This window comes from Escherichia sp. TW09308, assembly GCF_000208565.1.
In the GTDB taxonomy this organism is placed as follows: domain Bacteria; phylum Pseudomonadota; class Gammaproteobacteria; order Enterobacterales; family Enterobacteriaceae; genus Escherichia; species Escherichia marmotae.
Map to the genome: position 1 here is coordinate 1,320,144 of NZ_AEME01000001.1, position 230,686 is coordinate 1,550,829.

222 protein-coding genes, 9 tRNA genes and 8 pseudogenes (2 of these 239 only partly in view) are annotated in these 230,686 nt (G+C 49.3%); 140 read left to right on the forward strand and 99 right to left on the reverse strand.

Annotation, left to right across the window (positions count from 1 at the left end; genetic code table 11):
- On the reverse strand, nt 1-780 hold the 5' portion of the coding sequence (gene rbn / locus ESM_RS0106385; protein ID WP_000420121.1) for a ribonuclease BN. It extends 138 nt beyond the left edge of the window; 780 of the gene's 918 nt are visible here — the first part of the coding sequence; it begins with the start codon at nt 778-780; the stop codon falls past the left edge of the window.
- A 64-nt stretch (nt 781-844) separates the two neighbouring features.
- Here rbn and ESM_RS0106390 point away from each other — a divergent pair, with 64 nt between their 5' ends.
- The 8 genes and pseudogenes from ESM_RS0106390 to menE all read left to right on the forward strand — a co-directional run.
- Nucleotides 845-1,306: a GNAT family N-acetyltransferase gene (locus ESM_RS0106390; RefSeq protein ID WP_000568147.1), complete on the forward strand. Its 462-nt coding sequence runs from the start codon at nt 845-847 to the stop codon at nt 1,304-1,306.
- A gap of 54 nt (nt 1,307-1,360) precedes the next feature.
- Nucleotides 1,361-1,666 (forward strand): stress response protein ElaB, encoded by a 306-nt coding sequence (gene elaB / locus ESM_RS0106395; protein WP_000070671.1) that lies wholly within the window; start codon nt 1,361-1,363, stop codon nt 1,664-1,666.
- Between the two features lie 78 nt (nt 1,667-1,744).
- Nucleotides 1,745-3,040 carry an isochorismate synthase MenF gene (menF, locus tag ESM_RS0106400; RefSeq protein WP_001191451.1) on the forward strand — a complete coding sequence of 432 codons (1,296 nt, stop codon included), beginning with the start codon at nt 1,745-1,747 and terminating at the stop codon, nt 3,038-3,040.
- 88 nt (nt 3,041-3,128) lie between these two features.
- A complete protein-coding gene (gene menD, locus ESM_RS0106405) occupies nt 3,129-4,799 on the forward strand; it encodes a 2-succinyl-5-enolpyruvyl-6-hydroxy-3-cyclohexene-1-carboxylic-acid synthase (protein WP_000116403.1) in 1,671 nt (556 codons plus the stop codon).
- Entirely contained in the window at nt 4,796-5,554 is a 759-nt protein-coding gene (menH, locus tag ESM_RS0106410; RefSeq protein ID WP_000600548.1) for a 2-succinyl-6-hydroxy-2,4-cyclohexadiene-1-carboxylate synthase, read from the forward strand. The genes menD and menH overlap by 4 nt, the downstream gene beginning before the upstream one ends.
- Before the next feature lie 14 nt (nt 5,555-5,568).
- Nucleotides 5,569-6,426, forward strand: a complete 858-nt coding sequence (gene menB / locus ESM_RS0106415; RefSeq protein WP_000640000.1) for a 1,4-dihydroxy-2-naphthoyl-CoA synthase — start codon at nt 5,569-5,571, stop codon at nt 6,424-6,426.
- Nucleotides 6,426-7,388, forward strand: coding sequence for an o-succinylbenzoate synthase (gene menC, locus ESM_RS0106420; RefSeq protein ID WP_001255642.1), 963 nt, complete (start codon nt 6,426-6,428; stop codon nt 7,386-7,388). The genes menB and menC overlap by 1 nt, the downstream gene beginning before the upstream one ends.
- Nucleotides 7,385-8,350, forward strand: a pseudogene (menE, locus tag ESM_RS01000000124210) (o-succinylbenzoate--CoA ligase); the annotation flags it as partial. The gene menC and the pseudogene menE, both read left to right, overlap by 4 nt.
- Before the next feature lie 179 nt (nt 8,351-8,529).
- Here menE and faeF read toward each other — a convergent pair.
- Genes faeF through ESM_RS0106445 form a run of 4 tightly spaced genes read right to left on the reverse strand, consistent with a single transcriptional unit; the run spans nt 8,530 to nt 12,817 of the window.
- Complete coding sequence (gene faeF / locus ESM_RS0106430) at nt 8,530-9,021, reverse strand: F4 (K88) fimbria minor subunit FaeF (protein ID WP_000753464.1); 492 nt, start codon at nt 9,019-9,021, stop codon at nt 8,530-8,532.
- A gap of 34 nt (nt 9,022-9,055) precedes the next feature.
- A complete protein-coding gene (faeE, locus tag ESM_RS0106435) occupies nt 9,056-9,832 on the reverse strand; it encodes a F4 (K88) fimbrial chaperone FaeE (RefSeq protein WP_000044492.1) in 777 nt (258 codons plus the stop codon).
- Nucleotides 9,825-12,269: a F4 (K88) fimbrial usher FaeD gene (gene faeD, locus ESM_RS0106440; protein WP_010377017.1), complete on the reverse strand. Its 2,445-nt coding sequence runs from the start codon at nt 12,267-12,269 to the stop codon at nt 9,825-9,827. The genes faeE and faeD overlap by 8 nt, the downstream gene beginning before the upstream one ends.
- Nucleotides 12,270-12,283: 14 nt before the next feature.
- Nucleotides 12,284-12,817 (reverse strand): fimbrial protein, encoded by a 534-nt coding sequence (locus ESM_RS0106445; RefSeq protein WP_000059484.1) that lies wholly within the window; start codon nt 12,815-12,817, stop codon nt 12,284-12,286.
- Nucleotides 12,818-12,896: 79 nt separating this feature from the next.
- Between ESM_RS0106445 and sucC the strand changes: the two genes are divergently transcribed.
- The 9 genes from sucC (at nt 12,897) to ESM_RS0106490 (ending at nt 24,629) form a co-directional block, all read left to right on the forward strand.
- Nucleotides 12,897-14,063: an ADP-forming succinate--CoA ligase subunit beta gene (gene sucC / locus ESM_RS0106450; RefSeq protein ID WP_001048605.1), complete on the forward strand. Its 1,167-nt coding sequence runs from the start codon at nt 12,897-12,899 to the stop codon at nt 14,061-14,063.
- Nucleotides 14,063-14,932, forward strand: a complete 870-nt coding sequence (gene sucD / locus ESM_RS0106455; protein ID WP_000025465.1) for a succinate--CoA ligase subunit alpha — start codon at nt 14,063-14,065, stop codon at nt 14,930-14,932. Before sucC ends, sucD begins: the two co-directional genes overlap by 1 nt.
- A gap of 783 nt (nt 14,933-15,715) precedes the next feature.
- Complete coding sequence (gene hutU, locus ESM_RS0106460) at nt 15,716-17,413, forward strand: urocanate hydratase (RefSeq protein ID WP_000042923.1); 1,698 nt, start codon at nt 15,716-15,718, stop codon at nt 17,411-17,413.
- A 164-nt stretch (nt 17,414-17,577) separates the two neighbouring features.
- Nucleotides 17,578-18,987, forward strand: coding sequence for a purine-cytosine permease family protein (locus ESM_RS0106465; RefSeq protein WP_000446074.1), 1,410 nt, complete (start codon nt 17,578-17,580; stop codon nt 18,985-18,987).
- A 25-nt stretch (nt 18,988-19,012) separates the two neighbouring features.
- Nucleotides 19,013-19,579 carry a HutD/Ves family protein gene (locus ESM_RS0106470; protein WP_237708210.1) on the forward strand — a complete coding sequence of 189 codons (567 nt, stop codon included), beginning with the start codon at nt 19,013-19,015 and terminating at the stop codon, nt 19,577-19,579.
- Nucleotides 19,576-20,787 (forward strand): imidazolonepropionase, encoded by a 1,212-nt coding sequence (gene hutI / locus ESM_RS0106475; RefSeq protein WP_001275368.1) that lies wholly within the window; start codon nt 19,576-19,578, stop codon nt 20,785-20,787. The genes ESM_RS0106470 and hutI overlap by 4 nt, the downstream gene beginning before the upstream one ends.
- A complete protein-coding gene (gene hutG / locus ESM_RS0106480) occupies nt 20,787-21,752 on the forward strand; it encodes a formimidoylglutamase (protein WP_000814581.1) in 966 nt (321 codons plus the stop codon). Before hutI ends, hutG begins: the two co-directional genes overlap by 1 nt.
- 34 nt (nt 21,753-21,786) lie before the next feature.
- Nucleotides 21,787-23,457, forward strand: a complete 1,671-nt coding sequence (locus ESM_RS0106485) for an HAL/PAL/TAL family ammonia-lyase (protein ID WP_016261820.1) — start codon at nt 21,787-21,789, stop codon at nt 23,455-23,457.
- Between the two features lie 266 nt (nt 23,458-23,723).
- Nucleotides 23,724-24,629, forward strand: coding sequence for a LysR family transcriptional regulator (locus tag ESM_RS0106490; RefSeq protein WP_001214252.1), 906 nt, complete (start codon nt 23,724-23,726; stop codon nt 24,627-24,629).
- A gap of 167 nt (nt 24,630-24,796) precedes the next feature.
- Here the strand turns inward: ESM_RS0106490 and ESM_RS0106495 are convergent, their stop codons facing one another.
- The 7 genes from ESM_RS0106495 to glmS all read right to left on the reverse strand — a co-directional run bounded on the left by ESM_RS0106495 (nt 24,797) and on the right by glmS (nt 32,964).
- A complete protein-coding gene (locus ESM_RS0106495) occupies nt 24,797-26,449 on the reverse strand; it encodes a class I fumarate hydratase (protein WP_000042551.1) in 1,653 nt (550 codons plus the stop codon).
- 284 nt (nt 26,450-26,733) lie between these two features.
- Nucleotides 26,734-27,051, reverse strand: a complete 318-nt coding sequence (locus ESM_RS0106500) for a DUF4387 domain-containing protein (RefSeq protein ID WP_000813902.1) — start codon at nt 27,049-27,051, stop codon at nt 26,734-26,736.
- On the reverse strand, nt 27,048-28,418 hold the full coding sequence (locus tag ESM_RS0106505; protein ID WP_000101359.1) for an acyclic terpene utilization AtuA family protein: 1,371 nt from the start codon (nt 28,416-28,418) through the stop codon (nt 27,048-27,050). Before ESM_RS0106505 ends, ESM_RS0106500 begins: the two co-directional genes overlap by 4 nt.
- 3 nt (nt 28,419-28,421) lie before the next feature.
- Nucleotides 28,422-29,663, reverse strand: coding sequence for a methylaspartate ammonia-lyase (locus ESM_RS0106510; RefSeq protein WP_000695017.1), 1,242 nt, complete (start codon nt 29,661-29,663; stop codon nt 28,422-28,424).
- Nucleotides 29,663-31,108 carry a methylaspartate mutase subunit E gene (locus tag ESM_RS0106515; protein WP_000423332.1) on the reverse strand — a complete coding sequence of 482 codons (1,446 nt, stop codon included), beginning with the start codon at nt 31,106-31,108 and terminating at the stop codon, nt 29,663-29,665. The genes ESM_RS0106510 and ESM_RS0106515 overlap by 1 nt, the downstream gene beginning before the upstream one ends.
- A gap of 18 nt (nt 31,109-31,126) precedes the next feature.
- Nucleotides 31,127-32,515: a methylaspartate mutase accessory protein GlmL gene (gene glmL, locus ESM_RS0106520; RefSeq protein WP_001167704.1), complete on the reverse strand. Its 1,389-nt coding sequence runs from the start codon at nt 32,513-32,515 to the stop codon at nt 31,127-31,129.
- Nucleotides 32,515-32,964 carry a methylaspartate mutase subunit S gene (gene glmS, locus ESM_RS0106525; RefSeq protein WP_000710399.1) on the reverse strand — a complete coding sequence of 150 codons (450 nt, stop codon included), beginning with the start codon at nt 32,962-32,964 and terminating at the stop codon, nt 32,515-32,517. The genes glmL and glmS overlap by 1 nt, the downstream gene beginning before the upstream one ends.
- Nucleotides 32,965-34,351: 1,387 nt before the next feature.
- Here glmS and cydA point away from each other — a divergent pair.
- The 23 genes and pseudogenes from cydA (at nt 34,352) to phrB (ending at nt 48,649) form a co-directional block, all read left to right on the forward strand.
- Entirely contained in the window at nt 34,352-35,920 is a 1,569-nt protein-coding gene (gene cydA / locus ESM_RS0106530) for a cytochrome ubiquinol oxidase subunit I (RefSeq protein WP_001516006.1), read from the forward strand.
- A 15-nt stretch (nt 35,921-35,935) separates the two neighbouring features.
- Nucleotides 35,936-37,075, forward strand: coding sequence for a cytochrome d ubiquinol oxidase subunit II (gene cydB / locus ESM_RS0106535; RefSeq protein ID WP_000568263.1), 1,140 nt, complete (start codon nt 35,936-35,938; stop codon nt 37,073-37,075).
- A 14-nt stretch (nt 37,076-37,089) separates the two neighbouring features.
- The gene (gene cydX, locus ESM_RS01000000124215) at nt 37,090-37,203 is read left to right on the forward strand and encodes a cytochrome bd-I oxidase subunit CydX (protein WP_000270283.1); all 114 of its coding nucleotides are present in this window, start codon (nt 37,090-37,092) and stop codon (nt 37,201-37,203) included.
- Nucleotides 37,203-37,496, forward strand: coding sequence for a cyd operon protein YbgE (gene ybgE, locus ESM_RS0106545; protein ID WP_000034596.1), 294 nt, complete (start codon nt 37,203-37,205; stop codon nt 37,494-37,496). Before cydX ends, ybgE begins: the two co-directional genes overlap by 1 nt.
- Nucleotides 37,497-37,646: 150 nt before the next feature.
- Entirely contained in the window at nt 37,647-38,051 is a 405-nt protein-coding gene (gene ybgC, locus ESM_RS0106550) for a tol-pal system-associated acyl-CoA thioesterase (protein ID WP_001098372.1), read from the forward strand.
- Nucleotides 38,048-38,740, forward strand: coding sequence for a Tol-Pal system protein TolQ (gene tolQ / locus ESM_RS0106555; protein WP_000131311.1), 693 nt, complete (start codon nt 38,048-38,050; stop codon nt 38,738-38,740). The genes ybgC and tolQ overlap by 4 nt, the downstream gene beginning before the upstream one ends.
- 3 nt (nt 38,741-38,743) lie before the next feature.
- A complete protein-coding gene (gene tolR / locus ESM_RS0106560) occupies nt 38,744-39,172 on the forward strand; it encodes a colicin uptake protein TolR (RefSeq protein ID WP_000090096.1) in 429 nt (142 codons plus the stop codon).
- A gap of 64 nt (nt 39,173-39,236) precedes the next feature.
- Nucleotides 39,237-40,502, forward strand: a complete 1,266-nt coding sequence (tolA, locus tag ESM_RS0106565; protein ID WP_000030703.1) for a cell envelope integrity protein TolA — start codon at nt 39,237-39,239, stop codon at nt 40,500-40,502.
- Nucleotides 40,503-40,634: 132 nt separating this feature from the next.
- A complete protein-coding gene (tolB, locus tag ESM_RS0106570; RefSeq protein WP_010352214.1) occupies nt 40,635-41,927 on the forward strand; it encodes a Tol-Pal system beta propeller repeat protein TolB in 1,293 nt (430 codons plus the stop codon).
- Nucleotides 41,928-41,961: 34 nt separating this feature from the next.
- Nucleotides 41,962-42,483: a peptidoglycan-associated lipoprotein Pal gene (gene pal / locus ESM_RS0106575; RefSeq protein ID WP_001295306.1), complete on the forward strand. Its 522-nt coding sequence runs from the start codon at nt 41,962-41,964 to the stop codon at nt 42,481-42,483.
- Between the two features lie 9 nt (nt 42,484-42,492).
- A complete protein-coding gene (cpoB, locus tag ESM_RS0106580; protein WP_000097584.1) occupies nt 42,493-43,281 on the forward strand; it encodes a cell division protein CpoB in 789 nt (262 codons plus the stop codon).
- A 164-nt stretch (nt 43,282-43,445) separates the two neighbouring features.
- Nucleotides 43,446-43,521 (forward strand) — tRNA-Lys (locus ESM_RS0106585).
- A gap of 35 nt (nt 43,522-43,556) precedes the next feature.
- A tRNA-Val gene (locus ESM_RS0106590) sits at nt 43,557-43,632 on the forward strand.
- Nucleotides 43,633-43,634: 2 nt separating this feature from the next.
- A tRNA-Lys gene (locus ESM_RS0106595) sits at nt 43,635-43,710 on the forward strand.
- Between the two features lie 51 nt (nt 43,711-43,761).
- Nucleotides 43,762-43,837: transfer RNA gene (locus tag ESM_RS0106600), tRNA-Val, on the forward strand.
- A gap of 3 nt (nt 43,838-43,840) precedes the next feature.
- Nucleotides 43,841-43,916, forward strand: a tRNA-Lys gene (locus ESM_RS0106605).
- A gap of 48 nt (nt 43,917-43,964) precedes the next feature.
- Nucleotides 43,965-44,040: transfer RNA gene (locus tag ESM_RS0106610), tRNA-Lys, on the forward strand.
- Nucleotides 44,041-44,073: 33 nt separating this feature from the next.
- Nucleotides 44,074-44,149 (forward strand) — tRNA-Lys (locus tag ESM_RS0106615).
- 265 nt (nt 44,150-44,414) lie between these two features.
- Nucleotides 44,415-45,458: a quinolinate synthase NadA gene (gene nadA, locus ESM_RS0106620; protein ID WP_000115317.1), complete on the forward strand. Its 1,044-nt coding sequence runs from the start codon at nt 44,415-44,417 to the stop codon at nt 45,456-45,458.
- Between the two features lie 37 nt (nt 45,459-45,495).
- Nucleotides 45,496-46,032: pseudogene (gene pnuC / locus ESM_RS01000000124220) on the forward strand (nicotinamide riboside transporter PnuC); the annotation flags it as partial.
- Between the two features lie 98 nt (nt 46,033-46,130).
- Complete coding sequence (locus ESM_RS0106630; RefSeq protein WP_000172931.1) at nt 46,131-46,556, forward strand: hypothetical protein; 426 nt, start codon at nt 46,131-46,133, stop codon at nt 46,554-46,556.
- Nucleotides 46,557-46,724: 168 nt separating this feature from the next.
- Nucleotides 46,725-47,234 carry a YbgA family protein gene (locus tag ESM_RS0106635; RefSeq protein WP_000350026.1) on the forward strand — a complete coding sequence of 170 codons (510 nt, stop codon included), beginning with the start codon at nt 46,725-46,727 and terminating at the stop codon, nt 47,232-47,234.
- A complete protein-coding gene (phrB, locus tag ESM_RS0106640) occupies nt 47,231-48,649 on the forward strand; it encodes a deoxyribodipyrimidine photo-lyase (protein ID WP_000207113.1) in 1,419 nt (472 codons plus the stop codon). The genes ESM_RS0106635 and phrB overlap by 4 nt, the downstream gene beginning before the upstream one ends.
- A 175-nt stretch (nt 48,650-48,824) precedes the next feature.
- Here phrB and dtpD read toward each other — a convergent pair whose 3' ends face one another.
- The gene (dtpD, locus tag ESM_RS0106645; protein ID WP_001032669.1) at nt 48,825-50,306 is read right to left on the reverse strand and encodes a dipeptide permease DtpD; all 1,482 of its coding nucleotides are present in this window, start codon (nt 50,304-50,306) and stop codon (nt 48,825-48,827) included.
- Nucleotides 50,307-50,576: 270 nt separating this feature from the next.
- Between dtpD and ybgI the strand changes: the two genes are divergently transcribed.
- The 5 genes from ybgI to nei are packed head-to-tail and all read left to right on the forward strand — an operon-like array spanning nt 50,577 to nt 54,476.
- Complete coding sequence (gene ybgI / locus ESM_RS0106650; protein ID WP_000798885.1) at nt 50,577-51,320, forward strand: radiation resistance protein YbgI; 744 nt, start codon at nt 50,577-50,579, stop codon at nt 51,318-51,320.
- Nucleotides 51,321-51,342: 22 nt separating this feature from the next.
- A complete protein-coding gene (pxpB, locus tag ESM_RS0106655; protein ID WP_001188383.1) occupies nt 51,343-51,999 on the forward strand; it encodes a 5-oxoprolinase subunit PxpB in 657 nt (218 codons plus the stop codon).
- On the forward strand, nt 51,993-52,925 hold the full coding sequence (pxpC, locus tag ESM_RS0106660) for a 5-oxoprolinase subunit PxpC (protein ID WP_000912706.1): 933 nt from the start codon (nt 51,993-51,995) through the stop codon (nt 52,923-52,925). The genes pxpB and pxpC overlap by 7 nt, the downstream gene beginning before the upstream one ends.
- The gene (gene pxpA, locus ESM_RS0106665; RefSeq protein WP_000687161.1) at nt 52,915-53,649 is read left to right on the forward strand and encodes a 5-oxoprolinase subunit PxpA; all 735 of its coding nucleotides are present in this window, start codon (nt 52,915-52,917) and stop codon (nt 53,647-53,649) included. The genes pxpC and pxpA overlap by 11 nt, the downstream gene beginning before the upstream one ends.
- Nucleotides 53,650-53,684: 35 nt before the next feature.
- Nucleotides 53,685-54,476: an endonuclease VIII gene (gene nei, locus ESM_RS0106670; RefSeq protein WP_001114017.1), complete on the forward strand. Its 792-nt coding sequence runs from the start codon at nt 53,685-53,687 to the stop codon at nt 54,474-54,476.
- Here the strand turns inward: nei and ESM_RS0106675 are convergent.
- The 7 genes from ESM_RS0106675 to ESM_RS1000000128340 all read right to left on the reverse strand — a co-directional run bounded on the left by ESM_RS0106675 (nt 54,473) and on the right by ESM_RS1000000128340 (nt 62,534).
- Nucleotides 54,473-55,519: an AbrB family transcriptional regulator gene (locus tag ESM_RS0106675; RefSeq protein ID WP_010377051.1), complete on the reverse strand. Its 1,047-nt coding sequence runs from the start codon at nt 55,517-55,519 to the stop codon at nt 54,473-54,475. The two genes, nei and ESM_RS0106675, sit on opposite strands and share 4 nt — an antisense overlap.
- 148 nt (nt 55,520-55,667) lie before the next feature.
- Nucleotides 55,668-56,729: a fimbrial protein gene (locus ESM_RS0106680; RefSeq protein WP_001272413.1), complete on the reverse strand. Its 1,062-nt coding sequence runs from the start codon at nt 56,727-56,729 to the stop codon at nt 55,668-55,670.
- On the reverse strand, nt 56,726-57,457 hold the full coding sequence (locus ESM_RS0106685) for a fimbrial biogenesis chaperone (RefSeq protein ID WP_000142798.1): 732 nt from the start codon (nt 57,455-57,457) through the stop codon (nt 56,726-56,728). Before ESM_RS0106685 ends, ESM_RS0106680 begins: the two co-directional genes overlap by 4 nt.
- Before the next feature lie 14 nt (nt 57,458-57,471).
- Entirely contained in the window at nt 57,472-59,931 is a 2,460-nt protein-coding gene (locus ESM_RS0106690) for a fimbria/pilus outer membrane usher protein (protein WP_176240449.1), read from the reverse strand.
- A gap of 50 nt (nt 59,932-59,981) precedes the next feature.
- Nucleotides 59,982-60,548, reverse strand: a complete 567-nt coding sequence (locus ESM_RS0106695; protein WP_000472404.1) for a fimbrial protein — start codon at nt 60,546-60,548, stop codon at nt 59,982-59,984.
- 389 nt (nt 60,549-60,937) lie between these two features.
- Entirely contained in the window at nt 60,938-62,221 is a 1,284-nt protein-coding gene (gene gltA / locus ESM_RS0106700; RefSeq protein ID WP_000785838.1) for a citrate synthase, read from the reverse strand.
- A gap of 205 nt (nt 62,222-62,426) precedes the next feature.
- Nucleotides 62,427-62,534 (reverse strand): hypothetical protein, encoded by a 108-nt coding sequence (locus ESM_RS1000000128340; RefSeq protein ID WP_122983127.1) that lies wholly within the window; start codon nt 62,532-62,534, stop codon nt 62,427-62,429.
- Between the two features lie 380 nt (nt 62,535-62,914).
- Here ESM_RS1000000128340 and sdhC point away from each other — a divergent pair, with 380 nt between their 5' ends.
- The 14 genes from sdhC to ESM_RS1000000129050 all read left to right on the forward strand — a co-directional run bounded on the left by sdhC (nt 62,915) and on the right by ESM_RS1000000129050 (nt 78,910).
- Nucleotides 62,915-63,319 (forward strand): succinate dehydrogenase cytochrome b556 subunit, encoded by a 405-nt coding sequence (sdhC, locus tag ESM_RS0106705; RefSeq protein WP_000263344.1) that lies wholly within the window; start codon nt 62,915-62,917, stop codon nt 63,317-63,319.
- A complete protein-coding gene (gene sdhD, locus ESM_RS0106710; protein ID WP_000254367.1) occupies nt 63,313-63,660 on the forward strand; it encodes a succinate dehydrogenase membrane anchor subunit in 348 nt (115 codons plus the stop codon). The genes sdhC and sdhD overlap by 7 nt, the downstream gene beginning before the upstream one ends.
- Nucleotides 63,660-65,426, forward strand: a complete 1,767-nt coding sequence (gene sdhA, locus ESM_RS0106715; protein WP_000775533.1) for a succinate dehydrogenase flavoprotein subunit — start codon at nt 63,660-63,662, stop codon at nt 65,424-65,426. Before sdhD ends, sdhA begins: the two co-directional genes overlap by 1 nt.
- 15 nt (nt 65,427-65,441) lie before the next feature.
- Entirely contained in the window at nt 65,442-66,158 is a 717-nt protein-coding gene (sdhB, locus tag ESM_RS0106720) for a succinate dehydrogenase iron-sulfur subunit SdhB (protein ID WP_001235258.1), read from the forward strand.
- Between the two features lie 388 nt (nt 66,159-66,546).
- A complete protein-coding gene (gene sucA / locus ESM_RS0106725) occupies nt 66,547-69,348 on the forward strand; it encodes a 2-oxoglutarate dehydrogenase E1 component (RefSeq protein WP_001181470.1) in 2,802 nt (933 codons plus the stop codon).
- Nucleotides 69,349-69,362: 14 nt separating this feature from the next.
- Entirely contained in the window at nt 69,363-70,580 is a 1,218-nt protein-coding gene (odhB, locus tag ESM_RS0106730) for a 2-oxoglutarate dehydrogenase complex dihydrolipoyllysine-residue succinyltransferase (RefSeq protein WP_000099819.1), read from the forward strand.
- Between the two features lie 150 nt (nt 70,581-70,730).
- Nucleotides 70,731-71,915 carry an MFS transporter gene (locus ESM_RS0106735; protein ID WP_000165692.1) on the forward strand — a complete coding sequence of 395 codons (1,185 nt, stop codon included), beginning with the start codon at nt 70,731-70,733 and terminating at the stop codon, nt 71,913-71,915.
- Nucleotides 71,916-72,038: 123 nt separating this feature from the next.
- Nucleotides 72,039-72,776 (forward strand): L-valine exporter subunit YgaZ, encoded by a 738-nt coding sequence (gene ygaZ, locus ESM_RS0106740; RefSeq protein ID WP_000254577.1) that lies wholly within the window; start codon nt 72,039-72,041, stop codon nt 72,774-72,776.
- The gene (gene ygaH, locus ESM_RS0106745) at nt 72,766-73,101 is read left to right on the forward strand and encodes an L-valine transporter subunit YgaH (protein ID WP_000119743.1); all 336 of its coding nucleotides are present in this window, start codon (nt 72,766-72,768) and stop codon (nt 73,099-73,101) included. The genes ygaZ and ygaH overlap by 11 nt, the downstream gene beginning before the upstream one ends.
- A 90-nt stretch (nt 73,102-73,191) precedes the next feature.
- The gene (gene emrR / locus ESM_RS0106750) at nt 73,192-73,722 is read left to right on the forward strand and encodes a multidrug efflux transporter EmrAB transcriptional repressor EmrR (RefSeq protein ID WP_000378441.1); all 531 of its coding nucleotides are present in this window, start codon (nt 73,192-73,194) and stop codon (nt 73,720-73,722) included.
- 126 nt (nt 73,723-73,848) lie between these two features.
- Nucleotides 73,849-75,021, forward strand: a complete 1,173-nt coding sequence (gene emrA, locus ESM_RS0106755; protein ID WP_001516927.1) for a multidrug efflux MFS transporter periplasmic adaptor subunit EmrA — start codon at nt 73,849-73,851, stop codon at nt 75,019-75,021.
- A 16-nt stretch (nt 75,022-75,037) separates the two neighbouring features.
- A complete protein-coding gene (emrB, locus tag ESM_RS0106760) occupies nt 75,038-76,576 on the forward strand; it encodes a multidrug efflux MFS transporter permease subunit EmrB (protein WP_001516928.1) in 1,539 nt (512 codons plus the stop codon).
- Nucleotides 76,577-77,196: 620 nt separating this feature from the next.
- Nucleotides 77,197-78,075, forward strand: coding sequence for an adhesin autotransporter (locus ESM_RS1000000129045; protein ID WP_010377074.1), 879 nt, complete (start codon nt 77,197-77,199; stop codon nt 78,073-78,075).
- The gene (locus ESM_RS1000000129050) at nt 78,065-78,910 is read left to right on the forward strand and encodes an autotransporter outer membrane beta-barrel domain-containing protein (protein ID WP_010377077.1); all 846 of its coding nucleotides are present in this window, start codon (nt 78,065-78,067) and stop codon (nt 78,908-78,910) included. Before ESM_RS1000000129045 ends, ESM_RS1000000129050 begins: the two co-directional genes overlap by 11 nt.
- On the opposite strand, the gene luxS is transcribed toward ESM_RS1000000129050, so the two are convergent.
- From luxS to ESM_RS0106795, 5 genes are all read right to left on the reverse strand, one after another.
- Entirely contained in the window at nt 78,852-79,367 is a 516-nt protein-coding gene (gene luxS / locus ESM_RS0106775) for an S-ribosylhomocysteine lyase (protein ID WP_001130201.1), read from the reverse strand. The two genes, ESM_RS1000000129050 and luxS, sit on opposite strands and share 59 nt — an antisense overlap.
- A 149-nt stretch (nt 79,368-79,516) precedes the next feature.
- On the reverse strand, nt 79,517-81,073 hold the full coding sequence (gene gshA, locus ESM_RS0106780) for a glutamate--cysteine ligase (RefSeq protein WP_000611837.1): 1,557 nt from the start codon (nt 81,071-81,073) through the stop codon (nt 79,517-79,519).
- Between the two features lie 72 nt (nt 81,074-81,145).
- Entirely contained in the window at nt 81,146-81,574 is a 429-nt protein-coding gene (locus ESM_RS0106785; RefSeq protein ID WP_001287460.1) for a YqaA family protein, read from the reverse strand.
- Nucleotides 81,571-82,137 (reverse strand): fructose-1-phosphate/6-phosphogluconate phosphatase, encoded by a 567-nt coding sequence (gene yqaB / locus ESM_RS0106790; RefSeq protein ID WP_000273323.1) that lies wholly within the window; start codon nt 82,135-82,137, stop codon nt 81,571-81,573. The genes ESM_RS0106785 and yqaB overlap by 4 nt, the downstream gene beginning before the upstream one ends.
- Nucleotides 82,138-82,414: 277 nt before the next feature.
- Nucleotides 82,415-82,491: transfer RNA gene (locus tag ESM_RS0106795), tRNA-Arg, on the reverse strand.
- Nucleotides 82,492-82,703: 212 nt separating this feature from the next.
- On the opposite strand from ESM_RS0106795, the gene ESM_RS0106800 reads away from it, so the two are divergent.
- Nucleotides 82,704-83,336 (forward strand): LysE family transporter, encoded by a 633-nt coding sequence (locus tag ESM_RS0106800; protein WP_000249004.1) that lies wholly within the window; start codon nt 82,704-82,706, stop codon nt 83,334-83,336.
- A gap of 34 nt (nt 83,337-83,370) precedes the next feature.
- Here ESM_RS0106800 and ESM_RS1000000129625 read toward each other — a convergent pair.
- From ESM_RS1000000129625 to zorA1, 5 genes and pseudogenes are all read right to left on the reverse strand, one after another.
- A pseudogene (locus ESM_RS1000000129625) lies at nt 83,371-83,545 on the reverse strand (hypothetical protein); the annotation flags it as partial.
- A gap of 179 nt (nt 83,546-83,724) precedes the next feature.
- Nucleotides 83,725-86,964 (reverse strand): type I Zorya anti-phage system protein ZorD, encoded by a 3,240-nt coding sequence (gene zorD, locus ESM_RS0106805; RefSeq protein ID WP_000473723.1) that lies wholly within the window; start codon nt 86,962-86,964, stop codon nt 83,725-83,727.
- Nucleotides 86,964-88,751, reverse strand: coding sequence for a type I Zorya anti-phage system protein ZorC (gene zorC, locus ESM_RS0106810; protein ID WP_000199504.1), 1,788 nt, complete (start codon nt 88,749-88,751; stop codon nt 86,964-86,966). The genes zorD and zorC overlap by 1 nt, the downstream gene beginning before the upstream one ends.
- Nucleotides 88,748-89,485: a type I Zorya anti-phage system protein ZorB1 gene (gene zorB1 / locus ESM_RS0106815; protein WP_000483326.1), complete on the reverse strand. Its 738-nt coding sequence runs from the start codon at nt 89,483-89,485 to the stop codon at nt 88,748-88,750. The genes zorC and zorB1 overlap by 4 nt, the downstream gene beginning before the upstream one ends.
- An 11-nt stretch (nt 89,486-89,496) precedes the next feature.
- Nucleotides 89,497-92,052, reverse strand: a complete 2,556-nt coding sequence (zorA1, locus tag ESM_RS0106820; protein WP_000492261.1) for a type I Zorya anti-phage system protein ZorA1 — start codon at nt 92,050-92,052, stop codon at nt 89,497-89,499.
- A 411-nt stretch (nt 92,053-92,463) separates the two neighbouring features.
- On the opposite strand from zorA1, the gene ESM_RS1000000126385 reads away from it, so the two are divergent.
- The gene (locus ESM_RS1000000126385; RefSeq protein WP_010377087.1) at nt 92,464-92,631 is read left to right on the forward strand and encodes a hypothetical protein; all 168 of its coding nucleotides are present in this window, start codon (nt 92,464-92,466) and stop codon (nt 92,629-92,631) included.
- A gap of 142 nt (nt 92,632-92,773) precedes the next feature.
- Here the strand turns inward: ESM_RS1000000126385 and ESM_RS0106835 are convergent, their stop codons facing one another.
- The 6 genes from ESM_RS0106835 to ESM_RS0106860 form a co-directional block, all read right to left on the reverse strand.
- Nucleotides 92,774-94,156: an amidohydrolase family protein gene (locus tag ESM_RS0106835; protein ID WP_000665115.1), complete on the reverse strand. Its 1,383-nt coding sequence runs from the start codon at nt 94,154-94,156 to the stop codon at nt 92,774-92,776.
- A 9-nt stretch (nt 94,157-94,165) separates the two neighbouring features.
- Nucleotides 94,166-95,116, reverse strand: coding sequence for a carbamate kinase family protein (locus ESM_RS0106840; RefSeq protein ID WP_000661655.1), 951 nt, complete (start codon nt 95,114-95,116; stop codon nt 94,166-94,168).
- Between the two features lie 123 nt (nt 95,117-95,239).
- Nucleotides 95,240-96,658 carry a DUF1116 domain-containing protein gene (locus ESM_RS0106845; protein WP_000083466.1) on the reverse strand — a complete coding sequence of 473 codons (1,419 nt, stop codon included), beginning with the start codon at nt 96,656-96,658 and terminating at the stop codon, nt 95,240-95,242.
- Entirely contained in the window at nt 96,658-98,205 is a 1,548-nt protein-coding gene (fdrA, locus tag ESM_RS0106850) for an acyl-CoA synthetase FdrA (RefSeq protein ID WP_000111807.1), read from the reverse strand. Before fdrA ends, ESM_RS0106845 begins: the two co-directional genes overlap by 1 nt.
- The gene (locus ESM_RS0106855; protein WP_010377094.1) at nt 98,195-99,058 is read right to left on the reverse strand and encodes a DUF2877 domain-containing protein; all 864 of its coding nucleotides are present in this window, start codon (nt 99,056-99,058) and stop codon (nt 98,195-98,197) included. Before ESM_RS0106855 ends, fdrA begins: the two co-directional genes overlap by 11 nt.
- A gap of 39 nt (nt 99,059-99,097) precedes the next feature.
- Entirely contained in the window at nt 99,098-99,703 is a 606-nt protein-coding gene (locus ESM_RS0106860; protein ID WP_000023625.1) for an ankyrin repeat domain-containing protein, read from the reverse strand.
- A gap of 257 nt (nt 99,704-99,960) precedes the next feature.
- On the opposite strand from ESM_RS0106860, the gene ESM_RS0106865 reads away from it, so the two are divergent.
- Both ESM_RS0106865 and ESM_RS0106870 read left to right on the forward strand, forming a co-directional pair.
- Nucleotides 99,961-100,458 (forward strand): DUF1097 domain-containing protein, encoded by a 498-nt coding sequence (locus ESM_RS0106865; protein ID WP_001013855.1) that lies wholly within the window; start codon nt 99,961-99,963, stop codon nt 100,456-100,458.
- A 91-nt stretch (nt 100,459-100,549) separates the two neighbouring features.
- A complete protein-coding gene (locus ESM_RS0106870; protein ID WP_001084382.1) occupies nt 100,550-101,482 on the forward strand; it encodes a LysR substrate-binding domain-containing protein in 933 nt (310 codons plus the stop codon).
- A 41-nt stretch (nt 101,483-101,523) separates the two neighbouring features.
- Here the strand turns inward: ESM_RS0106870 and pdeL are convergent, their stop codons facing one another.
- From pdeL to ESM_RS0106890, 4 genes are all read right to left on the reverse strand, one after another.
- Nucleotides 101,524-102,612 carry a DNA-binding transcriptional activator/c-di-GMP phosphodiesterase PdeL gene (gene pdeL / locus ESM_RS0106875; RefSeq protein ID WP_010377096.1) on the reverse strand — a complete coding sequence of 363 codons (1,089 nt, stop codon included), beginning with the start codon at nt 102,610-102,612 and terminating at the stop codon, nt 101,524-101,526.
- A gap of 995 nt (nt 102,613-103,607) precedes the next feature.
- A complete protein-coding gene (locus ESM_RS0106880; protein ID WP_000370394.1) occupies nt 103,608-104,303 on the reverse strand; it encodes a LutC/YkgG family protein in 696 nt (231 codons plus the stop codon).
- On the reverse strand, nt 104,296-105,723 hold the full coding sequence (locus tag ESM_RS0106885) for a LutB/LldF family L-lactate oxidation iron-sulfur protein (RefSeq protein WP_000023937.1): 1,428 nt from the start codon (nt 105,721-105,723) through the stop codon (nt 104,296-104,298). Before ESM_RS0106885 ends, ESM_RS0106880 begins: the two co-directional genes overlap by 8 nt.
- 10 nt (nt 105,724-105,733) lie before the next feature.
- Complete coding sequence (locus tag ESM_RS0106890) at nt 105,734-106,453, reverse strand: (Fe-S)-binding protein (RefSeq protein WP_001102096.1); 720 nt, start codon at nt 106,451-106,453, stop codon at nt 105,734-105,736.
- 493 nt (nt 106,454-106,946) lie between these two features.
- On the opposite strand from ESM_RS0106890, the gene ESM_RS0106895 reads away from it, so the two are divergent.
- Complete coding sequence (locus tag ESM_RS0106895; protein WP_024191840.1) at nt 106,947-108,500, forward strand: L-lactate permease; 1,554 nt, start codon at nt 106,947-106,949, stop codon at nt 108,498-108,500.
- 168 nt (nt 108,501-108,668) lie between these two features.
- Here the strand turns inward: ESM_RS0106895 and rclR are convergent, their stop codons facing one another.
- The gene (rclR, locus tag ESM_RS0106900; protein WP_000339576.1) at nt 108,669-109,532 is read right to left on the reverse strand and encodes a reactive chlorine-specific transcriptional regulator RclR; all 864 of its coding nucleotides are present in this window, start codon (nt 109,530-109,532) and stop codon (nt 108,669-108,671) included.
- Between the two features lie 225 nt (nt 109,533-109,757).
- On the opposite strand from rclR, the pseudogene rclA reads away from it, so the two are divergent.
- From rclA to rclC, 3 genes and pseudogenes are all read left to right on the forward strand, one after another.
- Nucleotides 109,758-111,082: pseudogene (rclA, locus tag ESM_RS01000000124235) on the forward strand (reactive chlorine resistance oxidoreductase RclA).
- 108 nt (nt 111,083-111,190) lie between these two features.
- Nucleotides 111,191-111,427, forward strand: a complete 237-nt coding sequence (gene rclB, locus ESM_RS0106910) for a reactive chlorine resistance periplasmic protein RclB (RefSeq protein WP_000475158.1) — start codon at nt 111,191-111,193, stop codon at nt 111,425-111,427.
- Nucleotides 111,428-111,438: 11 nt separating this feature from the next.
- Nucleotides 111,439-112,026, forward strand: coding sequence for a reactive chlorine resistance membrane protein RclC (rclC, locus tag ESM_RS0106915; RefSeq protein ID WP_010377104.1), 588 nt, complete (start codon nt 111,439-111,441; stop codon nt 112,024-112,026).
- A 242-nt stretch (nt 112,027-112,268) separates the two neighbouring features.
- On the opposite strand, the gene ESM_RS0106920 is transcribed toward rclC, so the two are convergent.
- Nucleotides 112,269-113,294, reverse strand: coding sequence for an alpha/beta hydrolase (locus ESM_RS0106920; RefSeq protein ID WP_374189522.1), 1,026 nt, complete (start codon nt 113,292-113,294; stop codon nt 112,269-112,271).
- A 404-nt stretch (nt 113,295-113,698) separates the two neighbouring features.
- Between ESM_RS0106920 and ESM_RS0106925 the strand changes: the two genes are divergently transcribed.
- The 7 genes from ESM_RS0106925 to ESM_RS0106955 all read left to right on the forward strand — a co-directional run bounded on the left by ESM_RS0106925 (nt 113,699) and on the right by ESM_RS0106955 (nt 120,511).
- Nucleotides 113,699-114,631 (forward strand): AEC family transporter, encoded by a 933-nt coding sequence (locus ESM_RS0106925; protein WP_000212231.1) that lies wholly within the window; start codon nt 113,699-113,701, stop codon nt 114,629-114,631.
- Between the two features lie 47 nt (nt 114,632-114,678).
- Nucleotides 114,679-115,812 carry an alpha/beta hydrolase gene (locus ESM_RS0106930; protein ID WP_000018563.1) on the forward strand — a complete coding sequence of 378 codons (1,134 nt, stop codon included), beginning with the start codon at nt 114,679-114,681 and terminating at the stop codon, nt 115,810-115,812.
- Between the two features lie 40 nt (nt 115,813-115,852).
- Complete coding sequence (locus ESM_RS0106935; protein WP_001237983.1) at nt 115,853-116,533, forward strand: heavy metal response regulator transcription factor; 681 nt, start codon at nt 115,853-115,855, stop codon at nt 116,531-116,533.
- A gap of 15 nt (nt 116,534-116,548) precedes the next feature.
- A complete protein-coding gene (locus tag ESM_RS0106940; protein ID WP_000920032.1) occupies nt 116,549-118,006 on the forward strand; it encodes a heavy metal sensor histidine kinase in 1,458 nt (485 codons plus the stop codon).
- A gap of 63 nt (nt 118,007-118,069) precedes the next feature.
- Complete coding sequence (locus ESM_RS01000000124240; protein WP_000621043.1) at nt 118,070-118,549, forward strand: (R)-mandelonitrile lyase; 480 nt, start codon at nt 118,070-118,072, stop codon at nt 118,547-118,549.
- On the forward strand, nt 118,527-119,288 hold the full coding sequence (locus ESM_RS0106950; protein ID WP_001066619.1) for a carboxymuconolactone decarboxylase family protein: 762 nt from the start codon (nt 118,527-118,529) through the stop codon (nt 119,286-119,288). The genes ESM_RS01000000124240 and ESM_RS0106950 overlap by 23 nt, the downstream gene beginning before the upstream one ends.
- Before the next feature lie 158 nt (nt 119,289-119,446).
- Nucleotides 119,447-120,511 (forward strand): alpha/beta hydrolase, encoded by a 1,065-nt coding sequence (locus tag ESM_RS0106955; RefSeq protein ID WP_000859697.1) that lies wholly within the window; start codon nt 119,447-119,449, stop codon nt 120,509-120,511.
- A gap of 233 nt (nt 120,512-120,744) precedes the next feature.
- Here the strand turns inward: ESM_RS0106955 and ESM_RS0106960 are convergent, their stop codons facing one another.
- Both ESM_RS0106960 and ESM_RS0106965 read right to left on the reverse strand, forming a co-directional pair.
- Nucleotides 120,745-121,791, reverse strand: a complete 1,047-nt coding sequence (locus ESM_RS0106960) for an NAD(P)-dependent alcohol dehydrogenase (protein ID WP_000848740.1) — start codon at nt 121,789-121,791, stop codon at nt 120,745-120,747.
- A 162-nt stretch (nt 121,792-121,953) separates the two neighbouring features.
- On the reverse strand, nt 121,954-122,823 hold the full coding sequence (locus ESM_RS0106965; RefSeq protein WP_001515806.1) for an aldo/keto reductase: 870 nt from the start codon (nt 122,821-122,823) through the stop codon (nt 121,954-121,956).
- A 250-nt stretch (nt 122,824-123,073) separates the two neighbouring features.
- Here ESM_RS0106965 and ESM_RS0106970 point away from each other — a divergent pair, with 250 nt between their 5' ends.
- On the forward strand, nt 123,074-123,925 hold the full coding sequence (locus tag ESM_RS0106970) for an aldo/keto reductase (RefSeq protein WP_001195264.1): 852 nt from the start codon (nt 123,074-123,076) through the stop codon (nt 123,923-123,925).
- A gap of 26 nt (nt 123,926-123,951) precedes the next feature.
- Nucleotides 123,952-124,941 (forward strand): aldo/keto reductase, encoded by a 990-nt coding sequence (locus ESM_RS0106975; protein ID WP_001172297.1) that lies wholly within the window; start codon nt 123,952-123,954, stop codon nt 124,939-124,941.
- 34 nt (nt 124,942-124,975) lie between these two features.
- On the opposite strand, the gene ESM_RS0106980 is transcribed toward ESM_RS0106975, so the two are convergent.
- Nucleotides 124,976-125,869 (reverse strand): LysR family transcriptional regulator, encoded by an 894-nt coding sequence (locus ESM_RS0106980; RefSeq protein WP_000910707.1) that lies wholly within the window; start codon nt 125,867-125,869, stop codon nt 124,976-124,978.
- 148 nt (nt 125,870-126,017) lie between these two features.
- Here ESM_RS0106980 and ESM_RS0106985 point away from each other — a divergent pair, with 148 nt between their 5' ends.
- From ESM_RS0106985 to ykgO, 5 genes are all read left to right on the forward strand, one after another.
- On the forward strand, nt 126,018-126,800 hold the full coding sequence (locus tag ESM_RS0106985) for an SDR family oxidoreductase (protein ID WP_000699099.1): 783 nt from the start codon (nt 126,018-126,020) through the stop codon (nt 126,798-126,800).
- 125 nt (nt 126,801-126,925) lie between these two features.
- Nucleotides 126,926-127,177, forward strand: coding sequence for a DUF1471 domain-containing protein (locus ESM_RS0106990; protein WP_000645741.1), 252 nt, complete (start codon nt 126,926-126,928; stop codon nt 127,175-127,177).
- Nucleotides 127,178-127,494: 317 nt separating this feature from the next.
- Nucleotides 127,495-127,596: a small membrane protein YkgR gene (ykgR, locus tag ESM_RS0106995; protein ID WP_000662202.1), complete on the forward strand. Its 102-nt coding sequence runs from the start codon at nt 127,495-127,497 to the stop codon at nt 127,594-127,596.
- Between the two features lie 473 nt (nt 127,597-128,069).
- The gene (locus ESM_RS0107000) at nt 128,070-128,333 is read left to right on the forward strand and encodes a type B 50S ribosomal protein L31 (protein WP_000812360.1); all 264 of its coding nucleotides are present in this window, start codon (nt 128,070-128,072) and stop codon (nt 128,331-128,333) included.
- Nucleotides 128,333-128,473: a type B 50S ribosomal protein L36 gene (ykgO, locus tag ESM_RS0107005; RefSeq protein WP_000866436.1), complete on the forward strand. Its 141-nt coding sequence runs from the start codon at nt 128,333-128,335 to the stop codon at nt 128,471-128,473. The genes ESM_RS0107000 and ykgO overlap by 1 nt, the downstream gene beginning before the upstream one ends.
- Nucleotides 128,474-128,567: 94 nt before the next feature.
- Here ykgO and ESM_RS0107010 read toward each other — a convergent pair whose 3' ends face one another.
- The 3 genes from ESM_RS0107010 to ESM_RS0107020 all read right to left on the reverse strand — a co-directional run bounded on the left by ESM_RS0107010 (nt 128,568) and on the right by ESM_RS0107020 (nt 131,336).
- Complete coding sequence (locus ESM_RS0107010) at nt 128,568-129,245, reverse strand: tetratricopeptide repeat protein (RefSeq protein WP_024257671.1); 678 nt, start codon at nt 129,243-129,245, stop codon at nt 128,568-128,570.
- A gap of 59 nt (nt 129,246-129,304) precedes the next feature.
- Nucleotides 129,305-130,600, reverse strand: coding sequence for a prolyl oligopeptidase family serine peptidase (locus tag ESM_RS0107015; protein ID WP_001143170.1), 1,296 nt, complete (start codon nt 130,598-130,600; stop codon nt 129,305-129,307).
- Nucleotides 130,601-130,688: 88 nt separating this feature from the next.
- Nucleotides 130,689-131,336 carry an O-methyltransferase gene (locus ESM_RS0107020; RefSeq protein WP_010377138.1) on the reverse strand — a complete coding sequence of 216 codons (648 nt, stop codon included), beginning with the start codon at nt 131,334-131,336 and terminating at the stop codon, nt 130,689-130,691.
- Between the two features lie 145 nt (nt 131,337-131,481).
- Between ESM_RS0107020 and ESM_RS0107025 the strand changes: the two genes are divergently transcribed.
- On the forward strand, nt 131,482-132,159 hold the full coding sequence (locus tag ESM_RS0107025; protein WP_010377142.1) for a TetR/AcrR family transcriptional regulator: 678 nt from the start codon (nt 131,482-131,484) through the stop codon (nt 132,157-132,159).
- Between the two features lie 156 nt (nt 132,160-132,315).
- Here the strand turns inward: ESM_RS0107025 and ESM_RS0107030 are convergent, their stop codons facing one another.
- Both ESM_RS0107030 and ESM_RS0107035 read right to left on the reverse strand, forming a co-directional pair.
- A complete protein-coding gene (locus tag ESM_RS0107030) occupies nt 132,316-133,089 on the reverse strand; it encodes an ABC transporter ATP-binding protein (protein ID WP_000677460.1) in 774 nt (257 codons plus the stop codon).
- Nucleotides 133,086-134,153, reverse strand: a complete 1,068-nt coding sequence (locus tag ESM_RS0107035) for a FecCD family ABC transporter permease (protein WP_001146466.1) — start codon at nt 134,151-134,153, stop codon at nt 133,086-133,088. The genes ESM_RS0107030 and ESM_RS0107035 overlap by 4 nt, the downstream gene beginning before the upstream one ends.
- A gap of 209 nt (nt 134,154-134,362) precedes the next feature.
- Between ESM_RS0107035 and ESM_RS0107040 the strand changes: the two genes are divergently transcribed.
- Entirely contained in the window at nt 134,363-135,412 is a 1,050-nt protein-coding gene (locus tag ESM_RS0107040; RefSeq protein WP_000700644.1) for an ABC transporter substrate-binding protein, read from the forward strand.
- A 2-nt stretch (nt 135,413-135,414) separates the two neighbouring features.
- Nucleotides 135,415-136,107, forward strand: a complete 693-nt coding sequence (locus ESM_RS0107045; RefSeq protein ID WP_001264236.1) for a substrate-binding domain-containing protein — start codon at nt 135,415-135,417, stop codon at nt 136,105-136,107.
- 257 nt (nt 136,108-136,364) lie between these two features.
- Here ESM_RS0107045 and ESM_RS0107050 read toward each other — a convergent pair whose 3' ends face one another.
- Entirely contained in the window at nt 136,365-136,979 is a 615-nt protein-coding gene (locus tag ESM_RS0107050; protein ID WP_001019913.1) for a YagU family protein, read from the reverse strand.
- 679 nt (nt 136,980-137,658) lie between these two features.
- Here ESM_RS0107050 and ESM_RS1000000129630 point away from each other — a divergent pair.
- Nucleotides 137,659-137,823: pseudogene (locus ESM_RS1000000129630) on the forward strand (integrase); the annotation flags it as partial.
- A gap of 804 nt (nt 137,824-138,627) precedes the next feature.
- Here the strand turns inward: ESM_RS1000000129630 and gapS1 are convergent.
- Nucleotides 138,628-140,226 carry a GapS1 family protein gene (gene gapS1 / locus ESM_RS0107060; RefSeq protein ID WP_000109409.1) on the reverse strand — a complete coding sequence of 533 codons (1,599 nt, stop codon included), beginning with the start codon at nt 140,224-140,226 and terminating at the stop codon, nt 138,628-138,630.
- A gap of 605 nt (nt 140,227-140,831) precedes the next feature.
- On the opposite strand from gapS1, the gene ESM_RS0107065 reads away from it, so the two are divergent.
- The gene (locus tag ESM_RS0107065) at nt 140,832-141,086 is read left to right on the forward strand and encodes a hypothetical protein (RefSeq protein ID WP_001093516.1); all 255 of its coding nucleotides are present in this window, start codon (nt 140,832-140,834) and stop codon (nt 141,084-141,086) included.
- A 34-nt stretch (nt 141,087-141,120) separates the two neighbouring features.
- Here the strand turns inward: ESM_RS0107065 and ESM_RS0107070 are convergent, their stop codons facing one another.
- From ESM_RS0107070 to ESM_RS1000000129635, 16 genes and pseudogenes are all read right to left on the reverse strand, one after another.
- Nucleotides 141,121-141,303, reverse strand: coding sequence for a hypothetical protein (locus ESM_RS0107070; RefSeq protein WP_000156295.1), 183 nt, complete (start codon nt 141,301-141,303; stop codon nt 141,121-141,123).
- Between the two features lie 49 nt (nt 141,304-141,352).
- Entirely contained in the window at nt 141,353-141,934 is a 582-nt protein-coding gene (locus ESM_RS0107075; RefSeq protein WP_000007757.1) for a hypothetical protein, read from the reverse strand.
- A 392-nt stretch (nt 141,935-142,326) separates the two neighbouring features.
- Nucleotides 142,327-142,854, reverse strand: a complete 528-nt coding sequence (locus ESM_RS0107080; protein WP_000930136.1) for a hypothetical protein — start codon at nt 142,852-142,854, stop codon at nt 142,327-142,329.
- A gap of 99 nt (nt 142,855-142,953) precedes the next feature.
- Nucleotides 142,954-143,226, reverse strand: coding sequence for a hypothetical protein (locus ESM_RS0107085; RefSeq protein ID WP_000773311.1), 273 nt, complete (start codon nt 143,224-143,226; stop codon nt 142,954-142,956).
- On the reverse strand, nt 143,223-143,390 hold the full coding sequence (locus ESM_RS1000000128785) for a hypothetical protein (RefSeq protein ID WP_000788506.1): 168 nt from the start codon (nt 143,388-143,390) through the stop codon (nt 143,223-143,225). Before ESM_RS1000000128785 ends, ESM_RS0107085 begins: the two co-directional genes overlap by 4 nt.
- Before the next feature lie 268 nt (nt 143,391-143,658).
- Nucleotides 143,659-143,982 (reverse strand): hypothetical protein, encoded by a 324-nt coding sequence (locus ESM_RS0107095; protein WP_000654335.1) that lies wholly within the window; start codon nt 143,980-143,982, stop codon nt 143,659-143,661.
- A gap of 64 nt (nt 143,983-144,046) precedes the next feature.
- On the reverse strand, nt 144,047-145,189 hold the full coding sequence (locus ESM_RS0107100; RefSeq protein ID WP_001044338.1) for a hypothetical protein: 1,143 nt from the start codon (nt 145,187-145,189) through the stop codon (nt 144,047-144,049).
- 134 nt (nt 145,190-145,323) lie between these two features.
- Nucleotides 145,324-145,611: a PerC family transcriptional regulator gene (locus tag ESM_RS0107105; protein WP_000581045.1), complete on the reverse strand. Its 288-nt coding sequence runs from the start codon at nt 145,609-145,611 to the stop codon at nt 145,324-145,326.
- The gene (locus ESM_RS0107110; RefSeq protein ID WP_000164225.1) at nt 145,608-146,138 is read right to left on the reverse strand and encodes a ProQ/FINO family protein; all 531 of its coding nucleotides are present in this window, start codon (nt 146,136-146,138) and stop codon (nt 145,608-145,610) included. The genes ESM_RS0107105 and ESM_RS0107110 overlap by 4 nt, the downstream gene beginning before the upstream one ends.
- 383 nt (nt 146,139-146,521) lie before the next feature.
- Nucleotides 146,522-148,327, reverse strand: a complete 1,806-nt coding sequence (locus ESM_RS0107115; RefSeq protein ID WP_000786265.1) for a DNA primase family protein — start codon at nt 148,325-148,327, stop codon at nt 146,522-146,524.
- Nucleotides 148,324-148,638 (reverse strand): DUF4222 domain-containing protein, encoded by a 315-nt coding sequence (locus ESM_RS0107120; RefSeq protein WP_000769228.1) that lies wholly within the window; start codon nt 148,636-148,638, stop codon nt 148,324-148,326. The genes ESM_RS0107115 and ESM_RS0107120 overlap by 4 nt, the downstream gene beginning before the upstream one ends.
- Nucleotides 148,639-148,642: 4 nt before the next feature.
- Nucleotides 148,643-148,843 carry a hypothetical protein gene (locus tag ESM_RS0107125; RefSeq protein WP_000551489.1) on the reverse strand — a complete coding sequence of 67 codons (201 nt, stop codon included), beginning with the start codon at nt 148,841-148,843 and terminating at the stop codon, nt 148,643-148,645.
- Nucleotides 148,836-149,070 (reverse strand): annotated as a pseudogene (locus ESM_RS01000000124255) (hypothetical protein). Before ESM_RS01000000124255 ends, ESM_RS0107125 begins: the two are co-directional and overlap by 8 nt.
- Before the next feature lie 2 nt (nt 149,071-149,072).
- On the reverse strand, nt 149,073-149,429 hold the full coding sequence (locus ESM_RS0107135; protein WP_000551744.1) for a hypothetical protein: 357 nt from the start codon (nt 149,427-149,429) through the stop codon (nt 149,073-149,075).
- Nucleotides 149,422-149,646, reverse strand: a complete 225-nt coding sequence (locus ESM_RS0107140; RefSeq protein ID WP_000335966.1) for a hypothetical protein — start codon at nt 149,644-149,646, stop codon at nt 149,422-149,424. Before ESM_RS0107140 ends, ESM_RS0107135 begins: the two co-directional genes overlap by 8 nt.
- Nucleotides 149,639-150,004 carry a host cell division inhibitor Icd-like protein gene (locus ESM_RS1000000129635; protein ID WP_000907409.1) on the reverse strand — a complete coding sequence of 122 codons (366 nt, stop codon included), beginning with the start codon at nt 150,002-150,004 and terminating at the stop codon, nt 149,639-149,641. Before ESM_RS1000000129635 ends, ESM_RS0107140 begins: the two co-directional genes overlap by 8 nt.
- Before the next feature lie 208 nt (nt 150,005-150,212).
- Here ESM_RS1000000129635 and ESM_RS0107150 point away from each other — a divergent pair, with 208 nt between their 5' ends.
- A complete protein-coding gene (locus ESM_RS0107150; protein ID WP_024257672.1) occupies nt 150,213-150,515 on the forward strand; it encodes a YlcI/YnfO family protein in 303 nt (100 codons plus the stop codon).
- Nucleotides 150,516-150,732: 217 nt separating this feature from the next.
- Here the strand turns inward: ESM_RS0107150 and cbpM are convergent, their stop codons facing one another.
- The 5 genes and pseudogenes from cbpM to ESM_RS0107175 all read right to left on the reverse strand — a co-directional run bounded on the left by cbpM (nt 150,733) and on the right by ESM_RS0107175 (nt 154,742).
- Nucleotides 150,733-151,038 (reverse strand): chaperone modulator CbpM, encoded by a 306-nt coding sequence (gene cbpM, locus ESM_RS0107155; protein ID WP_000024563.1) that lies wholly within the window; start codon nt 151,036-151,038, stop codon nt 150,733-150,735.
- Nucleotides 151,038-151,958 (reverse strand): curved DNA-binding protein, encoded by a 921-nt coding sequence (gene cbpA / locus ESM_RS0107160; RefSeq protein WP_000420635.1) that lies wholly within the window; start codon nt 151,956-151,958, stop codon nt 151,038-151,040. Before cbpA ends, cbpM begins: the two co-directional genes overlap by 1 nt.
- Before the next feature lie 213 nt (nt 151,959-152,171).
- Nucleotides 152,172-152,527, reverse strand: a pseudogene (locus ESM_RS01000000124260) (RidA family protein).
- Complete coding sequence (locus ESM_RS0107170; protein WP_000746243.1) at nt 152,524-153,777, reverse strand: D-amino acid dehydrogenase; 1,254 nt, start codon at nt 153,775-153,777, stop codon at nt 152,524-152,526. The pseudogene ESM_RS01000000124260 and the gene ESM_RS0107170 overlap by 4 nt, the downstream one beginning before the upstream one ends.
- A gap of 50 nt (nt 153,778-153,827) precedes the next feature.
- Complete coding sequence (locus ESM_RS0107175) at nt 153,828-154,742, reverse strand: LysR family transcriptional regulator (protein ID WP_000776564.1); 915 nt, start codon at nt 154,740-154,742, stop codon at nt 153,828-153,830.
- 273 nt (nt 154,743-155,015) lie between these two features.
- Here ESM_RS0107175 and ESM_RS0107180 point away from each other — a divergent pair, with 273 nt between their 5' ends.
- Both ESM_RS0107180 and agp read left to right on the forward strand, forming a co-directional pair.
- Entirely contained in the window at nt 155,016-156,449 is a 1,434-nt protein-coding gene (locus tag ESM_RS0107180; protein ID WP_001285182.1) for a hypothetical protein, read from the forward strand.
- A gap of 149 nt (nt 156,450-156,598) precedes the next feature.
- Nucleotides 156,599-157,840: a bifunctional glucose-1-phosphatase/inositol phosphatase gene (gene agp, locus ESM_RS0107185; RefSeq protein WP_000751746.1), complete on the forward strand. Its 1,242-nt coding sequence runs from the start codon at nt 156,599-156,601 to the stop codon at nt 157,838-157,840.
- Nucleotides 157,841-158,116: 276 nt separating this feature from the next.
- Here agp and ESM_RS0107190 read toward each other — a convergent pair whose 3' ends face one another.
- Nucleotides 158,117-158,344 carry a YccJ family protein gene (locus tag ESM_RS0107190; protein ID WP_001143120.1) on the reverse strand — a complete coding sequence of 76 codons (228 nt, stop codon included), beginning with the start codon at nt 158,342-158,344 and terminating at the stop codon, nt 158,117-158,119.
- 20 nt (nt 158,345-158,364) lie between these two features.
- A complete protein-coding gene (wrbA, locus tag ESM_RS0107195; RefSeq protein ID WP_001151439.1) occupies nt 158,365-158,961 on the reverse strand; it encodes an NAD(P)H:quinone oxidoreductase in 597 nt (198 codons plus the stop codon).
- Nucleotides 158,962-159,322: 361 nt separating this feature from the next.
- Between wrbA and ESM_RS0107200 the strand changes: the two genes are divergently transcribed.
- Together ESM_RS0107200 and rutR are read left to right on the forward strand one after the other, a co-directional pair.
- Complete coding sequence (locus tag ESM_RS0107200) at nt 159,323-159,496, forward strand: general stress protein (RefSeq protein WP_001273657.1); 174 nt, start codon at nt 159,323-159,325, stop codon at nt 159,494-159,496.
- A gap of 212 nt (nt 159,497-159,708) precedes the next feature.
- The gene (rutR, locus tag ESM_RS0107205; protein WP_000191701.1) at nt 159,709-160,347 is read left to right on the forward strand and encodes an HTH-type transcriptional regulator RutR; all 639 of its coding nucleotides are present in this window, start codon (nt 159,709-159,711) and stop codon (nt 160,345-160,347) included.
- A 39-nt stretch (nt 160,348-160,386) separates the two neighbouring features.
- On the opposite strand, the gene putA is transcribed toward rutR, so the two are convergent.
- Nucleotides 160,387-164,349: a trifunctional transcriptional regulator/proline dehydrogenase/L-glutamate gamma-semialdehyde dehydrogenase gene (putA, locus tag ESM_RS0107210; protein WP_010377195.1), complete on the reverse strand. Its 3,963-nt coding sequence runs from the start codon at nt 164,347-164,349 to the stop codon at nt 160,387-160,389.
- A 57-nt stretch (nt 164,350-164,406) separates the two neighbouring features.
- Between putA and ESM_RS0107215 the strand changes: the two genes are divergently transcribed.
- The 6 genes from ESM_RS0107215 (at nt 164,407) to phoH (ending at nt 171,131) form a co-directional block, all read left to right on the forward strand.
- Nucleotides 164,407-164,610 (forward strand): hypothetical protein, encoded by a 204-nt coding sequence (locus ESM_RS0107215; RefSeq protein WP_000939659.1) that lies wholly within the window; start codon nt 164,407-164,409, stop codon nt 164,608-164,610.
- A gap of 160 nt (nt 164,611-164,770) precedes the next feature.
- Nucleotides 164,771-166,279, forward strand: a complete 1,509-nt coding sequence (gene putP, locus ESM_RS0107220; protein ID WP_001018482.1) for a sodium/proline symporter PutP — start codon at nt 164,771-164,773, stop codon at nt 166,277-166,279.
- A 210-nt stretch (nt 166,280-166,489) separates the two neighbouring features.
- A complete protein-coding gene (gene efeU, locus ESM_RS0107225; protein ID WP_000497945.1) occupies nt 166,490-167,320 on the forward strand; it encodes an iron uptake transporter permease EfeU in 831 nt (276 codons plus the stop codon).
- Between the two features lie 57 nt (nt 167,321-167,377).
- Complete coding sequence (efeO, locus tag ESM_RS0107230) at nt 167,378-168,505, forward strand: iron uptake system protein EfeO (protein ID WP_000210439.1); 1,128 nt, start codon at nt 167,378-167,380, stop codon at nt 168,503-168,505.
- A 5-nt stretch (nt 168,506-168,510) separates the two neighbouring features.
- Nucleotides 168,511-169,782 (forward strand): iron uptake transporter deferrochelatase/peroxidase subunit, encoded by a 1,272-nt coding sequence (gene efeB, locus ESM_RS0107235; protein ID WP_001199627.1) that lies wholly within the window; start codon nt 168,511-168,513, stop codon nt 169,780-169,782.
- A 560-nt stretch (nt 169,783-170,342) separates the two neighbouring features.
- Nucleotides 170,343-171,131, forward strand: coding sequence for a phosphate starvation-inducible protein PhoH (gene phoH, locus ESM_RS0107240; RefSeq protein ID WP_000533531.1), 789 nt, complete (start codon nt 170,343-170,345; stop codon nt 171,129-171,131).
- Nucleotides 171,132-171,408: 277 nt separating this feature from the next.
- Here the strand turns inward: phoH and ESM_RS0107245 are convergent.
- Nucleotides 171,409-171,496 (reverse strand) — tRNA-Ser (locus tag ESM_RS0107245).
- Nucleotides 171,497-171,728: 232 nt separating this feature from the next.
- Between ESM_RS0107245 and ghrA the strand changes: the two genes are divergently transcribed.
- The 4 genes from ghrA (at nt 171,729) to ESM_RS0107265 (ending at nt 174,630) form a co-directional block, all read left to right on the forward strand.
- On the forward strand, nt 171,729-172,667 hold the full coding sequence (gene ghrA, locus ESM_RS0107250; RefSeq protein WP_000351274.1) for a glyoxylate/hydroxypyruvate reductase GhrA: 939 nt from the start codon (nt 171,729-171,731) through the stop codon (nt 172,665-172,667).
- A gap of 54 nt (nt 172,668-172,721) precedes the next feature.
- Nucleotides 172,722-173,459 (forward strand): zinc-binding phosphatase, encoded by a 738-nt coding sequence (ycdX, locus tag ESM_RS0107255; protein WP_000283676.1) that lies wholly within the window; start codon nt 172,722-172,724, stop codon nt 173,457-173,459.
- Between the two features lie 23 nt (nt 173,460-173,482).
- Nucleotides 173,483-174,037, forward strand: coding sequence for a molecular chaperone YcdY (gene ycdY / locus ESM_RS0107260; protein ID WP_001001894.1), 555 nt, complete (start codon nt 173,483-173,485; stop codon nt 174,035-174,037).
- 101 nt (nt 174,038-174,138) lie between these two features.
- The gene (locus ESM_RS0107265) at nt 174,139-174,630 is read left to right on the forward strand and encodes a DUF1097 domain-containing protein (RefSeq protein ID WP_010377210.1); all 492 of its coding nucleotides are present in this window, start codon (nt 174,139-174,141) and stop codon (nt 174,628-174,630) included.
- A gap of 50 nt (nt 174,631-174,680) precedes the next feature.
- Here the strand turns inward: ESM_RS0107265 and csgG are convergent, their stop codons facing one another.
- The 4 genes from csgG to csgD are packed head-to-tail and all read right to left on the reverse strand — an operon-like array spanning nt 174,681 to nt 177,027.
- The gene (gene csgG, locus ESM_RS0107270) at nt 174,681-175,514 is read right to left on the reverse strand and encodes a curli production assembly/transport protein CsgG (RefSeq protein ID WP_001189334.1); all 834 of its coding nucleotides are present in this window, start codon (nt 175,512-175,514) and stop codon (nt 174,681-174,683) included.
- A gap of 26 nt (nt 175,515-175,540) precedes the next feature.
- Nucleotides 175,541-175,957 (reverse strand): curli production assembly/transport protein CsgF, encoded by a 417-nt coding sequence (gene csgF, locus ESM_RS0107275; RefSeq protein WP_001264092.1) that lies wholly within the window; start codon nt 175,955-175,957, stop codon nt 175,541-175,543.
- A 25-nt stretch (nt 175,958-175,982) separates the two neighbouring features.
- Nucleotides 175,983-176,372, reverse strand: coding sequence for a curli production assembly/transport protein CsgE (csgE, locus tag ESM_RS0107280; RefSeq protein WP_000833232.1), 390 nt, complete (start codon nt 176,370-176,372; stop codon nt 175,983-175,985).
- Between the two features lie 4 nt (nt 176,373-176,376).
- Nucleotides 176,377-177,027 carry a biofilm master transcriptional regulator CsgD gene (gene csgD / locus ESM_RS0107285; protein WP_000481523.1) on the reverse strand — a complete coding sequence of 217 codons (651 nt, stop codon included), beginning with the start codon at nt 177,025-177,027 and terminating at the stop codon, nt 176,377-176,379.
- A 757-nt stretch (nt 177,028-177,784) separates the two neighbouring features.
- On the opposite strand from csgD, the gene csgB reads away from it, so the two are divergent.
- From csgB to clsC, 6 genes are all read left to right on the forward strand, one after another.
- Nucleotides 177,785-178,240 carry a curli minor subunit CsgB gene (gene csgB, locus ESM_RS0107290; RefSeq protein ID WP_001516164.1) on the forward strand — a complete coding sequence of 152 codons (456 nt, stop codon included), beginning with the start codon at nt 177,785-177,787 and terminating at the stop codon, nt 178,238-178,240.
- A gap of 40 nt (nt 178,241-178,280) precedes the next feature.
- The gene (gene csgA / locus ESM_RS0107295; RefSeq protein WP_000771420.1) at nt 178,281-178,742 is read left to right on the forward strand and encodes a curli major subunit CsgA; all 462 of its coding nucleotides are present in this window, start codon (nt 178,281-178,283) and stop codon (nt 178,740-178,742) included.
- 58 nt (nt 178,743-178,800) lie between these two features.
- The gene (gene csgC / locus ESM_RS0107300) at nt 178,801-179,133 is read left to right on the forward strand and encodes a curli assembly chaperone CsgC (RefSeq protein WP_000992824.1); all 333 of its coding nucleotides are present in this window, start codon (nt 178,801-178,803) and stop codon (nt 179,131-179,133) included.
- Nucleotides 179,134-179,254: 121 nt separating this feature from the next.
- Nucleotides 179,255-179,566, forward strand: a complete 312-nt coding sequence (locus tag ESM_RS0107305; protein ID WP_000489594.1) for a type 1 fimbrial protein — start codon at nt 179,255-179,257, stop codon at nt 179,564-179,566.
- A gap of 94 nt (nt 179,567-179,660) precedes the next feature.
- On the forward strand, nt 179,661-180,194 hold the full coding sequence (gene ymdB / locus ESM_RS0107310; RefSeq protein ID WP_000842235.1) for an O-acetyl-ADP-ribose deacetylase: 534 nt from the start codon (nt 179,661-179,663) through the stop codon (nt 180,192-180,194).
- Nucleotides 180,136-181,617, forward strand: coding sequence for a cardiolipin synthase ClsC (gene clsC / locus ESM_RS0107315; RefSeq protein WP_001516165.1), 1,482 nt, complete (start codon nt 180,136-180,138; stop codon nt 181,615-181,617). Before ymdB ends, clsC begins: the two co-directional genes overlap by 59 nt.
- A 7-nt stretch (nt 181,618-181,624) precedes the next feature.
- On the opposite strand, the gene mdoC is transcribed toward clsC, so the two are convergent.
- Nucleotides 181,625-182,782, reverse strand: a complete 1,158-nt coding sequence (gene mdoC, locus ESM_RS0107320; RefSeq protein ID WP_001070369.1) for a glucans biosynthesis protein MdoC — start codon at nt 182,780-182,782, stop codon at nt 181,625-181,627.
- Between the two features lie 393 nt (nt 182,783-183,175).
- Here mdoC and mdoG point away from each other — a divergent pair, with 393 nt between their 5' ends.
- From mdoG to ESM_RS0107335, 3 genes are all read left to right on the forward strand, one after another.
- The gene (mdoG, locus tag ESM_RS0107325) at nt 183,176-184,711 is read left to right on the forward strand and encodes a glucans biosynthesis protein MdoG (RefSeq protein WP_010377222.1); all 1,536 of its coding nucleotides are present in this window, start codon (nt 183,176-183,178) and stop codon (nt 184,709-184,711) included.
- Nucleotides 184,704-187,247 (forward strand): glucans biosynthesis glucosyltransferase MdoH, encoded by a 2,544-nt coding sequence (gene mdoH, locus ESM_RS0107330; RefSeq protein WP_010377224.1) that lies wholly within the window; start codon nt 184,704-184,706, stop codon nt 187,245-187,247. The genes mdoG and mdoH overlap by 8 nt, the downstream gene beginning before the upstream one ends.
- Before the next feature lie 137 nt (nt 187,248-187,384).
- The gene (locus tag ESM_RS0107335) at nt 187,385-187,612 is read left to right on the forward strand and encodes a YceK/YidQ family lipoprotein (protein ID WP_001211026.1); all 228 of its coding nucleotides are present in this window, start codon (nt 187,385-187,387) and stop codon (nt 187,610-187,612) included.
- On the opposite strand, the gene ESM_RS0107340 is transcribed toward ESM_RS0107335, so the two are convergent.
- The 3 genes from ESM_RS0107340 to lpxL all read right to left on the reverse strand — a co-directional run bounded on the left by ESM_RS0107340 (nt 187,613) and on the right by lpxL (nt 190,394).
- Complete coding sequence (locus tag ESM_RS0107340; protein WP_001516169.1) at nt 187,613-187,987, reverse strand: MysB family protein; 375 nt, start codon at nt 187,985-187,987, stop codon at nt 187,613-187,615.
- An 82-nt stretch (nt 187,988-188,069) separates the two neighbouring features.
- Nucleotides 188,070-189,296: a multidrug efflux MFS transporter MdtG gene (gene mdtG / locus ESM_RS0107345; RefSeq protein WP_000075038.1), complete on the reverse strand. Its 1,227-nt coding sequence runs from the start codon at nt 189,294-189,296 to the stop codon at nt 188,070-188,072.
- 177 nt (nt 189,297-189,473) lie between these two features.
- Complete coding sequence (gene lpxL, locus ESM_RS0107350) at nt 189,474-190,394, reverse strand: kdo(2)-lipid IV(A) lauroyltransferase (protein WP_001516170.1); 921 nt, start codon at nt 190,392-190,394, stop codon at nt 189,474-189,476.
- A 223-nt stretch (nt 190,395-190,617) separates the two neighbouring features.
- Between lpxL and trhO the strand changes: the two genes are divergently transcribed.
- The gene (gene trhO / locus ESM_RS0107355; RefSeq protein ID WP_001144620.1) at nt 190,618-191,670 is read left to right on the forward strand and encodes an oxygen-dependent tRNA uridine(34) hydroxylase TrhO; all 1,053 of its coding nucleotides are present in this window, start codon (nt 190,618-190,620) and stop codon (nt 191,668-191,670) included.
- 41 nt (nt 191,671-191,711) lie between these two features.
- On the opposite strand, the gene ESM_RS0107360 is transcribed toward trhO, so the two are convergent.
- From ESM_RS0107360 to mdtH, 9 genes are all read right to left on the reverse strand, one after another.
- Entirely contained in the window at nt 191,712-192,287 is a 576-nt protein-coding gene (locus tag ESM_RS0107360; RefSeq protein ID WP_000749251.1) for a YceI family protein, read from the reverse strand.
- A 3-nt stretch (nt 192,288-192,290) separates the two neighbouring features.
- Complete coding sequence (locus tag ESM_RS0107365; protein WP_010377234.1) at nt 192,291-192,857, reverse strand: cytochrome b; 567 nt, start codon at nt 192,855-192,857, stop codon at nt 192,291-192,293.
- A gap of 261 nt (nt 192,858-193,118) precedes the next feature.
- On the reverse strand, nt 193,119-193,232 hold the full coding sequence (locus tag ESM_RS1000000126405) for a YceO family protein (RefSeq protein ID WP_001253738.1): 114 nt from the start codon (nt 193,230-193,232) through the stop codon (nt 193,119-193,121).
- Between the two features lie 48 nt (nt 193,233-193,280).
- Complete coding sequence (gene solA / locus ESM_RS0107375) at nt 193,281-194,399, reverse strand: N-methyl-L-tryptophan oxidase (protein WP_000872747.1); 1,119 nt, start codon at nt 194,397-194,399, stop codon at nt 193,281-193,283.
- A 114-nt stretch (nt 194,400-194,513) separates the two neighbouring features.
- Nucleotides 194,514-194,768, reverse strand: a complete 255-nt coding sequence (gene bssS / locus ESM_RS0107380; protein ID WP_000414435.1) for a biofilm formation regulator BssS — start codon at nt 194,766-194,768, stop codon at nt 194,514-194,516.
- A gap of 275 nt (nt 194,769-195,043) precedes the next feature.
- Complete coding sequence (dinI, locus tag ESM_RS0107385) at nt 195,044-195,289, reverse strand: DNA damage-inducible protein I (protein WP_001217758.1); 246 nt, start codon at nt 195,287-195,289, stop codon at nt 195,044-195,046.
- Between the two features lie 74 nt (nt 195,290-195,363).
- Nucleotides 195,364-196,410, reverse strand: a complete 1,047-nt coding sequence (gene pyrC, locus ESM_RS0107390; RefSeq protein WP_000126569.1) for a dihydroorotase — start codon at nt 196,408-196,410, stop codon at nt 195,364-195,366.
- A 106-nt stretch (nt 196,411-196,516) separates the two neighbouring features.
- A complete protein-coding gene (locus ESM_RS0107395; RefSeq protein ID WP_010377240.1) occupies nt 196,517-197,077 on the reverse strand; it encodes a lipoprotein in 561 nt (186 codons plus the stop codon).
- Between the two features lie 170 nt (nt 197,078-197,247).
- Complete coding sequence (gene mdtH, locus ESM_RS0107400) at nt 197,248-198,456, reverse strand: multidrug efflux MFS transporter MdtH (protein ID WP_000092221.1); 1,209 nt, start codon at nt 198,454-198,456, stop codon at nt 197,248-197,250.
- A gap of 235 nt (nt 198,457-198,691) precedes the next feature.
- On the opposite strand from mdtH, the gene rimJ reads away from it, so the two are divergent.
- From rimJ to murJ, 4 genes are all read left to right on the forward strand, one after another.
- Nucleotides 198,692-199,276 (forward strand): ribosomal protein S5-alanine N-acetyltransferase, encoded by a 585-nt coding sequence (gene rimJ / locus ESM_RS0107405; protein WP_000468210.1) that lies wholly within the window; start codon nt 198,692-198,694, stop codon nt 199,274-199,276.
- Nucleotides 199,277-199,286: 10 nt separating this feature from the next.
- The gene (locus ESM_RS0107410) at nt 199,287-199,934 is read left to right on the forward strand and encodes a YceH family protein (RefSeq protein ID WP_000877132.1); all 648 of its coding nucleotides are present in this window, start codon (nt 199,287-199,289) and stop codon (nt 199,932-199,934) included.
- A 1-nt stretch (nt 199,935) separates the two neighbouring features.
- Nucleotides 199,936-200,859 carry a Gfo/Idh/MocA family protein gene (locus ESM_RS0107415; RefSeq protein ID WP_000736170.1) on the forward strand — a complete coding sequence of 308 codons (924 nt, stop codon included), beginning with the start codon at nt 199,936-199,938 and terminating at the stop codon, nt 200,857-200,859.
- A 109-nt stretch (nt 200,860-200,968) separates the two neighbouring features.
- Entirely contained in the window at nt 200,969-202,504 is a 1,536-nt protein-coding gene (murJ, locus tag ESM_RS0107420) for a murein biosynthesis integral membrane protein MurJ (RefSeq protein ID WP_001050690.1), read from the forward strand.
- Between the two features lie 39 nt (nt 202,505-202,543).
- On the opposite strand, the gene flgN is transcribed toward murJ, so the two are convergent.
- The 3 genes from flgN to flgA form a co-directional block, all read right to left on the reverse strand.
- The gene (gene flgN / locus ESM_RS0107425; protein ID WP_000197329.1) at nt 202,544-202,960 is read right to left on the reverse strand and encodes a flagella biosynthesis chaperone FlgN; all 417 of its coding nucleotides are present in this window, start codon (nt 202,958-202,960) and stop codon (nt 202,544-202,546) included.
- Between the two features lie 4 nt (nt 202,961-202,964).
- Nucleotides 202,965-203,258: a flagellar biosynthesis anti-sigma factor FlgM gene (gene flgM, locus ESM_RS0107430; RefSeq protein WP_000020864.1), complete on the reverse strand. Its 294-nt coding sequence runs from the start codon at nt 203,256-203,258 to the stop codon at nt 202,965-202,967.
- 75 nt (nt 203,259-203,333) lie between these two features.
- Nucleotides 203,334-203,993 carry a flagellar basal body P-ring formation chaperone FlgA gene (gene flgA / locus ESM_RS0107435; protein ID WP_001166613.1) on the reverse strand — a complete coding sequence of 220 codons (660 nt, stop codon included), beginning with the start codon at nt 203,991-203,993 and terminating at the stop codon, nt 203,334-203,336.
- 153 nt (nt 203,994-204,146) lie between these two features.
- Here flgA and flgB point away from each other — a divergent pair, with 153 nt between their 5' ends.
- From flgB to flgL, 11 genes are all read left to right on the forward strand, one after another.
- Nucleotides 204,147-204,563 carry a flagellar basal body rod protein FlgB gene (gene flgB / locus ESM_RS0107440; RefSeq protein WP_000884689.1) on the forward strand — a complete coding sequence of 139 codons (417 nt, stop codon included), beginning with the start codon at nt 204,147-204,149 and terminating at the stop codon, nt 204,561-204,563.
- 3 nt (nt 204,564-204,566) lie between these two features.
- Nucleotides 204,567-204,971, forward strand: coding sequence for a flagellar basal body rod protein FlgC (flgC, locus tag ESM_RS0107445; RefSeq protein WP_001196470.1), 405 nt, complete (start codon nt 204,567-204,569; stop codon nt 204,969-204,971).
- A gap of 11 nt (nt 204,972-204,982) precedes the next feature.
- On the forward strand, nt 204,983-205,678 hold the full coding sequence (gene flgD / locus ESM_RS0107450; RefSeq protein WP_000020468.1) for a flagellar hook assembly protein FlgD: 696 nt from the start codon (nt 204,983-204,985) through the stop codon (nt 205,676-205,678).
- A gap of 24 nt (nt 205,679-205,702) precedes the next feature.
- Entirely contained in the window at nt 205,703-206,908 is a 1,206-nt protein-coding gene (gene flgE / locus ESM_RS0107455; RefSeq protein WP_000885838.1) for a flagellar hook protein FlgE, read from the forward strand.
- Nucleotides 206,909-206,927: 19 nt separating this feature from the next.
- On the forward strand, nt 206,928-207,683 hold the full coding sequence (gene flgF, locus ESM_RS0107460) for a flagellar basal-body rod protein FlgF (protein ID WP_000349270.1): 756 nt from the start codon (nt 206,928-206,930) through the stop codon (nt 207,681-207,683).
- 171 nt (nt 207,684-207,854) lie between these two features.
- On the forward strand, nt 207,855-208,637 hold the full coding sequence (flgG, locus tag ESM_RS0107465) for a flagellar basal-body rod protein FlgG (protein WP_000625823.1): 783 nt from the start codon (nt 207,855-207,857) through the stop codon (nt 208,635-208,637).
- Between the two features lie 74 nt (nt 208,638-208,711).
- Nucleotides 208,712-209,389 carry a flagellar basal body L-ring protein FlgH gene (flgH, locus tag ESM_RS0107470; protein ID WP_029329842.1) on the forward strand — a complete coding sequence of 226 codons (678 nt, stop codon included), beginning with the start codon at nt 208,712-208,714 and terminating at the stop codon, nt 209,387-209,389.
- A gap of 11 nt (nt 209,390-209,400) precedes the next feature.
- Nucleotides 209,401-210,498, forward strand: coding sequence for a flagellar basal body P-ring protein FlgI (gene flgI / locus ESM_RS0107475; RefSeq protein ID WP_000589297.1), 1,098 nt, complete (start codon nt 209,401-209,403; stop codon nt 210,496-210,498).
- The gene (gene flgJ / locus ESM_RS0107480) at nt 210,498-211,439 is read left to right on the forward strand and encodes a flagellar assembly peptidoglycan hydrolase FlgJ (protein ID WP_001516180.1); all 942 of its coding nucleotides are present in this window, start codon (nt 210,498-210,500) and stop codon (nt 211,437-211,439) included. Before flgI ends, flgJ begins: the two co-directional genes overlap by 1 nt.
- A 65-nt stretch (nt 211,440-211,504) precedes the next feature.
- The gene (gene flgK / locus ESM_RS0107485; protein WP_000096511.1) at nt 211,505-213,148 is read left to right on the forward strand and encodes a flagellar hook-associated protein FlgK; all 1,644 of its coding nucleotides are present in this window, start codon (nt 211,505-211,507) and stop codon (nt 213,146-213,148) included.
- Between the two features lie 12 nt (nt 213,149-213,160).
- Entirely contained in the window at nt 213,161-214,114 is a 954-nt protein-coding gene (gene flgL / locus ESM_RS0107490; RefSeq protein ID WP_001212793.1) for a flagellar hook-associated protein FlgL, read from the forward strand.
- Between the two features lie 195 nt (nt 214,115-214,309).
- On the opposite strand, the gene rne is transcribed toward flgL, so the two are convergent.
- Nucleotides 214,310-217,489 (reverse strand): ribonuclease E, encoded by a 3,180-nt coding sequence (gene rne, locus ESM_RS0107495; RefSeq protein WP_000827431.1) that lies wholly within the window; start codon nt 217,487-217,489, stop codon nt 214,310-214,312.
- Between the two features lie 572 nt (nt 217,490-218,061).
- Here rne and rluC point away from each other — a divergent pair.
- Nucleotides 218,062-219,020, forward strand: a pseudogene (gene rluC / locus ESM_RS01000000124300) (23S rRNA pseudouridine(955/2504/2580) synthase RluC).
- Nucleotides 219,021-219,131: 111 nt separating this feature from the next.
- Here the strand turns inward: rluC and yceF are convergent.
- On the reverse strand, nt 219,132-219,716 hold the full coding sequence (gene yceF / locus ESM_RS0107505) for a 7-methyl-GTP pyrophosphatase (protein WP_001516185.1): 585 nt from the start codon (nt 219,714-219,716) through the stop codon (nt 219,132-219,134).
- 198 nt (nt 219,717-219,914) lie between these two features.
- Between yceF and yceD the strand changes: the two genes are divergently transcribed.
- The 13 genes from yceD to ESM_RS0107570 form a co-directional block, all read left to right on the forward strand.
- On the forward strand, nt 219,915-220,436 hold the full coding sequence (yceD, locus tag ESM_RS0107510) for a 23S rRNA accumulation protein YceD (RefSeq protein ID WP_001174477.1): 522 nt from the start codon (nt 219,915-219,917) through the stop codon (nt 220,434-220,436).
- Between the two features lie 51 nt (nt 220,437-220,487).
- A complete protein-coding gene (rpmF, locus tag ESM_RS0107515) occupies nt 220,488-220,661 on the forward strand; it encodes a 50S ribosomal protein L32 (protein ID WP_000290727.1) in 174 nt (57 codons plus the stop codon).
- An 80-nt stretch (nt 220,662-220,741) separates the two neighbouring features.
- Nucleotides 220,742-221,812, forward strand: coding sequence for a phosphate acyltransferase PlsX (gene plsX / locus ESM_RS0107520; RefSeq protein ID WP_000197582.1), 1,071 nt, complete (start codon nt 220,742-220,744; stop codon nt 221,810-221,812).
- Between the two features lie 67 nt (nt 221,813-221,879).
- Nucleotides 221,880-222,833, forward strand: a complete 954-nt coding sequence (fabH, locus tag ESM_RS0107525) for a beta-ketoacyl-ACP synthase III (RefSeq protein WP_000288127.1) — start codon at nt 221,880-221,882, stop codon at nt 222,831-222,833.
- Nucleotides 222,834-222,848: 15 nt separating this feature from the next.
- On the forward strand, nt 222,849-223,778 hold the full coding sequence (gene fabD / locus ESM_RS0107530) for an ACP S-malonyltransferase (protein ID WP_000191390.1): 930 nt from the start codon (nt 222,849-222,851) through the stop codon (nt 223,776-223,778).
- A gap of 12 nt (nt 223,779-223,790) precedes the next feature.
- The gene (gene fabG / locus ESM_RS0107535) at nt 223,791-224,525 is read left to right on the forward strand and encodes a 3-oxoacyl-ACP reductase FabG (protein WP_001008542.1); all 735 of its coding nucleotides are present in this window, start codon (nt 223,791-223,793) and stop codon (nt 224,523-224,525) included.
- A gap of 210 nt (nt 224,526-224,735) precedes the next feature.
- Nucleotides 224,736-224,972, forward strand: coding sequence for an acyl carrier protein (gene acpP / locus ESM_RS0107540; RefSeq protein ID WP_000103754.1), 237 nt, complete (start codon nt 224,736-224,738; stop codon nt 224,970-224,972).
- Between the two features lie 88 nt (nt 224,973-225,060).
- Nucleotides 225,061-226,302 (forward strand): beta-ketoacyl-ACP synthase II, encoded by a 1,242-nt coding sequence (gene fabF / locus ESM_RS0107545; protein ID WP_000044679.1) that lies wholly within the window; start codon nt 225,061-225,063, stop codon nt 226,300-226,302.
- Between the two features lie 119 nt (nt 226,303-226,421).
- Complete coding sequence (gene pabC, locus ESM_RS0107550) at nt 226,422-227,231, forward strand: aminodeoxychorismate lyase (RefSeq protein ID WP_000478662.1); 810 nt, start codon at nt 226,422-226,424, stop codon at nt 227,229-227,231.
- 2 nt (nt 227,232-227,233) lie between these two features.
- Entirely contained in the window at nt 227,234-228,256 is a 1,023-nt protein-coding gene (gene yceG / locus ESM_RS0107555; protein ID WP_000756887.1) for a cell division protein YceG, read from the forward strand.
- Nucleotides 228,246-228,887 carry a dTMP kinase gene (tmk, locus tag ESM_RS0107560; protein ID WP_001257001.1) on the forward strand — a complete coding sequence of 214 codons (642 nt, stop codon included), beginning with the start codon at nt 228,246-228,248 and terminating at the stop codon, nt 228,885-228,887. The genes yceG and tmk overlap by 11 nt, the downstream gene beginning before the upstream one ends.
- A complete protein-coding gene (gene holB / locus ESM_RS0107565) occupies nt 228,884-229,888 on the forward strand; it encodes a DNA polymerase III subunit delta' (RefSeq protein WP_001267909.1) in 1,005 nt (334 codons plus the stop codon). Before tmk ends, holB begins: the two co-directional genes overlap by 4 nt.
- A 10-nt stretch (nt 229,889-229,898) precedes the next feature.
- Nucleotides 229,899-230,686: the 5' portion of a metal-dependent hydrolase gene (locus tag ESM_RS0107570; protein WP_000480281.1), read on the forward strand. 10 nt of this gene lie beyond the right edge of the window; 788 of the gene's 798 nt are visible here — the first part of the coding sequence; its start codon is at nt 229,899-229,901; the stop codon falls past the right edge of the window.

A 230,686-nucleotide genomic window follows, 5' to 3' on the forward strand; every position in this document is an offset into this window, starting at 1 on the left:
TTCACGGGCCAGTGCCGCCGCCTGGCGTGTGGAGCTGTGGCCGCGACTGTTGGCTTTGGCCTCCATCGCCATATCCAGCGTCGCTTCGTGAACCATTATGTCGACACCTTTAGCAAGGTCGATTGCGGCATCGCAAGGGCCGGTATCACCGAAAATGGCGATTGATTTACCCGGTGTAGGCGCGTCTAAATAATCAGCACCGTTAATCTGCCGACCGTCTTCCAGCGTGACTGTTTTGCCTTTTTTCAAATCCTGAAATAACGGACCGGGTTGTACACCGGCATCTTTTAACGCCCGGGCGTTCAGCGCGCCAGGTTTATCATGTTCTTCAATACGATAGCCGTAACATTCCAGCGGATGTTCCATCGGATAAGCTGTCACTTTACGCAAGCCATCATCAAGAATTTCGCCTGCGCTAATTTCAATAATCTCCAGTGGATAATCAGTCCACGAGCCACTAATGCGTAACGCTGTCTCAACAAATTCACGGATACCTTGCGGACCATAAATGGTTAAGGGTTGCACAATGCCTGACATGGAACGACTGCATAGCAACCCAGGCAAGCCAAAAAGATGATCGCCATGTAAATGGCTTATAAAAATCCTGTCCAGTTTTCCGGGGTTAAATGCCGTGTGCAACATCTGGTGTTGTGTACCTTCACCGCAGTCAAATAACCAAAGCCCGGCTCGCGTTGGATGTTGCAGATTAAGCAATATTGCCGTGACATTCCGTGTTCGGGTCGGAACCCCCGCTGAAGTACCTAAAAAAATTAATTCCATGAGTTCATCACGCTGCTGAAAATATTCCAGCTAGTATAAAGCAAACAGCACAAAGGAGCCTTCCATGATCGACTGGCAAGATCTGCATCATTCTGATTTATCTGTTTCTCAGCTTTATGCCTTATTACAACTACGCTGCGCGGTATTTGTGGTGGAGCAAAACTGCCCTTATCAGGATATCGACGGTGATGATCTGGTAGGAGAAAATCGCCATCTTCTCGGCTGGCATCACGGGACACTGGTGGCGTATGCGAGGATACTGAAAAGTGATGATGATCTCGAACCGGTGGTGATTGGTCGGGTGATTGTCAGCGAAGCCTTACGCGGTGAAAAAATCGGTCAGCAATTGATGAGCAAGGCGCTGGAATCATGTACGCGCCACTGGCCGGACAAGGCGATTTATCTGGGGGCGCAGGCGCACTTACAAAACTTTTATGAGCAATTTGGTTTCATCCCAGTGACCGATATTTATGAGGAAGATGGTATTCCGCATATCGGGATGGCGCGCGAGGTTAATCAGGCGTGATTGATAACAGTTGTCTATAGTTAGTGGCAGGTTTTACGTAAATGGAGAACGAGAATGTCTAATCAATTTAGTGATACACGTATCGATGACGACCTGACGTTACTGAGTGAAACACTGGAAGAGGTGCTACGCTCCTCTGGCGATCCCGCCGATCAAAAATATGTTGAGCTAAAGGCGCGGGCAGAAAAGGCGCTGGATGATGTGAAAAAAAGGGTAAGTCAGGCTTCCGACAGCTATTACTATCGGGCGAAGCAGGCGGTATATCGTGCCGATGACTACGTCCATGAAAAACCCTGGCAGGGGATTGGTGTGGGCGCGGCCGTTGGACTGGTATTAGGACTGTTGCTGGCACGCCGTTAAAACCTCCCTACACTGGGGTACTGCATTTTTTGTGCAGTACCCCGTATAATGTGAGGCTTTTAACAGGGAGAGGTCCGCGTGCAATCACTTACTACGGCGCTGGGAAATCTACTGCGCCATTTGTCGCAAGAGATTCCGGCGACACCCGGCATTCGGGTTTTCGATGTTCCTTTCCCCCTTAATGACGCTTTTGATGCTTTAAGCTGGTTGGCCAGTCAGCAAACGTATCCGCAATTCTACTGGCAACAACGTAATGGTGATGAAGAGGCCGCGGTGCTGGGCGCGATTGCCAGCTTTACGTCGTTGGACCAGGCACAACGTTTTCTTCGTCAGTACCCGGAACATCCCGACTTACGCATTTGGGGGCTGAATGCGTTTGACCCGTCACAAGGTCATTTACTTTTGCCGCGTCTGGAATGGCGGCGCTGTGCGGGAAAAGCGAGCTTTCGCCTGACCCTTTTCAGCGAAACGTCCCTTCAGAATGACGCAAATCAGGCAAAAGAATTCATTACTACACTGGCGAATACCAAACCGTTGCCCGCGTTGCATTTAACCACTCCACAAGAAAACCACTGGCCAGATAAATCGGGCTGGACGCGGTTAATTAAACTGGCGACCGACACCATTGCGGAAGGTGAGCTGGATAAAGTCGTACTGGCGCGGGCGACAGATCTGCATTTTGCAAGTCCGGTCAATGCGGCGGCAATGATGGCTGCCAGCCGTCGACTGAATCTTAACTGTTACCATTTCTACATGGGCTTTGATGGCGAAAGCGCATTTCTCGGCTCAACGCCTGAGCGACTATGGCGGCGGCGTGACAAAGCGCTGCGCACTGAAGCCCTTGCCGGAACGGTGGCGAATCACCCCGACGATAAACAGGCGCAGCGGTTGGCCGAGTGGCTGATGGCGGATGATAAAAACCAACGTGAAAACATGCTGGTGGTGGAAGATATCTGCCAGCGATTACAGTCTGATACCCAGACACTGGATGTTTTGCCGCCGCAGGTACTTCGTCTGCGAAAAGTACAACATCTGCGTCGCTGCATCTGGACTTCACTCAATAAAGCAGATGACGAGGTTTGCTTGCATCAGTTGCAGCCAACGGCAGCCGTAGCAGGCTTACCGCGCGATCTGGCGCGGCAGTTTATCGCGCAACACGAACCGTTTACCCGTGAATGGTACGCTGGCTCTGCGGGTTATCTTTCTCTACAACAAAGTGAATTCTGCGTTTCCCTGCGCTCGGCAAAAATCAGTGACAATGTAGTGCGTCTGTATGCCGGAGCAGGTATTGTCCGTGGCTCAGATCCCGAGCAAGAGTGGCAGGAAATCGACAACAAAGCGGCAGGACTGCGGACTTTATTACAAATGGAATAGTAATGAGTCGCATCATTATCGATTCATATCAATAATCTAATTTTGTAGCTCTCTATACTTAGCCGCAATATTGATACCGGACAAACTCATGTCAGTAAGCGCATTTAACCGACGCTGGGCGGCGGTCATTCTGGAAGCATTAACACGTCACGGCGTCAGACACGTCTGCATTGCCCCTGGCTCTCGTTCTACGCCATTAACTCTGGCGGCAGCGGAAAATTCCGCATTCATTCATCACACCCATTTTGATGAGCGTGGGCTGGGACATCTGGCGCTGGGGCTGGCGAAGGTCAGCAAACAGCCGGTGGCGGTGATTGTGACCTCCGGCACGGCGGTAGCGAATCTCTATCCGGCGCTGATTGAGGCTGGGTTAACTGGAGAAAAACTGATCCTGTTAACCGCCGATCGTCCTCCGGAACTGATTGATTGCGGTGCGAATCAGGCGATTCGCCAGCCGGGTATGTTCGCTTCTCATCCCACGCATAGCATTTCACTACCACGCCCGACCCAGGATATTCCTGCGCGTTGGCTGGTTTCCACCATCGATCACGCTTTAGGTACGCTGCATACGGGGGGAGTCCATATCAACTGCCCGTTTGCCGAACCGCTGTATGGCGAGATGGACGACACGGGGCTGGCGTGGCAACAACGCCTGGGCGACTGGTGGCAGGATGATAAACCGTGGCTGCGTGAAGCCCCTCGGCTGGAGAGCGAAAAACAGCGCGACTGGTTCTTCTGGCGGCAAAAGCGCGGCGTGGTGGTTGCGGGGCGCATGAGTGCGGAAGAGGGCAAAAAAGTTGCCCAGTGGGCGCAAACTCTTGGCTGGCCGCTGATTGGCGACGTGCTGTCGCAAACCGGGCAACCGCTGCCGTGTGCCGACTTGTGGTTAGGTAATGCTAAAGCGATTGGCGAGTTACAGCAGGCGCAGATTGTGATCCAGGTGGGTAGTAGCCTGACCGGAAAACGGTTACTGCAATGGCAGGCGAATTGTGAACCGGAAGAATACTGGATTGTTGATAACATCGAAGGGCGACTCGACCCGGCGCATCACCGTGGACGTCGGCTGATTGCCAATATTACCGACTGGCTGGAGTTGCATCCGGCTGAAAAACGTCAGCCCTGGTGCGTGGAGATCCCGCGTCTGGCTGAACAGGCGATGCAGGCAGTTGTTACCCGTCGCGATGCATTTGGCGAAGCGCAACTGGCGCACCGCATCAGCGAATACCTACCGGAACAGGGGCAACTGTTTGTCGGTAACAGCCTGGTGGTGCGTTTGATCGACGCACTCTCACAACTTCCGGCAGGTTACCCGGTTTACAGCAACCGTGGAGCCAGCGGTATTGACGGTCTGATCTCGACCGCCGCTGGCGTTCAGCGGGCGAGCGGTAAACCGACACTGGCGATTGTTGGCGATCTCTCGGCGCTTTACGACCTGAACGCGCTGGCCTTGTTGCGCCAGGTTTCCGCGCCGCTGGTATTAATTGTGGTGAACAATAACGGCGGGCAAATCTTCTCGCTACTTCCCACACCAAAAAGCGAGCGTGAGCGTTTTTATTTAATGCCACAGAACGTTCATTTTGAGCACGCTGCCGCTATGTTCGAACTGAAATATCATCGCCCGCAAAACTGGGATGAGTTTGAATCGGCTCTGGCTGGCGCATGGCGCACCCCGACCACCACCGTGATTGAAATGGTCGTTAACGATACTGATGGTGCGCAAACACTCCAGCAGTTGCTGGCGCAGGTAAGCCATTTATGATCCTGCATGCGCAGGCAAAACACGGCAAGCCAGGTTTACCCTGGCTGGTTTTTCTGCACGGTTTTTCCGGAGATTGCCGCGAATGGCAGGAAGTGGGCGAGGCGTTTACGGACTACTCGCGATTGTATGTGGATCTCCCCGGACACGGCGGTTCAATGGCTATCAGCGTTGATGGTTTTGCTGATGTCACCGATTTGCTGCATAACACTTTTGTTAGTTACAACATACTAAATTACTGGCTGGTGGGATACTCCCTCGGTGGACGCGTGGCGATGATGGCGGCTTGTCAGGGGATGCCGGGGATTGGTGGGGTGATTGTCGAAGGCGGGCATCCAGGGCTGCAAAGTGCTGAACAACGTGCAGAACGTCAGCTTTCCGATCACCGCTGGGCGCAGCGTTTTCGCTCAGAACCGTTAACCGCGGTATTTACCGACTGGTATCAACAGCCTGTTTTTGCCTCGCTCAACGATGAGCAACGCCGGGAGCTGGTGGCACTGCGCAGCAACAATAACGGTGTAACTCTTGCCGCCATGCTGGAGGCTACTTCTCTCGCCGTCCAGCCTGATTTACGTGCTAACCTTAGCGCCCGCACATTTACGTTTTATTATTTATGTGGTGAACGTGACAGCAAATTCCGCGCTCTGGCAGCGGAACTGGCTGCCGACTGCCATGTCATTCCTCGCGCCGGACATAACGCGCACCGGGAAAATCCCGCTGGCGTAATCGCAAGTCTGGCGCAGATCTTGCGTTTCTGACTAAAGGACACAATATGATTTATCCTGATGAAGCAATGCTTTACGCACCGGTTGAATGGCACGACTGTTCCGAAGGTTTCGAGGACATTCGTTATGAAAAATCCACCGACGGTATCGCAAAAATCACCATTAATCGTCCGCAGGTGCGCAATGCCTTCCGTCCTCTGACGGTAAAAGAGATGATCCAGGCGCTGGCGGATGCGCGTTATGACGATAACATCGGCGTAATTATTCTGACTGGCGCAGGCGATAAAGCATTCTGCTCTGGCGGCGATCAGAAAGTGCGCGGCGACTACGGCGGCTATAAAGATGACTCCGGCGTACATCACCTGAACGTGCTGGACTTCCAGCGTCAGATCCGTACCTGTCCGAAACCGGTTGTCGCGATGGTTGCAGGTTACTCCATCGGCGGCGGTCATGTTCTACATATGATGTGCGACCTGACCATTGCGGCTGAAAACGCTATTTTCGGTCAGACTGGTCCGAAAGTTGGTTCCTTCGACGGTGGCTGGGGCGCTTCTTATATGGCTCGCATTGTCGGGCAGAAAAAAGCGCGTGAAATCTGGTTCCTGTGCCGTCAGTACGACGCCAAACAGGCGCTGGATATGGGCCTTGTGAACACCGTTGTACCGCTGGCGGATCTGGAAAAAGAAACCGTCCGCTGGTGTCGCGAAATGCTGCAAAACAGCCCAATGGCACTGCGCTGCCTGAAAGCCGCGCTGAATGCTGACTGTGATGGTCAGGCGGGGCTGCAGGAGCTGGCAGGTAACGCCACCATGCTGTTCTACATGACGGAAGAAGGTCAGGAAGGTCGTAACGCTTTCAACCAGAAACGTCAGCCTGATTTCAGCAAATTCAAACGGAATCCGTAATGCGTAGCGCGCAGGTATACCGCTGGCAGATCCCCATGGACGCGGGGGTGGTTCTGCGCGACAGGCGGTTAAAAACCCGCGACGGGCTGTATGTTTGCCTGCGTGAGGGCGAGCGTGAAGGGTGGGGAGAGATCTCCCCACTGCCGGGTTTCAGTCAGGAAACCTGGGAAGAAGCGCAGAGCGTGCTGCTTTCCTGGGTAAATAACTGGCTGGCAGGTGATTGCGAGCTACCGCAGATGCCTTCCGTCGCCTTTGGTGTGAGCTGTGCGCTGGCGGAGCTTACTGATGCGTTGCCGCAGGCAGCCAATTACCGTGCAGCGCCGCTGTGTAATGGCGATCCCGACGACCTGATCCTCAAACTTGCCGATATGCCTGGTGAGAAAGTGGCGAAGGTCAAAGTGGGATTGTACGAAGCGGTGCGCGACGGCATGGTGGTGAATCTGTTGCTGGAAGCGGTTCCGGATCTGCATTTGCGTCTTGACGCAAATCGCGCCTGGACGCCGCTGAAGGGTCAGCAGTTTGCGAAATACGTCAACCCTGATTACCGCGACCGCATCGCCTTCCTTGAAGAACCGTGCAAAACCCGTGATGATTCGCGCGCGTTTGCCCGTGAAACCGGCATCGCTATTGCCTGGGATGAAAGTCTGCGTGAGGCGGATTTTGCCTTTGTGGCAGAAGAAGGGGTTCGGGCTGTGGTTATCAAGCCCACGCTAACCGGTAGCCTGGAGAAAGTGCGTGAACAGGTGCAGGCAGCCCACGCGCTGGGGCTGACGGCGGTGATCAGTTCTTCCATCGAGTCGAGTTTAGGTTTAACGCAACTGGCGCGGGTTGCCGCCTGGTTAACGCCCGACACTATTCCGGGGCTGGATACGCTGGATCTGATGCAGGCGCAGCAGGTTCGTCGCTGGCCGGGTAGCCCGCTGCCGTTAGTGGAAGTGGATGCACTGGAGCGGCTGCTATGATCTTCTCTGACTGGCCGTGGCGTCACTGGCGGCAAGTGCGGGGAGAAGCCATTGCCTTGCGTCTCAATAACGAGCAACTCAACTGGCGCGAGCTTTGTAGTCGCGTCGATGAGTTGGCTTCGGGTTTTGTGGCGCAGGGTGTGGTTGCAGGCAGCGGGGTGATGTTGCGGGCATGGAATACACCGCAAACGCTGCTCGTCTGGCTGGCGCTACTACAATGTGGGGCGCGAGTTCTGCCCGTAAACCCACAGCTTCCGCAACCGTTGCTTGAGGAATTGTTGCCCAATCTTACTCTGCAATTCGCGTTGGTGCCGGAAGGAGAAAACACGTTTCCGGCGTTAACTTCGCTGCAAATTCAGGTAGGAGAAGGCGCATACGTTGCCTCGTGGCAGCCGCAGCGTTTGTGCTCCATGACCTTAACTTCTGGTTCCACCGGTTTGCCGAAAGCCGCTGTCCATACCTGCCAGGCACACCTTGCCAGTGCGCAAGGTGTGTTATCGCTGATCCCCTTTGGTGAGCACGATGACTGGTTGCTCTCTTTGCCGCTGTTTCATGTTTCCGGTCAGGGGATTTTGTGGCGCTGGTTATACGCTGGCGCGCGGATGACGGTACGCGACAAACAACCGCTGGAACAAATGCTGGCAGGCTGTACTCACGCCTCGCTGGTGCCGACGCAGCTCTGGCGATTGCTGGTAAATCGCAGTTCGGTTTCCCTGAAAGCGGTGTTGCTTGGCGGCGCGGCAATTCCGGTCGAACTGACGGAGCAGGCACGCGGGCAGGGCATTCGTTGCTTTTGCGGCTATGGCCTGACAGAGTTCGCCTCTACGGTGTGTGCGAAAGAAGCCGACGGTCTGGCTGATGTCGGTTTTCCGTTGCCGGGGCGGGAAGTCAAAATCGTCAAGGATGAAGTATGGCTACGGGCTGCCAGCATGGCGGAGGGTTACTGGCGGAACGGACAACTCCGGAATTACCGCAAAACTATCCCCTGCGGATTCATTTAAATAACCGCATTTCATTAAACACTGTGTTTAACTCAGAATAGCTTTACGTTATTCCCGTTTAAAAATACGGTAAATCCCTTTACCAGTATGACCCGTTCCGGAGTCACGGATGTATTGCATCTGTTGTCGGAGATGAATCCTCAGTCTTCCACCTGCAGCGCTATCTGCAGATTTCCCCGGTAGCTGACTGGCACTTCCAGCTCGGCCGGCGCATCCGTTCTTAACTCAACCAGCTTCTGTGCATCAGGTACGGTTATCACCACATCCTCACCCTGCTGTCTGGCGCTGAGTGCCACTCTCTTTCCGTCAACCATCAGGGCCGTCTTCAGGGTGATGCGGGCTTCCCCGTTATCCGGCAGAGCCTGTTTCACCGTGATGTTTGCCAGTCCGCCGGAAGCCGGGCGGCTTTCTGCATGCCGGATTATCAGCTCTGCAGGCAACGGGCTGTTACTGCCTGAGCGGTACAGCACCGGGTCTGTCGGTGTACGTGTCACCTTCACCACACTGTTACCTGACACCTGACCATTCACCACACCCAGATACTGCATTTTCTCGCTGTATTCAGCGGCCAGTGCTAACTGAATACTGAGTGCACTCAGGACCAGGGTGGCTGCCATCATTGTTTTCTTCATTTATTACCCCTCTGTTCCGTGTTCCGGAGGGCGGTTATTTCTGCTCTGCGGTATCTGCTTTCTCAGTTTTTGCTGCTTCCGGTGCAGCTGGTTTCTTCTGGTTAATGGTCCAGGTCTGCAGTTCACCGTAATCATTCAGGGAGTCCACTTTCACCACATTTCCCTTCACCTGCACTTCATCACCCGGCATGAACATCAGCAGTTTCTGTGCCGTCTCGTTATCCGTGGCAATTTTCTTCCCGTTTCCGTCCAGCAGGCTGCCAATCGCAAAAATGTATGGCGTGGTGTTCACCAGCATGGTCCTGCCATCCGGGCGGCTCTGCAGGCTGATGCCTTCTTCTGCCCCCTTGCGGCCTTCAAGCAGTGCCTTCGGACGATAGAACAGCTTCAGCTTCGTGCGCAGCGCCACTGCAATACCGCTTCCCTCCAGAGCCGGCGGAATATCCTGCAGGTTCAGCCAGTACACCGACTCTTTATCCTTCGGCAGATGGTCCGAGGCCATGATGATACGCAGTGTCTGCTGACCATTCGGCTTCACCTTGAAGAAGGACGGCGTAACCACAAAGGTCGGACGGGTGTCCTTCTCCACGATATTGTCCACCCAGGCCTGACCACCAAAGGTACGCTCCCTGTCATTGTTGGTGACCGTGATGGTCAGTGCATCCTTGTCCCCGCGAAAGATATAGCGGGTCTGGTCTGCCGCCAGGGAAGCCATCGCACTCTGACAGGTCATCATCAGCGCCAGAGTCATTCCCAGTGCTTTTGTCACCCGGTTAGTGAAAAACGTCGTTACTGCGTTACGCTTACTCACACGTAATCTCCTGTAGTTTCTCAGTATCCTGCAGTTTCGCCGCAGGTATCCGGCACTGGCCCAGGGTGATATCACCCGGCGCATCCACCGTGTTAATCATCAGCACACCATTGTTGGCCACAAAGCCCAGCGGTGTGTTCTTACTGTCACGTGCCCAGGTTCCCCCCGGCACAAACTCACCGTCACGCTGCTTCACCTGCAGCAGGTAACGCTTAACTTTCAGGGCATCAAACGGCATCCACACCACCGCTTTGTCCGTTGGCACCACCTTCTGACTGGTGTTCGTCAGTTCTGTGCTCAGCGGCAGCGTGCCCGCATCAATCGTCACCGTGTTCCAGTCATAGCTGTTCAGCGGTACCACCAGGTTGCCGTCACTGTCAGTCTGCCCCTCACCGGACGTCACCTTCACTCCGGGTGTATCCTTCACGTTCACCACGGCCACGGTATCCCCGGTCGTGCGGCTGAACATAATGTCCTTCGCCGCCGGAACGGCCAGTACCGAACCACTGACCGAGACAGAACCACTGGTTCCGCCGGAATGAGAGTGGTTCAGGGCACCACTCAGATAAGACCGGTCACCGCTGTACGACGCGTTCAGATAACTGCTGGCACCGCCATCACTGTCACGACCACCGCCCAGACCATAACTGAAACGGTCATTCAGCGAGCCGGACACACCAGTGCTGAAGCCTGTGCCACCGTCTTTACTCGTACTCACCGACGTACTGCTGCTGTAGCGACGGTCAAACAGAGTGAAAGGTACCGATACTGACGCCGATGCAGACCAGTTGTTTTCCCCCCGGGTGTTCCGTGAACCGGACCAGCCCAGGTTAAGACTGACACCCTTAATCTGTGTGCTCAGGGTGCCGGTAATCCCCGTGTCCTTACCGTTGTCATCGCTGTACCGGTAACTCCCGGTCATGGATGCGGGGTAATAACTCCGCTGCCAGCCGGACACCGACAGACTGAACAGACCACCCACCGGCTGACTGACACCGGCATTCCATTCATCCTTCGTCCGGCGACCATGATTTGACTGCGACCACAACTCTGTCGGGTCAAAGGAGGACATATCCTCATATTCCTCACTCTGCCGTGACCAGCTCACCCGCAGTCCGGTGTTCGTCATCTCCAGTTGTTTACTCCAGGATAACTGCACCTTATTTCCGCTGCGGCTGCCATCACGGTATTTCGCCGTGGCATAAGCCCCGTCAGCAGACACCGCCCCCAGGTAACTCAGCCCCAGAACAGCCCCGGCGCTGACGCCCTGCCAGTCCTGGTTAAACACCCCGCCGGTGCGCAGCGTCAGCCCGTCCAGACCGTAACCGTATGACGCCGCAAACACACCGCCTTTCAGGTCACTGTCATCGTCAGGCAAACCGGCTGCCACACTGAACTCGTGCTGCCCCGGACTTAACTGCCCGGCCATCACCGACAACGGGAAGTTCTGTACCTGCTCGCGCCCGTCTTCACCGGTGATTTTCATGGTCACATCACCACTGGTGTACAGCGGCACATCCGTGATGGAGAACGGACCCGCCGGCACCATCTCCGAATGCAGCAACCGCCCGTTCTGTGTCAGCGTCACCCTCGACGGCCCGTTCGCAATGCCGCTGAACACCGGGGTATACCCCAGATTACCCGGTTTCATGCTGTTGTTCCGGCTCAGCGACACGCCGTACGTTCCCGTACTGCCCAGCAGACTGTCCCCGGTGGATGTTTTCCCGACCGCCAGGTCCGCACTCAGTGCGCGGATGGCCCGGGTGGCCGTAAACATGTTTATCGTGGTGGAGTTATCCCCGCTGTCACCGCCACTGGCCGTGGCAGAAGAACTCACCACCCAGCGCCCGATATTGGCTTTCAGGTCCGCTGAGCCAAAGGCCGAGGTGTTATTACGGCCGGTGTTGGCGTTCGCGTTATAGTTCACGCGAAATGCACTGGTCCCGTAATCCCAGTCCACATTCTCCGGCATCTTCACCAGCCCCTTCTGGGGAATGGACAGCGCCAGACTCTGGGTGGAAACATCAAAATCCACCTTCACTGACGGGGCTTTTGTCAGCACATAGCACTGTCGTGTGGCGTCATATCCCTCACGAAAGTAATCTGCACTGACGTAAATCCCGGCCTTCGTCAGCCATACCTCTGTCAGACACAGTTCATTACTGTCCTGTGGTGTCACATCCAGTATCTGTTTCCCGGCCTCTTTCCCGTTCAGGGACAGGTCAACCAGATAACGCCCCGGCGCATAGCTGCCGTTCAGGGCTGCCCAGACTTCCGGATTAACCCCGGCACCACCCTGGATAAAGGACATATCCAGTTTTTCACCTGCAATACCTGTGGCACTGGCAAAAGCAGCTGATACGGCAAGCGCAAGTGCGGCCCGACGGAAAAACACGGACGAAACCGGCTCTGCGACTGCCTTCTTTCCTGCACACACAATCCTTTTCTCCGTTACTGATACGTGACCACAAAGGTCAGCGCCCCCGTGTATTCCCCCGCCTTCACGTTTGCCGGAAACACCGGCTGCGCACGAAAACGGAACTGCCCTTTAGCAGCAAACTCCACCGGGTAATTCACCGAATGACTGTCCTGAGTCAGACGTCCGCGATAATCAGCCTGTGTATCCACTGCCCGCACATCCACGCGAATACCATCACCGGCACCGCGGGTGACCACCCCCCCTGCATCCAGCTGGCCCGGGTTACCAAAATCCAGGGTGGCGACCTGCCCTGCCTTAAAGGCTGAGCAGCCCTGAACCGTGGCACCGGACTCATACAGACGCACAGTGAAATCACGCGGCGGCACAGGCGCCCCTGTGGACTTGCGGTAAGTTCCGAATGTCAACCGGCCACTGTTGCCGGTGCTGTCCGCATCCACCACCACATGACAGGCCGAAGCCACCACGTCAGCACTGAATACGGTTTTCTGAACAGCGGCGTGAGAAACCCCGCCCCCTGCCAGAAGCAGAAGAACTGAAAGCGACATCCGACAATACCCGGAAGCGATACGTCACATTCGGTCTACGGTTTAAAAGATAACGATTACTAAAGGATGGACAGAATACATGAACTTACATGAATATCAGGCAAAACAACTTTTTGCCCGCTATGGCTTACCAGCACCGGTGGGTTATGCCTGTACTACTCCGCGCGAAGCAGAAGAAGCCGCTTCAAAAATCGGTGCCGGTCCGTGGGTAGTGAAATGTCAGGTTCACGCTGGTGGCCGCGGTAAAGCGGGCGGTGTGAAAGTGGTAAACAGCAAAGAAGACATCCGTGCTTTTGCAGAAAACTGGCTGGGCAAGCGTCTGGTAACGTATCAAACAGACGCCAATGGACAACCGGTTAACCAGATTCTGGTTGAAGCGGCGACCGATATCGCGAAAGAGCTGTATCTTGGTGCCGTTGTTGACCGTAGCTCCCGTCGCGTGGTCTTTATGGCCTCCACTGAAGGTGGCGTGGAAATCGAAAAAGTGGCGGAAGAAACCCCGCACCTGATCCATAAAGTTGCGCTTGATCCGCTGACCGGCCCGATGCCGTATCAGGGACGCGAGCTGGCGTTCAAACTGGGTCTGGAAGGTAAACTGGTTCAACAGTTCACCAAAATTTTCATGGGCCTGGCGACCATTTTCCTGGAACGGGATCTGGCGCTGATCGAAATCAACCCGTTGGTTATCACCAAACAGGGCGATCTTATCTGCCTCGACGGCAAACTGGGCGCTGATGGTAACGCACTGTTCCGCCAGCCTGATCTGCGCGAAATGCGCGACCAGTCGCAGGAAGATCCGCGTGAAGCGCAGGCTGCACAGTGGGAACTGAACTACGTAGCGCTGGACGGCAACATCGGTTGTATGGTTAACGGCGCAGGCCTGGCGATGGGCACGATGGACATCGTTAAACTGCACGGCGGTGAACCGGCTAACTTCCTCGATGTTGGCGGTGGTGCAACCAAAGAACGCGTGACCGAAGCATTCAAAATCATCCTCTCTGACGAAAAAGTAAAAGCCGTTCTGGTTAACATCTTTGGCGGTATCGTTCGTTGCGACCTGATTGCTGACGGTATCATCGGCGCGGTAGCAGAAGTGGGTGTTAACGTCCCGGTTGTCGTACGTCTGGAAGGTAACAACGCCGAACTCGGCGCGAAGAAACTGGCTGACAGCGGCCTGAATATTATTGCAGCAAAAGGTCTGACGGATGCAGCTCAGCAGGTTGTTGCCGCAGTGGAGGGGAAATAATGTCCATTTTAATTGATAAAAACACCAAGGTTATCTGCCAGGGCTTTACCGGTAGCCAGGGGACTTTCCACTCTGAACAGGCCATTGCATACGGCACTAAAATGGTGGGCGGCGTAACTCCAGGTAAAGGTGGCACCACCCACCTTGGCCTGCCGGTGTTCAACACCGTGCGTGAAGCAGTAGCTGTCACTGGTGCCACTGCTTCTGTTATCTACGTACCAGCACCGTTCTGCAAAGACTCCATTCTGGAAGCCATCGACGCAGGCATTAAGCTTATCATCACCATCACTGAGGGCATCCCGACGCTGGATATGCTGACCGTGAAAGTGAAACTGGACGAAGCGGGCGTGCGCATGATTGGCCCGAACTGCCCGGGCGTAATCACTCCGGGTGAGTGTAAAATCGGTATCCAGCCGGGCCACATCCATCGCCCTGGTAAAGTGGGTATCGTTTCCCGTTCCGGTACGCTGACTTATGAAGCAGTTAAACAGACCACGGATTACGGTTTCGGTCAGTCTACCTGTGTCGGTATCGGCGGCGATCCGATCCCTGGCTCTAACTTTATCGACATTCTCGAAATGTTCGAAAAAGATCCGCAGACCGAAGCGATCGTGATGATCGGTGAGATCGGCGGTAGCGCCGAAGAAGAAGCGGCTGCGTACATCAAAGAGCACGTCACCAAGCCAGTTGTGGGTTACATTGCCGGTGTGACTGCGCCGAAAGGCAAACGTATGGGTCACGCAGGTGCAATCATTTCCGGTGGTAAAGGGACTGCGGATGAGAAATTTGCTGCCCTGGAAGCCGCAGGCGTGAAAACCGTTCGCAGCCTGGCTGACATCGGTGAAGCACTGAAAACTGTTCTGAAATAAATATCTGTAATAAGAAATAGCCCTCGCCGCGTCCCTCTACAGGAATGGCGAAGGGCTGTCGGTTTCGACATGGTTGGCCATCTTATGATGGCCTTTTTTATGCCTTAAACGTTAACCACGGTCGAAATCTGACTGCTGGTTGAATCAATCCTGTCTCCTGCGGGACTTCGATAAGTGAATCAATATCGCTTATAAGCGACCACCGCTTCTTCTTGATGCCATTTTGTTGAAAATGAAAAATTATATTCTCCAGGGTTCATATTTTTTAATTTTATATGTTTGCCAGTTTTTTCAGTTAGGGTTTGTTATTTTAAGGATGATAAAAATAGAATATGCATTAATGATAACAAGATATGCTCTTATGCTTGAAAATTAATGGTTGTTTTTAAATGTCGCTATATATCAATGTATTATGCTCCTGATACAACGCTGGTTTTTCGGCTATTACGTTAATGATTAGCTGTCGTGAATACGTTTTTGCGAATAATTAAATTACAGACATCTTGCAATCTCATCATATTCATATGTTCAAATGAGAAAATATTTTGCCAACAATATCACTTTTTCCAAAAGTTAAATTAAGCATATTGAATTCGCATACAAAGCGTTGGCAATTTTTTTGAATTTATATTCACGGTGAATATGCTATAGAAATTAAATTCATTAAATGAATTAATAATACGAAATTATAAACAGGAATTATATAAGCCGTTTCTGTATTCATTCGCTCATCTTTCTGGGCGATTACAGCATTTAATTTTATCCAGTAACAGGAGAAGATTCATGAGTAAGCCTTCAGATCCTCGTATTGATACCAGCCGCGTCATCCATGCGCCACAAGGTACTCAACTGCATTGCAAAAACTGGCAGATCGAAGCTGCCTATCGGATGTTGCAGAACAACCTTGATCCAGACGTGGCTGAAAATCCGCAACATCTGGTGGTGTACGGCGGTATTGGCCGCGCGGCACGTAACTGGGAGTGTTTCGACCAGATTCTGGAATCCCTGAAAAATCTGGAACCCGATGAGTCGCTGCTGGTTCAGTCCGGTAAACCCGTTGGTGTATTTAAAACCCATACTGACGCGCCACGTGTGTTGATCGCCAACTCTAACCTGGTGCCGCAATGGGCCAACTGGGATCACTTCAACGAACTCGATCGCAAAGGTCTGTTCATGTATGGACAGATGACCGCCGGTTCGTGGATCTACATTGGTAGCCAGGGCATTGTGCAGGGAACGTTTGAAACCTTTGTTGAGGCGGGGCGTCAGCACTACAACAATTCGCTAAGCGGAAAGTGGATCCTGACTGCGGGTCTGGGTGGCATGGGTGGAGCACAACCGCTGGCGGCGACTCTGGCAGGGGCATGTTCATTAAATATTGAGTGTCAGCAAAGTAGCATCGACTTCCGTCTGCGTACCCGTTATGTCGATAAACAGGCGAAAGATCTCGATGATGCACTGGCGCTGATTAAATACCACACCGAGCGCAAAGACGCCGTTTCTATCGCGCTACTGGGCAATGCGGCAGAAATTGTTCCTGAACTGGTGATACGTGCACGTCAGGGGGCGATCAAACCGGATCTGGTCACTGACCAGACGTCTGCCCACGATCTGATTAACGGCTATTTGCCGATGGGGTGGAGCGTAGAACAATGGCGTGCGGCACAACAAGATCCGCAACAACACGCCAGGCTGCAAAAAGACGCCGCACAAAGTTGTGTGGCGCATGTCCAGGGGATGCTGGACTTCCAGGCGATGGGTGTTCCGGTTGTCGATTATGGCAACAATATCCGTCAGGTAGCCTTCAATGAAGGTCTGCAAAATGCCTTTGATTTCCCGGGCTTTGTCCCTGCTTATATTCGCCCAATGTTCTGTGAAGGCAAAGGCCCGTTCCGTTGGGTAGCGCTGTCTGGTGACCCGGAAGATATCTATAAGACTGATGCCAAAATTAAAGAGCTGTTCCCCAATAACGTGCTGACGCACCGCTGGCTGGATATGGCACGCGAGCGTATTGCTTTCCAGGGCTTGCCTTCACGTATTTGCTGGCTGGGGCTTGGCGAGCGTCACCTGGCGGGGCTGGCATTCAATGAAATGGTACGCAGCGGTGAATTAAAAGCGCCGATTGTGATTGGTCGCGATCATCTTGATACCGGCTCTGTCGCCAGCCCGAACCGCGAAACCGAAAGTATGCTCGATGGCAGTGACGCGGTATCTGACTGGCCGTTGCTCAATGGTCTGCTCAACACGGCGGGCGGGGCAACGTGGGTGTCTCTGCATCATGGCGGCGGCGTTGGGATGGGATATTCCCAGCACGCCGGGATGGTCATTGTTGCTGATGGTAGCGAAGAAGCTGAAAAACGCCTGGCGCGTGTGCTGGTTAATGACTGTGCGTCAGGCGTTATGCGTCACGCTGATGCCGGTTATGAAGCCGCTATTGAATGTGCCAAAAATTATGGTCTGAAATTGCCGATGATTCGCTAAATATTAACGCTGTTATTTAATATTTGCGCTAATACAGGCGGAAAGTAATCCGCCTGTATAACAATAATTATCAAAAAATATTCATTACATCGTCGAAAGAAATATCTCTCGACCCTCTTTTGCTGTTTCAAAAAATGACCTCTCATTTTGCAGGAGACTTTTTCATGGAATCAAGCAGCCCTATCCGCAGTAAAAAACCGGTTTTAGAATCAAATACTATTAACGCCGTTCCTGAGTCCGCTCGCCATGGCGCGCCCTCCAGCCAGTTTACTTTGTGGCTAAGTGCTAACTTACAAATTACCGCCGTGGTGGACGGCGCGTTAGCGATTATTTTTGGCTCTGAAGCCATGTCAGCAATTATTGGTTTATTAATCGGTAATATTATCGGCGGTGCGGTTATGGCATTGCACTCGTCACAGGGGGCAAAGCTGGGATTACCACAGATGATCTCCAGTCGTATTCGCTTTGGTGTCAAAGGGGCGGCGCTACCGTTACTGATGGTGATTATTATGTATCTCGGATTTGCCGCGACGGGTACGGTATTATCCGGTCAGGCGATTAACCGGATATTTGGTTTTGAGTCAGCATCGACCGGAATTATTATTTTCGGTATGCTTACCGCGATGATCGCATTGGTCGGTTATAAACTTATTCACGTCGTTGGCCGTGTTGCAGGGATATTAAGTATTCTGGGGTTTATTTACCTGGCCACTCAACTTAGCGGTCACTACGATGTGGCTGCGGCATTTGGTCAAAAGCCATTTAGCTTATCGGTGTTCTTATTAACGATTGCGCTCTCAGCCGGATGGCAATTAACGTTTGCACCATACGCCTCTGATTATTCCCGCTATTTACCCTCTGATACACCAGCAAAATCAATCTTCTTTGCCACCTTTCTGGGTACCACGCTTGGCGCGCAATGTGCCATGACTTTTGGCGTTCTTGTTTCTGCTTGCGGTGCTAACTTCCTGAAAGATCAGGTTGGTTTTATGGGCGATTTAGCCGGACCAACGTTTGCCATTCTGATTTATACGGTGATTGTTTGCGGCAAACTGACGGTTAACTGTTTGAATGCCTACGGCGGCTTTATGTCGATTCTGGCGACCGTCAGTGCCTTTAATAATCGCAGTCAGGTTTCACAGCGTGTTCGCGCTGCTTACGTTGTGGGCTTCGTGCTGTTGTCGATGGTCGTTGCGTTGGCGGCCAGCGCCGATTTCTTAAATAATTTCAAAAACTTTGTTCTGCTGCTGTTGACGGTATTTGTTCCGTGGAGCGCCATCAATCTCATCGACTACTACTTCATCTCACAAGGTAAAACCGATATTCCGGCACTCTATACCCCGGATGGACGCTATGGCGCGTATAACAAAACCGCGTTGGTTTGCTACGGAATTGGTGTGCTGGTGCAGATCCCCTTCCTGAATCAAAAACTGTATCAGGGGCCCATTTCTGTACTGATGGACGGGGCGGATATTTCCTGGATTATCGGTTTGTTAATGACTGCCGTTATCTATTACCCGTGGGCGAAACGCACCACCAATGTCCCTGCCCAGACTATTTATCCCGAGTCGTAATATGGACGTGATGCTGATATCTGCAATGGATAAGCCCTTGCAACCGTGGCGCAACGGCGGGGGTTTTACCCGACAACTGCATGCCTGGCCTGATGATGAAAACTGGCTGTTACGCATCAGTATGGCCAATGTCAGCCAGGACGGTCCTTTTTCGGCGTGGCCAGGCGTGGTACGTGGTCTCGCGATCCTCGATGGGGAAGGGGTGAAACTGACGTTTGTCGATTCGATCATCAACCTGCAACGTCACGATCCCGCCTTAATTTTCCCAGGTGAAGCGATGCCGGATTGCCAGTTGCTGGGCGGGACTGTTCGCGATCTCAATGTCATGGCGCGGGAAGCTGATGTGGGGATGTTGCGGGTGCAAAGTGCCGTTGACTGGCTCCCTCCGTCACTCGCGCAAGCGGGGCTGTTCACGTTGTGTGACGGGGAGTGGATAAGCGGCGAGAAGAGGACGTTTGTAGCTACGAATACGCTGTTATGGCTGGCTCAGTCTGATGGCAAGCCCTGGCGTTTCGAACCACAGCAAAAAGTTTCTGCCGATGAACTGGCAGGCTGGTGGCTTTATTATTTACGAGGGGAAAAATCCTTATGAGTGCATTAACCCTCTGGCGAAATATCACGCTGGCGACGCTTTCCGCTAACGATTGGGGAGTGATTGAAAATGGTGCATTAATCAGCCGTGGCGACACTATTGTTTGGCTTGGCAAGGCCACGCAGATCCCTCGCGAACTGACGGCTGACATTACAGAGGAACACGACCTGCAGGGTAAGTTGCTGACACCCGGCCTGGTGGATTGCCATACGCATCTGGTGTATGGCGGCCAGCGGGCGAATGAGTTTGAGATGCGGCTGCAAGGCGTGGCTTATGAAGATATCGCCAGAGCGGGCGGCGGGATCTTATCTACCGTCAATGCCACGCGGGCGGCCAGCGAAACGCAACTGTTTGAACTGGCGGCGCAGCGACTACAAAACTGGTTGCGTGAAGGCGTCAGTACGCTGGAAATAAAATCCGGTTATGGCTTGACGCTGGAAGATGAAGCGCGCTGTTTGCGCGTCATTCGCCGCTTACAGGAATCTACCGGGTTACGTATTCAGTCTACTTTTCTTGGGGCGCACAGTTTACCGCCAGAGTTTGCCGGACGCAGTGATGATTACATTACAGCACTTTGCGACTGGATGGGCGTCCTGCATGGACAGGGGCTGATTGATGCAGTTGATGCTTTTTGTGAAAACATCGCCTTTAGCCCAGACCAGGTACGGCGCGTTTTCAGTAAAGCGCAACACTATGGATTGCCTGTAAAACTGCATGCCGAACAGCTTTCTGACCAGCAAGGCGCTGCGCTGGCGGCGGCGTTTTCTGCACTCTCCTGCGATCATCTGGAATACCTGAGCGAGTCGGGGATCGTTGCCATGAAAGCGGCCGGAACGGTGGCGGTTCTGCTCCCCGGGGCCTATTACTTCCTGCGCGAAACCCATCTACCGCCGATTGCCGCTTTGCGGGCAGCGGGCGTGCCAATTGCCATCTCCACGGACCATAACCCCGGAACGTCTCCCAATATGTCATTGCCATTGATGATCAATATGGCCTGTACGCTGTTCCGCATGACACCGCTGGAAGCCGTTCAGGGCGTTACGCGTAATGCGGCAAAGGCACTTGGACTTATTGATCGGGGGGAACTTGCGCCGGGGTTACGGGCGGATATGGCGGTCTGGGATCTAAATCATCCACGTGAACTGGCCTATTGGTTTGGGCACCAGCCTTGTCAGGGGCTGATTGTCGGTGGAAAAAGGAGTTGGTAATGAAGCAAACATTTTTGCCGTGGAGTGGGCGTGTTGACTCGCAGGAAACCGGCGTCAGCACTCGCTGGCATCAGCATGTGCAACCGTTTAGTGAACAAAGCCTTGGAGGCTGTACGCTGATAGGTTTTGCCGTTGATGACGGCGTACAACGTAACGGTGGGCGAACGGGCGCAGCAGGTGGGCCGGGTGCATTACGCAGCATATTGGGCAATATGCCGGTGCTCAATGAAGACGCTATTTTTGATATGGGCGATGTGCAAAGTGAGGAACAGGCGCTGGAATCCGCACAAAACTGTCTGGCGACAAACGTTGCCACGGTCATTGCGCGTAACAGTTTTCCGCTGGTTCTGGGCGGTGGTCATGAAGTGGCGTGGGGAACATTTCAGGGGATTATGCAGTCGCGCCCTGATATCCAGCGACTGCTGATTATCAACCTTGACGCGCATTTTGATTTACGGATGGCTGAAAAGGCCAATTCAGGTACGCCATTTCGCCAGATGCAGGAGTGGAACACGCAGCATGGCAAACCATTTAGTTATCGTGTGCTGGGAATAAGCCGTTTTGCCAATACTCAGGCGTTATTTGATCGCGCTGATAGCCTCGGCGTGCGTTATTGGCTGGACGAATCTCTGCAATTTGAAAGCGATTTGCATGAGGTTATTAATGCGCTCTCGGCAGATATTCAGGCGTGTGACGCTATTTATTTAACGATTTGTCTCGATGTCCTACCGGGGTATCAGGCTCCCGGCGTTTCTGCGCCATCACCGTTAGGCGTGCCGTTAAATATTACTGAAGCCATTGTGAATTTAATCGCCGGTAGCGAGAAGTTGATTGCTGCGGATATTGCCGAACTTAACCCGGAACTGGATCGCGATAATTTGACTGCGAAAGTTGCCGCTCGCCTGGTGACCAGCATTGTTCGGCGGGGGAAAAAGATAAGACAAATTAAGACGTTGTCGCAGTAACCCGTTGTTAAACTCATCATGATAAGGAAACACAATGAAAGGATTGATACGAAGAGTCACTGTCACCGTTGTGCTCTGGAGCGTTTGCTCCATCGCGATGGCAAAATCAACCATTACGCTGGATGGCGAACATCTCTCAATTGACCAGGCCTGGTCAATTGCGTTAGGTGATAACGACGTCAAAATCGCGCCGAAAGCCATGGATCGCATGGAAAAAAGTTATGATTTGGTGATGACCGCCGCGCATTCTGGAACACCCGTTTACGGTTTAACCGTGGGCGTGGGGCTAAATAAAGATCAGCCCATATTTGATGCCAAAGGAAATTTAACGCCTGAGGTGATTGACGCATCGAAAAAATTTAATGCTGCCGCGCTGCGCGCCCATTCTGCAGGCGTCGGCTCAATGTTACCGGATTATCTTGCTCGTCTCTCAATGGTATTACGTTTAAATACCATGCTGCATGGGCAAACCGGAGCGCAGCCTTATATTGCCGAACTGTATGCTGAATTTATTAATCGCGGCGTTACACCTTTAATTCCGGCGCGTGGAAGCATTGGCGCAGCAGATATTATGCTCGCATCACACGTTGGCCTGGTGATGATGGGGGAATGGAAAGCGCGGGTTAATGGCGTGGAAATGAGTGGTGGCGATGCGCTGGCGAAAGTGGGGCTTAAACCACTGGTGCCGCAGGGTAAAGATATGCTGGCGATTTTGTCGAACAACAGCGTTGGCACGGCGTATGCGATTGAAGCGGTACGGTCGGCACGCCAGTTGCTGAATGTCAGCCCGGTGGTTTTCGCTATGAGTCTGGAAGCGTTGAATGGTAACGTCGCGCCGGTACTGCCGCAGTCGATCGGCGTGCGTCCTTTCCCGCAGTTGGCTGATTCCGCGAAAGAGATCCGCGATGCGTTAATCGGTTCTTATTTATGGCATAAGGATGACAAACGTGCATTGCAGGATCCGTTATCGTTCAGAACAACGGTGTATACCCTTTCTGAGTCGGTACGTGCGCTACATGACGCAGAAGATATCATTACCGTGCAGATCAACAGTTCTGACGATAACCCGGCAACTGTGCTGAATGCTGATAAGGCGTACCAGGATTCCAGCCAGGTCGCGCAATATTTTGTTAAAGATGGCGCAATCAGCGGCGGGATTTTCCCGACGGCAAACTTCGAATCGTTACCTGTTGCGCTTGCCACCCAGCGTCTGACCGTGGCGTTAGTGCATGTTTCGCATAACAGTATGCGTCGCTCGCTGCACCTGGAAGATGATCACTTTACGGGTTTAACGCGCTTCCTGTCGGCACCCGGTAATAAAGGTCACGGCTTCGGTTCGCTGCATATTCCTTTTGTCGCGCTGCATGCAGAAAATGTTGATCTCGCCAATCCTGTTTCTTTCGATATTCAACCGGTTGCCGGAGGCATTGAAGATACCGGTGCCAATAACGACCATGCAGCCAGAAGACTGAAACAGGTGGTTGATAATTTGAACATTATTTATGGCATTGAATTGATGCATTCCGCGCAGGCAATCGATTTGCGGTTGCAAGCCGATCCACAACTGGCATTAGGTAAATCAACAAAAGCGATGTTTACCGCCTACAGAAAAGTCGTGCCATTTGTCGAGCAGGATCGCATCTTTACTCCGGATATTGCAGCATCGCAAAAATTCTTAGAAGGATATGCGATAAATCAAAAATAAAATCGGTGTTGGTTGTTTATCATAATATCCATAGATATGATAATTATCAGTTTAATAGTTTTTCTTAATATTGATTATAATAATCCGAAGGGCGTTTTGCTTTTCGGATTATTATTGCCTCATTAAGGTAATTGCCATACCGAACGTGCTGGGTTATAAATATCAATCATGATACTTATAATTTATTTATTGCTGCTTTGGTTACCATTACTTAGTAATAAGTAATGTATTTTTGATAGTTTAAACTATTTTTAAGGGACGGCATTATGAGAGGAAAAATACCCAAAACGGAATTGCTGGTGACTTTTGAGGTAGTCGCACGTCATGAAAGTTATACCAGAGCAGCAGAGGAGTTGGCGTTAACCCAAAGTGCAGTATTCAGACAAGTTAGCGCACTGGAAGAGTTTTTACATATATCATTATTTGCGCATTCTAAAAAAAGAATATTCCTTAATGATGCCGGTAAATATTATCTGGGAATTGTTAAAGAAACATTGAATAAACTGGAACGTGACACAAATACAATCATGACCTGGCAACCCACGGTTCAGGTTATTGAGCTTGCTGTCAATCCTACCTTCAGCACGCACTGGTTGATCCCCAATTTACGTGAGTTCAATAAATTGTATCCCGATATTATTGTCAATATCCACTCATTAGCCAATAACGGGGATTTTCTTAATCGGGAATACGATGCTGTCATTATGCGCGAAAATTTTTGCGCCCCCTGGTCGAAGGTAGAATATCTCTTTGAGGAAGAGATTCTGCCAGTATGCAGCGGCAGTTTGCTTTCACTGCCCGATCAAAAGCTGTCCGTTGCAGAACTACTTAGTGAGCTACCTCTTCTGCATCAGAGCACCCGTATTACTGGCTGGGAAGAGTGGTTTGCGCTATCGGGCGTTAGCAGTCCGCTGGTCAATAATGGGCCGCGTTTCGATTTGCTTTCGATGCTGATTGCCGCCGTGCGCTCTAATCTCGGCGTGGCATTGCTGCCGCGGTTCGCTATCCAACACGATTTAGATAGTGGTGATATGGTGATCCCGTGCGATGTGCCCATTCTTACCGGTAATCGCTTCATTATGACGTGGCGGGAAGAGAAGGCTGAATATCCGCACTTGCAGCTCTTTCGTGAGTGGTTGCTGGCAAAATCGGTGGTGCCGGAGGAGATGTAAACCTACGCCTGGCGAAATGCCAGGCGCAGATATTAACCGTCGAGACCTGGTTGTGCCTGACGGGGCAATTTTGCAGTGAGGCGTTCACCTCTTCAGTATCCAGAAAATGGTAAGCCAGCATAAAGATCAGCTCACCCAGCACGACTAAAGCGTAACATTCACTTTCATTAATGCCCCGCAGGGCAACTGGCACAGCGGTGTTGCTGCTCAAACTGGCTAAAGAAATTATTGCCTTTATCATCCACCAGAATGAATGCGGGCAGATTTTCAACTTCCATCATCCACACGGCTTCCATGCCCAGCTCCGGGTATTCCAGACAGCGAAGGCTTTTGACATATTCTTGCGCCAGTAACGCCGCCGCACCGCCAATACTTCCCAGATTAAAGCCGCCATGTTTGTGACAGGCATCGGTGACCTGCTGGCTGCGGTTGCCTTTCGACAACATGACCAGACTGCCGCCCGCTGCCTGAAAGGTATCGACATAACCGTCCATTCGACCGCCAGTGGTTGGCCCCAATGAACCGCAGGCCATGTTTTCTGGTGTTTTCGCCGGCCCTGCGTAATAGACAACATGATGTTTCAGGTAATCCGGCATCGGTTCACCGTTATCCAGTCGCTCTTTAATTTTTGCGTGGGCGATATCGCGCGCCACCACGATTGGCCCACTTAACGACACGCGGGTGCCGACCGGTAACGTGGCGAGATCTTGCATCACGTCACGCAATGGACGATTCAGATCGAGATGCATATGATGCGTGCGATTTTCTTCCCGCATTGATACAGGAATATATTGCCCCGGATTATGTTCGAGTTTTTCCAGCCAGATACCGTGTTTGTTAATTTTGGCCTTAATATTGCGATCGGCGGAACAGGAGAGCGCCATGGCAATTGGGCAGGAGCCGCCGTGGCGTGGCAGACGAATAACACGAATATCATGAGCGAAATATTTGCCACCAAACTGAGCACCAATACCAAATTGCTGGCTGGCGTCGAGCAATGTTTTTTCCAGTTCAACATCGCGGAATGCTTGTCCCTGCTCGTTTCCGCTGGTGGGCAGATTATCGTAGTATTTCGTTGAAGCCAGTTTGGCGACTTTTAACGCCTGATCGGCAGAAAGTCCTCCGACGACAAAGGCGATATGGTAGGGCGGACAGGCGGCGGTGCCCAGCGATTTCATTTTTTCAATTAAAAATGCGGTCAGTTTTTCCGGTTGCAGGAGAGATTTTGTTTCCTGATAAAGCGCGGCTTTATTGGCGGAGCCTCCCCCTTTATTAACACACAGAAAATGGTATTCGTCGCCGGGTACGGCGCTGATATCAATCTGCGCCGGGAGATTGGTTTGGGTATTCATCTCGGTATACATATCCAGTGGCGCATTTTGCGAAAAACGCAGATTATTTTCCTGGAAAGTGCTGTAAATACCTTTGCTCAGGGCTTCAGCATCATTGCACCCGGTCCAGATATGTTGTCCCTTGCTGGCAACAATCGTTGCTGTGCCTGTGTCCTGACAGTTGGGTAATATTCCCTTTGCCGAGACCTCTGCATTTCGCAGTAACTGCAAGGCCACGTATTTGTCATTACTGCTGGCTTGCGGATCGTTAAGAATGCTGGCGACCTGTTGCAAATGAGCAGAGCGTAAGAAAAAAGAGGCTTCATAAAATGCCTGTCGGGCAAGCAACGTTAACGCGTCAGGGGCGACTTTTATTACGTCTTCACCGTCTAACTTCGTTACCATAATATGTTGATCGCTAATTAATTTATATTCTGTACCGTCTTTATCTTGCAAAAACGGATCCTGCCAGACGAATGGTTTAGACATGATCTCTTCTCACGTTGTGGTTATTTTTACCGAATGCTAAGACAGGCCATTTTTCCAGCAGGAGCTGGATGTTTATATCACGTTGTCATTCGGTATTTACTTAAGCATTTTTTGTTTAATTACGTGTGATTTTTAGAGGGACGTAGTTCACCCATTATTTAAGATGTGATAATACCAGCATGCTTCGCAATTTATTTTAGTGATATATTTAGATAAATGTACCTGTCATGAATAAATCTGTGCAGGTACATTTATGAGGTTGATAATCTAAACAATATTAATTATTAAATATCAAAATGAATACTTAATAAAGGTGCGTGTTGCTGTGCACCATAAACATCACTATCACCCACATTTCCGGAGATAATATCTCGTGGCATGACGATTTTTACTGCATTAGAAGGATCAAACCAGACAATACGATGAATAAATTCAGGTTCAACATGATATAAGCCAGCCACCAGTTCTGGGGTTAATTGCCCAGATGATTTAACTCGCTCATAGTTTTCTTTCGTTTTAAATAAAATATCTAAAACCAGTTCATAGGGTCCGGCGTTTTTGGAGCGGATCACCTGCGCCAGTGAACGAATTGACTGTTTCATGCCTGAACTCCTTCCGGCGTCACCTGTTCGATGTGGAAATCAAAACGCAGTGCGTCGTTGGCTTCAATCAGGTGATAGATCGAGAACTCATATACCGGCCCAGCCTGTACATCTGAGGGCGAGAACGGGAAGGCGAGGTTACCTGCGGTAGCGATGCGATTTTCATAGCCATAGTGCAACATGGTTGAACGCACCAGCGAGCAAACGCTATTGGCAATCTCCTGAGTTGGCGCGACGACATCCAGCAGGATCCCCAGTTCGTGCCCGGCAGTTTGCGTGGGCTCATGAGCACCCATGACGCCATTTTTTCCGTACAGGTGGAATGTAATGCGGATGCTGTCATCGTCCAGCGAAAGGTTACTCGCTACGCTTGCTTTCACTTCTTCGATAATTTTGTCGATCCCGGCAATCATAATAGGATCGCGGGTCCCGGCAATGGTCAGGCAGCGGAAGCCAACCCGACGGGCGCCTTCCAGTTTCAGGGCATACGGCGTTTCTTCATGTTTTGAACCGCTGACATACACTTCGCCATCATTGACCGCTTTAAATGTACAGCTCTTTAGATTCAGTACGCCGCCAGGTCCAGGCAGGAAGTACGGATCAGATTTCTCATACAACGTATGCGCGGCGGCGGACGTTTCGGTAAATTTACGCTGTGGATTAAATGTCTTCAGCGTAAAGCCGTTGTCGTCAATGATACCCATTGCACAGTCTGAACCGGAGCCAGGCGTTGCGGCAATGGCCGCGCACTCAAGGATTTTCCCGCAGTGCAGCGCCAGCCCTTCGTCAAACCCCTGCATGATAGGCAGTGCGGCAAAGCAGGCCGGGTCGTAAGCGCGCCCACCCAGAACCACCTGAGCGCCTGCTTTCAGCGCCCGCTGGAAAGGCTCGATCCCCATTTGCGCCACAATGTAGGTACTTTCGTCGATTGCTTCATGGGTTAATGCCGGGACAAAATCCAGCGCCGTGATTTTGCCATTATCCAGCGCTTCGTGGACGAGTGCTTTGTCGACGTCAGCAGGAATCAGCGCCATCGAGAACGAGAGTTTTTCTTCTTGCGCAATTTCATGAATAATTTCACGGCACCACTCCAGATGTGGGGCCGCGCCGGAGCCGCCTGCCGTACCGATTACCACCGGAATGTTGTTCTTCACGCCAGCGGTTATCATGTAACGCAGGTCGCGTTTGACGCCCGCCCGGTCGGTAAAGGCTTTACCCGCCCCCAGGTAATGGGGACCTGGGTCAGATGAACCGGCGTCAACGGCGATCAGATCCGGAGATTCTTCCATCGCCTTATTAAAACTTTCTTCCGGGAAACCATAACCAAGAATGGCTGTTGGCGATAACACTTTGAATTTACGAGCCATCTGTTATCCCTTAGCCTGCAACAGTGCGATAGTACGATTCATTTCGTTGAAGACGATGTTGAGGCCTTCGTCGAAACCCATCCCTGGCTTGACCAGCATACGCATTGGGCGTGCGGCCAGCGCAACGTGCACACAGGTGCGGGCGCTGATCTCTGTTTCGTTGCAGGTGCCGCCCTGGTAGGCTTCCATCCCGTGTTTGTTGCAATACAACACTGCGTCAACGATGTTATGAACACCGCCAAGATCCGGCGTTTTAATTTGCACCATATGACAACTGCCTGCATCGGTGAAATCAACGATATCCTGGTAGGTGTTACACCACTCGTCAGCGACAATTTTCACGCCGGAACCGAGGCGCGTCAGCTCTTTGGTGATGGCGGTTAACAAGCGAATTTGATCAGGTTTATTACCGGCATCGACAGGACCTTCAATGTACAGTGGCAAACCTTGTGCTTCGTCTTCCAGACTGGCGATGTATTGGGCGCAGCGCACCGGATCCATATCGAAGATCAGACCGATAGTGCCGTAAACGTCAATGTGCAGGGTAGGGCGATAGCGTGCGCTGGTGCGTTTGCCCAAAATGCGATCCGCCAGCCAACGGATATATTCGCGTAGTTTTTCACCTTTATAGCCCAGCTTCTCTTCAACGTTATTAATCAATGCATGTGGCAGGACATCGACGCCTTTAAGGATCATTTTATCCACAGCGATGTAACGGTCGTCACCGCTTTGACCAAATAACGGAATGGATTCCGCTACGCAGGGTAATTGCCATTCGGCACAAACGACCTCGGTTTTCAGGCGACCGGTTGCCAGCGCGGTGGCGTCAAGTAATGCCTGCGATAAACCATAACGCACGGCAGTGTGCAGCAGGTTGCCGTCAATACGCAGTTTGTCGAAGAAACGGGCATTCGGCAGGAATGCGTCCACATCGCGACCTTCCAGCAAAGGTTTGATATGCGTGTTGAGGAACGGAATAAAGTGTTCAGCAAGGAATAGTGGATCGCGGCCACCAGCTCCGGAGTATTGAACAGCAGCACAGTCACCGACGGCGACGGCACCGTTTTCCAGAATCAACTGAACTGAAACGCACTCCCCGGCCTGGCGCACAGCGCTAAAACCGGGCGTTACTGGCTCCCCGGTATAAAAAAAGCCGTCATGACCCGCTCCGTTTTTTATCGCCTGCTGGTCGTCGAAATAGAACGATGAGTAACCAGCGGTGAAAAGGGCCTGTTTTATTTTCATTATGGTCTTCCTATTAATTTGCTGTGGGATACGGCATTGATGTCATCTACAACCATCTGGAATGTCGGTTGGCGTCCTTCAACGCGTGCGCGTTCGGCAACGTAATCGTGATGGAGGTCAAGAATCTCTTTTGGCAGAGGAACGGCTCCGGCTTCAAGTACGCGGATAGCCCCGGTGTTGTCACGAACCGGAAGAAGTTTGCCCGCGTTGCAGGCGGCTGGCGCAAAGGGTACATCCAGTACACCCGCTTCAAAAGCCAGCACTGTACCGCGCGCGATATCACCATTGCCCAGTTCGAACACTTTATTCAGGACGGCACGAACTTCACTTTTAATCAGCTCAATTTCCAGTTCAACCACAGGGCATGGCGGGAATTTTTGATCGCTGACCATATTGAGCATTTGACGGGAGGCTTTCAGCCCCTGCACGTTGGCGGCGGCGGTAGGTATACCCCATGCTTCATGTGGGCTTTTGGTGATAACTTTAGTTGCGCCCGACATGCCTGCTACCGCCGCGCCCCAGGAGATAATGGCGAACGCTTTCGATTCGTCTTCCGGAAAACCGCCCATCCACTGGTGGAACACCGTACTTAACTCGTAGTCCGTATAACCATTGTTTTGGAAGTATTCGTGCGCGAGTTCACGTAGAGACCGGATCGCCGCAATATCTTGTGTCAGGCAGCCGACCTGGCCATAACCAACAGTGATAGATTTTACGCCTTGTTCCAACGCCAACAGGCCCTCGATAATCGCAACAGAGTGCGAGATAAATGGCGGGATCAGCGTTCCAGTCAGTGGGCCAAATGGTTCGCGGTTGATACGAATGCCATGTTCTTCATACAACCCCATTAAGCGGTCGCAGTACTGCCAGTCGCGGATAGATTTTTCCAGCGTTACACGTTTGGCATACGGAATATTGTAGGAAATGCCGCCGCCTTCATAACTGGTGAAGCCACTGGCCATTGAGATTTCAGCCAGCAGGCGCGCATCTGGCGTGCCGTGGCGGATCTGTAACGGTTTTTGCAGGGTTTCGGTCAGACGGCGGCACGCTGCGACACCGTGGTTAACCACCGGTAAACCGTTCAGTTTAGATGTTCCGGCTTCGATGGACTTCTTAATGCCCACCGCCGCTTCTTCGTAACGATTCAGACGGGTGTAGGCATCAATGGTGCTCGGCAGCAGATCGCACTCTTCTTGTAGTGTTTTCAGTAGTTCAATGTGTTCGTCCATCAGCGCCACGCCAGCGCGCGGCTGGCTAAGTGTTTTACCTTCCAGGTCTGCTTTCAGCAGGGCAAGGGAGAAGCGTTTATGTTCAGGAATGGTTTGTTGGTATTTAACGCCATCTTCGAATTTTTCAACGTCCTTGCCAGTTTCCCAGGTTTTCAGTACCTGTTGCCGCTCGGCCATGAATTCTTCATGGGTTAATTTCTTGTTTCGAAGTTCCATTGGTTGCTGCCTTAATTGTTATAGGGTTAAGCATTGAATACTGGTGAGCGCAGCGGCTTGCGGGTCTACTCTGGCGACGTTTGCCAGCAGTGGAAATAGCCCCTGTGAATCACGGTAATATTCAAATTGAGTCGGTAAGAGAATGCGTTTGCCGTCGTCGTTTAACTCGCGGTACTTCAGCCAGTGATGAATATCAAACTGGCTGGCGCGCGACAGCCATCCACCGGAGCCGATGACTTTGTGCACGGTGGTAAGGTCGCGTCCCATTTGTAAATCAACATTACCGACGCAGGTGCAGACTTCTTTTTTGGTGCCCGCATGACGTTCTGTGGCGTAACCCACGCACAGCCCGGCCAGCACAGCATCGAAATATTTTTCTTCTGTGTTAGCGGGTAAGTATTCGGGATGAGCGGCCAAATGACGAAGGTAATGATAAAAAGCCTCCTGCTGCATGGGTTGCTGAGCAAAGATCATATTGACTAAGTCTTTTGCGTTTTCACCAACCACCGCCGCCGAGACGCGCATCCCCAGATCGCCTTCTACGGTTCGTTTTATGAATGGTTCTGGTACGCCGTGCAAAACGGTATCTGGCGCGAGATGATTAATGCAGGCGGAATAGACGTCGGTGGTTGCGCCGCCCATGTCGAGAAGAATGAACTCTTTCCAGTGACTATTTACATTGCTGATGGCCTTTACCAACTCATAGACCGTCCACGGTGTCGGCATCGGTTCTTCGCCCGTTTCATCAACAATGACATCCAGTCCTTTTCCTTTAACAATACGTTTGAGAAAAATGTCGCAGATGGCCTGACGCGCGGCCAAAGGGGTTGGATGGTCAAGGTCAGGCAGGACGTTATCGACGATAGTCAGCTCTTTATGCCCAAGGATGGCTTGCACTTCATCCTGAATATCCCTGTTTCCGGCATAAATAATGGCGCAGTCGAGTTTTGATTCTGCCAGCACGCGGGCGTTATTCAGTCCGTAACTTTCTTCACCGCCGTCGGTGCCGCCGGTGAACAACAGGATGTCTGGCGGTGTCTCTTCCAGCGCCTGAATATCACGGCGGTTCAGCTTATAGGCGTAATATTGCGTGATTTTAGCGCCAGCAGAGTGAGCGGTTACTTTCGCAGTTTCCAGGGTGATAGAAGGCACTAACCCCATTGCAGCGACCGCCAGTCCCCCTTTGGCTGAGGAGGAATACTTCAATGCAACCTCACCGCAGTTTAACAGGGGGAGGGCATTATCTACGTTTAACACCTGGTTCAGGCTGGAGAAAAAACCTTCCGCCAGATGGTGCGTGGTGGTTGGAGTCAGAACGTGGTTAACCAACGTTAACGCGTCCCCCTCCCGAGTGAAGAGGGCTGCTTTGGTCCACGTCGATCCAATATCGACAGAGACAATTTGCATCAGATTGCCTCTTCGAGAATGTGTATTTCTACGCCATGACGTTGGTTGATATCGTTGGTCATCAGTTGGCAGACATCTTCTAAGTCATGGCTGGGGGCGAAGACGCGATCAAAACCCATTTCTTTGAATTTGATTTCCACGTCAGCGAAGTCATGTTTACCCACCACCAGGTTACCGCCCACATAAAGCAGAATGTCACCCAGCCCGCGCTCGATGCAGCGTTCACGCATGCCCAGACAGTCGATATCGCCATGACCATAGATAGAGGAAACCACAATCGCGTTAGCGCCAGTTTCAATGGCGGCATCAATATATTCGTCCTGGCTGACCATAACGCCCAGATTAATGACCCTGAAGTCATGGGTGGTAAAAACACGATCCAGAACTTTATTGCCTACTGCATGGCAGTCAGCGCCAATAACGCCAATCACAAGTGTTGCTTTCTTCATGGGTAATCCTTTGTAAGACAGAGAGTAAAATAAGTTACACACGTTGTATTTATGGCCATACATAACGGCACATGCTTAATATCACTGGAGTTTCTTTGCCCAGTCATTAGGATGCAATTGATCTATTTTCAAAATATCTTTCGTAAAATGCTTGTTTATAATGTGTGTTTAAATAGGTGAGAAAATTCAATGCATTGCGATGCCTTGCGCCATTGATTTTAATTTTTTTTAAATTCTATTGATCTAATATGTTGATATAATTGTGATCAACATCTAATTTGCATTTTGGGCACACTTTTAACCCCTATAAAGGCAATTAAAAAAGTTTGATGTATGTATCCAATACTATTCGCTTCTGGCTTAACGCAGAATTGTAAAAATAATGTTGTAAGTAACAAGTAGTTAATATCCTGCACAGGTTTATGCCATTCGTTGGAGCTAATCAACTTTACGCCATAGGAGTATTTTTTAGAGGCAGGGTAACGTATTGTTCGAAGGAATCTGGAGTTTTATAACACTCACTTACAATCCCACTTCGTTGTTTCGTGTTGCTGTTAAATGAATAACAATATTCTATATATAACAGCCTGCGGTAGACTTACTTGCTGAATTACCTGCTATTTTTCTTAATTGTTAATTGCTGAATTAATCGTAGAGGACAAGAGCGGGAAAATACCTATACCCTATAATTTCGCTTAAAAAATTTTCGTCCCGCCTGACTATACCCAATACATCTATTCCTATAAGTGATTATTACCAGAGAAACAATAAAATAATGGACTCATAGGGATGTGCTCATAAAGACAACAATCGATTAACTTTGATAAAAATATGTTATGTAAAATGGCAACAAATTGGCTACTCTAACTAATTAGTATTATAAAAAGTCGATAAAGCAGCTCTGTTAAATAAAATACTGGTTTTTTATCTATATCTCTCCATTGCGATAATAATTATGCATTTATGGTTTACAATGTGTTAACAATAAAATTACCAACAATCTCTAATTCACACATAATTAACATATCTGATTGATTTTGATATAAATCAATTTTTAATTCTTGAAAAAAATCTGCAAAACACGATAAATTGTCGTAGATCAAATTGGTGAGATGGTGACAATTTCGCTATAAATTGATCACTGTCGAAAAATGCAAATTTGTTCAATAAAAACCTGTTTATTGTAAGGATTTTGCGGCGTAATATAATTGCGGGATCAATTTGGTTTATTCATTAACATGTTTGTAACTTTTTATCATTGTCTTTTCCTCTTTTGATGAAATGGCAACGATAGGGGCGAGCAAATAATTTTGTATTGGGGCATGCGTGTGACCCTTTCTAACGGGGTTCACTCTCGGAGTCTTCATGCGATGAGCAAGGAGTCATGATGTTAGATATAGTCGAACTGTCGCGCTTACAGTTTGCCTTGACCGCGATGTACCACTTCCTTTTTGTGCCACTGACGCTCGGTATGGCGTTCCTGCTGGCCATCATGGAAACGGTCTACGTCCTTTCCGGCAAACAGATTTATAAAGATATGACAAAGTTCTGGGGCAAGTTGTTTGGTATCAACTTTGCTCTGGGTGTGGCAACCGGTTTAACCATGGAGTTCCAGTTCGGAACTAACTGGTCTTATTATTCTCACTATGTAGGGGATATCTTCGGTGCGCCGCTGGCAATCGAAGGTCTGATGGCCTTCTTCCTCGAATCCACCTTTGTAGGTCTGTTCTTCTTCGGTTGGGATCGTCTGGGTAAAGTTCAGCATATGTGTGTCACCTGGCTGGTGGCGCTCGGTTCAAACCTGTCCGCACTGTGGATTCTGGTTGCGAACGGCTGGATGCAAAACCCAATCGCGTCCGATTTCAATTTCGAAACTATGCGTATGGAGATGGTGAGCTTCTCCGAGCTGGTGCTTAACCCGGTTGCTCAGGTGAAATTCGTTCACACTGTTGCGTCTGGTTATGTGACTGGCGCGATGTTCATCCTCGGTATCAGCGCATGGTATATGCTGAAAGGCCGTGACTTCGCCTTCGCAAAACGCTCCTTTGCTATCGCTGCAAGCTTCGGTATGGCTGCTGTTCTGTCCGTTATTGTTCTGGGTGATGAATCCGGTTACGAAATGGGTGACGTGCAGAAAACCAAACTGGCTGCTATTGAAGCCGAGTGGGAAACTCAACCTGCGCCTGCTGCCTTTACTCTGTTCGGTATTCCTGATCAGGAAGAGCAGACGAACAAATTTGCAATCCAGATCCCTTATGCGCTGGGTATCATCGCTACACGTTCTGTGGATACGCCGGTTATCGGCCTGAAAGAGCTGATGGTGCAGCACGAAGAACGTATCCGTAACGGGATGAAAGCGTACTCTCTGCTTGAGCAACTGCGTTCTGGTTCTACCGACCAGGCTGTACGCGATCAGTTCAATAGCATGAAGAAAGATCTCGGTTATGGTCTGCTGCTGAAACGCTATACGCCGAATGTGGCGGATGCGACTGAAGCGCAGATTCAACAGGCAACCAAAGACTCTATTCCACGTGTAGCACCGCTGTACTTCGCGTTCCGCATCATGGTGGCGTGTGGCTTCCTGCTGCTGGCAATTATCGCGCTCTCCTTCTGGAGCGTAATCCGCAACCGTATCGGTGAGAAAAAATGGCTGCTGCGCGCCGCGCTGTACGGTATTCCGCTGCCGTGGATCGCTGTAGAAGCGGGCTGGTTTGTTGCCGAATATGGTCGTCAACCGTGGGCTATCGGTGAGGTGCTGCCTACCGCAGTGGCGAACTCGTCGCTGACTGCAGGCGATCTCATCTTCTCTATGGTTCTGATTTGCGGCCTGTATACCCTGTTCCTGGTGGCAGAAATGTTCTTAATGTTCAAGTTTGCACGCCTCGGCCCAAGCAGCCTGAAAACCGGTCGCTATCACTTTGAGCAGTCTTCCACGACTACTCAGCCGGCACGCTAAGACAGGAGTCGTCAAATGATCGATTATGAAGTATTGCGTTTTATCTGGTGGCTGCTGGTTGGCATTCTGCTGATTGGTTTTGCAGTCACTGACGGTTTCGACATGGGGGTGGGCATGCTCACCCGTTTCCTCGGTCGTAACGACACCGAGCGTCGAATTATGATTAACTCCATCGCCCCACACTGGGACGGTAACCAGGTTTGGCTGATCACTGCTGGCGGCGCATTATTTGCTGCCTGGCCGATGGTCTATGCCGCTGCGTTTTCCGGCTTCTATGTCGCGATGATCCTCGTGCTGGCATCTTTGTTCTTCCGTCCGGTCGGTTTTGATTACCGTTCCAAGATTGAAGAAACCCGCTGGCGTAACATGTGGGACTGGGGCATCTTCATTGGTAGCTTCGTTCCGCCGCTGGTGATTGGCGTGGCGTTCGGTAACCTGTTGCAGGGTGTACCGTTCAATGTTGATGAATATCTCCGTCTGTACTACACCGGTAACTTCTTCCAACTGCTCAATCCGTTCGGCCTGCTGGCTGGTGTGGTAAGCGTCGGGATGATCATCACTCAGGGTGCAACCTATCTGCAAATGCGCACCGTTGGTGAACTGCACCTGCGTACCCGTGCAACGGCTCAGGTGGCGGCGCTGGTAACGCTGGTGTGCTTCGCACTGGCTGGCGTATGGGTGATGTACGGTATCGACGGTTATGTTGTGAAGTCGACAATGGACCATTACGCAGCATCTAACCCGCTGAATAAAGAAGTGGTTCGTGAAGCTGGTGCATGGCTGTTGAACTTCAACAACACGCCAATTCTGTGGGCTATTCCGGCTCTGGGGGTGGTTCTACCACTGCTGACTATCCTGACTGCGCGTATGGATAAAGCCGCGTGGGCGTTTGTGTTCTCTTCTCTGACACTGGCCTGCATCATTCTGACTGCGGGTATTGCAATGTTCCCGTTTGTAATGCCGTCCAGCACCATGATGAATGCAAGTCTGACAATGTGGGATGCAACTTCCAGCCAACTGACGCTTAACGTCATGACCTGGGTTGCGGTGGTTCTGGTGCCGATCATTCTGCTCTACACCGCCTGGTGTTACTGGAAAATGTTCGGACGTATCACCAAAGAAGATATTGAACGTAACACCCACTCTCTGTACTAAGTAAGGAGCTAAAAATGTGGTATTTCGCATGGATTCTGGGAACGCTTCTTGCCTGTTCATTTGGGGTAATTACCGCGCTGGCGCTTGAGCACGTCGAATCAGGCAAAGCCGGTCAAGAAGACAGTTGATGAGTAAGATTATCGCAACCTTGTATGCGGTAATGGACAAGCGCCCTCTGAGGGCGCTTTCCTTCGTGATGGCGCTTCTGTTAGCAGGATGTATGTTTTGGGACCCATCACGTTTTGCCGCGAAGACCAGTGAGCTGGAAATCTGGCATGGATTATTGCTGATGTGGGCCGTCTGCGCAGGCGTTATTCACGGCGTGGGGTTTCGTCCGCAGAAGGTTCTTTGGAAAGGGATTTTTTGCCCATTGCTTGCTGATCTTGTTCTCATTGTAGGGCTGATTTTCTTCTTCTTTTAAATCAGAATTCTCTTTAAAAATTTATGGGCCGTTGAGGGTCCATAAATTTTTTACGCTCCCTTAACTTACCCTCATTCCCAAACCTCAATCGCACGCGTATAGTAGCAGCGTTTAAAAGTTCTAACTTTTGTTGCATTACCGGGATGTAAAGTGAATACAACGCTGTTTCGATGGCCGGTTCGTGTCTATTATGAAGATACTGATGCCGGTGGTGTGGTGTACCATGCCAGTTACATCGCTTTTTATGAAAGAGCACGCACAGAGATGCTGCGCCACCATCACTTTAGCCAACAGGCACTGATGGCTGAACGTGTTGCCTTCGTGGTGCGTAAAATGACGGTGGAATATTACGCACCTGCACGGCTCGACGATATGCTCGAAATACAGACTGAAATAACATCAATGCGTGGCACCTCTTTGGTTTTCACGCAACGTATTGTCAACGCCGAGAATACTCTGCTGAATGAAGCCGAGGTTCTGATTGTTTGCGTTGACCCACTCAAAATGAAGCCTCGTGCGCTTCCTAAGTCTATTGTCGCGGAGTTTAAGCAGTGACTGACATGAATATCCTTGATTTGTTCCTGAAGGCTAGCCTTCTGGTTAAACTTATCATGTTGATTTTGATTGGTTTTTCAATCGCATCCTGGGCCATTATTATCCAGCGGACCCGTATTCTTAACGCTGCAGCGCGTGAAGCCGAAGCGTTTGAAGATAAATTCTGGTCTGGAATCGAACTTTCTCGCCTCTATCAGGAGAGCCAGGGAAAACGGGATAATCTCACTGGGTCGGAACAAATCTTTTACAGCGGGTTCAAAGAATTTGTGCGCCTGCATCGTGCCAACAGCCATGCGCCGGAAGCAGTGGTGGAAGGGGCTGCACGTGCGATGCGTATCTCTATGAATCGTGAGCTGGAAAATCTGGAAACACACATTCCGTTTCTCGGTACGGTGGGTTCTATCAGCCCGTATATCGGTTTGTTTGGTACAGTCTGGGGGATCATGCACGCTTTTATTGCCCTTGGTGCGGTGAAGCAGGCAACACTGCAAATGGTGGCTCCCGGTATCGCAGAAGCGTTGATTGCCACGGCAATCGGTCTGTTCGCCGCTATTCCGGCGGTTATGGCTTACAACCGTCTTAACCAACGCGTAAACAAACTGGAACTGAATTACGATAACTTTATGGAAGAGTTTACTGCGATTCTGCACCGCCAGGCGTTTACCGTTAGCGAGAGCAACAAGGGGTAAGCCATGGCCAGAGCGCGTGGACGAGGTCGTCGCGATCTCAAGTCCGAAATCAACATCGTACCGTTGCTGGATGTACTGCTGGTGCTGTTGCTGATCTTTATGGCGACAGCACCCATCATTACCCAGAGTGTGGAGGTCGATCTGCCAGACGCTACTGAATCGCAGGCAGTGAGTAGTAACGATAATCCGCCAGTGATAGTTGAAGTATCTGGTATTGGTCAGTACACCGTGGTGGTTGAGAAAGATCGCCTGGAGCGTTTACCTCCAGAGCAGGTGGTGGCAGAAATCTCCAGCCGTTTCAAGGCTAATCCGAAAACGGTCTTTCTGATCGGTGGCGCAAAAGATGTGCCTTACGATGAAATAATTAAAGCGCTGAACTTGTTACACAGTGCGGGTGTGAAATCGGTTGGTTTAATGACGCAGCCTATCTAAGCATCTGCGTTTCCCTTGCTTGAAAGAGAGCGGGTAACAGGCGAACAGTTTTTGGGAACCGAGAGTGTCAAAGGCAACCGAACAAAACGACAAGCTCAAACGGGCGATAATTATTTCAGCAGTGCTGCATGTCATCTTATTTGCGGCGCTGATCTGGAGTTCGTTCGATGAGAATATAGAAGCTTCAGCCGGAGGTGGCGGTGGTTCGTCTATCGACGCCGTAATGGTTGATTCAGGTGCGGTAGTTGAGCAGTACAAACGCATGCAAAGCCAGGAGTCAAGCGCGAAGCGTTCCGAAGAGCAGCGCAAGATTAAGGAACAGCAGGCAGCCGAAGAACTCCGTGAAAAGCAAGCGGCTGAACAGGAACGCCTGAAGCAACTTGAGAAAGAGCGGTTAGCTGCTCAGGAACAGAAAAAGCAGGCTGAAGACGCCGCCAAACAGGCTGAGTTAAAGCAGAAGCAAGCGGAAGAAGCGGCAGCGAAAGCTGCGGCAGATGCTAAAGCGAAGGCCGAAGCGGATGCCAAAGCAGCAGCCGAAGCGGCGAAGAAAGCGGCTGCGGATGCGAAGAAAAAAGCGGAAGCAGAAGCTGCCAAAGCCGCAGCCGAAGCGCAGAAGAAAGCTGAGGCTGAAGCCGCCAAAGCTGCTGCGGCACTGAAGAAGAAAGCCGAAGCTGCAGAAGCCGCCGCTGCTGAAGCAAGAAAGAAAGCAGCGGCTGAAGCTGTTGAAAAAGCGAAGGCTGAAGCTGAGAAGAAAGCGGCTGCTGAAAAGGCTGCGGCTGATAAGAAAGCAGCGGCAGAGAAAGCTGCGGCTGATAAGAAAGCAGCGGCAGAGAAAGCTGCAGCTGATAAGAAAGCAGCAGCAGAGAAAGCCGCAGCCGAGAAGAAAGCAGCAGCGGCAAAAGCGGCTGCTGAAAAAGCCGCTGCAGCTAAAGCGGCCGCAGAGGCAGATGATATCTTCGGTGAGCTAAGCTCTGGTAAGAATGCACCGAAAACCGGTGGTGGGGCGAAAGGGAACAATGCTTCGCCTGCCGGGAGTGGTAATACTAAAAACAATGGCGCATCAGGTGCAGATATCAATAACTATGCCGGGCAGATTAAATCTGCTATCGAAAGTAAGTTTTATGACGCATCGTCTTATGCAGGCAAAACCTGTACGCTGCGCATAAAACTGGCACCAGATGGCATGTTACTGGATATCAAACCTGAAGGTGGCGATCCCGCACTTTGTCAGGCTGCACTGGCAGCAGCTAAACTTGCGAAGATCCCGAAACCACCAAGCCAGGCAGTATATGAAGTGTTCAAAAACGCACCATTGGACTTCAAGCCGTAATCGCGATGTTGGCCGTCACGGCGGTTAATATCAGACATCGGTTGTCGCGGGGTTCTGGTAGTTTTGTGTATTTGAGTTTGTTAACATTCTGCTAAATTATCGTGGACTATCTGTCCGGATAAGGGAGATATGATGAAGCAGGCATTACGAGTAGCATTTGGTTTTCTCATACTGTGGGCGTCAGTTCTGCACGCTGAAGTCCGCATTGTGATCGACAGTGGTGTAGATTCCGGTCGTCCTATTGGTGTCGTTCCTTTCCAGTGGGCAGGGCCTGGTGCGGCACCTGAAGATATTGGCGGCATCGTTGCTGCTGACTTGCGTAACAGCGGTAAATTTAACCCGTTAGATCGCGCTCGTCTGCCACAGCAGCCGGGTAGCGCGCAGGAAGTTCAACCCGCAGCATGGTCTGCACTGGGTATTGACGCTGTGGTTGTAGGTCAGGTCACTCCGAACCCGGACGGCTCTTACAATGTTGCTTATCAGCTAGTTGATACCGGTGGTGCTCCGGGTACTGTACTTGCTCAGAACTCATATAAAGTTAACAAGCAATGGCTGCGTTATGCTGGCCATACCGCCAGTGACGAAGTGTTTGAAAAACTGACCGGCATTAAGGGTGCGTTCCGTACTCGTATTGCCTACGTTGTTCAGACCAACGGTGGTCAGTTCCCGTACGAATTGCGCGTATCTGACTACGATGGCTACAACCAGTTTGTGGTTCACCGTTCTCCGCAGCCGCTGATGTCTCCGGCGTGGTCACCAGACGGTTCTAAACTGGCATATGTCACCTTCGAAAGCGGTCGTTCCGCGCTGGTTATCCAGACGCTGGCAAATGGCGCTGTGCGTCAGGTGGCTTCATTCCCGCGTCACAACGGTGCGCCAGCGTTCTCACCGGATGGCAGCAAACTGGCGTTTGCCCTGTCTAAAACGGGTAGCCTGAACCTGTACGTAATGGATTTAGCTTCTGGTCAGATTCGTCAGGTGACTGATGGCCGTAGCAACAACACTGAACCGACCTGGTTCCCGGATAGCCAGAACCTGGCATTTACTTCTGACCAGGCAGGTCGTCCGCAGGTTTATAAAGTGAATATCAACGGCGGTGCGCCACAACGTATTACCTGGGAAGGTTCGCAGAACCAGGATGCGGATGTCAGCAGCGACGGTAAATTTATGGTAATGGTCAGCTCCAATGGTGGGCAGCAGCACATTGCCAAACAAGATCTGGTAACGGGAGGCGTACAAGTTCTGTCGTCAACGTTCCTGGATGAAACGCCAAGTCTGGCACCTAACGGCACTATGGTAATCTACAGCTCTTCTCAGGGGATGGGATCCGTGCTGAATTTGGTTTCTACAGATGGGCGTTTCAAAGCGCGTCTTCCGGCAACTGATGGACAGGTCAAATTCCCTGCCTGGTCGCCGTATCTGTGATAATAATTAATTGAATAGTAAAGGAATCATTGAAATGCAACTGAACAAAGTGCTGAAAGGGCTGATGATTGCTCTGCCTGTTATGGCAATTGCGGCATGTTCTTCCAACAAGAACGCCAGCAATGACGGCAGCGAAGGCATGCTGGGTGCCGGCACTGGTATGGATGCGAACGGCGGTAACGGCAACATGTCTTCCGAAGAGCAGGCTCGTCTGCAAATGCAACAGCTACAGCAGAATAATATCGTTTACTTCGATCTGGACAAATACGATATCCGTTCTGATTTCGCTCAAATGCTGGATGCACACGCAAACTTCCTGCGTAGCAACCCGTCTTACAAAGTCACCGTAGAAGGTCACGCGGACGAACGTGGTACTCCGGAATACAACATCTCCCTGGGTGAACGTCGTGCGAACGCCGTTAAGATGTACCTGCAGGGTAAAGGTGTTTCTGCTGACCAGATCTCCATCGTTTCTTACGGTAAAGAAAAACCTGCAGTACTGGGCCATGACGAAGCGGCATACTCCAAAAACCGTCGTGCGGTACTGGTTTACTAAGAGAATTGCATGAGCAGTAACTTCAGACATCAACTATTGAGTCTGTCGTTACTGGTTGGTATAGCGGCCCCCTGGGCCGCTTTTGCTCAGGCACCAATCAGTAGTGTCGGCTCAGGCTCGGTCGAAGACCGCGTCACTCAACTTGAGCGTATTTCTAATGCTCACAGTCAGCTTTTAACTCAACTCCAGCAGCAACTCTCCGATAATCAGTCCGATATTGATTCCCTGCGTGGTCAAATTCAGGAAAATCAGTATCAACTAAATCAGGTCGTGGAGCGGCAAAAGCAGATCCTGTTGCAGATCGATAGCCTCAGCAGCGGTGGTGCAGCGACGCAATCTGCCAGCGTTGAGCAAAGCGGGGCGGCGGCAACAACGCCAACGGCTGATGCTGGTACTGCGAGTGCTGGCGCGCCGGTGAAAAGCGGTGATGCAAACACTGATTACAATGCAGCTATTGCACTGGTGCAGGATAAATCCCGCCAGGATGATGCGATGGTGGCATTTCAGAATTTCATCAAAAATTATCCTGATTCAACTTACCTGCCAAACGCCAATTATTGGCTGGGTCAGTTAAACTACAACAAGGGTAAGAAAGATGATGCGGCGTACTATTTTGCTTCGGTAGTGAAAAACTATCCGAAGTCACCGAAGGCTGCAGATGCGATGTTTAAGGTCGGCGTCATCATGCAGGACAAAGGTGACACTGCGAAAGCGAAAGCCGTGTACCAACAGGTTATCAGTAAGTACCCTGGTACTGATGGCGCCAAACAGGCACAAAAACGTCTGAACGCCATGTAATGCATAACACGCGACCAGAAGTCGCATTATTTCTGGTCGTGTCGTGCGAATCATAAGCAGTTGAGTGATCTACATCGAAATTTTTGTTGCGCTCAAATCTGAAATCAGTAATATATGCCGCCGTTGCCACGGGATATCAAACAAACCGAAAGCAACACTAAAGTGGGTCGTTAGCTCAGTTGGTAGAGCAGTTGACTTTTAATCAATTGGTCGCAGGTTCGAATCCTGCACGACCCACCACTAGCATAGTTAGTTGTAGTATCCAGCGTAGTATCGGGTGATTAGCTCAGCTGGGAGAGCACCTCCCTTACAAGGAGGGGGTCGGCGGTTCGATCCCGTCATCACCCACCACCGGGTCGTTAGCTCAGTTGGTAGAGCAGTTGACTTTTAATCAATTGGTCGCAGGTTCGAATCCTGCACGACCCACCACTAATTATGGTGGGTTAGGTGGAAACAGTTAGTAGTATCCAGCGCAGTATCGGGTGATTAGCTCAGCTGGGAGAGCACCTCCCTTACAAGGAGGGGGTCGGCGGTTCGATCCCGTCATCACCCACCACTCGGGTCGTTAGCTCAGTTGGTAGAGCAGTTGACTTTTAATCAATTGGTCGCAGGTTCGAATCCTGCACGACCCACCAATTTTAATAATTGGCACCGAGTAAAAATCTTTCAGGTAACACCCGTATGGGTCGTTAGCTCAGTTGGTAGAGCAGTTGACTTTTAATCAATTGGTCGCAGGTTCGAATCCTGCACGACCCACCATCCTGAATGATTAAAGCAGTATAATCCCGCAAGGGGTCGTTAGCTCAGTTGGTAGAGCAGTTGACTTTTAATCAATTGGTCGCAGGTTCGAATCCTGCACGACCCACCAATGTGAAAAGGCACCCTAAAGGTGCCTTTTTGCTATCTTAACATCCCTCGATTTTAATTCGTAAGTTCCCACGCTTGATGAGTGAATAACCTTATGTAGGTCGGATAAGCGCAAAGCGTTGCATCCAATATCACGTACGTAATTCTTGTGACTTTTCCCTGCCATTCGGTTATCTTGTTTAGCATATAAAACAAATGAAATCGGTAATAGCGATATCACGCTTCATATCGGTTTAAATGTTAAGTCTGCAAAACGAGATAGCAAGATGAGCGTGATGTTTGATCCTGAAGCAGCGATTTATCCTTTCCCAGCAAAGCCGACGCCGTTAAGCATTGATGAAAAAGCGTATTACCGCGAGAAAATAAAACACCTGCTGAAAGAACATAATGCGGTTATGGTCGCCCACTACTACACCGACCCTGAAATCCAACAACTGGCGGAGGAAACCGGCGGCTGCATTTCCGATTCGCTGGAAATGGCGCGCTTTGGTGCAAAGCATCCTGCTTCTACGCTGTTAGTTGCTGGGGTGAGATTTATGGGAGAAACCGCCAAAATCCTCAGCCCGGAAAAAACAATTCTGATGCCCACACTTAAGGCCGAATGTTCACTGGATCTCGGGTGCCCCATTGAAGAATTTAACGCATTTTGTGATGCCCATCCCGATCGTACTGTCGTCGTCTACGCTAACACGTCTGCTGCGGTAAAAGCGCGTGCAGATTGGGTGGTGACTTCAAGCATTGCCGTCGAACTTATTGATCATCTGGATAGTTTGGGGGAAAAAATCATCTGGGCACCAGACAAACATCTGGGGCGTTACGTGCAAAAACAGACGGGCGCAGACATCTTATGCTGGCAAGGTGCCTGCATCGTTCATGATGAGTTTAAGACTCAGGCGTTAACCCGCTTACAAAAACAATACCCTGACGCTGCCATACTGGTACATCCGGAGTCACCCCAGGCCATTGTCGATATGGCCGATGCGGTCGGTTCCACAAGTCAGTTGATCAATGCTGCGAAAACATTGCCGCATCAACGGTTTATTGTGGCGACGGATCGGGGGATCTTCTACAAAATGCAGCAAGCGGTGCCTGACAAGGAGCTACTGGAAGCGCCAACCGCTGGCGAGGGTGCAACCTGCCGTAGCTGTGCGCATTGCCCGTGGATGGCCATGAATGGCCTCCAGGCCATCGCAGAGGCATTAGAACAGGGAGGAAGCAAACACGAGGTTCATGTTGATGAAAAGCTGCGAGAGAGGGCGCTGGTGCCGCTCAACCGTATGCTGGATTTTGCGGCTACACTACGTGGATAGCTGACAATAAGGCATCATGCTACGCATTGGAGGAAAGATGGATTTTTTTAGCACACAGAACATTCTGGCTCATATACCGATCGGTACTGGCGGTTACGATCTCTCATGGATCGAAGCGGTAGGGACGATCGCTGGGTTACTGTGTATTGGCCTTGCCAGCCTGGAGAAGATCAGCAACTACTTTTTTGGTCTGATCAACGTTACCTTGTTTGGCATTATTTTCTTTCAGATTCAATTGTATGCCAGCTTACTGCTGCAGGTATTTTTCTTTGCCGCTAACATTTATGGCTGGTATGCCTGGTCGCGACAAACCAGTCAGCATGAAGCCGAGTTGAAAATTCGCTGGCTGCCACTGCCGAAGGCATTAACCTGGTTGGTTGTTTGCGTCGTTGCCATTGGTCTGATGACGGTATTTATCAACCCGGTATTTGCGTTCCTGACCCGCGTGGCGGTAATGATTATGCAAGCGTTGGGTCTACAAGTGGCTATGCCAGAATTGCAACCAGACGCCTTCCCATTCTGGGATTCCTGCATGATGGTACTCTCCATCGTGGCAATGATCCTGATGACAAGGTGTGGGGAAATCGACATTCCCTCATCTGAATATAAATATTAATGGTGAGAAAGGGCATATTTTCCTGAGAGATAAAATTATTAATCGAGGGCAATGGGATGACTTTGAAAAATTTTTCGAGTGATAATAAATTACTATTATCGCTTTGTGCTGAAGCAACCTTAAATCATTGGTCTTTTGAGGGACAAGAGCTTAGCGTTAATCTCACAACTTATGATGATGATGAGTTGATTATTATTATCGAGACTGATACTGTTCATTCATCACCTCTTTTCACTAATAACCATTTAAATATTTGTAGAATTGTAATACAAGATATGCATGAAGTATTGGATTCTCAAAATGGGTACTATATTCCACCAAAGGACTTTAGCAATTTAATGAAGTTTTCTAGTAAAAATTACTCATTGTATTATGGCAGAAAGAATATTATGAGATATAACTTGGCTTTCATAGGGAGCGAGAATTTTCTAAGTTGTCCGCTAACCTCTTTAGATAGTTCTATTAAATGGGAAATTAGATAATCAGTTAAATAAAGCCGAGAAAGCTCCTAAAATCTTCCCGGCTTTTTATTATTTAATTCTCGTTTAGCACACTAAACGCCCCATCACACATTCCTACAACAGGATTAACTCCACAAATCTCATTTCCCATCGTCTACACTTACTCCTGTAAACCGTTCAGGAGCAGTAATGGATCACCAACTATTAGATGACAGCCCCCTTATCCGCATTTTTGCTTTGCATGCGTTACACAATCTCAAAGAGCGAGGCTTAACGCGCGGGGCGCTTCTCGATTATCACAGCCGCTATAAACTCGTCTTTCTGGCTCATTCCCAGCCTGAGTACCGCAAACTTGGCCCGTTTGTGGCTGATATTCACCGGTGGCAAAATCTGGATGACTATTACAACGAATATCGCCAACGCGTAATTGTTTTGCTTTCTCACCCCGCCAACCCGCGCGATCACACCAACGTTTTGATGCACGTTCAGGGTTATTTTCGCCCGTACCTTGATTCTACAGAACGCCAGCAACTGGCTGCGCTTATCGACAGTTATCGCCGTGGCGAGCAGCCTCTTCTTGCGCCGCTGATGCGTATCAAACACTATATGGCGCTTTATCCTAACGCCTGGCTTTCAGGGCAGCGTTATTTCGAACTTTGGCCGCGTATTTTTAACTTGCGCTATGCAGGAGTTTTATGACCACCCATCTGGTCTGGTTCCGCCAGGATTTACGTCTGCACGATAATCTGGCGCTGGCGGCTGCCTGTCGCAATCCGTCTGCACGCGTGCTGGCGCTGTATATTGCTACACCTCGTCAGTGGGCGACGCATAATATGTCGCCGCGTCAGGCTGAATTTATCAATGCTCAACTTAATACACTGCAAATCATGCTGGCGGAAAAAGGCATTCCCTTGTTGTTTCATGAAGTGGATGATTTTGCCGCCAGCGTTGAAATGGTTAAACAGGTGTGTGAGGAAAACCGCGTAACCCATCTGTTTTATAACTATCAGTACGAGGTGAACGAGCGAGCGCGGGATGCCCTGGTTGAGAAAACGTTGCATAACGTGGTGTGTGAAGGATTTGACGGCAGCGTGATCCTGCCACCGGGCGCGGTGATGACCGGCAATCATGAGATGTACAAAGTTTTTACTCCGTTTAAAAATGCCTGGCTGAAACGGCTGCGGGAAGGGATACCGGAGTGCGTCGCTGCACCAAAAGTTCGTAGTAGCGGATCGATAGCGCCCCCGTCATCCATTACGCTGAATTATCCCCGTCAGTCTTTCGACACAGCGCATTTTCCGGTGGAAGAAAAAACGGCGATTGCACAATTACGCCAGTTTTGCCAGAGCGGTGCCGGAGAGTATGAGCAACAAAGAAATTTTCCGGCAGTGGAAGGCACCAGCCGTTTGTCCGCCAGCCTGGCCACGGGAGGATTATCGCCTCGTCAGTGTTTGCATCGCCTGCTGGCAGAGCAACCGCAGGCGCTGGAGGGCGGGGCGGGTAGCGTCTGGCTTAATGAGCTGATCTGGCGTGAGTTCTACCGCCATCTGATGACGTATCACCCCTCGCTGTGTAAACATCGCCCGTTTATTGCCTGGACCGATCGCGTCCAGTGGCAGAGTAACCCCGCGCATTTAAAGGCCTGGCAGGAAGGCAAGACCGGCTATCCGATTGTTGATGCTGCCATGCGCCAGCTTAATGGCACTGGCTGGATGCATAACCGTCTGCGGATGATTACTGCCAGTTTTCTGGTGAAAGATTTGTTGATCGACTGGCGCGAAGGCGAGCGATATTTTATGTCGCAACTGATTGATGGTGATTTGGCTGCCAATAACGGCGGCTGGCAATGGGCGGCTTCTACCGGAACTGATGCCGCGCCGTATTTCCGTATCTTTAACCCGACAACTCAGGGCGAGAAATTTGACCGCGAAGGTGAGTTTATCCGCCAGTGGTTACCGGAACTGCGCGATGTGCCGGGGAAATTGGTGCATGAGCCGTGGAAATGGGCGGAGAAAGCAGGCGTGAGGCTGGATTATCCGCAACCGATTGTTGATCACAAAGAAGCGAGAGTACGAACGTTGGCAGCGTATGAGGCTGCGAGGAAGTGGAAATAACAGACGCGTCAGGCAATTGTGCCCGGATGCCGGATGCCGGATGCCGGATGCCGGATGCCGGATGCGGCGTGAACGCCTTATCCGGCCTACTAAATAGTGCAAAATCAATATATTGCAGGGGAATCCAGGCCTGATAAGACGCATCAGCGTCGCATCAGGCATCGGTGTTGACTTATTAAGACTCCAGCGCCAGCGCACGGTTTCTGAACTTAAGCGCCTGGTACAGCCAAATCATCAGTACCAGCCCCACACAAGCCAGCGCACCCCAGGTGATTTGATCGAACACTTCAATATATGCATTGATGGAGTAGTTGATCGCCCCGGAAGCATCAAACGAAGCTTGCGATGTCTGATCGGCAATGACCCCCGCCAGATAGTTGGCAATCGCACCAGAAAGCAGCATATAAATGCCGGTTAATACACCGGTCACGCCGGGGATTTCAATGCGTGTAATTTGCGACATGGCAACCGGGTCGATAAACAGTTCGGCAAAGCCCATCACCGCCAGCCCCAGCACCATCAGTGGCAGAGAAGAGTGACCATACATTGCAGACCAGCGGGCACTTAAGGCCAGAATGCAGAATCCGGCACTCATCAGGCCGAGGCCAAGTGCAAATTTCCCCCAGATGCGCACGGTACGATTACCCGCGACACTCTCTTTTACGACCCACGCCAGGAACACACCGCACAGCATCACGGCAAAGGCATTAATCGACTGGAACATGGCGGTCGGAACGGTGTAACCAAAAATATCGCGGTTAACGAAACGGTCGATATAAAGGCTGATTGAACTGCCGCCCTGCTGTGCAAAGGCCCAGAACAACATGCTGAAGAAGGTAAGAGTGACAATCAGCCCCAGCTCTTTACGCTGTTTCTGGTTTTCTGCTTTGCGATAAATTTTTGCCAGCACGCCAAGACCAATGATAGTGGCGACAATTAAGGCGTAAACCGACCACTCTTTCCAGAACAATACGGTAATCAGTGCAGGCGTTGCGACCAGCAGAACCAGCAGCCATCCCCAGTTTGGCAGGAGAACGTTTTTCGCACACAGCACCTCTTTGTTAACGCCGCGGGTATGAGCGAAATGACGATTGCCACATAAGAAGATAACCAGCCCGGCGATCATCCCAACCGCAGCCAGGCCAAAGCCCATTGCCCAACTGTACTCTTGCTGGGCATAACCGCAGGCGATAGGTGCGATAATAGAACCCACGTTACCCGCCGCATACATCAGCGAGAAACCGCCATCACGACGTGGATCGGTTGGCTCGTAGAGTTCACCTAGCAGGCAACTGACGTTAGATTTAAACAGGCCATAGCCGCAGACGATAATCGCCAGCGAGAGATAAAGGAATGTCGGGTGGATTTCGCTGGCACCCAGCACCAGATGCCCGATCGCCATCAACAACGCCCCCAACATCACTGCCATGCGGTTGCCGAGAACCTTATCCGCGAGGAAACCGCCAAGGATCGGCGTGACATACACCAGCGAACAGTAGGCGCTGAATAACGCGTAAGCGTGAGTATCGTTGTATTTCAGTTGGTTGGTGAGATAGAGAATCAGCAGGGCACGCATGCCGTAGAAGCTAAAATATTCCCAGATTTGTAGCGCGACAACGTAGTAGATAGCGCGCGGCTGTGATGCGTGTTTATTCATAATAATTCCGCGGTTGGATGCGACACCACGTAATAGTTGCGTGGCGTGCGTGTGTTTCTTTAAAGTTAAAACCTTGAAACAGATCTGATTATTTATGCAATATGCTGTCTGTTTGCATAAATATACATGAACTATGGCGTGGCGAGATAAACAATTTGCGTCTTTTGGCGGTGTGTTTGTTTCTTAATATGTCAAAAGATTGGCTATCGACGAACAGGCGAGGTAACGCTATGTTAACGGTGTAGCTATCAGAATACAGAAGGCGCGAAGATGAAAAACACCGAACTGGAACAACTGATTAACGAGAAACTGAACAGCGCGGCGATAAGTGATTACGCGCCGAATGGCTTGCAAGTGGAAGGCCAGGAGACGGTGCAAAAAATTGTTACCGGCGTCACCGCCAGCCAGGCGCTGCTCGATGAAGCTGTGCGTCTTGAGGCTGATGCGGTGATCGTGCATCACGGCTACTTCTGGAAAGGCGAATCGCCGGTGATTCGCGGCATGAAGCGTAACCGTTTGAAAACCTTGCTGGCGAATGACATCAACCTGTATGGCTGGCATCTGCCGTTGGATGCGCATCCGGAACTGGGCAATAACGCGCAGTTAGCGGCATTGTTGGGGATTACGGTAATGGGTGAGATCGAACCACTTGTGCCGTGGGGTGAACTGACGATGCCGGTGCCGGGGCTGGAACTTGCCTCGTGGATTGAAGCGCGTCTGGGACGCAAGCCGTTGTGGTGTGGCGACAACGGCCCGGAGGTGGTACAGCGCGTCGCCTGGTGCACGGGGGGCGGGCAAAGTTTTATCGATAGCGCCGCGCGTTTTGGCGTGGATGCTTTTATTACTGGCGAAGTTTCTGAACAAACCATTCATTCTGCCCGCGAGCAGGGATTGCATTTTTATGCTGCGGGGCACCATGCTACTGAACGCGGTGGTATTCGCGCGTTAAGCGAGTGGTTGAATGAAAATACCGATCTTGATGTGACCTTTATTGATATTCCTAATCCTGCATAACGAATAATCAGAGGGATCGAAAGTGCAACGAGCGCGTTGTTATCTGTTAGGCGAAACGGCGGTAGTGCTGGAGCTGGAGCCGCCAGTGACGTTGGCAAGCCAGAAACGTATCTGGCGACTGGCCCAGCGTCTGGTGGATATGCCGAATGTGGTTGAAGCCATTCCCGGCATGAACAATATCACGGTGATTTTACGTAATCCGGAGTCGCTGGCGCTGGATGCTATAGAGCGTTTGCAACGCTGGTGGGAGGAGAGTGAGGCACTGGAGCCAGAGTCACGCTTTATCGAAATCCCGGTGGTTTATGGTGGCGCAGGCGGGCCGGATTTGTCGGTGGTTGCGGCGCATTGTGGGTTGAGCGAAAAACAGGTTGTTGAATTGCACTCCTCCGTGGAATACGTGGTCTGGTTTTTAGGTTTTCAACCGGGCTTCCCGTATCTCGGGAGTTTGCCGGAACAACTAAACACGCCACGACGCGCAGAACCGCGCTTGCTTGTTCCGGCGGGGTCTGTCGGGATCGGTGGATCGCAAACGGGTGTTTATCCGGTGGCAACGCCGGGCGGTTGGCAGTTGATTGGTCATACCTCGCTCAGTTTGTTTGACCCGACCCGTGACGAGCCTATCTTATTACGTCCTGGAGACAGTGTGCGCTTTGTGCCGCAGAAGGAGGGAGTATGCTGAAGATTATTCGCGCGGGGATGTACACCACTGTTCAGGATGGCGGTCGTCACGGCTTTCGCCAGTCGGGTATCAGCCACTGTGGAGCGCTGGATTTGCCTGCGCTGCGCATTGCTAACCTGCTGGTGGGTAATGATGCTAACGCTCCGGCACTGGAAATCACGCTCGGTCAGTTAACGGTTGAATTTGAACGCGACGGCTGGTTTGCCCTGACAGGCGCGGGTTGCGAAGCTCGGTTGGATGATAACGCCGTCTGGACGGGCTGGCGTTTGCCGATGAAAGCAGGTCAGCGTTTAACGCTTAAATGCCCACAACATGGTGTACGCAGCTATCTGGCCGTGGCGGGCGGTATTGATGTTCCGCCAGTGATGGGATCATGCAGTACCGATCTCAAAGTAGGGATTGGCGGGCTGGAAGGGCGCTTACTGAAGGATGGAGACCGACTCCCCATCGGCAAAGCGAAGCGTGATTTTATGGAAGCGCAAGGCGTTAAACAGTTGCTGTGGGGTAACCGGATTCGCGCCTTACCGGGGCCGGAATACCATGAGTTCGATCGCGCCTCGCAGGATGCATTCTGGCGTTCGCCCTGGCAGCTTAGCCCGCAAAGTAACCGGATGGGCTATCGCTTACAGGGGCAAATCTTAAAGCGTAATACATCCCGCGAGTTGTTATCTCACGGATTGCTGCCGGGCGTGGTGCAGGTGCCGCATAACGGTCAGCCGATTGTGTTGATGAATGATGCACAGACGACCGGCGGTTATCCGCGCATTGCCTGTATCATTGAGGCCGATATGTACCATCTGGCGCAAATTCCACTCGGACAGCCGATTCATTTTGTCCAGTGTTCACTGGAAGAGGCACTAAAAGCGCGGCAGGATCAGCAACGTTATTTCGAACAATTAGCGTGGCGGCTGCACAATGAAAATTGACCTGAACGCCGATCTGGGTGAAGGCTGCGCCAGTGACGCTGAGCTATTAACGCTGGTTTCCTCAGTCAATATTGCCTGTGGATTTCATGCAGGCGACGCGCAAACTATGCAAGCTTGCGTGCGTGAAGCAATAAAAAATAGTGTAGCGATTGGCGCGCACCCGAGTTTCCCCGACAGGGAAAACTTTGGACGCAGCGCCATGCAACTGCCGCCGGAAACGGTTTACGCCCAGACGTTGTATCAGATTGGCGCGCTGGCGGCGATTGCCCGTGGTGAAGGTTGTGTGATGCGTCACGTCAAACCCCATGGCATGCTGTACAACCAGGCGGCGAGAGACGCACAACTGGCAGACGCCATCGCCAGAGCGGTTTACGCTTGCGATCCGGCATTGATTCTCGTTGGACTGGCAGGAAGCGAACTGATTCGTGCAGGCAAGCGATATGGCCTGACAACGCGTGAGGAAGTGTTTGCCGATCGTGGATATCAGGCTGACGGCTCGCTGGTGTCGCGAAGCCAGCCAGGCGCGTTGATTGAAGATGAAGAACAGGCGTTGGGGCAAACGCTGGAGATGGTGCAACACGGCAGAGTGAAGAGTATCACTGGCGAATGGGCGACGGTAACAGTACAGACAGTCTGTTTGCATGGCGACGGTGAGCATGCACTGGCATTCGCCCGCCGGCTACGATCTGCATTTGCCGAAAAAGGGATTATGGTTGCAGCATAATCCCGTTGAATAAAGAACGAAAAAAGGAAATCATCATGCCTGAAGGCCCGGAGATCCGCCGTGCAGCGGATAACCTGGAGGCGGCGATCAAAGGCAAACCACTGACCGATGTCTGGTTTGCCTTCCCGCAGTTAAAAACTTATCAATCACAACTTATTGGTCAACACGTCACCCATGTGGAAACGCGCGGAAAAGCGTTGCTGACCCATTTTTCCGGCGGGTTAACGCTTTATAGCCATAACCAACTCTACGGTGTCTGGCGAGTGGTTGATACCGGCGAAGAGCCGCAGACCACGCGGGTGTTGCGGGTAAAACTGCAAACGGCCGACAAAACCATTCTGCTTTATAGCGCCTCGGATATTGAGATGTTGACGCCGGAACAATTGACTACGCATCCGTTCTTACAACGGGTCGGCCCCGATGTGCTCGACCCGAATCTGACGCCGGAAGGGGTGAAAGAACGGTTATTGTCGCTGCGCTTTCGTAACCGTCAGTTCGCCGGATTACTGCTCGACCAGGCGTTTCTGGCGGGGCTGGGCAACTATCTGCGGGTGGAGATCCTTTGGCAGGTTGGGTTGACCGGAAATCATAAAGCGAAAGAACTTAACGCGACACAACTGGATGCGCTGTCGCACGCGCTACTGGATATCCCGCGCCTCTCGTACAAAACGCGTGGTCAGGTTGATGAGAATAAACATCACGGGGCGCTGTTCAGCTTTAAGGTTTTTCATCGTGATGGTGAGAAGTGCGAACGGTGTGGCAGCATCATTGAGAAAACCACGCTATCTTCGCGCCCGTTTTACTGGTGCCCTGGCTGCCAGCACTAGGCAGAACGTTTCGGCGCATAGGTTGAAATAAACCGCGCAATGGCTGGCCCCGTCAGCAAAATACTGAACAGGCGCAGGGTTTGCATCGCCATGATGAGCGCCATATCGGCATTGCTCCCTGCGGCGATGACCGCTACCGTATCAAGCCCGCCAGGGCTGGTGGCGAGGTAGGCGGTCATAAAATCAATATGCATAAACCAGGTCAGCCCCCACGCCATACCGGCACAAATAGCCAGCAGTGCAAAAATCGACAACAGGATTTGCGGCAGTGGGCGTAATGCCCGCAGTAAGATTTGCTTATCGAAACCCAGCCCAATCCGCCAGCCAATCGCCATATATGCTATCGCCAGCAGCCATTCCGGTAACTCAATCGTGATGAACTCGCCAGACTGGAGCACCGCACCCGCCAGCATCGGGATGAGCATCGTGCCGGAAGGAAGACGCAACAGGCATCCCGCCGTGCCAGCAATGACCGCGAGCAAGACAGTAAACAGGAGATTTATGCTGACGGGCAGGAACCAGACTATTTGCTGATTCATCGCTTCAGCGTTATCGCCCAGCATCATTCGCGCTACCAGAACCGCCGCGCCCGCGACAAACAGAACTCGCAGATACTGCATAAACGCCACCAGGCGAATATCTGCGCCGTAATCTTGTGCCATAGCAACCATTGCCGCCGCACCACCAGGCGAGGAGCCCCAGGCACCGGTATTTCCGGGCAGTGAGCTATAGCGCACCAATAACCAGCCCACGATGGCGCTGGAAAGCAACGTTACCAGCAAAATAGTTAACACAATCGGCCAGTTAACGGCCAGAGTGGTGAGAATAGAACCGGTGAGGTTTTGCGCAATCATGCAGCCAAGAATGGCTTGCGCGGCGAGAAAAGCGGAGCGGGGGAGTTGCAGGGTCACTCCGCGCATACTGAAGATGATCCCGGCGAGCATCGGTCCGAGCAATAGCGCCGCCGGGAGATGTACCGCGAGGAAGCCAATAGAAAGGAGAAGTGACAACACACATAACATTCCCCACTGCAAGACTGGCATCCTTCGTATCCTCGTTATTTTATCTTTGGTGTATCGATACAGCATAAAGAAAGCCGGACCTGGAAAAAATAACGGCAATCAAGGAAAAGGGGAAAATCAGCAATTATCTGAATAAGATGCCCTGTACTGGCAAAGGGCATTAGTCTCATCAGTTGTAGTTAATTTTAAAAAGCACCACCGTGTCGAATGGCCCAGCCTCGATGGGAGTGCCTGGCGTGGACGAAAGTTCAGCCGTATAGTTTTTTTCGTAGATCAACATGTCGCTGGTGAAATCGGCATACTCGCTGTATTTGTTGAAGGTGTAGGGCGAGTCGTTTTCATCCAGTAACCGCAGCTTAAGTCCGTTGCCAATGAGTAATGCTTTATCGTCTTCAACTAACGTTTCTTCTGTATAAAACGAGGAGCTAACCTTAAATCCGTCGGTGCATTGATCATTTTGTGATTTGGTCGTTTTAATACCGAACGTTTTTGTCATGTTATGCCGCCGGATATCCAGCACATTAAATTTACCGAAATCAATCACCTGATTGGCTGGGGTAATAGAAAAATTCACGCTGCAATCCAGCACGCGAATGTTTTCCAGACCGATAATATGATATTTCAGGTTTCTGGCGGTGGGATCTTCGTTAACACTGCCCGCGCCATCAAATTGCACCACGATGTAGTCGCTGAGAGTACTTTGATAATCATGAGGCGGCATGGTGCGGACTTTGACGTAAAGTCGCATACGTGCAATAAAAGTCCGTGATTTATGAATATTTGTCGGCTCACCGGAGCAAAGTTTGTTTTGCCAGCCCATCGCAATGATCTGTTCCGGGGTGTAAATATCAATTTTCTTACTATCGATACACTGATTCGTGTCGATGCGGCTTTGCCCCAGACTGGCGTCATAGTCCACACCTTCATAGGTTACGCCTAATTGATAATAGGGGTCCTGCACGCCTGGGTACGGGTTTACCCAAGCAAAAACATGCTCACTCTCAAAGTTGCCGTTAGTATTGTTGTCGCAATAGACGGGAATTCTAATATCATCAGACTCCCAGATTTTATCGCCGGGTTTGGCATTACCCGGTACAGCAAACGGCTGAATATTTTCTGATTTTTCTACCTGACCACCCGATGCACCAAAATAACAGTCCAGCGCCAGCGCAGACCTCAGCGGCAGAAATAGCAGACAAATAACAAGTAATAATCCTTTGCCAGCACTCATTTCTTCGCCTCCACTGGCTGTAAACGACACGGCCCGTTACAGTCCAGGGTGGTCATTCGCAATGCGCCGTAATCATCCATGTAGCCGAGGTAAAATTGACTGCCGTTATAGCTTCCCGTATGAGTGGTTACCGAGCCGAAAGGTGCGACCATAGTGGTTTTGAAACCGGGGAGTACCCCTTTTTCATTTTGCCCCAGGTAGGCGATAGTCAGATAATAGGCGGTAGGATTTTTCAGTGTCAGTTGGTTGCTCTGTTGGCTAACCTGTAACTGCAGCTCTACATGTTCACCTGTTTTCTTGCGTAACGTTGCAGGTCGCCAGAACAATTTGATACGACTTTGGATAGCGATCTGAAGTACCGCATGATCGCTGCTTTTATCCGGGGCTGGAGGAATTTCGCGCATGTTATAGTAGAACAGCGCTTCGCGATCGCCGGGCAATTTTGGAGTTGATGCTTGTTTTACAATCCGCACTTGCGATGTTGCTTTCGGTTCCAGACGTTGAATCGGTGGCAGGGCGACCAGAAGATCGTCGCTTTTCTCCCCTTTTTCATTTTCTATCCAGGAATAAGCAAGATAAGGCAGTTTGTCACTCTGGTTTTCTATTCGCAGGCTGGTGGCTTTATCATTGGCGTTAAACACAATGCGTGTGCGATCAGGTTGCACTGCAGCGTAGCTACCCAGGCTGACGGTTAACAGAATCAGTGGCAGTCCTTTAATAAATGTCATTCGCTTTTCCTTAATTAATGACAAGGTAAAATCAGGCGTTTTGTTGTGTATTCCAGACGTTCTGGTAGATGAATAATGCAACTTTGTTTGTCACCCCAGATCACGGTAAATTGTTGATTTTCAGCAACACCGCTTAACCAGGCATGACCTTCTTCGCCAACCATACCCACGCTGATACCGCTGTCATCCTGCCGGATATCGGCACCGAGAGGTGGGAAATGGCCGTTGGCGGTGCGAATGATGGTGTTAACGTCTTTACCGGAACGGGATGCCAGCGATTTGTAACCAATCGCGCCTTCAATCCACGTTTCTTTGATGACATTTTCTGCTACCGTCACGCCGTCAGGTAAATCATTCATGTTGACTGCCACGGTGGACGGCTGGTAACTGGAAATTAGCGGTATCACGGCGATACCAAAATGATTGGTATAATCGAGTTGGCCCTGAACCGGGATATCTGCCACACCATCGGTGCTGATCATCAACCGTGGTTCATTGGTGGAGCTGCGGCGATGGAACGCTGCACCATATTGGGTTGCGGTGAAAGAACCGCTCCAGCTAGTGCTGACAGAGCTGTAATCATTGGCGGCATAGGTGCCAGAAAGATCCCATTCGCCCGCCGAACTCAGATGTTGATAGTTGCCGCTCAACTGTGCGCCATCATCCGGGCGATCGGATTGCATTCCTGCAGACATGCCCCAGCTATTACGTTCATCCAGCGTATCATTCAATGACATGCGGTGTGTGGTGCTGCTGCTACTGTTTTGCATGTCATAACCGATTCGACCACCGTCACCAATGGGTAATGAAATCGACAAGTAAATCTGGTTGTCGCGATCTTTGTCTTCGTAGTGGGTCGTATTGAACGACGTTGAGATTGAGATATCTTTCCAGTCACCAATATCAACATTAAAGCCCGCCGTGATGTTGGCAGTCGTGGAGGCATCTGCGTTCCACCAGGTCTGATGTAAGAGGTTGGCGTACAGGTTGAGATTCAGCGGGATAATCGGTTGGCCTACGGATAAGCTGATTGTCTGTTTTTCATCTTGCGCATCGTTGTCGTTGTATTTGTGATCCAGATAGTTGGCGTAGCTGTGAAAATGACGATCTGAGAAGCGATAAGCGGCGAGCGAAATCGTGCTGTTTGTGGCATCTACTTGTTTGCTGTAATTAAAGCGATAGCTTAAGCCCCGCTCGTCCTGCTGGTTATCAAAATGGCTACTGGCCCAGGTGACATCAAACGATAGCGCGCCAAGCCAGAGCATATTTTGCCCGATACCCAATGCGGCAGAATGGTAGTCATCACCAGAAATCAGCAGGCCGCCGTACAGCGAGGTGTTTGAGAGCATCCCCCAGGAAACTTCATTGCTAAAAAAGGTTTCATTTTCAGTTTGATGTGACATGGAGGGTCGTGGCTGGCCTGCGGCCAGTTTATAGCGAGCCTGCCCCTGGCGCGTCAGGAAGGGCGTTGATGCTGCCGACACCTGGAAATTATTCACACGACCATCTTCCTCTGTCACTTTAACATCTAACGTACCCTGGACGGACTGATTAAGGTCATCAATGATAAACGGGCCTGGCGGGACTTTTTTCTGGTAAATAACGCGGCCTGATTGACTGATAGTCACCGTGGCATTGGTTTGTGCTATACCGCTAATTTGTGGGGCGTAGCCGCGCAGTTCCCACGGTAACATCCGATCGTCACTCGCCAGTGCCGCGCCGGTATAAGAAAAGCCATCGAAAATATTGGAACTGAAATCCGTTTCACCGAGGGTTAATTTTGAACCTAATTGCGGTAATGGGCGAAAAAGATAAGTGCGTGATATTTCGCCTGACTGTTCATGGTTATCATCGCTATCGGTCTGATTCAACTGGTAATCACTGCGTAAGCGCCATGCCCCTGCGTTAATTCCGACTGTTCCGTAGGCGTTCAGGTTGGTGCTGCTGCTGCCATCCTGTGGGCGGTAGCTGCTGGCAAACAGGTTGTAATCCATCAGGATCCCGGCGACACCTTCTTTCCATGTGGAGGGGGGCATCCAGTTTTCTGAATGCCACGCCAGCCAGGCTTGCGGAATAGTGATATTCAGTTGCTGATTGGCCTGATCAAAATTGAAGAGCATTTCAGGTCGGGAGCTAAAATCGACGCACTGATTTATCAGTGGTAACGACTGACGGACTTCAGGTTTTAAGCCAAATTTATCGACCAGTAATTCATTGATGCACGGAATGGTTTTGTCACCATTTTTTTGCCAGTTAATTTTTTGCCCATTACTGATTTGGTTATTATTTGCTGCAATGCTAACAAAATATTCACCGGGAACAATGACACCTTTTTCCTTTAATAATGAAATATCAATGCGGTCGCGCATTGATTTATCGAGGACATTCAGATTGAATTCGACCGCCACTGCGGAAGGCATCGCCATGACCAGGCAGGATACAAAAGAGAGTCGATAAATATTCACGGTGTCCATACCTGATAAATATTTGAAGAAAGGCGGCGATGACGCCGCCAAAATAATACTTATTTATAATCCAGCACGTAGGTCGCGTTAGCCGTAACTGCGCCTGGAGTTACTGGTGTAACCTGATCAATTTGTTCCATCCAGGCAAAGAAATTCAGCGTTTGCTCGCTGGACGTCGGTGCCAGGTCGATGTCCGGAGAAGCTGTGCCTAAAATGATATTACTTTGATCCTTATTCATTAAACGCACACCGACACCGGTGGCTTCTCCAGTGCTGGTATTGTTGAGTATCGGGTCTGCACCGGTGGTTTTCGCTGAGCTGTCAAAGGTGACCGCGACTTTAGAAATCTTGCCACCGGAACCGTTATTAGAGTTTTCCAGATCGCAATTGACTAAGCGTAGGTCGACAGCAACGACATCGCTGTGATGTGACTGATTAATGTGGCTGGTGGTCACCTGGCCGAGTTCAACTTCTTTATCGATATCATCCTGATGGATTTCACACGGTGCTTCAATAACTTCACCTTTAAAGTGAATTTCACCGGAACCTTCATCAGCAGCATGAACAGGTGCTGTGAACAACAGAGATACAGCCAGTGCAGCTAATGTTTTTTGTCCTTTAAACATAACTGAGTCCTTTAAATAAAGAGATAGAGTATTGCGTGACAAGAATATCTGAGCTGGCAATTGAATATGTTTTGTTTTATTTAACAATATTAAAAATCTTGTTATGTAATGGGGCCATTAATTGATTGTGTAAATTTATTGTTTTATGTGATGAAGGTAGGGCGCATTTGGATATGCATAATTTTCATTGGGTTAATGATGCTACCGACGGGGAAGTATAAAGTTAAACTTATCATTCTGCTCAGAATATGAGTTATCACATTTTTTAACCCTATTTATGGATATTTGTACTCGATTTAATTTTTACAGTTTTTTGTGTTTAGGCATATAAAAATTAACCCGCCATATAGAGGACGGGTTAAAAGAATTTACTGCGCAGTAATCAAAGACTAGCGTTTGATATCGCTTTTAAAATCGCGTTTTTCGTAACCAGTATACAGTTGGCGTGGACGGGCGATTTTCATGCCTTCGTTATGCATTTCGCTCCAGTGAGCAATCCAGCCGACAGTACGCGCCATGGCGAAGATCACGGTGAACATAGAAGACGGAATACCCATCGCTTTCAGAATGATACCGGAGTAGAAATCTACGTTCGGGTACAGTTTCTTCTCGATAAAGTACGGGTCATTCAGCGCGATGTTTTCCAGCTCCATAGCCACTTCCAGCAGCTCATCTTTGCTGCCCAGCTCTTTCAGCACTTCGTGGCAGGTTTCACGCATTACTGTGGCGCGTGGGTCGTAGTTTTTATACACGCGGTGACCGAAGCCCATCAGGCGGAAAGAGTCATTTTTATCTTTCGCACGACGCATAAATTCCGGAATGTGTTTCACCGAGCTGATTTCTTCCAGCATTTTCAGCGCAGCTTCGTTAGCACCACCGTGAGCCGGCCCCCACAGAGAGGCGATACCTGCTGCGATACAGGCGAACGGGTTCGCACCCGAAGAGCCAGCGGTACGCACGGTAGAGGTCGACGCGTTCTGTTCATGGTCTGCGTGCAGGATCAGAATACGATCCATCGCGCGTTCCAGAATCGGATTGACTTCATACGGTTCGCACGGTGTGGAGAACATCATGTGCAGGAAGTTACCGGCGTAGGAGAGGTCATTGCGTGGGTAAACAAATGGCTGACCAATGGAATACTTGTAGCACATTGCTGCCATGGTCGGCATTTTCGACAGCAGACGGAACGCCGCGATTTCACGATGACGCGGATTGTTAACATCCAGTGAGTCGTGATAAAACGCCGCCAGAGCGCCGGTAATACCGCACATGACCGCCATCGGATGAGAGTCGCGGCGGAAGGCGTGGAACAGACGAGTAATCTGTTCGTGGATCATGGTATGGCGGGTAACCGTAGTTTTAAATTCGTCATACTGTTTCTGGGTCGGTTTTTCACCATTCAGCAGAATGTAACAGACTTCCAGGTAGTTAGAATCGGTCGCCAGTTGATCGATCGGGAAACCGCGGTGCAACAAAATACCTTCATCACCATCAATAAAAGTAATTTTAGATTCGCAGGATGCGGTTGAAGTGAAGCCTGGGTCAAAGGTGAATACACCTTTTGAGCCGAGAGTACGGATATCAATAACATCTTGACCCAGTGTGCCTTTCAGCACATCCAGTTCAACAGCTGTATCCCCGTTGAGGGTGAGTTTTGCTTTTGTATCAGCCATTTAAGGTCTCCTTAGCGCCTTATTGCGTAAGACTGCCGGAACTTAAATTTGCCTTCGCACATCAACCTGGCTTTACCCGATTGTTATTTGGCTCGCCGCTCTGCGAAAGAGGGGAAAACCTGGGTACAGAGCTCTGGGCGCTTGCAGGTAAAGTATTCATTGATGACGAATAAACGGCGAATCAAGCACTTAGCAATCCGAATTATTAAACCTGTCTATCACTAATAACTGTCCTGGATGGATTGGTCAATACTTCCACACTGTTACATAAGTTAATCTTAGGTGAAATAGTGACCCCATAACTTTTACGCATTATATGCTTTTCCTGATGATGTTTGTAACAACTTTGTTGAATGATTGTCAAACTAGATGATTAAAAATTAAATAAATGTTTTTATCGTGACTCAGATCACTGTTCTGGATAAAACCAGACAAACCATATGTAGGTTAATTGTAATGATTTTGTGAACGGCCTATACTGCCGCCAGGTCTCCGGAACACCCTGCAATCCCGAGCCACCCAGCGTTGTAACGTGTCGTTTTCGCATCTGGAAGCAGTGTTTTGCATGACGCGCAGTTATAGAAAGGACGCTGTCTGACCCGCAAGCAGACCGGAGGAAGGAAATCCCGACGTCTCCAGGTAACAGAAAGTTATCCTCTGTACCCGTAGTCCCCAGGGAATAATAAGAACAGCATGTGGGCGTTATTCATGATAAGAAATGTGAAAAAACAAAGACCTGTTAATCTGGACCTACAGACCATCCGGTTCCCCATCACGGCGATAGCGTCCATTCTTCATCGCGTTTCCGGTGTGATCACGTTTGTTGCAGTGGGCATCCTGCTGTGGCTTCTGGGTTCCAGTCTCTCTTCCCCCGAAGGTTTCGAACAAGCTTCCGCCATTATGGGCAGCTTCTTCGTCAAATTTATCATGTGGGGCATCCTTACCGCTCTGGCATATCACGTCGTCGTAGGTATTCGCCACATGATGATGGATTTTGGCTATCTGGAAGAAACATTCGAAGCGGGTAAACGCTCCGCCAAAATCTCCTTTGTTATCACTGTCGTGCTTTCACTTCTCGCAGGAGTCCTCGTATGGTAAGCAACGCCTCCGCATTAGGACGCAATGGCGTACATGATTTCATCCTCGTTCGCGCCACCGCTATCGTCCTGACGCTCTACATCATTTATATGGTTGGTTTTTTCGCTACCAGTAGCGAGCTGACATATGAAGTCTGGATCGGTTTCTTTGCCTCTGCGTTCACCAAAGTGTTTACCCTGCTGGCGCTGTTTTCCATCTTGATTCATGCCTGGATCGGCATGTGGCAGGTGTTGACCGACTACGTTAAACCGCTGGCCTTGCGTCTGATGCTGCAACTGGTAATTGTTGTTGCGCTGGTGGTTTACGTGATTTATGGATTCGTTGTGGTGTGGGGTGTGTGATGAAATTGCCAGTCAGAGAATTTGATGCAGTTGTGATTGGTGCCGGTGGCGCAGGTATGCGCGCGGCGCTGCAAATTTCCCAGAGCGGCCAGACCTGTGCGCTGCTTTCCAAAGTCTTCCCGACCCGTTCCCATACTGTTTCTGCGCAAGGCGGCATTACCGTTGCGCTGGGTAATACCCATGAAGATAACTGGGAATGGCATATGTACGACACCGTCAAAGGGTCGGACTATATCGGTGACCAGGACGCGATTGAATATATGTGTAAAACCGGGCCGGAAGCGATTCTGGAACTGGAACATATGGGCCTGCCGTTCTCGCGCCTTGATGATGGTCGTATTTATCAGCGTCCATTTGGCGGTCAGTCGAAAAACTTCGGCGGTGAGCAGGCGGCACGTACTGCGGCGGCGGCTGACCGTACCGGTCATGCACTGTTGCACACGCTTTACCAACAGAACCTGAAAAATCACACCACGATTTTCTCCGAATGGTATGCGCTGGATCTGGTGAAAAATCAGGATGGCGCGGTGGTTGGTTGTACCGCACTGTGCATCGAAACCGGTGAAGTGGTTTACTTCAAAGCCCGCGCAACGGTGCTGGCGACTGGCGGGGCTGGGCGTATTTATCAGTCCACCACTAACGCCCACATTAATACCGGCGACGGCGTTGGCATGGCTATCCGTGCTGGCGTACCAGTGCAGGATATGGAAATGTGGCAGTTCCACCCGACCGGCATTGCGGGTGCGGGTGTGCTGGTGACTGAAGGTTGTCGTGGTGAAGGCGGTTATCTGCTGAACAAACATGGCGAACGCTTTATGGAGCGTTATGCACCGAACGCCAAAGACCTGGCGGGGCGTGATGTGGTGGCGCGTTCCATCATGATCGAAATTCGTGAAGGTCGCGGCTGTGATGGTCCGTGGGGGCCACACGCAAAACTGAAACTCGACCACCTGGGTAAAGAAGTTCTTGAATCCCGTCTGCCGGGTATCCTTGAACTCTCCCGAACCTTTGCTCACGTCGATCCGGTGAAAGAACCGATTCCGGTTATCCCAACCTGCCACTACATGATGGGCGGTATTCCGACCAAAGTGACTGGTCAGGCGCTGACCGTGAACGAGAAAGGCGAAGATGTGGTGATTCCAGGGCTGTTTGCGGTGGGCGAAATTGCCTGTGTATCGGTACACGGCGCTAACCGTCTTGGCGGTAACTCTCTGCTGGATCTGGTGGTATTTGGACGAGCGGCGGGTCTGCATCTGCAAGAATCTATCAGTGAACAGGGTGCACTGCGCGATGCCAGCGAGTCTGATGTTGAAGCCTCTCTGGAACGCATGAATCGCTGGAACAACAACCGTAACGGTGAAGATCCGGTGGCGATTCGCAAAGCACTGCAAGAATGTATGCAGCATAACTTCTCGGTATTCCGGGAAGGTGATGCGATGGCGAAAGGTCTTGAGCAGTTGAAAGTGATCCGCGAGCGGCTGAAAAATGCTCGTCTGGATGACACCTCCAGTGAGTTCAACACTCAGCGCGTTGAGTGCCTGGAACTGGATAACCTGATGGAAACGGCTTATGCAACGGCTGTTTCTGCTAATTTCCGTACCGAAAGCCGTGGCGCGCATAGCCGCTTCGACTTCCCGGATCGTGATGATGAAAACTGGCTGTGCCACTCCCTGTATCTGCCAGAGTCGGAATCCATGACGCGACGTAGCGTCAACATGGAACCGAAACTGCGCCCGGCATTCCCGCCGAAGATTCGTACTTACTAATGCGGAGACAGGAAAATGAGACTCGAGTTTTCAATTTATCGCTATAACCCGGATGTTGATGATGCTCCGCGTATGCAGGATTACACCCTGGAAGCGGAAGAAGGTCGCGACATGATGCTGCTGGATGCGCTTATTCAGCTCAAAGAGAAAGATCCCAGCCTGTCGTTCCGCCGCTCCTGCCGTGAAGGGGTGTGCGGTTCTGACGGTCTGAACATGAACGGCAAAAATGGTCTGGCTTGTATAACCCCAATTTCGGCACTCAACCAGCCGGGCAAGAAGATTGTGATTCGCCCGCTGCCTGGTTTACCGGTGATCCGCGATTTGGTGGTAGACATGGGACAATTCTATGCCCAATATGAGAAAATTAAGCCTTACTTGTTGAATAATGGACAAAATCTACCAGCTCGTGAGCATTTACAAATGCCAGAGCAACGTGAAAAACTCGACGGGCTGTATGAATGTATTCTCTGCGCATGTTGTTCAACCTCTTGTCCGTCTTTCTGGTGGAACCCCGATAAGTTTATCGGTCCGGCAGGCTTGTTAGCGGCGTATCGTTTCCTTATCGATAGCCGTGATACCGAGACTGACAGCCGCCTTGACGGTTTGAGCGATGCATTCAGTGTATTCCGCTGTCACAGCATCATGAACTGCGTCAGTGTCTGTCCAAAAGGGCTGAACCCGACGCGCGCCATCGGCCATATCAAGTCGATGTTGTTGCAACGCAATGCGTAAACCTCAGGCCTGATAAGATGCGCAAGCGTCGCATCAGGCAACCAGAGCCGGATGCGGCGTGAACGCCTTATCCGGCCTACAAAAGAAATGCAGGAAATCTTTAAAAACTGCCCCTGACACTAAGACAGTTTTTAAAGGTTCCTTAGCGGACGCAGAAAATACGACAAGTCCGCAACAAGTGAACCCCGGCACGCACATCATTGTGCGTGGTAGTATCCACGGCGAAAATACTCGTCATATTTCACGTTGCATGTGCGTTGGTTGCGCTTGCTTACCCCGGTCACTTACTGAGTGTAAGCTCCCGGGGATTCACAAGCTGACCAACTTCCTGAAACGTGAACTATTTAGAGTATTAAGTAAGCATAAAAAAGATGCTTAAGGGATCACGATGCAGAACAGCGCTTTGAAAGCCTGGTTGGACTCTTCTTACCTCTCTGGCGCAAACCAGAGCTGGATAGAACAGCTCTATGAAGACTTCTTAACCGATCCTGACTCGGTTGACGCTAACTGGCGTTCGACGTTCCAGCAGTTACCTGGTACGGGAGTCAAACCGGATCAATTCCACTCTCAAACGCGTGAATATTTCCGCCGCCTGGCGAAAGATGCTTCACGTTACTCTTCAACGATCTCCGACCCTGACACCAATGTGAAGCAGGTTAAAGTCCTGCAGCTCATTAACGCATATCGCTTCCGTGGTCACCAACATGCGAATCTCGATCCGCTGGGACTGTGGCAGCAAGATAAAGTGGCCGATCTGGATCCGTCTTTCCACGATCTGACCGAAGCAGACTTCCAGGAGACCTTCAACGTCGGTTCATTTGCCAGCGGCAAAGAAACCATGAAACTCGGCGAGCTGCTGGAAGCTCTCAAGCAAACCTACTGCGGCCCGATTGGCGCCGAGTATATGCACATTACCAGCACCGAAGAAAAACGCTGGATCCAACAGCGTATCGAGTCTGGTCGCGCGACGTTCAATAGCGAAGAGAAAAAACGCTTCTTAAGCGAACTGACCGCCGCTGAAGGCCTTGAACGTTACCTCGGTGCAAAATTCCCTGGCGCAAAACGCTTCTCGCTGGAAGGCGGTGACGCGTTAATCCCGATGCTTAAAGAGATGATCCGCCACGCTGGCAACAGCGGCACCCGCGAAGTGGTTCTCGGGATGGCGCACCGTGGTCGTCTGAACGTGCTGGTGAACGTGCTGGGTAAAAAACCGCAAGACTTGTTCGACGAGTTTGCCGGTAAACATAAAGAACACCTCGGCACGGGCGACGTGAAATACCACATGGGCTTCTCGTCTGACTTCCAGACCGATGGCGGCCTGGTACACCTGGCGCTGGCGTTTAACCCGTCTCACCTTGAGATTGTAAGCCCGGTGGTTATCGGTTCTGTTCGTGCCCGTCTGGACAGACTTGATGAGCCGAGCAGCAACAAAGTGCTGCCAATCACCATCCACGGTGATGCCGCAGTGACCGGACAGGGCGTAGTTCAGGAAACCCTGAACATGTCGAAAGCGCGTGGTTATGAAGTTGGCGGTACGGTGCGTATCGTTATCAATAACCAGGTGGGCTTCACTACCTCTAACCCGCTGGATGCCCGTTCTACGCCGTACTGTACTGATATTGGTAAGATGGTACAGGCACCGATTTTCCACGTTAATGCGGATGATCCGGAAGCGGTTGCCTTTGTTACCCGTCTGGCGCTCGATTTCCGTAACACCTTCAAACGTGATGTTTTCATCGACCTGGTATGCTACCGCCGTCACGGCCACAACGAAGCCGACGAGCCGAGTGCAACCCAGCCGCTGATGTATCAGAAAATCAAAAAACATCCGACGCCGCGCAAAATCTACGCGGACAAGCTGGAGCAGGAAAAAGTGGCGACGCTGGAAGATGCCACCGAGATGGTTAACCTGTACCGCGATGCGCTGGATGCGGGCGATTGCGTAGTGGCTGAGTGGCGTCCGATGAACATGCACTCTTTCACCTGGTCGCCGTATCTCAACCACGAATGGGATGAAGAATACCCGAACAAGGTTGAGATGAAGCGTTTGCAGGAACTGGCAAAACGTATCAGCACGGTGCCAGAAGCCATTGAGATGCAGTCTCGCGTTGCCAAGATTTATGGTGATCGCCAGGCGATGGCGGCCGGTGAAAAACTGTTTGACTGGGGCGGCGCGGAAAACCTTGCTTACGCCACGCTGGTTGATGAAGGTATTCCGGTTCGTCTGTCTGGTGAAGACTCCGGTCGCGGAACCTTCTTCCACCGTCACGCAGTGATTCACAACCAGTCCAACGGCTCCACTTATACGCCGCTGCAACATATTCATAACGGTCAGGGCGCGTTCCGCGTCTGGGACTCCGTACTGTCTGAAGAAGCAGTGCTGGCATTTGAATACGGTTATGCCACCGCAGAACCGCGGACGTTGACCATCTGGGAAGCACAGTTCGGTGACTTTGCCAACGGTGCCCAGGTCGTTATTGACCAGTTCATCTCCTCCGGCGAACAGAAATGGGGCCGTATGTGTGGTCTGGTGATGCTGCTGCCGCACGGTTACGAAGGGCAGGGGCCGGAGCACTCCTCCGCGCGTCTGGAACGTTATCTGCAACTTTGCGCCGAGCAAAACATGCAGGTTTGCGTACCGTCTACTCCGGCACAGGTTTACCACATGCTGCGTCGCCAGGCGCTGCGCGGGATGCGTCGTCCGCTGGTGGTCATGTCACCGAAATCGCTGCTGCGTCATCCGCTGGCGGTTTCCAGCCTCGAAGAGCTGGCGAACGGCACCTTCCTGCCAGCCATCGGTGAAATCGACGAGCTTGATCCGAAGGGCGTGAAGCGCGTAGTGATGTGTTCTGGTAAGGTTTATTACGACCTGCTTGAACAACGCCGTAAGAACAATCAACAAGATGTCGCCATCGTGCGTATCGAGCAACTCTACCCGTTCCCGCATAAAGCGATGCAGGAAGTGTTGCAGCAGTTTGCTCACGTCAAGGATTTTGTCTGGTGCCAGGAAGAGCCGCTCAACCAGGGCGCATGGTACTGCAGCCAGCATCATTTCCGTGAAGTGATTCCGTTTGGGGCTTCTCTGCGTTATGCAGGCCGCCCGGCCTCCGCCTCTCCGGCGGTAGGATATATGTCCGTTCACCAGAAACAGCAACAAGATCTGGTTAATGACGCGCTGAACGTCGAATAAATAAAGGATACAAAATGAGTAGCGTAGATATTCTGGTCCCTGACCTGCCTGAATCCGTAGCTGATGCCACCGTCGCAACCTGGCATAAAAAACCCGGCGACGCAGTCGTACGTGATGAAGTGCTGGTGGAAATCGAAACTGACAAAGTGGTACTGGAAGTACCGGCATCAGCAGACGGCATTCTGGATGCGGTTCTGGAAGATGAAGGTACAACCGTAACGTCTCGTCAGATCCTCGGCCGCCTGCGTGAAGGCAATAGCGCGGGTAAAGAAACCAGCGCTAAATCTGAAGAGAAAGCGTCCACGCCTGCGCAACGTCAGCAGGCGTCTCTGGAAGAGCAAAACAACGACGCGTTAAGCCCGGCGATCCGTCGCCTGCTGGCTGAACACAACCTCGATGCCAGCGCTATTAAAGGCACCGGTGTTGGCGGTCGTCTGACCCGTGAAGATGTGGAAAAACATCTGGCGAAAGCCCCGGCGAAAGATGCAACTCCGGCAGCAACTGCTCCGGCGGCTCAACCAGCACTGGCTGCTCGTAGCGAAAAACGTGTACCGATGACTCGTCTGCGTAAGCGCGTGGCAGAGCGTCTGTTGGAAGCGAAAAACTCCACCGCTATGCTGACCACGTTCAACGAAGTCAACATGAAGCCGATTATGGATCTGCGTAAGCAGTACGGTGAAGCGTTTGAAAAACGCCACGGCATCCGTCTGGGCTTTATGTCCTTCTATGTGAAAGCGGTTGTTGAAGCGCTGAAACGTTACCCGGAAGTGAACGCATCTATTGATGGCGATGATGTGGTTTACCACAACTATTTCGACGTTAGCATGGCAGTTTCTACGCCGCGCGGTCTGGTAACGCCGGTTCTGCGTGATGTCGATACCCTCGGCATGGCTGACATTGAGAAGAAAATCAAAGAGCTGGCTGTGAAAGGCCGTGACGGTAAGCTGACGGTTGAAGATCTGACCGGTGGTAACTTTACCATCACCAACGGTGGTGTGTTCGGTTCCCTGATGTCTACGCCTATCATCAACCCGCCGCAGAGCGCAATTCTGGGCATGCACGCTATTAAAGATCGTCCGATGGCGGTGAATGGTCAGGTTGAGATCCTGCCGATGATGTACCTGGCGCTGTCCTACGATCACCGCCTGATCGATGGTCGCGAATCCGTGGGTTTCCTGGTGACAATCAAAGAGTTGCTGGAAGATCCGACGCGTCTGCTGCTGGACGTGTAGTAGTTTAAGCCTCACCTGCACTGTAGACTGGATAAGGCGTTATCGCCGCATCCGATGAATAGCACATTTCAACAAGCTATCTTTCGCCCCCATTCATAAACATCCGCTATTATTGATTTCCAGCTTAATCATCACCTGATAAACAAAATAATGACTAAACCCAATCATGAGCTTAGCCCGGCGCTGATCGTGCTGATGTCGATCGCCACCGGTCTGGCAGTCGCCAGCAACTATTACGCCCAGCCATTGCTCGACACCATCGCGCGTAACTTTTCTCTTTCCGCCAGTTCGGCGGGCTTTATTGTCACCGCCGCACAATTAGGCTATGCCGCTGGCCTGCTGTTTCTTGTCCCACTGGGCGATATGTTTGAACGCCGACGCCTGATTGTTTCCATGACCTTACTGGCTGCAGGCGGTATGTTGATCACCGCCAGCAGTCAATCACTCGCCATGATGATCCTTGGAACGGCATTAACCGGTTTATTCTCGGTCGTGGCGCAAATTCTGGTTCCACTGGCGGCAACACTGGCTTCACCAGACAAACGCGGCAAGGTGGTTGGCACCATTATGAGCGGTTTGCTACTGGGGATTTTGCTGGCACGTACCGTTGCAGGATTGCTGGCAAACCTCGGCGGCTGGCGCACCGTCTTCTGGGTCGCATCGGTGTTAATGGCACTGATGGCGCTGGCGTTATGGCGCGGCCTGCCACAAATGAAATCAGAAAACCACCTCAACTACCCACAGTTGTTAGGTTCCGTTTTCAGCATGTTTATCAGCGATAAGATCCTGCGTACCCGCGCGTTACTGGGCTGCCTGACCTTTGCCAACTTCAGCATTCTATGGACATCGATGGCTTTTTTGCTCGCCGCGCCGCCTTTTAATTACAGCGATGGCGTGATTGGTCTGTTTGGCCTTGCGGGAGCTGCCGGGGCGTTGGGCGCTCGCCCGGCGGGCGGTTTTGCCGATAAAGGAAAATCGCACCTCACAACAACGTTTGGTCTGCTGTTGTTGTTACTTTCATGGCTGGCAATCTGGTTTGGTCAAACTTCCGTACTGGCGCTGATTATCGGCATCCTGGTGCTGGATCTCACCGTCCAGGGCGTGCATATCACCAATCAAACCGTGATTTACCGTATTCACCCTGATGCGCGTAATCGCCTGACCGCAGGCTACATGACCAGTTACTTTATTGGCGGTGCTGCCGGTTCACTGATTTCTGCATCCGCCTGGCAACATGCGGGTTGGGCTGGCGTTTGTCTGGCTGGCGCGGTGATCGCCCTGGTTAACCTGGTGGTCTGGTGGCGAGGTTTTCATCGTCAGGAAGCCGCAAATTAAGCAATCAGCAACCGTTTTCGTGGCTTTACACTTATAAGGGTGTTAAGAAGCCCATCAGTCTGATAAGGTTAAGATATTCATTCAGTCTGTTTATAATATTAACAATCGTTAAGCGTACACTCTATGGTAAGCCCTACTCCTCTGCCAGCTTCTGGTCCGGCGACCTTCATGGAAGGATGCAAAGACAGTTTACCGATTGTTATTAGTTATATTCCGGTGGCTTTTGCGTTCGGTCTGAATGCAACCCGCCAGGGCTTCACTCCCCTCGAAAGTGTTTTTTTCTCCTGCATCATTTATGCAGGTGCGAGCCAGTTTGTCATTACCGCGATGCTGGCAGCCGGGAGTAGTTTGTGGATTGCTGCACTGACCGTGATGGCAATGGATGTTCGCCATGTTTTGTATGGCCCGTCACTGCGTAGCCGTATTGTTCAGCGTCTGCAAAAATCGAAAACCGCCCTGTGGGCGTTTGGCCTGACGGACGAGGTTTTTGCCGCTGCAACGGCAAAACTGGTTCGTAATAATCGCCGCTGGAGCGAAAACTGGATGATCGGCATTGCCTTCAGTTCATGGTCATCGTGGGTATTTGGTACGGTAATAGGGGCATTTTCGGGCGGCGGTTTGCTGCAAGGTTATCCCGCCGTTGAAGCAGCATTAGGCTTTATGCTGCCGGCTCTCTTTATGAGTTTCCTGCTCGCCTCTTTCCAGCGCAAACAATCTCTTTGCGTTACCGCAGCGTTAGTTGGTGCCCTTGCAGGCGTAACGCTATTTTCTATTCCCGTCGCCATTCTGGCAGGCATTGTCTTTGGCTGCCTCACTGCGTTAATCCAGGCATTCTGGCAAGGAGCCGCTGATGAGCTATGAGGTTTTACTGCTTGGATTACTGGTTGGCGCGGCGAATTACTGCTTCCGCTATTTACCACTGCGCCTGCGGATGGGTAATACCCGCCCAACCAAGCGTGGCGCGGTGGGTATTTTGCTCGACACCATTGGCATCGCCTCAATTTGCGCTCTGCTGGTTGTCTCTACCGCACCAGAAGTGATGCACGACTCACGCCGCTTCGTGCCCACACTGGTTGGTTTTGCAGTATTGGGTGGCAGTTTCTATAAAACACGCAGCATTATCGTCCCCACTCTGATAAGTGCGCTGGCCTACGGGCTGGCCTGGAAAGTGATGGCGATTATATAACCCACAAGAATCATTTTTCTAAAACAATACATTTACTTTATTTGTCACTGTCGTTACTATTTCGGCTGAAATTAATGAGGTCATACCCAAATGGATAGTTCGTTTACGCCCATTGAACAAATGCTAAAATTTCGCGCCAGCCGCCACGAAGATTTTCCTTATCAGGAGATCCTTCTGACCCGTCTTTGCATGCATATGCAGAGCAAGTTGCTGGAAAACCGCAATAAAATGCTGAAGGCTCAGGGGATTAACGAGACGTTGTTTATGGCGTTGATTACGCTGGAGTCTCAGGAAAACCACAGCATTCAGCCTTCTGAATTAAGTTGTGCTCTTGGATCATCCCGTACCAATGCGACGCGTATTGCCGATGAACTGGAAAAACGCGGCTGGATCGAACGTCGTGAAAGCGATAACGATCGCCGCTGCCTGCATCTGCAATTAACGGAAAAAGGTCACGAGTTTTTGCGCGAGGTTTTACCGCCGCAGCATAACTGCCTGCATCAACTCTGGTCCGCGCTCAGCACAACAGAAAAAGATCAGCTTGAGCAAATCACCCGCAAATTGCTCTCCCGTCTCGATCAGATGGAACAAGACGGTGCGGTTCTCGAAGCGATGAGCTAACGCGTCATCTCGCTCAAAAATCCAGATTTATAAAAGAAAAACTGACCGGCCAGCATCGCAACGTGCTGGCCTTTTTGGCAAGCAGGTCGGCTCAGCCGATGAGTTAAGAAGATCGTGGAGAATACTATGAGCGCAAATGCGGAGACACAAAGCCCGCAGCAACCGGTAAAGAAGAGCGGCAAACGTAAGCGTCTGCTCCTCCTTCTCACCTTGCTCTTTATTATTATTGCCGTAGCGATAGGGATTTATTGGTTTTTGGTACTGCGTCATTTCGAAGAAACTGATGACGCATACGTGGCAGGGAATCAGATTCAAATTATGTCTCAGGTGTCAGGCAGCGTGACGAAAGTCTGGGCCGATAACACCGATTTTGTAAAAGAAGGCGATGTGCTGGTCACTCTCGACCCGACTGATGCTCGCCAGGCGTTTGAAAAAGCCAAAACAGCACTGGCTTCCAGCGTACGTCAGACCCACCAACTGATGATTAACAGCAAGCAGTTGCAGGCAAATATTGAGGTGCAGAAAATCGCCCTCGCCAAAGCACAAAGCGACTACAACCGCCGCGTGCCGCTGGGTAATGCCAACCTGATTGGCCGCGAAGAGCTGCAACACGCCCGCGATGCTGTTACCAGCGCCCAGGCGCAACTGGATGTCGCCATTCAACAATACAATGCCAATCAGGCGATGATTCTGGGTACTAAACTGGAAGATCAACCGGCCGTGCAACAAGCTGCCACTGAAGTGCGCAATGCCTGGCTGGCGCTGGAACGTACCCGTATTGTCAGCCCGATGACCGGTTATGTCTCCCGCCGTGCCGTTCAACCGGGTGCGCAAATTAGCCCAACAACGCCGCTGATGGCGGTCGTTCCGGCGACTAATATGTGGGTGGATGCCAACTTTAAAGAGACCCAGATTGCCAATATGCGTATCGGCCAGCCGGTCACCATCACCACTGATATTTACGGTGATGACGTGAAATACACCGGTAAAGTGGTCGGTCTGGATATGGGTACGGGTAGCGCGTTTTCGCTGCTTCCGGCGCAAAACGCTACCGGTAACTGGATCAAAGTGGTTCAGCGTCTGCCTGTTCGCATCGAGTTGGATCAAAAGCAACTTGAGCAATATCCGCTACGGATCGGTTTATCCACACTGGTGAGCGTCAATACCACTAACCGTGACGGCCAGGTACTGGCTAACAAAGTACGTTCCACGCCGGTAGCAGTAAGTACCGCTCGTGAAATCAGCCTGGAACCCGTCAATAAACTGATCGACGATATCGTAAAAGCTAACGCTGGCTAATCCAGAGGTGCGTGTGATGCAACAGCAAAAACCGCTGGAAGGTGCGCAACTGGTCATTATGACAATTGCGCTATCGCTGGCGACATTCATGCAGGTGCTGGACTCCACCATTGCTAACGTGGCGATCCCTACTATCGCCGGAAACCTTGGCTCATCGCTCAGCCAGGGAACGTGGGTGATCACCTCCTTCGGGGTGGCGAACGCCATCTCGATCCCGCTTACCGGCTGGCTGGCGAAGCGCGTCGGGGAAGTGAAGCTGTTCCTCTGGTCGACCATCGCCTTCGCCATTGCTTCGTGGGCGTGTGGTGTTTCCAGTAGTCTGAATATGCTGATCTTCTTCCGCGTCATTCAGGGTATTGTCGCCGGGCCATTGATCCCGCTGTCACAAAGTCTATTACTGAATAACTACCCGCCAGCCAAACGTTCCATCGCACTGGCCTTGTGGTCAATGACGGTGATTGTCGCGCCTATTTGCGGCCCGATCCTCGGCGGTTATATCAGCGACAATTATCACTGGGGTTGGATCTTCTTTATCAACGTGCCAATTGGCGTGGCAGTGGTGTTGATGACGCTACAGACCTTGCGCGGACGCGAAACCCGCACCGAGCGGCGACGGATTGATGCCGTGGGGCTGGCGCTGTTAGTGATTGGTATCGGTAGCCTGCAGATTATGCTCGACCGGGGTAAAGAACTGGACTGGTTCTCATCACAGGAAATTATCATTCTCACCGTGGTGGCGGTAGTGGCTATCAGCTTCCTGATTGTCTGGGAGCTGACAGATGACAACCCAATAGTTGATCTGTCGCTGTTTAAGTCACGCAATTTTACCATTGGCTGCTTGTGTATCAGCCTCGCTTATATGCTCTACTTCGGCGCGATTGTTTTGCTGCCGCAATTGTTGCAGGAAGTCTACGGCTACACAGCAACCTGGGCAGGGTTGGCGTCTGCGCCGGTAGGGATTATCCCGGTGATCCTGTCGCCAATTATCGGTCGTTTTGCGCATAAACTGGATATGCGTCGGCTGGTAACCTTCAGCTTTATTATGTATGCCGTCTGTTTCTACTGGCGTGCTTATACCTTTGAACCCGGTATGGATTTTGGCGCGTCGGCCTGGCCGCAGTTTATCCAGGGCTTCGCGGTGGCCTGCTTCTTTATGCCGCTGACCACCATTACGCTTTCTGGTTTGCCACCTGAACGACTGGCGGCGGCGTCGAGTCTCTCCAACTTTACGCGAACGCTGGCGGGGTCTATTGGCACGTCGATAACCACTACCATGTGGACCAACCGCGAGTCGCTGCATCATGCGCAGTTGACCGAGTCGGTGAATCCGTATAACCCGAACGCCCAGGCGATGTACCATCAACTGGAGGGTCTGGGAATGACGCAACAGCAGGCTTCCGGCTGGATTGCTCAGCAGATCACCAATCAGGGGTTGATTATTTCCGCTAATGAGATCTTCTGGATGTCGGCCGGGATATTCCTCGTCCTGCTGGGACTGGTGTGGTTTGCCAGGCCGCCATTTGGCGCAGGTGGCGGCGGAGGCGGTGCGCACTAATGTTGTCAAAGGGAGCTGCGGCTCCCTTTTTATTTGCCTATTCTGCAAACGGTTGTTTTATCAATGCCAAATGATGCCATTATTCAGGGTTGTTTAATAAGCAGTTCATCAATCAAAAAAACAGATAATATATTTATATTTTTCCTAATAACGGCATATTTTATCTCATGTTTTTATGCATTTTATCGATGTGCGGAAAGCATATTTATATTATTTTTTTGACAATAATCCTGGTATTTACAAACTCTAAGTAAATGTGCAAACAATAAACATAAAATTAATTTGCCATCATTATTAAATTCAAGAAAAACTCGACAGAATATATCTTGATGATTTTTCTAACTTTTCTTTTTGTCACTTTTTACCACTTAATGTATTTAAAGATTTTTCCTATGGAAAATTATGCAACTTATTTTTTAGCACAACGCCTAAACCATCAAAACAAATTAATATTAAATTAATTACAAATTAAACTGGTTTATAAACATTGGTTTCACGCACTACTCTTCATTTGATAGAGCAGTAACCCTTTTCAGTGGTCTTAAAAATTAAGTTTTTACGTCGTTACTGTGGATTTGTTATTTATCTTAAAATAAATCATAAGGATGAGAAGGAACTTTATGAACATCAAAAAGCATCCCTTGTCAACGCTGGCAATAGCTATTTCGACCGTGTTATCAATACCCGTTTCACTGGCATGGGCACCACCAACAAGTATCAACAGCGATGTTACTATCAACAATAATGATGTTGTAACGCTATCCTCATCCGAAAATAATTCATCAACCTGGGATCAATTTCGTTTTCTTAATGTTGGAGAAACAAGTGAAGGTACGTTGAATATAGACGGGCGTGATCTGACCACCTCCAAAATCACAATCGGTAATGCAACTTCAGGGATAATGAAATTAGAAAACAATACTCATCTGACGATTAATAATGCATCGCCTTATGAACACAATATTTATTTAGGTATCAATGGTGGTTCAGGAACCTTAATGGTGCTTAGCGGCAGTACTATCACCGATTTAAATGAATTCAGAATCGGTGAATATGATTACCAGGCACAAGGGCAAGTCATTATTGACGGTGCGGGTTCTTCCGTTTCTGCAACGTATGTGATGGTCGGCGATCAGGGAACAGGTAAACTCGAAATCACGCATGGCGGTCGTCTTACAGCATCAAAGGATGTGCTCATTGGTTTTACTGGAAGTACAGGGGATTTTCACGGGACTGGATACGGTGAAACGCTGGTTGATGGTGAAAATTCTTCATTAACAGTGAATGAATATATCAACCTCGGGGGATTGAACTCATCGCAGAACGAGGCAAAGGGGATACTTACCGTTAGTAATAATGCCACGGTCAGTGCTAATCAATTTATCTGGCTTGGGAGTAGCAGAAACCAGCACCGGTATTCTAAACATTGGTGGAGCGCAGGGAGAAGCAGAACAGAAAGCGGGGATCATCAAGACGCCGATTATCCATATGGGAAGTAATGCCGGGGATAGTGCTGCACAAATTAATTTTAACCACTCCAGCGAAGATTTTATCCTGGCTGCAGATATAGTTGGCAAAGGCGAAGTTAACCAGGAAGGTTCCGGAGTCACGACGTTGACAGGCGCAAATACCTACTCTGGCCAAACGAATATAAATAAAGGCACTTTGCGCGCCGGTGTCAACGATACCTTCAGCCCAAACTCCGATTATGTTGTCGACAGTGAAGGGAATATCGATTTAGACGGTTTTTCACAAACCTTAAATACACTGGATTTGGCGGGTACAGCAACACTATCTTCCTCAAAAAATGGCGACAAATTCACGCCTGCCACACTCACCATTAATGGCAATTACACTGCTAATAATGGTTTGTTAGTTATGCGTACCGAACTCGGCGATGATAATTCCGCGACTGATAAATTAATTGTAAAAGGCAACACGTCTGGTCATACCCGTGTGAGTGTTAGTAATGCCGGTGGTCAGGGAGCCGATACGCTTGAAGGGATCCGCATTATTGAAATAACTGGCGCATCAGAGGGAACGTTTAGTAAAGAAGGTCGTATTGTTGCCGGTCCCTATGACTACAACGTGGTAAAAAGCGACAACCAGAACTGGTTTTTAACCAGTGAAATTCCCGCAGGACCGTATACCCCACCGGAACTGCCCGTCATCCCGGAACCAGACCCTGGCGCTCCCTGCATCAACCTGATAAGCGTAGCGCATCAGGCAAGCCGGACGGTGCTACTGCATGTCCGGCTTCTTCTGCTTAAACTGACTAGATGTGCAGTTCCTGTAATTTCTCTTTCGGCAACGCCAGCTCTTCGTTGCTGTTGATACGCACACCACGTTCCAGGATGCTACGTGCAATATCCTGCGCTTCCTGCAACGAGTGCATCTGGTAAGTGCCACACTGGTAGACATTCAGTTCCGGGATCTGATTCTGATCCTGCACTTTCAGTACATCTTCCATTGCCGCTTTCCAGGCATCAGCGACACGCTTCTCATCTGGCGTACCAATCAGACTCATATAGAAACCGGTGCGACAACCCATTGGCGAGATATCGATGATCTCAACGCCGTTGCCGTTAAGATGGTTGCGCATAAAACCAGCAAACAGATGCTCCAGAGTATGGATACCTTTTTCTGGCATTACTTCTTTGTTCGGCACGCAAAAACGCAGATCGAACACAGTGATTGCGTCGCCATGCGGGGTGTTCATTTTTTTCGCCACCCGAACTGCAGGCGCTTCCATCCGGGTATGATCGACTGTGAAGCTATCTAACAACGGCATTTAGCCACCTCCGGTAATTTTTTTTAAAATATTCTGAACTCTTTGTTCCCAGGCGAGTCTGAGTATATGAAAGACGCGCATTTGTTATCATCATCCCTGAATTCAGAGATGAAATTTTGGCCACTCACGAGTGGCCTTTTTCTTTTCTGTCAGGCGTGTTTTTCCAGCCACACCTTGAACGGTTCGGTATCTGCAGCTTCCATTTCCTGCTGACGGCGTTTAGACGCTTCGCGTTCGGCAATAAAATCCTCTTCACGCAGAATTTCCAGCGGCTCTTCACGCAGCAAATTGCGGTAAGCCTCACCAAATGCTTTACCAGTTCCGCCAATGCCAGTATCAATCATAGACCGTAAGATACGGGCAGAGAAAGTCAGATCGGGATTATCAAAGCAGGCTACCAGCTCATCACACACTTTCTGATACGCTTCGCCGCCGTTAATGCTGTCCAGGGTTTGCGCAACACGTTTCAGATCCCGGAACAGATCTTTGCCCACCTGCGGCAGCGGGAATTGTGCAGTTTCACAGCCAATTCCCAGCGTCAGCCCCGGCTTACGCCCTTCAAGGATCACCCGGTTCCAGTTGACGCGTGTACAGGCAAGTTCGCTACTGCTCATTTCCGGCGCGTCAGCTAACGCACACCAGACCATAAACAGGTCGAGGAAACGCACCTGCTGCTCATCAACACCTATCGGTGAGAAGGGGTTGATATCCAGCGAACGCACTTCGATATATTCAATGCCGCCGCGCAACAGCGCATCAGAAGGCGACTCACCGCTGCGAGTAACGCGTTTCGGACGAATCGGCGCATACAGTTCATTTTCAATCTGCAGTACGTTACTGTTGATTTGCAGTCGCTTGCCGTCTTTCTCAAGACCAATCTTCGCGTACTCTTCCGACGGCGTTTTAATTGCCCGCTTCAGACCAGCTACGTACTCGTAGAGATCGTTAAAGGTAATACCAAGATTACTTTGCGATTTATTGGTATAGCCCAGATCGCTCAAACGAAGAGAGGTCGCATACGGAAGGTAGTACATGCCACTCTCGGTTTTCTCAAACGGCAGCGACGTTGGTTTACCTTGCAGGAAAGAAGAACAAATCGCCGGGGAAGCGCCAAACAAATACGGGATAACCCAACCGAAGCGATAGTAGTTACGGATAGCACGGAAGTAGCCCGCTGAGATTTTCTCTTTGGCGTCAACGCCCGAGATATCACCACACTTCGCCTGCCAGAATGCCATTGGTAAAGAGAAGTTGTAGTGTACGCCGGAGATGGTTTGCATCAGCGCGCCATAGCGATTTTTCAGCCCTTCACGGTACAGCGTTTTAAAGCGACCGGTATTGGAAGTGCCATACTGCGCCAGTTCGATATCCTGACCTTCCGCGATGTAACATGGCATACTTAACGGCCACATCCGCTCATTGCCAATGTTACGCGCGGTATAGCGATGCAAATCGCGCATAAAGGTCAGCATATGTTCAATATCGCCATCGACCGGCGTAATAAATTCCAGCAACGCTTCGGCAAAATCGGTCGTGATCCATTTATGCGTCAGTGCGGAACCTAATGCTTCAGGATGACCCGTTGTTGCTAGTGTGCCATCTGGATTAACACGTAAAGTTTCGCGCTCAAGACCGCGCTGTATCCCCGTTAATGCCTGAGGATGTTTTTCCAGCCAGGCCAGCGCCTGTGATACGTCCGGGATCAAATTGACCTCCCGCCTGTCAAAATCGTTTTAATTAGCATAACTGTAATGGTGGCCATGTGTGCAGGCCTACAATTAGTGCCACCACATCATGCCCTGAACGGTGGCTACTGCAACCGCAACGTAGCGCAACGCTTTACCAAGGCACAAAAAAAAGATTACTGGTCCCCACGAGATGCGCATCCATCCCGCTAACAGACACAGTAAGTCGCCAATCACTGGCATCCAGCTTAATAAGAGTGTGACTGCGCCATAGCGTTTCAGCCAGCCAATGGCTTCTTCTTGCCAGCGCGATGTTTTGCGCAATGGAAAGAAACGCCCAAGGATAACGTTAGTTAACCCTCCAAGGCTATTACCCATTGTTGCTGTTAATACTAAAACCCAGGGATGACTCACCCCAGAAAGTAACATTGCCACCAGCACAACTTCCGAATTGCCGGGTAATAGTGTAGCGCTGAGAAAACTACTGGCAAACAACGAGAAGAGCGATAGCGCCTCACTCACAACAAGCGAACATCCACAACGTCCATGCCTGCGGCGCGAGCAGCCTGAATACCGAAATCAGCATCTTCAAAGACCACGCACTGTGTTGGTTGCACTCCCATACGCTGTGCGCACAACAAAAATGTGTCTGGCGCAGGTTTATGATGTTTGACGTGATCGGCAGCAACGACGGCGTCAAAATAACGGCGCAATCCCAGGTGCGCCAGCAATGCCTCAGCGATGGCACTTTCACTCCCCGTTCCTACAGCCATTGGGCGACGACCATGCCAGCTTTTCACCACTTCAACAAGAGGAAGCGGCTCGACACTATCCAGCAGCATACTTCTTACTGCTTCTGTTTTTTCACGCGCTAACGCATGCGGGTCGAGATCGGCCTGATTCAGCTCAATAATCGCCTGAGCAATACTCCAGGTAGGCGAACCATTAAGTGCGATCATGGCCTGTACATCGTACTGAAGACCGTAACGTCCTAATACTTCGCGCCACGCTTTACGGTGCGTAGGCTCGGTATCCAGAATGGTGCCATCCATATCAAATATTAAACCAGCATAACGCTCGTACATGGCCTTCTCACAAATCGAAAAATATGACGCTACTTTAGCGTAATTGCTTGATTTTGTCGCTGATGGCGAAGGGGAAGATTATTCAGGAAATGGATAAAATCGTCATTTAGAAATGAAATATTTTTGAGGGGATCTTTTGGAGAAGATGGTGTATCCGGGAGGATGACTCACTGGCGTTCGCCCTTCGGGCCGTTGCTGGCGCAACGTTATCCTCCCTGGTGCTTGCGTCAATTTTGCAGACCATGAAGATTATCAATCGTGGATAATACGAAGAGAATGGTGCATCCGGGAGGATTCGAACCTCCGACCGCTCGGTTCGTAGCCGAGTACTCTATCCAGCTGAGCTACGGATGCATCGGGAAAGCTTATTTTACTGCTGATATTGATATCGCTACTAAAGCCATATCAAGCAAGAGATGGTGCATTCGGGAGGATTACTCGCCTTGCGGCTCGCCCTTCGGGCCGACTCTTTTTAGATCCGCGTTCTTTGTGATCGCGCTCGCATTCAGTCATTTTTACTATAAATATGATGAAGTTAATTCAGCTTATTTATGAGTGAAATCACTATGGTTCCTTTGCACGCCGTTTACCTGACCGTTGGACTGTTCGTTATCACCTTTTTTAATCCCGGGGCAAATCTCTTTGTCGTGGTTCAAACCAGTCTGGCTTCAGGCCGTCGCGCGGGCGTACTCACCGGGCTTGGTGTCGCGTTGGGCGATGCCATCTATTCCGGGCTGGGGTTGTTTGGAATGGCAACGCTCATTACCCAGTGTGAAGAGATTTTCTCACTCATTAAAATCGTCGGCGGCACTTATCTCTTATGGTTTGCCTGGAACAGTATGCGCCGACAATCAACACCACAGATGAGCGCGCTACAACAGCCCCTTAGTGCCCCGTGGTATGTATTTTTCCGCCGTGGATTAATTACCGATCTCTCTAATCCACAAACAGTTTTATTTTTTATCAGTATCTTCTCAGTGACGTTAAATGCAGAAACGCCGACCTGGGCGCGTTTAATGGCCTGGGCAGGAATTGTGCTCGCGTCTGTTATCTGGCGTGTATTTCTTAGCCAGGCGTTTTCTTTACCGACCGTGCGTCGCGCATATGGGCGTATGCAGCATGTCGCCAGTCGGATTATTGGTGCGATTATCGGTGTCTTCGCGCTACGGCTGATTTATGAAGGGGTAACACAGCGATGAGCTGATAATGGTATATCCAGGTCATCAACTTAATTGAGAAGTTGGACCGCCATCGAGGCCTCGAACCCCGTACCATACAACAATCCTGGTTGTCGTCTGCTCTTCCTGATGAGCTAATGGCGGTTTTTGATATGAGCCTTACAGTATTATTCGCTGTCAGGCTTTGGTGCGATGCATAAGATACAGAAAGCGCCCCATGCAAACTTGATGGAATTATGATTTTTTTCATATAAATGTCAACTCATACATTCACAAAATATATTTATTATTCATAAACCAAGCAACACCGAATCCCTGTCGGTTGACTTGCCCTGCCCCGGCATATTCAGGGTTATAGAAGGGGGCAACTTCGCGCTCTTTTAAGTCTTGTCATCAACCATTGCGTTCCCTATGCCGGGGGAGCGCCCGCCAGCACCGCTTCAAAATCTGCGGCGGTCAGATCGCTTGCCCCTTTGAGCATATCTCTGGCCAACGCTCTGCGTCGGTTCAGTAATTCATCCAGCGTTTCTTCAAAAGTCATTAACTGGCTATCACGCACTGTCGGATAATAGACGTAAACATCTTTCTGCTGCCCAATGCGGTAGGCTCTGTCAGTCGCCTGATCTTCCTTCGCCGGATTCCAACAGCGGGTAAAGTGGATGACATGATTCGCTTTTTGGACATTGACGCCAAACCCAACGGCGATGGTGGATAAAATAATAACGTTAAAACCTGGCGTTGATTGAAATGCATCGATCAGGCTCTGACGATTTTGGTCACTGCCAGATTTGGTGCTGGTATCACCATTAATAATAAAAGGCTTAAAGCCAAAATGCTGCGCAATCAGATGTTGCAGCTCTCGTTGAATATCGCGCAGTTCCGTAAAAATAATCACTTTGTCATCAGATGACTGGCGAATGGTGTTTAACGTCTCCAGCAGCCATTTTACTTTCGGAGCATCGTTACGTAAGCGCAAATCTGCACTTACGGAATAAGGCCATGCGCAAATAAGTTTCAACCGATGCAGCAACCCCAGCATACCTGAGCCTCGTTGATCCAGCCCTTCGCTGATCTCCTGTTGGTTTTGCCAGCTTACAACCGAGTGGGTATAGAGATCCCGTTGCAATGGCAGCATATTCAACTGTTTACAGTACTGATCTTCAATCTTATCCGGCAGATCTTTCGCTACTTCTTCTTTGGTGCGGCGCAGTGTCTGCGGTTCTATTAATTTGCGTAGCGATTCGAGGACAGCATTATCATTCTGTTGCTCAATGGGGCGCAGATAATCTTTACCAAAATTATTTAAAGCCCCCAACAACCCCGGCTGAACGAAGTCAAATAAACACCACAGATCGACAAGGGTGTTTTCGACTGGTGTTCCGGTACATGCGACTTTAAATTGCGCCTGAATGGCTTTTGCCGATTGGGTTATTAATGCCGCCGGATTTTTGATTTTCTGCGCTTCGTCGCACACCATTATGGACCAGGGCTGACGAGCCAGGGAAAATTCCTGATCGCGCAACGTCTCGTAGGTAGTAAGAACAATATGCGCGTCACCCACCCAGTCATTTTGCAGTAAGTTCTTAATGCCCTTGCTTTTAAGTGCCTGAGGAATGCTCTCTTTCGCGCACTTCTTCGCCTTAAGCTCATTACCATAGAGTTTTAAAATCGACACCTGCTCGCGCAGGAAGAAATTCCCGACCTCACGTTCCCAGTTATCGAGTAACGATACCGGAGCAACAATCAGCGAGGGGGGCGCATCCGGGAAACGTTCTCGATGCCAGATGAGAAAGGTTAAAATCTGTAAGGTTTTACCCAACCCCATATCGTCCGCCAGTAAACATCCCGCCGTCTCGGTTGGCGACTTTAGATACAACTGTTGGAGCCACGCCACCCCTTTACGCTGATGTTCACGTAGCTGAATGGACGTTTTGAGGATCATCGGCAGTTCGACTTCTGCCTGATGTGCGCCGAGCAAGGAATCCCGCCGTTGTTTAACATACAGCGCCTGCTCAATATTTTGTTCTATCAGCAGAACGGCACGACTAACCGGTTCACTGCTTACGCCATCATTTGTTTCGCCATCGATTTTCTTTTTCCATTTATCGTGGAAAATTTCTGCTTCTTCGCGAGGCAAAAGGTTGTCGTTCCAGGGCATGGCAACTTCCGGCGCATCCGTGGCCTTTGCCTCTTCCAGCCGCTCTTCCAGTTCCTGAAAATGTTGATGATTATCGAGATCCCAGCCAGAGAACATGACCTCGCACATCTCTTGCGCAAGGTTCTCCGGAAGCCATTTTTCACTTTCACTTTTGACCAGATAAGGCGAACTGATTTTTTCAAATTCACCGATCCCGATAACCCGGTCACTGTATTTGTTGAGATCGAGAACGTGGGTAAAATTCATTCCCGCCGCCTGTTGCTGCCAGTTTTCAAGCAACGCCTGATAACCTTGCAGTTCTTCCTGGCTGAATCTGGAAAGCTCCAGATCGTAACCCTGCCAGACTCCGGCGGGCAGTTGTGCCGCTAACTTTTGTTCCAGTTCAGAGAGCAACGCCGCCAGTTCACCTGGGCGTTTAAAGATATAGGTTTCATCCGGCACGGATTGTTCAGTTCTGGGGCTGAGAAAAAGCGTTACAGATACAATTTGCCTGTTTTCATCGATCTGCGGCTCCAGACGAAAATCATAAAAGTAGATCCCGGCGTCCTGTAAATTCTGCTCGTAAACGTCAGGATCGAGCACCTGGCTCGCCTCTTCACCAATCCAGGTGTAGGGATTGCGAACAAATGAGAGCGCATCATCCCCCGCCACGCGACGCCCGGTAATAGCGTGCACGGAGGTCAGGACGTCTTTGACTTCAGGAGAAAGAATGACATGATTTAAGACACCATCATCCCCTAAAACACGGTAACGATCCTGCACCTGTTGCGTACGGTCAAAAATCTGTAACCAGTTTGCAGGCTGCTCATCAAAAACCGGTTCAATTTCCAGTACCGGAGTATCTACCACCAGCGATTTTCGCAGTTTTAACTGTAACGATTCTGGCCTGATAACGATCGTTTTTGCGAGATAGTCATCCAGTTTTGCCCCTGCTTTTTTGGCCTGCCGCCGTATTTTAGCCCAACTGGTTTGGTTGACCGTTTCGCCCGGCGTCTGTCGCTGCTGCACTCTGAGTTGCTGTAGTGCGTCCAGAAGCTGCCAGTTCTCTTCGCTTAACACAAAGGTGCCTTCCGCAGAGGAAAAGCTGGCTCCCGTGCAAGTTATTCCGACGGGGCGATAGTCGTCGGGCTGCGTCCATTTATCAATGAAAACGCGAAAAGTATCATCGCTAATACTTCCCGTTGCAGCAAGATGAGCCGTCAGATTGCGCTGTGGAGGAAAAGCGAAAATCGCCAGGCTGCTGGCATAGTCATCATTTTTCCGGATGCGATAAAAATCATCCCAGCTAAGAAACCAGCAATCAGACCAGTGTGAAACATAATCTTCCTCATGAAGCTGTTCCAGACATGAGGCGACAGGCCAGTTATCTTCACTATCAGCAAGACTAAAGGGGAAAGCAAAGCCCTCCTCTTTCATTACATACAGCGGCACAAATGAAGCGGGTAGTGAGGTATTCTCTTTAATAAATTTACCCAACAATTTTTTGAACACTATTTGCTCCAGTAAGTAAATTTACCCAGCACCGGTTTAAACCCGAGGCTGAGTAATTTTTGCGCCGCTTCATGGTCAGGCTCATTGAACTGAATGTGGATTGCGCCCCCCAGCCCTCGTTTATCCATCACTTTACAATCGACCGAACGAATAACCTCCCGGATTTGCTGTTCCCGGCCAGGTAGCTCTTTTTTGGCTTTTAACGCTGAGGCGATGATGTTGATTTGCTCTTCCCGGTCTGACTTTGCATCACTGACTTCATGTTCAGGCAACGATGCAGGCTCTGGCCGACTCACGGTCTTTGACGCATTGAAGCGGGAGGCATCCAAAGTGACAGAGGGCTGATTTACATCTTCCGCAACGTAATCAATGCCCAACTTACGAAGTTCTTCGTCATATCGGCTCATCCAACCTTCAATTCGGTTGAGTGAGTAGCGAAATACCGGCGACAAATGCGGTAAACGCAACCGGACTTTGCGCCGGTTATTCCGCTTATCTTTCAGATCATAATCAATATCAAGAATGCCGGTTTCCGGATTAAAGGGCGCATTCCCCATATGGTAGGCATACATCGCCCCCACTTTCGAAAATTCGACAAACAGATAATCGCCAATGCGCATAATCATGGCATTGTTATCGCGTGAACCAGAGCCTTGCAGGCGGCTTAATCGCCCTGCGTTTTTCGCCCTGAACTCAACATAATCGGCATCTTTGGATCGCAGCGCCTCTTCGCCCAGCACAATGCGCGTATAGCTCATCTGATTGGCAAAACGTAGCCAGTAGAACAGGCGCGCATGGTCAACATCCCGATTGCCTTTCAGCAACTCAAAGAACAGTTTCAGGTCGTCTTTGGCGAACCACCCTTGCACCATCAGTAATACGGGATTTTCAACGTGAACCTGCCAGCTTTTATTACGACTGGTTAACTGCGGATTTCCCCAATATTCCAGGGCCAATTGCTTGAGTTCGAAATGTGTTTGATGTTTAAAAGCCGACTGATAATAACGGGTCAAAGTGGCTGCCAGAATATTATCTTTAAACCGCGTAAGCTGGCGGCTTAACGCGATAAGCGAATTAATTTTCTGCTGAAAATCATCGTCATTCTGGCGAAAAATCTCATTGACCAGGTGGTTAACAATTTTGCGCCATAACCAACTGGTTTGCGGAATTTGCGCAACTTTCTCCAGCACCGAAATATCCGTTATTTCTCCGCGCCCAAGCTGTTGTCCGAGAAGAAACCCTGCATTATCGGTAAAAATATCGCTATAGGTGTCAATGACCGACATCCAGGACATCTGACGCGGCGAACTCTCCTTAAGCTGTTGAAAACCGTGTGAAATCTGCGTGCGTAGCTGCAGCCACTGCGGATTCTTTTCTGGCGTATCGCTGGCATGACCAAAGTAGCTGGTACATAACGCCAGCCATTCCCGCCGCGTTAACCGCCGCTGCGCAATTTTTTGTTCAATTTCAGCGATAATTCTCGCAAAGTTTGTTGCATCATCCATCAATGCAATTTCAAACAGATCGCCTTCTGCTACATCATTGAGGCCAAAAAAAATCATCTTCCATTCGAAGGGCTTTGGCATCTCCCCCGCACGCAGTCGGGCAATGGCCTGTCGGCGTTTCTCCAGAGGGGGAACCATCTTCACCGCGCGAGCATCTACCTTTCTCTCAAGTTGCGCGATAACGCGCTGAAGATAGTTAAAAGCGTGGCTTACCGTCGGCTGCGCGTTCTGCTCTCTGTAGGGAAGTAAGCGGGTTTTCAGTTTTTCAATAGCGGAAGTCATTGCATGATTCCTAGCTGACAGGTTTCCTGGCTAATGCCTGGAACAACATCCATGCTTTCATCGTGCTTTTTGTCTTTCAGGCCAAAGAATTGCATCCGCAGTTCTACTCGACGGCTGGCCTCTTTGCTCTCTTTCGCATTGTTGAACGAAACCCCACCCGCCAGAAATAATTTGCGGATCTGGACTTGCTGTTCCGGGGTTATTTTTTGCTGTAGCGCGCTTCTGCTATCCAGCAAACTGCACATCACCCACTCCGAGCGTTGCAACGAAAGATGCAAGTTATAGAGATAAGAACCATCGGTATCCGTAAAACCTTCTATAACAATTTGCTTAAACCATTTTTTGCCTTCATCGCTATTTGCCGCCTCCAGCACTAACGGCACCACATCCTGTAGCGCCTGTAATCCTTCGGCGTTAAGCGCGAAGCGATTGTGCTCAAAACGCCCTGCTTCACCAAAGCTGATACGGTTATCATGGCAGTCAACCTGAATCGTCTTGTTGAGATTTTTTGCCTGAAGTTCAAGTTTTTCACACAGGCGAGCGATATCATGCCCGCGCGATTTCTCCCCGGCTTCCGCCTGCTGAATTCGCTGCGTAACAGAGCTAAGCGACGCCACCATCACCACCAGAAACAACACCATCATGGCAGTCATCAGATCTGCATAGGAGATCCAGAAAGGTTTTTCCGCTTCATCGCTGCGCCGTTGCCTGCCATTAAATACCCGGTTAAACATCAGCCTGTTCCTTACGCGCGACGATGACGGAGTACCGTTTCCAGCGTATCCACGCTTTCACCGATAATCTCAACCGAAGAACTTAAGGCTCCTGCCGCTTTAGTCAGTTGCGTATCCATCTCCTGTAGTGAACGATTCAGGCCGTTTTCCACCCCGGTCGTAAAGGATTCAAAACTGGTTCCCATCACCTCGGCAATGTTATGCAGGAACTCCTGAGCCTCGCGGTTATATTGTTGCAGGCGTTCGGAATACGCCTTCAGATCGTCAACAAAACGGCTGCGGGATGATTGTTCATCATGGCTACGGTTAATCAGCGTTTCGAGTGCGGTTATGGCATTCGCCACGACTTCACGGGTATTACGATAATCAGCAATCAATGCCCCCAACTCCGCGCTGGCACCGGAAAGCGTGCGCCCTGCCTGTTGCGTGCTATTCAGCACCTCGGCGGTCAATTGATTAGCCTCGGCAACGCGATCGCCCGCGGCTTCAAAGCGGTCGGCGGCCACGCGCATTTTGTCGGCTCCTGTTTGTATCTCTTCCAGATGGCGCGTGGTGTTTTGCGCCATCCGTTGCAGCAACTCGCCAGAGGCTGATTGCTGTTCACGTAGCATCTGCATCAGCGACTCAACCTGACTTTCAAGCTGACCAATGATTCGCTGCGCTTCCTGTTGCAACGCACTCTGCGCTGATTGCTGTTGCTGACTGAGCGACTTCTGACCTTCTTCCAGTTGTCCAAACAGGCTGCCAAGTTGGCTACCCAATTGATCAATACCGCTGGTCATTTTCTCTCGCAGGGCATCCTGGCTGGAATGCATGGTTTGCTGTAACGACGTCATAAACTGTTGTTGTTGCTCGGCCGCCGCCTGCTCACGCGCTTCGCTACGTGCCAGGAGCTGCTGAGTCTCTTCATGCAGCACGCGTTGCCCTTGTTCCTGAGTCTGGCTCATCTGTTTTTGCCCGGACTCCAGTTGGCTGAATACGCCCGCCAGGTTTTGCGTCAGCGCTTCCACCCCTTTGCTCATATTGCCTATCAGCAGATTTTGCGCCTGATTTTGCTGCTGATTAAGTTGCTGCTGGCCATTTTCCAGTTGTGCGAAAAGCGTTGCCATATGACTGCCAAGCGTATCCACAGAAGCCGCCATTTTTTCCATGGTTTCATTTTGCCCTTGCTGAACACTGGACTGGATAGCCTCAATAAAAGCGCGCATCTGTTCCGCCATCGCTTTTTCACGCGCTTCACTGTCGGCAAAGATTTTTTCCAGTTGTTGTGCCATCCGTTCGCCCGCACCCTCACCTTCTGCGCCAATACGGGCAACGGACTCCTGCAAACTACGCAGCATCTCATTCATCCCTGCCTGCATCTCCTGCTGACCGCTTTTCATTTCGCTTAACAGTTGAGAGATCAGTTGCGCGCTGCCCTGACGTGAGTCATCCCCGGCCTGACGCATATCCTGCAACAACGTAGAAAAACCGCTTTGCATCGACTGAATGGCTTCCACAGAACGCCCCATCATCTCCTGCATGGTGGTGAACTGCTGACCAAAGGTGTTATCCATTTTGCTCATAAAGGCAGTCAGGACGTTCTCCAGCATCGACTGCACACGATGGCTCTGATCGCCGGAAGCGGTTTGCACCACACCAGCAATTTTATCCAGCGGATTTTTCAGACTGGTTTCAATAGCGCCACTGACCTGTTCAGCAAACTGTTGGCCTGACTCGCGATATGTCGTTGATAATGTCTCTGCCAGCTTTTGATTTTCCCGCATCTGGCTATCTACCAGGTTTTGCAGCATTTCACGCAGGTCAGTGACCAGACCATCCTTAAGTTGCCTCGCATGGGTGGTGTTTTCTTTAGTACTGGAAAGAAGTTGCGAAAGGTAATCTTCACCGACGCCGCCTTCAAAAAGCTGGTCAATGCTGGCGGTAAGGAGTTCAAGATTTTTATAGCATTGCGCCAGTCGCCATTTTTCAAACATGGTGACCAGAATAGAGAACGTAATAGCAAATGCCGAACCTAAAAACGCATACAGAACGTCGCGTAAAAGGTTAGCGACACTGGCGCTGACCTGCTCTGGCGTGCTGGGGTCAAAATGGTGCAAACCAATCATCAGCCCCGAAAAGGTGCCGATAATCCCAATTCCGGTCAGGATGCCAGGGAGATGTTTAAACGCTTCTGTATAGAGAGGAATTTCGACTAATAACGGTTCCGTAAACCATGCTGACGACGGAGCCGTTGAGCGGATGGCGCTAATTTTTTTTTGCCCGCTGTTTTCATCAAACTCAAACTGGCGATGTAGAGACTCTTTAAATTCGCTCCAGGGGTGCGCAAAAAATTTATCAGAGAATAACGCGTCTAATTTTTCGAGTTGTTGTGCCGGTTTTTCATTGCCAAGTAGCCGAATTGCTTTCGCTTTTTGTTTAAAGCGTGCTGAAACCCTAAATGAAGGAATAGCGTAACGGACAATGAAACCCAACAACAAACCCCCAGCCACAATAGCGACATAAATCGGCACATTTTCTGGATTAACAGAGGTTAACGTGTCGAGGAACGAAGTCAGCGAAAACATCTAAATACCTTGAGTGAAGGAAAAGAAATTTGCAGGGCAGAACATCACCAGCAAGGAAAAAAACCGCCCGCTCATTATAGGAAAAGTCTCGATTTTTACATCTACAAAACGTTATATATCTCATAAAAACATTGATCAAACACATGCGTAAGAAATTTAAATCGCTTGATGGGAATAATTCACAGAATTTATGCTTTATGACACAAAGATTGTGGATTTTATTTTTTTCCGCCGGGCTTACGGATGAAAATTTTTCATGGAGTGCGCGGCTTCTAATAACGTCCAGTCACTATTCAACGAGACAATTAAATGAGTGAGATTGACATTAAGGGCGATGAAACGCTGGTTGCTCTGCTACTGAACGCCGACAAAAACGAATACCACCAACGCCAATAAAGTCATTTTGCGAAAATGGCACAACAATCGCTTAATGCCGCAAAAGTCGCAATTAAGGACGCCCGTCAGGCGTTCGGCCAATTCCAGCAAAATATGCTGGATAAGCCGTTACAGACCAGCCGCATGTTGATGGAAATGAAAGATGGTAAACCGGTGAAGTGTTATGCGTTGCCGAATGCTTAAGGCGACTCGTAAGATTTGCTGTGTGGTTAGTGGAACCACACACTATTTCTCATGTTCAGGAGAATCAAAGCCAACAAAGCCATATTCAGGCGACCCCATCCCTGGGGTTACTGCTCGCCGTTACAAACGCGTCAAATGCACATCACCCTGTCACACTCCCCCATACCAGTTGTCCTTTATGGAACGTCGCCGTGCGCGGCGAGATACGCGCCACCGCCTCGGCGGAACAGGAGGCATCCACCAGCACAAAACTGGCGTCATCCTGCGCTTTTGGCCAGACGCGCTCGCCTTTTTCATTCAGCGGCAAAACGTCACCAGTGGCTAAAAACAGCGAACGGGACAGGTTTTGTTCGTTAGGGCGAATATAAAGCTGCGCGTACAAATTGGCTTTCTCCAGCATGTCGCCCAGGCCGTAAGGCGACCAGTGATCAATAACGCTGTCGGTGCCGGTCATCACTTTTACGCCCTTGTCGTGTAGCTGCTTGAGCGGCATATGCAACGTGCCAATCGGCACCGTCGAGGCGATAGAAATTTGCTGCGCCGCCATACGGTGCGCCAGTTCATCTACCTGTTGCTCGTTGAGCATGGCCAGCGCAAAGGCGTGGCTGATGGTCAGCTTGCCTTTTAGTTGCGGCGTTTTCTCTACCGTTTCAACCATATAATTGATGGCCGCCACGCCCGCCGGAGTGGTTTCGTGCAGGTGAATATCGACGCCTTTATCATAGTCCAGCGCAATCTGGAACATGGTGTCGAGAGATTTTTCCATCGCACCATCAACATTGGTCGGGTCCAGGCCGCCGACGTAATGCGCGCCTGCCTGCATCGCTTCGCGCATTAAGGGTTCCGATTTCGACAGCAGCAAACCGTGCTGCGGGAAGGCGACAATTTCACACTCGAAGCCCGCCTGACGTCGCGCCAGCACCGCCTGCAAATTTTGCAGATTTTTCAGGCCGGAAACCGGTTCGATATTGCAGTGGCTGCGGGCAATGGTGGTGCCTTTCGACTGCAATAAATCGATCAGTTTTTCCGCCCGCTCCTGAGTGTACGGTTGCAGCTCCGGCAGCATTTTCTGCTCGAGCTTGATCATGTCCTGGATGGTGGTGCCTGCCGGGCGATTGAGTGAACGCCACGGCCCGCCGTAAAAGGTTTTGTCGAGATGAATATGCATGTCGCGGGTGGTGGGCAACATCAACTTACCGCCAGCGTCATAGTGCGGCAGCGTGGCGTCCGGATGCTGCTTGTTCTCGCGCAGCGCAACAATTTTGCCGTCCTGAATCTCCACGGTCTGGCGCGCCGTGCGGGTCTGCACCGCCACGCCGTTTTCGTAGTCAAAACCGTTTTCCAGCAGCACGTTGTCGAGATAGTAATGCGGGTCAGTGATTTTCATGGTGTTGTTCGCTTCGCAGTGGATTGTGTCAGAGGCTGCCGCATGGGCAAGCGGCACAGACGTACCAAACAGCGCGGCGGCGGTGACCATCTTACCGCTCTGGCTCAGAAACTCACGGCGGCTATTGCTTTCTTTCATCTTACGTCCTTACGTTTTAATAATATGAGTGCCCGTTTCACCGCGCAGCGCCGCGGGCAGGCATTCCGGCGTGGTGATAATCACTTCTTTGCCGCCCTGTTCCAGGAACGTCAGGCTGGCGATGATTTTTGGCAACATGCTGCCGGGCGGGAAATGCCCTTCCTGCATATAACGGGTCATAGTGGCAATATCTACACGATCCAGCGCCTGCTGCTGCGGTTTGCCAAAGTGGATACACACTTTTTCCACACCGGTGGTGATCACCAGAATGTCGGCGTGAATTTCACGCGCCAGTAGCGCGGTAGAGAGATCTTTGTCGATAACCGCGTCCACGCTTTGGTAATCCCCCGCTTCGCTGCGTACCACCGGAATGCCGCCGCCGCCCGCACCAATCACCACAAAGCCCTGTTGGATCAGCGCTTTAATAGCAGGTGCTTCGACAATACGTTTCGGTTCCGGCGAGGCGACAACGCGGCGATAGCCCCGTCCGGCATCTTCTACAAAACGCCAGTCAGGGTTTGCCTTTTGTAATGCGTCACGCTGGGTTTCACTGAAGAATGCGCCAATAGGTTTGGTGGGATGAGCAAAACCCGGATCGTTTTTATCCACTTCCACCTGAGTCACCACGGTGACGGCTTTTTTCTCGCCGTGGCGGGCAAGCCGGTTATTCAGCGCCTGTTGGATCAGGTAACCAATGCCGCCTTGCGTATCTGCCACACAGTTCGCCAGCGGCGTTAGGGGCAGCCCTTCTCGCTCATGGGCAATCTCCGCGCGGCGTAAATCCAGACCGACCTGCGGCCCATTGCCGTGGGTCAGCACAATGTCGTAATCGGAAGCCAGCATTTCCAGCACCGTATCGGCGACGGCTTTCACCGCCTCCGCCTGATGCTCAATCGACTGGCTGGCGTTATCTTTGATAATGCTGTTGCCACCAATGGCAACGACCACAAGTTCTTTCATGTTGTTATGTCCGCTACAGAGGGTGATGGGGTTATGACCAACGCCAGACTGCCTGATGCGCTACGCTTATCAGGCCTACAATTCTCGTGGACGTTCACGCCGCATCCGGCATAAACATGTAAGTCAAACGCCGTAACGTTCGCACCAGCCAAGAATGGCTTTCTCGAAGCAGGCGAATGGTGGATGCACAATGCCCGCGCCAATCATGCCGACGCCTGCATCTTTATGAGCGATGGCGGTGTTGATCACCGGCAGAATGCCGCTGCTACCCACACGGGTGATGTCGATAGCCGATGGCACGCCCATAAAACCCAGCAGCGGAATGGTGACGTTAGGGTTTTCACCGAGGGTGATTTCACGCATCTGACGGGAGAAATCGATAGCCTCTTCCACCGTGCCGCCCACCAGCGCGACGATTGCAGGTGCGGTCGCCATAGCAAATCCACCAATGCCATAAGTTTCGGTAATAGCACTGTCTCCAATATCCAGCCCCGAATCTTCCGGCTTATAACCGGCAAACATCGGCCCGATGACCTGCTGCGCCGGGCCGGTAAACCATTGCCCCGGTAATCCGCTGACCCGCAGGCCGAACTCGACGCCGTTACGCGCCATCGTGGTCACTACGGTGCTGTATTCAATGCCGTGCGCCGCATCCATCGCCGCTTTACACATTGCCATCCACGTCGGGCCGGAGAAATAATCGCTGCTGGCGACAAACTCAAACACTTCGCGCTGTTGTTCGACGGAATAGCCTGCCTGAATAATCCCCGGCGTCAGCGCCTGAATCAGCAGAGTCGTCCCGGCGTTATTGCGGTTATGGCACTCATCGCCCATATGCAGCGCTTGCGCCAGCATTAAGCGCAGATCGATCTCACCGATAATTTTCATCGCGTCGCGCAGCATTGGCCCCTGCACATCGCGCATCCAGTTGAGGCGGTCAATCACGCTCTGGTCGTTAGCGCCCATACGCAAAATCTTCGCCATCTGCTCGCTCATGTTGGTGTAAGCGATGTTGCCGTAGGTTTTGTTTTTCACGATGTGCATAAACATCGAGGCAGAGGTAACGCCCGCCATCGATCCCACACAGTCGTGTTCGTGGCACGGCGAGAAAGTGATCTCCCCGGAAGCCGCCAGTTCAGCCGCCTCATCGAGATCTTTCGCCAGCCCTTCAAACACCAGCGCACCGGTGACCGCACCTTTCATCGCGCCGCACATTTTTTCCCAGGTAACCGGTGGCCCGGCGTGAAGAATGGTTTTCGCCGTCATGCCCGGCACCACGTTAATCGCCTGATCAAAACCAATCAGCACCGGATGCGACTGGGTAATGCGCTCCAGCGCCTGCTGGTTAGCGGCAGCGATTTTGTCCGCCAGCGGCGAATCAGCAATGTTGTCCAGCGCCTGCACCACCTGCATATTACCCTGCCCCGGCGGCGTCCAGTCGAGTTGGGTCACTTCAACATGCTGCTTTTTCAGGTCATCGCTAAACATGGCGATGCCGACGTTAATAACGTTCAACGGTTGGCTAAACAGTGACTGGCTCATCAGGCTTCCTCCCCTTTGCAGATAAATTCACGCGCCAGCAATCCGGTATTGGTGCTGCTGCTGGCCAGAATTACCCCGGCATCAAGCAGCATCTGGCTCTGTTGTGCTAACGATGGCGTATCAAGATCGGTGCCCAGTACATAGGCGAGAATGATCAACTCACGGCCTTCGGCTGCAGCGATCGCTTTCGCTTCTTTGATCGCATCGAGGGTGGAGCCGACCGGATCTTCATGCGATCCAAATCCGAGCACGAAATCCATCACGATCACCGCCACTTCTGGATCGCGCGCTTCTTCGAGCAAGCGGCTGATACGGTTGGTCGGGTCAATCATCGGGTGCGGCTTGCCGTTGGTGAAGTCGTCATCGCCAAAGTCGAGGAAGGTGTGTTTGATGCTGCGGTTGATATCTTGCAGGCGGAATTCCGGATCGGGCTGGATGTTGCTATAAACATCGCCATGTTTTTCCATCACCGCGAACATGGTTTCGTCACACAGCGTGCCGCCGCAGAACAGTCCACGAATGTATTTCTGTTGTGGTTGCAGACGCGCACGGACATCAGCAATCAACGGCTGGTTCAAGGTATGCAGGTCGAGATGTTCTTGTTTCACGCCGGAGAGCATTACCGCTTTCAGCGCCGCCTCTTTGCTGCCGCGGGCAAACTGTAGCCCCTGCTCATCCACTGGTGTTTCACCACGACCGAGGAAGCAAACCACCACCGGCTTGCGGCAGGCGCGCGCACGTTCCAGCACTTTGCGAGCCACCGCAGGCGCAGGCGGTTTGGAGATCAGCGCGATGATTTCAGTTTGCGGATCGTTTTCCAGCATTCCGATGGCATCGAGCATCATCAGACCGCCAATTTTCTCGCTCAGGTCGCGCCCACCGGTGCCGATCAGTTGCGAAACGCCGCCGCCAAATTCATGGATACGGACGCTCAGTTCCTGGCTGCCGGTGCCGGATGCACCAACAATACCGATGTTGCCGCGACGCACGGCGTTACCAAAACAGAGCGCCGCGCCGTTGATAATCGCCGTGCCGCAGTCCGGCCCCATCATCAGCAGCCCTTTTTCGTGAGCGAGTTGCTTGAGCGCCAGTTCATCTTCAACTGAGACGTTATCGGAGAACAGCATCACGTTGAGGTCGTTTTGCAGCGCCTGACGCGCTTCGCGCGCGGCAAACAGGCCATTGACAGAAATCACTGCCAGGTTACTTTCCGGGATATGCTTTTTGGCGCTGGCAAGGGTGGCGTAACGCGCCTCATGCGAGCCGCTTTGCGCTTTGCTGTTGAACAGTTCTTCAATCTCCGCCAGCAACTGCTCGTTGTCTGCGTCTGGTTTGCCGTTGATGACAATCATCAGGTCGCCGTTTTTGGCCTGTTCCAGCTCCGGCGTCAGCAGCCCTAAATTTTTCAACACGCCTTTGTTCATTTCGGTCGCCATCGCCACAAATGCCTGCTCGACGCCGTCGAGTTTATTTGCGCGCGTGGAGATGGACATCAGCGAGACAGAATCAAAATAGGTATTCGGTTTAATGACTATTTTAACTGACATAATTCCCTCCGTAGGTTTGGCTCAGCGCACAACCATCGGCCATGCCATACAGCATGTCGCAGCCGGAACTGGAGCCAATATGTTTAATCTTTTCTATTGCCTGAGTTGAGTTCCCAGGGACGCTATAAATAATGTCGTAAATAAAATAATGAATATTTTCCCGACAACGTTGTTGCAATGCCGCTTCTAACGTTATGGCACTTAATAACGTAGTGTTATTTCTGCCGCATTGCAGGCCGCGATAAAATTCCCCTTTGTATTTTTCTGCCGGATGTCCGGAAATAAATAAAACAAGCGCCAGACCTGTTAAATAATCATCGGCTGAAGGTGTCAGCCCAATCCCTAACCCCATCATGTTAGCGACCGCTGATGCGATATTTTGTTTATCGCTTAATGCCTGAATTACACGACGTCTTTTAATCTGTAATTCTTTATTTAACGCCTGATAAAACGGATTATCACCGCAATAATTAAACAGGGTTTCATTTTCCCCCAGATGCTGATGAATAATGTCGTGCCACTGTTGCCAGGCGATAAAGTGGAAATTCTCAGTGGTCAATTGCAGTACTGGAGACAGCCAACGCTGGCAACGACGCTTATCTATATGAATATGTTGACCAACCGTAATCCCGTGATCGTCAAACTGAACCTTATCGCCATGACGGAACAGACCATCAAAGTGAGTGAGTGCCAACCGACAACTGTTTGGCGCATTGTCGTACTCTTCACAAAGTAGCGTCAGCAACTGTTGGTGAGCCGGGAGTGCAATATTTACCGCTCTGGCAAAGACCTGTTCAACCTGACCTTCTCCCCGCTGCGCCAGAAAATCCGCATCCGCAGTTAGCGCCCACACACACCGTCTTTCTGGTGTGTCGATAGCAAGCCTCCCGGTTTATGCGCCTGCGGCAATCAGCAACTGCGCAATCTCTTCAAAACCGCGTTCCCGCGCCAGTTCCAGCGGTGTTTTGCCATATTTATCCGTCAGATGCGGGCTGGCACCGTGTTCCAGTAATAACTGGACAATCGCCTGTTGTTTAATCCCGCCATCATTAAGCACAATCGCTTCCAGTAGCGGCGTCCAGCCAACATGATTGGTCTGGTTGACGTTAATATCCGTATGCGTCAAAAGCTCTTTCACAATACTTAAATGGCCTTTTTCACAGGCTGGCGTCAGGCCGACACCGCCAAAACGGGTGACGCAATTAAGATCGGGTTTAGCCGGTAAAATAATTCGTAGCAGCGTTAAATCATCGTTCAGGCAACTCATTAAAAAAGGATTTAAGCAGGTATGGTCTTGTTTGTTAATATCTGCACCGGCATCAATTAACGCCTGCACACATGCATATTGCTGATATAAACTTGCCAGCGTAATTGCCGTTTTCCCCTGGCGATCGCAGGTATTAATATCGACACCCAGCGCAAGGCAGGTTTTTAATTTATCGATATCACCTTGTAGGGCAGCCAATAAATAGTCGGCAGGTAGATTTTTTATACTCATTCACATTCCCCTGGTTTTTGTGGCTGTTTTCGATGAATTGAGAATAGCAACGAAACTCAACCAAAAGAACCCGCTTAAATTTAATTCGCTGTATTCCGTCTTTTTGTTGAATGATGCTCAACAATCTTTTAGCAGTGTGCGCCAGTGCAATATTTATCTTTTTCTCCCCATACCCTTTCACTCAATCAGGTTTTATTTCTCTATAGTCTGCATATGTATTAACAGCTTCCGTCCACGTCTAACCAGAGGAGAACAAGATGAACGGACTCACTGCAACGGGTATTACCGTCGGTATTTGTGCAGGGCTTTGGCAGTTAGTGTCTTCACATGTCGGGCTTTCTCAAGGATGGGATTTATTAGGAACAACAGGCTTCGTCGCCTTTTGCAGTTTTTATGCCGCAGGTGGCGGTAAATCGGGGTTTATCAAGAGTCTGGCGGTCAATTATTCCGGGATGGTGTGGGCATTTTTCGCTGCACTGGCTTCCGGCTGGCTGGCCTCTATGAGTGGGCTTTCCGGATTCTGGGCAAGCGTGATTACCACCATTCCCTTCTCGGCGGTGGTGGTCTGGCAAGGGCGTTTCTGGTTACTGTCATTCATTCCCGGTGGATTTCTTGGCATGACGCTGTTTTTTGCCAGCGGGATGAACTGGACAGTAACGCTACTGGGTTTTCTGGCGGGTAATTGCGTGGGGATAATTTCAGAATATAGCGGACAAAAATTAAGCGAAGCGACAACCAAAAGCGGCGGGTGTTAAAAGTTATTCAAAAATGATTATCTATCTTTAATAGATACCTCTACAGTCATGGCTGGAGAAATTCATATTAGAAAATGGCGGGAATGGTTTAATGAACTCAATTTTTACCGAAGAAAATCTGCTGGCGTTTACTACCGCTGCACGTTTTGGCAGCTTCAGTAAAGCCGCAGAAGAGTTGGGTTTAACGACTTCCGCCATTAGCTACACCATCAAGCGAATGGAAACGGGGTTAGATGTGGTGCTGTTTACCCGCAACACCCGCAGCATTGAGCTAACGGAATCCGGGCGCTATTTTTTCCGCAAGGCCACCGACCTGCTGAATGATTTTCACGCTATTAAACGCAGTATCGATACTATTTCGCAAGGCATAGAAGCGCGGGTACGCATTTGTATTAATCAGCTACTTTATACACCCAAACACACCGCACGCTTATTGCAGGTACTGAAAAAGCAATTTCCCACCTGCCAGATTACCGTCACCACCGAAGTGTATAACGGTGTCTGGGACGCGATTATCAATAACCAGGCGAATATCGCCATTGGCGCGCCCGATACGCTACTGGACGGTGGCGGTATTGATTACACCGAGATTGGTGCGATTCGCTGGGCCTTTGCCATCGCCCCGGCTCATCCGTTAGCCTTCATGCCGGAGCCAATCGCTGAAAGTCAGTTACGTCTCTATCCCAATATCATGGTGGAAGACACCGCACATACGATTAATAAAAAAGTGGGCTGGTTGCTACACGGTCAGGAATCGATTCTGGTGCCAGATTTCAACACCAAATGTCAGTGCCAGATTCTGGGCGAAGGGATTGGTTTTTTGCCGGATTACATGGTTCGCGAAGCGATGGCGCAATCACTGCTGGTTACCCGCCAAATTCATAACCCGCGCCAGGATTCGCGCATGTTACTGGCAACCCAGCACTCCGCAACGGGTCAGGTGACGCAGTGGATTAAAAAACAATTTGCGCCAAATGGCATATTAACAAGGATCTATCAGGATTTACTGCATCGGGAGAATTAATACCCGGCACTCTCCCGATGCACTCTGAACTGCGGCTTATATCAACCACCCGCTTTCATTACCCATTCAGAGATAAATTTATCACCCGGTACTGGCGGGGAGAACAAATAGCCCTGCAAAAAGTGAACGCCTTTGCCGATCATTAAATCCGCCTGCTCCTGAGTTTCAACCCCTTCCGCCACAATATTAAGACCAGGCTTACGTGCCAGTTCGACAATATTATCCACAATATGGCCGGAGATTTCGTCCACACTGGCCATTTGCACAAACGACTTATCGATCTTAATAAAATCGACCGGGAACGCCTGCAAGTAACGATAGGTCGCATAACCAGTACCAAAATCGTCCAGAGCAAATGTGATGTTATGGCGATGCAGGCTGTCAAAAATCGCTCTGGCTTCTGGCGTTACCGGAATTGGGTTACGTTCCGTCAACTCGAGAACCAGTTTGATTTTATCGTTGCCTAATTTCTTAACCAGGTTCAGACACTCCTTTTCAAACCCGGATGCCAGGAAACAACCCGCGGACACGTTAATACCAATATGGAAATTATCTGGCAGCAAATGTTTTACTGGTGCCAGAATATCCGCGGTTTGTTTCATCAACTGACGGGTCATTATCACAATCAAGCCGGATGATTCCGCCAGAGGAATAAACTGATCCGGAGGAATAATTCCCGTTTGCGGATGCTCCCAGCGAACCAGCACTTCACAGCCAGTCAGTACCCCTGTCTGTGCGCAGAAAACAGGTTGGATCCACGGTTTGAATTCATGGTTTTCCAGCGCCAGACTGATTGCCTCAGGTGTGACAATATGGTGATAGTGGTTGTCAGAGATATATCTGTGACTGTTATTACCACTGGCGGATATGATCTCCGGATTGTACTGGAAGAAAATATCGCGCCAGAAAGTAATATCGCTTTGGATCCCCAGTTTCTCAAAGAGCTGTTTCTTTTGATGTGAAATTGTCTTTGCGCTGCGATTTCTATATTGTGATATTTCTGTAACCGACATCCCCTGCATCAGCAGCTTGAGTAGCAGTCGCTCTTTCTCGGATACGTTACCGGGCAATGACAAATGAACCGTTGTACCGAACTCTTGCAGAAAAACACGAAAATCACATGAATCCATGAACACACCTTTTATCTTTTATCGCTGTTCAGTATGAGTTACTACTGGTGGATTCCCGAGCACGCATAAGGGGTAACCATAAACATCAACAATGCCGTATCGATAACAACAAACATCACTATCAATCAGTTTATCGTTACCTCTAATGTTTGCTCAATAATGTTTACGCTAAATACCTCAGAAATGTAATCACAAGTGAATCTCAGTAGATAATAACGCAAGTTTAATATTAAAAGCCAACAATCTCAGTCACGCATTTGGGGTACTATAGAAGCAGTTCGACTATTTCTATATTTATAATTTACCACTAAGTACTGACCTTCATTCACGAGCGAAGGCGCATTATATGAATTTAACAATCCAAATCAACTTAAAATATCCCAACTGATATGAACATGGCGTCAACATCCGATTACAAAATGAGTAAAGATGTGTCTTAAACACACAAATTATTCATACTATGCACATACTTTCATAGCATCAACTTTAAGGCTGAATCCATTCAGCTTATATTGAAATATTAATAAGAGATTAAGAATGAATAATATTTAAAACATCCAATAAAATATCACACACAGACAATTAAACCTTAATTAACATGCAGTTACAATAATTCTGACGCATTAACCCCACACGCCTTGCATGAATAAGACCCCAATTCGAATATGTAATTACAATTACCTCAAATAAGAATAAACTTATTGAACAATGGTTTCGACCCGGTGGTGATTTTGGGCATCAATGTTTCTTTTTATGTTTTTATTATTCACTGTCTGGCAGACCATCAGTCTAAACTAATGGCTTCGCTGTATAGATATAACCTCTGCGAGAGGATACACGATTATCTACAACGGTGATGATGCGCTAAAGGTATAAGAAAGTGCGCCATATACAGGACATGGCGCAGACTTGTGTCCCACTGTGTAAATCGGTAATAGCGGTATAGTCGCTGTCTTTCTTGCTACTGAATAGCAGAATGGCTATCAATATTTCTCTCAGCAATCCTCAATAATCAGGTATACCGCTTTCACCGGGCCATGAACTCCAACGACTTTGATAAGCTCAATGTCCGCTGTTGAACTGGGGCCACTGATGATGTTAATGCAGGATGGCATACGTTCACCGGCCTGCGCTTTCTGATGCAATTTTTCTGCAAGTTGTGCCACTCGCGGCAAGATGGTGCTTTTACGCAGAATAAAAATAGAGGACTCCGGTAGCAGGCTCAACGAACGCCCGCGCTCGGCAGCGGAAAAAAGTACCACGCCTCCCGACTCTGTTAAGCCATATTCAGCATACACAACGCCAACTTTCGCCTGCTCCGCCTGAGAGATATTCTCTACACCTTTCGCCGGGTCCCAAACAATGGCATTACATTCCTGCTGTAAACGTTCGCTGATCCCCAGTTCCTCCAGTCGCGAGTCACCGCTAATCACAACAGACTGATCTCCCAACTCTTTACACAGGCGTAATGCGGCTTCTGCAGCCTGCGCCTCGCTGGTCAGTTCACAACGCGTCAACATGACATCGCTGGCAAACTGGATGAACGCATCACAGCGCTGCTGCTGATTAAGTTCAGTAAGCCGCTCGTTAGCATAGTTGTTAAGCGGCACATCTTCTGCTTGCGGTTCGAGTCGCAACGGGCGCCCCAGAGCCTGAGCAATGTTGTTCAAAAATTCGCTACGATTATCCATTCTTTTTCTCCTGCGCCTGATGTTTCTTAAACCAGCTACGGAAACTCTCGCCGTCAGCTTCAGGAAGATCGCGTGCTTCCATCCAGTCACTAATCGCGCCAATCCTGAGCGGTGTTTTGCCGCCATTGATAAACCAGCTCGCCGCATGAGCGCCTGCCATCATTCCGACTTTCCACAATCCCGGATGACTATTGGCATAAGCGAACATTTTTATCGCTCGTTGCTCTGCTTTTGCTGTGATCCCTTTTTCAGCCATCACCCGACGATGACGCAAAATCAGTTTCGACAGAGGAATACGTACCGGACAAACGCTGTCACAGGCTGTACATAAAGAACAGGCGTAGGGGAGATCTTTAAAATCTTTATAGCCGCCAAGCAGTGGCGAAATCACTGCGCCGATTGGCCCTGGGTAAATAGAACCATATCCGTGGCCGCCAATATGGCGATATGCCGGACAAGTATTCATACAGGCCCCGCAGCGAATACAACGCAGCACATCCCGAAATTCAGAGGCCAGCACCTCAGAGCGCCCGTTGTCGACAATAACCAGATGAAACTCTTCAGGGCCATCAACGTGTCCGGCTTCGCGCGGCCCTGTCAGCCAGGTGTTGTATCCCGTCAAACGCGCGCCAACAGCACTGCGCGCCAGCATGGTAATCAATACATCAACCTCGGCAAAAGTGGGGGCAATACGCTCCATCCCCATTACCGCAATGTGCGTTTTAGGTAACGTGGTACACATCCGCGCATTGCCTTCATTGGTCACCAGGCATACCGAACCCGTCTCTGCCACCGCGAAATTACAGCCGGTAATACCGATTTCAGCACTGAGGAAATCTTCGCGGATTTTTTGCCGGATGAATAAGGTCATTGCTTCAGGCGTTTCCGGGCCGTCATAGCCCAGGCATTCATGTAGCACCCGGCGGATCTGGTGGCGATCTTTATGGATAGCCGGAACCACGACATGAGATGGCGGATCTTGATCCAACTGGAGAATATATTCACCCAAATCAGTTTCAATCACCTGAATGCCCGCATCCTGCAACACATGGTTGACACCAATCTCTTCGGTCACCATTGATTTGGACTTCACCACCTTCCGCGCGTTTTTACGTTGGGCAACCTGTAAAATATAGCGGGTAGCGTCTTCTTTGGTTTTTGCGAAATAGACGTGGCCGCCGTTTTGCGTCACTTTTTCTGAGAGCTGGTACAGATAAGCGTCAAGATTACTCAGAACATGATCACGAATCTGGGCGGCACGATCACGCCACTCCTCCCAGTGCCCTAATTCATCAACCATTTTTTGCCGATTTGCACCAATACGCTGCTGCGCGTTTGCCACCGCTTTGCGCATGATCGGATCTTCAATTTGCTGACGGATGCGTGTTTTAAATTCTGTATTACTGGTTTTGATCGACATCTTTATATCCTCAGCGACTCATCAGCACTTCAGCAATATGCATCACTTTGACTTTCTGCCCTTCCCGTTGTAACCGCCCACTAATGTTCAGCAGGCAACTCACGTCAGCACCAATGAGATACTCAGGACGAACCTCCATCAGATGTGAAACCTTTTCTTTCACCATCTCGCCGGATATTTCGGCCATTTTGACCGAGAATGTGCCGCCAAATCCGCAGCAGGTGTCCTGTTCGGCAAAGGGCAACAACTCCAGCCCGCGCACATTTTTCAGGAGCGTAAGTGGCTCATCCTTCACCCCCAACTTACGGGCCAGACTGCAAGACGGGTGATACACAGCCCTCCCTTGCAAGCTGGCTCCTACATCAACTACCCCTAATTTATTAACAATAAAAGAGGTGAGATCCTGCATACGCGCAGCGACCTTTTCGGCACGTAATGCCCATTCAGGCTCCTCAGCCAGATAGGTCGGGTAACTTTTTACGGCATAGGTGCAGGAACCGGCAGGAGAAATAATGGGATCGTCGTTTTCCTCCAGTGCGGCGATCAGATTTTTCATCCCTGGAATCGCTTCTTTGATATAACCACTATTGATCGCTGGCTGACCGCAGCATCCCTGTTTCTCCGGGAAATTGACGTGACAGCCGAGCTTTTCCAGTAGCAACACGGAGTCTCGTGCCATCCTTGATTTCAGTGCATCACCAATACAGGTAACAAAGAAATTTACATTCACAACCAATACTCCATTACTTCATTTCTGTTTATGCCCGATGGCAACCACCCCTTATGGGTTATCAATCATCAACAAAAATAGGGGCTCTTTTTTAATCAGGTAGCAAAATACAATTTCAAACTCATTTGTATGACAAAACAGATAATCCGTCATTCAATACCGGGATGCAATAACTAATTTTATTTCTTTCGGCACTGCTCACATTTTTATAATGACACACACTATCAACACGGGATCATGAATTTGATTTAAGAAGGCCATAAAGTTCATAACCATGAACTCTTATACCTATTTTGAGCTACTCATTTTGGGGCTGTGAAAATATACACTCATTGTTTTATACGTCGAGTAATCAACAATAAACATACAATCATCAACAGCCATAATTTTATTTTACTGAAGCGATTCAGTTTGCATTTTTTATTTTTACAATGAGATAGCCTTCTTCGGAAAAATATATAAACAAGGTCAAGCAATATAGTTGGAAATAGAAATGCACGGATATTTAATGTTTGCTATAGCACTCTCACCTTTGCTCCTTATGGTATTTCTGATTCTGAAACTGAAGATGCCTATCCATTATTCAGTTCTGATATCACTGGCATTCACTGCTGTTTTATCTGTCCTGTTCTGGGACATGCCAGTACAAAATCTTAAAGCCTCCGTGAGTTATGGCGCACTCAAAGGGTTATGGCCGATAGTGATTGTGATCCTCGGCGCGATATTCAGTTATAACGTGATGCAGGCAACCAAAGCGCTGGATATTCTCCGCGATATTCTCGCCAGTATTAGCGAAGATAAGCGTATCCAGGTACTCCTTATTTCGTGGTGTTTTGGTGGTTTTCTTGAAGCTGCCGCCGGTTACGGTACAGCGGTCGCAATCCCTATCGGTATCCTCATCGCGCTGGGATTCAACCCACTGAAAGCCGCAATTGCTTCACTGGTTGCTAATACCGTACCTACAGCGTTTGGGGCAGTGGGTATTCCAGTTTCGATTCTGGCCGAACAGGTTAACCTGTCGGTTTACACCTTAGGTGGCACAATTATTCTTCAATTGGCGATTTTTAATCTCCTGCTGCCCTTTGTCATTATTGGTATTATTGGCGGCGGTGTGAAAGCAATTCGCGGCGTATTCCTTATCACGCTGCTATGTGGCATTGCGACACTTGTTCCGCAGTATTTTGTTGCCATACATCTCGGTGCCGAATTACCCGCTTTTGCTGGCAGCCTGGTTAGCCTTTTCACTGTCGCAATTGCCAGCCGTTTACGCAAAAGAGACGTAGATCCCGAGTGGCGTATTGAAGCCAGCCATACCCGTGAAATGGCACCACGCTCAGTAAAGGTGCTGTTTCGGGTCGGCTCTATTTACCTGTTCATTTTTATCTTTATTCTGCTGTGCTCACCGTTATTCCCAACGATAAAGGCGGCAGCATCTCAGTTAGCTTCAGCACTGCATTTTTCACTGGTCGATGGTGGAACATTGGTGTTAAAAATCGAATGGCTCACGACGCCAGGAATGCTGATTATCTTTGCGACTATTCTCGGCGGTTTTATTCAGGGGGCTTCAGCACGCGGTATGCTGGAAGTTTTTGTCAAAACCGTGCTCCAACTTAAAAATTCTATTATTGCAATTATGGCTATTGTCGCTATGGCAACAGTTATGGATCTCAGCGGCATTATTTCTACGCTGGCACAGTCAATTGTCGACCTCACAGGAAGTTCATATGTCTTCCTCGCCCCGGTCATTGGTGCTCTGGGTACTTTCGTCACTGGTAGCGACACTAACTCGAATATTTTGTTTGGCAAACTGCAAACTATTGCAGCCAGTAAGTTACATATCGATCCCAACTGGCTGGCGGCGGCAAATACCTCCGGTGCAACGGGAGGAAAAATGATTTCGCCACAAAGTATCGCCATTGCCGTTTCAGCCACGAAAATGGAAGGACAGGCTAATCAAATAATGTCTGGCACCATGAAATATTGCTGTGCCTACATCGCGATACTTGGCTTAAAAGTTGGCCTCTTTTATTTCTGGTTTATGCGATAATATGCTTTTATATTTGTCAGAACACAAATAAAGGCTAAGTAACAGAAATCTTATCTCCAGAATGCCAGGATGTTCTTTATATCCTCCAGAACATCCTGCTGTTTTCCTCCACTACGCTAAGTATGACAGACTCTATTTTTATGCCCGGTAATCTTATTCATACTTAGCTTACAAGATAACCTCCTGAAGTTGTCTGACTCTTTCCCGATATTCTCCCGGAGTACAAGCAAACTCCCGGACAAAAGCCTTGTGAAAAGATGATTCACTGGCATAGCCTACCGACTCAGCAATCACCACAACAGGGAGCGTTTCCCGGGAAAACATCTGGGCCGCTATTTGTAGGCGTAACTTTGTTAATACAGCCAGTGGCGTAGTTCCGGAAACATCACGGAAAAGTTGGGCAAAACTTGCCCTGGACATGTGAGCGATGCTGGCCAGTGATTCGACGGTCCAGGCGTGTCCGGGCATTTCCAGCATTTGCTGGATCACCGCACCAAGACGCGGATGCAGTAGCAAACTGAGAATGTTTTTCTCTGTATTAGCCTGTGCAATCCATTCACGTACCGCGAGTGTAAATAGTGTCGCGCAGACCTGGCTACACAGTGCATCCGCTCCCGGCATTGCCGATCTGGATTCCTGTTGTAAAAAAGGAATCGCTTCCCTCAGCCAGTGAAATTCCACACTGTCGCTTTCCGGTGCCAAAACCAGCACTTCCGGCAAAGAGGTTAAAAAATAACGCGCCGAACGTTGCAGTCGAAGAGTGCCGCAGACAATACAGGTCGATTCATTTTCGACGTGACTCAGGCGATGCGCTGAATTGTGTGGTAACAGAACCACACTCCCAGAGCGTAACGTAAAGGTCTGCCCCGTCGGTATTTCCAGTTTCGCCGCACCTTGTGTTAGCGCATGCCAACGAATAACCGACAGTTCTCCTGCGCCATGTGGAAGCTGCCAGTCGCTTCCTAACTCGCAATTTTTATCGATCGTTCCTTGTGGAGCGTTAAGCATCAACAAACGGCTAAGGGCATCCATATCAGACTCCTGAGTAGTTATTGATTACAGATAGCAGCAATCTTATATAAGCATTAATCTAATATCATCAATTAGTTAATCATCATCGTCATATTGTGAGCCTGATTAAAAAACAACAAACACCAGACGATAAGACAAAATTTTAAGCGTTGTGAAGAAATATTATTTTTGCCTTTACGTCTATAGTCATTATGTCAAATGAATACGTTTCGACAGGAAATTATCATGAATAAATATCAGGCAGTTATTATTGGTTTTGGTAAGGCAGGAAAAACATTAGCCGTCACGCTGGCTAAAGCGGGTTGGCGTGTGGCCCTCATCGAACAATCGAACGCAATGTATGGCGGGACTTGTATTAATATCGGCTGCATCCCGACCAAGACGTTGGTTCATGATGCACAACAGCACGTAGATTTTGCCAGTGCCATGCAGCGTAAAGATGAGGTCGTCAGTTTATTACGCGATAAGAATTTCCATAATCTTGCAGATATGACCAATATCGACGTGATCGACGGACAAGCGGAGTTTATCGATAACCATATTCTGCGCATTCATCGACCTGAGGGAAATCTGGAGATTAGTGGCGAGAAAATTTTTATTAATACCGGTGCGCAAACCGTGATTCCGCCAATTCCCGGAATAACCACAACGCCTGGCGTCTATGACAGTACCGGATTACTGAATCTGAAGGAATTACCCGAGCATTTAGGTATTTTGGGCGGGGATATATTGGCGTTGAGTTCGCCTCTATGTTCGCCAATTTTGGCAGTAAGGTTACTATTTTCGAAGCCGCGCCTCTGTTTTTGCCTCGTGAGGATCGGGATATTGCTGATAATATCGCGACTATTTTACGCGAACAGGGCGTCGATATTATCCTCAATGCCCATGTGGAGCGAATCAGCCACGATGAAAATAAAGTGCAAGTGCATACCGGGCACGCCCAACTGGCGGTGAATGCATTGTTAATAGCTTCCGGCCGTCAACCGGCTACTGCTTCGTTAAAGCCAGGAAATGCCGGTGTCGCGGTAAACGAGCGCGGAGCAATTGTCGTTGACAAGCAATTACATACCACAGCGGACAATATTTGGGCGATGGGAGATGTTACCGGCGGGCTACAGTTTACCTATATTTCACTGGATGACTTCCGCATCGTGCGCGATGAGTTACTGGGAGAAGGCAAACGTAGCACAGACGATCGGAAAAATGTGCCTTATTCCGTATTCATGACTCCACCGCTGTCCCGGGTTGGTATAACGGAAGAGCAGGCCAGGGAAAGCGGCGCGGATATTCAGGTGGCAACATTACCTGTAACAGCAATTCCGCGCGCCAGAGTGATGAACGATACCCGTGGGGTATTAAAAGCGATTGTCGATAATAAAACCCAACGCATATTAGGGGCATCACTGCTGTGTGTTGATTCCCACGAGATGATCAATATAGTGAAAATGGTGATGGATGCCGGACAGCCTTATAGCGTATTACGCGATCAGATTTTTACTCACCCGTCGATGAGCGAATCGCTCAATGATCTATTTTCATTAGTCAAATAACCCAAAAATCAGACGCCAGGACAAATATTCTGGCGTCTCAGAGAAAAGCATTTTATTAGCTTTTGCTTATTCTATAACTTCTTAATCACTTCATTGATGGTATTTTATATGTTTAAAAAAACTGTTTTATTTGCAACGCTATTATCTGGCGTTATGGCTTTTTCCACCAATGCAGATGACAAAATAGTTCTGAAACATGTCAGCGTTTCGTCAATATCAGCCTCACCAACAGTTCTGGAGGATGCCATTGCTGATATCGCCAGAAAATACGATGCTTCATCATGGAAAGTCACCTCAATGCGAATTGATAATAACTCAACCGCAACGGCAGTATTGTATAAATAAGGATGTTTACAATGGAAAAATACCTGCACCTGTTAAGTCGGGGGGATAAAGTTGGCCTGACATTGATTCGACTGAGCATTGCGATTGTTTTTATGTGGATTGGGTTATTAAAGTTTGTCCCTTACGAGGCAGACAGCATTACACCATTCGTCGCGAACAGTCCGTTAATGTCGTTCTTCTATGAACATCCGGAAGACTACAAACAGTATCTGACTCACGAAGGCGAATACAAGCCAGAAGCCCGGGCATGGCAAATTACCAATAATACCTATGGTTTTTCCAATGGCCTTGGCGTCGTGGAGGTGATGATTGCGCTACTGGTTTTGGCTAACCCTATTAACCGGTGGTTGGGTTTATTGGGAGGACTGATGTCATTTGCCACACCTCTGGTAACACTCTCATTTTTAATCACCACACCTGAAGCCTGGGTGCCCGCACTGGGGGATGCTCATCATGGTTTTCCTTATTTATCCGGTGCCGGTCGTCTGGTGTTGAAGGATACCCTGATGCTGGCTGGCGCAGTCATGATAATGGCCGATTCAGCACGGGATATCCTCAACCAACGAAGTCATGAATCATGTTCAGATTTTAAAGTTTAAATTCTTATAATCAGAACAGAATTTGTTTCTCATTATTCAGGCGTCGGTCTTCTCTTTGTACAGGCGAGGCTGACGCTTTTTGATGCTCAATGTTTCTTTGTTGAGTATATAAACTTCCTGATATAAAGCATCGACATTATTCACATTAGCCTGTATTGGAAAATTCAGTACCTGTGTCCTTATTCCCAGCGACGAAGAGTGCGCGAATGCTCCCCAGCCTGCTGGAGAGCATCGGAGGTTAATTAAATATTCTTATCAAAGAAAACGTCTAATTTTTGCGTCGCCTGGTCAACGTATTCAGGCACCCAATAGGTCTCAATATGGGTAGCGCCATCGATCAGGAAGAGTTCTTTGTTTTTCGTACCTGTGGCTTTAGCGAATGCATCTTCAGTCATGTACAACGTATCCGCTTTTGTACCGGCAATCATCAGCAGTGGTTGATTGATGAGATCGATATGGTCTGTCACGTCAAAGCTCATCAGATCCAGCAAACTACTTGTGGTGTATTTAAACGTTGAATTTGGATGTGCGTGCGTTTTCCTGTAATACTCATAGCCCTGTCGGTACAAAGCAAATGGCAATTTAGCGATCTGTTCATCAGTCAGGTTGGCATCACCGGAGTAAAGCACTTCACCTCCGGCTGCTTCCTGAGCGCGTGCGTCAGAAGCCTGCTGGAGCCGCTGCTGGATAGTATCCAACTGTGAATTCTGAAAACCATTACGCCGCACAAGACCTGAATTAAACATGCTGATGGTGGCAATCGATTTGAAGCGTTTATCCGTCTCAGCGGCAACAAGTGAATAGCCGCCTCCTCCACAAATCCCCAGCAAGCCAATACGGGTGCTATCAACACCGGGATACTGACTGATGAAGTCAGCCATGCCGTGGATATCTTCAATACGATTTGCGGGCTTGTCTACGTTACGCGGCAGACCTCCGCTGGCCCCCTGATAAGCAGCATCGGCGGCGATGGTAATATATCCGTGTTCTGCCAGGCGTTGGGCATATAACCCGGCAACCTGCTCTTTTACGCCACCATTAGGGTGAGCCACCACGATTGCCGGATATTTTTTCGCAGGATCATAGTTAGCCGGTGTATACACATTTGCTGCAATTTGAATGCCATGGAGATCATATTTCACCGGATGGATATTGACCTTACCTGCGACATTCTCGGTGATAGCCCCGTCATAAACGAGAGTAAATGGGTTCTTTTTGTAATCTGCTGCATTGGCTGAGGTGATACCGACTACCGCCGTCATCAGCATTGCACTTAAAAGAGTCAATTTCATGGTTTCTCCCGATAAAAATGCGTGTTCATAAGGCAAGCGAGATGGAACATTCAGACACAGGGTAGAGAGAAAAAACTGTCAGCATCATGACCGCTAAATAACATTTTTGTCAGGAAACGCCCCTGACAATCGCGTTTTCTGTTGCCGGTGGTTGAAATGAGAGAACGCAGACCCTTTCCCTGACCTGATTTATGAATCAGGCTGATTAACCCTATCGGTAAAGCTCTCTCAAATGCACATAAATATGTTGCTATACTCAACCTGACTTAAGCGGTTGTGATATACCCCGTATAAAATAAGTCACTTATAACAGTTCAACAAATAAAATTCACAGCTTCCGGGTTAATAATTATTATATATACCATGACAAGGATATTAATATGGCGACACTTGAGCAACTTATCATTTTCTTTCTTCTTATTGGCGTTGGCGTTATAGCTCGTAAAGTGGGAGTCATTACACCAGGAAACACTCCCCAACTCACATCTCTTGTTTTTAACTTTGCGATGCCAGCCATTATAGTTTCCGGGATAACCACTGACCAACCACATATTTCCGGAAAAGAACTTTCCATCGTGCTTGCATCTGCATTTACTGCGCTTATTTTACTGATTATTTGCAGCCGTATACTGGCAAGAGTTTTACGATATGAAAGAGAATATCATGGTGTGGTTACTGTTATGACAACATTTACCAATATTTCCATGATGGGGATACCAATGATATATTCATTGTATGGCGCTGAAGCCATGATTTATATCACTGTGTTTTTACTCCCATATAACTTATTATTCTTTTCATATGGCTATTACTGCATGAAAGACCAGAGTGGAAATGCTGAAGCGCTTAGCTTGAGAAATATGTTAAACGTCATCAACCCAGGGATTATTGCCTGTATCCTTGCTTTGATTTTATATATTTCAAATATACACATTCCTTACGTCATTGCACAACCAATCAAAATGCTGGGCGCAATAACTGGCCCGGTTTCAATGCTACTGATTGGCTCATTCCTGTTAGACATCGAATGGAAATCTGTTTTTAAGGATGTAAAAGTATGGGTATTCACTTTTTTTAAAATGGTCATTATTCCGCTTGTCATTATATTAATAATGAAGTTATTCATTACAAATGGGCTATTACTGGGTGTCCTGCTGGCTGCGGTAGCGACGCCGGCTGGTGCCGGAACTCCCTTATTAGCTCAGATGTTAAATAAAAAAGTTTATCCGTTAGCTCTTAAAGGTGCAACGTTAACCACACTGGTGTCACTTATTACGATGCCTCTCGTAGCAATGATGACAGGTATTGGATAATACCTTGAGCACTATTTGAAGCCATAATAAAATATCAGAGATAATATATGAGCCATAAAACTTCCTTCAAAAAAACGATCGGTAATGTTTTGTTGTCCGGACTGATATTTTCTGTTTCTGGTTGCGCAATGCACAACATTCAGAGCCAAAGTGCAGAACCGCATATTGTATTACAAACCCAGGGAAGCTTTACTGTAGGTGGTACAACGGTAAAACATTCAGGCACATTTTCAGAACAAAATTTTCTGTCTCCTGATGGTCAGACAGCTTATGGCGATCATGCTTACGTCTTCTACCAAATTCCGGTAAATACACATAAATATCCTCTGGTCTTCCAGCATGGCGGGGCACAAACCAAAAGAACATGGGAAAGTACACCAGATGGACGCGATGGATTCCAGAATATTTTCCTGAAAAAAAACTATAGTGTTTATCTCGTTGACCAACCCCGTATGGGTGAAGCCGGTTTATCAACCAAAGATGATACGGGTAAAAATCCCTGGGCGGGCAATCCTATGTATGCCGACAAGACATTTTTTCTGTTGTCCCGTGTTGGCAATGAACAGGGCGTATTTAAAAATTCGCAGTTTCCTGACAATCCTGAAAGTATTGAAGCATTCCAGCGTTCCTGGAATCCCTACTCAGGAGAACTTGATAATGAGCTGAATGCGAAAACACTTGCTCAGTTATTTGAAAAAATTGGCCAGGGTATTTTAATCACTCACTCGATGGGCGGCACTATTGGCTGGAGAACCCCCTTTTATACCGACAATGTAAAAGCTATTGTTGCTTATGAGCCAGGTGGAACACCATTTATCTTCCCGGAAAATGAGATGCCATCCCCGGTGAAAACAACATTTGCCCCCTTGAGCGCTTCCGCGATGGGAGTTCCCATGAACGTAGTTTCTCAACTCACGCGGATCCCAATCGTTATTTATTATGGCGATTTTATTGCTGAAAAACCGGATACGGCCGTTGGCCCGGATAAATGGAGAAGTGAATATGAAATGGCAAAGCAATTTGTTATGGCCATCAACCGTCACGGTGGAGATGCTACCCTTGTCCATCTCCCTGATATTGGCATCAAAGGCAATTCTCATTTCCTGATGGCGGAAAAGAATAATCAGGAGATTGCCGGGATAATGGCATCGTGGTTACACGATAAAGGACTCGATAAATAAACCAGTGCCCTAAAATCATTAATGGAGCGGGATAAATATTATGCGCCTTTTACTTATAGAAGATGAAGAGAAAACCTCGACATATATCAGCCGTGCATTAAAAGAATCAGGGTTCATCGTTGATATTTCTGCCAATGGCGCTGAAGGGCTTCATTATGCGCTGGAATTAGACTACGACGCGATAATTCTTGATGTGATGCTACCCGGAATGGATGGTTATCAGGTGCTGGAAGGCGTCCGGACCAGGAAACAGACCCCCGTGCTGATGCTGTCAGCACGGGGATCGGTCGACGAACGCGTCAAAGGGCTGCGTCTGGGAGCAGATGATTATCTCCCTAAGCCCTTTTCACTCATTGAATTGGTGGCGCGTATTCAGGCGTTGGTGCGTCGCCGCCCTACGGATGGCGCAGACATCACTCAGCTTCATATTCAGGATCTGCATCTCGACTTACTGGCGCGCAGGGTATTTCGCGGAGGAACGAGACTGGAACTAACCGCGAAAGAGTTTTCCCTGTTGAGTTTGCTCGCTCGCCATCAAGGGGAGATCCTGTCAAAGATGATGATTGCCGAACAAGTCTGGGACATGAATTTTGATAGTGATGCCAATGTGGTTGAAGTCGCTATTAAACGTTTACGCGCCAAAGTTGATGCCCCATTCGACGTTAAGTTGCTTCATACCGTTCGCGGCATGGGGTATGTCCTCGAAGTCCGGCCTGAGTAAATAAAGGGGATAAGCATGCTCAAGCGTTCCATCTCTGTCCACCTGGCGCTGATGTTTGCCTTATCCGCGCTGCTGATTGTTTCCGTTATTGGCATCCTGCTCAGAAGCTCTTTGCATGATTCCTTACAAAAACAGATGCACAACGAACTGTTGTTCAGGGAATCATTGATGAGTCCGTGGATCACCGCTCGAACCTCAGCCGACGGTTGGTCCACGCTTGCCAATAAATTCACCGTATTAGCCAATTCCGAAGGTGAGCGCGTGCGCTACTGGATAGTCAGCGATAACCCGCGTTTCAGCGTGGGAGGAACACCGCCAGTGGGAGTTCAGTGGTCTTCTTTGCGGGAGGGATTTAATAAAGTACCCGGCGCATCAGAGGGCGCATGCTCGCTGTTTCTGTTAGTGAAAACGATTCCGGCAAATGGTGAAAGACCTGAGTTACGTTATGTGGTCGCCATTGACTCCACGCCGTACATGGGCACGCTCAATGCCTTTACGCGGACACTGTTGATCATTACTGCTCTGGGCGTAGCGATCGTCGCCCTGCTGGGCTACGTTGTTTCAAAGATTGGCCTGCGTCCGGTGGGAATGCTCAGTAAGCAGGCGCAACATCTCGCACCAGGGGATCATAGTCAGCGACTGGATGCCAGAGCCTTGCCCGAAGAGTTGCAGCAACTGGCCTCATCATTTAATGGCGTGCTGGAGCGCCAGGAAATCGCCTGGCGGCAACTTGAAAGTTTTAATGCTGATGTTGCTCATGAACTTCGCACGCCGCTGACTAACCTGATTGGCCAAACGCAACTGGGGCTATCACGCCGACGATCTTATGAAGAACTGGAAGAATTATTGGGCTCGAATCTGGAAGAGCTTGAACGTATGACGTCTATTGTCAATGACATGCTGTTCCTGTCTCATGCCCACGCGGGGGAACATGCGTCTCAGCTTAAACAAGTCTCCTTGCGAGAAGAAACCCTTAAGACAGCAGAATATGTCGAGCCTTCTTTTACAGAAAAACAGCTTTCGCTGGATGTTGAAGGCGATGTCACTGCGCTTATCGATCGGCGGCTGTTCCACCGCTCACTGGCCAATTTACTGGAAAATAGCGCAAGACATTCCCCCTCCAATAGCACGATTACCGTGCGGTTAAGCGAAAGAGATAATCAGGCCTGTGTTGAAGTTTCCAATCCGGGCGATCCGATAGCACCTGAGCACTTACACCGGCTTTTTGAGCGGTTTTATCGCATCGACACCTCCCGGGCAAGAAGTGATGCCCATCATGGGTTGGGTCTGTCGATTGTGCGCGCCGTCGCTATTATGCACCGGGGAGATGCCTTTGCCCGTAGTGAAGGTGGCATCAATACATTTGGCCTCACCTTTGCGATGCAAGCAAATAAAACAGCGGGCAATTCGCCTTCAGGCACTGAGTCTGGTGCAGCGTTAACTGACAAAATTGTCAGGGAGGCGTCAGCCTGACGACATGTCACGCTGATTAGAATCATTGCATCCCCTCCATCATCGTAGATAAGGACGCTTTGCATGATCAGACAGTTACGTTATCTCGGGTTACTACTGCCACTCTTCACCGCTTCATCCTGGGCAGTGGAGCAAAATTCCGCTGTCCATATTGCTCCCGCCGGAAGCCAGAATGCGGTGTACAGATCAGCGGAGAACTTTACCGGTCGTGTCCGGGTTGATCCGCTGTTCAACGCAGACAACGACATCCGTGTTTCCGCGGCTTATGTCACCTTTGAACCAGGCGCTCGCTCCGCCTGGCATACTCATCCGGCTGGTCAGCGGCTGATTGTGACCGCTGGTGTTGGGCTCACCCAACAAGAAGGCCAGCCGGTACAGGTGATCCGTGCTGGCGATGTTGTCTCTTGCCCGGCGGGCGTCAAACACTGGCATGGTGCAGCCCCCGGTAGCGCGATGACACATCTGGCAATAACCGGCGTGGTGGATGGCAAAAGCGTTAACTGGAAGGAGTTAGTGACAGATGAACAATACCACGCCCATTAAGATATTAACGGCAGCGGTACTGCTAACCTTTGGTTTTGCGCTTACCGCAAATGCTGCGCTCATCAATAAAGGAGCTACCAAAATGAATCATGAATACACGGTTTCAGATACGCTTTCAGCTCGCCAGCAGGCCATCCCGTTGATTGCCGCCTCAATGGCCAGCAGTCAGATGGATAAGCTGAATGCAGCACTTAATCAGGGACTTGATGCAGGACTCACGATAAACGAAGCTAAAGAAATTCTCATCCAGCTCTATGCCTATACCGGATTCCCCCGCAGCCTGAATGCTCTGAATGAGCTGATGAAAGTCGTCGAAGCACGTAAACAACGTGGCATCGAAGACATTGAAGGTAAAGAGCCAATCGCCCCGGTTCCCGTCGGGGATGAGCTTCGCCGTGTCGGTATCGCAAACCAGACTAAAATCGCAGGAGCGCCTGTCCAGGGGCCACTGTTTGATTTTGCGCCCACGATAAATCAATTCCTGCAAACGCATCTGTTCGGGGACATTTTCGCCCGCGATAACCTCGACTGGCAAAGCCGTGAACTGGCAACAGTTGGCGCATTAGCAGCCACGCCAGGCGTTGAAGCCCAATTGTTGTCACATACGCGAGCAAGCATGAGAGTTGGCCTGACAGCAGCGCAGTTACGGCAGTTGGCACAGGTTCTGCGTGAACATGGTGACCATGATGCGGCCACAAGAGCTGAAGAGGCACTGCAAAAAGCGATTGAAAGCAAATAGAGAAGGTCGCCATGCAGACTGGCCCCCTGATCAGAGAACATATGTGATTCATCATCCGCATTCATGAATCTGCCAAATAAAGGCAATCAAGGGGGCAAAATAATTAACGCTGGTAACTCAGATATGATTGAACGGCAACCATAACAGAGGATGTAATCTTGAAAACTGTCTTAAAAACGCTGGCTATCTGCATGATGGCAGGAGGTCTGGCGGCGCAGTCGGTCTCTGCCGAACCATTGGTCATTCAGGAACAAGGAAGCTTTTCTGCCGGGGGCACCATCATCACCGCGCCAGGAACATTTGATGCGAAAAAGCCGCTGGACTCGGCGGGGCAAACTTATCATGGCGATCATGCGTCAGTGTTCTACCAAATCCCGGAGAATCCGCATAAATATCCCATCGTTATGCTACACGGCGCAGGTCAATCTTCCCGTACCTGGGAAAGTACGCCGGATGGTCGTGAAGGATTCCAGAACATATTCCTGCGTCGCGGATTCTCCACGTATATTGTCGATCAGCCGCGTCGGGGTGATGCCGGACGTACCACTGTAGAAAGTACGGTTACACCAAAACCCGATGAGCAGATGTGGTTTAACCAGTTCCGTGTTGGCGTGTGGCCAGCGTATTTTAAAGGCGTCCAGTTTTCCCACGACAAAGAGGCACTGAATCAGTATTTCCGCCAGATGACCCCGAATACAGGGCCGTTTGATGTCAATGTCATCTCTGATGCGATGTCTGCCGTAGTAGATAAATCAGGTCCGGCAATCCTCTTCACTCACTCTCAGGGTGGTGGTCCAGGCTGGTATACCGCGATAAAAAACAACAAGGTAAAAGCCATTGTCGCCTTCGAGCCAGGAAGTGGCTTTGTGTTCCCGGAAAAAGAACTCCCACCCCCTATGCCAAGTGCGTTCGACACGCTGAAGGGTGAACCAGTGCCAATGGAGCAGTTTATGGCGCTGACTAAAATCCCGATTCTGATTATTTACGGCGATAACATACCGGATAAGCCTGTAGCCATGCCCGCGCAGGACAGTTGGCGAGTACGCCTGGCAATGGCGCGTACGTGGCGTGACGTGGTTAACAAGCATGGTGGGGATGTGACGGTGACGCATCTGCCTGAAGTAGGGATAAAAGGTAATACCCACTTCCCGTTCTCTGACCTGAATAATGTGCAAATCGCTGATTTGGTCAGTAAATTCATTCATGACAAAAAACTTGATTAATTAAGCAAAGGGGGCTGACTCGCGCTCCCTTTATGTTGGGACTTCCCATATTCCGTCACATCAGGATACAAACTGATACTCTTTCCTTTCCGCAATGAGAGGCACGAAAGAATCTTCATGATTTGATGGCATTCATCGTTGTGGCGCGTAAAAGGAGTTTCACCAGAGCAGCGGTTCAATTTTGTGATTTATTGGTAAATATAAAGAATCGCTGCTCTGAATTACTCCGTTACTCAGCCATTCAGTGAAGCCATGTCAATGACAAAACGATGCGCCATATCCCCTTTTGCAAGGCGGGCAAAAGCATCGTTTATCTGATCAATATTGATCATTTCACATTCGGGATAGACATTATGCTTCGCGCAGAAATCCAGCACTTCCTGTGTTTCTGCAATACCACCGATGAGTGAACCTGCAACACGGCGACGCCCCATAATCAGAGGGATCGTTGAAGGTTCTTCCACAGGACCAACCTGGCCAACAATAACTAATGAACCATCAATATCTAGTAATGGGGTGTAGATATTCAGGTCGTGTTTAACGGGAACTGTATCGATAATCAAATCGAATGCGCAGGCTGAGCTTTGTAATGCCTCGGGGTCTGAAGACGGGAGAATGCCTTTTGCACCGAGCGATTTTGCCTCATCCTCTTTGCTTTTCGTCCGGCTAATCACAGTAACGTCAGCCCCCATCGCAACGGCCAGTTTTACCGCCATATGGCCTAATCCGCCTAACCCAATAACACCAACACGGCTGCCAGGGCCAACATTCCAGGTACGTAATGGTGAGAACGTGGTGATACCTGCACAGAGAATCGGCGCGGTTTTCGCTAAGTCCATATTTTCAGGGATCCGCAGGACAAATTCCTCACGTACCACAATATGTTTGGAGTAGCCTCCCTGAGTGATTTCGCCGCTAATCCGATCCTTAGCACCATAAGTTGGCGTCATCCCGTGGCGGCAATACTGCTCTTCGCCCTGCTCACACTGGTCGCAGTGCATACAGCTATCGACCATACAGCCAACGGCAACATGATCACCTACCTGATATTTTTTAACCCCCTGCCCCACTGATCTCACGACACCAACAATTTCGTGCCCCGGAATTAACGGATAAGGTTGAGGCCCCCAGTCGCCATTAACTGTATGTAAATCTGAGTGACAAACGCCACAATAAAGAATTTCAATGGCAATATCATTGTCACGTAACTCACGACGTTTAAAATGATAAGGAACCAGCTTTGCGTCGGCAGAGAGTGCAGCATAACCAATAGTTTTCATAACGTGCCTCTTCATTGTGAAATGATTAATAATTTAAGGATCATATCCTTAAAGCACTGGCTAAAAGCCATATTGTCTGAATGTGACTACTTTATAAAATAAAGCCTGTACGCTCAGATAAAACATCCTCATCCAAATGATATAGCTCAACAAATACTAAAATCAGTCATGTATTTTTACGCCAAGACAACCACGAACAAACTCAGGATTAAAATGTTTTACGGATTCGCCAACATAGCCTAAATCGAGTGAACTAATTTGTTCCATTTCTTCATCTGTCAGGGAAAAATCCCAGATGGCGAAATTTTCCTCAATACGGTGTTGATGAGTCGATTTCGGTATAACAACTACGCCTCGTTGAATATTCCAGCGCAGGATTACCTGAGAAATCGATTTCTGGTGAGTATTTGCAATACTCTGAAGCATTTTGTTTTCAAATGGCTTATGTCTTCCACCGCCTAATGGAGCCCAGGCTTCAGGCTGCACATTATAGTACTTCATCGTTGCCAGCGCCTCAGGTTGAGCAAAATAGGGATGCAGTTCCACCTGGTTTACCATTGGTTTTACTCTGACAGTTTCACAAAAATTTGCTAATACATGAGGATAGAAGTTGGAAACACCAATCGCTTTCAGTTTCCCCTCATCATAAGCCTCTTCCAGGGCGCGCCACGCACTGAAATAATCGCGCATTGCCTGGTGCAATAAATAGAGATCAAAGTATTCAAGGCCCGATTTTTTTAACGATGCTTCAATTCCTGCTTTTGCTGTATCGCGATCGACCATGTCCTGTACCCAAAGTTTTGAGGTAATAAATAATTCCTCTCGGGTACAAAGACCTTCCGAAATGGCCTCACGAACCGCTTCACCGACAGCATCTTCATTACCGTATACCGCCGCAGTATCGATAAGACGATAACCTGTCCGGATAGCACTCAACACCGACTGTTTACACTCTTCTTTATCGGTAACCTGAAAAACCCCAAAACCGACCATCGGCATTTTAAGATTGTTGCTTAATACAGAAAATTCCACGGTAAGCACCTCCATCACGTATGGATCATTATTCTAAGTTAAAATACAACTCCCGATTAGTATGCAAATTGTGATTTCACTTATGCAGATAATTCATTAATAAAATAGACCCACCTGGTTACGAGGCCACTCAAATCTGCATTCTGGCGGATTAATGAATTTTGTTCATAGCCCCTGACAAATCCTTCCGTCTAATCTCATCACTCCCTTTACGTTATGCTTCCCGTGAACAATAACGGGAGGTAACACCATGCAAACTGTAAAACTGAACAACGGTATTGAAATGCCCTTGCTGGGTTTTGGTGTATTTCAGATGACAGATGCCGCCGAATGCGAAAGAGCGGTTATTGACGCTATTGACACCGGTTATCGCCTGATTGATACCGCCGCTTCATATCAGAATGAAACCCAGGTTGGGAATGCGCTAAAACAAAGTGGTATTGCGCGTAACGAACTCTTTGTCACCACTAAACTCTGGTTGCAGGATACGAATTACGAAGGTGCCAAAGCCCAGTTCGAACGCTCACTGAATCGACTGCAACTTGATTACGTTGACCTGTATTTGATTCACCAGCCATACGGCGATGTCCACGGTGCCTGGCGCGCCATGGAAGAACTGCAACAGGCAGGCAAGATCCGCGCTATTGGCGTCAGTAACTTCCACCCTGACCGACTGGCTGACCTTATCGCCTTTAATAAAGTCGTTCCGGCGGTGAACCAGATTGAAGTTAACCCCTTCAACCAGCAATTACAGGCCGTTCCGTGGATGCAAAGTCGTGGTATTCAGCCAGAAGCCTGGGCACCGTTTGCGGAAGGTAAAAATGGTCTGTTCCAGCATCCTGTATTGGCGGCAATAGGCAAGAAATACGGCAAAAGCGTGGGTCAGGTTGTTTTGCGCTGGATCTACCAACGAGGCATCGTTTCGCTGGCGAAATCAGTACGAAAAGAACGCATGGAAGAAAACATTAACATTCTTGATTTTGAACTCAGTCCTGAAGATATGCTGCAGATTACTGCCCTTGATACTGCAACCAGCGCGTTCTTCTCTCACCGCGATCCCGCAATGGTGGAATGGCTGACTGGCCGCAAACTTGATGTTTAAGCCGCGATAAAAGAGGTATTCATTCAATGCAAAAACGTTATCTGGGTAAATCCGGACTCGAAGTCTCCGCCCTTGGACTCGGTTGCATGGGCTTGAGCTACGGCTACGGTCCGGCAACAAATACCCGTCAGGCTATCGAACTCATTCGCGCTGCCGTTGAACGTGGCGTTACCTTCTTCGATACCGCCGAAGTGTATGGTCCGTATCTGAATGAAGAAGTTGTTGGCGAAGCCTTAAAACCGTTTCGTGACCGCGTGGTGATTGCCACTAAATTTGGCTTTACCTTCGGTGATGATAATAAGCAGCAGATTTTAAACAGCCGCCCGGAACATATCCGTGAAGCCGTTGAAGGATCATTACGCCGTCTGAAGACAGATGTTATTGACCTGTTGTATCAACACCGTGTCGATCCAGATGTCCCGATTGAAGACGTTGCTGGAACGGTGAAAGACCTTATCGCAGAAGGTAAAGTCAAACATTTCGGTCTGTCCGAAGCGGGTGCGCAAACCATTCGTCGTGCACATGCAGTACAACCTGTCACCGCCCTGCAAAGCGAATACTCCATGTGGTGGCGTGAGCCTGAGCAGGAAATTCTGCCGTTGCTGGAGGAGCTGGGAATTGGTTTTGTGCCATTCAGCCCATTAGGTAAAGGTTTTCTGACGGGGTCAATTAAACCAGGGACAACTTTTAGTAAGGATGATTACCGCAGCACCGTACCGCGTTTCGCTGCACAAGCCATTGAAGCCAATGAAAAACTGGTCACGTTGTTGGGTGAGCTGGCTGCAGAGAAAGGGGTAACGTCTGCCCAAATTGCACTGGCCTGGCTGTTAGCACAAAAACCGTGGATTGTTCCCATCCCGGGCACCACTAAACTGCACCGGCTGGAAGAAAACCTGGGCGCTGTCGACATTATTCTGTCGCAGAAAGATACACAGCAGATAACCCAGGCACTGGAAACAATTAAAATCGTCGGTGAACGTTACTCGCCTGAGCACCAGGCACGCGTAGGTCGTTGATGCCCAAACGGGTCCACAGCAAAATGCGGACCCGTTATTCCGAGTAGCGAAGTGCATCGATCAACAGCGCAAAAGCAGGCGGGTGCTGCTTACGGCTGGGATAGTAAAGATAATATCCAGGGAAAGAAGGACACCACTCCTGTAAAACCTGAATAAGTTCGCCTGACTTTACATAATCCTGAACCGAGTTTTCGGGAACACAGGCGATACCAAATCCTGATAATGCTGCATCAATTCTTTCTGGCAGCAGATTAAACGTCAGTTGCCCATCAACTCTGACCCGTAACGGTTTGCCTTCTCGCTCAAACTCCCAGTGATAAATTCCACCGGCAGTTGGCAAACGCATATTGATACACTGATGATTTTGTAGATCGTGAGGCGTTTCTGGTAAGGAATTAGCCGCAAAATACGCCGGTGCTCCCACCACGGCCATCCGCATATCCGGTCCAATCTTCACGGCAATCATATCTTTATCCACACTTTCACCCAGACGGATCCCGGCATCAAAGCGGCCTTCAACAATATCGACAAAACCGTTATCTACCACCAGTTCAACATTGATTTCGGGATACTCCCTGAGGAACGGTTTTAGCTTCGGCCAGACCAGACTACGCGCAGCATGTTCCCCGGCAGATAAACGAATATTCCCGGAGGGCGTGCCGTTCAGTTGAATAAGTGATTCCAGCTCCTGTTCAAGCTCGTCAATACGAGGCTCAAGACAGGCAATTATTCTCTCCCCTGCTTCCGTGGGAGCCACGCTGCGGGTAGTTCGGGTTAAGAGGCGGATATTTAGCCTTTCCTCCAGCGCCTTTATCGCATGGCTGAGAGCAGACTGAGAAACACCGAGTTTGCCCGCGGCTTTGGTAAAACTTCGCTCCCTTGCCACCACAAGAAATATTTGCAATTCGTTGAAGTTTTCTTTGAGCATTGGCGATTTCCTTGTAGAAGCATTCCCTTCAAAACGCACTCATGAAGGGTGTTCATAGACACAATCATTTTAGCCCCATTATTGACAATAATGATAATTGATATTCTGGCTGTATCGAAAATAAGGCTGAATTATCAGAAGGTTTATCATGAAAATACTCGTTGCAGGAGCGACAGGAAGCATTGGCATTCATGTTGTGAATACTGCTATTGCAATGGGCCATCAGCCCGTGGCTCTGGTCAGGAATCGGCGGAAAATCAAATTACTCCCTCGTGGAACAGATATTTTCTATGGCGATGTTTCAATACCTGAAACACTCACCGATTTACCGAAAGATATTGATGCCATCATTTTTACACTTGGCTCCGATGGTCAGGGACGTATTGGTGCCAGAGCGATAGATTACGGCGGTGTACGTAACATTTTGCGAAGATTCATGGCTACACCTGTTCGCATCGCCCTGATGACAACAATTGGCGTTACTGAGCGCCTCAGTAGCTGGAATCAACGTACTGAAGTTCATGACTGGAAAAGACGAGCTGAACGCCTGGTCAGAGCCAGTGGGCATACCTACACTATCGTCAGACCCGGCTGGTTTGATTACAACAATGATGATGAGCACAGAATCGTTATGCTTCAGGGGGATAGACGCCATGCGGGAACACCGGAAGATGGTGTTATCTCCCGGGAACAAATCGCCCAGGTTCTGGTAACTGCTCTGAGCAACGATGCAGCAAAAAATAAAACGTTCGAACTGGTCGCAGAGCGAGGAGAAGCACAGCAGGATCTCACCCCTCTGTTTGCAGAGTTGCAAAGTGATAATCCACAAAAAAATGATGGGGTTTTCGATATAAACAATATGCCCCTTACTGAAGAACCGGAATGCATTATTAACGACCTGAATCTGTATTCAAAAAATTCAAAAATCTGACAACGTTGTCATATGACAGTCAGTCTTATGACAGTTTAGAACTGTATATTTACATATCAAGAAGGAGGAGGCTCCTCCTGATATTCGTCAACTTCCAAATATATCGTTCAAAACAGGTATCAGATATGAAAGCACTACTAATTACTGCATTATTCATGGGATTCATTTCGGTAAATACCGCATCTGCTGCTGAGGAGATTCGTCATGCAGATGGCAAAGAAAAGATTGGTGTAGTTTCAGTCAGTAATGCCCTGACGCTTGATGAGGTATCAAATGCGCTTTCTCGTAAAGCTGATGAGCAAGGAGCAACGTCGTTCAAAATCCTGTCTACGACTGGGAATAACAAACTGCATGGTGTTGCTGAAATCTATAAGTAAATAGTAACTGACTGTTTATCATGAGCATCGATTCCATGACTTGCCCTTACGGCGAAAATACAGCCTCTGCGGGCTGTAAATACGGTGCTCTCTAAATGTGAATAGCACAATTACGCGGGGATCTTACAAGAAGAGCAGAGTAATCCTCAGGGCCAATTTCAGGTGTCGAATATGGATCACTTTTGTGCGATTAGTAATAATTGATGTAATACATCTTTTCAAATTTGTGATACACCTCAAAAAATTGGTTGACCAAACTCGCTATCTATATACAAGGCGCTTATGAGGTGCGCTCTTTTTAAAGCGAGGAAATACCAATGAAAGAGAATAAGATACAGGAAATCAGTAATAAACTGATTAATATTGTTGTTTTTGTTGCAATTGTAGAATATGCCTATTTATTCCTCCACTTCTATTAATTACATCAAAAAACAATTCCCTTAGGTGATATTTAATATATGTATCTTCTACCTCCTTCATAATAACTATGCCTGTGGGAGAGGTATTTGTACTGTTTCAAAGGGAAGCTTAAAAAAACCGTATTTGTGCCGCACTGAAAGAGATTGCGCATTGAGTCAGCATTTTAGTTACCCAATGCGCATGTTGGTTCACTAAATTGCTACTTTGGCTGTGTGATAAATAATCAGCCGGTAAAGCAGAGCTTACCCACATTCTCAAATGCTTTCATACTGCTCCGCGGGTCGTGTCGTAAATCAGCAGTTCGGCTGCTGAATAGTGCCGTTACCAACGATAGCCAACAACATCTCTCACTTCCGGCACGTTCGGTTAGCTGCAGGAATCCCGCATATCCAGGTGGTCATAGGATTTTGTTGAAATTATCTGGACGAGAATGTATCTTTATTGTTATGTTATAACGTAACAGGAAGAAGTAATGAAACAAAATATCCATCCTGAATATCGTACCGTGGTGTTCCACGACACCAGTGCTGATGAGTACTTTAAAATTGGCTCCACTATCAAAACAGACCGTGAGATTGAACTGGATGGCGTAACGTATCCGTATGTAACGATTGATGTCTCTTCAAAATCACACCCGTTCTATACCGGGAAACTGAGATCCGTTTCATCAGAAGGAAATGTGGCGCGATTTACCCAGCGTTTTGGTCGTTTTGTTAGCACGAAAAAGGGGGCATGATGAAAGTCCTTAACTCTCTGCGCACAGCAAAAGAACGCCACCCAGACTGTCAGATTGTGAAGCGAAAAGGACGGCTATATGTTATTTGTAAATCTAATCCCCGTTTTAAGGCTGTTCAGGGGCGCAAGAAAAAGCGTTAACTCTGAGTTCGAAGGTTCAACAATACTTGTCTGGCTGGTCGCATAATCATGCTTGATTAATGCTGGTGTATTCAGTACGCCAGCATTAACTCACCTACTGCTGACGCTGTGTATTAGCTGCATCAATCGCTTTTTGATACCACTTTTCAGCCAGTTGGGGATTTTTCTCGACGCCCAATCCTAGTGAATAAATATCACCTAAAGCCACAAAACTGGGGGCAGTGATATGATCCATTCTGTTGATATGTTTAAGATAAAGGTTTATCGCTTTTTGGTAATCGCGTTCTACACCATAACCTTGCTCATAAAGTTTCGCCAGACGATACTGCGCCGTAATATCATTATGTTTATCGCCGTTCTTATAATATTCCGCTGCTTTTTTATAGTCCTGAGAAACGCCTAATCCTCTTTCATAAATAATCCCAAGATAACGTGCAGCTTTCATTTCTCCCGCTAAGTCAGCTTGCTCAAAAAGGCTTAAGGCTTTGGCATAATCAAACGGTACGCCATACCCATTAAGATATAAAACCCCTAAATCCAGTTTCGCTCGGGGATTTCCGCTGGCTGCTGATTTCGTCAACCATTTAAAAGACTGAGCGTAATTCACCGTTTGATTGTAGTTTCCATTTAGGTATGCTTCCCCCAATCTGGCTTGTGCTTCTGCATCTCCTTGAGCAGAGCGTGTAAGTATTTCGTCAAAATTCATTTTTGATGCCGTATCTGCATATACAGATGCAGAAAAAAATAGAATTACAAATAATAATGTCTTCATTCTGTCTCTCGGCAAAAATGACTGCCAACACGTTACCTGATGACAGTCTGGTCTATTTTTTATTGTTTACGTTGGTTAAATAACCATTCGCGAATAGGTTCTATGCTGTAAGCAATACGCCATGTGTTACGATGCCCACTTGCCCCTTCTCGCGAAGAGTATTCATCAAATACACTGTCTTTTATAAAAACGGTATAACGGATATTAGTTTGTTCTTCAAACAAAGTGTCGGCAGCAAATCGATATTGCTCAGGCTCCCACTGGCCATTCCATGCCGCGCGAGAAACCTTTCCGCCAAATTGCTCAAGACGTTCAGTAATCGCGTTGAAGCTGGGAAAAGCTCCTGAATCATCCTCTGAGGCCATAAACCATAATTTGTTTTTAGCTATTGGAGCAACCTGTTCCGCATCCCACTTTCCTGCAACCAGGTAACTTGCTGTGAAAAAATCAGGATATTTAATATTCATGGCGATGGCCAGCATACATCCCCCTGACTGACCAGTAACATAAATACGCTCAGGATCTATTTTATATTCTTTTACCAAATACTGAACAAGATTTATTGTTGTATCAAGCAATGTTGAGGTACGCCAGTCATCATCAGCAATGATTTCATTATATTGAGGAGCTAAAACATAACAGGGGCGTTTCATTTGCTCTTCAGGTTCTGCCCAAATTACTGCGCCTAACCCCTGAAACAGAGTCGTTGTAACTTGTGCACTGGTAGCCCCTGCATCATGCATAAAAAGAACCAGTGGTAATGGTTTATTTTGTTCTTCAGGAATAAAGAAATTATATTTTAGTATTTTCCCGCTTTCTTTATCTTTATATTCATCTTGTCTAAAACTATCCACTACCAGGTTTGAAACGGCGTTAGTTTCCAGTGTGGTATTTTGTGTGACGACAACAGCAGAAGCATCTTTATATTTAATTGTTTGGTTCAGTTTTTCTCCTGCAACCCAGGTAGGTTTACCTTGCCCTTGTTTGGGCGCTGCTTTTTGTATTGTTGGGTCCGTTATAGTTTCTTGCCATTCATTTTGTGGTTTGCTGTGTTCCAGTTCAAGTATCGCGTACTTACCTGATTTTGCTTCAACCAAAGCTGTTGACTGGCTGACAAATGTTTTATTGATGTGATAATTTTTTACACTAAACTCTATTGTTGAAAGTTCTTCCTTGTTTATAGGTTTTTCAAATTCTACAGCGATCGCAATAAGTCGAACTCCGTCACCAAAAACTTGTGTAATAGCTGTAGCATTTATTGCTTTGTTATTTGTGTTTGCAAATACAATGCGAGGCATTGAAACAATTAAAGCACCCGCAACACTTTTAATTAAAAACTCTCTGCGCGTCGGCATAAATGCCCCTTTACTTCTGATAAAAAGTAGATGAGTATCAGTATGAACAAGGACTATGATTTTTCAACTTTATCATTCGCACTTATATTTAACTTATCTTCAGTGCTAACTCTGTACCTCGTTTTATCGGTAATGTTATAGAAATAAAACCATTCTGTGGATCACGAACATAAGATAAAAAATCTGGTTCTGCGTTATCATTTAATATATATCCTCCCACTCGTAGCTGCGGCGCAACAATCTCAGTAACCTGACGAGCAAGACTTGGGCCATCAGCAAGAGGGAAACCATCAATAAGAATAAAATCGACAGGACCACCGAGATCTTTCAGCGTTTCTCTCGCATCACCGACACGAATATCAACAAAAGACGTAAGACCAGCCTCTGCCAGATTTCGGGACGCGACTTCAGCCTTTTCCCGAACCATTTCAGAACCAATCACCAGTCCGCCACCATTATCTTTCATCGCAGCGGCAAAATAGAGTGCTGACATACCTACAGAAGTTGCAAAGTCCACAACACGAGTGGCTTTCATTGCCCGGCACAGTAAGTAGATAAGTTCCCCCTGCTCTGGGGCTATGGAAAAGCCATAACCGGAAAATTTTTCAGGATCAAGTACAGGAGCTTCGCGAAACAGCTCCTGCGGGGGATGTTTACGTTCATTATTCATGCGTTCCAGAACACGTATAACCTGGGGATCACGAATGGGGCTGATGCTATTATTTAATCGACTCATAAATAAGGACCTGTATTTTATGAAGTGATGTTACCTGGTTGTTTTCATACACCATGTTATGATCATTGCTTATGTTGTTGGTATAGTGATACTATTTTTGGTACTGGTCAAGTACCAAAAATTAATGCAGGAGTAAATGTCTTTGATGAACAAGAGCGAAGTGAGTACACCGGTGCGACGGGGAAGACCCAAAAGTGCGGGACTTGATGAGCGTAAGAAAGCAATAGTTATTGGTGCGTATAGTGCCTTCATTGAGCTTGGTTTTGCCCAAACCTCAACCACAGAAATTGCTCGTCGGGCAAAAGTATCAAAAAGAACAATTTATGAAGTATTCAGTAATAAAAAGGAAATTTTTTCTGAAGTAATTAAAGAATATAAAACCCTGTTCCTCGATCTTCCAAGACCGGAAAACGAGATGCTTCCTATTAATGAAACTCTGTTTCGCATATTCCGATTAGATATAAGTCAGGAAGAAGCTAAAGAGAGAGAAGCACTCTTAAAATTAATGACACGTGAATCAATTCTTTTTCCAGAGCTTTCAGACTATTTATATGCCACTAAAACGCTTCATTCAAGAGAACTGTTAATAGAATGGCTGGATATTCAACAAGCTCAAGGGCGTATTGCTGTTAAAAACACGGGTAATTGCGCGGGGATGCTAATGGATATTGTTTTTGGCGCATTAATTCCTCGTCGATGGGTTTTGGACGTTAATGAAGATCAGACACTAACACCTGAAGGTCGTCAGCAGCAACTTGAGGAAATAAAAGAACGTATCGAAACCGTTATACAAGGGATCAAAACTGAGCCTGCTCATCCATAGCATTTGATGGACGTTTTTTATGCAAATTACGAGGTAGCACTCATACTTTATACAAATAATCTGCCATCAAAGATGAAACCGGCTTACTCAATCTGACTGATGAAAGTGTCGAAAAGCGCCGGAAGGCGCAGGATGAAAAATATTTAATACGCGTTGCTAATCCGGAATAACACCATCGACAATAAGTTGTAACAAGCCCTGAGAACAATGCTCTATCCGTCCACGAATATGATATACACTAGCCAGATTCTCTGGCGTAATGACCTCTTCTGGATTTCCGCTGGCAATAAGTTTACCTTTTTTTAGCATGACGACATAATCACCGTATCGTAATGCGATATTTATATCATGAACTACCATAACTGTGACTATATTGCGACTCCGTGTCTCGCTTCTGACTAAATCCATAACATGAAACTGGTGGTTTAAGTCCAATGCACTCAGTGGCTCATCCAGTAGTAATATAGATGGATTTCGGGCCAATGATTGTGCCAGCCCAACCAGTTGCCGCTGACCTCCGGATAATTGATCCAGATAACAAAAGGCCAGATGTTCTATTCCTAGTTGTCTGAGAATAGCTATTGATTGTGTTTTTTCATCTATGCTCCCTATCTTTGAAGTACGCAGAGCAACAAAAATAGATTCCAGCACATTCAAATGCACGTCATGCGGTAAGAACTGTGGTAGAAATATTGTACTGTCGGCACGGGCTGAAAATGGCATCTGCATAAGGTTGACCCCATCAAGAAATATATTACCGCTAACCTTATTCAGCCCCGCCAGGGCACGTAGCAACGTCGACTTTCCACAACCATTTGGCCCCAGAATGATGGTTATTTTTCCGCGAGGGAGTTCAGATAAACTAAGATCACATATTACGTTTTTTTTCTGATAACCCGCGTTTAATTTATACAGTGAAAGACCTTTCATAACAAACTCCTGCGATAACGCAGAATAATACTAATAAATAATGGAACACCAACAAGTGATGTGACAATACCAATCGGGATAATGACACCAGGAATAATACTTTTCGAGGCAATTGAAGCCAGAGAGAGCACCAGACCTCCAGTTAATGTGCTTCCCGTCAGATAAAAACGATGTTCCTCACCAAATAGCATTCGGGAAATATGCGGAGAGACAAGACCAATAAAACCAATCGGACCAACGAAGGCTACCGACAATGCAGCAAGTAAACTTATACGTAACAGGGAAGAAAGACGCAGTTGATAAGCATTGATACCAAACCCCATAGCCCTCTCTTCTCCCATGCGCAATGCTGTAAGTTGCCATGAGCGAGAAAATGACCATAGAAAAACAATGATAAACACGCCTAATAAAACGCCCAGTCTGCTCCAGGATGCACGAGCCAGACTGCCCATTGTCCAGAATACCAGTCCCTGGAGAGTATCCTCATCCGCAATAAACTGCATCATTGCCACAAGTGCATTGAATGTGAATACCAATGCGATACCCAGAAGAATCACTCCCGAAGTTGCTATTCTTAGCCAACGAGACATGCTATCGAGTAATAAAGCTGACAGAAGAGAAAATATAAAAGCGTTTGCTGGAACAAACCATGTTGCCGATATACCAGGAATACCGATCCCCAGGACAATAGCCAGAGCTGCACCAAATGCCGCTGCAGAGGAAACCCCAAGTGTAAAGGGACTGGCTAATGGATTGTTGAGGATCGTCTGCATTTCTGCGCCCGCGAGTCCCAAAGCCATGCCAACCAGCAAAGCCATTAAGGCGTAGGGTAATCGGATTTCCCAAACAATGACCTGGATGCTGGTATCAGAGCTAAATGGATGCACTAATGCGTGCCATAACTCACTGACTGACAAACTGGAAGAACCCAGAATAATATCCAGAAATAGTGAGAAAAGTGTCGCCAGTGTTATTATTGAAATCAATATAATTCGTTTACGGACAAGTTGGTGGTACTGATACTCTATCGCATCAGGTGATTGTGAATAGATGAGGTACGGCAACGTAACGACTCCTTTATCTCTGCTATTCTGGCAATACGTCTTTGGGGTTACAGATAACTGAATTGAAAGTTTCTGCTGAACAAATAAAAATCACATTCTCTTCATATAACCACATCAAAAATATCCCTGAATCACTTTTCCCAGCGCCTGACTGGTGTTACCATTTCGGTATATAACCATTTATATACCGATTTTTAGTGTGATGGAATATGAAAATAAATAATAAGTTGTTTTTATTAATGATTTTTTTGCTTTCTTTATCATTTACTACGCAAGCTGAACGAACTTTCACCGATCAGATTGGTCGTGAGGTGAAAGTACCCGACAAAGTTGATCGTATTGTTGTACTTCAACATCAAACTTTGAATCTTCTAGTGCAGATGAATGCCACCGATAAAATCGTGGGTGTTATGTCAAACTGGAAACAGCAACTTGGCAGCAATTATGCACGTCTTGCACCAGAATTAGTCAGCAAGGCATCATTAGGAGATTTAACCCATGTCGATGCTGAAAAATTGGTGGCCTTGCATCCACAGGTCGTTTTTGTCACCAATTATGCGCCGCAAGAAATGATCGACAAAATCAGTAGCCTTGGAATTCCAGCAGTAGCAATTTCTTTGCGGCACGATGACGAGGGAGAGAAGAATAAACTTAATCCAACAATGGCTGATGAAGAACAGGCTTACGTAAAAGGGCTATATGAAGGGATTATGCTGATAGGCAATATCATCAATAAGCCTGAAGAGGCTAAAGCGTTAATCAAGGCCACTGAAAATGGTCGTAATATTGTGAGTGAGCGGCTGCAGAATCTACCCGAAGAAAAGCGTATTCGTGCCTATATGGCTAATCCAGAATTGACAACGTATGGTTCCGGAAAATACACAGGATTAATGATGAAACATGCCGGTGCAGTAAACGTCGCCGCGTCCACCATTAAAGGGTTCAAACAAGTCTCAATGGAACAAGTAATTGCATGGAATCCTCAGGTAATTTTTGTGCAAAATCGCTACCCTGGCGTGGTGAATGAAATACGGTCAAATCCGCAATGGCAGGTAATAGATGCTGTCAAAAATCATCGTGTTTATTTGATGCCAGAGTATGCAAAAGCATGGGGTTATCCGATGCCCGAGGCTATGGGTATTGGAGAGTTGTGGATGGCGAAAAAACTGTATCCTGAAAAATTCAATGATATCGATATGCATAAAATAGCCAATGACTGGTATAGAAAGTTTTACCGTACTAATTATCAAGGTGAATAATAATGCGTGTACTTGCTGCGGGTAGTTTACGCCAGGTATGGAAATCACTTATATTGGGATTTCAGGATGATAATGTTCATTGTGACTTTGGTCCAGCCGGTATATTGAGGGAACGTATTGAAGCGGGTGAGAGATGTGATCTTTTTGCATCAGCGAATATGGCTCATCCGCAAGTGTTAATGGCCACAGGACATGCTTTGTGTATTAAACCTTTTGCCTATAATCGTTTGTGCCTGTATGTTCGGGCGAATAAACTTAATGAAAATGACGATTGGTATTCTTTATTAAACAGGGAAACGTTGCGAATCGGGACATCAACCGCGGGATGTGATCCCGCTGGTGATTACACTCACCAGCTTTTTGAAAATATGGGTAGTGTTGGAGTAAAAATAAGACAACGAGCGGTTGCATTGGTGGGGGGAAGAAATTCATTAGCTCTTCCAAAAAATGTGATAGCCGCGCAGTGGCTAATTGAAAATGATTATACCGATTTGTTCATAGGTTATGCCAGTTACGCTCCCGGCTTACAATCAATTGAATCAGTAAAAGTTATAGAAATACCTGAACCTTATAATCCGATTGCTATCTATGGATTTGCCTGTCTGACCGAGAAAGCCAGGCCACTTTGCAACTTTTTAGTTTCGCCAGATGCCAGGGCGATACTTGAGCAACATGGGTTTATGTCATCACGTTGAGCCTACACTCTTCGCATTACAAACTATAAATACCATTATATAAATAAATCAGTTAATTCATCATAACTGCATTTCCACACCCTGTCCCAAAATATGTGAAACTTTATGAATCTCAGTTTTACCCAGTATGCGTATTGATACCTGCATAGTCCAGGAGAAAGTAAATGGCGATGTAGACGTATGAAAAGAAGAATAAAGCCACGGCTTTGATCTATAAAAATGGCGCTATGTCTGCGCCATTTTTATCATTCAATTCGTTATCTGTTTGAACCTAAAGGGATCTCAGGATCAGGCTCGTGAGTAATTCTGTTTCGTAAATCTCTACGAATAATTTCAATAGACCAGAACCATACTAAATGTCCAAAAATTTCAGAGACATTCTCATACCACGGAAGATCAAAAAGAGGTGGTGTAAGTCCCATTAGAGGGAATGAAATCATATGAACAAAAAGTTGTGCTAAAGCGCCTGCAAGCAAGCCCTGCCAAAGTTTAATTTTGGGAAATACTTCGGCTACTACGCAATAACCAACAGCAAAAACTATCGAAAAGATTATGTGCGTTACACCAACCCAGTTAAAGACATGCCCGGCGAAGGTATAAACCGCCGAATTTGGATCTGTCAGTCCCAACCAATCCCGAAGAAAAATATACGGAGGATTAAGAAAGTTACGGGAGCAATCAATTTGTCCTGCCGCCCTGATTAATGATTCCGGACCACACGCTGCATTAAACATATCAATCGGACTACGTGGCGGCAATGGGACTTCTGCTCCCCACTTAACAAATGCTGAAACAACGCCAGCAATCAGCCCGATAAATGCAGCAAGACCATAACGTCTACGGTTCGGTGGAGTTTGCTCAAATATATTCATACTTACCCTGTTTATTTCATTACGTTAAAGCACCTCTTTAGGAGTATTCATAAAAACAATGAGAATGTAAAGAACTGTATTGTTTTGTATTGATAACAGGTTATTTAATAACCTGATAACGTATACTCCATAATTTCTCCACATTTTCATGTTAAATATAGTAAAGAGAGTATGATGTTTCTCTCAGAGATAATTAATCATTCCTTTTGCCCACCTCAACGGTGGGCTTTTTTTTATGCAAAGTCTAAAAATTACACAGACAATAAAAATAATTCAAAATAACCGTAACTTATCACTTATCCGACTGTTACAAACTACAATAGTTAATCTTTTCTGGTTATATTTTATCTGACTGCTAATATTTAAACAGACAGGAAAATTAATAAGAATTGCTAATCATTCAACACACATACCACTGAAAGGTCACCAACCTGCCGCAGGTGGTAAAAATGGTATTGCTGCGGTTTTGTTGTGATTTTTATAAGCAGTATTGGTGAATTATGAACCATCAGCCCCATGCATGACGTGCATTTTTCCGAGTATCCTTGTTACTGAGCCGGGATGCCGGATAGTGCACGAATAATAAAAGTGTCTCAGCCGAAGAATAAACGGCTCCGCTGGATGGAGTCTCATGAAGCACAAAGGCTGATTGTTGAATTTGTATTGATAACAGACTTCGTTGCAGGAAATGGGAGGCTGGGAGTCTATCGAAATGGTTCGTCGATATGCTCACCTTGCACCTAATCACCTTACCGAACACGCACGGCAAATAGACTCGATCCTGAACCCATCGGTCCCAAATTTGTCCCAGTCAAAAAATAAGGAAGGTACTAATGATGTGTAACTTATTGATTTAAATGGTGCGATAATAGGAACAAAACATAAACAAAAAATACATTGATATTTAATGATATTTTCATATTTCATTTTTATAGATACCCCCAAAAGTACCCCCAATAAATTTTCCCTTATCCCAAACCAGGCAAAAATCGACTATCTAGCACTCTTTTTCTTCGAGCCTCAGCCTCACCGGCAGGCAATGATGAAGGGCTGGTGGATGCCCAAGGATAACCACTAGCGTGAAGTATTTTTTATTTCGCGGGTGTGAAAATTTGACGAGGTGGGTAGTCACGAACAACTGGGTTACAGAGATTATACCCGCCACCACCTATGTTAATGAGGGCAATTATTAGTTGATATACCCACGCTCGTTTTCGCTTAATAGCAGAGCGTGCACAAAATTCACATATTTCCGTCTGCATTCATCTATCGACACAGAAATTCGAGATAGTGGATATGATGAAACAAATCAGTGCTGACATGTGAACATGTTTTCCCTACAAAAATGACTTAAAGCAGTCCATGATTCGGATCTGAAACGCATAAGTTATGGCAGGAATCTTGTTGCACATGGATTACATGTCAATAGCAAGCACGTCTCTGAATGAAGCGTAATTTAACGCAGATATTATTGAAGCTGCTTAAGCTCATACAGATAAAATTGATAAAAAAATACAAATGCTCAACCTATCTCAAATAACGAGATGAATTAATAGCTTGATGGGCAATAAAATATATAAATAAAAAACACAACATTTAATATTGTAAGACTATGAGCAAGGGTGTTGATAATAACACCCTTGCTTAATTACCAATTAAAAATATAATCTTTTATTTTAAGATACATATCAACTTTCCCAGACCATTTTGATGCACTCTCTTTCATATTTTCAATAACATCATCAATCAGTAAGTCTCTTCCTTTTACAATCAATTGATCATCATCAATACCCTCTGGTGCAAATTCATATATGTGCATGCTTAGATTAGACTTCTGAGTATGAGGGAATGAATCTTTTTCCACACACATATCAATAAACTCATTAATAGATAGTTCTTTCTGTTTACACATCATAAGTAATAATTCGAACTCATCAATTGTTATATAGTAAATTCTTTTTAGATCAATGGGGATACTATGATATTTTTCAGATAACTCAGTTGATAAATCAGGGTTAATAAAATCCTGCACAACCATTGCATTTGATATATGATGATCCCGATGCACCACAATTAACATTGAATCTTTCGAAGATGGTTTTCTCATCTCTATTTTATTTAAGTTAAAAGCACATTCCTGACCTTGATACATCCCTTTAATAAAACTCTTATTCAACCTTTCCTTTAGCAACTGAGCATTATTAGATGTTTTAACGAACTTTGCAGGCTCTATTGCCTTCGAGTCAATATAAACTATTGAATCTCCCTCTGAAATAACAAAATCTACGGACTTGCAATTTTTTATTGCATTATCACTATAAATCCTCTTAACCTCCCTTTCAGTCTTAAAGTTATAATTGTACTTATCAAGAAAGCGAGAAATATAAAGTTCCATCGTCTTACCAAATTTTTCTTTATAAGATTCCTTATAGACCTGCTTGAACAATTCTGGAACTAGGTTGACAAACCCTGACTTCATGATTCTTTTGCATAATATCACTACACCATCGCCATCTAAAAACATTGGTTTACTGAGGAATGGTGTATCTTCATAATACTCAGCGGTAATGTTTTTATCCAATTTATATGGGGCAATAAAATCTCTCACACCATCAATTTTTAAGCATGTTAATTCCAAAAATCTTTTCACTTGTTCCGGACCAAATATCGGAACCAAGTTTATTATCAAGTGTTTAAATGGAATAACCTCTGATTCTATATCAGGATTAATACATGAAATAGCGGTAAAATAACATGCCATTTTGTAATAGTTTTCCAAATGTAAACCAGTACATTCTAAAAACTTATCTTTATAATATGATTCATCATTCAAGCAATACCAAATATACTGTCTTGTTAATGAATTGGCATTAAATTTATCAGTTGATTGATAAAGCAACTGATTTATCACCATTCGTCTAAGGCTTAGCATAACTTTATCATCAACGATTAAATTAGATGCTTCTAGTTGCAAGTTATAGATTAAGTTGATAATATCAACAAAATCATTTTTACTCATTTCTTTTGCAGGCTTTTTTTCCTTCATGCAAAACTTCCATTTCATTGCCAGATAGCAACACCAAGGGAAATTGGAAACAATACCCACCTCGACATCCCTTACTTTTTGGAAGTGTTCATAAAAATTTCTCAAAAAAGAAACATCACTAAAATATGACAATCTTTTCTTAATCGCATCAACTTTTATAGAATATGACACTGGTGTCATTGTTTTTATTGCCACGCTCATAAAAAACCTTTTATGATAAACATAGAGAAATATTTTATTTAAAAATTATCAAATACACGTTAATAAATATACATTTTTTAATTTTGCGTGCAACCCTATCCCCAATCAATACAAAATATTGTGCACACAAAATTGAAGAAGCCTATAACTATAGGTGCCTACTGACACCTATCAAGAAACTTGTTCACCCCCGACACAATTTAATTTGGCGTAGCTCACAATGTTCTCCTCAGCACACCTACCCCCCACTTTATAGGACAGTTTTCATGCAGTACATGCATAAACAAAAGCTCATCAGTTCTGGTGGTTCCTCACCACGAACATGCAGATAATACCTCAAAACATCATGTAACAATGTTGGCATTACGCCACCAGCCACAAAAAAGCCCTACCCTTAGGCTTAATGTTTGGCTTGGCTGTTGGCTTACTATAACGCCCCGCTCACCGTCGCAGCCTGTTCGGTTTCCGCCACTGATACGGCCTCACATCATCATGCTGATAGATGTCGACGGGCTACCAGTACCATTTGCTCACCAACCCCATATTTTCCATGTTAATCTTCTCTTTCCACATGCTTTGTATGGTAATAAGCAAAAGGAAAAATGATGAACACTAAGGTGAAAGAAGCAGTAAAATGTTGGGCTTCTAGTCCAACGTGGTTTAGCAGGCATCCAATGGATACGGCGGAGTTCCGACGGGCTGTTTCAAATCTCAAGCGCATTACCCCTACCCCATCTTTCGAAGAAATCAAAGAAGCGATCATGTTCTTTGTTTCCGATGCGCCAACAATGCTAGGTACGCCGTCGGATATTCCTCAGGCGGTTCATGACTTCGCTGGAAAAATTTATAACAAGCTGTGAGCAAAATGCGGGCTATCCCAGCCCGCATCCCTAATTAACGCCGTAACTTGTTTGGCTTCGTCCATTGGTACGCCTTTTCGTTTTCCCGCCGCTGGTGGCGTTCCTGTTGCAGCACAACGGAAACAGGCGCTGAACACCTGTTAATTTTGCTTGCTGGTTGTTTGATTCCGGCAATGCTGCGGATCATCTCCAGCATATCGGCTTCGGTGATGGTCATAGGTTTCCTATCAGCACTCATATCCAATTAATAAGTTCAATACAATGGATTATCCCGTTTTAGTGACTAACCATTGCAGAATAACGATAATTAAATATGTTAATGTGCCAGTTCCAAGAAGTATTAATAATTGATAGCAACGTAGGGCAATATTACTAATCGATTTTTGCATCACGATATTCACTGGCTCAGCCACACACTCTTTAGATCTTATCGATAGAATACTTGGAACTTCTCTATTTATTGATAATATTTCACATTGAATAGACTCACCAGGTGCAAGGCTTTCAAACTTGATAATATAGCGACCATCCTGTTCAATATTTTCTTCAAAATGGTGGACAGGCCAAAAATTAATATGCATTGGCTTATAGTTAAAAACCAATGAGATATTAGTAGCACTTTCTCGCCCTTCATTAACAAGAATAATAGATCGTGTATACACCAACTGTGAATTAGATATTACCTCACCATTGGCATTCCGTAAGGGTTCATTGAGAAGAAAAGTAAATCCATGCTGATAACCATAGGATAACTTTGCCTTGCTTTTAAATCTGTTATTCAGTATCCATGTTAAAATCGTTATAAAAAAAGAAAATAGTTCTTTCCCATAAAGACTAAAAAAACTCATCACACATTTCCTTCAGTAATCTGATTCTGCTGTCAAAGCTACCAGCACTATAGTCATTCATCCACATTGCGACAAGAAGGTTACAGCACGTCCAATCACACCTTAGGAAATCTTAGGGGGCTGGTTGACACTTTCCGGCTTAAGACCTTAATAAATCTTAATATCGCAGGTTGACACACTTGACACTTTTTCGCGAAAAACCTTAGCATTTCTAAGCATGGCAACTTGACATTTTTCGCGGTTTTTTCGGCTTTTTGACGTGGTAAATCTGGCACAAACCCAGTAATTGCGGGGCTTACAGCGAGGTTGACACTTTTTCGCGTTCAGAGTGTAAAGTGTCAACCTGGCAAGCTGGCAAGCTGGCAAGCTGCTCAACTTGACACTTTTTGATGTCATTGATGGTCTGATTTTTCCCACTCAGCCAGGGCGTTTAACCCGGCTTCACTCCATGATTCCGGTTCATCGGGATAATCACCTGCAACATAGCAGAGTTCGCAACGCAGCATACGAATTGCCAGCCTGGCATTACCTCGCAAATTGTATTTTTCAAAGTAATGCTGCCCTTCATCATCCTCAAGGCAGATAGCACCATCATCAAGAAAGTGCACTTCCCAGCCTAATTCCCCGGCTGCATACAGCACACGCTGCTGTATGCCCTCGTCCGTTACTGGCGCAGGAATTTTACCGTCTCTGGCCTTAACTGCTTTCCAGAACTCGCCCCATGTCATTTCCAGCGTTCTTTCTGGCCACATTTCAGAAATGGTGTCTTTCCCCTGTGCTGGTGGGCTGTTCCGCTGCTCTGTCGCTTCCACATCAATTTTTTTACCGGACATGACCACTTCGCCTTTCTCGAGCCAGTCGTAAACTGTCTGGCGGCTTACGCCTTTGTATTTGGCGTATTCGGCTTTACTCATCAACATGTAGCTCACCTCATGCATATACGATAAAAAATAATTTCATGCGGAAAGGGAATGCGTTGTGGGTATGGAGGAAAGGGGCAATAACCGCCCCTTACTGATTCAGTTGCGCCAGGATGGCTGGCTAAGCGTGGTTTTCATTACATCATTGACGACCTGTTTTACGATTTCTGTGTTGGCAGTCGTGCTTTCAACATCAACAAAGCCATAATCGCCAATTTCCACCGTCAGGGATTCCAGTTTCTTCCCTAGAGCATCAGGCAACTCTCCACTGAACCGATGCTGAAGATTTTCCACCAGCAACGCCCTGAATGCCTCGCTGTTCTCTTTTTTCTGCCATAGCTGGCGTTTATCCACTCTGATATTTAATTTCACAGTCTCACCTCTTTAAGTGCCTTATCCATCAGTTGCCGAGCGATAACATGAATCGACGGTGCCACACCAAGCACAGATTTCTGACGCTCTTCGTCCTGGATGCGTTGCAGGGCTTCGATCTGCCTCCGGGAAAGTAAAACTGGCTTTACTCCGTGATTTTTCATGATGATCCCTTCTGAATGACAATAATTGCAATTATTGCACAAATTGAAATGATACCAGAGACAATTGCAATAAATGAAACGAAAAGCATCAATAAACCAACCTTCGGCACTGAATGCTCTGATTTTTCTGCAAAGGTATGGCAGATGCAAACATAAAGGCAATAGCAGAAGAAGCAGCGGGGAGTGAAAAGGGGAAGTTTTTATAAATACACGATTGTCGCCTCACTGCAGGTTAACAGCCACAAGCTCCATGATAATAACTTGTTAATTATTTCATCAGATTTTTCATTATTTGCGCGATTGAGTACACAAGCAAAAACTCGGCAGCCGCAAGAGTATAAAAAACATAAATTCGCTTAGCCCACCGACGATGAAAGAACTCCTCAGCATGGCCGGATGTTCGAGATACAAGCCATGCACCTACTGCACACAGAGCAGGTGCAATGAGCACAGTTATAAACCAGATTGTGATGCCCATCCCATGCCTACTGATAATAGCCATTGGTATTGCAAAAATGAATGTTAGAGCAGCATTAGCTAATAGAATATCTTTTAAAGTATTTTCAATTAGTTTTGCTAGATTATCTTTCATCTAATCCCCCACGTTGAACATTAATATATAAAAGCCCCTTACTAAGGGGCTTTGCACGGATTGTTTAAAGGGAACTTTTTTTCGCCCCTTCAATTTCTGCCTGACAAATTTCGTCATTTGTAAATGAGTACTGCAGATAGACATATCCCTGAGTGGAATTGTTCGCTCTGGCCTCAATAGATATAGTATCAATATTGTTTTTTAATGGTATTTCTTTTGTTCCCTTCCATGTGGCAGATAAGAAGCGTTCTTTTTTGTTTAGCCCCCTCATCCAGTCCTGAGGATCTTTCCAAATTGAACCAGCCAGCAAAAAGTCTGTAGTATCAGCCTTTCCATACAGAGAACTTAAAGAATTACTCAATTCTTCAAACTTGGATTTAAGAGCCAATCCATAGCTATCAGTATCAATATTTTTTCCTAAAGCCCGTATTTGACATAAACCAGCTTTCGGGGAGATCAGCAAACCATACATTTCAAAATCTGCGTTTTGCTTCGGTAATTTATCAGAAGTATACAGATTCACACTGTCTGGTAGTGGCTTGAGCTTAGCACCGATCATATCTTCGATGTTTTTCTGTGTAAGACCGGCTTCTAAGCCAAACGGACCATCCGCTGGCGGGAGTAAAGGAAGTTGCTCTTGGGAATTTTTGGCTGTTACTTCCGTTTCAGTACTGTTTTTTGCGTCATTAGCTTGTACTGATGCCAGCTTAACTTCAGCGAGGCCATACTTGGCTGTGAGGTACTTTTGCTGCAACATTGCCATGGTCTGCTCTTCAGTGGCAACAGTAGATAATTTTAGTACCTTTATCAGACCACCACTATACTGACGAGCATCAGCTTTGGCTTCGTTGATTTTTGCATCTAAGCTGTCAATTTCAGTTTTAATTGAAGCCGCAAGCTCAGGATCAGGTTTTACTCCAGATACAACAACATCAATTTTGGCACCTGATTCAATAGCATTAATACGCTGTTCCAAAAGCGCTTTATTAGTTCCTAATATTTCCAGTCTTGCTGTTGTCAGATTTTTTATCAACCCACCAGAAAACTGCTGGTCAACTTCCTTAGCTGCTGATATTTCACCTTCCGTTTGCGACAGTTCAGCTTTAAGAGCAGCTACTTCCTGTTTCTGTTCTGGAGTTAACTCTTCTGGCCCACATCCGGTTAACATTACTATACCGACTAATGTTGCAATTAAAGTTTTATTCATATCCCTATTCCAAATGAAAATATTCAGATTAATCTTATCAGGAACCCAGATGCAATTGAATATTCATCTGCTCAGCAACGTAGTAGATTTCCTCAGAAAGCATCAACAAAAAACCAAGAGAATCCCATCCTCTGTTACTGACTACAATTGTTCTTTTTTTGGTATTTCCTGAATGCCTCACCATTGGGCTGATGTAATCCCATCCCGGCATGTGCCCGGCTGATGGTTTCGCGCATCTCCCCGAAATTATCCTGCCTTGCTGGTGGGCGTGCTGCCTTGTGGATACATTCCGCGCGACGTTTTGCCGCCTGTTCCCGTGCCTTGTCATCATTCGCCAGCATGATGACCTCAGCCCACCGCGCCGCCGCTCTCCGGTACAGACCACGCGCTTCCAGTGCTTCCGCTTTGCTGTCGTGAATCATGCGCCTATTGTCTCCTTTGCTGCCCGGCACTGGCGTTTGCGCTTCTCATTCAGCGCCACCAGCCGCGTTTCTGCGTCCTGTTGTTCCTGTGGTGTCACCTCGCCGCACGGCTGGCCTTTCAGGTCGTAGCGTACCCCACCAGCCATTAAGGCGCGGTAATAGCGCGGACACTGCGCATAAGATGCCAGCGTCGCACGCAATGCCCCTGGCCCGAATGCCAGCCCCCTGGCGGCGAGATCCTGCATCAGGTCGTCGAATATCCCCACCTTAAGCGGCTTCAGTGCTTCCCGGCTGAATAAGTCAGGCCACAACTCAGTGAGGCGGTTAACGCGCCTGCGGTTTTTGCGCTGGCGTTTGGTCATATGCCGCCACGGTGTCGCCCCTGTAGGCTTCTGCTGCGCTTTCTGGTTACCGGGCATCACTTTATGCGCCGATGTGGTTTTATCCTGCTCCTGTGCCGCCTGCGTCGTTTTCTGCGGCGTGCCGTAAATACCTTTTGGTTTTCTGTTAATGGTCAGCTTAGTCATGCTTTGCCCCATCGTTACAACTGTCTACCAACTGTCTACCGATATAATTGATTGATTTATTTAATGTTATTAACACATAACAAAAAAACAATCTGCAAACTGTCTACCAACGGTCTACCGCATTAATACATTGATAATTAATGATTTTTACTAAATGGTAGACAGTGTAGACAGTTAAAAGAGAAATTTAAAAAATGCCCCCTTAACTATCTGTTTTTTATATACCCCCCGTGGTTTAGGAATATAGAAATAACTGTCTACCTCTCTACTACATTGAAAATATCTTTATAATTCAAAATATTAATTGGTAGATGGTTGGTAGAGGGTTAAGTGAATCTGTCTACCAACCGTCTACCTTTACGTTTCAGCTTATAAATTTCGTATTATGTTCTGTCGTTAATCCCTGTAGCTGCTGGCAACCAGCCATCAGCATCATCATCTAACAGAACATTTGTTATCACTCGCCCTTTATCCGGGCCTTTAGTGCATTTAGCCCGCTTATACTCCTTTCCGTATTCCGCCATAGCTCCTGGCATATCAGTACCAAAGCGTGTCAGTGATACTGGTTTTCCCAGGCCATGCGCTGACATATAGGCTAAATAAGCATGATACAGGTATCGCCTCGGGCTAAATGGCACTATTTCCGCATTGCCCACCATCATTCCTTCACATTTAACCAACGACATCAGATAGCCGCAAAAGTCCACCAGTGAATCACCTTCGCGCTTTATCAACAGCGCTTCTTCTGATTTTTGCTGCTCATAAAGTAGTCTTTTAGCTTCGTCCTGGTCGGTAAATCGTGTTAGCAAATGGCGAATCACTACCGCCAGTTCGCCTTCTATCTTTTCCGCCAGCATGGGATCGCGTTCGTTCTCCGGTACGACCTCAGAGAAATTAAATATCACCCTACGACGCGAGATCCCCCCGCTTCGGTCACTGAATGACATGGCGTTATTGTTTACCGCAAGCACTACTGCCGGAATACGTGTGGAGTAGGGGGCTTTATGTTTCGGATCAATTGCCACCTTGTCGCCGCCAGTAATTGCCTTAATTCCTGCACCATCGCCAGCGTAGCGAGTCATATCCGGCATGATAATCAGCGAAAAGCCAACTACTAACGCGCGTTCCCTTGCGTCTTCCAGAGCCTTCATGCTTGCCGATACTGTGTTGGCCTTACCCGCCAGCATGGTACAAATCTCAGCCATCACACTTTTACCGCTTCCGCCTGGGCCTGTTACCTCAAGGAATAACTGCCAGTCGTACCGGTTCGCCAGCACCATGAATAATGCCGCCAGTACGCGATCAGCTTTACGATCATTATCTGCCACCGAACGACGCAGCCACTTCCAGAAATTCGGCGCATGTGTTGCCAGCGTTTCCCCCTCTGCTGGTGGGCTGAACGGTAATTCACTGGCATTTAACAACCAGTCATTTTTGTTATGCTCCCGAAAATTTCCCGTCCGGGTATCAAATACCCCGTTACTGAATCCAATAAGATTCCTGTCTGCCCCGCCCATAACAGGCAGGCTCAATTTCATTGTGTCTACGGCAAATTTAATGGCGTTTTGCGAATAACTGATTCCAGCATCAATAAAAATCTTCGCCATAGACCGCTGGAGTTCCTTATCAGATACAGGCACCCAGACAATTCCGTTGTAATGGTGAACTACATCAGAATCATCATTTATAGCCAGTGCTCTTCCATAATATTCAAGTAACACTTCCCCTCTCTGGCTGGCTCCCATCTGATTTAGTGCTGGCCTAGATAGGTCAATATTTTTTGTGGCTAATTTCATCGCTGAAACTTCCCCACTCTCTGCCTGTTCGCGGATCCGTTGCAGGTAGTCGCGCCAGTTTTCCGGCTCCCGGTCGGTGATACCTTTGTATAATTTCGCGTCCTGTACACCAGCCAGCGCCAGCTTTTCAGCAATAGCATTGATCTGGATTGGCTCTATCTCCCCCGCGAGATAGACACGTGCAAAGCGGCGTTTCTCGTCAATAATGCGGATATTCGCCAGGTCTGCCAGTTGCTTTGGCCCCAGATAAACAGGTGGCACGTTATCGCCGTGTTTTCGTCCTTCGCTTTCAATCCAGTGTTGAGCATGGGCGTAAGCATCCGTCCCGGCAAAAATGATTACCTCGGTGAATTTATCCTTCGGCTGATATTTTAAATTCGGTGCGTTTTTCACTTCTTACCTCCCCGCTCACGAATAATTTCACGTACTGTCCTGATGCGTTCCGCGCCCGTGACGCTCATGATTTTGTCTATGTCGCTTAATTCTGCTGGTGGCGCTTTACTTACCAGGATGAATTCCCTTTCAAAGCGCATATGTGACGACACGCAGGGATGCGCATAACCTTTGCGGATATAGGTCACGCGAAAATCATCGACGGTTTTAATCGTTATCGTGCCGCCGTATTTATCCCGGAAAATATCGCCGGGACGAATTTCAGGCCGAGAGAGACCGCTGACAGTAAAGCCAGAATTTTTCAGTTTCATGGTTTTATTTTCCTGTCAGCAGTTCCGGTTTTATTTCTGCACGAATACAGAGTTCAGAAAAAAATTCAGGAGAACCAACAATCTCATTACTTTTCAGTCGGCGTTGTGATTTCACTTTCCCTTTATCCAGGTAAACCAGTACGCGTCCGGTGAAATCATCTGGCACATTAAGCACTACGGGTACATGCGCTTCATGATTATGCATGGCTTACATCCTCCGTGAATTTTCTTCTGTAACGCGTCTCTGCCACATATTCCGCATAGTCCGACGCAATACTAAGAATCATTTCACCCTCTGACTTGTAGCCACTGGTATTGATAAGAAAATAATGCAGCTTTCATCATGTCAGCAACGCTCAACAATGCGCCCGCTGCATCTTCCGGTGCGCCATCAAATTCCCGTTTCAGGGAATTAAAACGATCATCACGCATGTTTACCCCCCCTGAATGACCTGATAACCGCAACTGGTCAGCAATTCGATAAATTCCGGCAGTGTGCCGAAACAGCAATCATCACGCAGACGTTCGCGGGATACTTCAACGCCGTTTTCGTAGTGACTCACCATGCGTCCGGTAAAATGCAGATCATCATCGTGATGGCACGTTAACGGCTTAATCAGTCGCGCACGTTCTGCCAGTTCCAGCAATGCTTCAACGCTTCCGGCAATTGCACCATCCGGCAGGTGATAATTACTTACCACGCGTCCATTCTCCACGTTGACCAGTAGCTGCCCGGAAAATATCTCGTCAAACTGAATGCTGTTAAGGTCAGAAATTGACAGGTTATGCATGGTGCACCTCCTGCACATCAGCCATGATAATTTTTCCGGCCTTATCCAGTGCCTGATCGGCTTTTAGCTGCACAAATGCTAAATAATGGGAGATGCATTCTGATTCTCTGGCTGCGTGTTTATGCGCCACACCAGCGATAGCAGAAATCTCAATAAGTGAATCCATCAGCGTTTTGATAGCGTCTACCGCTGCATCAGGCCATGTTGCATTACACATGTTCCACCTCCTGGCGAATGCGGGCAGCGAATACCATCACGCAGCCATCAGGAGATTGCTGGCGTGCTTCCTGTTCGCTGGTGGCCTCGATGTGAATTACACGCGGTTGTGCTGTGCTCAGGGCGATAAAACGCCATATAAAATTGTTTTCGCATTTCTGAATAAACAGCGTGTTTTCTTCGCGCCCTTTCCATGTTGCCGAGATATAGCCCATATCATTGAGCATCTTGCAGGCATCCACCAGCGTATCAGCGGCTACGTGTACAGTGTTTTTACCGTCAGCCATGCAATCACGGTGCACCGCCAGGAAGGTGTATATAAATTTAGGGTGAGTTTGGGTATGCTGTATTCCAGCCATAATCGTTACCTCATTTAACGGTTTGGTTAGAAGCCCGGTTAGTGTTCGCGCACTGCCGGGTTTCGTCGTTTTTATGAATCGCTCATTGTGAGATACATAGCGACCTCCATGTGAGATACACATTATATTGTGGTGATATACATTGCAAGTGTTTTTATATCTCACTTTTGTGTATAGTGATATACACATAACAAATTGGTGATTAACTATGTCTGTATACAAAAATGCAAAATCGCAAATGACAACGATCAGGGTTCCCCACGATGTTATGGAGGGCATGGAATCCGTAAAACTGGACGGCGAAAGCAACGCCGGATTCATAGTAACCGCCATGCGCGGTGAGATCGCTCGCCGCCAGGCAGAAGGAAGAGGAGAAAATCCCCTGGTTTCTTCGCTCGATGCACTGGCGCAGGTGGAAAAAATCGGTGTCAAAGCTGCCGAGGAGATCGGGCAACTCGTCACCGTCGCGCGTGAAGAACTCCAGCGCCGCAAGGCCAAAGAACAGGAGTAGTTGATCAGCACCGGGCGACCAGAAAAAATCGCATCAGTCGCACCACCAGCAAAATTTTTTGCTTTCCGGACAGCGTGACCAACGACATTTTGCAGCAAAATATTCTGCATTTCTGGCGTGCTGTAGTAACGGTGATCAGCGCCTTCACTCTGTGCGACCACAACGCTATAATCTGCCTCGTGATAAGACGCGTTAAGCGTCGCATCAGGCAACAAACTCACGGATGAGCCACAAACCGGGAAAGCCGTTGGCGCAGCAGGCGGTTTTCCTGTTTCAGATGTGCGATATCATCCATTAACGTTAGCGCCACCGCGATCCCCGGCCAGTCAAGCGCCAGTTCCTGACGCAGACGTACCGCGCGTTGCACCACAATGGCGGCATGGTCGTCAAACACCCAGGTCGTTTCCTGAATCTCACGCGGTTCAACTACGCCTAAACCGACAATTTCATTCAACTCCTCTTCAGAAATGCCGGTATGCAGGCAAAATTCAGTAATGGTAAAAGTCACCGTAACGTTAGCCATTATGCTTTCCCCCAATCTTTACGTGGATCAAAAGACGACTGGGCGTCTGCCAGTTGTTGCCACAGCGCAGCAGTGTTTTCATCAGGTTTCGGCGGCATGACGATTTTCAGCACCGCATACAGGTCGCCGGTCTGTTTTTTACCGACCAGACCTTTACCTTTAACGCGCAATCGTTGTCCGGCCTGACTGCCTGGTGGGATGGTCAGCAAAATGCTTTCTTTCAGTGTTGGAACGGTGACTTTAGCTCCCAGTGCCGCTTCCCACGGGCTAACCGGCACCACAATTTCCAGATCCTGACCGACAATATCAAACAACGGATGTGGCGCAATATGAATCACCAGCCACAGATCGCCATTCGGACCGCCGTTTTCGCCCGGCGTCCCCTGGCCTTTCAGGCGGATACGTTGACCATTGCCGACACCCGCCGGGATCTTCACATTCAGCGTTTTCGGGATTTCCTGTTCGATCATGCCAAAGGCGTTATAAACCGGCAGGTTATAGCTGATGGTACGCTTATGCTCAGTAAGCGTTTCTTCAAGGAATACCGCCACTTCGATTTCAATGTCGTGGCCACGTGTGGCCGGGCGCTGGCGGCTCTGACGGGCATGCTGACCGAAAATTGATGAGAAGATATCGTCAAAATCTTCGGCGTTGAAACTCTGGCCGTCACCATGCTGGAACTGACGGTTAAATTGCGGATCGTTGCGATGTTGCCACATCTGATCATATTCAGCGCGACGTTGTTCATCACTCAATACTTCCCAGGCTTCAGCGACCTCTTTGAAGCGGGCTTCGGCATCGGGTTCTTTGCTGACATCAGGATGGTATTTGCGGGCCAGTCGACGATAGGCGGTCTTGATTGTCTTGAGATCGTCCGTCGGTTTCACGCCCATGATGGCGTAATAATCCTTTAATTCCATAGCGTTATCTCGCGTAAATCAATACAGACAAAGGGAAACCCCTGACAAGGTATCAGTGTTAAGTGTAGGGGAAATCAGAAAAAATCGTAGGTCTGTGACGAAACATAACTAAAAATGATATTTTCAGCCTGAATGTTGGCAGGTAAAAGAGGGGGCGTTTACCCTTCATGGATGCCCCATGACTACGTTGCCAGGGGGCTGAAAACGGGGAACTTATCTTGCTTTTACTGCCGTGACCATCACTTCAACCAGAATCTCCGGGCGAGCCATCTCAGCTTGTACGGCAGCACGGGCTGGGCTATATCCTTCTGGTATCCAACTAACCCATACGTCGTTGAAATCGGCAAAATCGCGGGTGATATCTTTTATCCATACCTGCGCGGATAAGATATGAAATTTATCACTGCCAGCCGCTGCAAGTAATTCGTCGATTTTTTCCAGCACTTCGCGCGTTTGTTGCGCGATGTCTGGGGTATTGCTTTTCGGTGTCTGGCCGGAGAGAAAACAAGGTTGCCATATTCCACGCTGGCGGCCAGACGCGGCTGTGGGTTATTACGTTTGATATTCAAGCTGATTGGCTCCATGTCAGTCCATCAAGTGAAATTGCAGGATCTTCGCCCGACAGCAGAGCGCCTAACACCACAGCACTACCTGCCGCCAGCGTGAAGCCCAGACTGCCCTGACCAAGATTCATCCAGAGATTTTGATACTTCGCCCGTCCTAATAGTGGCGGACCCGCAGGAGTGGATGGACGCATACCTGTCCATAATTCGGCATCATCGATACCTTGCAGTTGCGGAAAACTGGAGGCTACGATCTGTTTTAAGGCATCAATGCGTTCAGGGCGCAGTTCATTACCGTCATAGCCAATATCGACCATGGCGGCGATACGCAACCGGTCACCGAGTCGGGCATAGACAATTTTATGACCATAGTCGGTGACACTGATTTGCGGTGCGATCCCCATTTTTTGTGGGAAAGGGAGTGTCAGACTGTAACCTTTCAGACCGCAAAGCGGTACGTGAATCCCGGTTTCGGTAAGTAAATGTGTGCTGCTATTTCCGGCGGCAACGACATAATCATCAGCAATCAGCGTTCCTGTACTGGTGGTAATGGAGACTATGCGCTCACCTTTTTTATTCAACTGCAAAACTTCACAATCGGTCTGTAGCGAAAAATTCGCGCTGGCATTAAGTTTGGCAAGTAATGCCTGGCAGAACTTATAGCAGTCCGCCGTTTCATCGCCGGGAGAATAAATACCACCGCACAGGGAATTACCAATATGTTTTAGTGCGGGTTCAAGATGAACGCACTCTTCGCGTAATAGAGTCTGTTGAAAATGCGGATTAATGCCTTTTGCCGCTTTGGCTAAATCTTGCTGGCGGCGATGAATAATCAGTTTGCCAGAACGGCGCCAGTGGAAATCATCAAGATTATCCTCCAGCAACCATGCTTCCATTACCTGACGACTTAATAGTGATAAGCGTAAAATATGATCGCCATTGAGTTTATTTGTCCGGTTATTGCAGGCCAGTAAAAACGCCAGCAACCAGCGCCACTGACTTAATGACATGCGCAAACGCATATTCAGTGGAGAGTCACTTTTCCCCATCCATTTAAGCCCCTGCATCGGTACGCCTTTATCCGCCAGAGGGGCAACGTAACGATAACTGAGTTGCCCACCGTTAGCGAAACTGGTGGCGACGCCTGCCTGGCTGTTGCGTTCTAACAATTGTACCTGATGGCCCTGTTTTACCAGGACCCATGCTGTCGCCAGACCAATAACCCCGCCGCCAATAACTACAATGCGTTTTTTCATCACCTGAGATATCCACCGCTAATAAATGCGTTGGGGTTATGTCAAAACATTTAGGCCTGAGGAGCAATTGACTTTTTATTTTCAGGGTATAACTCAAGGTTAATGGCTCGCAGTTGCTGACGTAATTGCTGGCAGAGGAAATCAACAAATTTTTGTGTAATGGGGCTAAGTGACACGTCGGCACGACGTAGCAAACAAAGATCAATTTTCATTGGTGGTTCGATGGGGTGAATTGTTTCTGCCGGGAGGTTATGACGGGCAGAGAAAATATCGGTAATACTGCATCCCATTCCTCGTTTTACAAATTCAGTCGCCATGTAATAGGTCTGGACATTCAGGCGCGTTGTCAAAAAATCACGCCGTTTGGCTATGGCATTGGAAAGGGAATGTGGGCCAGGAGAAATCCAGCGTTGTTGGTCAATCTTGTCTATTTCTACCGCGCCCTGGCGATAGTCCCGGTCGATATAAACCAGCGGAACTTCGGCTATCAGTGTCGTCATAATCTCCCCCTGTTGAATCGGCTGTAGCGTCAGGGCCAGATCAATCTCACGCAGATCAAGTTTTTTAACCAACGTTTCAGTGTGCTCTGTCGTCAGTGTCATTACCAGATTTGCATTCTGCTGGTAAAACGCAGTGACTATTTCGGGCACCAGGCTTAATCCCAGGCTTGGCAGGCATCCCAGGGCTATTCTGGCTCGGGGATCTCGCGTCAGGTTATCGGCCAGCAGTCGCAGGTTATCGAGTTCGTGATAAATCGACTGCGCTTTTTCAAAAAGTGTGATCGCTTCGCTGGTTGGAAGAAGCTTGCCACGAACTCGCTGAAAGAGCTGAAAACCGAGTTTTTGTTCAGCGTTTTTTAACGCTTTACTGGCGGCCGGTTGGGAAATATTCAGCGATTCCGCTGCACGTGAAAGTGTTCCGCATGTCATCACGGCATAGAAGATTTCCAGGTGGCGCAGTTTCATTAAGAGTTAACCCAGAGTTATAGACGATAGATAAAAAGTCATTTCATGGTAACACCAAGTTAACATAAATTTAATCTGTAACGCCTGTTCTGGTAACAATGCGTTATTTGCCCACCTAAAAGGGGTTAATTACGAACTCAGAATAATACCTGTAGTACCCGGACAAACCCTCAGTGCATTTGGCCAACAATAATAACGAGGGGGGATATTTTCTGAGCTGTCCAAATACATCGGCTGATATTGACGGTCGATTCGATGGGGTTAAGGAGTTATATGAGTGACTCAATGCTCGCTGGTGGTTTGCTAACCAGACAAAATATCACCAAAAAGAATGTCATTATTGGCTTACTGTTGGTTATTTTTTTATTGACAGCGTTCTGGTGTCAGGGGCGTCCAGGTAATGAACTCGGACTGCTGGGTTTCACACCGTTGGTGGCGTTAGCGGTGCTCTCGTTGATAGGCGTCGATATTGTTCTGGCGGTTATTTCATCCATTATTATTGCGATGATAATGACTTCCACCGGTTTACCAGAAATGGGCACCATGCTGGCAAAATCGACAGGATCGTTTATCGCCACTGTTGGACTGATCATTATGCTTGGCGCAGGCGTCGGTGAAGTGGCAACACGTACCGGAGCGGCCGTTGAACTGGTCAAATTTGTGGTACATCGGATCGGACTTTCCAGCCAGACACGGGTCAAATTTGGCATCGTCATCTCTTCCATTCTCATCTGTGGCGCGCTGGGCACTATGGCGGGTGGCAATGCCATTATTGTTGCGGTGATTATTCCTGTGGCAGCAGCAGTACGGCTTACACCTCCCACGGTGGCGGCACTGATGATGACGGCGGGGTCAGTGGGATTGTTTACCGGGCCTTTTACCCCCAGCACAGTGACGATTTTACAACTCGGCGGCCTGACTTATCCGCAATATCTGATGTACGTCGGGTTACCAATGAGCGCCGTGACGTTATTCGCAGGCTGGATCATGGCCGGGCGAATTCAGAAGATGACGGAAGGAAAATTGCATTACGACGTCGATCTTTCAGAGAAAACGCAGGAAGAAGAAGATCCCGCACGCGATCGCCGTCGCAAGCTCAGCGCCCTGGCATTTGCAGCAACCATTATTGTTATGGCGGTTATTGGCGTAGTGATAAAAGCAGGTTTTAGTTTTGCCATTATCGTTATGTTGTTGGTGGCTCTGGTCACCGGGCTGGTGGGAGGGTTAAGTCCAACCGGGATCTTGCAGGCGCTGTATAAAGGGTGTGGCAGGCTGGTGTGGATGTTTCTGCTCTACTGGCTGTATAACCCGATTCTGGAACTTATGGATAGCCTACAGGCGTATCAGGGGTTGCTCGAATATACCCAACCCCTGTTAACCGGGATATCTCCGGCATGGCTTTGCTTCTGTATTTTTGCCTTTAACATTATCGGTCATGTGCCTGGTGCCGCAGTGGCTCAGATGACTTTTACGCACAAAATATTTGGCCCGATGTTGATGGCTGCAGGTGTACCGCCACAGGGTACAACGGCGGTATTGTTAGCTTCATCGCAAGTGGACTGGTTTGGGCCTTTCCCTTCATCAGATATGTTTGGCCAAATGGGGCTGGCACAATCTACTCACCTGAAATATATGCTTTATAACGGTTGGGCCATTGTCATTGCCAATATCATTCTTTTTGCCGTGCTGTTTCAGATATTAGTTTAACGATACAAACCAGGCGATAGCGCAGCTACTGTCCGTTATCGCCTGACGGTTTCCCGCCTCGTCATCTGCTAAATTGCGAACCGGTTCCCGGAAAAATGCCATATTTCTGTCACACTCTTAATTGATTGATAACTAAAGAGGTGATGGGAATGAAAAAAACGCTAATCGCTGCGGCCGTGGCTGGAATGGTTTTACTCTCTTCGAATGCTCAGGCACAGACAGTGCCGGAAGGCTATCAGCTACAGCAAGTGCTACTCATGAGCCGTCATAACTTACGTGCGCCGCTGGCAAATAATGGCAGCGTGCTTGAGCAGTCCACGCCGAATAAATGGCCGCAATGGGATGTCCCCGGAGGGCAACTCACCACCAAAGGCGGCGTGCTGGAAGTGTATATGGGCCATTACATGCGTGAATGGCTGGCAGAGCAGGGGATGGTGAAATCGGGCGAATGTCCGCCACCGGACACCGTTTACGCCTACGCGAACAGCCTGCAACGTACCGTCGCCACTGCGCAGTTCTTTATTACTGGCGCATTCCCGGGGTGTGATATTCCTGTTCATCATCAGGAAAAAATGGGCACGATGGACCCAACCTTTAACCCGGTAATCACCGATGATTCCGCTGCATTCAGCGAGCAGGCAGTGGCAGCAATGGAAAAAGAGTTGAGTAAACTCCAGCTTACCGACAGCTACCAGCTACTGGAAAAAATCGTTAACTATAAAGATTCTCCGGCTTGTAAAGAAAAACAGCAGTGTTCACTGGTGGATGGCAAAAATACTTTTAGCGCGAAATATCAACAAGAGCCGGGCGTTTCCGGGCCGTTGAAGGTGGGCAACTCGCTGGTGGATGCGTTTACTTTGCAATACTACGAAGGTTTCCCGATGGATCAGGTGGCCTGGGGAGAGATCAAATCAGATCAACAGTGGAAGGTGTTGTCGAAACTGAAAAACGGTTACCAGGATAGCCTGTTTACTTCACCGGAAGTGGCGCGCAATGTCGCGAAACCGCTGGTGAGCTACATCGACAAAGCCCTGGTCACCGATCGCGCCAGTGCGCCGAAGATTACGGTGTTGGTAGGACACGACTCTAACATTGCCTCGCTACTCACTGCGCTGGATTTCAAACCGTATCAACTGCATGACCAGAATGAACGTACGCCCATTGGTGGCAAGATTGTCTTCCAGCGTTGGCATGACAGCAAAGCCAATCGTGATTTGATGAAAATCGAGTATGTGTACCAGAGTTCGCAGCAGTTGCGTAATGCCGACGCCTTAACCCTGCAAGCACCTGCTCAGCGCGTGACGCTGGAACTTACCGGCTGCCCGATAGATGCCAACGGATTTTGCTCGATGGATAAGTTTGATAGCGTGTTGAATGAGGCAGTGAAATAACAGAAAGCTCCCCCGCGAGAAGCGGGGGAGTATGAGACAGATGACAAATGTTAGATTGCCTGATGCGCTACGTTTATCAGGCCTACCTGAGAATTGCACTATATCTGTTAGATTGCCTGATGCGCTACGCTTATCAGGCCTACCCGAGAATTGCACTATATCGAATTTGCACGATCATGTAGGTCGGATAAGGCGTTTACGCCGCATCCGACATGAACAAAGCGCACTTTGTCAACAATTTGAAAACTCCCCCGCCAGAAGCGGGGGAATTGCGGATTAAACGTTTTTACGTTCGATGGTCTGTTCGCCCCAAAAAAGCGAATCTTTATCGGTTTTGGCAAAGGCTTTGACTAACACTTCATCGCTACCTTCTTCCCAAATTTTTTCCGCCATTTTTTCGTCATACCCGGCGACTTCAAAAATGGCCTCGGCTATTTCCGGCGACGTATTGCGCAGAGATGCCCATTCACCCACGTGATGGGCTTTCGCTTCTTGAGTTGGCATGCGTATCCTCCTGTTGAAGATTAGCCATTAAGTTTGACTGCCAGACCAGCAACATATTCCCCCTGGTAACGTGCGATAGACAACTCTTCCTGGCTGGGCTGGCGCGAACCGTCACCGCCTGCAATGGTGGTAGCGCCGTAAGGCGTTCCGCCGCGAACCTGCGAGACGTCAAATAATTCCTGCGCTGCGTAGCCAATGGGGACAATCACCATGCCGTGATGCGCAAGGGTCGTCCAGGTGGAAGTAATGGTTTGTTCCTGACCGCCGCCAGTTCCGGTAGAGCTAAAGACGCTCGCCAGTTTGCCGTACAGCGCACCGGAAGCCCACAGGCCGCCAGTCTGATCCAGGAAGGTACGCATCTGCCCTGACATATTGCCAAAGCGGGTCGGCGTACCAAAAATGATGGCGTCGTAATCGGCCAGTTCTTGCGGGGTTGCAACGGGCGCAGTTTGCGGTTTACCGCCTGCTTTTTCGAATAATTGCGGCTGCATGGTTTCCGGTACACGCTTAACGACAACTTCTGCGCCATCGACTTTGCTTGCGCCTTCTGCGACTGCACGCGCCATCGTTTCAATATGTCCGTACATGGAATAATAAAGCACCAGAACTTTAGCCATTTCTAACCACTCCTCGTGTTATCTCTATTCCGTAGCGATTCGCTACCACTCATTTAAAGATAAGACGTCCTTTTCAGAGTGCAAATTTCACAACCACTTATTTGATTTATAACAACTTTCACAAGCCTGTAATTTTGTCGCAAAATGATACATTTTTATCTCATAGCGTTTTTTTAATCATAAGAGCGGCTTATGGCTGATTATCAGAAATGATATCTATTCTCGCTAAGAAGCTGTTGCAGGATATTACCAAACGCAGGCTTACCCGCGTCAGTTCACTAAGCTTAGTCCCACGTAGCGAAAATATGGCATCCGCCATACGCCGCGTTAATCCTGGGCACTATGATGACGGAGGTCAGTAATGGCAAACCATCGAGGCGGTTCCGGCAATTTTGCAGAAGACCGCGAAAGAGCATCAGAAGCAGGTAAAAAAGGTGGACAGCACAGCGGGGGGAATTTCAAAAATGACCCGCAGCGCGCATCTGAAGCAGGAAAAAAAGGTGGTAAAAGCAGTCACGGCAAAAGCGACAAATAGCCGGGCTTAATCAATGACGAATGCGTTTTTGTCTGACGCGCGTCATTAGCCACCACCGCCGGAAACCCCGGCGGTTTTTTCGTTCTGGTGTTCTCCTTTATATCCTCACGTTAATACCTTCTCGCTTATTCCATTCATATTGCGAATGTTGATGGTCGAGGCATTGTGCTGATTTTGCTATCCTGTTGCCCATCGACAAGAGGGGAGAGCGCATGACGCAAGGCGCAGTGAAAACAACGGGTAAACGTTCGCGCGCAGTGAGCGCGAAGAAAAAAGCGATTCTTAGCGCGGCACTGGACACTTTTTCACAATTCGGTTTTCACGGCACAAGACTGGAGCAAATTGCAGAGTTGGCGGGCGTTTCAAAAACCAATCTGCTGTATTACTTCCCGTCGAAAGAGGCACTGTATATTGCCGTGCTGCGGCAAATTCTGGATATCTGGCTGGCACCGTTAAAGGCGTTTCGTGAAGATTTCGCTCCGCTGGCGGCGATCAAAGAGTACATCCGGCTGAAGCTGGAAGTTTCCCGTGATTATCCGCAGGCTTCGCGCCTGTTCTGTATGGAGATGCTGGCTGGCGCGCCGCTGTTGATGGATGAACTGACCGGCGACCTGAAGGCGTTAATTGATGAGAAATCGGCGCTGATTGCCGGTTGGGTCAAAAGCGGCAAACTCGCGCCGATTGACCCGCAGCATCTGATTTTTATGATTTGGGCTTCCACCCAACATTACGCTGATTTCGCTCCCCAGGTGGAGGCGGTAACGGGCGCGACATTGCGCGATGAGGTGTTTTTCAATCAAACGGTTGAAAACGTGCAGCGGATCATTATTGAAGGGATCCGACCACGTTAATGATGCCGGAGGAGGTTGCGACATCCTCCGGCTACCTGTTTAACCGATCGTCATCAAACTGGCGTTACCTCCGGCGGCAGCGGTATTCACACTCAGCGAGCGTTCAATATACAGCCGTTCCAGCAGGATATTGCTTTCGCCACGGGCAAACCCCTGCACCGAAACAATCGCACCGTCCCGTGCGGCAACCGCTTCACACAACGCCCGAAGCTGATCCGAATCACCGTGGAAGATCACCGCATCAAACGGTTGAGCGGTAATATTTTCCGCTTTCGCCAGTTGAATACGTTCGCTGACTGCCGATGGCAATGCCTTCACTAACTGACGATGCAGCGCGTCATCCGGCCACAGCACCTGGCTGCCCACAGCCAGCACGGCGGCAAGCTGGGTTAATGCATCCTGTTCATCATCCGCAATACACAGCACGCGCTCACGCGGCAGCAGCGTCCAGGTATTACGTTCACCCGTCGGTCCTGGCAGTAATCGCTGTGTTCCTGCCTGTGCCAGCTCGCCATATTGCGTACATAACGCCTGCAATTCTGTTCGGTTTGATGCCCATTCCCGCAGCGCATTCAGTGGCTGAATTAATGCTGCTTTCAGTTGGGCATCAACCGGATACTCTGCATCCTGACGTGCGAGCGTCACCGCCAGTGCACTTTCCGGGCGATTCGCCAGCAGACGGTAGAGATAGAGCGGACCACCCGCTTTCGGGCCTGTACCGGACAACCCTTCGCCGCCGAACGGCTGCACACCAACTACTGCGCCAACCATATTACGGTTAACATAAAGGTTGCCAACATGCGCCGAGCCAGTGACCTGGGCGATAGTTTCATCAATACGCGTATGGACACCGAGCGTCAGGCCATAGCCGGAAGCGTTAATCTGCTCGATCAGCTCCGGTAATTGATTACGGTTGTAGCGCACCACATGTAGCACCGGGCCAAAGACCTCTTTTTGCAATTCAGCAAAGCTATCCAGTTCGATCAGCGTCGGCGCGACAAAAGTGCCGCTTTGCCATTCACGGGCATCTTCACTGTTTTCCCGCACTGTCTGAAACACCGGACGGCCTTTGCTGCGCATGGTCTGAATATGACGCTCAATATTCGCTTTCGCTTCGCTATCGATCACCGGCCCGATATCGGTGGTCAGGCGACCCGGATTGCCCATTCGGCACTCGGCCATTGCGCCGCGCAGCATTTTCAAGGTGTGATCGGCAATCTCATCTTGCAAACACAGCACGCGTAGCGCCGAACAACGCTGGCCTGCGCTGTCGAACGCCGAGGCCAGTACATCTATTACTACTTGTTCAGTCAGTGCTGAAGAATCGACAATCATCGCGTTCATCCCACCGGTTTCAGCGATAAGCGGAATAGGGCGACCCTGAGCGTCCAGACGGCTGGCGATATTGCGTTGTAGCAAGGTAGCGACTTCGGTTGAACCGGTGAACATCACCCCGCGCACACGATCATCACCCGTCAGTTGTGCGCCCACGGTTTCACCCTGACCTGGCAGCAATTGTACTACGCCTGGCGGCACACCCGCTTCCAGCAAAATGGCGATCCCTTGCGCTGCAATCAGCGGCGTTTGCTCCGCCGGTTTTGCCAGTACGCTGTTACCTGCCGCCAGCGCGGCAGCAATTTGCCCGGTGAAAATGGCCAGCGGGAAGTTCCACGGGCTGATACATACCACGGGGCCTAAAGGACGATGCGTTTCGTTAGCGAAATCATCACGTACCTGTCCGGCGTAGTAGTGGAGAAAATCAACGGCTTCACGCACTTCGGCAATGGCGTTACTGAACGTTTTTCCGGCTTCACGCACCAGAATACCAATCAGTTGCTGCATCTGACTTTCCATTAGCACGGCAGCGCGATGCAAAATCGCTGCGCGTTCAGCCGGAGGGGTGGCAAACCAGATAGGCGCATTGTTGACGGCATTTTCCAGTGCCTGGTCCACTTCACGTGGCGTGGCTTCACGCACATAGCCCACAATATCTTTCGGTTCCGCCGGGTTGATAACGGGCGACATTTCGCCTGCCGCAACCGGTTGTTCCAGCATTGGCAAGGCCTGCCACTTTTGCAGCGCACTGTTGAGCAGAGCAGAGGAGAGTGACGCCAGACGGTGTTCATTGGCGAGATCTAACCCTGCCGAGTTGTCGCGCCCGTGACCGTAGAGATCGCGCGGCAGGGGAATTTTCGGATGCGGTAATCCGGTTTGCCCTTCCTGCTGCGCTATTTTTTCTACGGCAGCGACCGGATCGGCAACCAGTTCATCCAGTGGCAGAGAGGTGTCGGCAATGCGGTTAACGAACGAGGTATTAGCACCGTTTTCCAGCAGACGACGCACCAGATACGCCAGCAGCGTCTCATGTGTGCCAACCGGCGCATAAATACGACACGGACGGTTAAGTTTGCCGTCGGCAACTTTCCCGGTGACCTGCTCATACAGCGGCTCGCCCATACCATGCAGGCACTGGAACTCATACTGACCCGGATAGTAGTTCTGTCCCGCCAGTTGATAAATCGCCGCCAGCGTGTGGGCGTTGTGTGTCGCGAACTGCGGGTAGATTAAATTCGGCACCGCCAGCAGCTTTTTCGCACAGGCGAGATAAGAAACATCGGTGTACACCTTGCGGGTATAAACCGGATAGCCTTCAAGGCCGTCCATCTGTGCTCGCTTGATTTCACTGTCCCAGTACGCGCCTTTCACCAGACGAATCATCAGGCGGCGACGGCTACGGGTCGCCAGATCAATCAGGTAATCAATTACCATCGGGCAGCGTTTCTGATAAGCCTGAATAACAAAACCGATGCCGTTCCAGCCAGCCAGTTCTGGCTCGAAACAGAGTTTTTCCAGCAGATCGAGGGAGATCTCCAGACGATCGGCCTCTTCGGCATCGATGTTAATACCAATATCGTACTGGCGTGCCAGCAGCGTCAGGGATTTCAGGCGCGGGTAAAGTTCGTCCATCACGCGGTCATACTGCGCGCGGCTGTAACGCGGGTGTAGGGCGGAGAGCTTAATTGAGATCCCCGGGCCTTCGTAGATACCGCGTCCGTTAGAGGCTTTACCAATCGCGTGGATAGCCTGCTGATAAGAGACCATATACGCCTGCGCGTCCGCTGCGGTTAGCGCGGCTTCGCCCAGCATATCGTATGAGTAACGGAAACCTTTCTCTTCCAGCTTACGGGCATTGGCTAACGCCTCCGCGATGGTTTCGCCGGTGACGAACTGTTCACCCATCAGACGCATCGCCATATCCACACCTTTGCGGATCAGTGGTTCACCGCTCTTACCGATAATGCGGTTCAGCGAACGGGAGAGGCTGGCTTCGTTATGGGTAGAAACCAGTTTACCGGTAAAAAGTAGCCCCCAGGTGGCGGCATTAACAAACAGCGACGGGCTACGACCAATATGTGACTGCCAGTTACCATTGCTGATTTTGTCGCGAATTAAGGCGTCACGGGTGGCTTTATCGGGGATACGCAGTAACGCTTCTGCCAGACACATCAGCGCTACACCTTCCTGTGATGACAGCGAAAACTCCTGCAATAGTCCCTGAACCATGCCTGCGCGACCACTGGCGTTTTTTTGGTTACGCAGTTTATCCGCCAGTTGGTATGCCAGTTTATGCGCCTGTTCAGCAACCGGCTGTGGCAGACGAGCTTGTTCCAGTAACATGGAAACAGCTTCTGTTTCCGGGCGGCGATACGCGGCGGTGATGGCGGCGCGGGAAACCGACTGCGGCAAAATTTGCTCGGCAAAATCGAGGAAAGGCTGGTGTGGTTCATCTGCCGGATTCGGTGCTTCATCGCTCTCATTGGCCGCGCCAGAAAGCAGCGCAGGTAGCTCCGGCAAGGTATCGCTGTTTTCAAGTTGTTCGAGATAAGAAAAAATCGCCTGCTTAATTAACCAGTGTGGTGTGCGATCGATACGTGTCGCGGCAGACTTAATACGCTCACGCGTCGCGTCGTCCAGCTTAACCCCCATAGTGGTGGTTCCCATGCCATTACTCCTGTTGTTCTGAAAGGTGCAACTTAACGTTATCGTGAAATATCCATTATGTTGCAACTTTGTGCAACTGCGTTAAATGTGACCTGCGTAGCAAGCTTAAAAATGAATGAAATGTTAATAAAAGTAATCGTTATGACAGGAATTAAAAAAGTAACGCAGACTTTTTCTCTGCGGCAGTTAACATTTTTGAAAGGTGCAACCGCAAAAAATGTGAGGGAGTGCAACCTGATGGAAAATAGTATCGCTGGGTAATAAAAATTGATGTAAATGATGTGTTAAATCGATTGTGAATAACCAGCGCTTACGGCAGGATACGGTCGCCCTGGTAAACATAAACTCTGTTACCCCGTTCCGGTGGCAGATATAACGGCAAGTTTCGACATTGCCGATAATATTTTTTTGGAGACTTTAGATGGCTATTAGCACACCGATGTTGGTGACGTTTTGTGTCTATATCTTTGGCATGATATTGATTGGGTTTATCGCCTGGCGATCAACCAAAAACTTTGACGATTATATTTTGGGTGGCCGCAGTCTTGGCCCATTTGTAACGGCATTATCGGCGGGTGCGTCGGATATGAGCGGCTGGTTATTAATGGGGTTGCCGGGCGCGGTATTTCTTTCCGGGATTTCAGAAAGCTGGATCGCCATTGGCCTGACATTAGGCGCGTGGATCAACTGGAAACTGGTGGCCGGGCGGTTGCGTGTTCATACCGAATACAACAATAACGCCTTAACTCTGCCGGACTATTTCACCGGGCGCTTTGAAGATAAAAGCCGTATTTTGCGTATTATCTCCGCGCTGGTTATTTTACTGTTTTTCACTATTTATTGTGCTTCGGGCATTGTGGCTGGCGCACGTCTGTTTGAAAGCACCTTCGGCATGAGCTACGAAACGGCTCTGTGGGCAGGTGCGGCGGCGACCATCCTTTATACCTTTATTGGCGGTTTCCTCGCGGTGAGCTGGACCGATACCGTGCAGGCCAGCCTGATGATTTTTGCGCTGATCCTCACTCCGGTGATCGTGATTATCAGCGTCGGTGGTTTTGGTGACTCGCTGGAAGTGATCAAACAAAAGAGCATTGAAAACGTTGATATGCTCAAAGGCCTGAACTTTGTCGCCATTATCTCGCTGATGGGGTGGGGGCTGGGCTACTTCGGGCAGCCGCATATTCTGGCGCGTTTTATGGCAGCGGATTCCCACCATAGCATCGTCCATGCGCGTCGTATCAGCATGACCTGGATGATCCTCTGCCTGGCCGGAGCGGTGGCTGTCGGCTTCTTTGGTATTGCTTACTTTAATGATCATCCGGCGGTAGCGGGTGCGGTAAACCAGAATGCTGAACGCGTATTTATCGAACTGGCGCAAATTCTGTTTAATCCGTGGATTGCCGGAATTCTGTTGTCAGCGATTCTGGCAGCGGTGATGTCAACATTAAGCTGTCAGTTGCTGGTATGTTCCAGTGCGATTACCGAAGATCTGTACAAAGCGTTTCTGCGTAAACATGCCAGCCAGAAAGAACTGGTGTGGGTTGGGCGCGTGATGGTGCTGGTGGTGGCGCTGGTGGCCATTGCGTTGGCGGCAAACCCGGAAAACCGCGTGCTGGGTCTGGTGAGCTACGCGTGGGCAGGTTTTGGTGCGGCGTTTGGTCCGGTCGTGCTGTTCTCGGTAATGTGGTCACGCATGACGCGCAACGGTGCGCTGGCGGGGATGATTATTGGCGCGCTTACGGTTATCGTCTGGAAACAGTTCGGCTGGTTGGGGCTGTACGAAATTATTCCGGGCTTTATCTTCGGCAGCATTGGGATTGTGGTGTTCAGTTTGCTGGGTAAAGCACCGTCAGCGGCGATGCAAAAACGTTTTGCTGAAGCGGATGCGCATTATCATTCGGCGCCGCCGTCACGGTTGCAGGAAAGCTAAGGGAAGGCGTTTTACCGAAACATAACAGGCAGCAGGCAGAGGGCAATCAGTGATTGCCCTCTGTGTTTTCCTTCAAAGTATTTTTACATTTCATCATCATTATCACTACATTTCGCTTGTGTTTTCCTTCGCCGTAATGATAATCGCTATCACTGCGATTTACTTTTCTTTGCATAGATTGACTCAGAAAAACGTTTAAGGGTGGGTGGCATGTTTGTTCCGTTTCTCATTATGTTGCGCGAAGGACTTGAAGCCGCGCTGATTGTTAGTTTGATTGCCAGCTATCTTAAGCGTACCCAGCGGGGCCGATGGATTGGTGTGATGTGGATTGGCGTGTTGCTTGCCGCCGCGTTGTGCCTGGGACTGGGCATCTTCATTAATGAAACCACCGGCGAATTCCCACAAAAAGAACAAGAACTGTTTGAAGGTATCGTGGCGGTGATTGCCGTGGTGATCCTCACCTGGATGGTTTTCTGGATGCGCAAAGTGTCGCGCAACGTCAAAGTGCAACTGGAACAGGCGGTCGATAGCGCATTGCAGCGCGGAAACCATCACGGCTGGGCGCTGGTGATGATGGTCTTTTTTGCCGTTGCAAGGGAAGGGCTGGAGTCGGTCTTTTTCTTGCTGGCGGCATTTCAACAGGATGTCGGGATTTGGCCGCCGCTGGGCGCAATGCTTGGTCTCGCTACTGCCGTAGTGCTCGGTTTCTTGCTCTACTGGGGGGGGATTCGCCTGAATCTTGGCGCATTTTTCAAATGGACGAGCCTGTTTATTCTCTTCGTCGCCGCAGGGCTGGCCGCTGGTGCCATTCGCGCATTTCATGAAGCCGGACTGTGGAACCACTTCCAGGAAATCGCCTTCGATATGAGCGCGGTGCTCTCAACTCACTCTCTGTTCGGTACGCTGATGGAAGGTATTTTTGGTTATCAGGAAGCGCCCAGCGTCAGCGAAGTGGCCGTCTGGTTTATTTATCTCATCCCGGCGCTGGTGGCGTTTGCTCTGCCGCCACGTACCGGTACGACAGCGTCTCGCTCCGTGTAACGAATACGACGCAAACTCTTACTTAGTTACAACATACTTTAAAGGGATAGTCTCGTCATGACCACTAACTTCCGCCGTAGCGCACTGTACCTGAGCGTGGCTGCGCTTTTCTCCACCGCTTTTATGGCTAACGCTGCTGATGTTCCGCAGGTCAAAGTGACTGTGACGGATAAACAGTGCGAACCGATGACCATTACGGTCAACGCCGGTAAAACGCAGTTCATTATTCAGAATCACAGCCAGAAGGCACTGGAGTGGGAGATCCTCAAAGGTGTGATGGTGGTGGAAGAGCGGGAAAATATCGCCCCTGGTTTTAGCCAGAAAATGACGGCGAATTTACAGCCAGGTGAATACGATATGACCTGCGGTCTGCTGACTAACCCGAAAGGGAAGTTGATCGTCAAAGGCGAGGCGACGGCGGATGCGGCGCAAAGCGATGCGCTGTTAAGTCTTGGCGGTGCAATTACCGAATATAAAGCGTATGTCATGGCGGAAACCGCGCAACTGGTTACCGATACCAAAGCCTTTACCGACGCCATCAAAGCAGGTGATATCGAAAAAGCCAAAGCACTGTATGCCCCGACGCGCCAGCACTATGAGCGCATTGAACCAATCGCTGAACTGTTCTCTGATCTGGATGGCAGCATTGACGCGCGTGAGGATGATTACGAACAAAAAGCGGCTGACCCGAAATTCACCGGTTTCCACCGTCTGGAAAAAGCGCTGTTTGGCGACAACACCACCAAAGGGATGGATAAGTACGCTGACCAGCTTTATACCGATGTGGTCGATTTGCAAAAACGTATCAGTGAACTGGCTTTCCCGCCATCAAAAGTCGTTGGTGGCGCAGCCGGGCTGATCGAAGAAGTGGCAGCCAGCAAAATCAGTGGTGAAGAAGATCGCTACAGCCATACCGATCTGTGGGACTTCCAGGCAAATATTGAAGGCTCTCAGAAAATTGTCGATCTGCTGCGTCCACAATTACAAAAAGCTAATCCAGAACTGCTGGCGAAAGTTGACGCCAACTTCAAAAAAGTCGATACCATTCTGGCGAAATATCGAACTAAAGACGGTTTTGAAACCTACGATAAACTGACCGATGCCGACCGTAACGCGCTGAAAGGGCCGATTACTGCGCTGGCAGAAGATCTGGCGCAACTTCGCGGTGTGCTGGGACTGGATTAAGCGTTATGCAGTACAAAAATGAAAACGGCGTGAATGAACCGTCACGCCGACGTTTACTGAAAGGGATTGGCGCGCTGGCGCTGGCAGGGAGTTGCCCGGTCGCTCATGCGCAAAAAGTGCAAAGTGCGCCGGGTACGCTTTCGCCAGAAGCGCGCAATGAGAAACAACCTTTTTATGGTGAGCATCAGGCGGGCATTCTGACACCACAGCAAGCTGCAATGATGCTGGTGGCGTTTGATGTGCTGGCCAGCGATAAAGCCGATCTTGAGCGGCTGTTTCGTTTGCTGACTCAGCGGTTTGCTTTTCTGACTCAGGGCGGAGTGGCACCAGAAACGCCCAATCCTCGCTTGCCGCCACTCGATTCCGGCATTCTCGGCGGATACATTGCGCCTGATAATCTCACTATTACACTGTCTGTGGGGCATTCGTTGTTTGATGAGCGGTTTGGCCTTGCGTTGCAGATGCCGAAAAAGTTGCAGAAGATGACGCGTTTCCCTAACGACTCGCTGGATGCAGCATTGTGTCATGGTGATGTGCTGTTGCAGATTTGCGCTAACACCCAGGACACGGTGATCCATGCGCTGCGCGATATCATTAAACACACGCCAGATTTACTCAGCGTTCGCTGGAAACGGGAAGGGTTTATTTCCGATCATGCGGCGCGTAGCAAAGGCAAAGAGACGCCGATTAATTTGCTGGGCTTCAAAGATGGCACCGCCAATCCCGACAGCCAGAATACGAAACTGATGCAAAAAGTGGTGTGGGTAACGGCAGATCAGCAGGAGCCAGCCTGGACTATTGGTGGCAGCTACCAGGCCGTGCGTTTAATTCAGTTTCGGGTGGAGTTTTGGGACAGAACACCACTGAAAGAGCAGCAGACGATTTTTGGTCGAGATAAACAAACCGGTGCACCGCTGGGTATGCAGCATGAGCATGATGTACCGGATTACGCCAGTGACCCTGAAGGGAAGGTGATTGCGCTGGACAGCCATATCCGGCTGGCGAATCCCCGCACGCCAGAGAGTGAGTCCAGCCTGATGCTGCGTCGCGGCTACAGTTATTCGTTGGGTGTCACCAACTCCGGGCAACTTGATATGGGGCTTTTGTTTGTCTGCTACCAACACGATCTGGAAAAAGGCTTCCTGACAGTTCAAAAAAGGCTGAATGGTGAGGCTCTGGAGGAATATGTCAAACCCATCGGCGGGGGGTATTTTTTTGCGCTGCCGGGGGTGAAGGATGCGAACGATTACCTGGGAAGCGCGTTATTGCGGGTTTAATGTTTGTTTACGCCGCATCTGGTGTTCGTGCTCTGATGCCTGATGCGACGCTTGCGCGTCTTATCATGCCTACGGTTAGGGTACAGAGCACACTAATATCGACCCAAATTGCTCGTTTTTGTCATCACACTGTCATCTTTGCGATACAAGCTAATGTCATCAAAATGGTGGTTTATAGTTAAATATAAGTAAATATATTGTTGCAATGAATAAGAGATCTGTTGTACTTATTATGTAACAGCGGTAGTTCCCGGCAGTGATAGTCAGTCACTATGGAGATCGCGGATGGTAACGTCCTGTACTGGACATGTTTTTGACAATCAACGCTCGACCAAACGCGGAGACTTCTCCTCCGGTAGCAACTGCGTCACTCTACATTCTCATCCACTTCCTTTCTTTATTCGTGTTACCGACGCCTTTAACGGTGCGCGTAGCCGTTTTCGGTGTTATTTCCAAAAGCAAACTATGGCTTACAAGGAAGCCAACCCTCTGATGTTCGTGCGCATAATCGCGCTGCCAACGGCGCGTGTGATGAATACAAACAACTCAAGGTGCTCTCCATGGGAAGACAAAAAGCAGTGATCAAAGCTCGTCGCGAGGCAAAACGTGTGCTGAGACGGGATTCGCGTAGCCATAAACAGCGTGAAGAAGAATCGGTCACCTCGCTTGTGCAGATGAGCGGCGTAGAAGCCATTGGCATGGCTCGCGACAGTCGTGATACTTCGCCAATCGCCGCGCGAAATGAAGCGCAATTGCACTATCTGAAGGCTATTGAGAGTAAGCAGCTTATATTTGCCACTGGCGAAGCCGGGTGCGGCAAAACCTGGATCAGTGCTGCAAAAGCGGCAGAGGCTCTGATTCATAAGGATGTCGACAGGATTATCGTCACCCGTCCAGTATTGCAGGCCGATGAAGATCTTGGCTTCTTACCTGGAGATATTGCAGAAAAGTTTGCTCCTTATTTTCGCCCGGTCTATGACGTGCTTGTCCGGCGCCTGGGGGCTTCCTTTATGCAGTATTGCCTGCGACCGGAAATAGGGAAGGTGGAAATCGCGCCGTTCGCCTACATGCGTGGACGTACCTTTGAAAATGCAGTTGTCATTCTTGACGAGGCGCAGAATGTGACTGCCGCGCAAATGAAAATGTTTTTAACCCGCCTCGGGGAAAACGTGACGGTTATCGTCAACGGTGATATCACGCAATGCGATTTACCTCGCGGCGTGCGATCCGGATTAAGTGACGCTCTGGAACGTTTTGAAGAAGATGAGATGATCGGGATTGTCCGATTCGGCAAAGATGATTGCGTACGTTCGGCACTTTGCCAACGAACGCTACATGCTTACAGCTAAGTGTATTATTGGTTCAAAGCCCGGGCGAGCCGGGCTTTGAGATTGATGACAAACGTAAGATGCCTGATGCGCTACGCTTATCAGACCTACAAGATAATCACAATGTATTGAATTTGCGAGATTTTGTGGGGCGGATAAGACGTTCATGCCACATCCGGCATGAACAAAGCGCACAGTGTCAACAATCTGAGAACCCCGGTCGGGGCTTCTCATCCCCCCGGTGTATGCAATATGCGAAAAAAAAGCCCGTACTTTCGTACGAGCTCTTCTTAAAATATGGCGGTGAGGGGGGGATTCGAACCCCCGATACGTTGCCGTATACACACTTTCCAGGCGTGCTCCTTCAGCCACTCGGACACCTCACCAAATTGTTGTTCCTGTCTTGCTGGAACGGGCGCTAATTTAGGGAAATCATGGCCTGAGGTCAACAAACTTTTTAAAAAAATCGCGCGTTTATTCAAACTTCAATCAATATGCAGTTTTAATAAGCGAAATCTGCTTTTTTTGCCACCGACCGCTGATTTGTTATGCTGGTGGTCTTTGTAGATCATAACGATAAGTGCGAATAAATTTCGCTCAGATTTTTCGGGAGTCAGTATGGATATCATCTTTTATCACCCAACGTTTGATACCCAATGGTGGATTGATGCGCTGGGGAAATCGCTTCCACATGCAAGAGTCAGAGCATGGGAAACCGGCGATAATCATCCTGCGGATTATGCTTTGGTCTGGCATCCTCCGGTCGGGATGCTGGCAGGGCGTGACCTTAAGGCGGTGTTCGCGTTGGGTGCTGGTGTTGATTCGATTTTGAGTAAATTACAGACACACCCTGAAATGCTGAAACCGTCTATTCCGCTTTTTCGCCTGGAAGATACCGGTATGGGCGAGCAAATGCAGGAGTACGCAGTGAGCCAGGTGTTGCACTGGTTTCGGCGCTTTGATGATTATCGCGAGCAACAAAATGCTTCGCTTTGGCAACCACTGCCTGAATATCACCGGGAAGATTTTACTATCGGCATTCTGGGGGCTGGTGTATTGGGCAGTAAAGTCGCACAGAGTTTGCGAACCTGGCGCTTTCCATTGCGTTGTTGGAGTCGCACTCGTAAATCCTGGCCTGGTGTTCAAAGCTTTGCCGGAAGCGAAGAGTTGCACGCATTTCTGAGCCAATGCCGCGTATTGATTAATCTTCTACCGAATACCCCCGAAACGGCCGGCATTATTAATCAACAATTATTAGAAAAATTACCGGATGGCGCGTATCTCCTGAATCTGGCGCGTGGCGTTCATGTAGTAGAAGATGACCTGCTCGCGGCGCTGGATAGCGGTAAGGTTAAAGCGGCGATGCTGGATGTTTTTAATCGTGAACCCTTACCGTCGGAAAGTCGGCTCTGGCAACATCCACGTGTGACAATAACACCACATGTTGCAGCCATTACCCGACCTGCTGAAGCGGTGGAGTATATTGCACGCACCATTACGCAACTTGAACGAGGGGAGACTGCTAGCGGGCAGGTCGATCGCGCTCGAGGCTACTAATAAAGCTTCCGGATTCCTGCTATCCTTGGCGGTAATTGAATACAGGAGAGAGTTATGTATCCCGTCGACCTTCATATGCATACCGTTGCCAGTACGCATGCATATAGCACATTAAGTGATTACATTGCCCAGGCCAAACAGAAGGGCATTAAACTTTTTGCGATCACCGATCATGGCCCGGATATGGAAGATGCACCGCACCATTGGCACTTCATTAATATGCGTATCTGGCCGCGAGTGGTCGATGGGGTAGGGATCCTGCGTGGAATCGAAGCCAACATCAAAAACGTTGATGGTGAAATTGACTGCAGCGGCAAAATGTTTGAGTCGCTGGATTTGATCATTGCTGGTTTTCATGAACCAGTTTTTGCACCACATGATAAAGCCACTAACACGCAAGCGATGATCGCGACTATTGCCAGTGGTAATGTGCATATTATAAGCCATCCGGGGAACCCCAAATATTCCATAGATTTTAACGCTGTTGCCGAAGCAGCGGCTAAATATCAGGTGGCGCTGGAAATTAATAATTCCTCATTCTTACATTCGCGTAAGGGCAGTGAAGAAAACTGCCGTGCAGTGGCTGCGGCGGTGCGCGATGCCGGAGGCTGGGTCGCGTTAGGATCGGATTCTCACACCGCGTTTACCATGGGGGACTTTGCAGAGTGTCGTAAAATCCTCGACGCGGTTGATTTTCCGCAAGAGCGTATTCTGAATGTTTCACCGCGCCGCTTACTGAACTTCCTTGAATCTCGCGGTATGGCACCAATTGCAGAATTTGCTGATCTTTAATTGTTATTAACGGAAATAAATTAATGAACGAGTTTTCTATCCTGTGTCGTGTACTGGGTTCGCTCTATTACCGCCAACCGCAGGACCCTTTACTGGTTCCGCTGTTTACCTTGATTCGTGAAGGAAAACTGGCGGCGAACTGGCCGCTGGAACAGGATGAATTACTGGCGCGCTTGCAGAAAAGCTGTGATATGGCGCAAGTATCTGCCGATTACAATGCACTATTTGTCGGAGATGAATGCGCAGTTTCGCCTTATCGCAGCGCCTGGGTTGAGGATGCCACAGAAGCAGAAGTGCGTGCTTTTCTTTCCGAACGCGGGATGCCGTTAGCGGATACGCCAGCGGATCATATTGGTACTTTATTGCTGGCAGCTTCCTGGTTGGAAGATCAGTCAACAGAAGATGAAAGCGAAGCGCTGGAAACACTGTTCAGCGAGTATCTGTTGCCCTGGTGCGGCGCATTTCTCGGTAAAGTTGAGGCCCATGCGACCACGCCGTTCTGGCGTACCATGGCACCGCTGACCCGCGATGCCATTAGCGCAATGTGGGATGAACTTGAGGAACAGTTAGAAGAATAAATGTGACTCACGTCACTTATAACTGCAATCTATAATTTGCCGTTGCATAAAATGTGTGCTCGATCTCATTCAATTTCGCGTTTTCTGCTATTATGCGCGGCATGAACATACTTCTCTCTATTGCAATCACAACAGGCATTCTCTCCGGTATCTGGGGATGGGTGGCTGTTTCTCTTGGCTTACTTAGCTGGGCGGGTTTCCTGGGCTGCACGGCCTACTTTGCCTGTCCACAGGGTGGTTTGAAAGGACTGGCAATCTCCGCTGCAACGTTGCTGAGTGGCATGGTGTGGGCGATGGTTATTATTCACGGTAGTGCGCTGGCACCACATCTGGAAATTCTCGGTTATGTCATAACGGGGATTGTGGCTTTTCTGATGTGTATTCAGGCTAAACATCTGTTGTTGTCGTTTGTCCCTGGTACATTTATCGGCGCATGTGCGACGTTTGCCGGGCAGGGGAACTGGAAGCTGGTTTTACCCTCTCTGGCGCTTGGGTTGGTGTTTGGCTACGCGATGAAAAACAGCGGTCTTTGGCTGGCAGCGCGCGGTGCTAAGTCCGCTCAGCGAGAGCAACAAGTCAAAAATAAAGCGTGAGGAGCACTCACGCTTTAGATTGAATAGTAAAGAGCCAGCTTTTTTATGTATCAGGATTCCGGCGGTACTGATAAGTGGCGGTATTTCACCAGAATGTCATTCTGCCGTTCTGCTTTATTCTGCAAATCCCACAGGCCACGGTCGATACCGTCGTTAATCAGGAAGATAACGCCTGTTTCGATGGCTGACATCAGGCACAGCATAACCGGCTCGTTAGAGGTATAACCCACTTCCCCTTCCAGTAACCGTTGGTAGTCAATAAAGCGGAAGACACCCGCCTGGACTTCATAGGAAAGGATTGTCTTACTGGTGTTCACCGAAGAAAGGATCTCACCGGTACTCACATTGACGACGCGCAGGTTCACGGCGATCTGATCAAGTTGGTATTGCGTGTCTGCACCAATACCAAAGTATCTCGCCCCAACACCGCCCGATTTGACGTTGCTTTCATAACCAATAATTGAGCCTTCAACCATGATATTGGCTGCGGTCAGCGATTGAAGCGGGATTCGGTTGTTTACCGCTACAGTACCGTTTTCCTGTGCTGCACGAATAATCTTGCGTTCGTTGAGCAGGTTTTGTAGGCCCTGACGCTCCAGCGGTATAAACCAGCGAGAATCTTTCAATGCCGTGACCAGCATCGCGGTGGCGCTTTGCGGAACAGCAGTGGAGAAGTTACTCGCCGGGTAGGCTTTAAATTGCCCGGTTTCGTCCTGAATGTTGTATACCGAAACAAAGATCTTACCCGTTGGTGCAGGTAAATGGGTCAAATCTTTATAGCTCTGGGCTCGAGGCATTAATGTTGGCTTGGCGGCTTCTTTTGGTGGGGCGGTTAAGCATCCGCTCAGCAACATGACGGCAACCAAAACAAATAAGCGCTGCATGATTAATTTCCTTATGAAGCTGGGGCTTAAAAATCGGTTGAGTTATTTTGTAAACCCGACACTTCAATAGTCGAAGTTTGTCCGGTTTTACGATCTGTCACGTTCAACTGCAATTGACCATCGCGGTTGGCAATATCGATAATATATTCGTTAGTCACCATTCGGCCCGGTTTGCCAGTGTTAATATTCGACAGCAGGCCACCTAAAATTTGTGACTGAATAGCCTGGGTGAAGTTATCCAGCGCCGATGGTGTTTCAATACCAAAGTCATCGTTATAGCTGGGATCTTTATATGAGTTCTGTGCCTGGGCGCTATTTAATAAAAAAGCGCCGTTATTTGGGTTGCCACCAAAGTTTGGGTTGCGGAACTGAAAGGTCATAGTTCCAGCCCAACTTAATGGAGAAATAAGCATGAGTAGAACTACTGCATGTTTGACACGCATTGCAGCCTCCTGACAAATTTTTTATTTAGAATTCATCATGCGCCAAATCGCCCGTACCCAATAACGCCTGATTTATCTGGCGACGATTTAGTGCTTCTTCAGTTTGTATCAGTGCAAAGACGACAGTTTTCTCGAAGTCTCTTTTCAACGGGAATAAAAATGTCTGGAAAATAACGTCCTGATTCACCGTTATTGTGATCCAGCTTCCCCATCGTGCACTGGGTCTTTCATTAATCGTTAAATTACCGGTGTAGTCACTTTCCCATTTATCACTAAAGGCACGGTAAAAATCGTGCCCAATAGATGAAACTGTATGGTCAGTTAACAATCCCGGTACTTCTACCTCAACGGCGTGAACATTGCCCGCAGCGAAGAGAAGTTCTGCTGCTACAATCCAGCATAAATAACGTTTCATGGCTTTATCGCCTGAGGTTATCGTTTGCCCATGAGACCGCTTGTGTTCGGTTTTTTACAGCTATCTTCTTGAAAAGATTATAAAGATGCGTTTTAACCGTATTTTCGCTGATGAACAGCGAACGAGCAATCTCGTTATTGGAGGCGCCGATACGCAGCTTATTAAGGATCTCTTTTTCCCTATGAGTAAGGAGGGCAGATTCCGTGCTGTTATAACGATAGTTACCGGAGTGTGTAATCAGGTAACTGGCAAGCTTTTGCGTAAAGTAGCATTCACCACGTAAGACGCCTTGCAACCCATTGACTACGCGTTCTTGATCCTCCATGGCGTAAAAAACACCATTGATATGTGGCCAGTTTTCAATGTCGCGGTACGGATAATCATCTGGGGTATTTAACAACATTGTTTTAATGTTGTTGTGTTTTCTGCTTAATGTATCCTGCCAGTAATGAATGAGCTTTTTATCTGCTTCCATCATATCCAACAGAATAATGCAGCCAGAAGATATATCGTCCAGAGAACGTTGAATATTATGCAGTTTTCCTGTGATTGCCAGCGATTGTTTTAAATGCTGCAATAACGCTGTCGCCTGCAAGGAAGGTTTAGTGATCAACAGTAAAGTATGACCATGAACACTATGGACTTCATTAAACATGATGAAACCCCGCTTTTTTTTATTAATCGCACACCTGACAGCTACCTCTAAAAATAGAGGCACCAGAAGTACTGACAGATGTTGCACTGCTGTGTGTAGTAATAAATCAACCCTAAATGGGTAAAATATAAAACTAATGGATTACATCTGATTTCAATCTAGCTATTACAAATCTTAAAGCAAGTGTTAAACGTGTAACAAAATGTAATCTGGCATTTAAAAATGTTAACGCTGCGGGGTGATTAAGTTTAGAAATGATAGAAAAGTTGTACATATAGCTTTTATTGCACAATTTTAAAAAGTCATACAAATAACGCTAAGTCCATAATTATGCATATAAAATTTATTCCCACATAGTCCTTTTGTTGCGCGGAAATTTCTTAATTTTTCGGAGGTTCTCCCTGGACAAATTTTTGCTGCAAAAAGACGATGTTTGTCACGGCTTGTTGAACAGACATATCGACGTAATCTTCTCGACTTGTGCAGAGAGGCCGTCCGTTGAATTTTTGCGGTCAAAAAATAGCAATTTAAAAGTAAACAAAATATTTTTTACGTAAATAACAGCGTATTTACGCGAGTTTTAATACTTTGGTATGAACAAAAAAAGAAAAATACAACGCGTGGGTGAGTTATTAAAAATATTTCTACAGACATACTTTCCATCGTAACGCAGCGTTAACAAAAAGCGGTTTGCGTTAACAACCAAGTTGAAGTGATTTAAATTTCTTTAATGTACGACCAGGTCCAGGGTGACAACATGAAAAACAGATTGTTATTTATGATGTTAACAGTACTGGGTGCGCCTGGGATTGCAGCCGCGGCAGGTTATGATTTGGCTAATTCAGAATATAACTTTGCGGTAAATGAATTGAGTAAGTCTTCATTTAATCAGGCAGCCATAATTGGTCAAACTGGCGCTAATAATAGCGCGCAGTTACGGCAGGGAGGCTCTAAACTTTTGTCGGTTATTTCGCAAGAAGGTAATAGTAACCGAGCCAGGATTGACCAGAAAGGAGATTATAACCTTGCGTATATTGACCAGACGGGCAATGCCAACGATGCCAGTATATCGCAAGGCGCATATGGTAATACTGCAATGATTATCCAGAAAGGTTCTGGTAATAAAGCAAATATTACTCAGTATGGTACTCAAAAAACGGCAATTGTAGTGCAGAGACAGTCGCAAATGGCTATTCGCGTGACACAACGTTAATTTCCATACGACTTTTAAATCAATCCGATGGGGGTTTTACATGAAACTTTTAAAAGTAGCAGCAATTGCAGCAATCGTATTCTCTGGTAGTGCTCTGGCAGGTGCTATTCCTCAGTACGGCGGCGGTGGCGGCGGCAACCACGGTGGTGGCGGCAATAACAGCGGCCCGAATTCAGAGCTGAATATTTACCAGTACGGCGGCGGTAACTCTGCTGTTGCATTGCAGGCTGATGCCCGCAACTCCGATCTGACTATTACCCAGCATGGCGGCGGTAACGGCGCTGATGTTGGACAAGGTTCTGATGACAGCTCAATCGATCTGACTCAGCGTGGTTTCGGTAACAGCGCTACTCTCGATCAGTGGAATGGTAAAGATTCTACTATGACCGTTAAACAGTTCGGTGGTGGTAACGGTGCTGCTGTTGACCAGACTGCATCTAACTCCAGCGTCAACGTAACTCAGGTTGGCTTTGGTAACAACGCGACCGCTCATCAGTACTAATACAGAATTTGTATGACAGAAACAGGGCGTAAGCCCTGTTTTTTTTCGGGAGAATAGTATGAACGCGTTATTACTTCTCGCGGCGCTTTCCAGCCAGATAACCTTTAATACGACCCAGCAAGGCGACATGTACACCATTATCCCTGAAGTCACCCTGACACAATCTTGCCTGTGTCGGGTACAAATATTGTCTCTGCGCGAAGGCAGTTCTGGGCAAAGCCAGACGAAGCAAGAAAAGACCCTCTCAGTGCCCGCTAATCAACCCATTGCTTTGACAAAATTGAGCTTAAATATTTCCCCGGACGATCGAGTGAAAATAGTTGTTACTGTTTCTGATGGACAGTCACTGCATTTATCACAACAATGGCCGCCATCTTCAGGAAAGTCTTAATGCGTTGATATATTGAGCATAAAATGAATCGGGAGAGAATGGTCTGATGCGAATCGGCCAACCTGACAGTATGGATAACAGCAACCCTCAAGGATGATTAATCATTGAGGAAATAGAATAAATGTTCAGACCATTTTTAAACTCTCTTATGCTCGGCAGTCTGGTTTACCCTTTTATTGCCATCGCAGGCAGTAATGCACAAGGTGGCGTGATCTATTTTCGTGGTCAAATTGTAGAACCGACATGTGATGTCAGTACTCTTCAGGCACCACCAGAAATGACCTGTATGCAGAATGGTTCGGTTCCGGACAAAACCTATTCCAGCAAAGAGTTGATGAGCGGTAACGTCAAAAATCCGCAAATTGCCTCAGTAAAAGTGCAGTACCTTGATGAGCAGAAAAAGCTGGCTGTGATGAACATCGAATATAACTAAGTTTCTGAGCAACTCACGTTGCTGACAACAAAAATGCGATTTCCCTAAAAGCCCTGCTGTACACTTAAGGAACAAGATGGTGTAAGGAGGCGTTATGAAATCGCGTATTCATGTTGTGCAGGGTGATATTACCAAACTGGCCGTTGATGTTATTGTTAATGCGGCAAATCCATCATTAATGGGGGGCGGTGGTGTTGATGGCGCTATTCATCGCGCTGCTGGTCCGGCCTTGCTGGATGCTTGTTTAAAAGTTCGTCAGCAACAGGGCGATTGCCCTACGGGACATGCAGTCATTACTCTTGCAGGCGATCTTCCTGCCAAAGCAGTTGTGCATACCGTTGGGCCAGTCTGGCGCGGGGGCGAACAAAATGAAGACCAGTTATTGCAGGATGCCTATCTCAATAGTCTGCGACTGGTGGCTGCGAACGGTTATTCGTCAGTGGCTTTTCCTGCCATTAGCACTGGTGTATATGGTTACCCGCGTGCTGCTGCGGCTGAAATAGCTGTAAAAACCGTTTCGGAATTTATTACCCGTCACGCTTTACCTGAGCAAGTATACTTTGTCTGTTATGATGCAGAAAACGCCCACCTCTACGAAAGACTCCTTACCCAACAAGGAGATGAATGATTTGCCCCGGCTGGCGAGCGCGGTGCTGCCGTTGTGCTCGCAACATCCTGGAAAATGCGGCATTTTCCCTCTTGATAAAAGCCTGGATGCGTTTGCCGCAAGATATTATCTGGCGGAAATGGCGGAACATACGCTGGATGTTCAGTACTACATTTGGCAGGACGATATGTCGGGGCGGTTGCTGTTTTCCGCCCTGTTAGCCGCAGCGAAGCGTGGCGTTCGCGTCCGGTTGTTGCTCGATGACAACAATACCCCCGGGCTTGATGACATTTTACGCTTGCTCGATAGTCACCCGCGTATTGAAGTCCGGCTTTTCAATCCTTTCTCGTTTCGTTTGTTGCGCCCGCTTGGCTATATCACCGATTTTTCCCGCCTCAATCGCCGTATGCATAATAAAAGTTTTACCGTTGATGGTGTGGTAACGCTGGTGGGCGGGCGAAACATTGGCGACGCTTATTTTGGTGCGGGGGAAGAGCCGCTTTTTTCTGATTTAGATGTCATGGCAATCGGGCCAGTTGTTGAGGACGTTGCCGATGATTTCGCCCGCTACTGGTATTGCAAATCGGTTTCACCGTTGCAGCAGGTGCTGGATGTTCCCGATGGCGAAATGGCTGACCGTATTGAGCTACCTGCGTCCTGGTACAACGACAGCGGGACACATCGCTATTTGCGCCAAATGGAGTTAAGTCCTTTTATAAATCAACTGGTTGACGGGACATTGCCGCTAATCTGGGCAAGAACGCGTTTATTAAGTGATGATCCCGCGAAAGGGGAGGGCAAGGCAAAACGCCATTCACTGCTGCCGCAACGTCTGTTCGATATCATGGGCTCACCCAGCGAACGTATTGATATTATCTCTTCCTATTTTGTGCCAACGCGCGCGGGAGTGGCGCAGCTTTTACGAATGGTGAGAAAAGGGGTCAAGATAGCTATCTTAACCAATTCACTTGCCGCTAACGATGTCGCTGTCGTTCATGCCGGGTATGCCCGCTGGCGCAAAAAATTGCTCCGCTATGGCGTTGAATTATATGAACTGAAGCCGACGCGGGAACAGAGCGGAACGCTGCACGATCGCGGTATAACCGGGAATTCTGGCGCAAGTCTGCATGCCAAAACGTTTAGTGTCGATGGCAAAATAGTGTTTATTGGCTCATTCAATTTCGATCCGCGTTCAACGCTGCTCAATACTGAAATGGGCCTGGTGATAGAGAGTGAAACGCTGGCGCAATTAATCGATAAACGCTTTATGCAGAGTCAGTATGATGCGGCCTGGCAGCTCCGTTTGGATCGTTGGGGAAGGATCAACTGGGTCGATCGTCATGGGAAGGAAGATATTATCCTCAAAAAAGAACCCGCAACCAGTTTCTGGAAGCGGGTTATGGTCAGACTGGCGTCAATATTGCCCGTTGAATGGTTATTATAAACGTGGCTTAACGGGCTGGCGCTTTATCATTCTCACGCTTCACGTTCGGTTTGCCAGAGAATAAAAACTTCAGCAACGGAATGCGTAAATGAATTTCGTACAGAATTATCGCAATCCCTATCACAAATATCAGACCGCAGAGAAAACCAAGCCAATTTGAGGTGATATGCGGGGTGATGTATGCGCCGAAAAAGAGCGTTAACGGGTGGTGAACCAGGTAGATAAACAGCGACGCGTTGACAAAATAAGTTACCCGTGCCGACTGAAAATTAAGCAGGCGGTGGCCGAAGGAGAAGACCACATTAACCATCCACAGTCCGAGCACCATCGTGATCACCGACTCAGTTTCATACATCCAAGCATCGCCACTGCCGTAACGTTGATTGAGCAAATAAGCCATAAATGCCAGTGCTGCCGCGAGGGTACAGCCGCGAGATGGGGTGGTAAACAAAGCTTTAAGGTTAGGAAAAATGAAAGCCAGTGCACCGAGAATAAAGAACGGCATATAAAACAGCGTCTGCATGAAAATAAAATTGAACATGCCATCGCTTAAAATGGGCGGATAAATGATAAATAGTGTTCTTCTTATTGCTGCATAGCCAACACCCAGACAGAAAAATAATATCGATAGCTTAACCATCGAGAAAGATTTATTCGCCTTATCTGCATTTTCTAAATTATTTCTGATGCGCTTAAATATCCACACGCACAGTGTCGTCATAACGACCAGCACCAGTAAAAACCACAGATGCGAGACTAATTCCCAGGCCAGAGTATTATATTTGTCATACAATGATAGCCCAGGCCAGCTTTCCGCTTTGCCTTTGACATATTGCAGCATAATGAATTGCGGCAAGGTGAGCAGGGGAATTGCCGTTAACATCGGGATACCTACGCGCTCAACGCGCACTTTCCACCATTTTTTCAATGGGTAGCGCAAAAACAACATGTAGGAAAAATACCCGGAAATAACGAAAAATACCTGCATACGGAAGGCGTGGATAAAATCGTTAAAAAGCGTCAGCCACCATGATGGTTCTGCGCTATTCACATGCCAGGTGTGGCTTGAATAAATTAAAGAAATATGAAAAGGGATCCCTAACAACATCAACCATGCGCGGATGGAGTCGAGGAAATATTCACGCTGCGCGGGTACTGGATTCATATATGGTTAACTAATCTCGGATTTTTCGTCTTATCCCGACCGGGTAATGCCTTTAGGCTTTTGCCGTAGCGACACCGACCTGGCCACATGTGGCGCAGATTTCAAGTGTGTTTTTATGCGGCATAACCGCTACCACGAACCAAAATGGAAGCGCCTGTAAGACGGTTGATAAATAAATTTGCTGGCAAACCCTACACGAACTCGCTCCTTCTGTCTTTAGGAGAAGCACGGAAAGTGAAAACGGTTGCAATCAGGTGCTTAATCCATGAGCCGGTACGCCGAATAATACCGGGATTCTGTTGTCGGAATGGCTGGTTATCCATTAAAATAGATCGGATCGATATAAGCACACAAAGGGGGAAGTGCTTACTTATTATGAAACATAAACTACAAATGATGAAAATGCGTTGGTTGAGCGCTGCAGTAATGTTAACTCTGTATACATCGCCAGGCTGGGCCTTCAGCATTGACGATGTCGCAAAGCAAGCTCAATCCTTAGCCGGGAAAGGCTATGAGGCACCTAAAAGTAACTTGCCCTCCGTTTTCCGCGACATGAAATACGCGGACTATCAGCAGATCCAGTTTAATCATGACAAAGCCTACTGGAACAATCTGAAGACCCCATTCAAGCTCGAGTTCTACCATCAAGGTATGTACTTCGACACGCCGGTCAAAATCAACGAAGTCACCGCAACGGCAGTAAAAAGAATCAAATACAGTCCGGATTATTTCACTTTCGGTGATGTTCAGCATGACAAAGACACGGTAAAAGACCTTGGCTTCGCCGGTTTTAAAGTGCTTTACCCGATCAACAGCAAAGATAAAAACGATGAAATCGTCAGCATGCTCGGGGCCAGCTATTTTCGCGTGATTGGCGCAGGTCAGGTTTACGGTCTTTCTGCCCGTGGCCTGGCAATTGATACCGCTTTGCCATCCGGTGAAGAATTTCCGCGATTTAAAGAATTCTGGATCGAGCGTCCAAAACCGACTGACAAACGTTTAACGATTTATGCGCTGCTTGATTCGCCGCGTGCGACAGGCGCTTACAAGTTCGTTGTTATGCCGGGACGTGACACGGTTGTTGATGTGCAATCGAAAATTTACCTGCGCGATAAAGTCGGCAAACTGGGCGTTGCACCGTTAACCAGTATGTTCCTGTTCGGGCCGAATCAGCCATCTCCGGCGAATAACTATCGTCCGGAATTGCACGATTCTAACGGCCTTTCTATCCATGCTGGTAATGGTGAGTGGATCTGGCGTCCGCTGAACAACCCGAAACATCTGGCGATCAGCAGTTTCTCGATGGAGAACCCTCAAGGTTTCGGTCTACTGCAACGCGGCCGCGATTTCTCCCGTTTTGAAGATCTCGACGATCGTTATGATTTGCGTCCTAGCGCCTGGGTAACGCCGAAAGGGGAGTGGGGTAAAGGCAGCGTTGAGCTGGTAGAAATTCCAACCAACGATGAAACCAACGATAACATCGTCGCTTACTGGACACCGGATCAGTTGCCGGAGCCGGGCAAAGAGATGAACTTTAAATACACCATCACCTTCAGTCGTGACGAAGACAAACTTCACGCGCCTGATAACGCCTGGGTGCAGCAGACGCGTCGTTCAACGGGCGATGTAAAGCAGTCGAACCTGATTCGCCAGCCTGATGGCACTATTGCCTTTGTGGTCGATTTCACCGGCGCAGAAATGAAAAAACTGCCAGAGGATACGCCGGTCACCGCGCAAACCAGCATTGGCGATAATGGTGAGATTGTCGAAAGCACGGTGCGTTATAACCCGGTTACTAAAGGCTGGCGTCTGGTGATGCGTGTGAAAGTGAAAGATGCCAAGAAAACCACTGAAATGCGTGCTGCGCTGGTGAATGCCGATCAGACGTTGAGTGAAACCTGGAGCTACCAGTTACCTGCCAATGAATAAGACAACCGAGTACATTGACGCAATGCCCATCTCTGCAAGCGAGAAAGCGGCATTGCCGAAGACCGATATCCGCGCTGTTCATCAGGCGCTGGATGCTGAACACCGGATCTATGCGCGGGAGGATGACTCCCCACAAGGCTCGGTAAAGGCACGTCTGGAACAAGCCTGGCCTGATTCGCTTGCTGATGGACAGTTAATTAAAGACGACGAAGGACGCGACCAGCTTCAGGCAATGCCGAAAGCAAAACGCTCCTCTATGTTTCCCGATCCGTGGCGAACTAATCCGGTAGGGCGATTCTGGGATCGTCTGCGTGGGCGCGATGTGACGCCGCGCTATCTGGCCCGGTTGACCAAAGAAGAGCAGGAAAGTGAGCAAAAGTGGCGTACCGTCGGGACAATCCGTCGTTACATCCTGCTTATCCTGACGTTGGCGCAAACTGTTGTCGCCACCTGGTACATGAAGACGATTCTGCCGTATCAGGGATGGGCGTTGATTAATCCGGTTGATATGGTTGGTCAGGATCTGTGGGTTTCCTTTATGCAGCTCCTGCCTTATATGCTGCAAACCGGCATTCTGATCCTCTTCGCTGTTCTTTTCTGTTGGGTGTCTGCCGGGTTCTGGACGGCGCTGATGGGCTTCCTGCAGTTACTTATTGGTCGCGATAAATACAGTATATCTGCGTCAACCGTTGGTGATGAGCCGTTAAATCCGGAGCATCGCACGGCATTGATCATGCCTATTTGTAATGAGGATGTGAACCGCGTCTTTGCAGGCTTGCGCGCAACGTGGGAATCGGTAAAAGCCACCGGCAATGCTCAACACTTTGATGTCTATATTCTGAGTGACAGCTACAACCCAGACATCTGTGTGGCAGAACAAAAAGCGTGGATGGAGCTGATCGCTGAAGTCGGTGGCGAAGGTCAGATTTTCTATCGCCGTCGCCGTCGTCGCGTGAAGCGTAAGAGCGGTAATATCGATGACTTCTGCCGTCGTTGGGGCAGTCAGTACAGCTACATGGTGGTGCTGGATGCCGACTCAGTGATGACCGGTGATTGCTTGTGTGGTCTGGTGCGCCTGATGGAAGCCAATCCGAATGCCGGGATTATCCAGTCTTCACCGAAAGCGTCCGGTATGGATACGCTGTATGCGCGCTGCCAGCAGTTTGCTACCCGTGTCTATGGGCCATTGTTCACTGCCGGTTTGCACTTCTGGCAACTCGGTGAGTCGCACTACTGGGGGCATAACGCGATAATCCGCGTGAAACCGTTTATCGAGCATTGTGCGCTGGCACCGCTGCCTGGTGAAGGATCATTTGCTGGTTCAATTCTTTCGCATGACTTTGTGGAAGCCGCACTGATGCGCCGTGCAGGCTGGGGGGTATGGATTGCTTACGATCTTCCTGGCTCTTATGAAGAGTTGCCGCCTAATCTGCTTGATGAGCTAAAACGTGACCGCCGCTGGTGCCACGGTAACTTGATGAACTTCCGTCTGTTCCTGGTGAAAGGGATGCACCCGGTACACCGCGCGGTGTTCCTGACAGGTGTGATGTCTTATCTTTCCGCACCGCTGTGGTTTATGTTCCTCGCGCTTTCTACCGCATTGCAGGTAGTGCACGCGCTGACCGAGCCGCAATACTTTCTGCAACCACGGCAGTTGTTCCCGGTGTGGCCACAGTGGCGTCCTGAACTGGCTATTGCGCTGTTTGCCTCGACCATGGTGCTGCTGTTCCTGCCGAAGTTGTTGAGTATTTTGCTCATCTGGTGCAAAGGGACGAAAGAGTATGGCGGCTTCTGGCGCGTGACGTTATCGTTGTTGTTAGAAGTGCTGTTCTCCGTGTTGTTGGCACCGGTACGCATGCTGTTTCATACGGTATTCGTGGTCAGCGCCTTCCTCGGTTGGGAAGTGGTGTGGAATTCACCGCAGCGTGATGATGACTCCACTTCCTGGGGCGAAGCGTTTAAACGCCACGGCTCTCAGTTATTGCTGGGGTTAGTGTGGGCGGTCGGTATGGCGTGGCTGGATCTGCGTTTTCTGTTCTGGCTGGCACCGATTGTCTTCTCGTTGATCCTGTCACCGTTTGTTTCGGTGATCTCCAGCCGTACAACCGTTGGTTTGCGCACGAAACGCTGGAAACTGTTCCTGATCCCGGAAGAGTATTCACCGCCGCAGGTACTGGTCGATACCGATCGTTTCCTTGAGATGAACCGTCAACGTTCTCTCGACGATGGCTTTATGCACGCGGTGTTTAATCCGTCGTTTAATGCCCTGGCAATGGCAATGGCCACCGCGCGTCACCGCGCCAGTAAGGTGCTGGAAATCGCCCGCGATCGCCACGTTGAACAGGCGCTGAACGAGACGCCAGAGAAGCTGAATCGCGATCGCCGCCTGGTGCTGTTGAGCGATCCGGTGACCATGGCACGCCTGCATTTCCGTGTGTGGAATTCCCCGGAGAAATATTCTTCATGGGTGAGTTACTACGAAGGGATAAAGCTGAATCCACTGGCATTACGTAAACCGGATGTGGCTTCGCAATAAAGCGTAGTTACCTGCAATATATTGAATTTGCAAGGTTTCGTAGATCGGATAAGGCGTTCACGCCACATCCGGCAAAAACAACGAGCCAATAAAAATACCGGCGTAATGCCGGTATTTTTTTACAGAAGAGGGTACGAATGCGTTTCATTTTGGTAGGCATCATGGTTGCTTTGCTGAGTGGTTGTGGCAGCATCATCAGCCGCACCATACCGGGGCAGGGGCATGGCAATCAATATTATCCAGGTGTGCAATGGGATGTGCGTGACTCCGCATGGCGCTATGTCACGATCCTTGATCTTCCATTCTCTTTAGTCTTTGATACCTTACTGCTGCCGATCGATATTCACCACGGAGCATATGAGTAATTAACGTTCATCCCACTCATCGGCTGCTGTGCGCCCTTCTTCGGTATCCAGCGGAGGCTCAAGCTGGAATTCGCCTTCGTCCCATTCATGCAGAGTATTTTCTTCCTGCCATTCCTGGCGGATTTCAATCTCATCATAATCGCCATCAAATATGCTCTGTGCGGCTTCTCCACTGAACATTGGCAGGCATTCACCTTCTTCGCCTTCATCGGCGTAAAACTCAACCTGCCACATAATGTCGCCATCTTGCAGAATGTATTTTTGGACATTGAACTGTTGCACATTCGCTTCTTCGGCGTCGATGCCGGGATTGTCAGCAAGAAATTCTTCGCGTGCGGCATCAATGGCTTCTTCAAGCGTTGCGTACATAGTCATCACGATTCTCCCTTTGATTTGATGAGGTATTCAGGGAAAGAATAGCTGATTCTCCGCTTTTGCAAGTATGAAAGGCGAAAAATCAGTTCGATACCTGGGGGAATCGGCGGCGACGCAGGCTGTTCCAGGAATAGACAGCGTTAAACAGAACGACTCCGGCAGTAACCAGAAATACTGCCCGGAAGCCATAGTTTGCTGAGATAGCGGCCCCCATCAATGGCCCCGTAACGTTGCCAATATCACGAAACGACTGGTTATAACTGAAAATGCGACCGGCGATTTGGTTGGTCGAATTGTAAACCAGCAGCGTCTGTACGGCGGGGAGCAAAGCACCATCTGCAGCACCGAGTAAAAACCGTAAAATCCCCAGTTGCAATGGCGTCTGGACATAAGACATTGGGATCAACAGCAGTACAGAAAAGATCAGCGCAGTTATCAGAATCTTTTCTGGTCCGATTCGATCGCCAAGTTTGCCGAGTCGTGGTGCGCTAAGTAGAGCTGCCACGCCGGGGACTGAGGCGATCATCCCGCTGATAAACGCGATATTACTGACGTTGCCGGCCAGTTCGCGGACATACAGCGTCAGGATTGGAGCGATTGAACCGGTGGCAATCTGGATAATTAACGTCGTGACAAACAGGCTGAGTACCAGTTTTGGGTTTTTAAGTGACGTTACGACTTCCCGCATGTGCAGCATCTCTTTTTTGCTGACCGGTTGGAATTTTTCTTTGATACAAAATAGGGTGACAAAAAAACAGAGTAGCAGCACGCTAGCGGTGATAAAGAACACCGGACGTAAGCCGTAGCTATCCGCGAGCAGACCGCCAGCCATTGGGCCGAGCAACGCGCCACTAACCCCACCGGTAGAGAGTGTCCCCAGCGCCCAGCCGCTTTTGTTGCGTGGGACCTGGGTGGCGATTAAGGCGTTGGCGTTGGGAACAAATCCACCGAGCAGCCCCAGTAGCGCCCGCAGGATCAGGAACTGCCAGATATTTTGCGCCAACCCCATCAACACCATCACGATGCCCATCCCGAGAGCCGAGCGCAATAGCATAATTTTTCGGCCTTTGCGGTCGGCAAGCCCGCCCCAAAACGGGGAGGCGATAGCAGAAAATAAAAAGGTAATACTGAAGACAATTCCGGACCACATATTCAGCTCACTGTGACCGGTGACGCCAAGTTGCTCAACGTAGAGGGGTAAGAACGGCATCACCAGACTGAAGGCGGCGCCGGTGAGAAAACAACCTAGCCAGGCAACGATCAGGTTTCGTTTCCAGTTTATGGAGGTGTCATTATCAGAGGGTGACATAGCAATCCGCTGTTGGTGCGCCAGGCGCGGTGAACATAAGAAGAAAAAATAAGCACACTAATTATGCGCCTGACTTATAGGTGGTGCAACGCAGAGAGCTTTTATCGCTAAATCAGGGGATTTGATGCTGACAGGCCGGATGTGATGCAGGCATCTTATCCGGCCTGTGAATATGTATTAATAGCGAGAAGGTACGCCTTGCGGGCGCGTTTTAAAGCGACGATGCAGCCACATGTACTGTTCCGGCGCCATCATGATGCATTTTTCTACCACTTTATTCATCCACGCAGCGGTGGTTTCAGCGTTATCCAGCGGAGGTGAACACTCTGGCGGCAGCATGATCAATTGATACCCTTTGCCATCTGGCTTACGACGCGGAACAAACGGCACCAGACACGCACCAGACATTCTGGCCAGCATCCAGGTGCCGCTGGTGGTCGCCGCCTGTTCAACGGCAAACAGCGGCACAAAAACGCTTGAGCGTGGACCGTAATCGTGATCTGGTGCATACCAGACCACTTCGCCTTTCTTCAGTGCTTTAATCATTCCTTTTAAATCTTTGCGATCGAGCATCGATTTATTCGAACGCAGACGCCCCCAGGTTTGCAGCCAGTCGATCAATGGATTATCGTTCGGGCGATAGACACCGATACCCGGTTCCTGCATACCAAATTGCCTTGCGCCCAGTTCCAGAGTCAGAAAATGGATGCCAACTAACAGGATGCCGCGCTTTTGTGCCTGCACGTCACGGATATGTTCCATGCCGATCACTTCTGTCCAACGGGCAACCCGACGGTCCGGCCAGAACCATGCCATGCCAGTCTCCATCAGCCCCATGCCAACGGATTCGAAATTCTTCACCACCATTTCACGGCGTTCCTGTTCACTCATCTCCGGGAAGCACAGTTCCAGGTTGCGGTGCACAATTTTGGCGCGTCGTTTCATAAAACGTAACGCCAGTCGTCCCGCCGCGATGCCGAGGCGGTAGATAATTGGGTAGGGTAACTGAACGACCAACCAAAGTACGCCAATACCCAACCAGGTTAACCAATAACGCGGATGAAGCAGTGCGGTGGAGAACTTGGGTAGATTCGTCATATCAATCCTGTCTTTCAACCTATACGGGCAATTGTATGTATTGTCGCATTTTTTCGTCCGCAACCAAAATTTGTGACCGGGGATTGGGTGAAATTGCCGCGCATGTAAACCATTATTAATTTTTAATGTGCAAATGTAGCGTAAAATGTGTGGATGTTAATTATCGATAATTGCTATATGATGCCGCGGATTTTTACTTACCCACCCGCAGGAACCGTACACCATGCCAGTGTTACACAACCGCATTTCTAATGACGCGCTGAAAGCCAAAATGCTGGCCGAGAGCGAACCACGCACCACCATGTCGTTCTATAAATATTTCCAAATTGCCGATCCCAGGGCGACCCGCGATGCTTTATATCAGCTATTTACTGCGTTGAATGTCTTTGGGCGGGTCTATCTGGCACGTGAAGGGATCAACGCACAAATCAGCGTACCGGCGAGCAACGTAGAGACATTTCGCGCACAGCTTTATGCTTTTGACCCTGCTTTAAACGGATTACGTCTGAATATTGCGCTGGATGATGACGGGAAATCCTTCTGGGTGCTGCGCATGAAAGTCCGCGAACGAATTGTTGCCGATGGTATTGACGATCCTCAATTTGACGCCAGTAACGTCGGGGAATATCTACAAGCGGCGGAAGTGAACGCCATGCTTGACGATCCAGATACGCTGTTTATCGACATGCGCAACCACTATGAATACGAAGTGGGGCATTTTGAAAACGCGCTCGAAATTCCGGCTGATACCTTCCGTGAGCAACTGCCGAAAGCGGTTGAGATGATGCAGGCGCATAAAGATAAAAAAATCGTGATGTACTGCACCGGTGGTATTCGTTGCGAAAAGGCCAGTGCCTGGATGAAACATAGCGGATTCAATAAAGTCTGGCATATCGAAGGCGGCATTATTGAATACGCCCGCAAAGCGCGGGAACAAGGTCTGCCGGTCCGCTTTATTGGTAAAAATTTCGTTTTTGATGAGCGGATGGGAGAGCGCATCTCTGATGAAATTATCGCGCATTGTCATCAATGTGGCACACCGTGCGACAGCCATACCAACTGCAAAAATGATGGTTGCCACCTGCTGTTCATTCAGTGTCCGGCGTGCGCCGAGAAATTCAAAGGCTGTTGTAGTGAGATTTGCTGTGAAGAAAGCGCGTTACCGCCAGAAGAACAGCGACGTCTCCGTGCCGGGCGGGAAAATGGCAATAAGATCTTTAATAAATCACGTGGACGCCTGAACACGACACTGGTTATTCCTGATCCAACAGAATAAACATTCGTGCCGGATGCGTGTCATCCGGCAACATCTCAGCACTACTTCTGTTGTATGCCTTCAACCGAAATAATCAGATCAACTTCCTGCGAAGCCGCGCCTAAATCTGTCTTGATATTGAAGTCTTTTAGCTTAATTTTCCCTTCAGCCTCAAAACCCGCACGTTTACCGCCCCACGGATCGTCGCCCTGGCCAATCAATTTCGCTTCCAGCGTTACTGGTTTGGTCACGCCATTCAGCGTCAGATCACCAGTAATATCCAGCTCGTCACCGTTTTTCTTCACGCTGGTGGAGGAGAATGTTGCCTGCGGATATTTTGCTGTATTAAGGAAATCCGCGCTGCGGAGATGTTTATCGCGCTCGGCGTGATTGGTATCAACACTGGTGGTGTTAATAGTCACATTCACTTTATCGGCTGCAGGATCCTTTTCATCAAACGTAAATGTACCGTCGAAATCTTTAAATGTGCCGTACAACCAACTGTAACCCAGATGCTGGATGCGGAAATTGACAAAGGCGTGCTGGCCTTCTTTGTCAATTTTATAATCGGCGGCGATAGCTGAACCGGCAGAGAACATCAGTGAAGCGAAGGTTAAACCAAGCAGGCTTTTTTTCATTTTTTAAACTCCATAGTCAGATGACGATTTTCCCAGCATGCGCTTCAGGGTGTCGTCTTTATCGATGAAATGATGCTTCAGAGCCATAAATCCGTGCATAACGGACAGAACGACCACGCTCCACGCCAGCCAAAAATGCAGGGCACCGGCTAAGTCAGCCTGCGCGCCAGTATCGGCAAGGGTTGCGGGAACGTCAAACCAGCCAAAAACGCTGATCGGTTTGCCATCGGCGGTAGAGATCAGATAGCCACTGATGCCAATGGCGAAGAGCAAGAGGTATAGCGCAAGATGTCCAGTCTTTGCACCAAGACGAGTCATAAGCGAATAATTTTGCAACGGACCTGGCGGTGGGGATATGACACGCCACAGAATACGAACAACCAGCCCCATCATTAACAGAATACCGATGCTTTTATGCAGTTCTGGTGCTTTGTGATACCAGCCATCGTAATAACTGAGCGTTACCATCCACAGACCCAAAGCAAACATGCCATAGACAATGATTGCACTTAGCCAATGAAAGGCTGTTGATATAACGCCATAGCGTTCAGGGGTATTTGTAAGTGGCATAAGGGCATCCGAAACATATTTGCGAGAGAATGAAAATGGCGTGTCGGAGAATGAATTGCAACTTAAAAATAACAATTCGAATGATATTTATTTTTATTTCAATAATTTTGATTTAATAATGAAGAGATCTTCATAAGTTTAGTTGTTTCAGGATGAGTGAAATCTGGTGAATGCGGTTATTGCAGGAATAAGCTTATTCAAATTTTCACACCAAATGAAAGAGATATTAAATATTTGTCAATTTATGTCAGTGATTACGGGTTAGAAATAAAATACATAGATGAGATCCATAATCGCCAGCAGTGACCAAAGAACAAGATAAAGCATGAAGTGTTCGCGAATATTATTGATGAGATAGTTCACCAAACGACGCATTAAAAAACTCCTGTAAAAACGGCCTCATTTTGGAGGCCGTAATGATGATTATTGGAAGCGGGAAAGTCTGAATGGCGTCAAATCAAAATTGCTTTTTTTGTCTTGTGCAAAGTCAGCGGCTATTTCCCCTAAAACCGACGCAAATTTAAAGCCGTGCCCACTCAGGCCGGTAATCAGCAGCGTATTATCGTGATCGGGCAGGGTATCGATAATAAAATCTTCGTCAGGCGAATTATCATAGGTGCAGGAAGCGCCGTACAGGCAGCAGCCAATACCTGGCAACACCTGGCGCAAGAATGGGAAGGCTTCAGAACCGTCGCTGGTAATTTCCGCAAATGGAACTCGTTCATCCGCGGAATGAATCACCTGACCACCGTTATGTTTACCAATCTTCAGAGCGTCATTTTCGGCAGGAAAACCGTAATATTGATCGCCATTGGGCAGTTCGCCAGTAAACGCCGGAAATTTATTTTTAACGCTATAACGACCATCTGCCTGATACCAGGCAAATACTTTGCGTACTGGCTGAATCGGGAGTTCTGGTAGCAGGTCTTTTACCCAGGTTCCCGCGCAGACGATCACTTTCTTTGCCTGATACTCGCCATCAGCCGTTGTAATGGTTACGCCGTTGTCATCATGGTGAATAGCGGTGACCGGGCAATTAAACAGTTGCGCGCAGCCAGCTTCATTCGCCAGTTTGATCCAGGTTTTAATCGCCAGTTCACTGCGCAAAAAGCCGGAATCAGCTTCAAATAAGCCGATGTAGTTGTCCGGGACGCGTATTTCCGGCCAGCGGGCCATAATCGCTTGCGCATCCAGTTTTTCGACGTTGAGTTGCCACTGTTCCGCACTGTGGGCAACGTTGGTGAGGAATTTGGAGTCAGATGGACCAAGGTTGATGACGCCAGAGCGCACAAAAATAGGGTCTTCTTCGTTGTAATGGGAGAGTTCATCCCACAACGTTTGCGCGCGAAGCACTAACGGAACATATTTTTCGCCTTCACCATAAGCATGGCGAATTAATCGCGTATCACCGTGGTGACTGCCGTGTTGATGTGGTGGCATATGGGCGTCGGTCATCAGCACTTTCAAACCGGCCTGGGTGGCATAATACCCGGCTGCAGCACCTACGGAACCGCTGCCAATAATGATGAGATCGTATTTCATTTTTTTCTCTCTGCTCTCATGGTACAAGCAGAGTAATTAAGTGAATGCAGATATACAACCCAGAAATGGTAAAGGCACCGGTCAGGTGCCTTTTGGGTGGATGGTCATGTCATGTTAATGACGCCGATACTCATTTACATGGAAATCACCAGATTCAATTTTGGCGATTCCTGCTTCTAATATCGAAATAAATTGTCTGGCAACATCAGTAGTTAACCAGAGTGTCTGACCAACTTCAGTCCCTTCCTGCTCGGACTTATTTGGGGTCTGGTAGTGCAAACGCAACATCAGCGCATCATAGCTATCAACGGTGCTGATGTCCCACCCTACGAGCGGATGAGTCTGAATGACTTCATTGTTTTTTTCCATCATGGCCCCCTAATTCGTGTTACTAGACAACGTTATTCGAGGTTCAATGCGTTTTTATCTGAAGCAACTTCAGTATACCAATAAGTAAGGGTGTTCACCGAATTTTTAAAGGGGGAAAGAGATATTTTTTTGGTTTTAAGATTTATATGAACAATAAAACAGCATGTCATTCATATTTTTTTAGCATATTGTGCAATTATTTTGAGGAAGTGTAGAAGATTTGTACGCAAAATAAAAAAGCCGGGGCGACCCGGCAAAACAAACATTACTGCATATTATTCGCTAACGAACCAGTCATCTGCGCTTTCCCATGTTTCTTGCAGAATTTCGCTAATACGTTGTTTATCTTCTTTTGTCGCGCCAATAACCGATAAATTATTGGCTGAAGCATAACGAACAGACACATGGCTTTCGTTATCAGGAAACGCATACTGAATACGGCGGGAAAGTTCACCTGCCAGAGCGTCAATAGCCCCGGCAGGTAATGGAGAAGTTTTCGCGATGGTGACTTCAATTCTCATAATAGCCCCCTGTTAAATATGCTGGTTATTTATACAGGTAAAATAATCTAATGACAACAGGGTGCTACGTTTTTTTATTGTTTAACTGTCCAGCGAACCGTTTCTCCGGCCAGGAATGGCACCAGCGTGTCGTCGGTCAGAGCGATGCTTTCAGCAACTTGTTGCTCTTCGCGTACCAGTTCAATAAACGATTCGTTGACCGGTAAACCATAGAACTGCGGGCCGTTTAAAGAACAGAACGCTTCAAAGTGCTGCAACGCATCCATTTCTTCAAATACAGTGGCGTAACTGCCCAGCGCCGTTGGTGCATTAAAACAGCCTGCACAACCGCAGCTACTCTCTTTGCGATGACGTGCATGTGGTGCGGAGTCAGTCCCGAGAAAAACGCGATTAAAGCCACTGGCGACCAGCTCACGCAGTGCCTGTTGATGCACATTACGTTTGAGAATGGGCAGGCAGTACAGGTGCGGACGTACACCGCCAACCAGCATATGGTTACGATTAAACATCAGATGCTGGGGGGTAATAGTAGCGGCCAGCAATTCATTACCGTCACGAACATATTCGGCAGCATCTTTAGTGGTGATGTGCTCAAAAACCACTTTCAGCGCAGTCAGGCGCTGGCGCAGTGGCTCCATAACCGTTTCAATAAAGCGGGCTTCACGGTCAAAAATGTCGATATCGGCGTGTGTAACTTCTCCGTGCACCAGCAGCGGCATGCCAATTTTTTCCATTCGCTCAAGTACCGGCATGATAGTGTCAACCGACGTCACACCGTGGCTGGAGTTGGTGGTAGCGTTTGCCGGGTAAAGTTTTGCCGCGGTGAACACGCCTTCGTTAAATCCACGCTCCAATTCATTGGGGGCCAGCGAATCTGTTAAATAACAGGTCATCAGCGGGGTGAAATCGTGTCCGGCAGGTACGGCGTCAAGAATACGCTGGCGATACGCTACGGCAGCTTCGACGGTCGTTATGGGCGGAGCCAGATTGGGCATAACGATGGCCCGGCCATAAGTTTTGCTGGTATACGGCACGACAGTTTTTAACATGTCGCCATCGCGGAGGTGAAGGTGCCAGTCGTCTGGGCGGCGGATCTTTAATACCTGGGATGGTGCAGTCATTAATCTCTATGCTCCGGCTGAAGGGATGTTTTTGCCGGACACAAAGGATAAGCGGAAACGTTTTCCTTTGCACGAAAAATAAAGGGCGCGAATGCGCCCTTCGTGTTTAATCAGTAAACGGAATGACAATTTCGCCAGGTTTCACCTCAATACCTTTCGCCAGTTTTTTCGCCATTGCTTCACCCTGACTACCATCTTCGCGCAGAACGTAAGCCGGTTGCTGGTTGAAGTAATTGCGTAGTGCCTGGTTCAAATAGGGAAGCAATGTTTGCATTACCGTTTGCATTTTTTCTGGCTGCACCGTTGCGTCGACCACTTCCATCTCTTTCAGGAAGATCGCGCCTTTTTCTTTATCAAACACCGGCAGCGCCTTCAGCTTCAGTTTCATGGTTGCTTTCTGGCTGCCGAAAAGAGAGTTCATATCCAGATTGGCATCACCGGTTAAGGTGATCTTATTTGGCTCTTCGCGGCCAATTTGACTGGCCAGATTTGTCAGAACGATATGGGCATCAGCCACACCGGGCAAACCGATATCTTTTGAGAAATTATTATGTTTCGCAAGCGACTGGTTAATTTCTTGTTCGCTAATCGTGTACTGGGTGAGTTGATTACAGCCAACGAGCAGGCCGCTGATGATCAATGCAGCGGCAAATAAAAACTTGTTCATGGTAGTCCTCGACATGAAATCTGCGTCAATATCCTGACACAACGCAGCATGTGTCACCAGCGTTAAACCCGCCAGCAGAAAAAACTGAAAACAGCGGCGACAGGTAATAACAGGTTGCTGCGGCGAGTAGATTGACTGGGCGAACAATGGTAACAGAAAGCATGGCATTTTCAGGCGTCGCGTTCCAGCAACCGACGCGTAGCGCGTTTCTGGCTAAATTGCCACCCCATCGCAACGAAGGTGATAATGCCAATAATGCCCAACATTATCCACGGTAGTTCTGGTTGCTGCGCCGATTTACCCAGGTCAAACAGCCAGCCGCCACCGACATAACCGATAGCACCGCCAATCGCCAGGCCCAGACGACTAAACCCCATATAGCTGCCGCGCGCTCGTGCATCTGCCAGCGAGGCGCTTAGGGTTTCACGCGCAGGTTCGGCAATGATTGAACCGATATAAAATAGACAAATCAGGGTGAAGAGTTGTTGCAGATTGCTGACCATTCCAACCGGTATCATGCTTAACGACATGACCAATAGCCCAGCCATCAATCGGTGTTCCAGACGAAAACGTCTTTCGCTCCAGCGGGCGATAGGGTAAAGCAACGTTAAGGAGAGACACGCTTCAATGGCATACATCCATTTAACGGCAGAGGGCGCTCCGGCGATATCGTTGACCATAATCGGCAGCATCAGCATTACCTGAACGGCCAGCATGTAGTAGCCTGCCAGCGTCAGAACATAGGTGACAAAACGTTTATCGCGCATCACGCGGGCCATGCCTTCGCGGACTGGCGTACGCACGGTAGAAAGTTTCCATGCCGGTAACAACCAGGCATTAAATGCCGCACACAGCACAAACAAAATTGCACCCGTCGCGCAGACCAGGCGGAAATCGTATTGCAACAGCCAGCTACCTAATAATGCGCCAATGACCGCACCAGCACTGTCCTGCATCATCAACAGGGAGAAAAAACGTCCACGCTGTTGCGGGCGGATCAATTTGACCACCAGTGCCGAACGCGGCGGATCGAACAGAGTACCGCCAAGACCTGAGAGAAGGCAGGAAAACCACAGCATCCATGGCTCGTGGGCGATCCCCATAGTGGCAAATCCCGCGGCGCGCATCAGCATTCCGGTGACGATCATCGGTTTTGCGCCAAAGCGGTCGGCAATTGCGCCGCCAAAAATACCTAAACCTTGCTGAATGAACTGACGCAGACCGAGAGCAATACCGACCATCACGGCTGCCCAGCCCATTTGATCAACGAAGCGGATAGAGATCAGGGGGAAGACAACAAAGAACCCCAGCACGACCAGCATATTATCGATGAGCAGGAAATATTTACCCAGGTTCCTGGCCTGTGAAACGCGCGACATTTCCCCTCCCGGGAAATAAAAGATGAGCACTTTCTATTCTGCATGGTCGCTAATACTTTTCCCATATTTCCCGGGACAATATTTTTTTATCGAAAGTCCTCTTTGATAGAGAGTTTTTATCAAATATGTGAATAATGCAGGAAATGGCATTTTGGACTTTTCACAGGTTCTGGTTGCGCAGGTATAGTAATACTTACAGCGTATTAAAGACGTTACGGGAAGGAGTAGGTATAGAATGTTTGGCTATCGTAGTAACGTGCCAAAAGTGCGCTTAACCACAGACCGACTGGTCGTGCGTCTGGTGCATGAACGTGATGCCTGGCGGCTGGCGGACTATTACGCAGAAAATCGCCATTTCCTCAAGCCCTGGGAACCAGTGCGCGACGAAAGCCACTGCTACCCTTCAGGCTGGCAGGCCAGGTTAAGCATGATTAATGAATTTCATAAACAAGGTTCTGCATTCTATTTTGGGTTGTTCGACCCGGATGAGAAAGAGATTATTGGCGTTGCCAATTTTTCTAATGTGGTGCGAGGATCTTTCCATGCCTGCTATCTCGGTTATTCAATCGGACAAAAATGGCAGGGCAAGGGGCTAATGTTTGAAGCCCTGACCGCCGCTATTCGTTATATGCAGCGTACTCAACACATTCATCGCATTATGGCCAACTATATGCCGCACAATAAACGTAGCGGTGATTTGCTGGCGCGACTGGGTTTTGAAAAAGAAGGTTATGCGAAAGATTATCTGTTGATTGATGGACAATGGCGCGATCACGTGCTGACGGCATTAACCACCCCGGACTGGACGCCCGGCCGCTAAGGAGAATGTTATGAAGTATCAACTTACCGCACTGGAAGCCCGCGTGATTGGCTGTTTACTGGAAAAACAGGTGACGACGCCGGAGCAATACCCGCTCTCCGTGAATAGCGTAGTCACGGCCTGTAATCAGAAAACGAACCGTGAACCGGTAATGAACTTAAGCGAATCTGAAGTGCAGGAGCAGTTGGATAATCTGGTAAAACGTCATTATTTACGCACGGTGAGCGGTTTTGGTAATCGGGTCACCAAATATGAGCAACGCTTTTGTAATTCAGAATTTGGCGATCTGAAACTGAGCGCCGCAGAAGTGGCGTTAATCACCACGTTGTTATTGCGTGGTGCCCAGACGCCGGGTGAACTGCGCAGCCGCGCGGCGCGAATGTATGAATTTAGCGATATGGCGGAAGTGGAGTCGACGCTGGAACAACTGGCGAATCGCGAAGATGGCCCTTTTGTGGTGCGTCTGGCTCGCGAACCGGGTAAACGCGAAAGTCGCTATATGCATCTTTTCAGTGGTGAGATAGATGAGCAACCTGTGGTAACGGAACCGTCGAAGGCGGTTGAAGGTGATTTACAGGCCCGTGTCGAAGCACTGGAAATCGAAGTGGCAGAACTGAAACAGCGTCTTGATTCGTTGCTGGCCCATCTGGGAGATTAAAGTGAAAAAATTACGTATCGGCGTAGTGGGGTTAGGAGGGATCGCGCAAAAAGCGTGGTTACCGGTGCTGGCGGCAGCGTCTGACTGGACGTTACAGGGGGCATGGTCGCCAACGCGCGAGAAAGCTCTACCTATTTGTGAAAGCTGGCGCATTCCTTATGCCGATTCGTTATCTAACCTTGCTGCCAGTTGCGATGCAGTTTTTGTCCACTCCAGCACCGCCAGTCATTTTGAAGTGGTCAGTGCGTTATTAAACGCTGGCGTTCATGTCTGTGTCGATAAACCCCTGGCAGAAAATCTGCGCGATGCCGAGCGGCTGGTGGAACTGGCGGCGCGGAAAAAACTGACGTTGATGGTTGGTTTTAACCGTCGCTTTGCACCGCTCTACAGTGAGCTAAAAACGCAACTTGCCACCGCAGCGTCGCTGAGAATGGATAAACATCGTACTCATAGCGTCGGGCCACACGATCTTTATTTCACGTTGCTGGATGATTATCTGCATGTGGTTGACACTGCACTGTGGCTGTCTGGCGGCAAAGCCTCCCTTGACGGTGGTTCGCTGTTGACTAACGAGTCTGGCGAAATGTTGTTTGCCGAGCACCATTTTTCGGTGGGGCCTTTGCAAATCACCACCTGCATGCATCGCCGTGCTGGTAGCCAGCGTGAAACGGTGCAGGCCGTGACCGACGGCGCGCTCATCGACATTACGGATATGCGTGAATGGCGCGAGGAGCGCGGGCAGGGCGTGGTGCACAAACCGATTCCCGGCTGGCAAAGTACCCTCGAGCAGCGTGGATTTGTTGGCTGCGCGCATCATTTCATCGAATGCGTGCAAAATCAGACAGTTCCACAAACTGCTGGTGAGCAGGCAGTACTGGCGCAGCGCATCGTTGACAAACTCTGGCGAGACGCGATGAGTGAATAAACCCTGTAACATCTGGCGGTAGCAATTCACCATAATCCAGGTAGACTATTCGCCTCTTTCAGCGCCTGCGTTGCAGGCGTTTTGTTCGTGGGTCTGGATTAGAACACCAATGAATTTATTAAAATCGCTGGCCGCCGTCAGCTCGATGACCATGTTTTCGCGTGTGCTTGGCTTTGCACGTGACGCTATTGTCGCCAGAATTTTTGGCGCAGGGATGGCAACCGACGCTTTTTTCGTCGCTTTCAAACTTCCTAACTTGTTGCGCCGTATCTTTGCCGAAGGGGCATTCTCCCAGGCATTCGTGCCGATTCTGGCGGAATATAAAAGCAAGCAAGGTGAAGATGCAACTCGGGTCTTTGTCTCTTATGTCTCGGGCCTGCTGACGCTGGCACTGGCGGTTGTGACCGTTGCCGGGATGCTCGCCGCACCGTGGGTGATAATGGTGACTGCGCCGGGCTTTGCTGACACCGCCGACAAATTCGCGCTGACCACTCAGCTATTGCAGATCACTTTTCCCTATATTTTGCTGATCTCCCTGGCATCGCTGGTGGGGGCTATTTTGAATACCTGGAACCGTTTCTCGATTCCGGCATTTGCCCCGACGTTACTTAACATCAGCATGATTGGTTTTGCGCTGTTTGCTGCACCGTACTTTAATCCGCCGGTGCTGGCGCTGGCGTGGGCTGTTACGGTGGGCGGTATACTGCAACTGGTGTATCAGCTACCGCACCTGAAGAAGATCGGCATGTTGGTTCTGCCGCGCATTAACTTTCACGATGCAGGAGCAATGCGCGTGGTGAAACAGATGGGGCCGGCGATCCTTGGTGTTTCTGTTAGTCAGATCTCCTTGATCATCAACACCATTTTTGCTTCGTTTCTTGCCTCAGGTTCCGTGTCGTGGATGTACTACGCCGACCGTTTAATGGAGTTTCCGTCTGGCGTACTGGGCGTGGCGCTGGGGACTATTTTGCTGCCGTCGCTGTCGAAAAGTTTTGCCAGCGGTAATCATGATGAATACAACCGCTTGATGGACTGGGGCCTGCGTCTTTGTTTCCTGCTGGCGCTGCCGAGCGCGGTAGCGTTGGGTATTCTCTCTGGTCCATTAACTGTTTCGCTGTTCCAGTACGGTAAATTTACCGCCTTTGATGCGCTGATGACTCAGCGGGCATTGATTGCCTATTCAGTGGGGTTGATCGGCCTGATTGTGGTGAAAGTGCTGGCTCCGGGTTTTTATTCCCGCCAGGATATTAAAACACCGGTGAAAATTGCCATCGTCACGCTGATTTTGACGCAGTTGATGAACCTGGCGTTTATCGGCCCGTTGAAACATGCCGGACTGTCGCTTTCCATTGGTCTGGCAGCTTGCCTGAATGCCTCGCTGCTTTACTGGCAGTTGCGTAAGCAGAAAATCTTTACCCCGCAACCCGGTTGGACTGCGTTTCTGCTGCGTCTGGTGGTGGCAGTGCTGGTGATGTCTGGCGTACTTTTAGGTATGTTGCACATCATGCCGGACTGGTCATTGGGTACTATGCCCTGGCGCTTACTGCGTTTGATGGCGGTAGTTGTCGCGGGAATTGCGGCGTACTTTGCCGCGCTGGCGGTGCTGGGCTTTAAAGTCAAAGAGTTTGCCCGTCGGACGGCTTAATAACCAATCCCGGCCTGCATTGCAGGCCGGAGAAAATCTTCAGATAGATATCTTTTTACCGCCGCGATGGGGCGTTGAGGTTTGACCGTTGGCCCCGTACAGCGTCGGCTCCTGATGTGGTTTCAGCATTTCCAGCGCCTGTTGATTGCGCTCAATCTGTCCTTCCAGTAGCCAGCCGTTATGTTGATTTAACTGACGCAGTTGCTGCGTTTTTACGGTAATTTCCTGCCAGCATTGTGCGATATCGTTGCTGTTTGCGGCATCCGGTATTTGCCGACGTAACTGCTCGAGGTAATCCAGCGTCGCCAGCAGTGAGCTTTTTTGTTCTGTAATCCGTTGTAACTGACTGCCGTTGATCTGCCCCATAGAGAGATGTTGCAGCTCTTGCTCCATCACCATTTTAAGATCGTTAAGCACTGCGGACATCTGGTCGAGGATCTCTGCAAGACGCGTCATACGTTTATTTACTCAGTAAGTCTTGTTGCACTTCGCTGATCAGTGCATCGGCAATTTTGCCGACATCTATCTTTAGTTCACCGTTACGAATCGCCAGTTTCAACGCTTCTACGCGCTCAAGATTGATATCACTGCTGCCTGGTTGCATCAGCTTTGCTTGTGCATCGCTTAATGTCACACTGGTACTGGCGGCGGCGGTCGTTTTTGTCGAGCGGGTATTGGCTACCGGAGTGTCACTGGTTTCGCGTGGCTGAACGGTGCTTATGGGCTTCAGGGGAGCGGTGCGGTCAATACTCATGGTTTATTCCTCATTGAGGGCGCTTTTATCATTTGTTGCTTATTTATCGGCAATAGTCGGTCAATCTTTAACAGATTACAGGTTTATAAGAATATTCCCATCCGCATCCACCACACCACTGACCACCTGACCCGACACCATGCGGACACGAGCATTTTGCGCAACCGCCGCGTTGTTCAGCGCCTGACCTTCAGCATTAGCGCTGAAACCATCGCCACTGGCGATCACGTTGACACGCTGTCCGGCTTTTACTCGCCAGGCCTGGCGCAGCATGGTTAGTTGTATTGGCTGCCCGGGCGTCAGATCGCGCAGACTGACTGCATCAACCAGTTGATTAACATCCAGTACAGTACGTGGCGGTAAGGTATCCAGCCGTCCGCGTTTCAGTTTGACGCTGGCAGATTCCAGTTTTCCTCCCCGCACAATGGGCATCGCGGCAACGACATAATTCCCGGTGGCCTGCACATTGACTTGCACATATCGTTTGTCGTTGCCGCAGCGTGCCAGCACATTCACATTGCCCCACAGGCGGGAATTACTGGTGATGGAAAACAATGGCTGTTCACACGCAGGCAGTAAATGGGGGGGCGTGCGAATAGAGATACGAACCTCATCACTCAACCCCGCCAGTTGTACCACAAAAAAGGTTTTCAATTGTGATGTGAAATCGCCAGCCGTACTCAGCGGGCTGAACAGTATCGCGATGAGTACCACGCCATGCTTCATTATTTGCATTTCCGCCCCCAGCCATTTCTACAGGCTAAATTGTACCCGCGCGGCGTGACCATCAACGGCATAAATAGCGACCCATTTTGCGTTTATTCCGCCGATAACGCGCGCCTAAAGCCTTTAAGCTGACGGCAGAATTTTGATATCTGCGGAGGAGATATGCTCGATAAGCTCGACGCCGCCTTACGTTTTCAACAAGAGGCGCTCAATCTGCGCGCCCATCGTCAGGAAGTGCTGGCGGCAAACATCGCCAACGCCGATACCCCTGGTTATCAGGCGCGCGATATAGATTTTGCCAGTGAACTTAAAAAAGTAATGCTGCGTGGACGGGATGAAACCAGTGTGGTGGCCCTGACCATGACCTCAACGCAACACATTCCGGCGCAGGCGCTGACGCCTCCTTCCGCAGAACTGCAATACCGTATTCCGGATCAGCCTTCGCTGGACGGCAATACCGTCGATATGGATCGCGAACGCACCCAGTTTGCCGATAACAGCCTGCAATATCAGATGAGCCTTAGCGCGTTGAGTGGGCAAATCAAAGGCATGATGAACGTTTTACAGAGCGGAAATTAACGGATGGCACTGCTGAATATTTTTGAGATCGCCGGGTCGGCGTTAACTGCCCAGTCCCAGCGTCTGAACGTAGCGGCCAGTAATCTGGCGAATGCCGATAGCGTGACAGGGCCAGACGGACAACCTTATCGGGCGAAACAGGTGGTGTTTCAGGTGAACGCCGCGCCGGGAACCGCGACAGGTGGGGTGAAAGTGGCTGACGTGATTGAAAGCCAGGCGCCAGACAAACTGGTATATGAGCCGGGAAATCCACTGGCGGACGCGAAGGGTTATGTGAAAATGCCAAACGTGGATGTGGTTGGGGAGATGGTTAACACCATGTCGGCATCACGCAGTTATCAGGCCAACGTTGAAGTCCTCAACACGGTGAAAAGCATGATGCTGAAGACCCTCACGCTCGGTCAATAAAGGAGAAAACCATGTCCATTGCGGTAACCACCACCGATCCGACAAATACTGGTGTCAGTACTACCAGCAGTAGTTCGCTCACTGGCAGTAACGCTGCAGATTTACAAAGCAGTTTTCTGACTTTGCTGGTGGCGCAACTGAAAAATCAGGATCCGACCAATCCGATGGAGAACAACGAGTTGACATCGCAACTGGCGCAAATCAGCACGGTTAGCGGGATTGAAAAACTCAATACTACACTCGGTTCGATTTCCGGACAGATAGACAACAGTCAGTCGCTACAGGCCAGTAACCTGATTGGTCATGGTGTGATGATCCCCGGCACCACCATTCTTGCCGGTACTGGCAGTGAAGAAGGGGCGGTAACCACGACCACGCCGTTTGGTGTTGAACTGCAACAGGCGGCAGACAAAGTCACCGCCACGATCACTGATAAAAATGGCGCGGTTGTACGCACGATTGATATCGGTGAACTGACCGCCGGAGTCCACAGTTTCACCTGGGACGGCACATTAACTGACGGCACAACCGCACCGAATGGTTCTTATAACGTGGCGATTAGCGCCAGTAACGGTGGTACGCAGTTAGTTGCGCAACCGCTGCAGTTTGCTCTGGTGCAGGGCGTGATCCGCGGTAACAACGGTAATACGCTGGATCTCGGCACTTACGGCACCACCACTCTCGACGAAGTACGGCAGATAATTTAAGCCTTCACATTTCAGGAGTCAGTCATGGCCTTTTCTCAAGCGGTTAGCGGATTAAACGCAGCCGCCACCAACCTCGATGTTATTGGCAACAATATCGCCAACTCCGCCACCTATGGTTTTAAATCCGGTACGGCTTCTTTTGCTGATATGTTCGCGGGTTCTAAAGTGGGGCTGGGGGTAAAAGTTGCCGGCATTACCCAGGATTTTACCGATGGAACGACCACGAATACAGGACGTGGCCTTGACGTTGCCATCAGCCAGAACGGTTTCTTCCGCCTCGTAGACAGTAACGGCTCAGTGTTTTACAGCCGTAACGGGCAATTTAAACTCGATGAAAACCGTAATCTGGTGAATATGCAAGGTTTACAGTTAACGGGTTATCCGGCAACCGGCACACCACCGACTATTCAGCAGGGGGCGAATCCAGGCAATATTTCGATTCCGAATACCCTGATGGCGGCGAAAACGACGACAACGGCGTCAATGCAGATCAACCTTAACTCCAGTGATCCTCTTCCGACAGTCAAAACTTTCGATGCCAGCGATGCGGATAGCTATAACAAAAAAGGTTCGGTAACGGTATTTGACAGCCAGGGGAATGCTCATGACATGAGCGTCTACTTTGTGAAGACCGGGGATAATAACTGGGATGTTTACACCCAGGATAGTAGTGATGCAGCCAGTATCGCTAAGCAAGTAACAACACTGGCGTTTGATGCGAATGGAACTCTGACATCTGGTGCTTCTGCGTTAGTTGCCACCGGTGCAATTAACGGTGCAGATCCCGCCTCATTCTCGTTAAGTTTCCTCAACTCCATGCAACAAAACACCGGTGCGAACAACATCGTGGCAACCACCCAGAACGGCTACAAACCGGGCGATCTGGTGAGTTACCAAATCAACGATGACGGTACGGTAGTCGGCAACTATTCCAACGAACAAACCCAACTGTTGGGGCAGATTGTGCTGGCTAACTTCGCTAACAACGAAGGACTGGCGTCCGAAGGCGATAATGTCTGGTCTGCGACGCAATCTTCTGGCGTGGCGCTGTTGGGGACTGCCGGAACAGGCAATTTTGGCACGCTGACCAATGGGGCGCTGGAAGCGTCCAATGTCGATCTCAGCAAAGAACTGGTCAATATGATTGTCGCCCAGCGTAACTATCAGTCCAACGCCCAGACTATCAAAACCCAGGACCAGATCCTCAACACGCTGGTTAACTTACGCTAATCGCTGACGGGATAGCTCAATGGATCACGCAATCTATACCGCGATGGGGGCCGCCAGCCAGACGCTGAATCAGCAAGCGGTAACTGCCAGTAATCTGGCGAATGCATCTACACCTGGTTTTCGCGCGCAGATAAACGCCTTACGTGCAGTGCCGGTAGAGGGACTTTCGCTGCCTACACGCACGCTGGTGACGGCATCTACGCCAGGGGCAGACATGACGCCCGGCAAGATGGATTACACCTCACGTCCGCTGGATGTTGCGTTACAGCAAGACGGCTGGCTGGCCGTGCAGACCGCTGACGGTAGCGAAGGATATACGCGTAATGGCAGCATTCAGGTTGATCCCACCGGGCAACTGACGATTCAGGGGCATCCGGTGATTGGTGAGGCGGGGCCGATTGCTGTGCCGGAAGGGGCGGAAATCACTATTGCTGCCGATGGTACTATCTCGGCGCTGAATTCTGGCGATCCGGCAAATACCGTCGCTCCAGTCGGGCGGCTGAAACTGGTGAAAGCTACGGGCAGTGAAGTGCAGCGCGGCGATGACGGCATTTTTCGTTTGACTGCTGAAAGTCAGGCCACACGTGGAGCGGAACTTCAGGCAGACCCGACGTTACGGGTGATGTCGGGCGTGCTGGAAGGCAGTAATGTCAATGCTGTTGCGGCGATGAGCGACATGATTGCCAGCGCGCGGCGTTTTGAAATGCAGATGAAGGTTATCAGCAGCGTTGATGATAACGCAGGCCGTGCCAATCAACTGCTTTCGATGAGTTAATTGAAAGGATAAGTGACAAGCATAAGTTACCTGATGCGCAATTTTATCGGGCTTACGAGTTGCATCGCAATGTATTGAATTTGCGAGATCTTGTAGGCCGGATAAGGCGTTTACGCCGCATCCGGTAAAAAGACATATGCACGTGGTCAGCACTCCACTACAGGACATTTTATGATCAGTTCATTATGGATCGCCAAAACCGGCCTCGACGCCCAGCAAACCAATATGGACGTCATTGCCAACAACCTGGCAAACGTCAGTACCAACGGTTTCAAGCGTCAGCGGGCGGTGTTTGAAGATCTGCTTTATCAAACCATTCGCCAGCCTGGTGCGCAGTCTTCCGAACAAACCACCTTGCCGTCCGGGTTACAAATCGGTACTGGTGTGCGTCCGGTTGCCACTGAACGCCTACACAGTCAGGGCAACCTGTCGCAAACCAATAACAGCAAAGATGTGGCGATTAAAGGGCAGGGTTTTTTCCAGATCATGCTGCCGGATGGCTCATCGGCCTACACCCGCGACGGCTCTTTCCAGGTGGATCAGAACGGGCAGTTGGTGACGGCGGGTGGTTTTCAGGTACAGCCTGCGATCACCATTCCAGCGAATGCGTTAAGCATCACCATCGGTCGTGATGGCGTGGTCAGCGTAACCCAGCAAGGCCAGGCGGCTCCGGTTCAGGTTGGGCAGCTTAATCTCACCACCTTTATGAACGACACTGGGCTGGAGAGCATTGGCGAAAACCTCTACACCGAAACGCAATCCTCCGGCGCACCGAACGAAAGTACACCGGGTCTGAACGGCGCGGGGCTGCTGTATCAAGGGTATGTTGAAACATCTAACGTCAACGTGGCGGAAGAACTGGTCAACATGATTCAGGTACAACGTGCCTACGAAATCAACAGTAAAGCGGTATCTACCACCGATCAGATGCTGCAAAAACTGACGCAACTCTAAGGCATAACCGGTGGCTGGTTCACCGGTTTACTGATTTTTAAAGATGATAGCCATGCAAAAAAAACGCTGCGCGCATTTACGCCATTTCCAGCTTGTTGGTGTTTTCACTGACCGGCTGTGCCTGGATACCCTCCACGCCGTTGGTACAGGGGGCGACTACTGCACAGCCGGTTCCTGGTCCGACACCCGTCGCCAACGGTTCCATATTCCAGTCTGCTCAGCCGATTAACTATGGCTATCAACCGCTGTTTGAAGATCGCCGCCCACGTAATATTGGCGATACGCTGACCATTGTGTTGCAGGAAAACGTCAGTGCCAGCAAGAGTTCTTCCGCTAATGCCAGCCGCGACGGTAAAACCAATTTTGGCTTTGATACTGTGCCGCGCTATTTGCAGGGGCTGTTTGGTAATGCCCGCGCTGATGTCGATGCCTCTGGCGGCAATAGCTTCAACGGGAAAGGTGGAGCCAATGCCAGCAATACCTTCAGCGGCACGTTGACGGTGACGGTCGATCAAGTGCTGGTAAACGGTAACCTGCATGTGGTGGGTGAAAAACAGATCGCCATTAATCAGGGCACCGAATTTATTCGCTTCTCCGGCGTGGTCAATCCACGCACTATCAGTGGTAGCAACACCGTACCGTCTACCCAGGTGGCGGATGCGCGCATTGAGTACGTTGGCAATGGCTACATTAACGAAGCACAAAATATGGGCTGGTTACAGCGTTTCTTCCTTAACCTGTCGCCAATGTAAGTGAGGCTGTGGTGATTAAATTTCTCTCTGCATTCATTCTTCTGCTGGTTGCGGTCGTGGCGCAGGCCGAGCGTATTCGCGATCTCACCAGCGTTCAGGGCGTACGGCAAAACTCGCTGATTGGTTATGGGTTGGTAGTTGGCCTGGATGGTACGGGTGACCAGACGACCCAGACGCCGTTTACCACGCAAACGCTAAATAACATGCTCTCGCAGTTGGGAATTACCGTTCCGACAGGCACCAATATGCAGTTAAAAAACGTCGCTGCGGTAATGGTGACGGCGTCACTTCCGCCTTTTGGACGCCAGGGGCAAACCATTGATGTCGTGGTGTCGTCGATGGGTAACGCCAAAAGTCTGCGTGGCGGTACGCTGCTGATGACACCGCTTAAGGGTGTCGATAGCCAGGTGTATGCGCTGGCGCAGGGCAATATTCTGGTCGGCGGCGCAGGCGCATCGGCGGGGGGCAGCAGTGTTCAGGTTAACCAATTGAATGGCGGACGGATCACCAATGGTGCAATTATTGAGCGCGAATTGCCCAGCCAGTTTGGTGCTGGCAATACCTTCAATTTGCAGCTAAATGAGGAAGATTTCACCCTGGCGCAGGAAATTGCCGATACCATCAACCGCACACGCGGATACGGCAACGCGACGGCGTTAGATGCGCGAACTATTCAGGTACGCGTGCCGAGTGGCAACAGTTCCCAGGTGCGTTTCCTTGCCGATATCCAGAACATGCAGGTCAATGTCACTCCGCAGGACGCCAAAGTGATTATTAACTCGCGTACCGGTTCAGTAGTGATGAATCGTGAAGTGACCCTCGATAGCTGCGCGGTGGCACAGGGCAACCTCTCGGTTACGGTGAATCGCCAGGTGAATGTCAGCCAGCCAGATACGCCGTTTGGTGGTGGAGAAACCGTGGTAACCCCACAAACGCAGATCGACTTACGTCAGAGCGGTGGTTCGCTGCAAAGCGTGCGTTCAAGCGCCAGCCTCAATAACGTAGTGCGCGCGCTCAATGCATTGGGGGCTACGCCGATGGATCTGATGTCCATACTGCAATCGATGCAAAGCGCGGGATGTCTGCGGGCAAAACTGGAAATCATCTGATGATTAGCGACAGCAAACTGCTGGCCAGTGCCGCCTGGGATGCACAATCGCTTAATGACCTGAAAGCGAAAGTGGGTGAAGATCCGGCGGCAAATATTCGCCCGGTGGCTCGTCAGGTAGAAGGGATGTTCGTGCAGATGATGCTGAAAAGTATGCGTGAAGCCTTACCGAAAGATGGCCTGTTCAGCAGCGAGCATACCCGACTCTACACCAGTATGTATGACCAGCAGATTGCCCAACAGATGACAGCAGGCAAAGGTCTGGGGCTGGCGGAGATGATGGTTAAACAGATGACACCAGAGCAGCCGTTGCCAGATGAAGCAACGCCAGCGGCACCGATGAAATTCCCGCTTGAAACTGTGATGCGTTACCAAAACCAGGCGCTCTCGCAACTGGTGCAAAAAGCCGTACCACGTAACTACGATGATTCGCTACCTGGTGACAGCAAAGCGTTCCTCGCGCAACTCTCGCTTCCCGCCCAACGGGCAAGCCAGCAAAGTGGTGTGCCGCATCATCTGATCCTTGCCCAGGCGGCGCTGGAATCAGGCTGGGGACAACGGCAAATCCGTCGTGAAAATGGTGAGCCAAGCTATAACCTGTTTGGCGTCAAAGCCTCCGGCAATTGGAAAGGGCCGATCACTGAAATTACCACCACCGAATATGAAAATGGCGAAGCGAAGAAAGTAAAGGCGAAGTTCCGGGTTTACAGCTCATATCTTGAAGCGCTTTCAGATTATGTCGGTCTATTAACACGTAACCCGCGTTACGCCGCCGTGACGAATGCCAAAAGCGCTGAGCAGGGGGCGCAGGCATTACAGGACGCGGGATATGCGACCGATCCTCATTATGCCCGCAAACTAACCCATATGATTCAGCAGATGAAATCGGTAAGCGACAAAGTGAGCAAAACTTACAACATGAGTATCGATAATCTGTTCTGAAGAACTCAAGTCCGGCGGGTGTCTGCCGATAATGCTCTGTAATTGAAGGCTTATAAGGAACCTCCATGTCCAGCTTGATCAATAACGCCATGAGCGGACTTAACGCGGCGCAGGCAGCGTTAAATACGGCGAGTAATAATATTTCCAGCTATAACGTTGCCGGATATACCCGCCAAACCACCATTATGGCGCAGGCCAACAGCACTCTGGGTGCAGGTGGTTGGGTTGGCAATGGTGTCTACGTATCCGGTGTGCAACGTGAGTATGATGCGTTTATTACCAACCAGTTACGTGCGGCGCAAACCCAGAGTAGCGGTCTGACTTCCCGCTATGAACAGATGTCGAAAATCGACAATATGCTTTCTGGCAGCACGACCTCGCTGGCAACACAGATGCAGGATTTCTTCACCAGTCTGCAAACACTGGTCAGTAACGCGGAAGATCCGGCGGCACGTCAGGCGCTTATCGGTAAAGCAGAAGGGCTGGTAAACCAGTTTAAAACCACCGATCAGTATCTGCGCGACCAGGATAAACAGATCAATATCGCGATAGGTGCCAGCGTTGACCAGATCAACAATTATGCTAAACAAATCGCCAGTCTGAACGATCAAATCTCACGCCTGACAGGTGTGGGGGCAGGGGCGTCACCTAACGAGCTGCTGGATCAACGTGATCAACTGGTGAGCGAATTAAACCAGATCGTTGGTGTAGAAGTCAGCGTTCAGGATGGCGGCACTTACAACATCACGATGGCCAATGGTTACTCACTGGTACAGGGCAGCACGGCGCGTCAGTTGGCGGCAGTACCGTCCAGCGCCGATCCTTCCCGCACGACAATCGCTTATGTTGATAGTACTGTGGGCAATATTGAGATCCCGGAGAAATTACTGAATACCGGGTCGCTGGGCGGCCTTCTGACATTCCGTTCTCAGGATCTCGACCAGACGCGCAATACGCTCGGACAACTGGCGCTGGCATTTGCCGGGGCTTTCAATACTCAACACAAAGACGGGTTTGATGCCAATGGCGATACAGGGAAAGATTTTTTTGCCATCGGGAAACCGGCTGTGCTGGAGAATACTAAAAACCAGGGTAGTAGCGCGATCAGCGCCACGGTGACCGACGGCTCCGCGGTGCTGGCAACAGATTACAAAATCTCTTTCAACAATAATCAGTGGCAGGTCACCCGCCTTGCCAGCAATACTACTTTTACGGTGACGCCAGATGCCGACGGTAAAGTTTCGTTTGACGGTCTGGAGTTGACGTTTATCGGCACACCAGATGCTAATGACAGCTTCACGTTGAAACCGGTAAGCGATGCCATCGTCAACATGGACGTTTTAATCACCGACGAAGCGAAAATCGCCATGGCGAGCGATAAAACCGCTGGTGAGAGCGATAACCGTAATGGTCAGGCGCTACTGGATTTGCAAAGCAACAGTAAAACGGTGGGCGGGGCGAAATCCTTCAACGACGCCTATGCCTCGTTAGTGAGTGATATCGGCAATAAAACTGCTACGTTGAAAACCAGCAGTACGACGCAAGGTAATGTGGTGACGCAACTCTCTAATCAGCAGCAATCTATTTCCGGCGTCAACCTTGATGAAGAGTACGGCAACTTGCAACGTTTTCAGCAGTACTACCTGGCGAATGCGCAGGTTCTGCAGACGGCGAACACCATTTTCGATGCGCTTATTAACATTCGCTAAGGGAGAGAAAAAATGCGTTTCAGTACCCAGATGATGTACCAGCAAAATATGCGCGGTATCACCAGTTCCCAGGCGGAATGGATGAAGTATGGCGAACAGATGTCGACGGGTAAGCGAGTTGTTAACCCTTCTGACGATCCCATTGCTGCATCACAAGCTGTCGTGCTCTCACAAGCGCAGGCGCAAAACAGTCAGTACACGCTGGCGCGTACTTTCGCGACGCAAAAAGTGTCGCTGGAAGAGAGTGTGCTTAGCCAGGTTACTACGGCAATCCAGAACGCCCAGGAAAAAATTGTCTACGCCAGCAACGGCACGTTAAGTGACGATGATCGGGCATCGTTAGCCACGGATATTCAGGGACTCCGCGACCAGTTGTTGAATCTGGCGAATACCACTGACGGTAACGGGCGCTACATTTTTGCTGGTTATAAAACCGAATCCGCACCGTTTAGCGAAGCGAAAGGTGAATATGTCGGCGGAACTGAAAGTATTAAGCAACAGGTTGATGCTTCGCGTTCGATGGTGATAGGGCATACCGGCGACAAAATTTTTAATAGCATTACCAGTAATGCGGTAGCGGAACCAGATGGTAGCGATTCTGAAACCAGCCTTTTTGCTATGCTGGATAGCGCCATCGCTGCGCTGAAAACACCGGTTGCAGATAGTGAAGCGGATAAAGAAACCGCTGCTGCGGCATTAGATAAAACTAACCGTGGCCTGAAAAACTCGCTGAATAATGTGCTCACCGTACGTGCGGAATTAGGCACACAGTTGAACGAACTGGAGTCGCTGGATTCATTAGGTAGCGATCGCGCTTTAGGTCAGACGCAGCAGATGAGTGATTTGGTTGATGTGGACTGGAACGCGACGATTTCATCTTACATCATGCAGCAAACGGCGTTGCAGGCGTCGTACAAAGCGTTTACTGATATGCAAGGATTATCGCTTTTTCAGCTCAATAAATAAGCACTTTTCAAACATATCATGAAACTGGGTATGTTTTGTCTGCCCGCTCTGGGATCGCCTGAGCGGGCATTTTTTTGCCTTATTTTTGAGTGTGGCTGGCAAGAATACCATTGGGTGAAGTTGAATATATTGATTCATAACTGAAATAAAAAAAGCCCCGGCGGTTGCCAGGGCTTGATCGCTTTGAGTTAATGATTACTCAACAGGTTGCGGACGCGCAGGGGCGGCAGAGGCATGATGCGTCGCCGTATGACCACCAGCGGCACCTTTACCTTCGAAGGCAAAGGCTGGACGCTGCCAATCACTGTGGCGCGGCGCTTCCGGAACATATTCCGGTGCCGGAGCACGTGTCATCGGCGCGGTAGCGTGGTTATGCTCTACGACTACCTCGGCTTCAACAGGGGCTACTGTTTCAACCTCTGCTGCAACTTCAGCGACCACAGGCGCGGCAGGTTGAGCAACGACTTCAGGTTCGGCAATCACAACCTCGGCAGTTTCGGCAACTTCTTCAATATCAGCCGTCTCTTCCTGCGGTTCAACCACTGGTTCTGCGTGCTCTGCAACTTCCTGCGCTACGGCAACATCAGCTTCGGCAATCACCTGCGGCTGTTCAGTTACTGCAGCGGCAATCACTTCAGGATGCGTCGTTTCAACCACTTGCGGTTCGGCAACCTGAACAGGTGCTTCTACGACTTCAGTTACTTCTTCAACAACCGGCGCGGCAATGACTGGCTCCACAGCGGCGGCGACAGGGACTTCAGTCACCATCGGCTGAACCTGTACTTCTTCCTGCTCGCGTTGTTCTTCAACCTGTACATCTTGCGGACGTACAACCGGGTAGCGGATCCAGACTTTGCCAGAGGCCAGTTCCGGAGATGCGCACGCTACAGTTAACGGCATTGGTGACTGAACCGGATAACGCTCGTCACGATAGCGGCGACGACGCTGGCCACTTACGCGCAGGTGACGAGGCGAACGACGAGAACGACGTGGCATGCCACCGTTGTCACGGTTATCGGCATTGTTCTCTTCTTGCTGTTCCGGCGCAGTTTGCGCAACCACAGGCAGCGGAACTTTTACCAGTTCAGTTCGCTGGGCAGGCGTTTCCTGCATAACAGGCTCGGCAGCGACGGTTTCTTCAACCACCGGTGCGACTACAACTTCTTCAGCAACGCTTTGCTCGTAACGCACTTTTTGGTTCAGTTGACGCTGTTTACGACGTGGTTGAACCGGACGTACACGTTCTTCCTGGTCGGTTTCCTGAACAGATGGCTCTTCAACATTCAGCGCTTTAGCTTCTTGTTGCACCTGACGTTTATCGTCGTTACGGCGACGGCTACGTTCACGACGCGGTGCTTGCTGCTCGTCAGTGGTGCGTGCTTTTTCAGTTACATCGGTCTGCTGACGGTTCTCACGAGCCTCGGCAGTCTGCTGCTGTGCCTGGCGACGATTACGACGGTTTTCTTCGCGATTATCGCTGCCCTCTGTACGCTCACTACGTGTATCGCGGCGTTCATTACGGTCACGGCGGTTGTTCTGGCGAGGCTTACGGCGATCCTGTTGGCGCTCCGGTTTTGCTTCTGCTTTCGACGCGGGTTGCTCGGCCGGTTTGGTTTCTTCGCCGCCGCTGAACAACGATTTCAGTGCGTTGAAAAGACGGCTCAACAGGCCTGGTTGTGCTGGAGCAGCAGGCGTTGTCGGCGCAGCTTTCGGTGCTGGGGTTGCTGCCGGTGCTACAGTTTCAGCCGGGGTTGGCGCTGGTGGAACATCCGGCATGGCGAAGGTTGCCAGTGCAGGTTGTTCCGGGCGTTTACGTTCAGGGAATTCTTCCTCAGAAGGTAATGCCATCGCTTCTTCATGCAGTTTTGGCAGCATGTAGCTTAAGGTCGGCGTCTCTTCTCCTTTACGCACGCGCAGCACGTGGTAGTGCGGAGTTTCCATCTGATCGTTTGGTACAATCACGCAGCGCACGCCGTCCTGACGGGTTTCAATTGCATTCACCGCAGAACGTTTTTCGTTCAGCAGGTAAGAAGCAATGGGGACAGGAACAATAGCGTGGACTTCCTGAGTGTTCTCTTTCAGGGCTTCTTCTTCAATCAGACGCAGAATAGAGAGCGACAGGGATTCGTTGTCACGCACGGTGCCAGTACCGGAGCAACGCGGGCAGACGTGATGGCTGGATTCACCCAGCGATGGGCTAAGGCGCTGACGGGACATCTCGAGCAGGCCGAAGCGAGAAATATGGCTGATTTGAATACGCGCACGATCCTGACGTACCGCTTCACGCAGACGGTTTTCTACCGCACGCTGGTGGCGTACTGGCGTCATGTCAATAAAGTCGATAACAATCAGGCCGCCGAGGTCACGCAGACGCAACTGACGAGCAATCTCATCAGCAGCTTCCAGGTTAGTGTTAAACGCGGTTTCTTCGATATCACCGCCGCGGGTTGCGCGTGCGGAGTTGATGTCGATGGCGGTTAACGCTTCGGTGCTGTCGATAACAATAGAACCACCGGACGGCAGACGAACTTCACGCTGGAAAGCGGACTCGATCTGCGATTCAATCTGGTAGTGGCTGAACAGTGGAATTTCACCCGTGTACAGTTTGATTTTGCTGCTGAAATCCGGGCGGCCCAACGCGGCGATATGCTGACGCGCCAGTTCGAGCACTTTCGGGTTATCAATAAGGATTTCACCTATGTCCTGACGCAGGTAGTCGCGGAAAGCGCGAACGATAACGTTGCTTTCCTGGTGAATCAGGAACGGAGCAGGGCGGCTTTCAGCGGCTTTTTTGATCGCTTCCCAGTGTTTCAGACGGAAGCTCAGATCCCACTGGAGCGCCTCGGCAGATTTGCCGACGCCAGCAGTACGCACGATAAGCCCCATGCCTTCAGGCAGTTCAAGGCTTGCCAGTGCTTCTTTTAATTCGGTACGGTCGTCGCCTTCGATACGGCGAGAAATGCCACCCGCGCGCGGGTTGTTCGGCATCAGAACCAGATAGCTACCCGCCAGGCTGATAAAGGTGGTCAGTGCTGCGCCTTTGTTACCGCGCTCTTCTTTATCGATCTGAACAATGACCTCCTGACCTTCACGCAACACATCTTTAATGTTGGGGCGGCCATGAGCACTGTAGTTAGCAGGGAAATATTCGCGGGCAATTTCTTTTAGTGGGAGGAAACCGTGACGTTCAGCGCCGTAATCAACAAAAGCAGCTTCCAGACTCGGTTCAATGCGGGTGATTTTACCTTTGTAGATGTTCGCCTTTTTCTGTTCATGCCCTGGACTTTCGATATCCAGATCATACAGACGCTGCCCATCTACAAGGGCAACGCGCAACTCTTCCTGCTGAGTTGCGTTGATTAACATTCTTTTCATCGTAACTTACTCATTATTCTTACATTGACGACTAAGCTGCGGGCAAAGTAACGCCTTTCCGGGTGTGAACCGATGGCCTCGTGTCTAGTCGCGTCGCCAACCTCACGGTTATCGTCAGCTCAAAGAGGCGCAGAGTGTCGGTTGCCCGTTTTTCATGCGGAAAAACAGCGCAATTATCAGAGAAACAGACTGGGTATTACTCTCCAGAAATATTTCCATCTACCGGTAAGGACTGCAACCCGCAGCCCGCTAACTGCCTGAAAGATCAATACGTCTTACGCCATTGCTGCGTTGATGATCGGTCGGGCAAAATGGGTTATTCCGTAAAATTTCTTGTTTTAACAAGGTTGGACACGGAAACGTTCTCATTATTCCACTGCAAGCCTTGTTATAGCAAGATGACTTTTACCATTTATCACCCACTTACTCACAGTTTTTTCACTTCTTGCTGGTGATTGGTTTAATAACCAGCAATTAAGTGATTGCGCTGGGAAGTAATAAGGTGCAGAACTAAATATAAGCATAGAAAAATGAGTGGCGCGAATCCTGCTGGCTATTTAGAATCGCCCACCATGAAAACAGAGACTCCATCCGTAAAAATTGTTGCTATTACCGCTGATGAAGCGGGGCAACGTATCGACAACTTTTTGCGTACCCAATTGAAAGGCGTACCAAAAAGTATGATCTACCGTATTTTGCGTAAAGGCGAAGTACGGGTGAACAAAAAACGTATTAAGCCTGAATATAAACTCGAAGCTGGCGATGAAGTGCGTATTCCGCCGGTTCGCGTTGCTGAACGGGAAGAAGACGCGGTTTCGCCGCATCTGCAAAAAGTCGCTGCGCTGGCGGATGTCATCTTATATGAAGATGATCATATCCTGGTGTTGAATAAACCGTCTGGCACAGCAGTACATGGCGGCAGTGGTTTAAGTTTCGGCGTTTTGAAGGACTGAGGGCGTTGCGCCCCGAAGCGCGGTTCCTTGAACTGGTGCATCGACTCGACCGGGACACCTCTGGTGTACTGCTGGTAGCGAAAAAACGCTCGGCGTTACGTTCTCTACATGAGCAATTACGTGAAAAAGGTATGCAAAAAGATTACCTGGCGCTGGTGCGCGGTCAGTGGCAGTCACACGTGAAAAGCGTGCAAGCGCCGTTGCTGAAAAACATTCTGCAAAGCGGTGAGCGTATTGTGCGTGTGAGCCAGGAGGGTAAGCCGTCAGAAACGCGCTTCAAAGTGGAAGAACGCTATGCGTTTGCCACGCTGGTGCGTTGTAGCCCGGTGACCGGTCGTACACACCAGATCCGTGTGCATACGCAATACGCTGGTCATCCGATTGCCTTTGATGATCGTTACGGCGACCGCGAATTTGATAAACAACTCACTGAAGCGGGAACGGGATTAAATCGTTTATTCCTGCACGCCGCGGCGTTGAAGTTTACCCATCCGGGAACGGGTGAGGTGATGCGTATCGAAGCGCCGATGGATGATGGTTTGAAGCGTTGTTTGCAGAAACTGCGTAATACGCGTTAATGCGAGCATATAAATCAGATAGTAGGCGGTAGGCCTGATAAGGCGTTTACGCCGCATCAGGCAGTCAGCACCAATTGCCGGATGCGGCGTAAACGCGTCCGGCCCATAAAATTATCCCATCAGCGGGTTTTTCCCTTCCCGACGTAACATCTGACAGAGCGCAATAAGCGGCAAACCAACCAGCGTGTTAGGGTCACGCCCTTCTAAACGCTCGAATAGCGTAATGCCAAAGCCTTCACTCTTAAAGCTACCTGCACAGTGCAGGGGATGCTCCTTACGCACGTAATTATCAATCTCCGCCTCGCTCAGATGACGGAAATGGACGTCAAATGGTTCCACTTCTGTTTGCAGATGTCCGTTGGCGGAATTATACAATGCCAGCCCGGTATAAAAGGTGACAATATTGCCGCTGGCTTTGCGTAATTGCAGGCGCGCATTTTCTTCCGTTAACGGTTTACCGGTGATTTCACCGTCAAGAACACACACCTGGTCAGAACCAATAATTAAATGGTCTGGATAACGTGATGCTAAGGATTGCGCTTTTTCTTGCGCCAGTCGAAGCACCAGTTGGCGAGGTGATTCATCGCTATGCGGGGTTTCGTCGACCTCCGGCGCGGCACATTCGAAAGAGATTTGCAGTTTTTCAAGTAGAGCGCGGCGCCAGGGCGAGGTGGAGGCTAAAATAAGTTTAGACATATTTTTTTCCATCAGATATAGCGTATTGATGATAGCCATTTTAAACTATGCGCTTCGTTTTGCAGGTTGATGTTCGTTGTCAGCACTGAACGAAAATAAAGCAGTAACCCGCAATGTGTGCGAATTATTGGCAAAAGGCAACCACAGGCTGCCTTTTTCTTTGACTCTATGACGTTACAAAGTTAATATGCGCGCCCTATGCAAAAGGTAAAATTACCCCTGACTCTCGATCCGGTTCGTACGGCTCAAAAACGCCTTGATTACCAGGGTATTTATACTCCTGATCAGGTTGAGCGCGTCGCTGAATCTGTAGTCAGTGTGGACAGTGATGTGGAATGCTCCATGTCGTTCGCTATCGATAACCAACGTCTCGCAGTGTTAAACGGCGATGCGAAGGTGACGGTAACGCTCGAGTGTCAGCGTTGCGGGAAGCCGTTTTCTCATCAGGTCTACACAACGTATTGTTTTAGTCCTGTGCGTTCAGACGAACAGGCTGAAGCACTGCCGGAAACGTATGAACCGATTGAGGTTAACGAATTCGGTGAAATCGATCTGCTTGCAATGGTTGAAGATGAAATCATCCTCGCCTTGCCGGTAGTTCCGGTGCATGATTCTGAACACTGTGAAGTGTCCGAAGCGGACATGGTCTTTGGTGAATTGCCTGATGAAGCGCAAAAACCAAACCCATTTGCCGTATTAGCCAGCTTAAAGCGTAAGTAATTGGTGCTCCCCGTTGGATCGGGGATAAACCGTAATTGAGGAGTAAGGTCCATGGCCGTACAACAGAATAAACCAACCCGTTCCAAACGTGGCATGCGTCGTTCCCATGACGCGCTGACCGCAGTCACCAGCCTGTCTGTAGACAAAACTTCTGGTGAAAAACACCTGCGTCACCACATCACTGCCGACGGTTACTACCGCGGCCGCAAGGTCATCGCTAAGTAATCACGCGTCTGCGTGATGAAGCTTAGTGAGGATTTTCCCCAGGTAACTGGGGAAAGACCAAACCGGGCGGCGACGATACCTTGACACGTCTAACCCTGGCGTTAGATGTCATGGGGGGCGATTTTGGCCCTTCTGTGACAGTGCCTGCAGCTTTGCAGGCACTGAACTCTAATTCGCAACTCACTCTTCTTTTAGTCGGTAATCCCGACGCCATCACGCCATTACTTGCTAAAGCTGACTTCGAACAACGTTCGCGTTTGCAGATTATCCCTGCGCAGTCAGTTATCGCCAGTGATGCCCGGCCTTCGCAAGCTATCCGCGGCAGTCGTGGTAGCTCAATGCGCGTGGCTTTGGAACTGGTGAAAGAGGGGCGAGCGCAGGCCTGTGTCAGTGCCGGTAATACCGGGGCGCTGATGGGACTGGCAAAATTATTGCTCAAACCCCTGGAGGGGATTGAGCGTCCGGCGTTGGTGACGGTGTTACCGCATCAGCAAAAGGGCAAAACGGTGGTTCTCGATTTAGGGGCCAACGTCGATTGTGATAGCACAATGTTGGTGCAATTCGCCATTATGGGCTCTGTTTTGGCAGAAGAGGTGGTGGAAATCCCTAACCCTCGCGTGGCGTTGCTCAATATTGGTGAAGAAGAAGTAAAGGGTCTCGACAGTATTCGGGACGCCTCAGCTGTGCTTAAAACAATCCCTTCTGTCAATTATATCGGCTATCTTGAAGCCAATGAGTTATTAACTGGCAAGACAGATGTGTTGGTCTGTGACGGTTTTACAGGAAATGTCACATTAAAGACGATGGAAGGTGTTGTCAGGATGTTCCTTTCTCTGCTGAAATCCCAGGGAGAAGGGAAAAAACGGTCGTGGTGGCTACTGTTATTAAAGCGTTGGCTACAAAAGAGCCTGACGAGGCGATTCAGTCACCTCAACCCCGACCAGTATAACGGCGCCTGTCTGTTAGGATTGCGCGGCACGGTGATAAAAAGTCATGGTGCGGCCAATCAGCGAGCTTTTGCGGTCGCGATTGAACAGGCAGTGCAGGCGGTGCAGCGACAAGTTCCTCAGCGAATTGCCGCTCGCCTGAAATCTGTATACCCAGCTGGTTTTGAGCTGCTGGACGGTGGCAAAAGCGGAACTCTGCGGTAGCAGGACGCTGCCAGCGAACTCGCAGTTTGCAAGTGACGGTATATAACCGAAAAGTGACTGAGCGTACATGTATACGAAGATTATTGGTACTGGCAGCTATCTGCCCGAACAAGTGCGGACAAACGCCGATCTGGAAAAAATGGTGGATACCTCTGACGAGTGGATTGTTACTCGTACTGGCATCCGTGAACGTCATATTGCTGCACCAAACGAAACCGTTTCTACCATGGGCTTCGAAGCGGCGACACGTGCAATTGAAATGGCGGGGATCGACAAAGACCAGATTGGCCTGATTGTTGTGGCAACGACTTCTGCCACGCACGCCTTCCCGAGCGCAGCATGTCAGATTCAAAGCATGTTGGGCATTAAAGGTTGCCCGGCGTTTGACGTTGCCGCAGCCTGTGCAGGTTTCACCTACGCCCTGAGCGTAGCTGATCAATATGTGAAATCTGGTGCGGTGAAGTATGCTCTGGTCGTCGGTTCCGATGTACTGGCGCGCACCTGCGATCCAACAGATCGCGGAACCATTATCATTTTTGGTGATGGTGCGGGCGCTGCGGTGCTGGCCGCCTCTGAAGAGCCAGGAATTATCTCCACCCATCTGCATGCCGACGGCAGCTATGGTGAATTGCTGACGCTGCCTAACGCTGACCGTGTGAATCCAGAGAATTCAATTCATCTGACTATGGCAGGCAACGAAGTCTTCAAGGTCGCGGTAACTGAGCTTGCGCACATCGTTGATGAGACGCTGGCGGCGAATAATCTTGACCGTTCTCAACTGGACTGGCTGGTTCCGCATCAGGCGAACCTGCGTATTATCAGCGCAACGGCGAAAAAACTCGGCATGTCGATGGACAATGTCGTCGTGACCCTGGATCGCCACGGTAATACCTCTGCTGCTTCTGTGCCTTGTGCACTTGATGAAGCGGTACGCGATGGGCGTATTAAGCCTGGTCAGTTGGTCCTGCTTGAAGCCTTTGGCGGTGGGTTTACCTGGGGCTCCGCGCTGGTTCGTTTCTAGGATAAGGATTTAAAGATGACGCAATTTGCATTTGTGTTCCCTGGACAGGGTTCTCAAACCGTTGGAATGCTGGCTGATATGGCGGCGAGCTATCCCATTGTTGAAGAAACGCTTGCTGAAGCTTCTGCAGCGCTGGGCTACGACCTGTGGGCGCTGACCCAGCAGGGGCCAGCCGAAGAACTGAATAAAACCTGGCAAACCCAGCCAGCACTGTTAGCTGCATCTGTTGCGCTGTATCGCGTATGGCAGCAGCAAGGCGGCAAAGCTCCAGCAATGATGGCTGGTCACAGCCTGGGCGAATACTCCGCGCTGGTTTGTGCTGGTGTGATTGATTTTGCTGATGCGGTGCGTCTGGTTGAGATGCGCGGCAAGTTCATGCAGGAAGCTGTACCGGAAGGGACTGGCGCAATGGCGGCAATCATCGGTCTGGATGATGCGTCTATTGCTAAGGCTTGTGAAGAAGCAGCGGAAGGCCAGGTGGTTTCTCCGGTAAACTTCAACTCTCCGGGCCAGGTGGTTATTGCCGGTCATAAAGAAGCGGTTGAGCGTGCAGGTGCTGCCTGTAAAGCTGCTGGCGCAAAACGTGCGTTGCCGTTGCCAGTGAGCGTTCCGTCTCATTGTGCGTTGATGAAACCGGCTGCCGACAAGCTGGCTGTTGAATTAGCAAAAATCACTTTTAACGCCCCAACCGTTCCGGTTGTGAACAACGTTGATGTGAAATGCGAAACCAATGGTGATGCCATCCGTGATGCCCTGGTGCGCCAGCTTTATAACCCAGTTCAGTGGACGAAGTCCGTTGAATACATGGCAACGCAAGGCGTAGAACATCTTTATGAAGTCGGCCCGGGCAAAGTGCTTACTGGCCTGACAAAACGCATTGTCGACACCCTGACCGCCTCGGCGCTGAATGAACCTTCAGCGATGGCAGCGGCGCTCGAGCTTTAAAAGAGGAAAATCATGAATTTTGAAGGAAAAATCGCACTGGTAACCGGTGCAAGCCGTGGGATTGGCCGCGCAATTGCTGAAACGCTCGCAGCCCGTGGTGCGAAAGTTATCGGCACTGCGACCAGTGAAAGCGGCGCTCAGGCGATCAGTGATTATTTAGGTGCTAACGGTAAAGGTCTGATGTTGAATGTGACCGACCCGGCATCTATCGAATCTGTTCTGGAAAAAATTCGCGCAGAATTTGGTGAAGTCGATATCCTGGTCAATAATGCCGGTATCACTCGTGATAACCTGTTAATGCGAATGAAAGATGATGAGTGGAACGATATTATCGAAACCAACCTTTCATCTGTTTTCCGTCTGTCAAAAGCGGTAATGCGCGCTATGATGAAAAAGCGTCATGGTCGTATTATCACTATCGGTTCTGTGGTTGGTACCATGGGAAATGGCGGTCAGGCCAACTACGCTGCGGCGAAAGCGGGCTTGATCGGCTTCAGTAAATCACTGGCGCGCGAAGTTGCGTCACGCGGTATTACTGTAAACGTTGTTGCTCCGGGCTTTATTGAAACGGACATGACACGTGCGCTGAGCGATGACCAGCGTGCGGGTATCCTGGCGCAGGTTCCTGCGGGTCGCCTTGGCGGCGCACAGGAAATCGCCAACGCGGTTGCATTCCTGGCATCCGACGAAGCAGCTTACATCACGGGTGAAACTTTGCATGTGAACGGCGGGATGTACATGGTCTGACCGCGAATTGCACAAAATGCTCATGTTGCGCGCAGTCTGCGTGGTTATGAGTAATAATTAGTGCAAAATGATTTGCGTTGTTGGGGGGTATGGCCTCAAAATAGCGTAAAATCGTGGTAAGACCTGCCGGGATTTAGTTGCAAATTTTTCAACATTTTATACACTACGAAAACCATCGCGAAAGCGAGTTTTGATAGGAAATTTAAGAGTATGAGCACTATCGAAGAACGCGTTAAGAAAATTATCGGCGAACAGCTGGGCGTTAAGCAGGAAGAAGTTACCAACAATGCTTCTTTCGTTGAAGACCTGGGCGCGGATTCTCTTGACACCGTTGAGCTGGTAATGGCTCTGGAAGAAGAGTTTGATACTGAGATTCCGGACGAAGAAGCTGAGAAAATCACCACCGTTCAGGCTGCCATTGATTACATCAACGGCCACCAGGCGTAAGTGAACATCTCCAGGCGGTCGTTCGACCGCCTGAGTTTTATCTTTTTGTCCCACTAGAATCATTTTTTTCCCTCCCTGGAGGACAAACGTGTCTAAGCGTCGTGTAGTTGTGACCGGACTGGGCATGTTGTCTCCTGTCGGCAATACCGTAGAGTCTACCTGGAAAGCTCTGCTTGCCGGTCAGAGTGGCATCAGCCTAATCGACCATTTCGATACTAGCGCCTATGCAACGAAATTTGCTGGCTTAGTAAAGGATTTTAACTGTGAGGACATTATCTCGCGCAAAGAACAGCGCAAGATGGATGCCTTCATTCAATATGGAATTGTCGCTGGCGTTCAGGCCATGCAGGATTCTGGCCTTGAAATAACGGAAGAGAACGCAACCCGCATTGGTGCCGCAATTGGCTCCGGGATTGGCGGCCTCGGACTGATCGAAGAAAACCACACATCTCTGATGAACGGTGGTCCACGTAAGATCAGCCCATTCTTCGTTCCGTCAACGATTGTGAACATGGTGGCAGGTCACCTGACTATCATGTATGGCCTGCGTGGCCCAAGCATCTCTATCGCGACCGCCTGTACGTCTGGCGTGCATAACATTGGCCATGCTGCGCGTATTATCGCGTATGGCGATGCTGACGTGATGGTTGCAGGTGGCGCAGAGAAAGCCAGTACGCCGCTGGGCGTTGGTGGTTTCGGCGCGGCACGTGCATTATCTACCCGCAATGATAACCCGCAAGCGGCCAGCCGCCCGTGGGATAAAGAGCGTGATGGTTTCGTACTGGGCGATGGCGCCGGTATGCTGGTGCTCGAAGAGTACGAACACGCAAAAAAACGCGGTGCGAAAATTTACGCTGAACTTGTCGGCTTTGGTATGAGCAGCGATGCCTACCATATGACGTCGCCGCCGGAAAATGGCGCAGGCGCAGCACTGGCAATGGCGAATGCTTTGCGTGATGCAGGCATTGAAGCGAGCCAGATTGGCTACGTTAACGCGCACGGTACTTCAACGCCAGCAGGCGATAAGGCCGAAGCGCAGGCAGTGAAAACCATCTTCGGTGAAGCTGCAAGCCGTGTGCTGGTAAGTTCCACGAAATCCATGACTGGTCACCTGTTAGGTGCAGCGGGTGCAGTAGAGTCTATCTACTCCATCCTGGCCCTGCGCGATCAGGCTGTTCCGCCGACCATCAACCTGGATAACCCGGATGAAGGCTGCGACCTGGATTTTGTGCCGCATGAAGCGCGCCAGGTAAGCGGAATGGAGTACACCCTGTGTAACTCCTTCGGCTTCGGTGGCACCAATGGCTCTTTGATCTTTAAAAAGATCTAATCTGCCATTTTTCACCATTATAAAAGGTCCGCTTGCGGGCCTTTTTTCTTAGGTTTTATTCAGACTTGTTCCGTAGAGAACATGCTGCCACACTAACAATCCTCTGATAAGGAGCCGGTATGTTCTTAATTAACGGTCATAAACAGGATTCGCTGGCAGCGAGCGATCGGGCTACGCAATTTGGCGATGGCTGTTTCACCACAGCCAGAATTATCGACAGAAAAGTCAGCTTATTATCCGCTCACATCACGAGGCTACAGGAAGCCTGTCAGCGCTTAATGATCACCTGTGACTTCTGGTGCCAGCTTGAGCAAGAGATGAAAATTCTGGCGGCAGAGCAGCAGAATGGTGTGCTGAAAGTGGTGATCAGTCGCGGCAGTGGCGGGCGAGGGTACAGCGCATTGAACAGTGGCCCGGCAACGCGGATGCTTTCAGTTACGGCTTATCCAGCACATTACGACCGTTTGCGTAACGAGGGGATGACGCTGGCGCTAAGCCCGGTGCGGCTGGGGCGCAATCCTCATCTTGCAGGTATTAAACATCTGAATCGCCTTGAGCAAGTACTGATCCGCTCTCATCTTGAGCAGACAAACGCTGATGAGGCGCTGGTTCTTGACAGCGAAGGGTGGGTTACGGAATGCTGTGCGGCTAATTTGTTCTGGCGCAAGAACAACGTAGTTTATACGCCGCGTCTGGATCAGGCTGGTGTCAACGGCGTTATGCGACAATTCTGTATTCGTTTACTGGCACAATCCTCTTATCAGGTTGTCGAAGTGCAAGCCACACTGGAAGAAGTGATGCAGGCGGATGAGATGATAGTTTGTAATGCGCTAATGCCGATTATCCCTGTACGCGCTTGTGACGATGTCTCCTTTTCGTCAACAACGCTATATGAATATTTAGCCCCACTTTGTGAGCACCCGAATTAGTCATGAAAAAAGTGTTATTGATTGTCTTGTTATTGCTGGTGGTACTGGGTATCGCTGCTGGTGTGGGCGTCTGGAAAGTTCGCCACCTTGCTGACAGCAAATTACTTATTAAAGAAGAGACTATATTTACCTTGAAACCGGGGACCGGGCGACGGGGGCTCGGTGAACAACTTTATGCCGATAAGATCATCAATCGCCCACGTGTATTTCAATGGTTGCTGCGTATCGAGCCGGATCTTTCTCATTTCAAAGCCGGTACTTACCGTTTTACACCACAGATGACCGTGCGCGAGATGCTGAAATTGCTGGAAAGCGGTAAAGAAGCGCAGTTCCCGCTACGCCTGGTGGAAGGGATGCGTCTGAGCGATTACCTCAAACAATTGCGTGAGGCACCGTATGTTAAGCACACGTTGAGCGACGATAAATACGCCACCGTGGCACAGGCGCTGGAGCTGGAAAACCCGGAGTGGATTGAAGGCTGGTTCTGGCCAGATACCTGGATGTATACCGCCAATACCACTGATGTCGCGTTACTCAAACGAGCGCACAAGAAAATGGTGAAAGCGGTCGATAGCGCCTGGGAAGGTCGTGCAGATGGGCTGCCCTATAAAGATAAAAACCAACTGGTGACCATGGCGTCGATTATCGAAAAAGAAACGGCCGTTGCCAGTGAACGCGATCAGGTTGCCTCGGTATTTATCAACCGTTTACGTATTGGCATGCGTCTGCAGACCGACCCGACGGTGATTTACGGGATGGGAGAGCGTTATAATGGCAAGCTCTCCCGTGCAGATCTGGAAGCACCAACAGCGTATAACACTTATACCATTACCGGTCTGCCGCCAGGCGCAATTGCAACGCCGGGGGCGGATTCGCTGAAGGCTGCTGCGCATCCGGCAAAAACGCCGTATCTCTATTTTGTGGCCGATGGTAAAGGCGGTCACACGTTTAATACCAATCTTGCCAGTCATAACAAGTCTGTGCAGGATTATCTGAAAGTGCTTAAGGAAAAAAATGCGCAGTAAGTATATCGTCATTGAAGGGCTGGAAGGTGCAGGCAAAACTACCGCGCGTAACGTGGTGGTCGAGACGCTTGAGCAACTGGGTATCCGTGACATGGTTTTCACTCGGGAACCTGGCGGCACGCAACTTGCCGAAAAGTTAAGAAGCCTGGTGCTGGATATCAAATCGGTAGGCGATGAAGTCATTACCGATAAAGCCGAAGTGCTGATGTTTTATGCCGCGCGCGTTCAGTTGGTCGAGACTGTCATCAAACCCGCGCTGGCTAATGGAACCTGGGTGATTGGCGATCGCCACGATCTCTCCACTCAGGCGTATCAGGGCGGTGGCCGTGGTATTGACCAGCATATGCTGGCAACGTTACGTGATGCCGTTCTTGGGGATTTTCGTCCTGACTTAACGCTCTATCTCGATGTTACCCCAGAAGTCGGCCTTAAGCGCGCACGTGCGCGTGGCGAGCTGGATCGCATTGAGCAAGAGTCTTTTGATTTCTTTAATCGTACCCGCGCCCGCTACCTGGAACTGGCCGCACAAGATAAAAGCATTCATACCATTGATGCTACCCAGCCGCTGGAAGCCGTTATGGACGCGATTCGCACCACCGTGACTCACTGGGTTAAGGAGCAGGACGCATGAGATGGTATCCATGGTTACGACCTGATTTCGAAAAACTGGTAGCCAGCTATCAGGCCGGAAGGGGTCACCATGCGCTACTGATTCAGGCGTTACCCGGTATGGGCGATGATGCCTTAATCTATGCTCTGAGCCGTTATTTACTTTGCCAACAACCGCAGGGCCACAAAAGCTGTGGTCACTGTCGTGGATGCCAGTTGATGCAGGCGGGGACACATCCCGATTATTACACTCTTGCACCTGAAAAAGGAAAGAACGCGCTGGGCATTGATGCTGTGCGTGAAGTCACTGAAAAATTGAATGAGCACGCACGCTTAGGCGGTGCAAAAGTTGTCTGGGTCACCGATGCCGCCTTGCTGACTGATGCTGCTGCTAATGCCTTGCTGAAAACTCTGGAAGAGCCGCCAGCGGAAACCTGGTTTTTCCTCGCTACACGAGAAATTGAACGCTTACTGGCCACACTGCGCAGCCGTTGTCGCTTGCATTACCTTGCACCACCGCCAGAACAGTACGCGGTGAGCTGGCTTGCGCGTGAAGTGACAATGTCACCAGAGGCCATACTCACCGCATTGCGCCTGAGCGCCGGTTCGCCTGGTGCGGCGTTGGTGTTGTTTCAGGGAGATACCTGGCAGGCACGTGAGACTCTTTGTCAGGCGTTGGCACATAGCGTGCAATCTGGCGACTGGTATTCGATGTTGTCGGCACTTAATCACGAACAAGCTCCGGCGCGTTTACATTGGCTGGCAACTTTGTTGATGGATGCGCTCAAACGCCATTATGACGCCTCACATGTCACCAATGTTGATGTTCCTGGCGTTGTCGCCGCGCTGGCAAACCAGCTTTCTCCCTCTCGCCTGCAGGCTATACTGGGGGATGTTTGCCAAAGTCGTGAACAGTTAATTTCTGTCACAGGCGTAAACCGCGAGCTTCTCATCACCGATCTTTTACTGCGTATTGAGCATTACCTGCAACCGGGCGTTGTGTTACCGGTTCCTCATCTTTAAGAGAGACATTATGTTTTTAGTCGACTCACACTGCCATCTTGATGGTCTGAATTATGAATCTTTGCATAAGGACGTGGATGACGTTCTGGCGAAAGCCGCCGCGCGCGATGTGAAATTTTGTCTGGCGGTTGCCACGACATTACCGGGTTACTTGCATATGCGAGATCTGGTAGGCGAACGTGACAACGTTGCATTTTCTTGCGGTGTACATCCGCTCAACCAGAACGATCCCTACGATGTGGAAGATTTACGCCGCCTGGCGGCAGAAGAGGGGGTTGTTGCGCTGGGTGAAACCGGGCTGGATTATTATTATACGCCGGAAACTAAAGTGCGTCAGCAAGAGTCCTTTATTCACCATATCCAGATTGGCCGCGAACTGAACAAACCGGTTATCGTTCATACGCGCGATGCCCGTGCCGATACGCTGGCAATTCTGCGCGAAGAAAGAGTGACGGATTGCGGTGGCGTACTACACTGTTTTACAGAGGACAGAGAAACAGCGGGCAAGTTACTGGATCTCGGATTTTACATCTCCTTCTCCGGCATTGTGACCTTCCGAAATGCGGAACAACTACGCGATGCTGCGCGCTATGTGCCTCTGGATCGGTTGTTGGTCGAAACTGACTCACCTTATCTGGCACCCGTACCGCATCGAGGAAAAGAGAATCAACCTGCGATGGTTCGTGACGTTGCAGAATACATGGCTGTGTTGAAAGGTGTTGCCGTTGAAGAACTGGCGCAGGTAACCACCGATAACTTCGCCCGTCTGTTTCACATCGACGCTTCCCGCCTTCAATC

Excerpts from the sequence above, each read along its gene's own strand:
- ESM_RS0106390 (WP_000568147.1), top strand. The coding sequence starts at position 845 with ATGATCGACTGGCAAGATCTGCATCATTCTGATTTATCTGTTTCTCAG.
- elaB (WP_000070671.1), top strand. The coding sequence starts at position 1,361 with ATGTCTAATCAATTTAGTGATACACGTATCGATGACGACCTGACGTTA.
- menD (WP_000116403.1), top strand. The coding sequence starts at position 3,129 with ATGTCAGTAAGCGCATTTAACCGACGCTGGGCGGCGGTCATTCTGGAA.
- menH (WP_000600548.1), top strand. The coding sequence starts at position 4,796 with ATGATCCTGCATGCGCAGGCAAAACACGGCAAGCCAGGTTTACCCTGG.
- menB (WP_000640000.1), top strand. The coding sequence starts at position 5,569 with ATGATTTATCCTGATGAAGCAATGCTTTACGCACCGGTTGAATGGCAC.
- menC (WP_001255642.1), top strand. The coding sequence starts at position 6,426 with ATGCGTAGCGCGCAGGTATACCGCTGGCAGATCCCCATGGACGCGGGG.
- faeF (WP_000753464.1), bottom strand. The coding sequence starts at position 9,021 with ATGAAGAAAACAATGATGGCAGCCACCCTGGTCCTGAGTGCACTCAGT.
- ESM_RS0106445 (WP_000059484.1), bottom strand. The coding sequence starts at position 12,817 with ATGTCGCTTTCAGTTCTTCTGCTTCTGGCAGGGGGCGGGGTTTCTCAC.
- sucC (WP_001048605.1), top strand. The coding sequence starts at position 12,897 with ATGAACTTACATGAATATCAGGCAAAACAACTTTTTGCCCGCTATGGC.
- sucD (WP_000025465.1), top strand. The coding sequence starts at position 14,063 with ATGTCCATTTTAATTGATAAAAACACCAAGGTTATCTGCCAGGGCTTT.
- hutU (WP_000042923.1), top strand. The coding sequence starts at position 15,716 with ATGAGTAAGCCTTCAGATCCTCGTATTGATACCAGCCGCGTCATCCAT.
- ESM_RS0106465 (WP_000446074.1), top strand. The coding sequence starts at position 17,578 with ATGGAATCAAGCAGCCCTATCCGCAGTAAAAAACCGGTTTTAGAATCA.
- ESM_RS0106470 (WP_237708210.1), top strand. The coding sequence starts at position 19,013 with ATGGATAAGCCCTTGCAACCGTGGCGCAACGGCGGGGGTTTTACCCGA.
- hutI (WP_001275368.1), top strand. The coding sequence starts at position 19,576 with ATGAGTGCATTAACCCTCTGGCGAAATATCACGCTGGCGACGCTTTCC.
- hutG (WP_000814581.1), top strand. The coding sequence starts at position 20,787 with ATGAAGCAAACATTTTTGCCGTGGAGTGGGCGTGTTGACTCGCAGGAA.
- ESM_RS0106485 (WP_016261820.1), top strand. The coding sequence starts at position 21,787 with ATGAAAGGATTGATACGAAGAGTCACTGTCACCGTTGTGCTCTGGAGC.
- ESM_RS0106490 (WP_001214252.1), top strand. The coding sequence starts at position 23,724 with ATGAGAGGAAAAATACCCAAAACGGAATTGCTGGTGACTTTTGAGGTA.
- ESM_RS0106495 (WP_000042551.1), bottom strand. The coding sequence starts at position 26,449 with ATGTCTAAACCATTCGTCTGGCAGGATCCGTTTTTGCAAGATAAAGAC.
- ESM_RS0106500 (WP_000813902.1), bottom strand. The coding sequence starts at position 27,051 with ATGAAACAGTCAATTCGTTCACTGGCGCAGGTGATCCGCTCCAAAAAC.
- ESM_RS0106505 (WP_000101359.1), bottom strand. The coding sequence starts at position 28,418 with ATGGCTCGTAAATTCAAAGTGTTATCGCCAACAGCCATTCTTGGTTAT.
- ESM_RS0106510 (WP_000695017.1), bottom strand. The coding sequence starts at position 29,663 with ATGAAAATAAAACAGGCCCTTTTCACCGCTGGTTACTCATCGTTCTAT.
- ESM_RS0106515 (WP_000423332.1), bottom strand. The coding sequence starts at position 31,108 with ATGGAACTTCGAAACAAGAAATTAACCCATGAAGAATTCATGGCCGAG.
- glmL (WP_001167704.1), bottom strand. The coding sequence starts at position 32,515 with ATGCAAATTGTCTCTGTCGATATTGGATCGACGTGGACCAAAGCAGCC.
- glmS (WP_000710399.1), bottom strand. The coding sequence starts at position 32,964 with ATGAAGAAAGCAACACTTGTGATTGGCGTTATTGGCGCTGACTGCCAT.
- cydA (WP_001516006.1), top strand. The coding sequence starts at position 34,352 with ATGTTAGATATAGTCGAACTGTCGCGCTTACAGTTTGCCTTGACCGCG.
- cydB (WP_000568263.1), top strand. The coding sequence starts at position 35,936 with ATGATCGATTATGAAGTATTGCGTTTTATCTGGTGGCTGCTGGTTGGC.
- cydX (WP_000270283.1), top strand. The coding sequence starts at position 37,090 with ATGTGGTATTTCGCATGGATTCTGGGAACGCTTCTTGCCTGTTCATTT.
- ybgE (WP_000034596.1), top strand. The coding sequence starts at position 37,203 with ATGAGTAAGATTATCGCAACCTTGTATGCGGTAATGGACAAGCGCCCT.
- tolR (WP_000090096.1), top strand. The coding sequence starts at position 38,744 with ATGGCCAGAGCGCGTGGACGAGGTCGTCGCGATCTCAAGTCCGAAATC.
- tolB (WP_010352214.1), top strand. The coding sequence starts at position 40,635 with ATGAAGCAGGCATTACGAGTAGCATTTGGTTTTCTCATACTGTGGGCG.
- pal (WP_001295306.1), top strand. The coding sequence starts at position 41,962 with ATGCAACTGAACAAAGTGCTGAAAGGGCTGATGATTGCTCTGCCTGTT.
- cpoB (WP_000097584.1), top strand. The coding sequence starts at position 42,493 with ATGAGCAGTAACTTCAGACATCAACTATTGAGTCTGTCGTTACTGGTT.
- nadA (WP_000115317.1), top strand. The coding sequence starts at position 44,415 with ATGAGCGTGATGTTTGATCCTGAAGCAGCGATTTATCCTTTCCCAGCA.
- ESM_RS0106630 (WP_000172931.1), top strand. The coding sequence starts at position 46,131 with ATGACTTTGAAAAATTTTTCGAGTGATAATAAATTACTATTATCGCTT.
- ESM_RS0106635 (WP_000350026.1), top strand. The coding sequence starts at position 46,725 with ATGGATCACCAACTATTAGATGACAGCCCCCTTATCCGCATTTTTGCT.
- phrB (WP_000207113.1), top strand. The coding sequence starts at position 47,231 with ATGACCACCCATCTGGTCTGGTTCCGCCAGGATTTACGTCTGCACGAT.
- dtpD (WP_001032669.1), bottom strand. The coding sequence starts at position 50,306 with ATGAATAAACACGCATCACAGCCGCGCGCTATCTACTACGTTGTCGCG.
- ybgI (WP_000798885.1), top strand. The coding sequence starts at position 50,577 with ATGAAAAACACCGAACTGGAACAACTGATTAACGAGAAACTGAACAGC.
- pxpC (WP_000912706.1), top strand. The coding sequence starts at position 51,993 with ATGCTGAAGATTATTCGCGCGGGGATGTACACCACTGTTCAGGATGGC.
- pxpA (WP_000687161.1), top strand. The coding sequence starts at position 52,915 with ATGAAAATTGACCTGAACGCCGATCTGGGTGAAGGCTGCGCCAGTGAC.
- nei (WP_001114017.1), top strand. The coding sequence starts at position 53,685 with ATGCCTGAAGGCCCGGAGATCCGCCGTGCAGCGGATAACCTGGAGGCG.
- ESM_RS0106675 (WP_010377051.1), bottom strand. The coding sequence starts at position 55,519 with ATGCCAGTCTTGCAGTGGGGAATGTTATGTGTGTTGTCACTTCTCCTT.
- ESM_RS0106680 (WP_001272413.1), bottom strand. The coding sequence starts at position 56,729 with ATGAGTGCTGGCAAAGGATTATTACTTGTTATTTGTCTGCTATTTCTG.
- ESM_RS0106685 (WP_000142798.1), bottom strand. The coding sequence starts at position 57,457 with ATGACATTTATTAAAGGACTGCCACTGATTCTGTTAACCGTCAGCCTG.
- ESM_RS0106690 (WP_176240449.1), bottom strand. The coding sequence starts at position 59,931 with ATGGACACCGTGAATATTTATCGACTCTCTTTTGTATCCTGCCTGGTC.
- ESM_RS0106695 (WP_000472404.1), bottom strand. The coding sequence starts at position 60,548 with ATGTTTAAAGGACAAAAAACATTAGCTGCACTGGCTGTATCTCTGTTG.
- gltA (WP_000785838.1), bottom strand. The coding sequence starts at position 62,221 with ATGGCTGATACAAAAGCAAAACTCACCCTCAACGGGGATACAGCTGTT.
- ESM_RS1000000128340 (WP_122983127.1), bottom strand. The coding sequence starts at position 62,534 with ATGCGTAAAAGTTATGGGGTCACTATTTCACCTAAGATTAACTTATGT.
- sdhC (WP_000263344.1), top strand. The coding sequence starts at position 62,915 with ATGTGGGCGTTATTCATGATAAGAAATGTGAAAAAACAAAGACCTGTT.
- sdhD (WP_000254367.1), top strand. The coding sequence starts at position 63,313 with ATGGTAAGCAACGCCTCCGCATTAGGACGCAATGGCGTACATGATTTC.
- sdhA (WP_000775533.1), top strand. The coding sequence starts at position 63,660 with ATGAAATTGCCAGTCAGAGAATTTGATGCAGTTGTGATTGGTGCCGGT.
- sdhB (WP_001235258.1), top strand. The coding sequence starts at position 65,442 with ATGAGACTCGAGTTTTCAATTTATCGCTATAACCCGGATGTTGATGAT.
- sucA (WP_001181470.1), top strand. The coding sequence starts at position 66,547 with ATGCAGAACAGCGCTTTGAAAGCCTGGTTGGACTCTTCTTACCTCTCT.
- odhB (WP_000099819.1), top strand. The coding sequence starts at position 69,363 with ATGAGTAGCGTAGATATTCTGGTCCCTGACCTGCCTGAATCCGTAGCT.
- ESM_RS0106735 (WP_000165692.1), top strand. The coding sequence starts at position 70,731 with ATGACTAAACCCAATCATGAGCTTAGCCCGGCGCTGATCGTGCTGATG.
- ygaZ (WP_000254577.1), top strand. The coding sequence starts at position 72,039 with ATGGTAAGCCCTACTCCTCTGCCAGCTTCTGGTCCGGCGACCTTCATG.
- ygaH (WP_000119743.1), top strand. The coding sequence starts at position 72,766 with ATGAGCTATGAGGTTTTACTGCTTGGATTACTGGTTGGCGCGGCGAAT.
- emrR (WP_000378441.1), top strand. The coding sequence starts at position 73,192 with ATGGATAGTTCGTTTACGCCCATTGAACAAATGCTAAAATTTCGCGCC.
- emrA (WP_001516927.1), top strand. The coding sequence starts at position 73,849 with ATGAGCGCAAATGCGGAGACACAAAGCCCGCAGCAACCGGTAAAGAAG.
- emrB (WP_001516928.1), top strand. The coding sequence starts at position 75,038 with ATGCAACAGCAAAAACCGCTGGAAGGTGCGCAACTGGTCATTATGACA.
- ESM_RS1000000129045 (WP_010377074.1), top strand. The coding sequence starts at position 77,197 with ATGAACATCAAAAAGCATCCCTTGTCAACGCTGGCAATAGCTATTTCG.
- ESM_RS1000000129050 (WP_010377077.1), top strand. The coding sequence starts at position 78,065 with ATGGGAAGTAATGCCGGGGATAGTGCTGCACAAATTAATTTTAACCAC.
- luxS (WP_001130201.1), bottom strand. The coding sequence starts at position 79,367 with ATGCCGTTGTTAGATAGCTTCACAGTCGATCATACCCGGATGGAAGCG.
- yqaB (WP_000273323.1), bottom strand. The coding sequence starts at position 82,137 with ATGTACGAGCGTTATGCTGGTTTAATATTTGATATGGATGGCACCATT.
- ESM_RS0106800 (WP_000249004.1), top strand. The coding sequence starts at position 82,704 with ATGGTTCCTTTGCACGCCGTTTACCTGACCGTTGGACTGTTCGTTATC.
- zorC (WP_000199504.1), bottom strand. The coding sequence starts at position 88,751 with ATGACTTCCGCTATTGAAAAACTGAAAACCCGCTTACTTCCCTACAGA.
- zorB1 (WP_000483326.1), bottom strand. The coding sequence starts at position 89,485 with ATGTTTAACCGGGTATTTAATGGCAGGCAACGGCGCAGCGATGAAGCG.
- zorA1 (WP_000492261.1), bottom strand. The coding sequence starts at position 92,052 with ATGTTTTCGCTGACTTCGTTCCTCGACACGTTAACCTCTGTTAATCCA.
- ESM_RS1000000126385 (WP_010377087.1), top strand. The coding sequence starts at position 92,464 with ATGGCACAACAATCGCTTAATGCCGCAAAAGTCGCAATTAAGGACGCC.
- ESM_RS0106835 (WP_000665115.1), bottom strand. The coding sequence starts at position 94,156 with ATGAAAGAAAGCAATAGCCGCCGTGAGTTTCTGAGCCAGAGCGGTAAG.
- ESM_RS0106840 (WP_000661655.1), bottom strand. The coding sequence starts at position 95,116 with ATGAAAGAACTTGTGGTCGTTGCCATTGGTGGCAACAGCATTATCAAA.
- ESM_RS0106845 (WP_000083466.1), bottom strand. The coding sequence starts at position 96,658 with ATGAGCCAGTCACTGTTTAGCCAACCGTTGAACGTTATTAACGTCGGC.
- fdrA (WP_000111807.1), bottom strand. The coding sequence starts at position 98,205 with ATGTCAGTTAAAATAGTCATTAAACCGAATACCTATTTTGATTCTGTC.
- ESM_RS0106860 (WP_000023625.1), bottom strand. The coding sequence starts at position 99,703 with ATGAGTATAAAAAATCTACCTGCCGACTATTTATTGGCTGCCCTACAA.
- ESM_RS0106865 (WP_001013855.1), top strand. The coding sequence starts at position 99,961 with ATGAACGGACTCACTGCAACGGGTATTACCGTCGGTATTTGTGCAGGG.
- ESM_RS0106870 (WP_001084382.1), top strand. The coding sequence starts at position 100,550 with ATGAACTCAATTTTTACCGAAGAAAATCTGCTGGCGTTTACTACCGCT.
- pdeL (WP_010377096.1), bottom strand. The coding sequence starts at position 102,612 with ATGGATTCATGTGATTTTCGTGTTTTTCTGCAAGAGTTCGGTACAACG.
- ESM_RS0106880 (WP_000370394.1), bottom strand. The coding sequence starts at position 104,303 with ATGGATAATCGTAGCGAATTTTTGAACAACATTGCTCAGGCTCTGGGG.
- ESM_RS0106885 (WP_000023937.1), bottom strand. The coding sequence starts at position 105,723 with ATGTCGATCAAAACCAGTAATACAGAATTTAAAACACGCATCCGTCAG.
- ESM_RS0106895 (WP_024191840.1), top strand. The coding sequence starts at position 106,947 with ATGCACGGATATTTAATGTTTGCTATAGCACTCTCACCTTTGCTCCTT.
- rclR (WP_000339576.1), bottom strand. The coding sequence starts at position 109,532 with ATGGATGCCCTTAGCCGTTTGTTGATGCTTAACGCTCCACAAGGAACG.
- rclB (WP_000475158.1), top strand. The coding sequence starts at position 111,191 with ATGTTTAAAAAAACTGTTTTATTTGCAACGCTATTATCTGGCGTTATG.
- rclC (WP_010377104.1), top strand. The coding sequence starts at position 111,439 with ATGGAAAAATACCTGCACCTGTTAAGTCGGGGGGATAAAGTTGGCCTG.
- ESM_RS0106920 (WP_374189522.1), bottom strand. The coding sequence starts at position 113,294 with ATGCTGATGACGGCGGTAGTCGGTATCACCTCAGCCAATGCAGCAGAT.
- ESM_RS0106925 (WP_000212231.1), top strand. The coding sequence starts at position 113,699 with ATGGCGACACTTGAGCAACTTATCATTTTCTTTCTTCTTATTGGCGTT.
- ESM_RS0106930 (WP_000018563.1), top strand. The coding sequence starts at position 114,679 with ATGAGCCATAAAACTTCCTTCAAAAAAACGATCGGTAATGTTTTGTTG.
- ESM_RS0106935 (WP_001237983.1), top strand. The coding sequence starts at position 115,853 with ATGCGCCTTTTACTTATAGAAGATGAAGAGAAAACCTCGACATATATC.
- ESM_RS0106940 (WP_000920032.1), top strand. The coding sequence starts at position 116,549 with ATGCTCAAGCGTTCCATCTCTGTCCACCTGGCGCTGATGTTTGCCTTA.
- ESM_RS01000000124240 (WP_000621043.1), top strand. The coding sequence starts at position 118,070 with ATGATCAGACAGTTACGTTATCTCGGGTTACTACTGCCACTCTTCACC.
- ESM_RS0106950 (WP_001066619.1), top strand. The coding sequence starts at position 118,527 with ATGAACAATACCACGCCCATTAAGATATTAACGGCAGCGGTACTGCTA.
- ESM_RS0106960 (WP_000848740.1), bottom strand. The coding sequence starts at position 121,791 with ATGAAAACTATTGGTTATGCTGCACTCTCTGCCGACGCAAAGCTGGTT.
- ESM_RS0106970 (WP_001195264.1), top strand. The coding sequence starts at position 123,074 with ATGCAAACTGTAAAACTGAACAACGGTATTGAAATGCCCTTGCTGGGT.
- ESM_RS0106975 (WP_001172297.1), top strand. The coding sequence starts at position 123,952 with ATGCAAAAACGTTATCTGGGTAAATCCGGACTCGAAGTCTCCGCCCTT.
- ESM_RS0106980 (WP_000910707.1), bottom strand. The coding sequence starts at position 125,869 with ATGCTCAAAGAAAACTTCAACGAATTGCAAATATTTCTTGTGGTGGCA.
- ESM_RS0106985 (WP_000699099.1), top strand. The coding sequence starts at position 126,018 with ATGAAAATACTCGTTGCAGGAGCGACAGGAAGCATTGGCATTCATGTT.
- ESM_RS0106990 (WP_000645741.1), top strand. The coding sequence starts at position 126,926 with ATGAAAGCACTACTAATTACTGCATTATTCATGGGATTCATTTCGGTA.
- ykgR (WP_000662202.1), top strand. The coding sequence starts at position 127,495 with ATGAAAGAGAATAAGATACAGGAAATCAGTAATAAACTGATTAATATT.
- ESM_RS0107000 (WP_000812360.1), top strand. The coding sequence starts at position 128,070 with ATGAAACAAAATATCCATCCTGAATATCGTACCGTGGTGTTCCACGAC.
- ykgO (WP_000866436.1), top strand. The coding sequence starts at position 128,333 with ATGAAAGTCCTTAACTCTCTGCGCACAGCAAAAGAACGCCACCCAGAC.
- ESM_RS0107010 (WP_024257671.1), bottom strand. The coding sequence starts at position 129,245 with ATGAAGACATTATTATTTGTAATTCTATTTTTTTCTGCATCTGTATAT.
- ESM_RS0107015 (WP_001143170.1), bottom strand. The coding sequence starts at position 130,600 with ATGCCGACGCGCAGAGAGTTTTTAATTAAAAGTGTTGCGGGTGCTTTA.
- ESM_RS0107020 (WP_010377138.1), bottom strand. The coding sequence starts at position 131,336 with ATGAGTCGATTAAATAATAGCATCAGCCCCATTCGTGATCCCCAGGTT.
- ESM_RS0107025 (WP_010377142.1), top strand. The coding sequence starts at position 131,482 with ATGAACAAGAGCGAAGTGAGTACACCGGTGCGACGGGGAAGACCCAAA.
- ESM_RS0107030 (WP_000677460.1), bottom strand. The coding sequence starts at position 133,089 with ATGAAAGGTCTTTCACTGTATAAATTAAACGCGGGTTATCAGAAAAAA.
- ESM_RS0107040 (WP_000700644.1), top strand. The coding sequence starts at position 134,363 with ATGAAAATAAATAATAAGTTGTTTTTATTAATGATTTTTTTGCTTTCT.
- ESM_RS0107045 (WP_001264236.1), top strand. The coding sequence starts at position 135,415 with ATGCGTGTACTTGCTGCGGGTAGTTTACGCCAGGTATGGAAATCACTT.
- ESM_RS0107050 (WP_001019913.1), bottom strand. The coding sequence starts at position 136,979 with ATGAATATATTTGAGCAAACTCCACCGAACCGTAGACGTTATGGTCTT.
- gapS1 (WP_000109409.1), bottom strand. The coding sequence starts at position 140,226 with ATGAGCGTGGCAATAAAAACAATGACACCAGTGTCATATTCTATAAAA.
- ESM_RS0107065 (WP_001093516.1), top strand. The coding sequence starts at position 140,832 with ATGAACACTAAGGTGAAAGAAGCAGTAAAATGTTGGGCTTCTAGTCCA.
- ESM_RS0107070 (WP_000156295.1), bottom strand. The coding sequence starts at position 141,303 with ATGACCATCACCGAAGCCGATATGCTGGAGATGATCCGCAGCATTGCC.
- ESM_RS0107075 (WP_000007757.1), bottom strand. The coding sequence starts at position 141,934 with ATGAGTTTTTTTAGTCTTTATGGGAAAGAACTATTTTCTTTTTTTATA.
- ESM_RS0107080 (WP_000930136.1), bottom strand. The coding sequence starts at position 142,854 with ATGTTGATGAGTAAAGCCGAATACGCCAAATACAAAGGCGTAAGCCGC.
- ESM_RS1000000128785 (WP_000788506.1), bottom strand. The coding sequence starts at position 143,390 with ATGAAAAATCACGGAGTAAAGCCAGTTTTACTTTCCCGGAGGCAGATC.
- ESM_RS0107095 (WP_000654335.1), bottom strand. The coding sequence starts at position 143,982 with ATGAAAGATAATCTAGCAAAACTAATTGAAAATACTTTAAAAGATATT.
- ESM_RS0107100 (WP_001044338.1), bottom strand. The coding sequence starts at position 145,189 with ATGAATAAAACTTTAATTGCAACATTAGTCGGTATAGTAATGTTAACC.
- ESM_RS0107105 (WP_000581045.1), bottom strand. The coding sequence starts at position 145,611 with ATGATTCACGACAGCAAAGCGGAAGCACTGGAAGCGCGTGGTCTGTAC.
- ESM_RS0107110 (WP_000164225.1), bottom strand. The coding sequence starts at position 146,138 with ATGACTAAGCTGACCATTAACAGAAAACCAAAAGGTATTTACGGCACG.
- ESM_RS0107120 (WP_000769228.1), bottom strand. The coding sequence starts at position 148,638 with ATGAAACTGAAAAATTCTGGCTTTACTGTCAGCGGTCTCTCTCGGCCT.
- ESM_RS0107125 (WP_000551489.1), bottom strand. The coding sequence starts at position 148,843 with ATGCATAATCATGAAGCGCATGTACCCGTAGTGCTTAATGTGCCAGAT.
- ESM_RS0107135 (WP_000551744.1), bottom strand. The coding sequence starts at position 149,429 with ATGCATAACCTGTCAATTTCTGACCTTAACAGCATTCAGTTTGACGAG.
- ESM_RS0107140 (WP_000335966.1), bottom strand. The coding sequence starts at position 149,646 with ATGTGTAATGCAACATGGCCTGATGCAGCGGTAGACGCTATCAAAACG.
- ESM_RS1000000129635 (WP_000907409.1), bottom strand. The coding sequence starts at position 150,004 with ATGGCTGGAATACAGCATACCCAAACTCACCCTAAATTTATATACACC.
- ESM_RS0107150 (WP_024257672.1), top strand. The coding sequence starts at position 150,213 with ATGTCTGTATACAAAAATGCAAAATCGCAAATGACAACGATCAGGGTT.
- cbpM (WP_000024563.1), bottom strand. The coding sequence starts at position 151,038 with ATGGCTAACGTTACGGTGACTTTTACCATTACTGAATTTTGCCTGCAT.
- cbpA (WP_000420635.1), bottom strand. The coding sequence starts at position 151,958 with ATGGAATTAAAGGATTATTACGCCATCATGGGCGTGAAACCGACGGAC.
- ESM_RS0107170 (WP_000746243.1), bottom strand. The coding sequence starts at position 153,777 with ATGAAAAAACGCATTGTAGTTATTGGCGGCGGGGTTATTGGTCTGGCG.
- ESM_RS0107175 (WP_000776564.1), bottom strand. The coding sequence starts at position 154,742 with ATGAAACTGCGCCACCTGGAAATCTTCTATGCCGTGATGACATGCGGA.
- ESM_RS0107180 (WP_001285182.1), top strand. The coding sequence starts at position 155,016 with ATGAGTGACTCAATGCTCGCTGGTGGTTTGCTAACCAGACAAAATATC.
- agp (WP_000751746.1), top strand. The coding sequence starts at position 156,599 with ATGAAAAAAACGCTAATCGCTGCGGCCGTGGCTGGAATGGTTTTACTC.
- ESM_RS0107190 (WP_001143120.1), bottom strand. The coding sequence starts at position 158,344 with ATGCCAACTCAAGAAGCGAAAGCCCATCACGTGGGTGAATGGGCATCT.
- wrbA (WP_001151439.1), bottom strand. The coding sequence starts at position 158,961 with ATGGCTAAAGTTCTGGTGCTTTATTATTCCATGTACGGACATATTGAA.
- ESM_RS0107200 (WP_001273657.1), top strand. The coding sequence starts at position 159,323 with ATGGCAAACCATCGAGGCGGTTCCGGCAATTTTGCAGAAGACCGCGAA.
- rutR (WP_000191701.1), top strand. The coding sequence starts at position 159,709 with ATGACGCAAGGCGCAGTGAAAACAACGGGTAAACGTTCGCGCGCAGTG.
- putA (WP_010377195.1), bottom strand. The coding sequence starts at position 164,349 with ATGGGAACCACCACTATGGGGGTTAAGCTGGACGACGCGACGCGTGAG.
- ESM_RS0107215 (WP_000939659.1), top strand. The coding sequence starts at position 164,407 with ATGTTGCAACTTTGTGCAACTGCGTTAAATGTGACCTGCGTAGCAAGC.
- putP (WP_001018482.1), top strand. The coding sequence starts at position 164,771 with ATGGCTATTAGCACACCGATGTTGGTGACGTTTTGTGTCTATATCTTT.
- efeU (WP_000497945.1), top strand. The coding sequence starts at position 166,490 with ATGTTTGTTCCGTTTCTCATTATGTTGCGCGAAGGACTTGAAGCCGCG.
- efeO (WP_000210439.1), top strand. The coding sequence starts at position 167,378 with ATGACCACTAACTTCCGCCGTAGCGCACTGTACCTGAGCGTGGCTGCG.
- efeB (WP_001199627.1), top strand. The coding sequence starts at position 168,511 with ATGCAGTACAAAAATGAAAACGGCGTGAATGAACCGTCACGCCGACGT.
- phoH (WP_000533531.1), top strand. The coding sequence starts at position 170,343 with ATGGGAAGACAAAAAGCAGTGATCAAAGCTCGTCGCGAGGCAAAACGT.
- ghrA (WP_000351274.1), top strand. The coding sequence starts at position 171,729 with ATGGATATCATCTTTTATCACCCAACGTTTGATACCCAATGGTGGATT.
- ycdX (WP_000283676.1), top strand. The coding sequence starts at position 172,722 with ATGTATCCCGTCGACCTTCATATGCATACCGTTGCCAGTACGCATGCA.
- ycdY (WP_001001894.1), top strand. The coding sequence starts at position 173,483 with ATGAACGAGTTTTCTATCCTGTGTCGTGTACTGGGTTCGCTCTATTAC.
- ESM_RS0107265 (WP_010377210.1), top strand. The coding sequence starts at position 174,139 with ATGAACATACTTCTCTCTATTGCAATCACAACAGGCATTCTCTCCGGT.
- csgG (WP_001189334.1), bottom strand. The coding sequence starts at position 175,514 with ATGCAGCGCTTATTTGTTTTGGTTGCCGTCATGTTGCTGAGCGGATGC.
- csgF (WP_001264092.1), bottom strand. The coding sequence starts at position 175,957 with ATGCGTGTCAAACATGCAGTAGTTCTACTCATGCTTATTTCTCCATTA.
- csgE (WP_000833232.1), bottom strand. The coding sequence starts at position 176,372 with ATGAAACGTTATTTATGCTGGATTGTAGCAGCAGAACTTCTCTTCGCT.
- csgD (WP_000481523.1), bottom strand. The coding sequence starts at position 177,027 with ATGTTTAATGAAGTCCATAGTGTTCATGGTCATACTTTACTGTTGATC.
- csgB (WP_001516164.1), top strand. The coding sequence starts at position 177,785 with ATGAAAAACAGATTGTTATTTATGATGTTAACAGTACTGGGTGCGCCT.
- csgA (WP_000771420.1), top strand. The coding sequence starts at position 178,281 with ATGAAACTTTTAAAAGTAGCAGCAATTGCAGCAATCGTATTCTCTGGT.
- csgC (WP_000992824.1), top strand. The coding sequence starts at position 178,801 with ATGAACGCGTTATTACTTCTCGCGGCGCTTTCCAGCCAGATAACCTTT.
- ESM_RS0107305 (WP_000489594.1), top strand. The coding sequence starts at position 179,255 with ATGTTCAGACCATTTTTAAACTCTCTTATGCTCGGCAGTCTGGTTTAC.
- ymdB (WP_000842235.1), top strand. The coding sequence starts at position 179,661 with ATGAAATCGCGTATTCATGTTGTGCAGGGTGATATTACCAAACTGGCC.
- clsC (WP_001516165.1), top strand. The coding sequence starts at position 180,136 with ATGATGCAGAAAACGCCCACCTCTACGAAAGACTCCTTACCCAACAAG.
- mdoC (WP_001070369.1), bottom strand. The coding sequence starts at position 182,782 with ATGAATCCAGTACCCGCGCAGCGTGAATATTTCCTCGACTCCATCCGC.
- mdoG (WP_010377222.1), top strand. The coding sequence starts at position 183,176 with ATGATGAAAATGCGTTGGTTGAGCGCTGCAGTAATGTTAACTCTGTAT.
- mdoH (WP_010377224.1), top strand. The coding sequence starts at position 184,704 with ATGAATAAGACAACCGAGTACATTGACGCAATGCCCATCTCTGCAAGC.
- ESM_RS0107335 (WP_001211026.1), top strand. The coding sequence starts at position 187,385 with ATGCGTTTCATTTTGGTAGGCATCATGGTTGCTTTGCTGAGTGGTTGT.
- ESM_RS0107340 (WP_001516169.1), bottom strand. The coding sequence starts at position 187,987 with ATGACTATGTACGCAACGCTTGAAGAAGCCATTGATGCCGCACGCGAA.
- mdtG (WP_000075038.1), bottom strand. The coding sequence starts at position 189,296 with ATGTCACCCTCTGATAATGACACCTCCATAAACTGGAAACGAAACCTG.
- lpxL (WP_001516170.1), bottom strand. The coding sequence starts at position 190,394 with ATGACGAATCTACCCAAGTTCTCCACCGCACTGCTTCATCCGCGTTAT.
- trhO (WP_001144620.1), top strand. The coding sequence starts at position 190,618 with ATGCCAGTGTTACACAACCGCATTTCTAATGACGCGCTGAAAGCCAAA.
- ESM_RS0107360 (WP_000749251.1), bottom strand. The coding sequence starts at position 192,287 with ATGAAAAAAAGCCTGCTTGGTTTAACCTTCGCTTCACTGATGTTCTCT.
- ESM_RS0107365 (WP_010377234.1), bottom strand. The coding sequence starts at position 192,857 with ATGCCACTTACAAATACCCCTGAACGCTATGGCGTTATATCAACAGCC.
- ESM_RS1000000126405 (WP_001253738.1), bottom strand. The coding sequence starts at position 193,232 with ATGCGTCGTTTGGTGAACTATCTCATCAATAATATTCGCGAACACTTC.
- solA (WP_000872747.1), bottom strand. The coding sequence starts at position 194,399 with ATGAAATACGATCTCATCATTATTGGCAGCGGTTCCGTAGGTGCTGCA.
- bssS (WP_000414435.1), bottom strand. The coding sequence starts at position 194,768 with ATGGAAAAAAACAATGAAGTCATTCAGACTCATCCGCTCGTAGGGTGG.
- dinI (WP_001217758.1), bottom strand. The coding sequence starts at position 195,289 with ATGAGAATTGAAGTCACCATCGCGAAAACTTCTCCATTACCTGCCGGG.
- pyrC (WP_000126569.1), bottom strand. The coding sequence starts at position 196,410 with ATGACTGCACCATCCCAGGTATTAAAGATCCGCCGCCCAGACGACTGG.
- ESM_RS0107395 (WP_010377240.1), bottom strand. The coding sequence starts at position 197,077 with ATGAACAAGTTTTTATTTGCCGCTGCATTGATCATCAGCGGCCTGCTC.
- mdtH (WP_000092221.1), bottom strand. The coding sequence starts at position 198,456 with ATGTCGCGCGTTTCACAGGCCAGGAACCTGGGTAAATATTTCCTGCTC.
- rimJ (WP_000468210.1), top strand. The coding sequence starts at position 198,692 with ATGTTTGGCTATCGTAGTAACGTGCCAAAAGTGCGCTTAACCACAGAC.
- ESM_RS0107410 (WP_000877132.1), top strand. The coding sequence starts at position 199,287 with ATGAAGTATCAACTTACCGCACTGGAAGCCCGCGTGATTGGCTGTTTA.
- murJ (WP_001050690.1), top strand. The coding sequence starts at position 200,969 with ATGAATTTATTAAAATCGCTGGCCGCCGTCAGCTCGATGACCATGTTT.
- flgN (WP_000197329.1), bottom strand. The coding sequence starts at position 202,960 with ATGACGCGTCTTGCAGAGATCCTCGACCAGATGTCCGCAGTGCTTAAC.
- flgM (WP_000020864.1), bottom strand. The coding sequence starts at position 203,258 with ATGAGTATTGACCGCACCGCTCCCCTGAAGCCCATAAGCACCGTTCAG.
- flgA (WP_001166613.1), bottom strand. The coding sequence starts at position 203,993 with ATGCAAATAATGAAGCATGGCGTGGTACTCATCGCGATACTGTTCAGC.
- flgB (WP_000884689.1), top strand. The coding sequence starts at position 204,147 with ATGCTCGATAAGCTCGACGCCGCCTTACGTTTTCAACAAGAGGCGCTC.
- flgC (WP_001196470.1), top strand. The coding sequence starts at position 204,567 with ATGGCACTGCTGAATATTTTTGAGATCGCCGGGTCGGCGTTAACTGCC.
- flgD (WP_000020468.1), top strand. The coding sequence starts at position 204,983 with ATGTCCATTGCGGTAACCACCACCGATCCGACAAATACTGGTGTCAGT.
- flgE (WP_000885838.1), top strand. The coding sequence starts at position 205,703 with ATGGCCTTTTCTCAAGCGGTTAGCGGATTAAACGCAGCCGCCACCAAC.
- flgF (WP_000349270.1), top strand. The coding sequence starts at position 206,928 with ATGGATCACGCAATCTATACCGCGATGGGGGCCGCCAGCCAGACGCTG.
- flgG (WP_000625823.1), top strand. The coding sequence starts at position 207,855 with ATGATCAGTTCATTATGGATCGCCAAAACCGGCCTCGACGCCCAGCAA.
- flgJ (WP_001516180.1), top strand. The coding sequence starts at position 210,498 with ATGATTAGCGACAGCAAACTGCTGGCCAGTGCCGCCTGGGATGCACAA.
- flgK (WP_000096511.1), top strand. The coding sequence starts at position 211,505 with ATGTCCAGCTTGATCAATAACGCCATGAGCGGACTTAACGCGGCGCAG.
- flgL (WP_001212793.1), top strand. The coding sequence starts at position 213,161 with ATGCGTTTCAGTACCCAGATGATGTACCAGCAAAATATGCGCGGTATC.
- rne (WP_000827431.1), bottom strand. The coding sequence starts at position 217,489 with ATGAAAAGAATGTTAATCAACGCAACTCAGCAGGAAGAGTTGCGCGTT.
- yceF (WP_001516185.1), bottom strand. The coding sequence starts at position 219,716 with ATGTCTAAACTTATTTTAGCCTCCACCTCGCCCTGGCGCCGCGCTCTA.
- yceD (WP_001174477.1), top strand. The coding sequence starts at position 219,915 with ATGCAAAAGGTAAAATTACCCCTGACTCTCGATCCGGTTCGTACGGCT.
- rpmF (WP_000290727.1), top strand. The coding sequence starts at position 220,488 with ATGGCCGTACAACAGAATAAACCAACCCGTTCCAAACGTGGCATGCGT.
- fabH (WP_000288127.1), top strand. The coding sequence starts at position 221,880 with ATGTATACGAAGATTATTGGTACTGGCAGCTATCTGCCCGAACAAGTG.
- fabD (WP_000191390.1), top strand. The coding sequence starts at position 222,849 with ATGACGCAATTTGCATTTGTGTTCCCTGGACAGGGTTCTCAAACCGTT.
- fabG (WP_001008542.1), top strand. The coding sequence starts at position 223,791 with ATGAATTTTGAAGGAAAAATCGCACTGGTAACCGGTGCAAGCCGTGGG.
- acpP (WP_000103754.1), top strand. The coding sequence starts at position 224,736 with ATGAGCACTATCGAAGAACGCGTTAAGAAAATTATCGGCGAACAGCTG.
- pabC (WP_000478662.1), top strand. The coding sequence starts at position 226,422 with ATGTTCTTAATTAACGGTCATAAACAGGATTCGCTGGCAGCGAGCGAT.
- yceG (WP_000756887.1), top strand. The coding sequence starts at position 227,234 with ATGAAAAAAGTGTTATTGATTGTCTTGTTATTGCTGGTGGTACTGGGT.
- tmk (WP_001257001.1), top strand. The coding sequence starts at position 228,246 with ATGCGCAGTAAGTATATCGTCATTGAAGGGCTGGAAGGTGCAGGCAAA.
- holB (WP_001267909.1), top strand. The coding sequence starts at position 228,884 with ATGAGATGGTATCCATGGTTACGACCTGATTTCGAAAAACTGGTAGCC.